Genomic DNA, 178473 nt, shown 5'->3' on the forward strand with positions numbered 1-178473 from the left:
ACTCTTATCACTCCTTCTTTAGAGTTTGGCTATATTAATCCTTTCCCAATGTCGAGAAGAAAATAAACATGATTTCCGTGAATATACCAAATGGGTCAAGGATCCAGGGGGCAAAACCTACTTTTTATATATGAAACCAAGTCGGTTCTCGCATCGGCCCTTATCAAATTGCCTGGCGTGGAATATGATGCCAGCGCACAGGGGCCAACCATCGGTTATCGCGTAAGCGGTCAAACGTTCAAATTCGCAACATTGCACGGTGGGTAGGTTTATCAATCACTTGTTTTACATATGGAACCCGGAAACCCTGATTCGATCATTGGAAAAGAAAAGCAGCGAGAGGTCCAGGAAGTATTGGATTTTGATATCCGTAATTACAGGAGCCACCTGTTGAAGCGTCATGAAGTGGATATTCCTTTTGAAATGCTGGATTGTCTGAGTGCGTTTGCCAGTATTCAGCCATTTATCAATTAGGCGATGGAAAACCAGAAGAAAGAAGGAAGGATAGTAGTTTAATCCTTCCTTCTTTTGTGTAACAAAAGGTATGAATCATTTATGATTTTATAGGAAACACAGCTCCGTTGAGAGTTTGTTAGATTGCCAGGTTATTGTACTACTTTTTCCTTAAACGCAGGCATGACTTCCTCTTCTACCAGCTTCATGGATTCTAGTACTTTTTTATGTGGCAGCCCACCAAAATTCATTAACATCATGATATGATCACAGCCAGCTTCCTCATATTTTCTTAACCGTTCGATCACATCTTCAGGACTACCTATTAACAGCTGTTCTCTAGCTTCTAAATCTTCATATTTTGCTGACTTGCCGTATAGGCGTGTATCTAAATATAAATTCAGATGTTCCGCTGCAACTTCTATTGCTTCTTCTCTTGTAGGTGCAACATAGGTGTGTAAGGCTAACGGAACGTTTATTTTTTCTGCGTCATGACCAGCTCCTATATAATGCTGCTTATAGTCATCGAGAATCTCCTTCAACGAGGAAAGGGAGTCGCTTGCAACATAGGGCACACCCATGATGTTGTAGCCCATTCTGCCAATATGCTTTGCCCCGTTGGCACTGAGGGCACCAATCCAGACAGGTACTTGCTTTTGTTTAGGAACAACTTCTAATTTCACATCATGAAATTGAAAGTATTCGCCGTCATGAGAAAAAGTCTCTCCGGTCCAGGCTTTTTCAATTACAGCCAAAGCATCGTTGAATTTGAAGGCTTTGTCTTTTCCGTTAATATTAAATCCCGAAAACTCGTGTGGCAAATAACCACTTCCAAGTCCTAAATTTAACCGGCCATTGCTTAACACATCTAATAGTGCGTAATCCTCGGCTACCTGGATGGGATTTTTGAAAGGGAGCGTGACAATGGAAACACCAAGACGAATGTTTTTCGTTCTTTCTGCAACTAATGTCAATAACATTTGTGGGGAGGTCAGAATGCCGTATTCACTGAAATGATGTTCTGCAAACCAAACAGAATCGTAGCCTAATTGATCGGCAGCCTCCGATTGTTCCACAACTTCGAATAGCAGATCCTCCGGTTCACGCCCCAGACGACTTTTGTAATTATCAAAAACCGTAAACAACCCAAACTTCATGATAAAACCTCCAATAGATTAATTTGATTTAAAAAAACCAGCAGTAATGGACCCCGTCTCGAACAGCATCATGCTGCAAAACAAGTTTCCAATACTGCTGGTTGTTGTACTCGTTTATATGTATGCGCTTACAAAATTCATTATATTCAAACTACTTTTGGAAGTCAAGAATTCATGATATTTAATTCGATATAGCACTACATACAATAAATATAGCTGTAAAATTCGATAAATACACAATACCGAATCCTGACCCAATATGCTAATGCTTTAGCATGTTGGGTCATGCGATGTCTAGGCACAGTTTTCTATTTGCGGATGGCTGCTTTTCCGTACGAAAAGTGATGGTTAAACACTTCTTCAGTCAAAGTGACAGGTTTTATATTCTTTATTTTATGGTATAATAACTACAGAAGTAATATATATTAAAAAAGACCGCAGATGCGCCAACATCTACGGTCGGTAATAGAATGGTTCCCTGCAAGGGGGATCGGTTCTTCAGACGGAATAATCCACCTGAGTCCTTAGCTCAAGGGTGGATTATTTTTTTTGGTTAAATGACAGTATGCCAATCACAAGTGTTGCGAATGCTACTGCAAACATCAACGCTTCGTATACTGTCATCGGCCTCACCCCCTTTCTTAGGGATGAATGCCGACCACCCTTGAGTCACCTATTCTATTACATAATGACATTATAACATGGTTAAACTTTCCTGAAGAGGTATGAATTATGTATCTATAATGCGTGACCCACTGCGCTAATACCTGGGGGTCCGGCGCCAATTAATTAAATCACGCACTTTCGGTCTATTCGCTTTCTATGGTTGTTAATTTTGCTTTCAGCAGCAGGACGACATCGTGTGTGAGAAATATACAAGCTGATAAGTAAACAGGGAGGGAGATCATGGAGGTTGAAAGTGAGTATCTGCGTATTGTGATTGAACGTTTCGAAAGCTTAAAGGTTCTTGGAGATAAAACCTTTCGTCAAATTTCCGAGGAAGATATCCATTGGAGTTATCATGAAGCTTCCAATAGTATTGCGATCGTCGTTAAACATATGAGCGGTAATATGGTGTCGAGGTGGACGGATTTCCTGATTTCTGATGGGGAAAAAACAAGCCGAAAACGCGATGAGGAATTTGAAGATGACATTTCTTCCAAAAACGAATTGCTTACACTTTGGGAGTCTGGATGGAATGCTTTATTTACGGCCTTAAGGTCCTTAACACCTGAGGGTTTATTAAAACAGATTACCATTAGAGGTGAAAGTCACCTGGTCATAGAGGCGATCGAGCGGCAGGTGGCCCATTACGCTTATCATGTAGGTCAAATTGTGTATATTGGTAAGCAAATAAAAGGCGAAGAGTGGAATAGCCTCAGCATTCCAAGAGGGAAGTCGGAGGAATATCTTAAACAAATGCTCGAGAAACACAAGGGGGAAGAGGAAGATTAAAGGAAACCATTACTGAATAGTAAAGGACTTTACTTAAACCTCCTTTTTATTAGTAGGGGAAAATTGTATAAAACACATGTCCTTTTTGATTACATCCGGCGTATCGATCAATATTTTTATGGAAAGAAGCCTGCTTCCCCCAATTGTACTAATACTTTGGCATGCTGGGGGTGAGGCACCGTTTGATATGTAAGATTTTTTTAAATAGATAAAGGCCTTATTGTCATTTATCTGGATGGTGTAGTCATTACATTGATAAAATCTTTTACAAATGCCTCGTAGTTGAACGATATGGCAATATGATCTGTATTTTCTGTAACCTGTTCGTTAGATCTAGCTCTAAAGTCAGCGAGACTTTCTCCTTTTGTGTTGTCAAACGCAATGGATACAGAAGCCTGCCGATTAATATACTGGACTTGTGCCGGATTGGCTAAAGCAAATACTGTAAAAACATCATGCAAAGGACTGCCTGCGAGACTTGGGTCTAATTTCTTGTAGGCAGCGGTATAATAATCAAAAATAGGTTTTATAAGTTTGGTGAATGCATTAAATGGCTGAGAGGTGATCTGTCGAATGGTTTCAGGTGTTATGATTGCGTAATTCGTAACGTTTAATGGAGTGATAAAGACATTTCGTAACTTGTTTAATACGAGGTTGGCAGCTATTGCATCCCCATGAAAGTTAGCTTCGGCATCAGCTGTTACGTTGCCTGGTACTAAAAAGGCGCCTCCCATAATATAAAAGGCACGCACCTTTTTAAAATACTCATCTCCTCCTAATAAAAAAGCGATCGCAAGCGATGTAGACCTTCCTACATCTACGATAACTAGATTATCTTCGTAATTATCGATGATTTTAAATATCTCATCGAAATTCACTACCTCGTGTTGAAGAGTTTCTGGAGGACGGATTGGGCCTAACCCCTCTTCTCCATGGATTTCTGGGTAGAATACAGCTATTTCACCACTGAGCGGACTTCTTGCTCCGGCGATGATAGGAATATCATTCCTTCCTGCCAACTGTAAGAGATATGCTACATTCTGGGTTGCCTGTTGTTGTGGCACGTTACCATAACTTGAAACGATACCAACCACATTTATTTCAGGATTTAAAAGTGCATACATAATTGCTAATGAATCATCAATTCCTGGGTCACAGAACAGTAAAACATTATACATGTACTTACCCCCTATCAATATAGACAAGTTATTCTATGAGTGAATTCGTTCATATATAACAATCTATATCCTAAGTGATGTACAAAAATCGGTGCCTGATCCCCATGCCGCTAATGCTTTAGCGTACTGGGAGTCAGGCACCAGATGACTATTTATCTTTTTTTAATATGGTTAAAATCTCGTTATATTGGTCAATGGTAATGTCTCCACTTGCAAGACGGCGATCCAGGATCCTTACAGCATGATCAACGGAATGATCGTCTCTTTTATAGCTTCGCTTCCAAATGATTAACGTAGTGACGAACATACCAATTAATAATAAGAAGAAAAAGAAACCAAAGGGAGGAAAATGTCCCCAATACATCGCAAATCACTCCTTTCGAATTTTTTAAGCACGAACAAGCTTAACTGCCGTCATTACCGTAACCAGTGACCTCCAAAATAGGATTAACGCAATGACGGGGTGCAAGACAGCTAAATATGGCAGGGAATCAGCGAAGGTTACGGTGATATATTGCAGCACGATCATGATGTATAAGCCTGCTGACTGCCACCTTAGCCACTTTGGCATGCTGCCAAAGAAAGACAGGATAAGCAGTAGCAGTGGAATGAACTCAAACACATGAATAAAAGTAGAGTGCGTTTCCCACATGCTATATTCTACGAATAAACCAGCACCTGCTAACAGGACTTGAATGATAATACATACAAAAAACAGCATAGCAAGTAAGGCAAACATCCCTTGGATCACTCGAGTTCTGGTTCGTACGATATTATCCATACACTGATCAACCTCCTGATTTTTTCTTCCCCCATGGTTTGTAGACGGATAAACCATAAATAAGGATAAGGGAGACCAATTGAATCGTAAGTCCAATCCAAAGGTCCACTTGTAAGGCTGCTGGATAAATGGCGTCCTGTGTGTTGTTGATTTGCTGTAATGCACGGTTTGTCCAGGCAGACATCCCCCAAATATTAACTGTGAAAAGAATAAGAGACAAGACTTCTTTGGCAATAATCCAGTAAAACTTGAATAACCCCCATGGTGTCATCATAGACAGCAGTATACCGGTGATGATGGTGGCGAATGTCGAGCCTCTTACGATGGTTGTAGAGATCAGGTGCATCACCTCGTAATTCCGTTGCATAACCTGTGCATCATCCGTTGCGGAAATGCCTCCACTTAACAAAATCAACGTTATGGTCGCCCCAAACATAATTGCCGCGAAAAGAAGGTGGATCGTTACCAAGCCTTTTTTCGTATTTCTCGATAATTTCACACTGGAAGTTTCACTCCTTTCTATATTTCTTAGGTTTAAATGTACCAGGAAGGTATAAATAGACGATGTCCTGTTTATAAACATTTTCTAAACAAATCGGTTAGAAAAAGACCACTTGCCTTTACTAGGAATATAAGTAGTGGTTCCTGGGTTAGGGAACTTTCTGGAATAATAGGGTACTATATTAAACGACAAAAAGAAGCATTTAGTTGTTAAAAGAAGGGTATTTGAGCAATCGAAAAGAAACCCTTCTTAGCCGTATATGTTAAGTTTAAAGAAACAATTAGAGAGGAGTGTGACAGTGGGAAAAGTTATTTTAGACATGTCCATGTCACTGGACGGCTTTATCGCTAGTCCCAAGGATAACCGTAAGCAGGGTCTTGGTGAGGGTGGCGAGATTTTGCACGAATGGTTATTTAATGGGGAAAGACCTAGTGAATTTAACGACTTTTTTAAGCTTTCTATAATTAATAGGGAAGTTTTTGATAAATCTTTTGGAACTATAGGGGCAATTGTAGCAGGCAGGCGAACGTACGATCTTACATGTGGCTGGGGAGGCAGCCATCCCATTCACGGAATTCCGGTATTTATACCCACTCATGATGCGCCTAAAGAGGTCCCTGAAGGAGAAACCACATTCACCTTCGTTAGCGACGGTATGGAGAGTGTTGTTGAACAAGCTAAAACAGCCGCGGATGACAAGGATGTCCAAGTGATGGGTGGAGCGAATACTGCTCAACAGTGTATGAAAGCCAACCTAGTCGACGAAATCCTGATTCACTTGGTACCCGTTCTACTTGGTAAAGGCATCCGACTGTTTGATTCTCTCGGTCCAGAAAAAATTCATCTGGAGAAGGTAGACGTGACAGAAGCCTCTGATGTAACCCACCTTAGATATCGAATTTTAAAGTAGTACTTATACATAGGAGTATTGTTATTCAGGAAAGGGGCGATTATTCAATTAGGATAGTCGTCTTTCCTTTTTATAGAATTGGGAAGAATGGTGGAAGACTTAGTTTCGAGATAACCTGTGATTATACAGAGGTAAGTGATCTGATAATGTAGCTTTTTGATATTTTACTATTGATCTAAATTCCGTTGTTTTATTTACATTCGTTTTTACTACGGTATATGTTACCCGCCGGATTTCGATATAACCATTCATAAGGAGCTGTTCAATACTATGAATCACGTCAGGAACAAAATCCAAAACAGTAAAACACTCTTAGGTCCTTTCCCAACATTTGAAGTACAAGAGACTCCTTATTCTCCCTGCGAATTATTCTTAAAATGGTTTCAAGTTGCATTGGAACATGATATTCATGAACCTCATGCAATGACTCTTTCTACAGTAGATAAAGAAGGCAAGCCTGATTCGAGAGTACTTATACTTAAAGATGTGGATGAAGAAGGCTGGTACTTTGCTACTAGTACTAATAGTGAAAAAGGTAAACAATTAAGGACTAACTCTAATGTTTCCTTGAACTTTTATTGGGCATTAATTGGTCGGCAAATTAGGATACGTGGTAATGCTATAAAGATGGATAAAGAAACAAACGTTAAGGACTTTTTGAACCGTGGAAAGGTAGCACGTGCTATTTCTTTAATAGGTAAACAAAGCTCAATTTTAGAAAAACAAAGTGACTTTGAGGAGGCTCTGTCAGATCAACTGTCTAATTTGGAAGATAATCCTGTTGAAGCTTCTGATTCTTGGACCCTTTACAAAGTTAGGGCTAATGAGGTTGAATTTTGGCAAGCAGATGAAAAGAGACAGCATGTTAGATTAAAGTATTTCTTGGAAAGTGACCATTGGATAAAAAAACTATTGTGGGCATAATCAATAATACTCTACATTTGATTTTTAGTTATATTATCCAATGAATTGTGTACTGAAAAGGGGCTTCTCCAAAGTAAGATGCGTTCGATTTTCATAATAATTTAAGGGATAACATGAAATACGTTTACCAAAACTAGTAAACTACAAAGGGGAAATTTTGGTGAGCAATATAATGCTTCGAAACGTAATGGAAGATGATCTTCCGGTTTTCTTCAAACCCCAACAGCATCGGGATGCAAATCATATGGCGGCATTTACAAGTAAGGACCCTGGGGATTGGAATAGCTTCTTAACCCACTGGAATAAAATTCTGGCGGATGAAGAAATCATCAAGCAAACAATCACTGTTCAAAATAATGTTGCTGGAAATATTTTATGTTTCGAGCAGTTCGGCGTACCAGGGGTTAGTTACTGGATAGGAAAAGAGTATTGGGGCAAAGGCATCGCTACTAATGCTTTAAGGGAATTTTTAAAACACGTTACCATTCGTCCACTTTATGCTCGTGCTGCCAAGGACAACATTAGGTCACTCAAGACACTGGAGAAATGCGGTTTTACAATCTCCGGGGAAGACATTGGGTTTTCTAACGCACGTGGTGAAGATGTAGTAGAATTTGTTCTTATACTTGACTAAAGATTATTTGCATGACATTTAATTACGTGAGTCTTGGTTATAAAAAAGCTTGTTAGAAATTAAATTTTTTTTGAAATACCAAAAGGGGAAGGAGATATTGTAATTGAAAATTAAACCTATCAATAAAAATCCTTAGACTTACATAATGCAGGTAAAATACCCTATTCTACAATCGGGGGCATAAAATCCTTAAGTATAAAGAGTAATATACTTTCATGGGGTGATCTGTTGTTTGATCGGTTTATGGGGAAACATGGACTTTATGCCCTAAGGGCCTTAACTGTTAAATCGATAGCCTGAGCCCCATACGGTCCTAATATATTGAGGATCTGTGCTGTCTTTTTCAATTTTCTTTCGGATCTTTTTAATATGAACGGTAACAGTCGAATTGTCTCCCATGGCATCCAACCCCCATATCTTTTCAAACAGGTGCTCTTTCGAAAAAACCTGGTTGGGATGGGTAGCCATAAATTGCAACAAGTCGAACTCTTTTGTTGTAAACGGTATTTCTTTTCCATCGACAAATACTTGTCTTGAGGAAGGATTGATTTCTAAACTCCCTATGTGAAGTACTCCAGGCGGCTTTTCGTGCTGGACTAATCGTTCATATCTGGCCAGGTGAGCTTTAACCCTGGCTACTAATTCCGTAGGGCTGAAGGGTTTGACAATAAAATCATCAGCCCCAAGCCCGAATCCTCGTACCTTATCCATGTCCTCATGTTTGGCTGTTACCATCAGAACCGGTATGTCGGTTTCCTGGCGTATCTCTTTGCATAACTCGAATCCGTTGATCGAAGGCAGCATGATATCCAATAATATTAGATCATAATGGTTGTTTCGGAGTGTCTCCCGTGTGTCTTTTCCATCCGGGATGATCGTGACTTCATAGTTCTCTATTTCCAGAAAGTCTCTTTCTAATTCTGCAATGGTCTGGTCATCTTCGATAATTAAAATCTTTCTACTCATACCAATCACCTGATTCGTTAGATTTCTGCAGGGTAAAGTGAATACGGAGCCCGCCATCCGGGACGTTTTCTGCCCAAATGCTGCCCCCATGGGCTTCGATAATTTGGGCTGCGATCGATAGACCAAGTCCACTTCCGCCTTTATGTCGTGATGATTCCCCTTGATAAAAACTTGAAAAAATGTCCTCTAATCTCTCCTCCTGCATGCCAGGCCCACTATCCGTTATCATGATTTCCATTTCTTTTTGGCGGTTCTTTGTGGAAACCTGTAATTCGTTTTGATCATTTTCCATGTGCTTTATGCTATTGGAGATGATATTTTCCAACACGCGAACCAGTTTATCCCGATCAACTCGTACAGGTGAATCGATATCGTCGGTAGTTAAGGTTACTTGAATATGATCTTCTTCCAGGCTGCCCTGGATGTCATCGAGATAATCCTGCATGAATTCATTTATGTTTACTTCTTCAAAATGAAAAGGTAACTTGTTCAAGTCCAGTTTGGAATAAAGGAATAATTCGTCAATTAATCGGTTCATGTAATTTGCCTTGGTGGAGATGATGTCAAGATAACGCCTTTGTTTATCAGGGGTGTTTGCTACTCCGACCTGGATTCCTTCTACGTAGCCCAAAATGGAAGTCATCGGTGTTTTTAAATCATGGGAAATGTTCGCGATTAACTTTTTTCGATTATTTTCGTACCGGTCTCGCATTTCAATCGATTCTTTCAGCTGCTCCCGCATCTCATCGAATGATTGCACGAGCTGCCCTAATTCATCCTTACTTACAGGCTTCATCGAAAAGTCCAACGAACCCTGCTTGATTTTAGCTGAAGCTTCAGACAGTTGCTTAATGGGCTGCAAAATACTTTTAGACGTAAAGTAAGAGAGCAGCACATTCGTGATGATCAACAGGAGAATTAAACTAATAAAAATAATTGGGAATAAGGCACGGGCCGAATTAACAAAGGAGCCTTTCCTATCCAACAGTATAATAGAACCTTCACTGCCATCATCAAAATAAAAGTCGTGCTGGTGAACAGCGTATTGCTTTCCATCCAGCCAGGCTACAGGATCATAGCCTTCATTCCCGAAGGTGGGTAATTCTTCTTTTTGAAGGGGAGTATCTGTGTGGTACAAAACTTCCTGCTTTTTAAGGACAATGAATTCTAAGGTGGGCTTGTTTATCTGATTCGATATGTTATCCATGTATTCCTGGTCGTATAGCTTGTCTTGTTCCAGGGAAGCTATTCTTATTAGATTGCTGAATACCTCGGGATCCTGTGTCCCCTGTGGTCCCCAGCTCCTGAAATGCTGATTTCCGCCCAGGACCATATTCAACAAGATGATGATGATAAATATAATGACAACTGGAAACAGAACCATCGCTGCATTTGAGAAAAAAAGACGTCTGCGAATCGACATTCGTAATCTCCTTCGTAAAATAGTTATTGTGACTATATAATGTTTATATTAAAAGAGTCTTAGGATTTTATAAAATAAAAAAAAGTGGCCCTGCCCATTTTAAAAATCCGGTGAACAGGGGAATAAGGGAAGTTATAAAGAGACTTTGACGTATTTAGTGTTTAAAAAGGAGTGGATCAGACTTTCAAGAAAGTTCCTCGGTAAACTTGGTAATTTTTATTTAAACACCAAATTAATGTACAAAAAACAATCGGTTAAATACCTCTTGGATAAGTTCAGTTGGATGTTCTGTCATCTGCTGTGACCTCCAGGCAATAAAGCCATCAGGGCGTATGAGTACTGCTCCTCCCATACCAATGCCATAGGTTTCGCTAAAACAATTGCTATTATCCTTTAATTCTTCTATTTGCCCAATTCTATAGCATCTTACATGCTTAGCCCACTTGGATTGCTGGATTGCTTTCTCCCAATTTTCACCACTTTCCCCAATAAGGACAACCCACTGATCCAATAATAAATCAATGGTTGAAACATTATGCCCGTTAACCTCCAGGTTCAGGTGAGGCGCTCGTGTTCCAGGTCGGGCTGAGGGAGTATTTGCATCCTCAAATACTTTCTGATCGGATTGCCCGGCTTCAGGAATGAGACAGCCGGTTTGATAACTATACCCAAATACTACATCATTGTCTGGAATGATTTTCTCTACAGGAGGAAGCTTGTTATTTGGGTCTTTAAACCAGGCTTGAAGGCGTGCGAGGGCTTGCTGCAACGTATGGTAGGCAATTGGTTTTCGTTCTTGTTCATACGTATATAGTAATTCTGCTCCTGCTGTTCCTCTGATAACAGCTTCAAGCTTCCAAGCAAGATTATAAGCATCGTGAATACCAGTATTGCCACCAAAGCCGCCAGTCGGAGGAATGACATGAGCAGCATCCCCTATAAAAAAGACCCTTCCACTTCCAAAACTGTGGGTAATAAATGCTGCCGCTTCCCAAAGTCTTATATCGACAATGTTTACTGTCACATTTCGTCCCATTCCTCTTGTAATTAATTCCTTGCATCGTTTCTCGGTATAGTCACCTGGTTCTTCTCCCTTTTGAGGAAAATACTGGACAGACATCGACCAGCGTTTTGCACCTTCTCTGGGCACTAAGGTACCATTAATATCCTCAAGCATGGAGGCAGTAAAATGGTATCCATTTATTGTAGGTAGTGCATCTGTATCAAAAATGACATTTAACCAATTCTGAAGGATCCCAGGTCCCTGACGGATTACTCCTAATCTTTCTCTTGTTTTTCCATTTATTCCATCAGCTGCTATGGCATAGGAAGCATGGATTTCCGATGATTGTCCGGTAGTACGATTTTTAGTTACTACTTTAACTTTATCTGTTCCTTGCTTTATATCCGTAGCCTCCGTATTAAATCTGATATCCGCTCCCAGTTTTTCTGCTTTCTCCTTTAATATCGGTTCTAGTCGGTCCTGTTCACAATCAGCAGGGCGTGTCGGACTAAACGAAGTCGTATCGTTTTGTTCGATTTTCATAATTTTAAAATTCTCATCTGCCAGGTTTTTAGCCATAACTACATTATTGGATGCTTGTCTGGGCCGTTGCTCCCTAATTTCGTCTTCAATTCCTACATTACGATACAATTCCATTGACCGTGCAGAAATCCCGCTGAACTTATATTGAATGGAAGTCGTTTCATGTCTTTCGATTACTATACAGTCTATATTGCGATGGGCTAAAAATAATGCTGCTGATAATCCACTTAATCCCCCGCCAATGATGAGTACCGAAGTTTCTGTTTTCATCATACATCCTCCTTTTACTATTTTTTTTGGCGTCCATTCCAACATAAACTAAAATGATAAACGCTCTCTAAAGTAAATCTTAATTATTTCTTAATTGATGGTCCGAAGGGGTCTCAAAAGCTGAAAAATCAGTTTAATCATTTTTTGATGGTGGCATACCAGCAATAAGTTTGGTAGCGAATCTAAAAAATAGAGTAACGTGAAGATGCCTGACCCCCACCGCGCTAAAACTCTAGCATGATGGGATTCAGGCACCGTTTTTTTGGTTTTTCTACCTATATTATTTTAATCAAACAGGTATTTTGCTGTTAATGATCGCCTTATCACTCGAAGTACCGAACTGTTGTTTTTTGTGATAGAAGAAATAGGAACCGAATAATAGCATGTAAAAGATCAAGAAAGAACTTACAGGATCTCCCACAGCCAGAGTCGAGTACATAGCTCCCGTGATATCAATTGCAAACCCGGCGTACGCCCATTCTGTAATTCGAGGAAAACCAGGAACCAATATCGCAATCACACCAAGTAATTTGGCAACTCCAATAAATGGGATTAGGTAGGCAGGGTAACCTAAGTGGTCGAATAGAGTGACTGCATCGGGATGAGAAAGAATATTAGTAATAGCACTAAAAAGCATCAATGCTGTCAGAAGACCTGTGGAAATCCAATAAGTAATTGAAATTTTTTTCATGTTTTCTTTCCTCCTTTCGTTTACTTCGTTATAAAGCCTATCATTTATAATTGTGTAAAGTTTCTTCTGAATTGCTGAATTTTCAAAAAAATAACCTTGATTTAGATAAGCTTGAATGAAGGTGCCTGCCCTCACCGCTAATACTTTAGCATGCTGGGGGGCAGATACCATGCTTTGGAATTGGCCGCTCGAAAAGTATGGAAGAAATGTGTAAATTGCATTTCCTTTTGATTACATCAGGGGTTTTGAGCAAATTTTTTGTTAGACTAGAACTGTAGCACAAGCTGCCTACCCAAACGCCCGCCCCCTGGCGTTTGGGAAATAACTTTCCAACATGAGCAGGGACGCAAACACAGTAGTGTTTGCGTCTTTTTTTGCGGCTTAAAAGTGTCTTTACATATATAAATACATGTGTAAAACTATACCTGAGAGGAGGATGTGGTATGAATAGGTGCTTACTTGTGATTGATTATACGAATGATTTTGTGGCGGATGATGGTGCGTTAACGTGTGGAAAGCCGGGTCAGGATATTGAACCGGACTTGCGATCGTTCGTGAAAAAGTGGGTAGAGGACAACGAACCTGTTGTTTTTGCGGTGGATCTTCATCACCAGGACGATCAGTATCATCCCGAACACAAACTTTTTCCTCCCCATAACGTTGAAGGGACCGATGGCAGGAAGCTGTATGGTTCGCTTCAGGAGTATTATGAAGAAAACCAAGCCTTGGATCATGTAAGATGGATGGATAAAACGCGCTATAGTGCGTTTGCCGGCACGGACCTGGACCTTTATTTAAAAGAAAGAGGGATCAATGAACTTCATCTTACTGGTGTCTGCACGGATATTTGTGTACTCCATACAGCTATGGATGCTTATAACTTAGGATATTCCATCGTGATTGATGAGCGTGCTGTTGCGAGTTTTAATGAAGCGGGGCATAAGTGGGCGCTTGGCCATTTTGAAAATGTCCTCGGTGCCAAAGTCACAAAAAACAACGAACGAGCTGAAAAAGCTTGACTTGGATAAGATGAATCACCCTTTAGAAAAGCGCTGACCGCCAGTGCGTTAATGTTTTAGCCCACTGGCGGTCCGGCACCTTTTATTTAGTTTTTTTCTTATTCGGCGGGTGGAAGCGTCCAACACCTAATTCTCTTCCCTCTTTATATATAGCCTTGACGAAGCTGATTACCATTAACAGCATGATAATCGAGAAAGGCAAAGCCGCAATAATCATCGTGTTCTGCAAGGCTTGCAGTCCACCTGTATAAAGAAGAGCAAGTGCAGTAGCCGATAGCAAGACTCCCCATGTCAGTTTAATCGTATTACCAGGATGTTCAGAACCTCCGGTTGTCATCATACCTAAAACGAATGTTCCTGAATCAGCTGAGGTAATGAAAAAGGTGCCAATCAGGGTCATTGCTACAATGGAAGCAATCATGCCTAATGGAATATTGGAAAAAACACCGAAAAGTGACTCTTCTGTCGCCAGGGAGGAAATGGTGTCAACCGCATTATGCTCCAGCGAGATTGCGGCACCTCCGAAGGTTGCAAACCATAAAAAGCCGATTACTGATGGGACGACCAAAACCGTAAATACAAATTCCCTGATACTACGGCCACGGGACACCCTCGCGATGAATACGCCGACGAACGGAGACCAGGCAATCCACCAGGCCCAATAAAAAATCGTCCAATTATTGATCCACTCCCGTGTTTCTTCATTCAATGGCGCAATGCGAAAACTCATAGAGGGAAGGTTTTGTAAATATGCTCCGATCGAGCTTGTAAATAAGTTCAAAATAAATAAAGTCGGACCTACGCTGAAAACAAGCAGGAACAAAAGACCTGCCAATCCCATGTTGACATTGCTGAGTATTCTGATCCCTTTTCCCAGACCGGTCCATGCCGATATCATAAATAATACCGTTACGACGGCGACAATGATGAACTGCACAAAAATGCCTGTTGGGATATTAAATAGATAGGACAAGCCTCCATTAATCTGTACAGCTCCAAAGCCAAGAGTGGTCGCAACGCCAATGACTGTGGCAATAACTGCGAGGATATCGATGATTTTCCCAATCACTCCATCTGCTTTATCCCCAATGATGGGTTTCAACGTGGCACTAATCAGTCCTGCATGTCCATGGCGGAAATTGAAGTAAGCTAACACAAGGGCCACTATCCCATAAATCGCCCAAGCATGAATCCCCCAGTGGAAGAAGGTGTACTGCATTGCATCTTTGATTGCTTGATCTGTCCCCGTTTCCCCGGTTGGCGAATTGATCGCATAGTGACTGATTGGTTCTGCAGTTCCCCAAAAGACAATCCCAATCCCCATACCCGCGCTGAATAACATGGCAATCCATGTCGGCCTGGAAAACTCGGGTTTCTCGTCTGCTTTTCCCAGTTTTATTCTTCCTAATGGCGTCACCAAAAAAGCCAGGCATATGAGTACGAAGAATGTTACAGCAATTAAGTAATACCATCCTAGTTTGTTAGAAATGAACGCCTGTACATTTCCTGTTGCCTTTTCTAATCCATCTGGCCATACCACACCAATGACCACGAGCACGAGCATAATGCCTACCGATATTTTAAAAACCGTTGTGAATTTTTCCTTCACGGTTGAGTCCCCTTCCATTTTAGAAGATAGTTATATTATCTTGAGAGAAACCCGTTCTTATTCTTTCTATTCGGTTTTTAGTTTCGGTCCAGTCCCCCGGGCATTAGCTCAATGGGGGGGGCAGGCAGCTTTTCATTTTTATATACGTGACAACATAGTTATAGTATTGTTTGATTACTGGCTTGTTGAAAAAAACGAATGATTGATATGAGGTGATTTAAATGAAGGTTGGCGTAATATATGGGAGTACAAGAGAAAACGGAAATACAGAGCTGTTATCAGAAGAAGTCGTAAAAAACTTACCAGATGTCATTAGAATGGATCTTAAAAGGTATCATTATCATGATATTATTGATCAAAGACATGACAAAAATGGATTTTCTCCCGTGGATGATGAGTACGATCAGCTCATTGACCAAATCATTGATTGTGAGGTTTTAATTTTTGCTACACCAATTTATTGGTATGGCATGAGCAGTGTGATGAAACGCTTTATCGATCGCTGGTCGCAAACGGTAAGAGATGAAAAATACCCGGATTTCAAAGAACAAATGAGTCAGAAACAAGCATATATTATTGCGGTCGGAGGAGATGAGCCTCGTGTGAAAGGTCTCCCGCTTGTCCAACAGTTCAAGTACATCTGCGAATTTATCGGTTTGAATTATAAAGGATATTTATTAGGGGAAGGGGGAAAACCTGGAGAAATTCTTAGCGATAAGACAGCTATAGAGGATGCACATAAGTTAGGAGAATGGATAAAAGGATGAACTTAAACTAGTGCTTTGTTAAACCTTCAGAAGCTAATTGGTTTCTAATGAACCGACTGGCTTCTTTTTATGATCAATATCCATATGATTGGTAAATGTAGAAAGTGCACTTCTTATAAAGTTAAGATTCCCTTAAATGATTATCTTACTTTGGAAATTATTTATACGGGTAGTTAGCTCTTTTTGGCCTACATTAAAAAAGATAATGATTTAATAAAAGGAGCTAACTAAATGTTTTCACATATTAAAGAATTACAATATAATGCAAAGCCTTCCCAGCCTGATGCTGTTTATGCGAAAAAGCTGCAGGAAATTTTAGGAGGGCAATTCGGCGAGATTTCTGTCATGATGCAATATCTTTTCCAGGGATGGAACTGTAGAGGAAACGGTAAATACAGGGACATGCTTCTTGATATTGGTACCGAAGAGATTGCCCATGTTGAGATGATTGCTACGATGATTGCTCAATTACTCGATGGTGCTCCCGCTCATGATCAGGAGCAGGCAGCCCAGGATCCTGTGGTGGAAGCAGTTCTTGGCGGAATGAATCCGCAGCATACGATTGTTAACGGATTAGGCGCGCAGCCCAATGACAGTTCTGGTTATCCATGGAATGCCCGTTACACAATTGCCAGTGGCAACTTGCTTGCTGACTTCCGTGCTAATTTGAATGCAGAAACCCAAGGCAGGCTGCAGGCCGTTCGTTTATATGAGATGACCACCGACCCTGGAGTCAGGGATATGCTTTCTTTCTTAATTGCCAGGGATAAAATGCATCAAAACCAATGGATGGCTGCCATTGAAGAGCTGGAACAGACACAGGGAGCGGTCGTTCCGAGCACGTTTAATCCGGAATATGAAAAGCAGGATGTTGCTTATTCGTTCATGAACTTCTCAGAAGGAGAGGAAAGTAGCACAGGACGCTGGGCTAACGGTCCTTCGATGGATGGAAAAGGCACATTTGAATATGTTCAAGCACCGCAGGCGAATGGCCAGAAGCCAGAGTTGACGCCGGCTCCGGCATTTATTCACGGTACGCCTCCTGGGCAAGCTGAACTCGCACAGGATATGCCCTTGCAAACTAATTAAAAAAGGTGGAAAGCTTGAATCAAATGTGGTTTAAGCTTTCAGTTTAGGGATTTACGGAACCGTTTTTCTATTACGCTTGTTTTAATGTGATGTTGCCTGACCACCCATTGCGCTAATGCTTTAGCGTGCTGGCGGTCAGGCTATTTCAGTTATTTATTGCTGTCAGTTTCTTCTGGATTCGTTTTTTCAATCGGGAGAAATTCAAAGATCTCTCCTGATTCAATGGATTGGGCCAGCTGCTCCAACCAATGACAATAACTCCTATATTCCTCTAATTGCTTTAAATCCTGTTCCGCTCGTTGTTTCAATTCTTCTCCGGTTTCTTCATCCTTCAAGATTTGCACCAGTTTCTCTTTAGCATAATCGATGGCGGTCAGGTTTAATTTGGCTTCTCTTTCCCACTTATCTCCAAAGAATTGGGAAAAATAATGAAAGAAATTTTTCTCCGCCAAAAACAGATCCTTCCGTGTTCCTTTTTTCCAGACTTTCTTCACAATATTGATGTCTTGTAATTTACGAACGGCGGTGCTCATACTCGGTTTGCTCATACCAAGTTCATCTTTCATATCATCAAGGGTCTGGGGATCATGCTTGAAATACAGGGTGGCGTAGAGTCTGCCGATGGATGGGGTGACGCCGTAAAGGTCCATGGTTTCGGCGATCGAGTTAATGACAGCACGTTCTGCCTGTTCCAGCAATTCTTCTGAGTTTTTCTGATTTTCTTCCAATACAATCCCTCTTTCCTATGTTTCGCACTATTCAATTAGTTAAATATAAATTTAACTACTTTAATATTTACTATAACGCAACTTTAAGGAATGTCAAAAGAGAAAAGGAGTGTTGGTTTACAACGAAAATCGAGTATGCTACTATTAATTGTGTTAAATACGTTAAAAATAAATTTAATAAAGTTAATATAAGGAGTGAAAGGCATGAAAAAAATGTTCATTAACGGAGCATGGACGGAAGCTCGTTCCGGAAAAACTAGGGAGATCATCAACCCATTCAATCAGGAAGTTATCGCTACAACAGCGGAAGGGGACGCAGAAGATACGAAACTAGCAATCTCTTCGGCTCGAGAAGCCTTCGATCATGGGGAATGGAGACATACACCAGCTGCTGAACGAGGGGGAAAAGTACTTCAAATCGCTAATTTAATAGAAAGAGATAAGGAAGAACTGGCTGAACTGGAATCTCTTGATACCGGAAAAACAATGGAAGAAAGCCGTGCAGATATGGACGATATTGCAGGAGTTTTTCGTTATTTTGCCGGTTTAGCTGATAAAGACGGTGGAGAAGTGATTGAATCACCAATTCCAAATAGCCAAAGTAAAGTTGTTCGTGAACCGATTGGAGTTTGTGGTCAAATCACACCGTGGAATTATCCGCTGTTACAGGCAGCCTGGAAAATTGCTCCCGCACTTGCGACTGGAAATACAATTGTGATGAAACCGAGTGAAATTACTCCGCTGACTACCATTAAAGTAACAGAATTGATGGAAGAAGCAGGTTTACCAAATGGTGTCGTCAACCTTGTTCTCGGTGAAGGAGCAACGGTTGGTAACGAACTGGCTGTGAGCCATGACGTCGATCTCATTTCTTTCACAGGCGGCATTGATACAGGTAAGAAGATTATGCAGGCAGCAAGCGGCAATGTGAAAAAGATTGCGCTTGAGCTTGGCGGAAAAAATCCTAACATCGTGTTTGCGGATGCTGATTTTGATACGGCCGTTGACCAGGCGTTGAATGCGGCTTTCATCCATGCCGGTCAAGTTTGTTCTGCAGGTGCCAGGTTACTTGTTGAAAATTCCATTCATGATCGTTTTGTCGAAGCACTTGCGGAAAGAGCGAAGCGAATTAAACTAGGCAACGGATTCGATGAGGAAACACAATCCGGGCCGTTAATTTCGGGAGAGCATCGAGCAAAAGTTGAACAATACGTGGAAATCGGAAAAGAAGAAGGAGCGACTGTGTTAGTTGGCGGCTCTCGTCCTGAAGATCCTGAACTTCAAAATGGCTTCTTCTACTTGCCTACGATCTTGACCGATTGTCGTTCTGAGATGAGGATCGTGCAGGAGGAGGTATTCGGTCCCGTTTTAACGGTCGAACGGTTTGAAAATGAAAAAGAAGCCGTACGCCTTGCGAACGATACGATTTATGGACTTGCCGGTGCAGTATGGACGACTGATGTTGATAAGGCCGAGCGAGTTGTATCTGAATTACGAATGGGCACCGTCTGGATCAACGACTTTCACCCATATTTTGCCCAGGCTCCATGGGGTGGATATAAGCAGTCTGGAATTGGACGGGAGTTAGGCAAACCTGGATTGGAAGAATACACGGAAACGAAACACGTTTATCGCAATCTCAAGCCAGAGCCACTAAATTGGTTTAAATAAAATTTTATAGAAACTAGAGACATTAATTTATAAAACTGTATGAGGGTTTTGAATGGATGTTTTTTCTATAACCATTCATTCAAAACTATGAGGAGGTCTTTAAGATGAGTGAAAGATATGATTATGTAATTATTGGCGGTGGGAGTGCAGGTTCCGTACTCGGCAACCGCCTTAGTGAAGATGGCAATCGCAGTGTGCTGATCCTGGAGGCAGGACGCAGTGACTATGCATGGGATCTGTTAATTCAAATGCCGGCGGCTTTACCATTCCCATCCGGGAAAAGCTTGTACGACTGGAAATACGAATCGGATCCTGAACCTTATATGGGAGGGAGGCGCATCAAGCATGCCCGGGGAAAGGTGCTCGGTGGTTCGAGTTCCATCAACGGCATGATTTATCAGCGCGGTAATCCCAAGGACTATGAACGCTGGGGCGCCGACTCCGGGATGGAAACGTGGGATTTTGCCCATTGTCTTCCTTATTTTAAACGACTGGAAAATGCATTAGCAGCAGATCCGGATGATGAATACCGTGGACACGATGGTCCGATTAAATTAGAGCGCGGCCCGGCGAAGAATCCTTTATTCCAGGCTTTCTTTAACGCAGCTGTAGAGGCTGGTTACTCCCGCACACCGGATGTCAACGGTTATCGTCAGGAAGGGTTTGGCCCGTTCGATAAGCACGTATACAAAGGTCGACGTATGTCCGCATCCCGTGCCTATTTGCATCCGGTTAAGCATCGTAAAAATCTTACTATTAAAACCCGTGCGTTCGTGAAAGATATCGATATCAACGGTGATCGCGCAGACGGTGTGACCTACCAGCGGAACGGCAAGATGCATCATGTGACTGCAGGGGAAGTGATCCTTGCCGGAGGTGCGATCAATACACCGCAGCTGCTTCAGTTGTCCGGTGTGGGTGACCCGGAACACCTTCGCTCCGTTGGCGTGGAGCCGAAAGTGAATCTGCCAGGCGTTGGTGAAAACCTTCAGGATCATTTGGAAACCTATATCCAATACTCTTGTCCACAACCGGTTTCTCAGCAGCCTAACTTGAAACTATCACGTATGCCTTGGATCGGTTTACAGTGGATTCTCGGACGGAAAGGCCCGGCAGCAACCAACCATTTTGAAGGGGGAGGCTTTGTACGTTCCAATGAGACCGTAGATTATCCTAACCTGATGTTCCACTTCCTGCCGGTAGCAGTCCGTTACGATGGGCAAAAAGCGGAAACAGAACATGGATTCCAGGTGCACGTCGGACCGATGTACTCCGATGCACGTGGTTCATTGAAGATTCGCTCGAACAATCCGAAAGAGCACCCGAGTATGGTTTATAACTACCTGTCCACCGAACAGGATAAACGGGAGTGGGTGGAAGCGATCCGGGTTTCCAGAGAGATTATGGCACAGCCCGCCATGAAACCATACAATTCAGGAGAGATTTCCCCTGGACCATCTGTCCAAACAGATGAAGAGATTTTAGATTGGGTGGCAAAAGATGCGGAGACGGCACTGCATCCATCCTGCACGGCCAAAATGGGACCAGAGTCAGACCCTATGGCAGTTGTCGATCCGAAAACGATGAAAGTCCACGGCCTTGACAATGTACGAGTGGTTGATGCCTCTGCCATGCCTTACGTCACTAACGGCAATATCCATGCACCGGTGTTGATGTTAGCGGAAAAGGCAGCAGACTTAATTCTTGAAAAAGATCCGCTCAAGCCGCTTCAAATCGATTATTACCGACATGGTGTGGACCCTGCAGACGCAGGCACAGTTACTGGTTAAGTATGATCTAGGATAAATAGAGCGTTGAATTGCAAAAGCAATTGGACGCTCTTTTTTTATAGTCTAGGAAATTATAATAAATGATGGTTGTGGACAACATTTAGCAGTGAGCCGCATCCGGCTCCGACGCATAGGACGTGGCGTTTTTCAGCGGCCAGCGCCTGTCCCCTTGAGGTCTTAAGTCAATCCTCACTATGATTAGTAAAAATAAGGCTTATCGTTTTATGGCGAAAGCCTTATTTTTACTTATACCTATTAAACTTAATTGGTCTGAAAGTATAAAAAAAGTCACGGCGAGGCTTGACTTAAGCTTATCGGGGGTGAGCAAGGCTCTTGCGCTTTTGTTCCGTTATGTTAAACGTGGTTATTCCCCTGTAAAAGAGAACTTCCATTTATGAAAGTTCTAAGCTTATATAGTGATCTAATTGAAACAAGCACCCCTGGTGAAGGAATTAATGCATTCCTCCAGGACCTCGATACCTATCTTTTTCAATAGCTCTTTCCACTGCTTTTTCTTCCTCGGTTTTTTCGCGATATGGCACATGAAATTTCTTTTTTTGTTTTCGTTTATCCAGAAAAATCATCAAAGCAATAAATAAAACTAAAAACAAACCCCATAAAATAGTTGAAAGCACCCAATTTCTCCTTTGAACAATGGAACGAACGGACATGGTCACTGCTAAAGCTGATAAAAGCAGAGGTGTTCTGAGAATTATGTTAGGAGTACCTAATATTGTTAAAAGTAAATCCTCCTATTATTCAAGTATGTTTAATAAAATAAATCGTTTCATTCTTCTTCCATTATTGTGCCCTTATATCGTTGATCGTGTCTCTATTTCGCTAAAGGAAAAAGCTCCCTCATTGACGTGAAATAATAGCATACAAAAAAGCTAGTCTCTCGAAAATGAGAGACTAGCTTTTACAATCTTTATTTTACCCATTTGTCCACTAATTCCTGGTTTTCTTCGACCCATTTCTTAGCACCATCAATTGGTTCATCGGCATTTTCGACATATTCGATCAGTTCACCGATTTGCTGGTCATTCATCTTCCAATTTTTCATCCATTCGCTGACTTTCGGATAATCTTCGGCAAACCCTTGTCTGGTCGCATGGTGGATTTTTTCCACGCCACCGTATGTTTTCTTTGGATCTTCGAGGAATTTCAGATCATATTTCGAGAAGACCCAGTGAGGACTCCAAAGCGGCGCCACGATTGGTTCTTTATTTTCGATGGCTTTTCCAATCTCAGCTATCATCGCCGGCTCAGAGCTTGGCAGTAGTTCATAATCCAGGTTGTAATCTTTCATTAATTGTTCTGTCACTTCCATCGTACCCGCGCCAGGATCAAAACCGACAATTTCACCCTCAAACTTTTCTTTATGCTTCTTCAGGTCTTCGACACTATTTACTTCTTCTACGTATGTCGGAACGACGAGGCCTACTTTGGCTTTGTCATACCAGGTAGCTTCGGAGAAATTAACCGTATCTTTATATTCCTTCAGATAATTAGCATCCTGGACTGGTAACCAGACTTCCAGACTGGCATCCAGGTCGCCACTTTCTAAAGCTTTCATCGTTGTACCCATGTCCACATTATTTAACTTCACCTTATAATCTTTTTCTTCTAAAATAACCTTCCACATATTTGTCACGGCAATATTTTCAGCCCAGTTAATTTGGCCAATCGTAATTTCTTCATCGCTTGCCTCTGCCTGCTCTTTATCTGATGCTTCATCAGAGCTGCCGCATGCAGTTAAGATAGCACCCACCAACAGTACTAAAATTAAACTAAGTGCTTTTTTCCAACTCTTCATTAAGAAAAACTCCCCTTTGATTAATTTATATTAAATCAAAATATTTCAAACGTTAAAATCGTTTGGAAATATTTTAACATCAACACGAAACAAAAGCTCATTTCTTATTTAGTTACGCACGCCTTCCTGGACGGGATAGTGTTAAGCGTTTAAAAACCCTCCGAAAAGCTGAACTACACCAGACACATAAGAAAATCAATAAGATAGTTTGTTAAATAATTTTTAAACGTTTTTTACATACTTTATGTTAACGTGTTCAGAAAAAATGTCAAGGGGGGGCCGTGATAATATTTCACACAAATGGCTGTTAATGTTGCTATCACAAACATCCTGGTTAAAATTAATGTTTTTCCTGAAAACTTCTTACTAACCATGCTGCTGAAAAAGAGGTATATATGCCGTGTAACAATACCCAGGAGAACCAGAAAATGGTTCCCCTGATCAAAGTGCTGCTTGTGGGTCAGAGGGGGGGGTGTACATTTTTTAGCTTTCTATTACGCTTCTCTTGATAAAGGAATAAAGAAGGCGAGTGAGGAGGAACTGGAGGTACTGGGCGCTTCTTGATGAACAGGTTTCCCCTCACATGGAACAGGCAGAGGGCTACCATGGTCTTAAGCACTTCTGGCACTATTTTGCTTTGGGGGAAAAAGAAATTGGCATGTAAGCGGAAATACGATAGGCTCTAATTAATAGCAGTTTGATAGAAAAGAGGTGAAGTACAATGGAGAAATCTGCATCAACGCTCACACCAGCGAACAAGTTCGAGCCGTGGCGGATGCTGCTGTGGCTTTTGATGGCGCAGATTATGGTCGCGTTCATCGGGCGCAGCCTTGGACCGCTTGGGGTGCTAATAGAAGAGGATCTTTCCTTAACAAAAGCACAAGTCGGACTGCTGCCGTCTGCCCTGTTCCTGGGGCAGGCGGTTGCCTCTATTCCCACTGGTTTTTAGCGGACCGCTTCGGCTCCCGGCCACTGTTGATGGTGATGTCAGTTACATTAGGTGTCAGTTTTTTATTGATGACACTGCAGCATAACTATGGATTGGTATTGCTGTTGATTATGATTGGCGGGATCGGCTATGGCGGGATGCACCCGACCACCAACCGCGGGATCGTCTACTGGCATGTGCAAAAACAAAGAGGGACGGCGATGGGCATCAAGCAGATGGGAATCACTTTCGGGTCGGCCTTAGCTGCCATATTACTGCTACCTCTGGCAGAGACACACGGCTGGAGAATGGTTGTTTTAATCGCTTGTATCGGGCTGATTATTACGGGAGTGATTGCTTACTTTCTCTATCGGGATCCGGTACTGGAGAAGAATAACAATCATTTGAAAGCCAAACCTGGCAGTACCTTCAAGTCGATTGCTGCAATGGCAAAAAACAAAGCATTGCTGTTAATCAGCCTGTGTGCCATGGGAATTAATGGCTCGCAGATGGCATTGAATACATATCTCGTTCTGTTTACCTATGAACAGCTCGGCATCAATCTTGTCTTAGCCGGCCTGCTGCTTGTCATTTCCGAAGTGGGCGGGTCGCTTGGCCGAATTGGCTGGGGTGTGATCAGTGACCGTGTCTTTGGCGGGGAGCGACTGAAGGTGATGGCGATTATTGTGACGATCACGTTGTTTGCAAGTGCCGTGGTGGCATTTTTGCCGTCTGGAACACCGTACGGCCTGCTTGTGCCGTTGTTTTTTGTATTCGGATTTGCCGTGTCCGGCTTCAATGGTATTTGGATGAACCTAGCTTCTGAGCTGGTACCGAAAGAGCAGGCTGGCTTATCAAGCGGGTTCAGCATTACGCTCGGGTCGATGGGGGTCATTTTTCTGCCGCCATTTTTTGGACTCGTCGTCGACCAGACACAGGGGTATACGTTCGGGTGGCTGTTGATCTCATTCCTGATGGTGATTGTCATGGTTTTATTAACCATGCTGAACAAGTTGAAAAAAGAGCAGCAATCCGCTCGATGAACAGGAAAGGAGTTTTTGGGCCATAAAATTCAATCCATCTGACTGGAAACAAAAAGGAGAGCTCCTATGCACATCAATCTGATTATTTTCATTTCCTCATTAAATGAACCGGATGTATCGAAAGCTATGATGAAAACTTATGAATCTAACATCCGTCCGGTCAAGGGCGATATCATCGATGATCCAGGGTTTCATCCGGAATTCCACAATGGTTATGAGGTGGCCAAGGTGACGCTCAACTATGCTGTTGATGCATGCTGGGTCTCCTTATCGCCACTCGCGATAGAAGTAGAAAACATAGAAGTTAGAAGATACATCGATCACCTCGAAGTTCATGATTGGCAGGAGCTGCCAAAGGAAAAAATCGTATAATCGCAAAAAGTGCCTGACCCTCCAACTACGTTAATGACTTTGCGTGGCGGGGGTCAGGCATGTTTTCTTTATTAAGTCCAGGGGTGCTTATTTTTTATATTGATTAATCGTTTGCTTCAGCTTACGGGCAACAGTATCTAACGGTCCATTCAGCTCCTGGCTGGTTAGCGTGAGTTTTGCCCGGCTTTCGTCGATTTCCAAGGCCTCAGCAAATAATCCTCCAAGTCCTCGGGCACGGCGATCTACTTCCAGCATGACATCCACATGGTTCTCCTGAAGGAAGAAGATTACTTCTAATTCATCTAAGTAAGAACGATATTCTCCCCCAGGCGTGAATTCAAATTCCTGCACATAGCCGAACCGTTTAGATGCCTCCATTTCCACTTTTCTAAGGTGGAAGCCTAAGTTATTTTCCAGCACATTCAACACTTTTTCAATGTACGGGTGCGGGGTATCGTAATTGGATCTCTATCTTCAGGGTCGAGAGCCATTGGAATGTCTACTCCTGTCTCAAACCAGATCGGAAGTTTCCCAAGGGATGCAGGTACATGGTAGGGAAGTTTGATAGAAAAAGGAAGTTCTTTTGTTTCCCCGGCCTGGATGATCACCTGATTGGCGATTGCATATTTCTGTAAATCCACTTTTTCTTTCACTTTACGGTCATCCACTTCACGGATGGCTTCTGTCATGAGGAAAATATAGATGGAGTCGATGGATTGTTCGACATCTCCACCTTGTATGACCACTTTACCATGCACATCTTCCCCTGGGACAAAGTGGTCTTTTTCTAATTGGGTATCAACTTTTGCAGCACCAATGCCTACACTTGCTAATAACTTTTTGAACATAAAATCTCCTCCTCTTTTTGATTATACGAATTGATTCATCAAAAGGGTTCATCTTTGTTAAAAAAGTGCCGCTCTCGAACGATAGCATTAGAATGGAGGGTAGCTGAAAGTGATAACAGGTCTGTTACAAATACAAAAAAACAACAAAAAGCTTGAATTAAATCAATTTTAGCTTTTCTCGCTTTATGTACCACAGGTGAATGCATCACCTGTTCTTCATTAGGAAAAGGAACGGAAAATCAATGGAATGGCTACGACTTTCGATACTCCTGATTAAAAAAACTTGGCGGGCAGCCAAGTTTTTTTAATGGGTGAAGCATCCGAATGAGAAAGGGGATAGTATTAATGAAGGGCACTCCACTTACTTACTCACTCAATAAATTTAAAAATTCTTTTGTTCTTTCATTAGAGGGATGGGAGAACATTTCAGACGGATGGCCGTGTTCAACGATGTGACCGCCTTCCATAAAAATGACTTCATCTGCTACATCTCTGGCAAATCCCATTTCGTGTGTGACGACGACCATGGTCATGCCTTCTTCTGCTAGTTCCTTCATGACTTGCAATACTTCCCCGATCAGTTCAGGATCCAGTGCCGAGGTTGGTTCATCAAATAACATGACCTCTGGTTCCATCGCAAGTGCTCTGGCGATTCCTACCCGTTGTTGCTGGCCGCCGGAGAGCTGGAACGGGTAGTAGTCCATTTTGTCGCCTAGCCCTACTTTTTCCAATAGTTGTCTGGCTTTTTCGCGAGCTTTCTGTTTCTTGATGTTCTGGACAATGACCGGTCCTTCCATTACATTTTCGATCGCTGTTTTATGCGGAAAGAGGTTATAGGTCTGGAATACCATTCCGGTCTGTTTCCGAAAGGATTGAATATTTTTTTTAGTAACTTTTGTGGAGAAATCAAGTGTTTGATTATTTATCTGCAGTTCCCCTTGATTAGGGGTCTCCAGTACATTTAGACACCTTAGCAAAGTTGTTTTACCTGAACCGGAAGGGCCAATCACGACAACAACTTTGCCAGTTTCGACTTTCAAATCGATGCCGTTTAATACGACTAGGTCACCAAACTGTTTATGAAGGTTGTTAATTGATAGCATAGTTGAGTCTCCTTACGTTTGCACATATCGATTCAAGTGTTTCTCAATGGCATCTTGTCCTAGTGACAATAGGAAACAGATTGTCCAATACAGTAGAGCGGCTTCCGTATATAGCAGTAACGGTTCATAAGTTGTTGCAACAATTTCCTGTGATTTCCGGAACATTTCTGTGACCATGATGGTGGAAGCGAGTGACGTATCCTTTACCAGACTGATGAAAGAATTGGACAATGGCGGGATTGAAACTCTTGTCGCCTGGGGGATGATAATCCGGCGAAGCGCCTGTCCATAATTCATACTGATGGAGTAGGATGCTTCCCATTGTCCTTTCGGAATCGATTGAATTGCAGCACGAATGATTTCAGAAGCATAGGCCCCTGTATTCAATGAAAAACCGACGATTGCTGCAGGAAAGGGATCTACTTCGATTCCTATGCTTACTAGTCCAAAGAAAATGATATACAGTTGCACGAGTAATGGGGTGCCGCGAATAATCGATACATAAATTCTGGCGATTATCTCCAGCAGCTTAATGCCGGATAAACGAAACAAAGCAGTGACGACAGCTAACACGAGGCCTATACTGAAAGCAATCAAGGTAAGAGGTATGGTGCGGGCCAAAGCCCCCTCCAACAGAGGAAAAAAGGAGCTTTGGAAAATATCCAGGTAGCGATCCATACCTAAAGAAGCTGACATAATCAGATTACTGAGTAGATACATCTTCGCCAAACCACTTATTGGAGATTTCAGCTAGCGTGCCATCTTCTTTCATTTCTTTCAATGCACCATTCACTGCTTCTACAAGATCTTGATTGCCTTTTCGGAACATCATGGCACTTTCAGCGGCATCTTCTTGCCTGTCGACGATTTCTACTGGAGCTTGATCCCCTTTCTGATTGATATAATCCAGTACAGAAAGTCGCTCATTGATCGTTGCTTCGACACGGCCGGAGGCAGTCAGCTGCATCGCTTCGTTGAAACCTTCTACGGATTGGATTTCTCCCCCGTATTCTTTTGCTATATCTGCATAGTTACTGGTCAATGATTGTGCTACAGGCTTGCCTTCAATGTCTTCGAATGTCTTGATGTCTTCATTTCCTTTTTTAGCTACGAGTACGGCGGTAGATACCGTGTACGGCTCAGAAAAATCATATTTTTCCTGGCGGTCAGGACGGATGCCGACCTGGTTGGCGATCATGTCAAAGCGCTTGGCGTTCAATCCAGCAAACATGGCGTCCCATTTGGTTTCATTGAATTTTACTTCCAAGTCCAGGCGCTTGCCGATTTCACGGGCGACTTCCACATCATAACCCGTCAATTCATCTTGATCGTTATGAAAGGTAAATGGAGGGTACGTTCCTTCTGTACCGACTGTCAGGACACCTTTTTCTTGGATTTGTTCATACAATGATTGGTCTGAGTTGTCAGAAGAAGCGGCTTCCTCCTGGTTATCATTTTTTTCATCGGATCCGCAAGCGACCAATACCGCGGCCAACAACGTAAGTATGAATAATAGCAAAAATTTCTTCATTATAAAATTTCCTCCTTCTTTCTAATGCATACTAAATTGATAGGTTTAATTATTAATATACCTATCATAAGGGTGTTTACAATAGTATGTCAATGAAATTACTGTAGGAGTAATAGAAATACCAATTATTTTCAGCTGCCTCAACCGATAATGGGTAAGTTGAAAGAGAAAAGTGTCTGGAATAAACGAAGGCTTTTGCCAGAAGCAGCCAAATTAATTCTATTTACATCTGGGGTAGTCTTATAGATTACCAGAGATTATCTTTTCGATAATAATCAGCTACAGCAGCATAAACGATCCGGGATTTCATCCGGAATTCCACGATGGCTACGAGGTGGCGAAGGTGACGCTTAACTATGCGGCGGATACATGCTGGGTGTCTTTGTCACCGCTCGCGATAGAAGTAGAAAATATAGAAGTTGGAAGATACATCGAGCACCTCGAAGCGCACGGCTGGCAGGAAGTGCCTAAGGAAAAAATCGTATAAACAGAAAAAGTGCCTGTCCCTTAGGAAGTTAACGTATTACTCCAAAGGGGGAGAGGCACTTTTGACTTTAATTTTGTTCGCTTGGCATTACAATATTATCGATGGTTGACCAATCAAAGTTTCCGTTCCGGATTTGTTCTCTTCGTTCTTTATTCATCTGGTCGTCCGGTCTTCCGCCATGTGGAAAGTCCTTCTCATGATTCTGATAAAGCGGACGTTCGTGGGACAGGATATAGGCGGAAACATCAGCTGCTTCCTGATCGGTCAAGGAATTTTCCTGGCCAATTGGCATATTCCGTTTCACAAATCCTGCCATCTTGGACAAATAGGTCATTCCCGCACCATCATTAAAGGAGTTCTCTCCCCATAGCTCTGGACCGGAATTAGGGCCGGTTCCAGAACCGTCGCTCGCATGACAGGACATACAGCTTTGTTCTTACACTTCTTCTCCACGAGCCAGGTCAGGTTTCGGTACTTCTTCCATTTTATTTTGCATCCGCCATGGGATATCAGCACCTTCTTCAATTCCTTCAGAAATATAATTCAAGTAGGAAACCATCGAACGCATTTCCTTCGAATCATAAGGGATTTTTTCTCCGTTCATACTGCGGATCATGCAGCCATTAATTCAATCTTCGATGGTGAACACAACGCCTTCCCGCTTGCGGTATTGTGGGAATTGGGTCGTCACCCCTACAAAAGAGGATGCATCTGATAATCCTCCTTCAGCATGGCAGCTGGTACAGGAGAGCTCGTTTCCTACATAATCAGCCATCACCGTATTGGTTTCCTTCATCAGTTTTTCCCCATAACGTATGTATTCCGCTTCAGGACTGTCTTCTAAATCGTCCAGACTAGGAGGATCATTCACGACCTCTTGCGTTGTTTCTCTTGGCGCTTCTTCTGATTGGTCATCTTTTTCTTCGTTGCTTTCCTGGTTGTTACTGCAGGCGCTGATTATCAAAATTAATAGGATTCCAGCTGCAGCCCACCATTTTTTTGTAACATGTTGTTTATCTCCCCTTAAATTCAATCTGAAGGAAGTATAACAGGGAAACGACAGTGGGAAGGCGGTTTATGTAGAAAGAACACGAAATGTTTATATTTGAGCATTCGTCAGCGTTATTTATTAGGGAGAGCGTGATAAGTAAACACATAGTAACTATAGTGATACTAAATATAATCGAGAACGATCAGCAGGCCGCCGAACAGGAAGGTAGTAATCAAGGTTGCCTTACCGATCCATAACATTCTGTGATTTCCGTCGGCACGTTGATGAAGCAGGGCAATGTAATCGTAGGTCATCCAGGTGGTAAGTGAAAAAATGATAATGCTGTAAGGAGGCAGGGATTCCCGAATTTGAAGTTCATAAAAAACATACATAGCGATTATTCCAAACGAAACGTTTCCAAGAATAGTATAAATAAGTAATTTTTTATCCATTTTTCCACTCCTTACACTGTTCCTATTAAATTCATAGTTAGAACGAAACCGCCAATTGCCCCAAGGACACCGGCAATTTTCAATAATTTAGCCTGATTTCTGAATCATAGTCTCTTCCTAAGACTAAACCCATCCATGAATTTTAATTTCGAGTTTTTAAGACCCTTGTTCACGGGAGATACGATTATCTGTAAAGAACAGCAATTGTGGCAGCCTTTGCCTGTACGAATCCGAAGGAGAAGGAAGTGCTGTCTATAAGAGAAGCGCCTGCACCCTTTTTATTTAATGTCATAGGGGACAGGCGCTTTTTGCAGTCATCGGTCCCGTGACTGCAGCAAAAAAAGGAACGCAATCAAAGAGGCCGGGATATGATCCCGTTTTTTCCACTCGACTAAGTATCCGGGCATCTGTTCAAAACGATCGACTGCTTCTGTAGGGATTGCTCCACGTTTGATTATCGCCCACGTTGTCCCGTTTTGATCTTTGATGGTGAAATGACCGATGACGGTATCGCCTTCTGCACGCCAACGCCACTGATCGGATTCGATGTATTGGGTGATCTGTTGGCCTTTCTTTTTTGTGTCTTTTGTGTAAGCTACATAGTTTCCTTTCTTATTCTGCACGTAGCCCCGCCAGGAGAACCCGCCTTTCTTTTCCACCTTATAGAAGAGGTTTCCCTGTTTATCTTTCAAAATAAAATCAGCGGAACGCACGGTATCCAATGACAAAGCAGCTGTTATCCCCATCAGAATCTTTTGTTTCAGTCCGACCTCTTCCTCTATCTCACCGTACAGTTCGCCATCCATCGCAAACAGCCCAGCATGATAGGATTTCATTGCTTTTTGGCCGAGATACATCCGGGCAGGGACCCTTTCAAGCATTTCCTCCGTATCATCTTCCGTAAAATCATCCTCCGTCTGCCTTGCTTTTTTCAAGTCGAGATAGCCGGTACGCAGCAGCCCGAGACCGCTTATGGTAAAAATCGCGCTATAAATGAGAGAAAGAATGAAACCACTTGGGTTTAACGTAAGAAAACCGATAATGAAAATGAGTGCGATAAAGGATAAAGCGGTGCCTGTGAACAATTGGCGCCGTGCATCCTGGTAAATGAGTTTTTTTACATGAGTCATCCGTTCAACCTCCTTACATAGGTTACGGGTATAAGAAGTAAAAGTTTCACTCTATTATAAAAGCAATTTAGTGCATTTTTATGCAAAATATTTCATTTTAAAAAATTATTTATTGAAAATACAGTCACTTTATGGATAATTAATCTTATAGCTTTCCCGGTATCTTTACAATAACAACTTATCATTATCTAAAAACTAAAAGAAAATGTAATCAAAGTCAGGAAAAGATTTAATCGTCATGGGAGTCAGGCCACTTTTAGAAGAAGTAGTTTTCTGCAACGGCTGACTGATCAAACTATTTTACTGTAGAAAGGGAGTATATATGAAGAGGGAGTGGCTGGTGGAGCGAAGGTTAAACAAGTACTTAACCCAAGAAGAAGTGGCCAAGCGAGCTTTAATAGATAGGACCTGCTACTCGCAGATTGAAACAGGCAAACGTAATCCAAGTATACATATAGCTATTAATATTGCTGGGGTACTAGACTTTGACCCTTTGGACTTTTCCGAGCAATCATTTGATCGAAGCCCCGAACAAACGCCTTTTCCAAGTAGCGTTCCTCCTGGAATGACAACAGAAACAGGAATACTTTATTTGTATGAGGGGCGGGAAGTAGATAGTAAACAAATAGACTCATTCATAAAAAACGGGGTAAGGAAGAAGCATGCCAGTGTCTTCGTCGGGAATCCCCAACAGCTTGCCTTTATTTATGAGAAGGCAAAGAAAATTTTCAGCGCTACACAGATGAACGATTATCTGCATTTCATTACAAGGAGCGAATTCAACAAACTAATAGCTGGGGAAGAGCGAGGTTTGAAAGGGGATGGTCTTCCGCAGAAGGGGACACTGCGTATATGGATGCTGGAAAACGATGGATCAGAGGGAGACAGCATTAAGGATAATTTTAAGAACACGGTGCATTTCAGAGGTTATGAAAATATATTTTTAATAATGGCATATGAAGCATCTAAAGTTTCGGCAGCGGATTATATCCATTTGATGAAAACCTATCGTTATTTGATGATCGATACTGAAATCATTCCTTCTCCCTTATTTCAATCGAACGAGACACCTCACCTATTGCCGTCCCTTTTCAGACAAAAAGAGAGGGATCATGGCTGAGATCTGCAAAAAGGAGTCGTATTTAATGAGTAAGGTAATTCCTTTAACCAAGCAAGTTATGGTCGCTTCAGGAGCTCATATTTTGTATTTTTATGAAAATGATTCTTTATACTTTCGAAATCTCTCGGCTTTTGTAAGTGAGGGAATAGAAAGAGGAGACCATTTGTTGATTATAGACGATGCCTCAACCATGGAAAGACTTAAAACCTTTGTTACGCATTCGTACTCCCCAGAAAAAAGAAGCCTGATTCATTTTTTCGATCACCGAGAATTTTATCAGTGTCATTCCGATTTTCATACGGAGACAATCGTTGATCATTTTAAAACGATCATCTATTCTATTCCGGGTACCAACAATAATATTCGTACTTGGGCCCGCGTGGTGTGGATGCAAAGAGAAAATATTGAAAAAGAAATAGAAAAATTTGAGGGTCTGGCAGATAGTAATGTGAAAAAACTAGGTATCCTGTCGGTGTGTGCTTATTCAGCGAAGGAAACTTCAGCGTCGTTGCAGAAAACGATGATGCGGAGTCATGAGTATTTGATGACGGATGAAGAATTCGTGTCTTCCAGTTTATTTAGGTGATTGCATATAAAGAGGAGACTTACTAACCAACAAACCATAGAAAAGTTTCATCAAGAAGCTCGAGGGTGTTTCTATTCAGCTATATAAAAGTTCCTGACCACTACGCCGTTAGCCCTTTAGCAGGGTGGGGGTCAGGAACTGTCCAGTAAGGGTACAGTGCAAAAAGAGGGATAAGCTTCTTTTTATTATGAAATGGATGTTGAAGATTAATCGTATATTATAGCTTTTCCTTGTTCACGTAACTTTTTTAAAGATGTAAGCATATGATTTATTTCTTCATCGGAATGTCTTTCCCATGACTTTAATTCAGCTATTATTTTTAAAGGAGATTTAGACCTATAAGAACGTGTGGGGTTTCCAGGAAACTTTTTGTCAGTTACATTCGGATCATTTTCAAAATCACCTAATGGTTCTACCATATAAATTCTTTCTTTTGATTTAGATTTTGCTAATTCAGCACCCCATTTAGCAGCATCTAATGTGGCAGTGAAATAAATATAGTTTGATTTTTTGTCTTGGTAATTTGATAAGTGTTGCGGTTCTAATAGCTCCCCAATTTTTAATTCTACCTTAGTACCATGAAAGAAAGGACCCTTATCTAAGACATCTTTATTGTCATTCATACTGATACACCTCTTATTTAGAATTGTGTATAACAGTATAGGACAGGAACAATAGAAAGAGTAGTCTATTAATAATTTATAATTAGGAGTATAATGGAAGTAGAGAGATGGAAGTCGAACGACAATTTCCTATTATTACTTATGAATAAAAGTGCCTGCCCCCGCTCTGTTAGCCCTTTAGCAGGGTGGGGTCAATCACTATTTTAAGATAGTGGTGTGATGATCCGAAGCCAATACAAGTTTTATAACCTGAAAACTATGGGATAATAAACACATAAAGAATATATAATAAAAAGACCGTAGATGCGCTAACATCTACGGCCGGTTGTTACAGAACGGTTCCCTGCAAGGGAGATCGGCGCTGCAGAAGGAAATAATCCACCTGAGTCCTTAGCTCGAGGGTGGATTATTTTTTTGGTTGAATGACAGTAAGCCAATGATTAGTGTTGCAAATGCTACTGCACACAACTACTGAATATGTGAAATCAAAAATCACGCATGCTCACTTTTTTCTGGTGGATCATAAGTGACATAGGTGCCACCGATAAAATCATGGATGGCTCGTTTATCTTCTCTTAACCCGACCATAAACGCACTGACAATGAGCCCGATTCCTAAAGTAAAGACATAAACAAATGCGCTTACCAATTCTCTCAGGAGCATATTCCAGATCCCTACATTTTCTCCATTCTTCTTCACGATACGCACTCCTGTCAGGCGTTTACCGATGGTGTATCCGTACCAGAAGAGAGGCAGCAGGATGCCATACAATAGTCCGATTCCATCTGTCGGATCATAGTCATCTCCCAAAAATTCCCCAGACAGGATTAGAGTAATGAGTCCTGTCACCACACTCATTAAGATACTATCGATGATTCTCGCTCCTAACCTGTTCCAAAATCCTGCTGGATTAGATATTTCCATCCGTTATCCCCTTACATATGTTGTCTCTTTTTACTATATCGTATCATATCTATTTTCTATGAAGCTTTTTATATGCATATAATTCGTTTGCCATCCGATATAAGAGAAGGGAACTTCTAATCAGAAATAAATAATCCATAAGACTGATAGGCTAGAAGAAGTCAAAATCTGTCTTGGTCTCTGTATAGGTATGCTAATGATAATAAGTGGGATGATCTTAAGAATTTTATAATAAAAGTAAGACAAAGGAGGGGATGGGATTGTTACCGTCTTTTGAAACAGAGCGGTTGGTTTTGCGGGAGCGAACGCTGAAAGATATGGATGACTGCATGGAAATGGATCGTGACATCGAGGTAGTAAGATACATACCGGAGATAGCGGAGCTTATTAATGGAAGATATTATGATCAGCACAGAGCTTTTGTCAGAAAGCGTATGGAAACGGTGTATCCTCCTGGGATGGGGTACTGGGTAATTGAATCAAAAGAAAATCCTGCAGAATTTATGGGTTGGGTGCTGTTGATTCCAATAGACAAACGTGGCCCGGAGATTGAAATTGGGTGGAGGCTGAAACGAGAATATTGGGGTAAGGGGTATGCTACGGAGGCTGCACGGGTGATTTTACAACATGCTTTTGATACGGCGGGCCTGGAAAAAATAGTGGCTGATATCCATTACTTGAATCATGGATCCATCAGGGTTGCTGAGAAACTTGGTCTCAAAGCGATCGGTACAGGTGACGATACAAATTATAGAAGATACTGCTTATACAAAAGTTAATTCAAATAAATACGGGGTTTTTCCGTTATTTTGAGGTTTATGATGAGGTGAGGAATAAGATGGGAGTTGTCGTGGTTGAAACGTAGAGAAAAGGCTGTTGTTATTGGCGGCGGTATTTCTGGAAAATTGGCTGCACGTGTCCTGGCTGATTCTTTCAAGGAGGTTATTATTTTAGAACGTGATTCAAAAGCCCATGGACCTTTTCCGAGAAAAGGGGTACCACAAGGCGAGCATATTCATGCACTGCTTTTTGCAGGTGCTAATGGCCTCGAAGAGCTGTTTCCTGGTATTACGGAGAGGTTTAACAGAAGCGGGGCTGTTAAAATCAATGCAACCCAGGATATTGCCTGGTTTCACCATGGCGTTTGGAAACTACGCTTTAACGGAGACTACACAACCATTCTTCAGACACGCCCGCATCTGGAATGGCATATCGAACAATATGTGAAAAGCATCCCAAACGTAAGCCTTCAGTACAGCCAGATGGTTCGTAACTTGCTATATAATGAAGAAGAAAATCGAATAACTGGAGTCGAAATAGGGGAGGGGAACACGATAACAACCATCCATGCGGATCTGGTGGTAGATGCCAGTGGCGTGAGCAGTCTTTCCTCAAGGTGGTTTACGAAACGAGAAGTATATATACCAGTGGAGAAGGTTAAAATTGACTTGCGTTATGTTACAAAGACCCTTGAACTCCCTGACAACCCAGACAAGGATTGGGCCATTAAACTTGTGTATCCTAACCCTCCTTTTGAAAAAATCGGAGGAGGTATTTCCAGGGTAGAGGGCAATCGTTATTTAGTCACTTTTATGGGATATCATAACGAAATTAATGAAAAAGAAGTAATGAAGAGTGATGATAGCTTTATAGAAATCGCCAGGAAATTGCCGAAACTGGATCTCTATCACGAACTGAAGTATGCCACTGCTTTATCCAGTACTTCTACTTTCCGTGTACCGAATATCACTTGGAGAAGAGTGGATAAGGTGAAGAACATGCCAAAGGGACTGTTGATGATTGGTGACACGGTATGCAGGATCGATCCTTTTTTTGGACAGGGGATGAGTATTGCAGTCCTGGAAGCACTGGCATTAAAAAAATTGCTTACCAACCAGAGTAAGCCCACTCAAAATATAATAGACAGGTTTCATCAAGATGCCGGGAAAATCATTTCTCCTATTTGGAATATGGTAATCACAGAAGATTTTCGCTATCCGGATACGATTGGGAAGAAACCAGCCGGTCTTTCTTTTCAGCAATGGTATGCGAAGAACATTTTTCTTTTATCATCGGAAAATAAAGATGTCTATCACGCTTTTATTCGCGTGATGCATCTTCTTGGCCCAACTTCTACATTAATGCATCCGGGAATTATAAAAAGAATGTTGAAGTGGACATTTTCAAATGATCGTAAGCCAATTTAAAGATTCTGGATCAGGATGTTAATTCGAAGACAGTATTTTGAGAGTAGTTTTAAAAAGCCTGATCTCCAGCCAGTTATGGATTACTGTAGCGGATTTTTTTAGCACGAAAAAAACGTTAGGGAGGAACGTTGGCGCGTTAGGTCAGAACATTGCTTCGTTAAGTCGGAACATAGCAGCGTTAAGGCAGAACTTCTTGGCGTTAGGGCAGAAGGTGACGGCATTAGGGAAGAAGATTATCGTTCTACGCTGGTTTACCGTGTACCATGGAGGTTCTATGGAAAAAATAGGTTGAGTATTTGATGGCGTTTTGAAATAATTGGAATTAAGCAAATGGGCAGATTAACGGCGTAAAAAACATATTCCTCCCATCGATTACGATAGTAATAGCTTTACATGTTAGTTACTTTATCTGTTGATACAGTTTAGAAGATTCTTAGGGAAGAAGTGGCCGGTTGAAGCAGAAAGATAGGGGGAGGAAGGTTGACGAAGAAAAAAGCAGGAATCTTATTAGGTGTCACATCTATTTTACCTGTAATTATTAGTGTCATTGTTTTCTATATTTTAAGAGGGCCTGATGTAGACCTGCACTTTATCATTACGGTCTACAGTGTACTTTCGGTGGCTGGTATTTTATTGGCGATACTCTCCTGGTTTATGGCTAAGCGTTGGTTATTGCTATTGATCGGCCTTGTCGGGAATGGGTTTGTTCTGGTCTTTGCTTATTTCCTGCAGCTGGCAATGGGAATTAGTGAGCCGTAAAGAGCCGACTTCCGATAAAGGGGAGCAGGAGGAAGGGGGAGGAGTATGGCTTTACCAGAAGATAAGAAGCTGGAAATTTTCAATGAGAGGCTTTTTCAATTATGGAAGAACGGTTATTTGAGTGAGCAAGCATATGAGGATGCCATAAAAGCGAACGAATCCTATATCCACGACATGGAGCTGGCCGCAAATCAGCCGGAAGAAGCTAAAGCTGAACCGGTGCAGAAGACAGAGCCTGAGCCGGCCAAGCCAGTGAAACAGAAAAAGGTGAAATCGGCTGAAGAAATACGGGAACGGAACATCACCTGGTCGCTAATACTTGGGGTTTCGCTTTTACTCATCACCGGTCTGATTGTTGCGACGAGCCAGTGGAATCAAATGGAGGCTGGCATGAAAGTGGCTTCGATCGCATTTATTTCCTTGTTTTTCTTCGGGTTAAGTTATTTCACCGGTCATTTTCTGAAAATCAGGAAGACTGCTTTTGCTTTTCTGACTCTGGGGAGTTTGCTGATTCCCATCGGGATTGTGGCCATCGGCTTTTTTGAACTGCTGGGCAGCTATTTGTCCTTGTTTGGAGAAGGCAGGTACCTGCTTGGCTTGATAGGAACGCTTCTTCCATTGCCGTTATACATCAGGCACGCCTTCGTGCATCAATCCCGGTTATATGTATGGATTTCCCTAGTGTTTGCTTCGCTGTCTGTTGGGTTTACGCTAGGGGCGCTACCGCTGTCGGTTGATGCGTCTTATTTACTATTGATGCTCTATAACGCCGCACTGCTGATTGGGTATGTGCGTTTCAAAGAAGCTGAGACATGGACCCTTTTTATAAAAGAGTTACCACTATACGCTCAGCTGAACCTTGTGCTATCGACGTTGCTCATGCTGTTTTTCTTTGAAAGTGAAGTTTTTTATAGTTTCAATCTATTACTGACAGCGAGCATCTATATGGCGATGGTATTCGTCTATAAAACGAAAGCGTACCAGTTCGTCTTTTCGGTCATGATTGTCTATGCCATCTATCAGCTGGTCGAGCATTCACCATTGCACTCGGTCGATGTGACGATTTATGCGCTTGCCGGTCTGCTTTACTTAGGTTTTGCCCACGCCTTCAAGGACAACGAACTTGTAGAAAAAGTGTTCCGTTATACGAGCGGGGTAGTTTCGCTGTGTGCTTTTATCTATATCAGCTATCAAGGCATTGCGCTAAAGGGAGAAGAAGGTTCAGTGATGCTGCTGGGGGCTTATTTGATTATCACCGCCAATTATCTTCTTTTGGCAAATGTGATGAACCATGTGGCATTCCGCTATTTGACGCCGATTTTCTATTTTATCAGCTTATGGAACCTTTGGGAGTTGATGCATGTCGCTCCGTTATTCCTCTTTATGTTCATCGGAGCTTCCGCTGTGTTTGTTTATGTGGGATGGTGGACAAAAATCAGCTGGCTGCAGCCAGTACAGGAAAGCACCTTGTACACGTCGCTGCTAGTTTTAGCGGGATCGATCGGGTATGCCATCTACGACATGCTATTCGGATATGCTTCCTTCATGTTCCTCCTGGGCAGTCTGCTTGCTTATTTGGTGAAAAAGAAAACCGAGCGTGCTGATATCCGGGAAACAGCCATATGGAGCCAGCCTTCCGCTTCGATGGTCGCGGCAGTCATGGTGTATGAACCGGTTGTCCGCTGGTTTCCATCCTATGAGACGGGGTTATCCTTTCCGTTTCATATCGCAGCGGCATCTGTCCTGCATTTGCTCGTATATTTTGGCTGGAACAAAGGTGAAGAAAAAGAATTGGCAGCTGCGACTTTTTATATTTCCCAGGGTACTTATGTCTTGTCCATGCTCATGTTATGGAATCATCCCCTGGTTGATGCTGCTTTTGTCAGGCCGCTGATTCTTTTGACCGGAGTTTTCATGATGTTTGGACTTGTGCAGTTTTCTAAACAGTCCTATTTATGGGGGGCAGTAGCCATAGTCACCCTTGCGTTTTACGTATCTCTATTAGAAACTTTTTCAATCGAGTCATTCGATGCTTTCCTTATCTATATAATGTATGCTCCCGTGCTGTTGATCGCGATTGGGGAGGCAGGACAGAAAGGGTGGGTGGAGAGCAAGTCGTATTTTTATGGGCTGGGACATATCATACAGCCATTGCTCATTGTTCTGTTTCTATTGGATCAAATCGGAAGAACGAGTGTCCATCCCTTGTTACTGCTCCTTCCGCTGGGGGTATATGTCTATAGCTCATTACAGGCGAAGCGGGAGTGGGAATTGAAACTGATGCTTTTCGCGGCGCTTACGACGAAGTTTCTGATCGTATTGACCGTGCCTCATTATTATGACTGGTGGTCAACCGTACCGTATGTCTACGCCTTTTTGATTGCAAGCATTCTGATGACTGGTATGTGGATGCTCGTGTCAGAAACCTGGAAAGAAAGAATCGAATGGTACTGGATTCCTTTTTCGATATTGGGATTATTCCTTTTTACCAGTCGCTCAGAGGCATGGGGCGGGTTAGAATGGCTGGTCGCAATTGGCTATGCTATTCTTATCCTCTTCTTCTTACACCGGAGAGGGTGGACACTTGTACGATTTGCACCATTATTATTGACGATTGTTTTGTGGGAAAATGTCACCATTGGCTGGAACCTGCCTGGCATTGTGGCCGTCATGGCCGGTTGTATCGGGATTCTACTAACTGCAGGCCGGTTTTTCCATGACTATTTGATTGGTCCGAATTATGAGGTGGATGCGTATTCGTGGACAGCACTCGTGTATATCGCTTATTTGAATGTCATGACGATGAGCGATGAAAATGTCTGGATACGTATCATTCCTGTCCTCCTTTTGGGCGTGTGGTTCCTCCTCCTCGCTAAAAAGTGGACGGAATACCTGCTCGAAAAAGGGTTTGTTACGGCTGGGATCCTAAGCCTTTATACCAGCTATATCCTTGTATTCGTTGATTATCATTGGTGGATCCCGGACCTGGTGGAAGCAGAACTTCACATGCTGCCTATCCTTGGGATCTTGTACTTCCTTAGAATACGGACTTGGAAATCGTTCGCGACGATGATGAATCGAATCCAGTTCGCTGTTGTTCTAGTCGTTGCTGCTTATTTGGTCGTCGATGCGATACAAAGTCACACCATTTGGGATGCCTGGATCATCGGAGGACTTTCGCTCACTTCCATGATCGCCGGCATGCAGTGGCGAATCAAATCCTACTTTTTTGTCGGCATGGGCGTGTTGATGTTCAATGTCATTTACCAGACAAAACCATACTGGGGCAATGCGCCGTGGTGGGTGTACTTACTGGTTGCCGGTCTGCTTCTTATCGGCATCGCCAGTTACAATGAATGGAAGAAACAGCAATCGGATTCGCAAGTGGAACGAAAACTGAAGCGTCTATGGGTTGCTTTGAAAAAGTGGAATTAAACTTATTTGGAGGTACGACATGACAGATTTAAACGATTTGTTTCGTGGGAGAGTCGGGTTGTCTGGAGCCGAAGCGATTACCATGGATTCTCTCAATGAATTGCTTGAGAAAAACAGCACGGACCTTTCCATTTGAAAATTCCCGTGTTTTGAATAATACAACCCGACCGCTTACAAAGGATAATCTCATAAAAAAGTTACTCATCGAAAAAGAAGGCGGGCTATGTTACGAGCTCAATCCGCTGCTTTACTTTTTTCTCCTGGAAAATGGCTTTGATGCCAGAATGGTTCGTGGAGAAGTGTTCGTAGAAGCGAAACAGGATTGGACGAATCTCGGAAGAACACACGTCGCGATTATCCTTCAACATAAAGGCCAATCCTGGCTGGTGGATACTGGGTTTGGCGGCAACTTACCGCTTCGCCCCGTACCGCTTACAGGTGAAACCGTGAACACCGGCAATGGAGAGTTCCGGGTGAAACAGTCGGACAGTAAGTATGGGAATTATCGCTTGGAAATGAAGCTTAGAAACAAACAGAGCGAATGGCATATCGGGTATGCCTTCGATACCAACCGTCAGGTGAACAAGGTGTCGGAATTAGACGAAGTGCAGGATATCATCAAGCATCACGACCAGTCCCCATTCAATAAAAATCCATTGGCCGTACAGCTTACCGACGATGGCAGCAAAACCTTGACTGATTCCTCTTATACGGAGTGGAATCGCGGAAAGAAATATAAGAGGGACATTGACAAAACAGCGTTCCAATTGCTTGCAAGAGAACAATTTGGGATTGAATTTTAATGGGTTGTTAGCAGAAGTTGAAACGATTTTCATAGCCTGGCTATGGCTGCGTATGAAAAAAGAAATATGAGCAAAAGCTAGAACCGCTTGGCAGGAATAAGCTGTCCAAGCGGTTTTGTATCTGCAAGGGGGGTTACTTGGTAGTTGCCATCGGGTTCATCGTGATTAGCTTGTAATAGTTCTATGAAACCTTTATCTAATCGTAGGTAAAGGTTTTAATTTTTCAAAAAAATTACTTGTTGACATTGATAATCATTTTCATTTAAAATAACCCTAAGATAATGATAATCATTATCAATTATTATAATTCATCGAACAAAAGGAGTCACGATACTATGAAAGATAGTTTATATGTGATGAAACCATTTAGATACGAAAAAGGCAACAAGAATTGTTCCTGTCATCAAACCGTCCGATTCACGAAAGGTGATCAAATAAACTTCATTAGTCCGCCGTTTTTTGTCGATCATCTTGGCTGGTACATAAGGATACAAAAGAATGATGGGGAACCTTTGTCGGTGTCGACTGATTTCATAGAAACACTGTTTACCAAGCAAGCGGTTTGCACGGAGCTGGACCTCATGCTAGCTATTAATTATCAGCAATTTAAAATCAACCAGGCGCTTGATGAGCGAAATGAAGAACGATTCCTGGTTCATTCCAAGGCAATAGAGGATTTGAAAAGTCAATGTAGGGTGAAAGTGGGTGAGGACTTATCGCAGATATTTTGATAGGCTTTGCCAGCATGTCTGGAAATACAGAAGAGATTGCCGACCTCATTTACAGCTATTTAGAAACAGACCATAATGTAGAGGTGAAGGAAATCGAAGACATCGACCCAGCCTCTTTGCTGGAGTATGATTGTGTACTTCTTGGTTCCTATACCTGGAATGACGGAGATCTTCCTTATGAAGTGGAAGACTTCTATGAGGAATTAGAAGATATTGAACTGTCGGGTATAGTTGCAGCAGTGTTTGGGTCCGGTGACTCGATCTATCCCCAGTTTTGTGAGGCTGTCCATTTGCTTGAGAATCAGTTGAAAGCTTCGGGAGCGTATATCATTGTAGAAGGTCTGAAGGTTGAGATGACGCCAGATACAGAGGAAGACTTAAGAAATTGTAAGGCTTTTTCGGAAGCGGTGCTTGGTTATTTAAGTGAAGTGAAAGTGTAGATCTATATCTGCCAGCATCTAAAGAGTCTTAGGAACACTGTTTCTTAACTGACGGAGCATAATGGTGAATCAGTAAAAGGAGAGGGAAGGTATGAACACAAATCCAAGAAGTAGAAAAAGTATGACCTGGGGTTTAGTAACGATGTTCTTAATAGCACCACTTTTCTCCTGGATATTAGGTGTATTAGGCGGAAGTATGGCTCCAAGTGAATATGCAGCCGAAGGATTAATGATGTTACTATTCCCGATCATTTTTATTATCGGAAGTGTTATTTTTATGAAAGGGTTCAATGAACCGAAACAAATGTAATACTTTGAGCTTATCTTTAAAAGACGCTGAACCTGTCAGAAAAGACTTTTTTACTGTGGTTTACCAAATTTGCTTAGTTACACTTTTTACATTAATTACTCTTAGAAGCACCTTTCATTCGGAAGGTGCTTTTTTGATAGAGCGATTGCGCAAGAAATCCCAATCCTTTTATTGAATAATCCAGGTCATACGTACATGAATGATATATTGCATATTTCATTCATGTGCGTTTTACTGTATACTTTTTCATACCAAATGTATATCTAGAAAGGCGGAATCCGATGCCTATACCTGCAAACCATTCGAAACCTATTCGCCAGTCAGCCAAGGAAAAGGCGTTTAATCAGATTCAGGAGTGGATTATTGATGGAACATTGCGACCTGGCGAAAAACTGAATGATACCGAACTGGCTCATGCATTAGGAAGCAGCAGGACACCTGTCCGCGAATCATTACAGCTTCTGGAGGTGCAAGGGTTTGTCAAAATGTATCCAGGTAAGAGTACAGAAGTCACCGAAATTGAACGTGAAGCTATTAATGATCTCCTCCCGCCATTGGCAGCCTTGCAATCTTTATCCGCCGAACTGGCTATTGACCATGTGACAGCGGATCAGCTGAAGGAGCTTGAAAACATCAATGAACGTTTTGCAACATTAATTTGTTCCAATCATGCCTATGATGCATTAAAAGTCGATGAACAATTTCACCAGGTGATTATTGATATTACGAAAAACACGTATATCAAAAGCATTGTAGAATCCTTGCAGGCGCATGTTCGGAGGCATTTTTTTCATAATTCTATTATCTTAGCTGAAAGGTCGATCGAAGAACACAAAGCCATTATTATCGCCATGAGACATGGTGACAAGGCTAAAGCAGCAGCCATTATGAAAGATAACTGGCTCCGTACACTAGAAGATTTTAAACAATAGACAAAAGAATAAAAGCGCAAGCGCCTTGCTCACCCCCGATATCCTCGAGGGGGTAAGCGCTGGAGCTAGAGTTGACCTACCACCTAAAGTTATCCATAAAAAGAAAATTTTATAATTTATAGACATAACGAAAAGCCGGCCCCTCAAGGAATGAGGAGGCCGGCTTTATAAATTCATGAAGCATGAACTGTAGCTTTTCTTTGAATACGGCTGATGATCCCGGTGACTGTAATGACGACAATAGCCGGCAGGAGCCATCCAAGCCCTTGATTGTAAAGGGGCAAGGTTTGTTCATAAAATCCTACAATAGGCTGCATCCAGCTGAAGTACTCGATTCCTATTGATTCACAGAGCGACTTGAGACCATCAAAGATGCTGATTAAAAACGTTACAGCGATAGTTGAACTATAGACGATTGTTGCATGATTAAATAATGGAGACAAAAATGTCAAAAGTATCAGGACAATCGCTAGTGGATATAAGAACATCAAGACCGGCACAGAGTAAGTAATGATGTTTGCCAATCCAAAGTTCGCAATCACAAAGGTGATCGTGGCAAAGAAGACAACAAGTGTCTTATAACTAATCTTCGGAAACAACGTATGAAAGTATTCCGCATTGGCTACCGTTAATCCGATCGCAGTTGTCAAGCATGCCAACGTAATGGCAATCGCAAGCAGTACAGAACCAAGTGTGCCGAAATAATGGGAGGCACCATTACTTAAAATCGGTCCGCCGGTTTCAAAGATTCCATAAGCCTGTGTGCTTGTCGCGCCTAAATATGCTATCCCGACATAAATCGCACCTAGCAGCAATATGGCAATACTGCCCGCCTTGACGGTTGCTTTAAGAATATCGGTATTGGATGTGACACCCATTGCCCGGATCGCGTTAATTACGATAATCCCAAAAACCAATGATGCCAGTGCGTCCATTGTGTTATATCCTTCGAGGAAACCAGTAATAAAGGCTCCATTTGTATAAGCTTCCTGGGGAGCTTCCATCGCTCCCATCGGATTGGTGATTACCGCAACAAGTAGAACGGCAATCAGGACAACTAGCCCAGGTGCCAAAAACTTTCCAACATTGTCAACAAGCTTGGCTGGTTTTAATGAAAACAATAGAACCACAGCGAAAAAGAGTAAGGTGAAAATAAATAACCCCATTTGTTGCGAAGACTCATTAATAAAAGGTGCTATCCCAACATCAAACGCAACTGTCCCTGTACGGGGAGATGCGAAAAATGGTCCGATTGTCAAATAAAGCAGTGACGTGAAAAACACGGCATAAACCGGGTGTACCCGGCTTGAAAGCTCCTGCAGGTTACGGCTTCCTGAAAAACTCATCGCGATAATTCCAAGCAGCGGGAGTCCCACTCCAGTAATTAAAAATCCAATGATGGACGGCCAGAGATTTGTTCCGGCATTTTGACCCAGCTGTGCCGGAAATATTAGATTTCCAGCTCCGAAAAATAGTGCAAATAACATGACGCCAATAGATGCGTAAGACGAAAAAGACAATTTTCCTTTCATGAGGGCTTCCTCCTATGCTCGTATAAAATTATATGCAATATGCAATATATCAATACGATTCATCATACTCCCTCCAAATGAAAAATACAATATATTTCAGAAAATTATCATATGTAAATAAATTCATATATACCCTTCCATTTTTGCATCTTAAAATGCAGTACAGGAACCTCATGTTTTTGTGATCACAAAGAATCTTTAAAACTGTCCAAAATTAAAGAACCAGGCGATCGTTATTCACCTGGTTCTTTAAAAGGTATCGTTTTTTTATTCAAAATCAGGTATCCTTACTGGTTATCCAATCTTGAGACCATTTTTCCAATTCTTTCATCAGAGGCTGTAATGCTAACCCTTTTTCGGTTAATGAATATTCAATTCGAATAGGGGTTTCAGGATATACTTCGCGTTTTACAATTCCCTCGTCCTCTAAATGTTTTAATCTATCCGATAAGAGCCTTCCACTGATTCCAATAGATGATTCAATGGTACAAAAACGTTGGGGACCTGAAAGCAGTTGGTATATAACCAGACCTGTCCAACGTTTACTTAAAATACTCATTGCTTTTTCAAATTTAGGACAGAGTTGAGATGTATTCATACTTTATCACTCCTCTTTTTCTATTTTACCACACAAATACAAATCGTAATAAGTTTACTTAATGTAACTTAGCTCATTGACATAAGTTAATTATTTATATATACTTACTTACGAAAAGTAACTAAAGTAAAAATATAAAATTTTGGCTTTAGTTAAAACTAGACAAAGGAGTGGTTTTGAATGAACAAACATGAGGCAGGAGCTTCTATCCTAAGGGTTATATTAGGGGTTATATTTTTTGTTCATGGCTTGGATAAATTCCAGGAAGGGATTGGAAATTCCGTCGGATTTTTTGACAGTATTGGAGTACCCGGATTTTTAGCTTACGTTGTAGGAACAATTGAGCTTGTTGGCGGGATTGCGCTGATTTTAGGAATTGGAACAAAAATTGTTGCCTCTCTATTTGCCATTATTATGCTGGGGGCTATCTTTACAGTTAAACTTTCTGCTGGTTTTCTGGGTGGATATGAGTTAGATCTAGCGTTACTAGCCATGTCTATTTATGTAGCACTTTCCGATAACACAGCTCTCTCACTGGAAAATGCCATGTTTTCAACGAAACAGGGCTCAATAGAAAATGTATCCTAATAAATGGAGAGGGGATTCATGCAATGGGGATTTTTGATAAATTATTTGGAAAACCAAAGGAGATGGAAGACATGTCAAACGTAAGATTAGCTGTTATTTTTTACACGATGAGTGGAACGAACTATCAAATGGCCAAGTGGGCGGAAGAAGGCGCAAGAGAAGCCGGTGCCGAAGTAAAAGTATTAAAAGCGGAGGAACTTTGCACCCCAATCCGTCATCGAGGCGAATGAAGCATGGAAAGCAACCGTCGAAAAAACAAAAGACGTGCCTGTAGCGACATCCGCTGACCTTGAGTGGGCCGACGCCATTATTTTCAGCATCCCGACACGCTTTGGTAACATGCCATCGCAAATGAAGCAATTCCTTGATACACAGGGCGGTCTTTGGGCAAGCGGTAAGACGATCAACAAAGTGGTCAGCGGCATGACTTCTGCCCAGAACCCGCACGGTGGCCAGGAAGCAACTTTGTTGTCTTTATATACATCGATGATGCACTGGGGCGCGATTATTGTTTCACCAGGTTACACCGATGAAGTATTGTTCGGTGCTGGAGGAAACCCATATGGTACAAGTGTAACCGTTGATCAGGATGGCAACATGGCCGAGGATGTGGAAGAAGCTGTCAAGCATCAGGCAAAACGTACAGTGACAGTTGCTTCCTGGGTGAAACAAGGGCAACAGTAATATAAGTGATAGATTGAATGTAATCTATAACAGCAATAGCTAGAAGGATGCCTAATATCGAACCGCGGATATTAGGCATTTTTTAAAAAGAAAATCGAAAAGATATACGAGGAGGAATTCCGTTGTCATTTCATCGTAAACCTATTACATTTGTCAAACATGTCAATATTAAAGTACAAAATTTAGAACGCTCCCTTGATTATTATCAAGAGGTGATAGGGGTTAAGATTTTAGAGCAAACCAATAAAAGAGCTAAGTTAACAGCCGATGGGAAAACCTGTATTCTGTCCTTAGAGCAGCCGGAAAATGCTACAGCAAAGCAAGGAAGGACTAGTGGTTTATATCATTTTGCCCTCCTTGTACCAAGGCGTTCAGATTTAGCAAATATCGTCCACCATTTTATTGCAAAGGGAATTAGAATTGGATCTTCGGACCACCTTGTCAGTGAAGCTCTCTATTTAAATGATCCAGATGGTAATGGGATTGAAATTTATGTGGACCGTGATCCTTCCGTGTGGAAATGGAAGAATGGCGAAGTTGCCATGACCGTTGATCCGTTAGATTTTGCAGACCTGCTTCAGGCAGGGAATTCAGAAGAACCATGGAAAGGCTTGCCTGCCGGTACTGTTATGGGGCATATCCATCTACATGTTTCTCACTTAAAAGAAGCAGAGGAATTTTACACGAAAGGACTGGGATTTGAGGTAGTAAACCGATTTGGCGGTCAGGCTCTTTTCATCTCATCAGGTAACTATCATCATCATATTGGTTTAAATACATGGGCTGGGGTTGGAGCTCCTGAACCTCCAAAAAATAGCGTCGGCTTGGAATCATTTACAATCATGTTACCCGATGAGGAATATAGGAACAATGTGATAGCAAGTCTGGAGAGAGTTGGTGCCTCTGTCACAGAGGAAAATGGAATAGTGACCACAAAGGATCCGTCTGGCAACTGTATTCACCTTGCTGTTTAAGGTGTTCATTTTATTTGCGGCTTATCAATAAATAAGCCACATGTCTTATAGGAAGATAAATGTCGTTCTAAAATATGGAGGCTGGGTGGCACATGTTAAACATGTTTTATATATCTGGTCTGCTTCTTCATGAGCTCTTGGGAGCTGTATCTTCAGCAATTTTATCCTTTAAGGCAATGTAATGGCTAAGGATTGTTGTTTGCTGAAGGAAGCAATATATATTAGTAGATGTGCCAACATCTACGGTTGAGTAATAGAACGGCTCCCTTCAAGGGGGCCGGCTATAGATGAGGATAATCCACCTGAGCCGTGCTAACTCAAGGGTGGATTATTTTTTTGGTTAAACGACAGTATGCCTATAATCAGAGTCGCTAATGCTGCTAAGTAATTGCCTTAAATGATTTTTCTAACCAATCTTCCAAGCATACGTGGAATAAATAGAACGATATCTATAATCGTATGAATTAATGAACGAATGATTCCCATGCTCACCCCTCCTTATCTTATAAGTACAGCTTCCACCAGAAGATCCTGTTCAAACGCTTACTTTTAAGGAAGTTCTTATTTTATAACTTTGATAGAGGAAGATAACAAGAATGTGACTAAAGCACCTTTCATTCAAGAAGATTAATTCAGTTTTAAATCATATAGGTCTAAAAAGAACATTTAATAATAGTATCTCCTTAAAAGCAGATAAATACGGAGGTGTAAAATGGTAACATCCTCTATGTCTTGCAAATGGCCATACACCACACAAATGAATTTTATGGCTGTTGTTGATGCCCTTATTCCATCTAGTGTGATTATGTTCAACTGTGGATGTACAGTTCAACATGGTGGATTGTCTTTGTCTATCTGGGAGTACCTTCTCATGTCTTTAGACAGCTTGCCTGTGCCATTAACAGAGGAAACCTCTCAACTTCTTGACTTATCAGCTTTCTATTTATATAAGAAACGTTATCCATTATCTTTTTTTATCTATCATACCCATACATCCAAGGCACTTTTCTCCACGTTATCAAGGAAAGACCGATTAAGGGCCATCGAACTTTTAGAAAACCTAAAGGTGCCGCTTGATATTTTACCTGTTCCTTATAAGAATAATCCCAGTCTGTTACAGATCATGATTGACTCTTTATATCAATTAACTTTTTTTGGGTATTATTCGGAATGGTATGGGTATGGGGAGACCCGGTTAAATTCACCTGCTTTTCGGTATCTTCGCACCTATCCAGTGAGCTGGACCTACACGGGTTATCCAGGCCCTTCCTTTGGATATAGGGATTTTAGAGGTTTTTTATTAAAAATGGAAGACTTAAAGCAGGAGTGATTTAATATGCAAAAACCGGATGTAATTGTCGTCGGGGCAGGGGGTGGCGGAGCCGTAATAGCAAAGGAACTAGGAGAACTGGGGTTACATGTTCTGATGCTGGAAGCAGGACCATGGTATGGAAATAAGCAATGGCCCCGTCCCAATATTGATAAAGGAGGATTTTGCAGTCGAAGCGTTGATGATTTAGATGTCAGCCTTTTTAAGGAGAGCTACAATAAGTTAGAAAATAATATGAATGATCAGATTGCGGGAAGATTGCGTTGGGGTCCCGCTAACCGGGAGAATCCTCCCTGGAATCGAACTTTTCAACAAAGAGGGTTTGTTTGGCAGAATTCTGGTGTGGGTGGGTCTACTCAGCACTATCTGGCAAACTCTCCCCGTGCCATTCCATCTGCTATTGAGGGACAATGGCCGCTGTCCTATCGTGAATTGATTCCATACTACGAAAAAGTAGAAGCAGAGTTACCAGTGGAATTCGCCCCTACTACTTCAAAGGAAGAATTATTTTATTATGGAGCAAAAAAAGCTGGCTGGAATCTTTTAGCTACTCTCAATGTAGAAACCCCGGGATTTCGAGCTCAGCCCAATGCAATTTTGCCTCCAAATGAAAATCTTCTTCATCCAGCCTACACAGAAGAGCAGTTATCATGGATGGAAGGGTGTACACTTGCGGGCCATTGTATCAATGGCTGTCCCCATGGCCCATCTGTTAGTAAAATTGCTAAGCGTTCCACAAATGTCAGCTATGTGCCTTTAGCTTTAAATACAGGAAACGTGGAGATCCGCCCCAATACTTTTTCCTATCAAGTGATTACAGAAAAACACCCTAAAGAAGGAATAAGGGCAACTGGAGTGAAAGTAAGAAACACATGGACTGGTGAGAGGGAAGAATTATTTGCCGACTGCATCATTGTAGCAGCTGGCGCAATTGAAACCCCCCGTCTGTGGCTCAATTCCTCCTTGCCTTTTAATCCATGGACGGGCAGGGGACTTGTGAATCATGACATGGATATGGTTACTGGAGTTTTTAATGAAAAAGAGCTGCTTTCTATATTAGGGAGTCCTGCAGTAAATCCCTTTGCCGGTCACACCTCTGGTGCCAGGTTAGACTATCCTGGGTTAGGTTCCATACAAATAATTGGGACTAGTCCTGGATTAATGGCGAGCTTTTCTTATGCATTAGGTCATTCAGAAAATAAGAAGTTCCATCATGATAGCAATAATAACCCGTTTAAAACAGGGCGGGTTATTGGAAAAGAGTTAATCGAGTTAATGGCAGATTATCAAAAATCATTAAGTATCTTGATTGTAACGGACGATGAAGTTGATAGGAAAAATAATGTCTCCGTAGTCCCTGCAAACCTGGATGAACATGGAGCCATACCATCAATACGTTATGCCCCAACAAGGAACACCCGCAGGACGAAGAGAGAATTGGTGAAAATAGCAGCAGACATCCTTCTTCAAGCTGGAGCTAGAAAGGTCATCCATTCCCATTGGCCAGACGGTTTGATGATTCACATCATGAGTACAATGAGAATGGGCTATGTCGTCGATGAAAATTGTGAGGCACTTGAGGTAAGCAGAATGTTTATAGCGGATAATAGTGTGCTGACTAATGGGCTGGGTGGAGCAAATCCCACCCTGACAACTCAGGCTTTAGCAACAAGGACGGCTGAGAAAATTTATGAAAAATACTTTTAAGGTTACAACAAATAGAGATATTTTCATAAACATCAAAAAACTTAAAGTGAAGCCCTCTTCTAATTAGGAAGAAGGCTTCACTTTAGTTTATGCGGTAATAAAAGAACAGGAACTGTCTGGATTGTGACAGTTCCTGTTCTTTATTATTTATTTTCAATTGTACTTATAAAGAACGGGAATTTTTTTGTGTCAATGCTATCTACTACTTCATTTTTCGAAGTATTAATAACGGCTACTTTATTTTCCCTGCTCACGGCAACATATGCTTTCTTTCCATTTAGGCTTACTGTGACACCATGTGGGCCGTTTCCAACCTTAATTTCCTTCACTTCTTTTCTTTGTTCAATGTCAATGACGGAAACGAAGTTCGTGCCAATGTTGGCTACATATGCGTATTTTCCATCAGGGGTAACATCGATGACATGATGGCCCGTGCCAGTAGCTATTCGGTCTGTCATTTCACCTTTTTCAAGATCAATAACCCCAATCCCATTGTACTCCGTTAATGTAACGAGTAAGGTATTGCCGCTAATATCCAGGTTATGAGGAGCACCATTTATACCTTCAATCGTCTTCATTACTTTTTGCGTGGAAATATTAATCACAGATACGGAGTTCGAACCAGTATTGGTAACGTAAAATTTATTGCTATCCGGGCTGGCAACGCCATTATGAGGGGATTGTCCAACTTCAATTGTCTTTGCAGCTTCTAATTTTTGCACATCAATAACGGTTACTGTACCATCGCCTTCATTAATGACATACGCCCATTTGCCATCAAAGCTAAAGTTGATTCCTTTTGGGGTCTTTCCGACTGGAATGGTTTTTATGTTTTGTTTCGTTTGCGTGTCAATAATCGATACATTCTCTGAGCCGCTATTGACCACGAAATCATACTTACCATTCGGGGAGACTTCGTTATAGGTTGGGGTTTTCTCAACCTGAATTGTTTTTAAGGTATTGTTACTTTCCGGGTGAATCACCTGCACGACATTGGCATCACGATCATTTACGTATAACATGTGTTGACTTGTCATATGTTCGTCTGGAGTTACCTCTTGACTTTTCACTTTTCCTTCAGAACCTGAGATTGTCGTCTGTGCTTCATTGTTACTACATGCGGAGAGAACTAATACAACGATAAAGAGGAGAAAGGAGGCATTTTTCATAAGATTTCTGTGAATAACTCGGCGTTTTGACATCTGCAACCACTCCTTTTGGAATTTACTGACAAAACTAATGACTCTCCTGTTGATGTGTCTGAAGGTGAAATTGGGTATTCACCTAATTTATGTTTATTTAAACACCAGAGCTTTAATAATTCAACCTTTTCTGAAAATGGAAGGTGTGTACTTTGCTTATCAGGTTACCAGAAAGGTACATGGAGTATCAGGTATAAAACAAAGCCCTTCTAATTTTAATAGATAGAAAGTGCCTGACCCCCAGTGCGTTAATGCATTACTATTTATACTTTCCTTCTTTATAGGGTGGCATTGACAAATTTAAAATGATATAACAAGGTGATGGTTGAAAACACTTAAGGTTTTATATCCTTCATTTTATGGTATAATAATTACAGAAGTAATATATATTAAAAAAGACCGCAGATGCTGTAACATCTACGGTCGAGTAATAGAACGGTTCCCTTCAAGGGGGATCGGCAAAATCGGGATAATCCACCTGAGCCTCTAACTCAAGGGTGGATTATTTTTTTTGGTTAAACGACAGTATGCCTCTGATCAATGTTGCGAATGCGACTGCAAACATCAATGCTTCGAATACTGTCATCAGCACCACCCCCTTTCTTTTGGGGATGTATGCCGACCACCCTTGAGTCACCTATTCTATTACATAACTTCATTATATCATGGATATCTATGCCTTTAGAGGTAATTTCCGGGGATTTCTAATTCCAAGAGATAATAAAAACGGCTTTGGCCCTGGGTAAGATAGGGTCAAAACCGTTTATTTTTGCATAAGTGGTGGTGTTAATTTCCGGTGGGTGCAGCATCAGCTTCTAAGACCGGCACTTTACGATACTGTGTTGCCTGTTCATAATCATATGCCATCCCAAGCAGTTCCGCTTCACTCCACATTTTTCCGAAAAATGCCAGAGAGAAAGGTTTTCCGCTTTGGTAATAACCGGCAGGTACCGTTACCAGTGGCTGACCGCTGATGTTGACTTCCGGTGATGCGGTCGGCTGGTGGATACCTTCGGTAAGCGGCGGGATTTCTGCTGCCATTTGCGGGTAAACGAAGGCATCAAGGTTATGTTTATCCATGACTCCACGGATGATTTCCTGAAAGTTTGCCCTGGCATCGAAAAAATAGCTTAGATCGGGTGCCTGATCCGGAGCTTTTAACTTCGCTTTTAGGTTGGCCTTATTAAAGTTCTGGAGCGGCTCGCCTGCTGCCCAGGGCGCTGTTTCCATTTGCTTGAATAACTCGGGAAGAGAAGGAATTGTTTCTTCCGGATCCATCCGATCGAGATAAGACTGGATATCGCTCACAAAGGCGTCGTAGCCGATGTTCCCGGTGGCTTCCACAAAACTGGCAAATCCGCTTCCGGCGAACGGATCGGTGACGACTTCCGCACCCTGGGCCTCGAGCTCCTTAACCGCACGGTCATACAATTGCTGCGTTTCTGCCGACAATGCTTCTCCTCGCCAGCCGGGTCCGTAGAGGCCAATGCGTTTTCCTTCCAAGGCCCCTTCCGTTAAGTTTCCGGTATAACCTTCCTCTGGCAGTTTGCCTGAGGCTGCTTCGGTTTTAGGGTCATCCGGATGGTTTCCTGCAATGACATCCAGCATAATCGCTGCGTCTTGCACCGTCCGGGAATGAGGGCCAAGTACGTCTCTGGTGCTGGCTGCAAAAGGGGCGGCCCCCGAGTTAGGTACAAGTCCGAACGTCGGTTTGACCCCGACCAATGCCTGAGAAGCGGCCGGGTTTTGGATCGATCCGCCGGTCTCAGCCGCAATACCGAGGACTGCCAGATTACCAGAGACAGCGGTTGCTGTTCCGGAACTGCTTCCACCCGGAGCAAAAGCAGGGTTAATGACGTTCAATGTTTTTCCAGCCCAGCTGGTATTGGCATTCGTTGCCGATATACTGAAGGCAGGCATGTTCGTTTTGCCGAGAATGATCGCACCTTCTGCTTTTAATTTTTCTACAATCGGTGCATCGACTTGCGGCATGATCTCCACTCCGCCCGCTTCCTTATGGAAACCTTCCCATCCGAATGTGGAAGGAAAGCCGGTGACATCCACCGTTTCCTTAAGAACAATCGGAACACCTGCCAGTTTTCCGGGTGAGTCTTCCTTTTTAATCCGGGCATCCATCTCACTTGCCTCTTGCATGGCATGGTCATTGATGAATGTAAAGGCGTTATATGTATCCTCATATTGTTCGATGCGTTCCAGGTGTGCCTGAACGACATCTGTCACTCTAAAAACTCCATTCTTGTAGCCTCTTGTCAGTTCGGCTACGGTGAGTTCCTTGCCATCTTCCAGCCGTTCACGCAAATCCATCCCCTGGTAGGGGAAGTTTTTATGTTCCAGGACTTTTGTATGTCCAGATGCATTCTCCGGTGGGGCAAGGGATGAATTGCCTCCAATAAGTATAGCTGCAAAAGCCAGGATGAATGTAATGACAACGGCATGCAGTTTTTTCATGGTATAACACTCCCTGTCTGGTTACCAAGGGTAGAATACCATAGATTCTTATTCTATTAAATGGTCTATTTGATAGAATGTAAAAGTTTGTATTATAACCTCGACTTGACATAGAAGCCCTCTAAACGAAATTGAAAAAGTCCTCCGTGAGATGAGATACCATCATTTCCATGTGTCCCCCAGCAATCACCCTGGATAATGAAGAAGTTTTCGGAGATAAGCGTATGACTTCTGCAGCCATTCGTCGTTCCATATAGATGTTAAATATTGGGTTATTTTTGTTGAGAAATCCCTATTTTGACAGTGAAAAGGGTGTAATTGATAACGTGTCTCAATTACTATTGACTATGATTATCATTCTCAATTAACATGTTTGTAAGGCTTAATTGAAAATCATTTTCATTTGAGCGTGTTACACAGCCCTAGTAAATTTCCATAGTTAGTAAAAGCAGAAAGGAATGATAGCATTTGGATTTCACTTATGAGCCTATAGCAACAGAGAAAAAGATGTCGGAAGCATCCAATAGAGAGTTTGATCACCTGTTCTTTCACGGTGATAATACGGAGGGCTTTCAACATAACGTTCAGCAGGTGACGGAAAAGCTTGTGGAAGTGATGAAACACCTCGATGAGCCCTATGCCGGAAAAACTCCTGAGACTTTGCAACGGGAGCTGAATAACTTATCTGTTTTCACATACGAGGGAGAAGCCGTTGAAGGATTATTGAATAAGATCGACGACTCCCTATTACGAAGCAATATCCATATTACACATCCAAAATCAATCGCCCACTTGCATTGCCCGCCGCTTGTATCTTCGATGGCAGCGGAAATGATCATCAATACGTTTAATCCATCGATGGATTCCTGGGATCAAAGCCCTGCAGCAACATACTTAGAACAGGAAGTCATCAAATGGCTTACCAAGGGCTTTGGTTTTGACGGTATATCCGATGGCGTTTTTACAAGCGGAGGGACGCAGTCCAATTACATGGGGCTATTGATTGCCCGGGACTCCTTTTGTAAACGCAAGTGGGGGGTGGATGTGCAGAAGCAAGGCTTACCAGATGATTTTAAGCGGCTGCGGATTCTGTGTTCGGAGGAGGCTCATTTTACCGTTCAAAAGTCAGCCTCCCAGCTGGGACTGGGTGAAGCTTCGGTTGTCTCTATTAATACGGATGAAAATCATAAGCTATGTCTCTATGATTTAAAGAAGAAGCTGAAATTAATGGAAGCGGAACAGTTACTGCCATTCGCACTTGTGGGTACATGTGGTACGACTGATTTTGGAAGTATCGATCCACTTGCTGAGCTGGCAGCTATTGCAAGCGAGCATGGGGTGTGGCTTCACGTTGATGCTGCTTTCGGTGGGGCATTGATCCTCAGTCATTCTTATAAAGACAAATTGAAAGGGATCAATCAAGCGGATTCCATTGCAGTAGATTTTCATAAGTTATTCTACCAGCCAATCAGCTGTGGGGCCTTCCTTTTAAAGGACAAACAGGAATTCGTTCATCTTCAGCACCATGCTGACTATTTGAACCCTGCCGAAGATGATGAAAAAGGAATCGTACATCTTGTAAACAAATCGATCCAGACGACAAGGCGGTTTGATGCACTGAAACTATTTTTCTCCTTAAGAATGGTAGGGACGAAGCAATACGGTGCCATGATCGACCAGACGATCGCGCTGGCAAAATCTGTTGCGAGCTATATGGACGGTTTAGAGAATATCAGAGTGATACATGCTGATCCGGAGTTGAATACGGTTGTCTTCCGGTATGAACCTACTGTTCCCTCAGTTGTGGATGTGAACCAGGTGAATCTATCGATCCAGAAACATCTCCTTTATGGGGGCAAGGGTGTTATCGCTAAGACGATGGTAGAGGAGGAAGTCTGTCTTAAATTTACACTCCTTAACCCCAGGACACAGCTTGCTGATGTAAAAGAAATCTTAACAGACATCGAGGAGATTGGAGAAGCGGAATTAAAAGAATGGAGGGTTTCTGTATGAAGAACGTACAGGTAGTTGCTGAAAATGCGACGATGCAAAGCTTCTTGAATTGTTATCTCAAAGAAACAGGTAATTTTCATATTGAATCTGCCAATGGAACAGTAAAAAAGATTACCTGTCCCTTATCCAATCAGGGAATTGACTTGACCATTGATGTGAAATACTGGTCTGAAACAGGAAGGCATCTATTTGAATTCCCCCTTTATTACCAAACAGGAAAAGAAACGAAGCCTATCGATTATGTCACATTAGCTGCACTGATTACTAAAGAGTTAGCCCTGATGCACAATCAGGTGGATGCAGAGGATGAACTGATCCTAAGGGTGATTCTCAGCTGTAAAAACTTAAAGAAATACCTGGAGCATCGTTTGCGGGATTCCAACCATTTAAGCAGCAATGAATTTAATTATATCGAAGCGGAACAATCGCTTATCTTTGGCCATTTGCTTCATCCTACTCCAAAAAGTAAGCAAGGGATTACAGAAGAAGAGGACAACCGGTTTTCACCCGAAATGAATGGGAAATTCCAACTTCACTATTTCCTGGCTACCGATACGCAAGTCGTACAGGACTCTTCGCTGTCGGTCTCTGCTCAAGATATCATCCAGGGCGAACTGCCCAAGGAAGAATTAGTCACTGATGAAGCGGGCGCTCTCATTCCTGCCCATCCGTTACAAGCGAGGGCCCTTTTGAAAAAAGCATCCGTACAGCAGATGCTCAAGGAAAATAAATTGAAATACCTTGGACCACTCGGATCCGAGTTTACAGCAACCTCTTCCTTTCGTACTGTTTACAGTCCTGAATCGAAATATATGTACAAGTTTTCCGTCCCGATAAAGATTACGAATTCGCTCAGGATGAATCAACAGAAAGAACTGGACAGGGGGGTGGAAGTGTCGCGGTTGTTACAGACCGCTCTTGGCGATGATCTGAAACGTAATTTTCCAGATTTCCATGTCATTTCAGACCCGGCATATATACGTGTGGATATACCTGGGGAAGAGGAGGTATCCCTCGATTGCATCATTCGTGAAAACCCGTTTTATGGGAATGATTCCGATGCCATTTTAGCCGCCGGGCTGGGACAAGACCACCCTTTTGGAGAGCAGTCTAGACTGTACAGCATCATTCACAGAATCGCAGAGAAAGAAAATAGATCCTTACAAGCGGCGAGTGAAGATTGGTTTAAACGCTATCTGTCCATCACACTCGATCCAGTGTTATGGCTCTATGAAACGTATGGCATCGCGCTCGAAGCGCACCAGCAGAATTCAATCGTGCAACTGAAGGACGGGTACCCTGATTCCTTCTATTATCGCGATAATCAGGGTTACTACTTCCGCGAGAAGAAGGCAGATGAATTGCGTCAACTGCTGCCAACGCTGAACGAGAAAAGCGATACCATTTGTACTGAAGCAATTGCGGAGGAAAGGCTTCGGTATTATTTCTTTTTCAATCATTTGTTCGGGGTGATCAATGGTTTCGGTGCCAATGGACTGATAGCTGAAGAAGATTTGTTACGGGTGCTGCGTGAGCGACTGGAGACACACCATAAACAAGCGGGTGATGCAAAGCCGTTGCTGCACAGTCTATTAACAAATGAAAAACTCCCATCCAAAGCTAATCTGCTGACCCGATTCCATGATATGGATGAGCTTATTGGTTCGTTAGAGACGCAATCCGTCTATACGATGGCAGCTAACCCATTAGTACAAAAGGCAGGTGTTACGAGTGAAACCTAAATGCATGACGATTGACCCGGACTTGGAGAGAGAAATTGTGTTTCGTGAGCTGGATTACGACAAGGATCTGACCAACGTTTTTTTATGGATGCATCAGGAGCATGTCATTCCTTATTGGCAGTTGAATCTTCCGTTTGTGCAATTTAGCAGCCATTTAAAACAAGCATTGGAAGATCGCCATCAAACCCTCTATATCGGCGAGATTGACGGTCACCCGATGAGTTATTGGGAGGCCTATTGGGTAAAAGGGGACGTTGTGGAAAGATGCTATGAGGCAGGATCCTTCGATCAGGGTGTCCATTTATTAATAGGTGATTCAGACTATCTTGGTAAAGGTTATGCACTCCCCTTATTAAGAGCGATGGTTGGTTTCCAATTCCAGCATGCAAAAACGAAAAAAGTGGTCGCAGAACCTGATATTCGGAATGAGAAGATGATTCATATCTTTAAACAATGCGGGTTTGAACCGGTAAAGCCTATCGAACTTCCTGATAAAACGGGCTTGTTGATGTTTTGCACACGGGAAAATTTCGAAAAGAGGTGGTCGTATGACGGATACTATCAACAAGTCTGAGGTTTACGATGTGATCGGAATCGGTGTCGGTCCTTTCAACCTCGGTTTTGCAGCCTTAGTCGAAGATGTTCCTGAAATAAATGCCTTGTTTTTTGAAAAGAAAACGCAATTCGACTGGCATCCCGGAATGTTGATTGAGGGCACCACGTTGCAGGTTCCTTTTTTAGCTGACCTCGTAAGCATGGCTGATGTGACAAATCGCTATAGTTTTCTGAATTACTTACAGACTCACAACAGACTCTACCGTTTTTACTTTCGCGAAGACTTCCATATTCCTAGGAAGGAATACAATCATTATTGCCAATGGGTGACCGGGCAATTGGATGCTTGTAAGTTCGGGATGAATGTAAAGCAGATCGATCTGCGAGACTTTGAGGGAGAAAGTTTGTATGAAGTGGTGGTTGAAAATGAACATCATCCAGAGGAAGAAAATCGCTATTTAGCAAGACATATTTTGATGGGGATCGGTACGGTTCCGGCTGTACCAGAGCAGTTTCAGGATGCTTTGGGAGAGAAAGTCTTCCATACGGCGGATTATTTATATAAGAAAGCGAATTGTGCGGACGCAGAAAGGATTGCGGTTATCGGTTCCGGGCAAAGTGCGGCTGAAGTATTCCTGGACTTGTTGGAAGATCAGGCGGCTCATGGGTATTCGCTGCATTGGTATACGAGGTCCAAAGGATTCTTTCCGATGGAATACTCTAAGCTTGGTCTGGAACATTTTTCACCGGATTACACCTCTTTCTTCTATCAGTTGCCGCAAGAGAAAAAAGATCAGCTGCTAGTGGATCAGGACTTATTATATAAAGGAATCAGTGCGGATACGATTGCAGATATTTATGAACGTTTATACCAGTACAGTATAGGAGAGGATGACCCTGACATCCACTTGCAAGCCATGTCAGCTATCGACCGCATCCAGCCTCTGGGTAATAAATGGGAGCTTCGTGGCTTCCAGCAGGTGAGTGAAGAGGCGTTTATGGTCGATGCCGATGCAGTTGTGTTAGGGACCGGTTACAAACCGAACCTGCCGGATTTTCTCACGCCGCTCCATGATTTTATTTCCTTGGATCAGCAGGGACGGTTTCATATCACCGAAGATTACCGGCTAGTTATTCATGGCACCGAGCGCAACCATATTTATATTCAAAATGGGGAGCTTCATACCCATGGAGTCGGGGCGCCGGATCTCGGACTCGGCGCTCATCGTAATGCTGTCATCATCAACGCCCTGGCAGGGAGAGAGGTTTATCCAGTGCGATCGATCAACATCTATCAATCATTCGGAGCGCAAAACCAACCGGTCACTAATTAATTCATCATTATCAAGGAAAGAAGGGATTTCATTGTATTCAAACTATCTGAAGCAATACTTCAATCAGGAAAACTGGGTAAAAGCGAATCAGCAATTGCTTGTTAAAATGCTGGAGGAATATGTGTACGAAGACATGATTGATCCAATCATGACAAACGAGCACGGAAAATGGAATGAATATGAGCTATCAATTACTGACCGTAAACATTATTCCTTTATTGCCAAAACAGACTATTTCGATGGGGTGAAAGTGAAGGCTGATTCGGTTTATATCGTAGAAAATGGAGTGCGCGCTGAAGGTAATGATGCCATCCAGTTCCTGCTCGATATACAGCCGATTATCGGGATGTCAGCTGAGACAGCAGGTCATTTGATCAAAGAGTTGAACAATACCCTTGTGGCAGATATGCATTTACTTGGACAGGACTCCAAAACATCGGATGAATTGATTCATGAAGATTATGCCTTATTGGAAGGGCATATGAGCGGGCATCCCTGGATTACTTATAATAAAGGCAGAATTGGATTCGGTTATGATGATTACGTGAAGTTTGCACCGGAGATGCAGAAAGAAACAAAGCTGTTCTGGATCGCCGTTGATAAAGATCGCGCTTCCTTCCAATCGACAGAGGATACCAACTATTACAAGCTATTACATGAAGAATTGTCATCGGAAGAGAAGCAACAATTCAAACAAGTCTTGCAAGAACAGGAAGTAGATCCGCTGGAATATTTCTTCCTTCCCATCCACGAGTGGCAATGGGAAAATGTGATTATCCAGCAGTACGCTCAGGATTTATCCAACAGGAAGATCATCCCATTGGGAGAAGGAAAGGATAATTATCTGCCGCAACAATCGATCCGGACCTTCGTAAACCGAAGCCATAAGGATAAACATCACGTGAAAGTTCCGATGAGTATATTGAATACGCTGGTTTATCGGGGGCTGCCGGCAGAAAGAACGCTGATTGCCCCGAAGATTACAGAATTCATCAAAGGTATCTATGAACACGATTCATTTTTGAAAGAAAAATGCCGTGTCATACTGCCTGGAGAGATTGCCAGTATCAATGTCGATCAAAGCCATTATCCAAAGCTTGAAAATTCCCCGTATCAATACATGGAAATGCTGGGTGTCATATGGAGGGAGAGTATTTACACCTATTTGGATGGTGAAGAAAAAGCAGTGACCCTGGCTGCATTATTACATGAAGATAAAAATGGCAAGCCTTTTATCATAAGCTTGATCGAGGCCTCTGGAATGGAGCCGGAAGAATGGCTGAAGGAGTTTTTCCAGGTTGTCATGGATCCGCTTTTACATTATTTATATCAATATGGAACGGTGTTTTCTCCTCATGGACAGAATACGATTTTAGTCATGAAGAATTTCAGGCCACACCGTCTTGCTGTCAAAGACTTCGTAGATGATGTGAATATTAGCGACCAGCCATTTGAAGAATTATCCGTACTGACACAAGAGCTCAAAGATGTGTTAAGAAGCGAGCAACCGGAAGGATTGCTGCAATTCATTTTCACCGGGTTATTCGTATGTCATCTCCGATATATGGCTGACCTCCTGGACAGGAATGAACGTGTAACAGAGGATAGATTTTGGGAGCACCTGGCCAATACCATCATAAGATATCAGGCTAGTCACCCTCACTTGAAAGAGCGCTTCGAAATCTTTGATTTTTTCAAACCGGAAGTTACTAAACTGACACTGAATCGTAACCGGATGGTGGATTATGGCTATGGTGATGGAGATGACCGGCCTCATGCTTCCGAATTTGGCAGCGTTGCCAATCCGCTTGCACGATTTGCCCGGGAAGTTCATTTATCCTGAGATGATAATTCGTATAGAAAGATTGTTTCGGCTTGTAGAAAAAACCATCTGGTTTTTCTGCAAGCCTTTTCTAAATCCTGAATGTCATTCTGGTTTGTGTAGGTGTTAGTCCTTAAAAAGGAATGTAAGGTATTATTGGTTTCTTACGGAAGAATTATAAAGCGTAACAAGGAAACACTATGACAATATAAAGGAGGTAATCTGTACATGAGTAAAATGAACTTTTCCATGCTTTTCAATTTGAAAAAACCGCAAAGACAGCTGATCAACAGTTTGTTTATCAAGCTGATTCTGATACCGATTGTACTGTTTATAGGCATGTTTAGTACCGAGCATATCGAATATGGTGCGCTTTGGCAGCCGGTAGTTTTGAGTATCGTGCTAATCGTTGTGGGAATTAGTATGGAAAAAATGGTGTTAAGTAAAGAAACATTGGGCGCTAGTGTCTTTATGGACTTTATCGTTTCTTTGTTGATTATTTTGGCTCTATCCAATTGGTTTCCAAACGCAATGGTAACGTTTATTGGGGCGTTCACTTTGGCGGTAGTGTTAGGAACGAGTGAATATTTTTTGCATCGCTTTTTACTTGCGTTACGTAATAAAAGTAATTCGGTATCGATAGAGCCATGAGTTTCCTCCTCTTTCCGGGGAAAGGTCCCAGCTGTTGTGGTAAAAGGAAATAGGCAAACGCCTATAAACTGGCGTTTGCCTTTCATCAGGTTATTTTGTGTTGGTAAATCCACCGTCAATCCGGATGACTTCCCCATTGATATATTCTGCTTTGGAAGTTAAGAGGAACGTAACAAGCTCAGCCACTTCTTCCGGTGTTCCCAAGCGCTTTTGGGGAATGCCTTGTTCCGCATTTTCCTTCATTTTTGGATTAGCATCAAAATAGGACTTGACCATTGGTGTTTCCGTAGGTCCTGGAGCAACGGCATTGACGCGTAAACCGTCTTTCGCATACTCAGCAACCAAACTCTTCGTTATCCCGACGATGCCATGTTTGGTGGCAGAATAAGTGACTACCGTATCCTGACCGATGACTCCGGCGCTGGAGGCTGTATTGACAATAGCGCCACCGCCATTTTTCACCATCACTTCAGCGACATAGCGGACACCATACAGGGCACCCATCAGGTTGATGCCGACAATTTTTTCAATTTCATCAATGTCCGTTTCAAGGTAGTAAGCTCCACTGCCCGAAATTCCTGCATTATTAAAGAAATAATCGATCGTACCGAATTTCTCGACGGTTTGGTCAACATAATTCTTCACTTCATCGGCTTTAGAGACATCCGCTTTAATAAAAATAGCTTCAACACCGGATTTTTTCACCATCTCGACCGTTTTATTGCCGCCTTCTTCATCTATATCAACAACAACGATGTTCACTCCTTCTTCTGCTAAACGGAGTGCTGTGGATTGGCCTAAACCGCTGCCTCCACCGGTAATAATCGCAACTTTACTCATGTGAAAAACCTCCTCTATACGTAGTTATTAGTCTTATATCTTAAAGTCACATTTTTCGTTTAAATTTTAATGACACACGAATAAAATTCCACACTTGATCTTTATTGAAACATTGGCCGAATCCTGTCTAAATCATTCATAAAGAGGCTTAACTCTTCCTGACTTAATTGGATCAGTAATTGATCATTCAAGGACAGCACCTGGCCATCTGAATCCTGTGTATGTTGGTTCAGATATTCATAAATCATTTGGAACTGATTTTTATTAAAGCTGGATGTAGTGGTATGCTGCTTCACTTGCTGCAAGATGAATGTGTCATTTAATTGATCAAAGTTGCCAGATAGGATTTCTCCTGTAAATTCCATCTTCCCACTCCTTTGGTATTCAGCAGTTGAAGTTAGTTTATCCTTAATCTTTTCGCTTATCAGGACAAAAAAATAAATGTTGCTCGATTGCATGCATGGTAACAATCGTTTTTGAGAAACATATTGATTAGGTTTATAGGGGAGAAATGCTATCATTTGTATATAAGCATAAATCTTATATCAGCTTTTTACAGTCTATGATGCCGCAACTTAGAAAAGCTGGTTCCATTAAAAGAGGAGGTATTCACATGACTACAATCAAACAAGGTGATGGAAAATTTTATGTCGGTGAAGATGAGCAACATCCACTGGCGGAAATTACTTTTCAGGAAAAAGATCATTTAGTTGTAGACCATACATATGTTTCGGAAGAGCTCCGGGGTCAGGGGATGGCCGCTAAATTAGTTGAAAAAGTGGTAGGATATGCCAGGGACGAACAGAAGAAGATCGATCCCAAATGCGACTACACGGAAAAGAAACTTAAAGAAACCCCTGAATATCACGATGTTTTGCTGGAAAATGACTGATCAGGAGAATAGAGGGGAGAAAATGGATCAATTCATGAAACGAGCGGTCGATTTGGCAGTGGCGAACGTAAAAGAAGGAGGCCAGCCTTTTGGCGCTGTGCTTGTCAGGAATGGTGACATTGTCGCTGAAGGAGTGAATGAGCTGCACAAGCAGTATGATGTGAGTGGACATGCGGAACTGCTTGCCATCCGGCGGGTACAGGAAGAATTGCAGACGAACGACCTGTCCGGCTATACAATGTATGCCAGTGGGGAGCCTTGTCCGATGTGTCTTACAGCGATGTATTTTGCAGGAATAGAAGATGTCTATTATTGTGCTTCTGTGGAAGAAGCGGTGGAAGCGGGATTAGGCAAGTCGAAGCAAGTCTATGACGATTTGCAAAAAACAAAAGAGGAACGTTCACTCCGGATGCGGTATTTGCCTTTGGACGAAGGGCAAACCGATCCAATGAAGCTTTGGAAGGAGTCGTCATCGGAACACTAAGGTACTGCCATCCCCTCAGAGTACAGATGAAAATCTGCCAGCTCTGAGGGCTATTTCATTTTAAGGATATTATTAAAAGAATTTTGCTAAAAAAGAGAGACAATCCGATGATATAAACTGGGCTCACTCATTGGATTTTCCATTTGTATTAACTAACAAACCAGTTAGTAAACGTGTTTTGAATTAATCTTGTACTTAAAATGTAGGGAAGCGAATATAATCTCATTGGTGAAGACTCAGGGGAGGGATTATATTGGCGAATCAATTTGTAACTCGGTCACTTGATGAAATCCGTTTCTGGTCCAGGATTATGAAAGAGCATGCTTTATTTTTAAGTCTTGGATTCAATTTTGATGACAAAAAATTAATCCAGGAGGCACAGCAGTTCATTGATTTGTTTGAGAAGATTGAACAGCAGTTAAGTAATTTTAATGCAAACTCAGACCCTCAGCAAATCGCAGCTTTTAATAATCAAGTCCATCAAGCAGCTCATGCGATATGGGCATATAAACGAAAGGTCCTCGGGCTGACACTGCGATGTGAAATCCGATCCAACAATTATCCTTTGTTGCTGGACCATACTAGTCGAGAGGCAGCATATTTCGGGGAGCGTCTAAAAGAATTGAATGAAGGTAAATTACAACCTACTCCAGCCAAAATCATTAAAGAGAATGTATTCTTTTTAAGATTAATGGCAGACCACTCTAAGTTTATCGGTCATCTCCTTGATCCCTCCGAAAGAAAATTGGTTGATCAAGCACGGGAATTCAGTCATGATTTTGATCAATTGGTTTTTCAAGCAGTTGACTTGGATTCCATGCGGCCTCAATCAGAAACGCAGCCATTATTAGATAAATTCCTTGATGAAAACCGCGTCTCGGTTGTTGCTCTGCGGGATTTTAAGAAAACAGCACGTGAATTGATCGAAGCGTGCAGAATCAAAAGTAATATTCATCCACTTCTAGCTGACCATGTATTCCGGGAAGCGGAAAGGTTCCTGCATATTATAGATATGTTCGAAGTTAGTCTAGGGTCAGATCATTAGCTATTATGGTACCTATGCGTTCTAAATACTATCACAATTCTTATTTCATTTAATGGAAATATATTTGTTTCATTTTAGGGACGATTCTCCATTACGAGATAGTCGTCCTTTTTGCTTTGAAATTGGACAGTTTAGTGGAATAAAGGTATAAAAAGAATGACATTCACTTTTTTTTCATACAATGTCTTTGGGGTGAAAAAATGCCAAGAGTAAAATACAAGGATTCAGATGTTGCCTTAATGGCAAGGATGATGAGAGCAGAAGCTGTAGGGGAAGGAAAACAAGGAATGTTGTATGTCGGCAACGTCATTGTTAATCGTGCGAAAGCGGCTTGTTTAGACTTTAAAGATGTAAGAACAATTTACGATGTCATTTTTCAAGTGCAGGGAGGAAATTATTCTTTTGAAGCTGTTCAAAAAGGCAACGTATTTTATAACAGGGCGAGATCTGTAGAAAAAAGATTAGCCAAAAAGAACTTAGATTATTGGAGGCAGCATCCAGCAAAGTATTCGCTTTGGTATTTTAATCCATACGGTCCATGCCCTCCAACATGGTACGGTCAACCTTTTGCAGGTCAGTATAAACAACATTGTTATTATGAACCAGTAGCTGATACATGTGACAGTGTATATATCGGAGGTTAATCATACGCTTTTTTATTGATAGACTGTATTGGTAAATTACGAATAAAGAGGGAACTTCCGCTGTCAGGAAGCTCCCTTTTTTATGAATAGCTTACTTCTGTAAAAAAGTTACAGCCCCCAGAGGTCCTAACCATCAGCCAGCATTGATGGACTTTTTAGTGTTACGTTTTTTCCTGGTGGAAGGCTCTTTACTCCATGCTAAAAACAGCGTCATCGTGATAATGCTGGCAGTTCCAACCCATTGGAAAACTCCAAAAGGCTCGTGCAGCCAGATGACTGTCGTCAGCACTGCAGACAAAGGCTCCAGGCTGCCCAGCAGGCTTGTCTCCTGTGGAGAGAGGCTTTTTAGACTTTCGATATAGAACCAGAAGGCTATCATCGTACCGAATATAATGACAAATATAAGGTAGCCATAAACTTCCGCCGAGAAAGTGGAAGTATCCACTTGCCAGGGAGGATGAATGAAGCTTAAGGCGAAACCGCCGATGACCATCGCCCAGCCAACAACAGTTAGAGAGTCGTATAGCTTTAGCAATGGGACAGCATACAGCGTGTAAAAGGCTAATGCTACTCCCGATAAAATCCCCCAGATGATTGCCGGACTAGGCACCGATAGCTGGGAGACGGAGCCGTTTGTCAATAAGAAAAAGCACCCGATTAACGTGAGCGAAACGGTCACCATATCACGCCCGGTCAATACAGTCTGCCGGCGTAGCAGCAAATAGATGATAATCATGGCCGGTGCCAGATATTGCAGCAGCGTCGCAACGGCGGCATTTCCATGATTGATGGAAGCCATGTATGTATATTGGACACCGAGCATGCCGAGCAGACCGAAGATGATCAATTGGAGGGCTGTTTTTTTATTCTTCCAGACGGCGAAGACCTGGGATCGATCTTTCTTAAAATACTGGACGGCTAATAGCAGCAAGCCGGCGATAAGCAGGCGGATTGTTACCAGCCAATTGACATCGATTTGATAATCCTGAAAGAGCTTTTGGGAGACTGTACCACCGACGCCCCAAAAAGTCGCCCCGGTGATCACAAGGAGAAAGCCGGTGCTTTTAGCAGATCTATCCATCATGGACTCACACCTCTAAAATAGAATGATAATGCTATCATAAAGGAAAAGCAGGTGGATGCCTACCTGGTATGGAGGAAAATTTGAGGCAATGGGCAGAGGAAGGGGAAGCTTGTACGATAGATCATAAAAGAAAGTCCAGTGAGCGAACTGGAGTAAATATGGGGGGAAACACTACCTGCTTTTTTGGGGGAGGATTTAAACGTGTGGTTGTCTAATCATTCATAACTGGCCCCTCCGTTCTCTTGGCCGCTTCCATCAGGGACAGCCATCCCCATATTCTGTACCGCCTCTTTTGCCTGGCTTAAATAAGCCTTCGCATATTCCTGCCATTGCATTGCGGTTTGGACGGCTCCTTTATATTCAGCGTTTATATTTTCCTCCATCACTTGTAATCCTTTGTCTACCGCTTCATCCCGTTGGGCGGCATTATTAATACAAGCGCTTAAAGTATTAATAATAGTCTGCTGCTGTTCCCCGTTTACAAGTCGCTGGGCGGATCCTGTAGCGGTTACCCGATGATAAGATGCAGGAATAAGCTGACGATGCATATCATTGAGTCCCGTTAAATTCTGGGTTTCCGGGATGTGATATAGTTCGGAAGTGTAGGAGCAAACCATTTGTTCTGCATATAAACTTTGCTGCAGCAAAGTCAGTACTTGCCCCCAGTTGTTCACGCGATAAAAGTAATACGGATACATAAAGCCATCTCCTTTTTATCAATGTTTAGCATACCCACCATCATAGTTATGAGACAGCAGTGAAGTTCATGCTTAATACAGAAATGCTTTTTCTAAAAAAAGAGAACCATATAGGTTAAGTTAGCTGAATAATCTGGACCTACGTACACGTTGGGATATGATGTATGGGAGGGATCGTTGACATGGAAAATGCGGGGGAGTTTTCACTAAGGAACTATTTGAATGCTATGTAGAAAAGGGATAGCTCATGGTGCTGGCGATCTGTCCCTTATAAAATTGCAGAAACACGAAGTAAGAGATTAAAAGACTATAAACGGATGCTAAAATTCCTGGAGCATATAGTCCGGTATTGCTATTTCTTCCATCATATCAATAAATATGGTTACCAAATTTCCGTCGAATTGAGACCAGGAGCCTTTACGTAATTCCTGAAAGGCATCGGAGTAGCTAAGTATCGCTTTTTTATAATTACGCCGGTCTATGGTCATTGTATCAAAAGCATCACATATTCCAATGATCCGGCCCTGAACTGTAATCTCGTCACCGACCAGGCGGCGGGGATATCCGGTCCCATCCCACCTTTCATGATGATCACGAATAAATTTAGCTGCTCTCGTTAAACCAAGATGCTTCCGTACTATGGTATTCCCGATATGCGAGTGACTTTGGATGATCGTAAACTCTAATTCGGTAAGCTTCCCGGGTTTTAATAAAATGTTTTTAGAGAGTCCCATTTTGCCGATATCATGTAATAGGGAAGCAACTCGCAGGTCTTCATCATAACAGTCCGCTCGCTTGGCTAGCGAACTGGCAAGGAACATTACCCGTAAGGAATGATATTTGAACATTTGAATGACTTCATTATCCTGGGCGATCTCATAAAAGAGAGTCTCCGGGTCACGCCCCATACCGGTGAAAGGTTGCTCATTTTCCTCGATAGTCTTTGTTTCCGTCAGGGTCTGGTCTTCTTGTGGACGGAGTGGGAATTTTTCTTCGATACTTCTGAATATTTCTTCAAATGTTCGTTTCTCATCCCTTTTTTCAGAGATATATGCAGCTATTTTTAAATCATTTTGATCGTAAACTTTTTCGCCATTTTCTATTAGCGCATGATGATTTAATTTCACTTCAAGCTCTTTAAACCATTGGGTTACTACTTCGGAATTTCTTTCTAAATAAGTAGAAATGTCTGGTAAACTATATGTTTTCATGTATATGTTTTACTCCTTTTTCGCTTTAACTAGGTGAAGAAATTATATGGAATTATAGCATAGAAGATTACATTTATACCAGTAATTAGTAAAACACAGCTGATTCGCTCGGCAAATAAAAACTTGTGCCCATAAGTAGTTAGGGCGGAACTTGGTTGTGTTAAGTCGGAAGATGCTTCCGTTAGGACAGAACATTCGGCCGTTAGGGCAGAAGTTTGTAGCGTTAGGTCAGAAGGTAGGCCAGTTAGGGCGGAAGTTTCACCGCAACTCCGAAAACCAGTTCACTTTCCGTTCATTTTCAATTCTTATACTTTAAGAAAGTTTAACTTTTGTAGTAATGCTTTTGCCATAAAAAAGTGCCTGCCCTGTCTGTAACAATCGGGGCAGGCACCTTTATTTCGCTTATTTAGTATATTTGTTGGCGTAACCGCTTGCGACGATTGCATCTGGTTTTATTTTCGCTTCCATCCCGAGCGATTCGATCCTCGCCATCATTTCCTCTACATAGATTCGTGTCCGGTTTCTTTCCCCTGCGCCAATATCGATGTGACCTTCGATAGAGAAGCTGGCACCTTTATAAATGTGAGGCAGGACGATATTGATCAGTTTGGTCTTTTTTTCTTCGGTGAAAAGACTGGCGACTTCCTCTGTCAAGGAAGTTTCGTAGGATATACGCTCACCGAGTACATGCATTTGTCTGTTTACGACTTCCTTCCTGAAACAGGCCCAAACGCCAGCGCCTTTGCGTTGAATGACGATTCCTGTGATAAAAACAGTGGCATGCGTGTGTACTTGAGAGTCCGTACCTAACATCAGCTTATAGTTACCCATCGGTTCCTTCTTCATAAAGCTATAGATGTAATGAAATACCTCATCGAAATTCATTTTATTCCGGGAGATATTTTGAAAATTCAACGGTCTGTCCATGTGGTTTCCCCCTGTTTAATCAGCGGTGTATTCCAGTACTTTTTTTAGAGGATGTTCTAAAAAGAACCCCTTTATGCAAAAAGGGATTTGCAGCGGAGGTTTCGATTGCCATGCAAGTGGAGTTGTGAGGATAGGTAAAATCAACTATGCAAAAAGCAGCGTCATACTATAACGTATGTTAAAAGAAGCATTTTATTGAATCGATGAGAAAAAAGCCTGCCCTACGAGTCAAATTGACAAGGAGGGCAGGCACTTCTTTTAACTGATTATTCACTCTTCAGCAGCCAATGCGTCTGCTTTCGTTTCATGAACGGTACCAAATGGATGCTCCGGTGGCGCATAGATGGTGTAAAGCTTAAGCGGTTCATCCCCTGTATTGGTCAGGTTGTGCCATTTACCAGCAGGTACCATGATGGCATAGTCATCCTCTACGTTTTCTTCAAAGTCTAACTGGTCCGCACTGTCTCCCATTTGAACCAGTCCCTCACCTTGCTCGATTCGTAAAAACTGGTCGACATCCGGATGGACTTCCAGACCGATGTCATCCCCTACCCCGATGGTCATCAAGGTCACCTGCAGGTTTTCGCCTGTCCATAAGGCGGTCCGGAATGTATCGTTTTGCAGCGTAGCCTCTTCGATATCCACTACAAATGGTTCGGTGCCATAATCTTTCAGCACCACCCTTGTTTCCTCGCTTAAGGTATGGAACTTCTCCGCATGTCTGGCATCATCATGACAAGCTCTCCAAAATATTTTAGAGAATGGGGAGTGCTGATAAGAGGCATAGCTTTGACGGTTTGTTTCATAACTTTGCGCTTCTGTCTGGCAGGCCTTTTGTAACCCTTCCTGATAGGAATCGAAAGTGATCTTTTCAATTTCACAGGCAGGCTGTCTGCCGGTCAGCATGACATATAGGTCGTTCAGTTGTCTCCAGTGGAGCTTTTCCTCTTCTGCAGCCCGAAGGATTACCTGTTGATGCTGCTGGTTTGGTGCATGGCTGGCTAATCGGCTGTAAAAATCACCGACTTCTGCTTTCTCTTTTATCGCGGCCCGTAACGTTTCAGGAACATACTGATTATTTCTCGTCATGAAGTTTTGGGGCATAGGGGCGTTTACGTAATAAGGATATTGGTATACAGGCGGGAATTGGTTCACTTTGCTTCATTCCTTTCCAAGAATTCATAACAATATCCTATGCAAGGAACGACAGGGAGGGGAATGAAACCTGGGGCAGTCTCTAAAACACTTGTTATAAATGACAGGGTAAAATAAGAATCGCGATTAACTGCTCAAGCTTGCCACTTTTTTGTTATGATGGGGTAAGCAGGAATTGTAATAAATGGTATTTTGTCAGCCATAATAAGCGTTTTTAATTTAAACAGGGGATAACCGATGGATAAAATAAGGTAAATACTCAGAACATGAAGTATCCTGCAGTCTGCCAATACATAATAGAAGCAATTACGTAAGGATGTTCATTCGAATGATATAATTGGATAAAAATTATAAATAATATAGGAAAGGGAGGGTGTACCATGACCAAACATAAGATCTATACAATGAGTGTCGCAAGTGTCTATCCCCATTATGTTACGAAGGCGGAGAAAAAAGGGCGTTCAAAAGCAGAAGTTGATGAAATCATCCGTTGGTTGACAGGATATAGCCAGGAAGAGTTAGGAGCTCAACTGGAAAAGCAGACAAACTTTGAGGACTTTTTTGCGGAAGCTCCCCAACTGAATCCTTCACGGAATATGATCAAAGGTGTGGTCTGCGGTGTCAGAGTGGGAGACATAGAAGAACCAACGATGCAGGAAATTCGCTACTTGGATAAGCTGGTCGATGAGTTAGCAAAGGGAAAAGCGATGGAGAAGATTTTGCGGAAATAACAATTAAAAATCAATTTTCTATTATTTCATTTGGGCATCCATTTAGAAGTGGGTGCCTTTATCCTTCGTAAATAATACATAGAGCTGAGGAATAAGAGTTTTTAAAGTGAGGTTATAGTCTTTTAAGTAGATCGTGGGGGATTAAGTTGTTTCAAAACGGATATTTAAAAGTTAGAAAGTTGGAAGAAAAAGATGATCACCTGTTAGCGAAATGGCTTTCAGACCCGTCGGTTCTTGAGTTTTATGAAGGAAGGGACAATCCTTTTGATTTAGCCAGAGTAAATAAAGTCTTTTATGCACCTCAAGATGTTGTAGATAAATGTATCGTTGAGTTTGATAGTAACGAAATAGGATATATTCAATTTTATCAATTAGATGAGGAAACGAAAAAAGAATATGGATATGAGAACGAACATGTGTATGGAACAGACCAATTCATTGGTGAAGTAGAATATTGGAATAAAGGGATAGGAACATTACTTGTTTCATCTATGGTTAATTTCCTAATGGAGCATAAAAAGGCAGCCAGAGTAGTGATGGATCCCCAAACAAGAAATACGAGGGCTATTAAATGCTATGAGAAGTGTGGGTTTAAAAAAGTTAAACTGCTCCCAAGTCGTGAACTTCATGAAGGTGAATATAAAGATTGCTGGTTGATGGAGTACCGTGAATGAAAATCTATAATCGGTCTGCTCTCAAAAACAAAATATTCGGTTATATCCCAGTATTTTTATGCCAGTAAACGATAGTAGTACGAAAGTTTGATATACAGTATACAAAGGATAAATCCGATAGGATAAGTTAATGCGGTCAACAAAATGTTCCATCCAGAATGGTAATCAACCTTACCAGCAACCAAACCAATATATTCCATACATGATGCTGCTAAAGTAAACAAAAAAACCAGATAGACCGGACGAATTCTACTCTTTATCAGCACATAAGCGAAAATGATTGCTAACATCGGATAGTAGCCGATGTTATAAGGGACGATTGATAAAGAAGGATTTAGATAGTCAGGGGTTACAGTCCAAAAAAATACCTGACCTAAATCATTTATTAAAAACGCGATCGTGGCACCCACCGGAAAAAGCAGGATAACCAAACGCGGTTCTTTTGTAAAGAAGTAAATACAGATAATCCAGGGGATCATTGTACCAACTATAATATTCAGGAACATAGGGATCACTTCTTTATATTTGATAATCAACTGCTTCTTCTGTACATTCACACAATCCTATTCTCCCATTAATAACCTTTTGTTTGAATGGTTCACCTTTGTGTACATCCAGAATTTTTTGGGCATAGGCCAGGAAATTGACCACTTCTTCTTTCGAGAGACAGCTGATATCGCAGGGGAAATTTTCCATGTCTGCAACAGCGTCTACCAGTTGTTTCAGCAAAACGCTTCCTTCCAATGTAATCTCTACTTTTTTGTACCTTGGTTTCTTCTTATCAATCCCTATCCGAATCATGCCTCGCTCCTTTAGAGGTTTCAACAGTCTTGTAACAGTAGAACTATGCCAGCATCCTAACTCCCCTATTTCTGAAGGCGAAAGAACATTTTGATTGATCGAGAGTAAAAATAAAATATGCTGCTGAGCAGGAGTGATATTATACCGCCTACCCAGTTCAGCCCACTGTTCTTCCATACAAAAGTACAATGCCCTGATCATTAGAAGTAAATTTTTTTTCAGCCAAAAGTCCACTCTTTCATCACCTTCACTTGTAAGTACAATTGTAGATACAACTGTATTATTCGTGATTTTCGATTCTTTATTCATGGCAAGAACTATTGCGATCCAGATTTAATTTTAAATTGTCAGCATGAAACTAGAAAATCCAGATGGGCTTTAGGTAAAAGGTTTGCTGCAGGTTATCTCAAAATCAATTCATCTTGTTAAGGGGGCGATAGCTGCACAGTGGCTATCGCTTTATGTGGTAACGTTGCATGAATGATGAATTAGAATTAAAATTTTTTGAAACCGAAACACATTTCAGTCTATATAAATCAAGGGGGAGAAAAAATGAAAAAAATAGCGCTATCTTTTACATTGATATTATCAATAATTTTCATTCTTTCCGGTTGCCTGGAGGCAGAGCAAGGAAAGGGAAGTCAGGTAAATGAACCTGAAACCAAAACACAGAATGCTGAAGTTCCACTAACAACAGAAAAACAGAATGAGGAAGAAGCGGATGCGGAATTTCACACAGAAATTCCTTCTATAAAGAAAATAAGTTCGAAGGCTCCAGATATAATTTTAGATAATAGTTATCAAGAAGTATGTTGGCGAGATTGTGATGATAATAGGACCTATAATTACCCGGATATTCACTCTGGTGAGGTAGAAGCTGGTGACAGAATTTTAATTGACTGGAGAACCATGAAACCAATTCCATCCGAAGTTAACTTAATTCGTGTAAACAGTTTAGGAGAGGAAATCAGTAAAGAAAATATTAACACAGATAGTTCTACATTAAACATACAAGTTAGCGAAGAAGAAATCGGAAAACAATATGCCGTTCAATTCTTATGGAAAGATGGAGAAAAACTTCAGGGCCATAGTGTGTTAAATTATAAGCTAAAATAAAATTTATCATACATAAAAAAGGCAGTATGGTGATTGCTTAAAAGACAAGATGCAAAATTGAAATTATGGGAGAGGATATTGTGAAGGGAAAGCTATCGTACGAGGCCTACATAGAATTATTTCTTATAACCATCATATTAGGTGGTATTGGAATTCTTTTATTTTTAGTGACAAATAATTTTGTGATATTTTTCGTATCATTAATTTCAGGAGTTTTAATAGATATGTTGAAATTCGCAGCTAAGATTTACTCTTTGCAGCTTAGTGAAGGGAATAGTAATAAAAAAGGGAGAAATTAAGGGGTATCCTATTGTAGGGCGACAAGGCAGGTTAACTTAATACAAAAGCACACATCAGTTTTTAATGTGTGCTTTCCTTGTGTTTATATTTAGAGTTAGAAATAAATAATAGAAACTGCGTAACGATTGCTAAGATAGGCAATTCTAATAATGGACCAATAACTAAAACTAAGGCTATTAAAGGCTGGTCTGGAAATGCGGTCACAGCAATTGCTAAAGCGATTGGAGAATTTCTGGCTAAAGTAGTTAAGCTCAAACTTACTCTGTCGGAGTTCGGGAACCTCATGAGCTGCCCAACCTTTTGACTGACAAATAAATTAACTATAAAAAATAATAGAATAGGTATAATTATTTTCCACATTAAATCTAAATTATCAAGCAATAATTGTCCTTGCGAAGCGAACATAGCAACGATTGCAAGGCTTAGGAAAATAATGGGGTATAAGCTAAGTTTAGATATGAAATTTTCTCTTGATTGTTGCTTGTTTCTAAAAAGCCATTTGGTGAGAAAGGACAATATCAATGGTATGAACAAAACAATTAGTATACTTTCTACTAGGAAACGTAGTTCTATGACGTCAGTGGTTCCGCAAAAAATCAAAAGATAGATAGGAAGTAATAACACTTGTAAGAGTAAGTTCAAAGGCAAGATAGCGGTTGATAGAGCAACATTTCCTTTGGCTATTCCTGTGAAAATTAAGTACCAATCCGTACATGGAGTTACCATTAACATAATAAACCCAATGTATAATGCTGTATGATCTCCTAGAAAAACCATTGCTAATAGCCAGGCTAAAATGGGTGTCCAGGCGAAGTTAATGATGACTGAAGTGGATGAAAATGTAATGTTTCTAAACGATTTTTTAATTTCTTCCATAGGAACTTGTAAGAAAGTAATATATAACATAGCTACTAATAAAGGGACTATAAAACTTTCCGCATTAGTCCTGATTAATTCCACTTGTCCAATACCTATACCGATTACAACTGCTGAAAATATAATCAGCGTATATAACTTTTCGAATAAGTTCATTGTGGGTCACAACCTGTAAAAGTAAATGGAAATGCATACTTAACGTTATCATAATTAAAGTGATTTTGCTTATTCCAGTAACGGGTAGCTTTTTTTACGAGCTATATATGGGTACAAATACATAAGGAAATCCAAAATTAAGCCAATGTGTAAGGTTCTCTACTCCATTTAAGCAGACAGGACGAGGCTGGGGAAGTTTCTCTTACTGAACATTTAACAAATATACCTTGGATTTACTTATACGTATATATATAAAAGACCACAAAAATAGTGGTCCTTTAATCTCTCATCGATCCCGCTTCACGGGATGTCATAGACCCTATCCCTTTGCTTACATCCTGTTGAATTTCTTGTTTTACTTTGTTGGGATCTGTTCCGGAATAGCCTGGCTCCATCATCGACTTCGAATTCTCTTTTCTTCCTTGTCCTCCATCAGTTCCTGTCGTGGTCTGGTTCTTTTCCATGACCAATCACCTCCATATAAGTAGGTTTAGCAATCATTCAAATAATAATCAGATGATCATTCCTAATTTGAAAAGAAGGGATTTACTCTCATTTTAGGTTATCGATAAAGACCAACATGGTGATCAGGTAAAACTGCTTAAACAGTTATGAACGATATAGTTGGATTTTAATCCGTTAAGGGGGCCTGAGGGGTTGCCCTCTTTATTTTTTTTTAGCAATCGAGAAGAAATTCATAGCCATCGTATGTGATAAGCTTTTAAAAAAAGAAGAGGAGAAAAGTTATGAAAAACAAGGAAAATCATCTGCAACTACCCAATATTGTGTCCCGAGACGAATGGCTTGTGGCCCGTAAGGAACTGCTGGCCAAAGAGAAGGAATTCACAAAGACACGGGACGCGCTGAATGCTGAACGTCGCGGACTTCCAATGGTAGAGATTGATAAAGACTATGTCTTTGAGGGTCCGCAGGGTAAAACACATCTGCTTGATCTATTTGAAGGGCGGCCTCAACTTATCGTGCATCACTTCATGTTCGACCCTGATTGGGATGCAGGTTGTCCTGCTTGTTCGCTGGCTGCGGATAATATCGGCCATCTTTCCCACTTGCATGCACGCAACACATCACTGGCTCTGATATCACGTGCTCCATTTTCTAAGCTCCAACAATACAAGGAACGCATGAGTTGGGACATTCCTTGGTACTCCTCCTATAATAGCGATTTTAACTATGACTTCCACGCTACGCTCGACGAATTGGTCGCTCCGATCGCATATAACTATTTGACCAAAGATGAGCTTGTACAGAAGGGCGTACCCGTTGATTCCGGACAATCAATGGAAGTGCCAGGCATTAGCACCTTTCTTCGCGATGGTGAAAGAATTTTTCACACGTATACGACATACGCCCGTGGAACGGATTTACTACTTGGTACCTTTAACTACCTCGATTTAACCCCACTCGGCAGGCAGGAGGATTGGGAACAGCCATCAGGACGCAGCGACGGCAACGGTAAGTCATGGCTTCGTCGTCATGACGAATACGATCCCTCTCTTGAATCGGATTCCTGTTGCCATTCAAGAAAGAACGATTTGTAATCTAAGAGCTATCTCAAAGAGGTTCGACAGTTAGAATTGATAGGAAGTAGCTGAGGTTAAATGTCAAAAAACTGACGGTCAGTTTTAAGCAATATAGGGAGGGGATCATTACATGAATCAAAATGACAAAACTTCTGCCCGGCCTCCAGTGGTTGACCGGGCCACCTGGCAGGCCAGACTGGATGAGTTGCGGATCCGAGAGAAGGAGCATACTCGCGAAGGGGACGCAATTGCGGCAGCCCGTCGTCGACTGCCGATGGTCGAGGTGGACTCGTCCATCCCGCTGATCGGTCCGGATGGCCCGGTCACGCTGCTCGAGACGTTCGAGGGCCGGCGCCAGCTGGTCGCCTACTTTCACATGTGGCATACCGGCAGACCTGCCGCGGAGCAATGCGAGGGCTGCACCTTCTCCACGACTCACATCAACGAGCTCTCCTATCTGCACTCGCGGGACGTCAGCTACGCGACTTTCTGTGAGGGGCCATATGAGGAGAGCTCGCGGTATCGTGACTTCATGGGCTGGACGGTTCCCTGGTACTCGGTGCCCCAAGACGCCGCGGACCAGTTGATCGTTGACCGGCACTTCGGCATCCTGGTCAGTTATCTCCGGGACGGCGACAAAGTCTACGAGACCTACTGGACCACAGGCCGTGGCAACGAACGGATGGCACCGTCGTACGGACTGCTGGACCTGACTGTCTACGGCCGTCAGGAGTTCTGGGAGGATTCACCCAAGGGCTGGCCGCAGCGTTGGGGCTCTAAAGGTGGTCAGTTTCAGCTGGACGGCCGCCCAACTTCCCAGTGGTCGCGCCTGGCAGCAGGGCGCTCTGACGATCTCGGCACATAGGGGGCATCTATTATGATTCCAACGGGAAGGCAACATTAGTTCCAGCTTAGTCTGAGAGGTATCAAAACCTACAAAAAAGTTAATTAAATAATCGATCAGTACAAAAGACCTTCAGTAACGAGTTATGCATTGGTTATATGTTGAAGGTCTTTTTATATGCAAAAAATATACTGCCATTTCATACATGAACTAAATCCCAAATACAGCTGAGTATTTTCTACCTCACATGCATAACGTCCCTTGGAAATTCCCTGCCTTTTATTCCGTTCTTCTCGTAATCCCTCCTGGTTTTCCCCGCTGATGTGATAAAAGAATTGTTAACAGCAAGATTTTTAATAAAAAAGGATATTCTTCACAAAATAAGCTGTGGGTGAATACTAAGGCGGAAGGGGATTGACATGAATGTTGCACAATTGCTTGTGAAATGCCTCGAGAATGAAGGAGTAGAGTATATTTTCGGGGTGCCTGGTGAAGAGAATATCGATTTGATGGATGCACTGGTTGATTCAGAAATTGAGTTCATTGTGACCCGTCATGAAACAAGCGCTGCTTTTATGGCAGGAACTTATGGAAGACTGACAGGGAAGCCGGGCGTTTGTTTAGCGACGTTAGGACCTGGGGCGACCAATTTGTTGACAGGGGTGGCTAATGCCAATATGGATCATTGTCCGTTGATCGCCATCACTGGACAGGCGGGATTGAATCGCCAGCATAAAATATCGCATCAGTATTATGATCTTGTTGATATTTTTGAACCTGTGACGAAATGGAATGCACAAATTAAAACAGGAGAAATTGTACCTGAAGTTATCAGGAAAGCCTATCAACTGGCGATTCAGGAAAAGCCTGGAGCGACTCATATCGATCTTCCCGAAGATGTTGCCGGCATGGAAGTGGATGAATCGCCATTGCCAGTGACCGGACATACTTTATCGATCGCAAAGGATGAAGTCATTGAAGAGGCTGCTTCCCTCATTTCCAAGGCTGATCACCCGCTTATCCTGGCCGGAAATGGAGTAACCCGGGGTCACGCAACGGAAGATTTACAGAATTTTGTTTCACAGATGAATATCCCTGTCGTTCATTCATTTATGGGAAAAGGGGCGATTTCCTGGAAAAATGAATTAAGTTTACTGACGGCAGGAATCAGCGGGAAAGATTATATCACATGCGGATTCCAGCAAGCGGATTTAATCATTACTATCGGTATGGATATGGCAGAAACACCTCCGGAAAATTGGAATCCAGAAGCAGCGACCCCTGTCCTGCACGTGGATACCGAAGAAGCGGAAATAGATTCCCATTACCCTGTCGCTTTGAATGTGGTCGGTGATATCGCTCAGAGCCTAAGAAAGCTTTTGAACGTCATACCTGATCGGGATAGCGATGACAACTGGTTTGAATCGATCAGGAAGTCGGCCCTTGAGGAACTGGAGAGTTTTAAGGAAGATGAAAGTTTCCCTGTTAAACCACAAAAAATAATCTATGACCTCCGTGAAGTCCTCAGAGATGAAGATATTGCTATATCGGATGTCGGGGCCCATAAAATGTGGATGGCCAGAATGTACCACACGGTTCTTCCAAACACTTGCCTCATCTCAAATGGTCTCGCTTCGATGGGAGTAGCTGTCCCTGGAGCGATTGCGGCAAAACTCGTGCATCCAGACCGGAATGTGGTTGCTGTTTGTGGCGATGGAAGCTTCCAGATGACAGGCGCAGAGTTAGAAACAGCGGTCAGGCTGAACCTTCCCATTATCATTTTGCTTTGGAGAGACGATGGCTATGGGCTGATCGAATGGCATCAGCTAAAAAAATTCGACCGTCCGTCCCATATCAGTTTTGGGAATCCGGACTTTGTCAAACTGGCTGAGTCTTATGGGTTTGAAGCGATGCGAATAGAAAAAACAGCTGAATTGAAACCTGGATTGGAAAAAGCAATCAGTCTTAACAAACCAGTACTGATCGATTGTCAGGTAGACTATAGCGAAAACATGAAATTGACGGAAATGTTGCGGAACATTCATTGTGAAGGGGGTGTGTGAATATGAGAATTAATTCCATTATCAATGGGGAGGAGCTCAAGGAAGCGAACCGGGAAATGATGACGGTCCGAAATCCATATAATCAGGAAGAGGTTGCGGAGGTCGTATTAGCAAATGTAGATGATTTGGATCAGGCGATTAATCAAGGTTTCGCTACCTTTCATGATCAAATGAAGAAAATGCCTGCCTACGAGCGATCGGATATTCTCCGAAAAACGGCAGATTTACTTGAGGAAAGAAAAGCATCGTTTGCCGAAACCATCACAAAAGAAGCAGGAAAGCCCTTCAAACATAGTCTCGGTGAAGTGGAGCGTTCTATCCAGGTGCTAAGGTTCGCCTCTGAACATGCGAAGCATATCAGCAGTGAAGTGATCCCGATGGATGCTGCCATTGGCGGTGAAAACCGGTTAGGGTTTACGAAGCGCGAGCCACTCGGTGTCGTGGCCGCGATTACTCCCTTTAACTTTCCGTTAAATTTATCGCTTCATAAAATAGCTCCAGCAATCGCGGCTGGAAATACCGTCATCTACAAACCGGCAGAGAAGACGCCAGTTTCCGCTTACAGGCTCGTTAAATTGTTCTTTGAGGCTGGACTGCCTCCAGGAGCACTTCACTTAATCATGGGGCGTGGTGAAGTAGTAGGTGACCCGCTTGTCAAACATGATAAGATCCATAAAGTGACGTTTACGGGGAGCCTTCCTGTTGGGAGAGGCATCCTTGAAAAAGCAGGTTTTAAAAAGGTGACCCTGGAATTAGGTTCCAATTCTCCGAATATCGTATTTGACGACATCGAAATTGGGCACGTGGCAGCTGATTTAGTCAGAGGTGCTTTTGTTTTCTCGGGTCAGGTATGTATCTCCGCTCAGCGTATCTATGTCCATCAATCGATATATGATGCTTTTTTAAAAGAATATATCAGGCAAACGAAATCCTTGGCTGTTGGGGATCCAATGGAAGAAACGACAGAGTTCGGACCAATGATCAATGAGGAAGAGGCAAAGAGAGCCAAAACGTGGATTGATGATGCTGTTCACAAAGGAGCAACGATTGAAACTGGCGGCGAACAAAAGGGGGCTTTTTTGTCCCCGACGATTATGACCAATGTAAACAATGATATGAAAGTGATCGCAGAAGAAGTGTTCGCACCCATCGTGTCCGTCATACCTTTTGATACAGAAGAAGAGGTTGTGAGGATGTCGAATGACTCGATTTATGGCCTGCAGGCGGGGGTTTTCACGAATGATCTCAACAGGGCCCTTCGTGTGGCGGACCAATTGGAAATGGGCGGGGTCTGGATCAATGAAATATCGACTTACCGGCAGGATAATCATCCATATGGCGGCGTAAAGAAAAGTGGAATTGGGAAAGAAGGCGTCAAATATGCGGTGGAAGATATGACGGAAGTGAAGTTCGTTGGTATCAATTTAAATGAAAAAAGTTGATTATTTTTATAGATGATTTCTGGACCTATACAGAAGTCATCTTTTTTCATGATTATCTGACAGGAATGCCTATCTTTTTAGCTGAAATAATAAACTTCCCCTGGACAAAATAGTTCAGGGGAAGTCCAGTGTTGTAGCGTCATCCTTCTGATAAATCGGAATCTTTGATCCACCCACGGGCATGCATGGCTTTCACCAGATGGTTAATACCGACCATATAGGCCGCATCTCTCATGAAGCATTGTTTTTCTTCACGCATTTTGAAGACGGTATCAAATCCGAACAACATTTTCTCCTCAAGCTTTTGGTTGATTTCTTCTTCTTTCCAATAGTAATTCATGGAGTTTTGAACCCATTCAAAGTAGGAGACAGTTACGCCACCCGCATTGCAAAGGATATCCGGGATAACGAATACTCCTTTCCCTTCGAGGATCTTGTCTCCTTCTGGTGTAGTCGGCCCGTTAGCTGCTTCTGCTACCACCTTTGCCTGAATAGACGGGGCGTTATCTTTCGTAATTTGGTTTTCCACCGCGGCTGGTATGAGAATATCGACAGGAAGGCTGAACATTTTTTCATTCGTTATCGGTTCAGCATCTGTATAATCAGACGCATAATTCTCTTTGTTTTTAACAAACTCAAGCAAGTCAGGGATATTTAAACCTTCCTCACGATAAATTCCACCTTTGGCATCTGTCACCGCAACGATTTTGACACCTAATTCATGCAAAAATTTAGCTGTCATGCTTCCGACATTTCCGAATCCCTGAATAGCTACAGTTGTTTTATCCAATTCCATATCCAGGACTTTGGCAGCTTCCCGGATGGTAAGGACGACCCCCCGGCCGGTTGCTTCTAATCTGCCTAGTGAGCCACCGATGATGATAGGCTTTCCTGTTAACATGCCCGGTATATTGTACCCACGGAGCTGATCGAACTCATCAATCATCCAACCCATCACCTCAGGGTTTGTATTGACATCCGGTGCTGGAATATCCTTTTGTGGACCGATGATCGGCGTTATTTTCCGGATGTACGTCCGGCTTAACGTTTCAAGTTCCCGTTCTGATAATTTTTCCGGATCCACAATGACTCCACCTTTTCCTCCCCCTAGAGGTAGATCGAGGATGGCAGACTTTAAAGACATCCAGATGGACAAAGCCTTTACTTCATCAATATTTACTAAAGGGTGGAAGCGGATCCCACCTTTGGTAGGGCCCAATATATCAATGTGTTGCGCACGATAACCTGTAAAGTTTTCTAAGGTTCCATTATCCATTCGTACCGGAATCGACACTTCAAGCATTCGCATTGGTTTTTTAAGCACATGATAAATATTTTCATTATACCCCAGTCTGTTCACCGATTCTTTAAGTAATGATTTCACGACGTTGTATGGATTTACGCCATGTGTTGTTATATCTGACTCCACTTTTTCACTTTCAATTTTTTTCATAGTTAGGCCCCCTTACAAAAGCTATCACCTATCTTATAAAATCCCTTTAAATTAAGAATTTTATACATTTGGGGAAGATGAATATGCTTATGCTTACTTTTTTCGAATGGAAGTTAGCATGTTCAGCGTGGAGCAAGGGCAAAAGATGGAAATAATTTCAAACATTTACCTATTGCTAACGATTCTCTAAATAAGACCTTTTTTACTTATGGAGGCTTCTAAATAGAGGAGCTGTGTTTGATAATAGCAATCTATAAGAAATCACAAGAAAGGCAAAATGGTAAAATTAATAAAACGTCAAAAAACAGGAGGAATAGTATGACAAAAACAAAACATAATCTCATTCCACATTTGTGGTATGACAAGGAGGCGAGTGAAGCAGCAGAGTTTTATACTTCCATATTTCCGCACTCAAAAATTTTAAGTAAAACCACACTCCAAGAAACACCATCAGGCGACTCCCATTTAGTTTCTTTTGAGTTGTGGGGACAGAAGTTCCTAGCAATAAGCGCAGGGCCTTATTTCAACTTCAATCCGATGATGTCTTTCATGGTAAATTTCGACCCATCACGAGATAAAGACGCGAGATCAAAAATTGATGAGGTCTGGAACAAATTGTCCGAAGGCGGCAAAGTATTAATGCCAATGGATAAGTATCCATTCAGTGAAAGGTATGGCTGGATTCAAGATAAGTATGGTTTGTCGTGGCAGTTAATCCTTACCAACCCAGAGGGGAAAGAACGGCCCGCGATCGTGCGGTCGCTAATGTTTGCCGGTGATAAATGCGGCAAAGCAGAAGAGGCGCTTAATTTTTATTTATCTGTATTTAAAAACGCAAAGCTGGGTAACATTGCCCGCTACCCTCAGGGCATGGAACCTGATAAAGAAGGAAGCCTCATGTTTTCTGATTTCATGCTTGAGGATCAGTGGTTTACTGCAATGGACAGTGCGAGAAATCATGAATTCAGTTTCAACGAGGCAATCTCATTTATGGTATATTGTGACACACAAGAAGAGATTGATTACTACTGGGAGAAGCTGTCTGCAGTTCCTGAATCGGAGCAATGTGGCTGGCTGAAAGATAAGTATGGAGTATCCTGGCAGATTGTGCCGAAAGCTATGGAAGAGATGATGAGCAGTAATAGCACACCGGAACAAATTTCACGTGTTAGTCAGGCAACGCTTAAAATGAAGAAACTTGATCTTGCAGAATTGCAGAAAGCATACAAAGGATAATAAAAAATACGGCCTGCTGCCTGGTGTCTTTATAAGCTTTTTCCCGAAACGCAGATAATATAAGCTCAGAGCCATCTTATAGGCTCTGAGCTCTTAGGGATGTTATTCTATGCTTTAATTTGGATTATCTGCCTAATAACTCTTACACATTTTAACTTTCTTCCTGGGCTTCTTTTTTCTCCTGAGCTGCTTCTTTCTTTTCTTCGGCTGCCTCTTTTTTCTCTTCCTCTGCTTCTTCTTTTTCTTCTTCTGATTCTTTTATCTGTTCGTAACGTTGCCGCTGGCGATATCCATAAGTGGAAGAGAGGACCACATCTTCATTTTCAAGCGCAGACCCGAGTGCACCGATGATGGTGGAAACGCTTGTCGCTGTCCATGCAATGTAGAAGTAATTGATGAAGCCCACACTGCCAGTTAACTGGGACTGCAACAATCCCATCGGTATCAGCGCTATCACTGCGACCGCAAATAACAGGAATAATAAGAAGTAATACATAGAGACCGTGACTAAAAGGGTGAGAACTGTGGCAATGTTGTACAGTTTTCGTAAATAACCGGCATGCTGATCATTCGGCTTCTCCCATAGCTTGTGGGCGAGGATGATCCACCCGACCATAGCCAGTATGGAAGCGATCGACAGCATAAACATCCGCCATATCCCGTAATTGTTACTGAGTTGCCATAGCGTCGGGAATACGAGCGCATATGATCCAGTTGTGAAAGCAATAATGATAACTTTCATAAAAGATGGGAACATGGCCCATGGGCGATTTGCCCGGACCATCCCTGATAAAACCCGTATGGCGCCGCTGAAACGAGATTTTACCGTGAACCGGACATCAATGTTCGATTCGCTTTCATCCGGTGTTTCCCTTTGAAGTGGAGATACACGGTTGAATAAACGCTTGCCTACCAGTCTGGTAGAACTTTTATTTTTCAACTCTTTATGTTGATCGCCATTTTTAGCCTGAATCCTTTGTTCTGCCCGCTCCCTGTCTTCATTGGAACTCCCATAATACATCTCATTTACCAATTGTAAAATCGATTCTCGTATCCGTTTGAACATTGGCGTTGATCCAAGTCCTGGTAAACTGATTAATGCAACGCTTTCCTTTTCGTATGCTTCTGCTACTATCGGCTTTTTGTCATTAAAAAATGGCAAATCAGTAAGACAGATTGCAAAATCCCAAGTATTATCTTGTTTCTTATCCAAAGTCGCACGTAATACCTTATTGGAATCTTCCGTCACGCCTGTGAGTGCGTCAATGGTGTAGGCGACATCCCATTCGTAGTTCTCATCAACGTAATAACTGAGCAAATCCGGTAATTGCTGCTGCAGCTTTTCTCTTAGTTCATCTGGATAACCCGGTGCTGTGATTAGTCCTAATGTTTTGATAGATTTGCCCATCTATTTCACCTCTATTTCATCTTATAAATCAATTACCTATACTTAATAACCGAAAATAAATTATTTAAACGGTAGGAAGCAGTAACTGCTGTAAGAAATTTACTGGATACGATCCGGATGGTCCATCAGTGGGGAGGGATTATACAAATCATTCACGAACATGTAATTAAATGAAAGGAGATGGGTTATGAAATTAATTGACTTGAGTGTACCCCTAAGTCCTAAAGTAAAGGAACCGCTTCCCCCGTCCATTGTATCCCACACCCATGAGGATGGTGCGGAACAGGGAGCGAAGATTCTTGGCATTGAAAAAGAAGCCTTTCGGGATGGTAAAGCATGGGCAACTGAAACAGTGACCGCAAACACGCATGCCGGCACACACGTAGATGCCCCATGGCATTACGGAGAACAATCAGAAGGGGAACCGGCGCGGACCATTGATGAAATGCCCCTTGATTGGTTTTATCATGATGCCGTTTTATTTGATTTCAGCAATCATCCGCCTGGATATGAAATTTCGTCAGATGATCTTAAACAACAACTGAAGGAAATCGATTATTCCTTAAAACCTTACGACATCGTGCTGGTCCGAAGTGATGCTGATAAGAAACTTTATGATGATCAATACGCTTTCCTGCATGTAGGTGTATCAGCAGAAGCGACTCGCTGGCTGCTTGAACAGGGCATTAAAGTCGTAGGGACCGACGGCTGGGATATTCCCCTAAACATTCAGGCTAAGCAGTACATGGCTGCACCGGACAAAGGGGTAATGTGGGATGCACACTATGTAGGAATCGAAAAAGAATACTGCCAAATTGAAAAGCTGGCGAATCTGGATCAAATTCCGATGAGGCATGGGTTCAAGGTGTCCTGTTTTCCGGTGAAAATTGAAAAAGCAAGCGGAGCATGGACGAGACCGGTCGCTTATATAGAAGAATAACTGAAAATAAGGGCAGTCTCTGTACGAGGTGGCTGCCCTTATAATCACTATCTTAAATCTATTTTGATCAGCTTCATTTCAATTGTGTCATTACCCGCGAAAATTCCAAAAGGTACCATCAGGGAATAATCCGCTAGGGTGAATGTATCCTGATTACCAAGGTTAAATCGTGACTGAAAATGCAATGCTTCCCGGTCCATTACTGTTCCTTTTTCAGCTAGAACGAGTGAATCATCTTCCAATGCTTCATACTGGGTTTGGCCATCGGCACCTGGAATGACATCTTCCGAGCGAATAAGCTTTATCTGATTTGCAAAATTGTTGAAGATATCATTACTAAACTTTGCTGCGTCCACATTTTTGATGTGATAATCGACTACTACATCGCCGTCTTTTTTCATAACTTCATTGACGACGATTTTGTAGCCAAACCGCTTACTTTCCACTTCAAAGGTGGATGGCTGAATCGCATGGATGGTCTCAAATTCATCACTTACCACCGTTGGATGAATCGTGAGAAACTGATCACTCTCATCAATTTTACTCGTAAAGAGAGAGCGTTCCTTAACTTTTACCTGATTAGCCGTTTCTTTTATATTGAGGATATTTCCGATATTTCTACGCATCAGGCGATTCCCCTGATCATCGAAAACATCGATGTTGATTTGATCTCTTTCTCCGTCTTTTGGTCGTGTCGTTTCATAATCCAGAATGGTGGTAGCGTTTCCTTTTGTTATGGTGTCCATAGTAAAGGTGTAGGAACCATCTTCCGTACGGCTTTCACCTTTCACCATAAGATTTTCAGCTGGCCGTTTTTCAATCGGTACATCAAACTTCCAGGTGCCTTTTTCCCCAAGGACGGATGTAAACGTAAGGGGAAGTGTGAAATCATTGTCGATGGTTTGGTTCAATTGGTAAAACTCTATCGCACCGACAAATCCATCTTCCGTTTTTTTGAGACTGCTCATCGACCCAGCCCATTGGCTTTTTTCCTCGCCATCAAATAAATAGTAACCATATCCAGTTTCAGAGCTGTTTGGTTGATTCATATTTTTTATGGATGAAAGCTGGTCGCCTTCTGCTTTGAAAGTAATTCCCAGTAATTGATTGTCATAGTAGGCACTCGTAATGGTTATATCAATTCCGTTATCAGTTGCTTTCTCTTCAAGCTCTGTAACCAGGTCACTTGCGAACAGTTCACTGCCAACTGTTGTAGTCATGTCCTCATAAATGAAGTGAAGGACAGGAACCTTTGCCAGTACTTCCGTGACGGGAGAGAAGACCAGTCCAGAGGCCAGGACTAGTGACGCAGCAGCCGACGAAATGGCAGCGGTCGATTTCCAGTGTTTCCTATTACGCTTCATACGCTTTCCTGATTTGATACCATTCGTAATTGCCTGCTCCAGGGCACGGTCAGGGACTTTTATCTCGCTCCACTGCTGATCAAATGGTTCTTTTCTCATTGATCCTAACTCCTCCTAATGATTTTTTTAGTTCATTTTTAGCGCGGTGAAGATAAGTTTTCACCGTTCCTTCCGGTTTCTCCATCGTTTCGGAAATACTTTTAATCGACTGATCATGAAAATAGAAAAGGATAATCACCGTTTTATAATCCGTGCTTAAGTTTGACAGAGCAGCAAGCAAGTCCAGCTTTTCATCAATGCTATGATTCTCATACTCCCGGAAGTTGGAAAAGTCGTCGGTCAGGACAACTTTCTTTCGCTTTTGAAGGAAATCATAGGCCGTATGAATTAATATTTTCATCAGCCAGGCTTTAAACAGTTCCGCTTTTTTTAGTTGGTTGATAGAAATAAATGCTTTGGTCACGGCGTCCTGAACGACGTCCAGGGCATCATGTTCATTACGGACATAGAGGAATGCTGTTTTGTATAATTTCTCGCTTTCTTCTTTAATCAGTGTTTCAAATGCTTCTTCATTGCCTTTCATAGCTTTTTTTACTATGTGCTCATGTAACAATTTGCCACCTCCTCACCCATATATGAGTGATCAACCTAATAAAAAGTTTCAATTTTTTATGTTTCCTGAACGCTCTCATCCTACCATAATATGTTAATGTTAATTTGAGGATGGAATTAAAATCAAAGCAAGGATGTTAACACTGAGATAATTGGTATAAGAAGTAAGTTATTTTAATTAAGGAAGAGGGGTATAAGGATGCCATTAGAACAGGAAGTCATTGGGATGTTGATTGCTGGATACTCGATAGTAATGGGAGGAGCTCTATTAATAACCTTGTTCCTTTGGGTCAAGAAAAAGGACAATTTTCTTGCGTATGGAAGCACGTTATTACATATGGTATTTTTTTCTCTGGCCTTCTATTTCGTTATAAAAGCAATGGCCTTTGATTATCACCACCCGATGGCTTCGGAAGAAATATCCCTTCAATTAGGTATAGCCGGAGTCATTTGGGCTGTAAGTATGCATTTTTTAGTTTTTGCAATCTATCATTTTTCCAAAACAAGAAAGTGAAATTATGGTAGAGTGGACAGAAAGGATGTTGGTTGTTCTCACTACCAATAATAGTTTATACCATAGTTGATACCTGCCAATCATCTACCTAGCATACATAGTTAAAGGACTGACCAGAATGACACTATTATCTTTTATCGCCATTTTATTGGTTGGAGTGGGGGCAGGGTTTATTAATGTAATTGCTGGTGGCGGCTCGCTCCTTACCATGCCGATGCTGATATTTTTCGGCTTGTCTTCAGCCGTAGCAAACGGAACCAATCGGATTGCGCTGATGGCTCAAAATATTGTCGCTATTGCATCTTTCCGAAAACATGGATACTTTGATTGGAAGTTCAGCACGATGCTGGCGATTCCTGCCTTGATCGGCTCGATTGTGGGAGCGAACTTCGCCATTTCTCTTTCCGATGAGATCTTTAATCGGATTCTTTCCATGGTCATGCTGCTTGTTCTTGCCATTATCATTTGGAAACCACATAAGAAGTTATCAAATGGTCCAACTGAAGACACACTTTCAAGAAAAATAGGTCTGATCGTCATTTTCTTTTTTGTGGGAGTGTATGGCGGCTTTATTCAAGCTGGTGTCGGTTTCATAATCATTGCTTCCTTAACAGTGGTATCTGGCTTGTCCCTTGTGAAAATCAATAGCATCAAGGTTTTTGTGGTAGCAATTTACACACTATCCGCATTAATCGTATTTATCATAAACGATCAGATCGATTGGGGATACGGCATTACGTTAGCCATCGGTACAAGCATCGGGGCTTTTCTAGGCAGTAAATTTGCAGTACAACGTGGGGAGAAATGGGTCCAGCGTATATTGATTGTTTCTGTGATCATTATGGCTGGCAAATTGTTCTATTCCTCGCTTTAACACCAACTGAAGATCCGTTTCCGAAAAGAATGGGCTATATAACATGGTGCAGTTGCTATCTATATAAATATTAAATGTGTAACGGGTCAGTTATCGAGGAGAAAAGTTAAAATTACTCATCAATTGGTGGACGAAATCGGATATGATTTCGTTCTTTTCTTTTTGAGTGTTATAGAAAGATAGAAATTAACAACAGATGTTCCGTTGCTAAAAGAAGGGCTATTGTCTCGAAATCAAGTCTTCCAGAAAAGGGCAGGATTGTGGAAGACTTGATTTCGAGATAAAGTGATTTTTTTGGAAAAAGTATTGCTGTAATTAAAGAATCTTAAAATGATTTAACTAACAAAGATTTCAATTAAATGGAAGGTTGTTCGTATGATTGTTAGGTTCTTCTTATTATCTGTATTAATTGTTTTTATAACTGGATGGGAAAAATCAGGATGATAAACTCTACTCGTTGTCACAAAAGATAGATGAAAAGAAACCTATAGATTCTATAGACATACGGGATGATAAAAACAATATCAATCAAAGATTGACTCTGCCTGGTCCAAATCCTGTTCGTCTTCGAAGTCGATAATTAAGCTTCGAACACCAATCGATGATTTCAATTCTGTACTCGTTCCTTCAGCAATTAAAACTCCTCGGTCACCAATAAGGTCAGCAAGTTGATCTGCTTCTTCTAAGTATTGTGTCGTAAGAAACACTGTCGTTACCATTTTTGACTAATGCCCGAAAGATACCACACTTCATTCCGAATTCTCGGATCAAGGCCGGTTGTTGGTTCATCCAAACGAGAAAAACCAAGTAACCTGCCAATGAATATTAAATTTTCTCGGCCAGATAACTCCAACAGAAGTAAACTGACCCGTCAAACTGATCGATTGCCTTACTTCATCCGCTTCTTTTGCTAAATTATACCGCTTGACCTTCTGTTGGTTTCAGCAGAGTTTCCAGCATACGGATGATGTCTTAAACGATGGCAATGCAAGATAGGTAAGTAGAAGACGAGTATTCTCCCAAACAAACGACAATTCATCACCTAATACGCTAAGGAACCGACTTTTTAGGTTGGCTTATTAAAGTGAAGCTACACGTTTGCAGAAGAACCTTGGAAACTTAGAATTACTCTAACAATTATCTAAATAAAACCTTAATACTCTGGGCAACATTAGAAAGAGGTGATTATATGGATAAAGAAGAATTAAAACTCACATCTGCTGAAATAGGAACATTGTGGGGAGAGTATGTAAATGGAACTGCCGTTGATATTGTTAATAAATATATGCTGTCCATTATAGAAGATGAGAAGATAAAAGAAATCTTCGAAGATGCAATAGAAATTTCCGGTAATCAAAAGCAACAAATAAAATGGTTTATTGAAAACGAAGAATTCCCAGTTCCAGTTGGATTTTCAGAATCAGACCTTAATAGAGGCACCAAAAGATTATTTTCTGACATATTCTGTTTGCACTATTTGCATATTATGACGTTGAACGGTTTAATAGGGCATACTATATCACTTAGTTCTTCTGTTAGAAAGGATTTAAGACATTTCTATGAATCAGCTAGTAATGATGCTATGAGTATGTATCAGCGAACTACTGATTTACTATTGGAGAAGGGACATTTTCAAAGGGATCCTTACTTTTACCCTGAAAAAAAACCCGAATTTGTTTCAGGTCAACAGTTTATTAATGGCTTTTTAGGAGATAAACGCCCTTTAGCTGCAACAGAAATTATTGCTCTATCCCTTAATATTAAGAAGAAAATAATGGAGAAGTCACTTTCTATAGGATTTAGCCAAGTGGCAAAATCAAAAGAGATTAGAAAATTTTTAGAGAGTACACAAAATGCATCCAATCAACAAATTCAATCATTAAGTAAAATATTAAAAGGAGATAATTTGCCGGTTCCAATGTCTTGGGAGTCAGAGGTTACTTCTTCACAGGATTCCCCATTCTCAGACAAGTTAATGTTGTACCACATGGGTTTCTTATTACAATCTGCCCAATCATACCATGGTGCAGGTCTAGCATCAGCAATGCGAGTAGACCTCGTAACAACTTTTGAAAAAATCATATTAAAAAATATAATGATAACCAAAGAATGGTTTAATTTAATGACCAAAAATAACTGGTTAGAACAGCCGCCACTTGCTCCGAATAGAAAGGACATAGCAAAAGATAAGTAAATAGAGCTACTGGTAGATAGGGCTTAGCAAATTAGGTGAAGTTATGGAAATAGGTTATTCTAAAAAAAGTAACAAATTAGAAGTTTTATTATGGAGTATTGCTTTGCCGGGCTTTGGACAATTGATAAATGAAAAATATATAAAAGGAATACTGCTAGTTAGCTTGGAGATTCTTATTAATGTTATGGGAAACTTTAATAAAGTCATTGTTTTGAGTTTTAATTTTAAGATTGAGGAAGCAATCGCTGAAACCAATTATATGTGGCTAATGTTTTATCCGTGTTTATATTTCTTTTCTATTTGGGATGCATATAAGGATGCTGGTGGGGGAAAGGATCAATCCTTTCCCTATTTGCCTCTTTTATTCTCGGCATATTTCGTTACAACAGGCCTAATGTTTTCACCTCGATTTACATTCTTTGGATACTTAATGGGTCCGATATGGCTGCCTATATTATTCTTGCCGATTGGTTTAGGTATAGGGGTAATCATAAGAAGGATATTGTTGAAAATATACTCAAAGGAAACAATCTAAACATGCATTCTCTCGATGGAAAAACCGCCTCCAATGTAAGGAGCTAGAAAAATTCATCTAAACATACTACTCAATGGGCGATAGCTGCACAGTGGCTATCGCTCATTGTGTTGACGGAGCAGTTTGATTAAATAAAGGAGTGAGGGTTTGTTTTAAAACCTCGTTATCGGAGTTACTATTTAACGGAAAAAGTATATACTAAGAAAAAATATTGGTATATTATGTTAGAATGAACCGTAAGCAAAAAGGAGGAATACTATGAAAACATCAACCAGCTTAGTTTGTTTAATTTTTAGGTGTTCTCCTAATGGTATGAAGTGGATTGGAAAAAATTTTAATTTCCACAAATTTTGATGTGCAAGTGGATATTTTAGCAATGAAAAACATCACACCTACCTACATATGGTACATACCAAATGTCACGTTCATCGGTGATCTCCTCTTAACAGCTATCGCGATATCCCTTACTTTCTCTACTTATAACCAAACAAAGTACAACCGAGAATCTGAATAGTAAAAAAGTCTGAATCCTAACTTCCAGCACTTTTAGGGGGTGGAAACTTTTAACGTTAGATTTTATTGACAAAACAGAGATGGAAGAAAACTACTATGTTCTTCGTTATACCATTGAAGATTAGAGTGAAATTTGTGAGTAACAAGGAGGTGAATTAAATGAATTATCTATCCCTTATTGTTACCATTTTTGTTTTGTTATTCGCTTTGAGAAAGATCTCTAGGATTAAGTATTCTAAAAGTCATTCTGCTATAAAAGAGGCTAAACAAAATGTGATTTCGCTGTTATGGGGAGTTTTAGTAATTGCAGCAATGATATTTATCCCTTATAAAGTTTGGATGTTAACTGGAAGTTCTCCTTATTGGGATGGATTTTACATTGTAGGAGGAACTGCTCTTTTAACCATAACTGTCTCTTTTATTTTTTATTATAAAAGTTCGGTAAAATTAAGCTAACGAGAGCAAAAGTAAAAGAACAGTAAGAGATATTTCGATTTTAAATCTTCATGTATAGGGGGCAATTGTTCAATATAGACGATCGCTTTATTAACTAACAGCAGGGGTATTGAATAGGAAATTATGTACTTAACAGTAACAACAAAGGAGGATTACAAGTTTATCTGAGAGTAATGGAGTTGATTTGTCTTGAATAAAATCAATTTTGCAATCAGTTTTATTTCACTTGCTTTTCTCTTATTTTTATTTAAAGTTTTTATGGCATCGCAATTAGGAGCTAATGTTAGTTTGCGAATAGGTAAAAATATTGTTTTTACTATGCAGACTTTTCAAATAGCTGCTGATGCCATTACTTTTGTGTTAATGAGTATAGGAATAATTTTAATAATAATAAACAAGCGCCAGAAATAATAGAATTTGTTGTTCCAGTAAAGGTAAATGGTGCGATGTTTGCACTGTGGCTATTGCTTATTGAGCTAACGGAACAGTTTAGTGTAAGAACACCTTTAATTATTTTATGATTTATTGTAAAATGTGAGATGTACAAAAATAATAATCTTCGTTTTATGAACTGGAAAATTGTAGCTAGGGTTCCGCTATTATAGGTCTGTGACCGAGGGCTACATCTTTTACAAAAGTAAAAGGCACCTATTGACATAAAAGGTCCGAGGGGAAAGGTTCAGCGTATTTGTTATGCGTTGAAATCTTTCCCCTCGGACCTTTTTTATTTTCTAAGGAGGTTTATTGTATGGAGAAAATTGATGAAATAAAAGCTGGTATTGCTGTAATAATTTTGAATGAGAAGAATCAAGTTTTATTACAGAAAAGAGCAGATGTAGAGTTATGGGGGATTCCTTCGGGACATGTAGAAATAGGGGAAACAGTTTCTGAAGCAGCTATTAGGGAAGTAAAAGAGGAAACAAACTTAGATATAAGAATTAAAAAGCTAATTGGTGTTTATTCTGACCCTAATTCACAAGTGTTTGTTTATCCAAATGGTAAAGTAGTACATTTTATAACAACTTGTATTTTAGCTGAAATTACAGGAGGAGAACTTAGATGTAATTCAGATGAATCACTTGAGATTAAATTTTTTGGACAAGAAACCCTACCTCATGATTTATTGAAAATGCACCCTCGATGGTTAAAAGATGCTCTTGCAAAAAAAGAAATGGCATTCATTCGTTAAAGTGGGTTATTCTTATTAAAGTAACGGGGGCGTTAATTAAATTTCTTCTTCAATATCTCGAAATCAAGTCTTTTGTTAAAGGGGGGCTACTGTTTAATATGGACGATCGATTTTTCACTAATGGGCAGTATGTTGAAGACTTGAATTCGAGGTAATATAGCTTTTAAAACTATGCAGCATGGGGACGTTACTCAATGAATGGCATATCTGAATTTAACCGTCAATTTGATGTTTTCAATTATTGGCAATATCACTATAAAATTATTATTAGGGTGCTCGAATAAAATGTCTAGAAACGATGTTTTACATTTTATTACTATATATATATTAACTCTTTGACACTGTCACCCCAAATATGTCGATATAATTATTGTGTGTGCGATTTGGTCAGGAGTCTCTGTTGGAGCAACTACAATGATGGGTATTCTATTCTTGAAAGAAAAGCAAATTTCAGAAAAACTATATCCATTGTATTAATTATTATTGGAGTCATGACTTTAGAGCTTTAAAGCTGAAAATTTACCTTAATATGAAGTTAACAAGGAAGAGTTTGTTTATAGGGTGAAATTTAAGTTTAGAAAAAGATAGAGAAAAGTAACCGATTCGGATTGTTTCCCAAAGGGAGTATCGCAGAAATAGCAATACTGTATGTAAGAGGATAAGATTATGGGGAGGGGGCAGACCATCCTCTTACTTCACGCCCTATGTTGCTATATCGATAAAAGAGGGTTGCTAACGGCCTCTTATCGATTTATGCATTCTTCCCTATTAAATTATTGATTTTCTTTCAAGCTGAGTTTTCGATGTGACATTTTATGATTTGAACCTCTTCGTTGGCAACATCATACATTTTCACAATTTCTTTTTTAACTTCTTCTTTTAACTGTTCTATATCATTTCCTATCCGATCCTCTACGTTTAATTCATCAATTCGTTTGAACAACTCGGGCCGATCGAGTTCGCTTTCTTTACAGTAACTGAGCCATTGCACTTGTACTAACATAGTTACCTCCTTTTAAGCTTATACTAACACAGTTTCTAATCTTTCCACTAAGGATTTTGGAGATATTTATCAACGTAAGAGAATCGTAACAGAAATACCTTTAACGTTAAAATTTATAAAGGGGGGTCCATCACCTTTAATTTACTAGTAGAATGAACACTTGTTAGTTAATAATTTTTAAAGGCCAAAATAATACACGTTTTTCTTTAGAAAAATGATATACCGGCTTACGCTTTTCCAATTCATCAATAGATAAAGGAGATAAATTATACATTTGGGCTTCAGCTTCTACGTCTTTCAGTTTCAATGGGTTATCAGGAATTCCTACTTCCATCAGTATCCCCATAAAGGGCGTCCAAGCATAATACCTTTCTAAAAGCTACTCATCCAAACTGTTTCGCTCAGGATAATAGCCTTCTAATAAGGGACGATAAGCAGCTTACAACAAGGCATTTGACATTCCCGTCGCCTGCTGAAAAAAGTGAATTCCTTTTTTCAAACTTCGTCCTCATAGTCGAATAATAGTAAGACAAAGTGTGGATTCTTGCTCCTGCTACAGCTAATATTTTATTCGCGTCCAAGCTAAATAAATTCCCGGTGCACCCTTCCTTCTCACAGACGTTCGAACATTTAATTCTAAGTGAGAATATAAATAGGGGGCATATTTTTCGGCCCCTATCCTTTACTTCTGCAGGGGATAATGGGAAGTCAGGCTTTTTCTCATAAGTGTCTAATTCTAGCCCCTTAGGTATATATCGTCGAATTGCTTCTATAGAAACTGGCAAGTGCATAAATAAGAGGTTCTCCCACTTTTGGGTCATTAACTACGTCCCATTGGGTACTGAAGTGGTCCGGTGGCCCGTTTGTTTTAATAAATGACCAAACATATAAATGGTACGGCATAAATTCACCTGCCGTACCATCAGCTGTTAGTTAATTATTTCCTTTGCCTTTGGATACTTCGCTTACAATATCTGCTGCTACGTCATCTGCACCTTCGACTCCTAAGTCACCTAAGCTAACGACACCACTTAAAGAATCGTTGTCTACTACAACTAGCCGTTTAATTTGATGCTCCTGCATCAAGCGTGCTGCTTCGTCCACTTTCATATCTAGATAGCCAGTAATTATTTTCTCCGTCATGATGTCAGAAGCTTGAATATTGTCGGGTGTCCCTTTGGCTAGCCCTTTAACAACGATGTCACGATCAGTTACCACTCCCACATATTTGTCATTTTCTAAGATGGGCACAAATCCTACATCTTCATCTCTCATCTGTTTTGCTAATATAGTCAAATCATCTGATGAGTTGTAAGTCGCAAGGTGCCTTACTGATAAATTATCTCGAGATCAAGTCTTCCGTTTAAGGGGGCTTTAATTGAATCAGGGGTTAGGAAAGAGCTTTGTTCTAATCGTTGTAAATATACATTTTCCGAACGCTACCTCAAAGAAGGTGCTGACCTTAACAATAGCACCTTCTTTATTTTTAGGTATAAATTTTCAAGCGCAAAGTAAGTATCCTTTGTGAATGGTGTTTTAGCTTACTAAAGATAAAGTAACGCACTGAGGAAATTCGGCACCGTTAAGAGATTGCACTTTGTAGATCTTAACCCAAAAACTTTTAAAAAACATTCTTAACGATGTTAAAGGTAAGGTATTTTTAAAGGGGCTTTCAAATATCCCTATTATCATTGATAATATCATTAATTTTTTCTTTGGTTTGTTCCATCATTTCATCTGCAATCATCACAATGTCTGTATCATATTTTTCATGTTTCGATACTTCAAACTGAAGCTTTTCAGCGTACGGTGCTGGTCTGTTCATCATAAAAGCTGAGGTCACTTCACAATATTTTTCACGGGCTTCTTCAACGCCTGCCTTACCGGTTACAATATCATTCATTAGGTTTAGTGCAAGGATATTAGCAGCTTCCATATCACATCGGGAAGAAACCTCTCCTCTTGTCCGTTCAACGATAACACTACCGTCAAATTCGGCAAGTTTACCAAACATCTCAACTGGGACAGAGTAGTTAATGTAGTTCTCGATAACATCGGTATGAGGTTGAGGGAAATCGTGTGGAATCTCATCACGATAAACAATGGTTCGTTTCCAAGGGCCATTGTTATACCAAATTAGTCTGCTTTCAGTAGCTTCGTTTGGAGGACCGTATTGTTCTATTGTAAGATTTGCTGCTTTTTTTGACATTGCATTCCAATCATTAATAATATCATTGACTTTATCTATGTTTTCAAAAGACTTTGTTGTTTTCTCAGCACCACCAACAGTTTGTACTTTAAAATCACTTGTCATTGCTGTGGAGGCTGTTTTCAATTTTTCTCCTTGTTCCATAATTTCACTCTTTTCCTTGGTAGATTTTTTATTATTTTTTGGAGAAGTCAAAAATCTATACAAGAATTAGCGTTAAGTTGGAATTGTTATGATTTAATATTTTAGGACGTTTTTGCACATGACCTAATTATCTTGAAATCAAGTCTTCCGTTTAAGGGGGTGACCAGTTGTTTAACCTGTTTGATTATATGAAAAAAGGTAATACAAAGCAAAAGGATGCTTATAAGGCTATTAATGAACTAGGTATTTTCAATTCCTTGAAAATATACAATCCCGTTCTTTGTGGAACTATTCCTATTGGTATTGATCTAGATAATTCTGACTTAGACATTATTATGAATGTGAGAGACCTGGATTTGTTTGAACAAAAGCTGAAAAATCTATATAGGAGCACCTCTAGCTTTAATCTAAAAAGGACGATTATAAGAGGACGTGAAGTAAGGCCAAATTCTTGTTTCGTAACTTTGAGCTAGAACTGTTTGGTCAAGATCAACCTATACATTGTCAAAACGCTTATCTACATATGATTATTGAATATGAATTATTAAAAAATAACTCTACGCTTAAAGATAAAGTTATTGGGCTAAAAAAGCAGGGTTATAAGACTGAACCAGCGTTTTGTGAACTGTTGGATATTTCAGGAGACCCTTATGAAGGACTGATTCAATATGGAATAAAGGAAGGAATTATAATCTGGATTGCTGATATTTTATAGGTGAGTACTCGTTTAATCTTTAATTATCTTGATTTCAAGTCTTCATGAATTGGGGGCAATAGCTGCATAGTGGCTAATGCTTATTGTGCTAACGGATCAGATTAGTTCAACAAGTATGCGACCTATAAAATGGATATTATTGTGAAAGGGTGGAATAGTGGTGTTAGAAATATTTCCTTTGTATATAAATTCATTCGAACAAGAAAGACTGAGTAGAATATATCTCCCTAAAAATTACGGCAGAGAAAACCAGAGTTATCCAGTATTGTATATGCACGATGGGCAAAATATCTTCCAGGATAATGACACAATTGGTGGCACGTCTTTAAGATTTGAAAATTATTTAGATGAAAACGAATTGGAAGTTATCGTTGTCGGAATAGACCAAAATAGCGAAGATAGAATAAATGAATATTGTCCTTGGAAAAATGGGGAATATAGCAAGAAAATATTAGGCCAGGAAAGTTTAGCTGGAGGAAAAGGGACGCAGTATGTAGACTTTATTGTAAATGAACTAAAGCCATTCATAGACAAAAATTATCGCACATCAAAAGACCGTACTGCAATGTCAGGAATTTCTTTAGGAGGACTTATTTCCACTTACGCTATGTGTCGTTATCCTCAAGTATTCAGAAATATAATAGTTATATCTTCAGCTTTTTACCGAAACCAGGAGGAAATTGAAAAGTTACTACGTGATTCTGATTCGTCACAGATTGAAAGTATCTACTTAGACTGCGGGATTAAGGAAGCTGGAGATGAAGAAGCAATAAGTAAGGAATTTTTAGCTTCAAATAATGTCATTTATGAAATCCTAAATGGAAAAATAAAAAATGCAAAGTTTGAAGTCATTAAAGGTGCGGAACATAACTATTTAGTATTTAGAGAAAGAGTCCCTGGAATATTTAAATTTTTACGTCAAAAAAAATAGAAGTGGTCTTAAAAACAATTATAATACATTGCCTTTTTCAAGTAACGGGGGCGTTAGTTAAAGATCTTGAAAGATATCTCGAAATCAAGTCTTCTGTTAAAGGGGGCTTTTCATAATGAAGAAAAACTTTGTAGGGAACAAGCACGAACTAATAATTACACCGTTTAATCCTAAGTATGCTGAATAAACGATGTTAATGTGGAGGGTAAGTAAGGCAAAAAGGATGTTCACACGAAATTAATTACAAAAATTTATTTCGAAGTTATATTTACTGGGCAGCACATTTTGGAAAAGAATATATTTAAGAAATGATCGTGCCTTAGAATGAGTAAAAAAAATATACTCCTTGTTATTCCTGCAAAAAGTTACCTGCGAACCATTTCCTATATTGCTAATCACTTTATAATGCATAAGACCTCAGTGTTCCCATTTTATATTTTGTTAGACTTCTCTTACCGAAGTGCGAAGTGGTGTTCTTTAATCAAACAATAATGGGTATATTTGTTATATACCACTTTTATTTCGTTCTTAAACCTCAAATAATAACTGGTACCGGTCTACCTCTTACCACAGTGACTATCGCTTATTGTGCTAACGGAGCAGTTTACTCTAACAAGGAGGGGGTTAAATGAGGATATTTAATTTGTTGAAATCTAATCTCCTATCACTTTTTTTTCATTTCATTGTTATAGGCATTGCTGGGATTTTAAACCTAGAGGTCTGGAGCAGAGTTGAGAATAAAAATTTATCGCTAGCTGTCTTAATATTTTCGCTGGTTCTTTATTTTATTTTAGGTTTGTTTTTGGAATATAGAGGATCTGTTAAAAAAAACATCCTAACTGTTGTTTTAATCCCAGTATTTAGTTTGCTACTATATCTAGGCACTTTACTACCTGCCTCTAGTTTTGAAGGTTCAATGCTAAATTCTTTTAACTTCTTATATTTTGTAACTATTCAACCATTCTTAAATGTAACAGGTATTCCTGCTAATTTTGATTATCCATTGCTTTTCGCAATTGTTCCTGCTTTGATGTTATGGTTTGGGTTGCAAGTAAAAACTATCTTTAAGGAAAGGGGGGTTAATTAATAATTATTCCTATGGCAGCGAAAACTGCCTTTACTTGGGAACTCACCTTTTCTCTTCAAAATATGTATGCTACCCTTAGAGTAATAAATTTACATTTGGGAGCGGTTAGATGAAATTCTTTAGAATATTTACTGTGATTTTTATTGGTTATTTATCCTACATGGCCTATGAAAAAGGAATTGAGTTAAGAGGGATGGGGAGAAATGCTGATGGGGACGGAATAGGAATTAGTTTCTTAGGAATTCAAACGGCTGAAAGAGTTCCAGAAGCTAATATTCCACAACACGCTCAAGGATTCTTTGTTTTCAGTATAATTTTGGGAATTTCTGGTTTGCTTCTTTTATTTCTACCCTTGATTAAAAAAATAGTACCATCGCCTTTCAAAAATTGGATCCGTAAACAGTTAGAAACTGAATGATTTTTAGAGAGTCAACATATCATGTTGGCTTTTTTTATTAGTAGTCCAAGAGTTTATTCGTCTTCATTAGAGAAGGTTAGTCTCATAAACTAAGGGCTTTTGAAATAAATATCTTGAAGTCAAGTCTTCCTGTATAGGGGGCGATTGTTCAATAAGAAAAGTCGTCTTTTTTACTTGGAATTATGCAGGATAGTTGAAAACTCAGTTTTGAGATAATAAATTTTTTAATTAAATTAAGACATAGAAGTAATCAAATACGTCTTATGAGCATTCCGTTTTTCTCGTTGTAGATGAAACTTTTCTGCTTTGAGTTCGTACCCTAGAAGGGGAGCATTTATTGAGTAATTATAGATTGAGGAGGTAGAAATTGAAATTAAGATTTTTAATGTTAGTTATTGCTTTGCTCTTAACTTTGTTTGCTTGCCAAGGGCAAGAAACAATTAATTTTCAAGGGAAAAGTGATAATTGGGAGGTTGTCTATCAAGTAGACATTCAATCCGAAGATAGTGAGTCAAAAAGCTTGGAAATTAGGTATATCGGGGAAGGAAAATCTCCCAAGGAAATGGATTATACATTAGACAGCGTTTCTGGAGGTGGGGATGGAAATGACATCCCTTTAAATGATGGAGTATATAAGTCATCACCAAATAGTTGTTCAGGGTGTGCCGTAACAGGGGAAGATGATAAAATCAAGGTAACTATTGATTGGCAGGGTAAATCAGAAAAAATAACCTTGAGTAACCAAAGATAAGTCAAAACCCAGAGTCAGCATCTAATGCTGGCTTTATTATGTCTATTGGTGTGATCTAGACGTGAATTGTTAAGCATCCGGAAGCTTATACGTAACACATCTCGATTTCGAGTTTTCAACTAAAGGGGCAAAAGTGGAAGATGAACTTTTAATAATTGAGTTAGTTTTGTAAAGGGGAAATAAGCATTCTTAGGGGTGATGACAAGTTGTTCAACCTGTTTGAGGATATGAAAAAAGGTAATAAAAAGCAAAAGGATGCTTATAAAGCTATTAGGTAATATAAATGGAAAACAAATTGTCCCTAAAGAGATGATACATATGGCAACATCTATTCAAAGTCCAGCAAATTTAGATAGAGATTTACCTCAAAATGGTTTCTTATGGTTTGTAAAAGATCTACCTTCTAAGAAAACTGAAATAGGTGATAATGTGCCTGGCGGTTCTTTTCAAATCCTCGGTTATACTGGTGTAACCTTATTAGTAATTCCAGAAGAAAATTTGGTTGCAGTTCGTATGTTTAATAGCTTTGGCTCTCCTGAAGGCTTCGATTACTTATCTGATGTTAGGTCTTTTGGAAATACCGTTGTTGACTGTCTTGAAAAAGTAATTAAATAAAAAATATGCAAACTATATTGTTCAATTAACGGCTGCTAAAGTAAAAAACAGAAGATATCTTGATTCCGAGTCTTCCTGTATAGGGGGCAATAGATGCATAGTGAGTAATGATGATTACAACCACAAGAATGTACCATCTCTGCCGTTTTTTAGCAGTATTTTTTTATTGTTATTACGGGATTTTAACCACTTTTGCGAGTGTTTTAACTAAAACCGCAAATCTTTTCACAACACTGAAATATTTATTGTAGGATTGTGATTTGGATTGCGAATCGATGTGTGAATTAACATCAAAAAAACTACAGCGATTTTACAATCGTTGTAGCTTAATAATCAAAAAACTATTTTCTCGTATAACGCATTATCATGATTTACCTTATCTATAATTAACTTTAACTGAAAATTTTTATTTGATTTTCTGTGATCCCTTTAATTAATCTCAGTTCACTAATCAAAAATTCATGTGCGTTATCAAACATTTTTTTTTCGCTTGTGTTAAGCGCTTTCTCTTTCTTCATACGCTTTAAATCACGTACGACTTCAGCACCTTCTTGTATTTTACCTGTTTTTATTTTGTCCGTGTTCACTTTAAACCTTTGTTTCCAAGGCAGTAATCTATCTGATTCTCCATGCTGAAAAATGTGTATAATGTGTTTTAATGCAATTATGTCAGTAACTGGGCGTATACTTGAACTCAATATTCTACCCGTAGGAATCATGACTTGCATATTACTGATTAACATTTTTATCACATAATACTGTTGTTTTTCTCCCGAGATTTCCTTTTCTTCTATGGCTTTAATTATACCTACTCCGTGCATTGGATAAACAATGTTATCGCCAATTTGAAACAAAAAATCCACCTCCATATATGGTAACCTAGTTAAGCATAACACATATGTTGTTTTTCATCAAATTTTTAATAATATCATAATTTAATCTTAGAAGTCAACTAATTTTTCTTTAAAAATTAGAAAAAGCAAAAAAAATTGGAATCGTGCCGGATCACCAATAAAAGGGAGGTTGATTTAAACGACTAAATCGGTCCCGTCACTTTTTCACAAAGTCACCTGAAAACAAAAAAATTTATTGCACAGTATCAGTTTACTTCGTAATACAAGTGTAATGTACTCACTTAACTATACAAAAGTAATTAGTGGTAAAACGTCAGTCATTTAATGGTGAGATTTTTGTCACTTGGTGGTAAAAAGTATGGGAATGGTGGTAAATTCATTGTCAGTAATCGGATAGTTCAAACTTAGAATAAAAATCTGTTTCTCATCAAAGGATTCAATAGTACGCTTACGTCTTGGGAGTTTTTTGCATTTATGATGATTCGGTGCTGAAGTTGTTCTTTAGGATTCTCATTGGGTTTATTAGGTTTACTAAAAAATAATCTTCGCTGTTCGAAATTAAATTCTAAATCTTACCTAATCAAAGCCCAATGATACAAAAAAGAGACTTCCGAATTCGGAAGTCTCTTTTTTAACTAGTAACTATTATTTCTGAACGTTAGCAGCTTGGAGTCCACGGTTACCTTCAACAATTTCAAAGGAAACTGTCTCGTTTTCTTCTAACGTTTTGAAACCTTCGCCTTGAATAGCAGAGAAATGAACAAATACATCGTCTTGCCCTTCTACTTCAATAAATCCAAAACCTTTACTTTCGTTAAACCATTTAACATTACCTTGTAACATAAAATGTTACCTCCTGCGTGGAACTGATCCACAATGTATTACTATTATTGCTCTGCATATTAATTCCAGACGAAAGTGACTTACTAGTTACTTTTGCTTTCATTTTTAAACGAACAAGAATAATTAATTTTAATTATACCAATAAAGGCTATGCCCGTCAATGGCTCTGCTATAGTTTTGGCTATGAGTACTACTTTCATGTTAAAGCAATAGATAAGTGATGAACTGAACGAAGCTGCAATAATTCAGTGATATGTCTTGAATTCAAGTCTTCAAGTATTGGGGCAATAGCTGAATAGTGGCTACTAATGCTTATTATGCTAACGGAGCAGGAATGTTCAACAAGATACTTATTTAAAATAGATTTAATAAGGGATTATTCGAGTGATATATGTAATTAGACATGGACAAACCAACTTGAATAGGAATGATATCTTTGAATTGACTCTTCAAGATAGGGGGCTATAGAAAGTGCCTGTCCTCCGGTGCGTTAATGAATTACTAAGGTGGGGGTCAGGCACTTTTTAAATGTATCAACCAAACTCACACGTATTTCGCCCACCAAACCAAATAACGGAAAAAACCCCCTCCACATAAATGGAGAGGATTCAGCATTACGCGTGGGCAAGCTGCCTGAATGCTTCCTGGACCGGTATATATTCATATCCAAGATCACGAGCAACGGCTTCGTATGTCAATTTTCCGTTTACCGTATTGACACCTTGCTCAATCGCTGGGTTTTTTATTGCTTCTGTTACACCTTTGGTTGCGATTTGAATGGCATATGGTATTGTCACGTTTGTCAAAGCAATGGTTGCCGTACGTGGCACGGCACCTGGAATGTTTGCCACTGCATAATGAAGCACGCCGTGTTTTTCGTATATCGGGTGGTCATGTGTTGTGATATGATCAACTGTCTCAAAGTTACCGCCCTGGTCGATTGCGACATCCACGATGACAGATCCTTCTTTCATCGATTTAACCATGTCTTCGGTGACAAGCTTCGGTGCTTTTGCTCCTGGGATTAACACGGCTCCGATCACGAGGTCTGCTTCTTTGACAGCTTCTGCGATATTAAGTGGGTTAGACATAAGCGTTTGAATGGCAGATCCGAATTGGTCATCGAGCTCACGGAGACGATCTGGATTCAAGTCAAGAATCGTTACGTGGGCACCAAGTCCGATTGCGATCTTAGCTGCGTTCGTCCCGACAATTCCGCCACCGATGATGACAACTTTTCCACGGGATACACCAGGTACACCGCTTAAAAGAATTCCTTTTCCACCGTAGGATTTTTCTAGGTACTGAGCCCCTACTTGTGTAGCCATGCGGCCAGCGACTTCACTCATCGGTGTAAGCAGTGGAAGCTTATTGTTCGCTGTTACCGTTTCGTAGGCAATTGCTGTCACTTCGTTCTCTAGAAGTGCTTCTGTTAGTTCTGGTTCCGCTGCCAGGTGAAGGTAGGTGAACAGGATTAGTCCTTTTCGGAAGTAGCCATACTCAGCTGGAAGCGGCTCCTTCACTTTCATGACCATCTCCGCTTGAGCCCATACATCGGAAGCGCTTTCAATGATGGTGGCACCGGCTTTTTTATATTCCTCGTTGGTAAAATTACTGCCCTCTCCTGCGTTCGATTCAATAAGGATCGTGTGGCCAGCTTTAGTCAGGTTCACAACGCCTGATGGAGTGATCGCCACTCGGTTTTCGTTGTTTTTAATCTCTTTTGGGATTCCGATAATCATGGAAAAGGTCCACCTTTCGTTTGTTGTTTGTAACGAAAGTATAGCCTGCTTACTTTTATTTTTGTTTAGTGAAATATGAAAAAATAAGCGGGGGGTTTTGTGTAAAATCACAAACCCCCCCGCTCGTTTTCTTCTATTAGTAAATCTAAGTAGAGCATGGTTTTCTGGTTGGAGTCCTTAAAATCAACGTTTCCGATTTCTTTCATCCGTTTTAACCGGTAATTTAACGTATTAGTATGAATGTGCATATACGCAGCTGCTTTGTGCACATTGCTGTTTTCTTGCAAAAACACCCTTAGTGTTTCGAGAAGCATGGACTTATTTTTGGCATCATAGGTGCGGATTTTTTCAATTGTTTCGTTCCGATAATTTTCTCGTTTTTGAAGGGCGGACAGCTCGTTGATGAATTGGTAAACGCCAAGGTCCTGGTAACTGTCGACATCTGCAAGAGCCTTAGGGTACTCTTCTTTCAGCTCAAGTACTTTTAAAGCCTGTTTGTAGCTTGCGCTAATAGCTTCGGGGCTGTCGTAGATGAGGCCAAAAGCAGCCCGCATATCTTCAAAGCCGAGGCGCTCTTTCATTTTTTGAGTGAAATCGCGTATGAAGGCATGGCTTACTTCTGCCGCATCGACCTTATTTTCTGTGCGTACTAATAAAATCAGCTGATTATCATCAAAAAGGCGTGTCACGACACGCGTTTGATGAAGGGTTTCCGTTAGATAGTAGGCGTGACGCTCAACGGATTGGCTCATCTTTTCGGTAAAATCTAATACCACCACACACAACTGGCCTTGAAGTGAGAGATGAAATCGCTTTGCGTGACGATTAATTTCCGTTTTGTGCCGTAACGTACCCATTAAAAGCTGCCAGAAAAACTCTTTTTGATGCTCTTCGGTTTTTCTTTTTTTCGCTTGCTGGCGAAGCAAATGGTGGCTGACAAGCTGAGAAGCGTCTTTCATTTGCTCTAAGTGGTGATCGGCTATTTGAATATCGTTCGTTTGGGCCCAAATGAAGCCGAGGATTTCTTTATTTTTGCGAACGGAAATGGCTACACGGTTCCCAAGCCCAATCTCATTAATTTTATCGATAACAATCGGTTCACTGCTTCCAAATAAATGAGACATAATGCCCTGCTTCCATAATCCATTTACAACGTGTTCAGGAACTTTCCTGCGCATAATCGTGGCGGTACGCGCATCATCTACATTGGTTTCGTGCTTACTGTAAGATACGATGCGATGGTTGGCGTCCTCAATTGTTACCGGACAACCTAAGTTCTCGGCGATGCGATCCGCCATTCCTTCCGGGGAGTCGAATAAGTCTTTGAAAGAGTTATTAGGATTAAGGGAATGACTCATAGCTGTCGCTCCTTCAGGTTCTAGTTAAGTTTATTTTATCATTGTTTTTAGCTAAGCGGCATCCCCTTTTTGCTTGATAAGAATCCATAATTACCTTCAGTAAAATAGAAAGTGCCTGCCCCCGGTGATTTAATGCATTACTAAGGTGGTGGTCAGGCACTTTTCTAGGGGGCTTATCCAATAAAAGGGGATCAAATGTGAGTGAGAAAAAGCTAAGAATATATGTGGGTGATGTATTTGCAATACCACTACCTACGACAAATTAGCATTTGGAATAGTATTAAAAGAAAATGGTTTAGGTGTATATAGTCGTATTGGAAATTCATTTGAAGAATTTATTGTAGAGGGGGATTATCAATTTATTGTAGGGGTCTATGAGGATGTTCTTAAATCAGGAAAGCGGAAGAAGGTCATGAACAAACCTTTATCCTAAGAAAAAGAGAGCTTGAATTCAAGCTCTCTTTTCTATTCCGTTTCTAAAAGACACGGATGAGCAGTAATTATAAACTGGGTGGTAAAAACACTGACTGGCTCAGTACCTTACTTCCGACGCTTACCTGTCATCAGATAAGCGTTTTTTAATAAAATCCTAAAAAATCATCACTTTTTTTCTTACTCTTTTTTCATAATTGTGTCTTGCCATCTTTGATAAAGATACACAATTAGCGCCAAAAAGATCATTAAAAAGAATATCCCCCAAATTGCCCATGTTTTCCAATCTATATATGCCTAAATATATTAAAATATTCAGACCGATAAAAGCATAAATAGCATCGACGATTGCATTAGCAATAATATAAAACTTAAATCCTTTATCAAAGGTATAGCGTAAAATCCATATAGTTCCAATGAGAAAAGCACCATACACCAAAGGAATACTTGTAATGTGTCCCCATTGCGCAATTGCTTTTTGAACAGTCCACCAATTATAAACATAACTCATTTCAAAAATTATGGTTACTAAAAGAGAAGCTAATATAGAAGCCGGCATAAAACGTTTTAGATCATGTTTCTTAATTAAAAATAATGATAACTAATAAGTATCATCCATAAGAGAACATACACCATTATTATTATCTCCCTATAGTAAATAGTATTGGTCTTATTTTGAACCTTCCAACCACAAATATACCAGTCGTTACTTTAACCAAATATTCACCCATCCAAAATCCAACACAAAAAAACACCTTATCCAACAAGGAAGCCTATTTGGAAATAAAGGAAAACATACCACATAATTCAGCCTCCAACATTATATGATTTTGTGTTCTGGAGCTATGCTTTATGATTTTTATAAAAAGAATCCGTAACTGCTTTTACGAGTTACACTCTGGTTAGTGGAAGTATATTAAGAGACATTCACCCATTTCACTAGTGGCTGAAGTATTTACGTTTAGTGTCATCTTTCTATCTCCATTGCTTTATCTATGACATGTCGTGGATTACTGAAGGTCCCTATACTTTTGCTTACATCCTGTTTTACTTTTTTGTATTTGTTACTAAATAGCCTGGCTTCATCGTAGAATTCGTTCCCACTTGCTGTTCAACATTAATACCAGGTGTTGTCTGGTTCTTTTCCATTTCCAGTCACCTCCGTATCGGTTGGTTTAGCAATAATTTCAATAATAATCAGGTGGTCATCCCTAATTAGAAAAGAAGGGATTTACTACCATTTTGTTTAAATACGAATATTAGGAAGATGTAAAAATGCTTACAAGTGATGAATCCTAGCTTAGATAAGGGATAAAAGAAGGTGAGGATGGAAGTCTTCAACAATCAATACTTGAACAGTTGCTTTATGCTATAATGGGACAAAAAGAGGAAGGGATAATATGGGATGTCCTGCTGATTTACGGGAGAGAATTCTGGAACAATTAAAATCAATTTTTAATGAGCAACTCACCAAGGAAAATGCGCGTGTTTACTTATTTGGTTCTTGGGCCCGCCAGGAAGAAAAACATAGTTCGGATATTGACATTGCTATCGAATCCCACTCCCCGATTTCTCCTTCTAAATGGAATAAACTGATTGAGCAAATCGAGGAGTCTACTATTCCTTATAAGGTGGACGTCGTAGATTTACATCATGCTAAAGAAGCGTTAGTCCAACAAGTGAAAGAGGAGGGGATTCTATGGAAAGATTACGCCAACGATTAGAAGCAGCAGAGAAAGCGTTGGTTGCCTTTGAAAAGCTAGCCACCCTTAAAAAGCCGAATGATGTGGAACGAGATGCGGCAATTCAACGGTTTGAATTCTCTTTCGAGGCTAGTTGGAAAGCGGCTAAGCAATATTTATTTGAAATAGAAGGAGTGGATGTCGGCTCTCCGAAGGGCGTCATTCGCAGTTGTAGGGAGGTCAACTTGTTAAAGGATGAAGAGGCCATTCTGGCTTTAGAGATGGTAAACGATCGTAATTTGACTGTCCATACTTATAATGAAGAAGTGGCCATTAAAATCTACTCGAACTTGCACCGGTATTATGACCTTCTACAGAAATGGGTTAAACGGATGAAGTGTAAAGCGGTGGAATAACCACTTATAAGCCAAAGCCTCACATGTAAGTAATTACGTATGGGGCATTTTTACATAGATCTGATTTATCCCCATGGAAATAACCTAAATCAATTTTTCATTTGTAGTTCTCAGTATGAGTTTTTTGATATTTTAGATAAATTCTATTCAGGTAAGACAGATTTATCACAGTACTGAGTTCTCCCCTAAAGGGCGCTTTTCAAAGTAAGATGCGTCCGATTTTAATAGAAAGTGTCTGACCCCCGGTGTGTTAATGATTACTAAGGTGGGTCGGCACTTTATTCGATGGGCGATACCGTATAGGATTTTTTTATATTGGTTGATTTAGAAAGATAAAAAATAACGGCAGTACAGTTTAATGTATCCTTCATGAAAGAAATACCAAGGATTAGTAGCAAGAATCCTCATACATAAAAGAAAAACTTCACACGGATCTCCCTCTTTATTTTTTGTTGCAAATAACCAAATTAAGTCAGGCTAAGTATATGATGTTAATTGTTCCAATTGCAACAAAAACCTGGTGAAGAGTTTAATATGAAGGAAATACTACGTGAAATTGGAATGATAGCGAGGGCGTTAGATTCCATAAGCAATTAAAATTTAAAGAATTTGACCTCACGCGAGGGCAGTATTTGTACCTTGTAAGAATCTGTGAAAACCCGGGAATTATTCAGGGAAAGGTAGCGGAAATGATTAAAGTAGACCGAACTACAGCAGCCCGGTCTATAAAGAAACTTAAAATGAATGGCTTTATAGAGAAAAAAGAAGATGAATATAACAAAAAGATAAAAAAACTCTACCCAACAGAGAAAGGGAAAAAGGTTTTTCCTTTTATTAAAAGAGAAAATGATCATTCCAATTCTGTTGCCTTAGAGGGTTTGTCCGAAGTAGAAATAGAAACCATTTTCGATCTTCTTCTGTACTTTGGAAGATTCACGAAAACTTCAAGAAATTGGCTATGAAACATTTAAGGAGACATTCGAGGATCAGAATTCGCCAGAGAATATGAAGGCCTATTTGGAAGAGGCATTTAATATAAAGCAAGTAGAAAATGAGTTATCCAATCCTTTATCGACTTTCTTTTTTGTGTCTTTTAATGAGGAGATCGCTGGATATGTAAAGGTTAATACTGGGGATGCTCAGTCTGAAGAAATGGATGATGACTCTCTTGAGATCGAGCGGATTTATATTATAAATAAATTTCAAAAGCATGGACTTGGTAAATATCTATTCAATAAAGTTATGGATATTGCTATGGACCAAAATAAAAGTAAGATCTGGCTGGGTGTATGGGAAAAAAATAAAAATGCTATTTCTTTCTACAAAAGATTAGGGTTTGTTCAAACCGGAACGCACTCTTTTTTTATGGGGAATGAAGAACAAATTGACTTAATAATGGTTAGAAGACTTCAATAATGAGTAAAGAGGTGAATGTGGATGTATATCCCAATGCAGTATAAAGTCACAGATTTCGATGAAATCAGAAATTTTATTCAGAGGAACTCTTTTGGAACGATTGTGACGACACAACATGGAAAACCAAAAGCGACTCACTTACCTTTGGAGTTACATAAACAAGGGGATGACTACTATCTCACTGGACACTTGGCTTATGCGAATCAACAGTGGAAAACTTTCGGGGATGATCCTGTTCTTGTTATGTATCAAGGCCCGCATGCTTACATTTCATCCTCGTGGTACAAGGCTGAAGATGTACCCACATGGAATTATCAAGCTGTCCATGTATATGGAACGGCTAGTCTTATGAGTGAACAAGAATTGCAGGAAGACCTGAAATCTCTATTGCAAAAGTATGAACAACACCGTGAACATGCAGCGTTATGGGAGAACTTCTCTCCAAAAACCAAGAACCAAATCAAAGGCATCGTTGGATTTAAAGTGAAAGTTCTAGAAGTTGAGGCAGCATATAAATTAAGTCAAAATCGAAATAAAGAGGACTATGACAACATTATTGATAAACTATTTAAGGAGGAAGATTTGAACGCTCAACAATTAGCTGAAGTGATGAAAGCTAGAAAAACCAACTGATCACATCTATATTTCCCTTAATTTAGATGTTTATATGAATTCTAGTCTTAAAGATATGGGGCGATTGCTATATATGATCATCCATTTTAAAAATATGGTCTAGGTAAATATCTGATAAATAGAGCCATAAAAATTCTGATGGGGCATAACAAAATAGAAGTCTGGCTAGCCGTAGAAAAAACTGAAAATGCGATTGCTTTTTTATAAGAAAGTGGGATTTGTCCAAACTGGAACCCACTCTTTTTATATGGATGATGAAGCACTAACAGACTATATCATGCTTAAAAACACGCAAGCGTTTCTTAGGAAAGGGGGGGTCATATGCGAAAAATCGGTCATTCGTTTCTGATCTATTTTATTGGGATTTCCGTATTAACATTAGGAATTACTCTCACCATTCAATCCCAATTAGGCACTTCACCATTTGATGCATTACTCGTTGGTTTATATCGTACATTTGGATTAACCATTGGTAGTTGGGAAATTGTTGTTGGTTCGGCTATGGTTTTGCTTAATGCAGCAGCTTTAAAAGCAAAACCAGAAATTTTAGCAATATTAACTTCAATTATTACAGGGATTGGGATTGATACATGGCTTTTTTTATTAGGAGAATGGTTAATACCTAATCATTTATTTGAACAGGTTTTATTAGTCTTACTAGGCATTCTTTTAGGCGGAATAGGTATTGCGATTTATTTAGAATCAGACTTTGCACCAAATCCTATGGACCGATCCATGGTTATTTTAACGGATAAAACAAGTTGGTCTTTTAGCAGGTCACGGGCGATCATTAGTATGGTATTAGTAATTATTGCTTTCTTATTCAATGGTGCTATTGGTATTGGAACGCTGCTAAATGCATTAATTACAGGGGTAATCATCCAGTGGGTTCGCCCATATGTGTTGGTCATTCTTCATAAACGCCCTATACAAGTAGCAAATAACAGTCATTGATCAAATCATACAAATTTATACATTTCCTCCAGGCATAAAAAAACGGAATTGTCCTTCTTTATCATAAAGGGGTTAAAAGGTTATATATTGATTACAAGGAAATATGGTAATGTGTTCCTTATTGAACTAAAGGCGGCGTTAGTTTAAGTTCGAATCCAGGGTATTATCTCGACATAAGTCTTCCGTTTAAGGAGGCTTAATTAAATACTCATTAGGGGTGTGTTTGGGGTTGACTTTATCCCTGCGATCATCTTTCTCCTTCAAAATATGTATGCTATGCTAAAAGTAACAATATTTTGACATTTAGAGGTGTTTCAATGAATTTCTTTAGAATATTGGCTGTTGTTTTTATTGCTTATTTATCCTATATGGCATATGAAAAAGGAATTGAGTTAAAAGCAATGGGAACAAATGCTGATGGGGATGGCATAGGTATTAGCTTCTTAGGTATCCAAACCGCAGAAAGAGTCCCTGAAGGAAACATTCCCCAACACGCACATGGATTCTTTGTTTTTAGTGTGATTTTGGGGACTTCAGGTTTGCTTCTCTTGTTTCTGCCATTGATTAAAAAACTAGTGCCATCATCTTTAAAATATTGGATGCGGAAACAGTTAGAAACTGATTAATACCGAGAGGAGTCAACATTTCATGTTGGCTTTTATTTTTTCGATTATCCAGGCTCTTTGCGGCTTGGGAATCACTTTAGAGAAAGTAAGAGCTCTTTTAAGTAATTATCTTGGTCTAAGTATGCCAATTAAAGGGAGCAATAATCATTTCAGATCGCTGTCTTTTCAATACTAAAAATTTGAATTTATGGGATCTAGCCGCATTATCATCCGGGCAATAATTTAATAAACGACAATGATTGAGAAGAGAGTCAAGTGTTTTATAGCTAGCTTGGGAGGTTCCTTTCAAATTAAGCTTAAGGGGGTTTTTAATGTTTAAAACATGGGGATCTTCGCGCTTATAATCATACTTTTTGCTGGATGTGCCACCAATGAAACTGTTTCTGTTGAGGGTAAAATATTTGAAGTGAATCATGAGGAAGATACAATTATCGTCTTTGTTGAAGATTCGGAAAAACAAGAAATGGTTCAAGATAAAGAACAGAAGTCAATCGAAGCTTTTATAGTAAAACCAGATGAAAGTATGGAAGTAAAAGGTGAAGTACATTCGTTTAATGATTTAAAGCAGGGTCAAAAAGTGGCCGTAGAAATTAGGGAGAAATATGAAGAAAAACTCGTTACAAAGAATGTTCTGTTTAAGAACCACAGTAAATTACCTTCCTATAAATCCCAGTCGGTAACAGTCACACCTTATTCCAAACAGGATATTGTTCAGGAACTAACAATAGAAGAAGGGTATGGGCTTTATACTTATAATCCGGAACCTAATGAAGAGGGACGGTACAATACCTACCCTAATTCTGTTGCAGCAGACTTTCCTTTTCAAAGAGTACATGTCACCCTTTCTGTCAGCGATGTTAAAAACACAGAGGAATTGTTAGGGTTATATGAAGGTTCTCCTACCTATATAATTACTGATGAAAAAGGAATTGTATTCAAAACTAACAAGATAACAGAGCTTAATCAATTTATTGAAAACTTAGAGAAACCAAAGTGAACTTCTTAAATGGGCTAAATGAAACTTGCCCATTAATGCCCCTACATATTGAGTAATATAATATCTTGCTTCCAGTCTACCTCGTAAGGGGGCATTTCAACAGGAACTGAAAATCCTTACCTAAGGGATTAGATATAAAACTATAAATGAAGCAGTTAAATGTGAACAAGTACAAAATTAATGTAGGGATTAAGGGGGAAATGACATGCAATGGGAGACTTTGCCTAATTGGATTTGGGCAGTATATTACTTATTTTTCATTATAACCCTAGTTACTGCCATATTTAGTATTGTAAAAAGGGATAAGAAAAGCTGGTCCGTTGCAGCCTTTGTATTTACTATTACAGTTCCGATAGTTAGTCTGATAAGTAGTATTGGAAGGACAGAAGGAATGAATGAATTTGAATATTTAGTTAGCCAATTACAACAAGGTGCTGTTTGGTCTATTTTCGTATGGATAGGCTATTTCTTTTTATTAGGATGGTGGAGTTTATTCCTGTTTAAAATTAGACTAATAAAATAGCCCGCACTAAAGTAACGAGGATATAGTCATAGAAATATTTCGAAATCAAGTCTTTCACAATATGGGGCAATTATTTAACTGGATTCATCGTCCTTTACTTATTCAAAAATTTGAAATTGAAGGTTATATTACTTAAGTTTAGTTATAAAGGGAATACAGGATTATACGCTTTCACTCTATATGAATTTAGTTTTTATTTTCAGTAATAATTGTGAAGGCTACACCGAACTTGTCCTTTACATAACCTTGAGCAGGGGTAAAGGAAGTTTCCTCCAATGGACCGATTACTTTTCCTTCCTGTTTTAAGGCTTCAAAAATTTGTTTTGTTTTCTCCACTTCGTTCGTTGTTACATAAATAGCTGCCTGATTTCCTATTTGTCGGGGGAACCCTGGCGAATCGAAAAGTATCATTTCCGTTTCACCAACTTGTAGCCTTGCATGGGCCACAAAGTCCAAGATTTTTTCAGGAAAAGACATTCCAGGAAATGCCGGAATCTCTCCATACTTTTGAATCGATAGAACTTTAGCATCCAATATGTTTTTGTAGTAATGAATCGCTTCCTTTGCATTTCCGTCAAACATTAAATGAGGCAATGCTCGTATGGACATGTAGAGTCAACTCCTTTATTTACTATTTATTTCCATGGTAGCATATGAACAAAGTGTTGTTTTCTTTTCGATTGCTATATTGAACGCCACTCAAAATAAAAACTATGTACTTATTAAAAACTTAAAATAATACCAGATAGTTTGTTAAGTATCCTTATATCGAGTCTTCAAGTATCGGGTAGCAATTGTTTAAAGTTGACGATCGCTTTTTCACTAATGAATTAGAAAAGTTGAGATGTGAAACATTATACAAGGGTCTCTCGTAGCAATACTAAAAGGGGGGCTTGGCTTGAGTAAAGACAGGAAAACACCTGAACTAAGGAGAGAGGGTCTACGACAAAAAGAATTAAACAATCCTTCTAGCAGTATCCACGGGAGCAATACTTCTGATTTAGCAGGTAGCATAAATTGGAAGGGCACAGGAATACTAATTCTTCTAATAATAGTTGGGTTTATAATCTATGCTGTATTTTTTCGGTAACTGGGGCGTTTTATCTACTTTAGGTCATCTCGAAATCAAATCTACCGTTAGGGGCGATTACTCAATAGAGCACGCGTCCTTTATTATATAAGCACAAGGAATATCAGGGCATTTAATTATTTAACTGAATGGGCAGGTTTGTTGAAGAATCTAACGTTATATTTAGGGAGGAATTCAAGTATGAAAACAAGACTCTTGCATGTACGGGCAAATGTAGAAGACTTAAAAAGGTCAGTTCAATGGTATGAAGAAGTGCTAGGCTTTACTGTTAAAGCAACATGGCCACCAGAAAATCCTAATTATGTCCATTTTGAACATGAAGGGGGAGCGATGTTTGCTTTAATGGAGCATGAAAATTATCCAACCCCAGGTCGTTTTAATTTTTATGTCGATAATGTAGATAGTCTATGGGATAAATTAAAGAACAAAGCCGAAGTGTTAGAGGAATTGTTTTCTACCCCATATGGAAGTAGAAAGTTTACGATTCTTGATATAGATGGCAATGAGTTGGGATTTGTACAAGATAATATTACGGACTAAAGTCTACTAACTGCGGAGCTTTCCGGATAAGGAAAGCCTCTTTTTTGTGGGCAAAAGAGTATTGTTTTAGTAAGAAAGTTTTGGAATAATTGGAATTAACTATCTGCTTGGACAGTGTTCGAAAGGAGGTACAGGGTGAGAAATAATGGGGATGTTCCATCTGGAACGCTGCAAGTTTTACCGGTCATTAAAAAGTTTGAGGAAGAAGCCAAACTCCTTATATTAGATGGATTATTAGAACGTTTCGGTTTTATTGACCATTCCCTTAATCCTGATCTAGATGAGATTATGATCCATTTTAATAAAGAGGGAAATATATTTTTAATTGCCTTAGTAAACAAAGAGCTAGTGGCGACTGGAGCTCTTACTAAAGAAAGTGAGCGGGTGGGAAGGATTGAGCGAATGTCGGTAAAAAGACAATATAGGCGACAGGGCGTGGGGAAAAGAATGTTACAGGCTATCGAGTCGTATGCAAGGTCACTTGATTATACGAAACTTGTTTTAGAAACGAATAATAATTGGGAAAGTGCTCTACATTTTTATTCTTTCAACGGTTATCGTTCCTATTTAAATGATGGTCAACGCACGCATTTCGAAAAATCCATTTCAGAAAGAGGGGTATGATGAATGAAAGTTACTGACTATTCAGAAGTAGCAAAAGTCTATGATAGGAACCAATTTAGATTCGAGGAAGTAGCAGCCGATTCAGACCTGAAAAATTTTATAACGCACAACCCTAAATCAAAATACAATTTCCTGGACCTGGCTTGTGGAACAGGTATCTACCTCCACCATCAAATAGAATCTTTTAAGGATTTTAACATTCACTGGTACGGACTTGATGCTTCCCAGGATATGTTAAATAAAGCAAAAGAGAAGGTAGATCACGTATCATTTAAGCATGCACGTGCAGAGAGCATGCCTTATGAAGATGGAACATTTGATATCATAACTAATAATTATGCTTTCCACCATTTTACGCAAAAAGAAAAGGCTTTAGATGAAATCAATCGCGTGTTGAAACGGGACGGAATTTATAAACTACATAACATAGATATTTACGGAATGAAAAAATGGTGGGTCTATCATTACTTTCCGTCTGCATTATTAGAGGATTACAAGCGTTTTTGGGAACATGAAGTTATATTTAGAGAGCTATCTCAGAGAGGTTTTGAGGTTCGAATTGATTGTAAGTATCACATGGAGGATGTCAAAGTAGCAGATTATATAGGGCACGTGGAAAACAGAGATATATCCGTGCTTACCCTTATTGACGACGCAGAATATGAACATGGTTTATATAGGATGAATCAGGATTTAGGAAGGGATCCTGATACAATGGTTACCAATGATTTTTCAGAATTGATTTGTATGGCTCAAAAAAAATAAACTATTATTTCACTCATTCATTTGATTACCCTTCCAGGATTACAAACAGGTATTAGGTGGCCGGTTGCTGGTGAAAGGTGAAAAATGGCATGTTTTGATATGAATGAACTCGATGGTCATCCGCCTTCTAACGGTTTTTAAAGATGGTCCTTGCGTTCTTTAACATTGGCAGAGCTAGAGCCTTGGAAAGTAATAATATTTATTGGCAATTACTGCTTTCAACAGCCTTGAATTAACTAAAAGCTTTATATAATTTGCACAATAAGGTTTCCCCATGCAGGTGGGGATTTTGAAAGAAATAGGGTAAAGGCTACTATATAAGTTTCTAACAAAGGAGGCAGGGTTATGAAAGTCTATACGATTGGGCACTCCGACCATGACAAGCAACAATTCCTGGAGATGCTTAAGACTGCTGATATCGAATATGTGGCGGATATCCGTGCCTTCCCTGCCAGCCGTAAGTACCCGCAGTTTAATAAGGAAAGAATGGATGATTGGCTTAGGGAAGAGGGGCTTGCGTACCGTCATTTCCCGTTACTCGGTGGCAGACGGAGCCGGTCAGGCGAGATTGGGGAGGATCTGAATACCGGGTGGAACAACCGCTCGTTCCACAATTATGCGGATTATACATTAACGAAAGAATTTCAAAATGGGCTGGGGGATTTAAAAGCGAAAGCGGAAGGAAAGAACCTGGTCTATATGTGCTCCGAGCGGCATCCGGCAAGGTGCCACCGCCTGTTGATCAGTAACTGGCTGCAGGCGAATGGGTGGGAAGTTTTTCATATGATCAACGACTCTAAAGGAAAAACGGAGTTGGTCGGTCATGAACTTGGCCGGTGGGGTGCGATACCTATTGTGGAAGAGGATGGAACGGTAGTGTATCCGATGCTTGAGGATTAATATTTTCCTTATAAGCTTATGAAATCAATAGATCAAAAAACGTCCATCATCAATTTATATCCTGATACCTGTCAACCTCCTGATATGCTTTATACTTATACTCATTACAATCTATTTTCTCTTCCACGTTATTGTGCTTCATATTTTTCATATCTATATAAACACGGATCACTAAAAATAATAGTAATGGACTAACCATATATAACCAAATCATTCCCATATCTCCTTATTTTATAGGATTGAAAGTTGTTTACTATATATACGAATGAATATGGAGTTCGTTTCATTTATTGTAAAATTTAACCAACAAGCATAACACTTCCCCGATAGCTTGCAGTTTACTTCCATACACTTAGGGGACAAAGGAATAATGTAAATAACTGGACATACACCTCTTATATAGAGAGTTGGTTATTATGAAGAAAAATGTTATTGGTATTGTTTTAATAATAATCATTTTAGGTTCTACGTTAGTGTTAGCAAACAACTCAGATGAATCGGCTAATGCTAAATCTGATGAACAAATAGAAAGTGAATTATTAAAAAAGTAAGAAATATATAAAATTGGATGTCTTCATTTGATTGTGATATAGAAAAGGGTGGGAATAATGCTATATAGAAAAGGCTTTGCCTGGTTGATACCGACGGTATTATGTACGGTAATCTATTCACTTACTATTCCATCCATGGGATTTCTCACGCTTCTTAATTTTCTTCTTTTTAATTAATTTATCACAAAATATAAAGGACTCGGCTTAAAGTAACATTCTTAAGTCGAGTCCTTCATTGTTTAACTTTTTGTTTGGGAAGTAGGTTCTTCCTTAGAAGGTGTTTCGTCTGTATCTTCCATCAAGACTCTGGTGCTATTTTTGAATTCCTGCAGCGCTGTTCCAAAAGAACGCCCGATTTCCGGCAATTTAGAAGGCCCCAAGATGATCAAAGCAAGCACTAATACCAGAATCAATCCAGGTACTCCTATATTTTGAAGCATGGTTGTTATCTCCTACCGTTAGACGTTGACCGTGCTGTTATCTTCCGTTACGTTGATCGAAGCTTCGCCGTTTGGTATTTCACATTGCCATAATAACTCTTTTGAAGCGGAAGGCTTTTCGATATTATCAACGGAATAGGCGGTCCATTTCGCTTTACTTTTTGATAGTTCTAATACGGCATAACCATGCGTCGTACTGTCAAAAAGCTGGATCCACGGGTTTTCCACTTTTACAATGTTTTGCAGTTCCTTGAATAATATTTCTGCAGTTACTGTACTGGCGGTTCCCAGTTTTCCTCTAAGCAATTGGATCATTTTTTCTGTTCCTTCGGATGCTATTGGACTTGAGGGGGCTGGGACGTCGTTTAAGCTGTTGCGGAGCGTTTCCCGGAGGTTGCTGGAAGTCACTGATCCGACCATCAATTCCACTCCATATGTTTCACCGGAATCACTGTACTCCGATTGCAAGTAGGAAGCTTCGAAAGTATGGAAATCACCTGTCAAAGCAATAAAGTTTTCGATGCCTTCCTTGATGACGGTCTGGGCAATTGCATCGCGTTCATACGTGAATCCATCCCAGGCATCAAGGTTCATAAATTTATTCAAAAATTTCAGCTGTGTATTCTGTACTTCGTTCCCCCATAGCTTCCACGTACTCCTGGACTGCTTCAATTCGGATAAAAACCAATCTTTCTGGGTACTCCCAAGCATCGTACGGTCAGAGGAGTTCATGTTCGGGCAGCCATCGGTGACATAGCGGTCCAATTCTCCTTCGCCGCATGGGTGTGAGCTTCGGTACAGCCGCTCATCGGTCATATAAATGGATGCCAGTTTACCAAGGATAATGGAACGGTAGATTTTGATCGATTCTTCGAATGACTTGGAGCCATCATAGGGAACACGTGCTGGCATAAACTCAAACCAGACCTGGTTGGCAAACAACCGGCGCTGCGGGTTAGACTCCAGGCTGTCATCAGGGGCGACTGCCGGGTGGTAGGTATCATTGGCGAATTCATGATCATCCCATGTAGCTACCATGCCATGCTTTTCATGAAGCTTCTGCAAATCCTTGTCCGTACGGTACGTTTTATATAACATCCGGTAATCTTCCAGGGTGAAGGCTTTTGCTTTTCCACTTGGAAGGCTGATCTGTCTGTCTTCCAAACCACCCTGATAGACAGCGTCTCCTACTGATTCATAAATATAATCACCAACATGCAGGAAAAAATCCATTTCTTCAGCTGCCATGTGACCTAATGCATTAAAGTAGCCATTTGTGTAGTCCTGACAGGAAACATAGCCAATCTTAGCGGAAGCAATATCACTGTCTGCATCAGGCAAGGTTCTGCATCTTCCGGTTTTACTGACAAGGCCGCTTTTCGTTAAAAAACGGTAGTAATAAGTCTGGGCTGGCTGCAATGTACCATCCAGGTCGACGCGTACGACATTGTCATGGTCTTTCCAAATCGGTGTGAAACCAGTGATTTCTGTTGAGGAGAAGTCTTCTTTTTTACTTACTTCAAACATGACGAACTTACCCTGCTCGATCGCATCGACAAGGGAAGCATCATTTTTTGAGCGTTGCTCTTCCATCCAGTAGACAACGTCACTGTCTATTTCCTGATTGGTGAAACCTGTTTCAAGGGAAGGTTCTACCCTGGTCCAAAGCATCATCCCAGTTGGTGTCGGGTCACCGGAGGCAATGGTTTGAGGAAAACCATTACCGGGTGTCTGTGATGGAATATAAGGCGTCACCTTTGATGCCGCTTCTGCTTTAGTCACCATTGACGTCAAGCGCCCGATTCCGGAGGTTTCGAGAGCGAGTACAGCTGACCCTGCTAAAAAATACTTGAGAAAAGTTCTCCGGGACTTGTTATAAGTATCGGTTTGGTTTTGAAACTCATTTTCGTGATTGGATTTCACGTATAATCCTCCTTTCATGATGTACATCACCATAGTACTTCACGATATTAAAGAAGGATTAAAGAAAGTGTTACAGGTCGTTATAAAAGTGTAAATTTTTAAATGATGGCATTCTTAGAGAAAGGAAATATCAATGAGAACCTTATGGTTGGTACTTGAACAATCTAGATAATTTTTACAAAAGAATAAACTTCCCTAAATATGTCGTTTACCTTCTTTGGGTATAGTGAAAGTGAAATCATTGATAAAAGGGGTGGTATTATGAAAAAGCTATTGCTTGTGTTGCTCACTGTCCTGTTTTTCATCTACTTTCCTGATTTCAGAAGCGAACCTTATGTAGAGGAGAAAAGTGTTCCAGAACCAGCACCAGTCGACGTCAAAGTGATGAGCTATGAATTTTCTCATGTAGAAAAGAAGGGGGTCATCGACGTTGAGAGAATGGCAGAGGAGATAGAAGGAGCAGGAGCGGATGTCATCCGATTAAGAAAAATGGAATCCTCTTCTTCAAATGAGTTCCAAAACCAGACCAAAATGCTCGCGGAGCGGCTGGGTATGTCCTATATCAGTTCAGAACAGCTTGTTTCCCAAACATCACAGGGGATTAGTGGCAGCGGTCAAAACGATACAGCAATTTTAAGCAAACACCCAATTACTGATGCAGTCAATCACACCACTCCACAAATAGGTAACCGTACCAATAATGATGACTTGACCGAAGCAATTATTAATGTCAACGGCATACAGGTTCACCTTTTTAACACACAAAAAACAATGAATGCGGAGAATCAGTCACAACAAATTAATGAAGTCAAGCAAATAGCCGCCGATTCAGAAGGACCGAGCATTTTCATGGGGGACTTGGAGCAGGCAGAATATGGATCCAAGATAAAGATGTTAGCGAATGATCATGCAGTTGTCAGAGAAATGGAAACCTACACGTATTCCTTATCCGGTTCAGAGGATAGAATGGACTACTTTTTTTCTGACAGGAACCAAGGGGAAACAGTCTCATCGGGCAATCTCTTGCTTACCTCAGACTTTGGTTTGAAAAGTTTGGCATATTAAATAGATTATCCAGAGACTCTTCGAAAACGAAGAGTTTTTTTTTAGTGGACAAATTGCCTGAAGGAGATGCATTTTCCAGTAAAAATAAAAGTTGCGGTACCTGTCCCCTACTTCGCTAAAGCATTACTATGGTGGGGGACAGGCACTTTTTTGTACGTTATCCGATGAACAAAGCCATGCTTTGCCAAGATAGGCATGGAAAATGGGTCGCGGCTGATGTATATTCAAGTAAAGCCAATAAATTTTTGAGAGGTGTTCGACGTGACAAATAGTAATCCAAAGGTCGATGAACTTTTAAGTAACTCGAAGAAGTGGAAGGAAGCGTTCGAGCAGCTGAGAAGGATCGCTCTTGATTGTGGGCTGACCGAAGAAGTGAAGTGGAGGAATCCTTGTTACACCTTTCAGAATAAAAACGTCGTGTTGATTCATGGATTTAAAGAGTATTGTGCTCTGCTGTTTTTCAAAGGTGTCTTATTAAAGGACAAGCATGGTATTCTAATTCAACAAACAGAAAATGTACAGGCGGGCCGCCAGATTCGCTTCACAAACGTCGAGGAAATTGTGGAAATGGAATCTATTTTAAAAGATTATATTTTGGAAGCTGTCGAAGTGGAGAAGGCCGGTTTGGAAGTGAAAGTGGAAATGAATATGGAAATTCCGGCAGAACTTCAACATAAGTTCGATGAAAACCCTGGTCTGAAAACTGCTTTTGAAGCTTTGACACCGGGACGTCAGCGAGCCTACATCCTTTATTTTTCGAAAGCAAAAAAATTTGAAACCCGAACATCAAGGGTCGAAAAATATAGGCAGCACATTCTGGAAGGAAAGGGATTAAATGATAAGTAGGAGGTAACCAAATGGAAGTGTTTGCACCATTTTTAGAGTCTATTGATAACCCCCAGCACCGTGCCAGGACGGAAGAAATTTTGGGCTGGGTATCAGACAAGTTCCCGGACTTAGAGCCGGCTATTAAGTGGAATCAGCCAATGTTTACTGACCATGGGACATTTATTATTGCCTTCAGTATTGCCAAAAAGCATTTGGCTGTGGCACCTGAAAATAAAGGGATTGTTCATTTTTCGGATGACATTAAGGAAGCTGGCTATGATCACACCAAGCAGCTTATGCGTATCCCTTGGGATAGTCCGGTTGATTATTCCTTACTCGGGCGAATGATATCGTTTAATATCGAAGATAAAGCGGACGATACTGCTTTTTGGCGAAAATAAATGGAATCTTTCCCGAAGCAAAAAAACGGGAAGCGTACGGCAGGTGACTGGCGCTATGCCCAGTATGATCCGTTCTTGACCTTCCATTTAGCCGGAGGCGAAGGCGGCATGCGTCACATGCTCAGGCAGTTTGGCCCGGCGTTTAAAAAACCGTGGACGAAGCTGAAGCCCCGGAACTTACCGATGAGCTGTAGGATAGAGTTGTATCCGGATGTGAAGAGCAGTCGAATGGCATGTCCATGAGTGAACTGGATGCGCACCGAAACGAATTTTTGGTCAGGTTATATGATCTCGTCCAGGAATACTGGCCAAAAAAAAACAGAAAAAACAAGCGTGTAAGGAGGGAAGTGCCATGGGTTTTCGTTTTCAACAAACCGTACCTTTCGAGTGGGTGGATTACAACGGCCATATGAATGATGCAGAATACAACCGGGCGTTCAGCCAGGCAACCGATGCCTTCATTGACCATATCGGGCTCCATGGAAAGGCCCGTAGTGAATTCGCCTATACGATTTTCACCCTGGAAACGCACACATGCTATTTGCAGGAAATGAAAGAGGGAGAAGCGTTTGAAATCACATCCAACGTTCTTGATTACGACAGTAAGCGGATCCATCTGTTTTTATCGATGTATAACGCGGATGGTGAACTGGTAGCAACGTTAGAAGAAATGCTGATGGGCATTGATGTGAACGAAAGACGAGGCACGCCATTTCCTGAACAGATCGAAGAAGCAATTGCTGGTATGTATGAACAAAAGCATGATTTAGAGAAACCAAAACAGGCCGGCAGAACCATTGGTATTAGAAGAAAATAAGCAAGATGGAAAAGAGCAGGCTCCTTTAAGGGACCTGTTTTTTATTGGAAATGAGGACTTAAATTGGAAAATGTATGGTAGAATTTTCATGGAGAGTGTATAAGCAAAAAAGGAGAGGTTTCGTGCGAAAAATTTTTTTGTGGATAGCCTTGCTAATAATGATTTTTGCGGTCGGTTGTGTCAAAGCGGAGACTGGTGTGGTGACGATACAAAAGAATATGGATTCCGACCATGTAAAATCATTCGATAAACTACATTTAGGTGAGCTGAATGAATACCAATATATATTACCCAAAAACGAACAATTAAGGGGAGATATCGTGGTGGAACTCTATGAAGACGGTGTAAAACAGAATAATACTACTTCCTTGTCACTTGGTTGGGACAAAAATGAACAGCGATCGGGTAACTTTGGAATGGGTATCCTTGAAAACCCTGAAGGTGAGCCTGGCTTGATCCTTTATAGCCCGTCTTCCACATTAAGGTCCAGTAATTTAAAGGCTACCAAATGGACGGACTTAAGTATCAGAGGCTGGCAAGATGGTCCTGGCGAAAAAGAGTTGACTTTGGAGCCTGGAGAATCCTATGTTTTAGGGGCTTATAAAGGTACGACATCGAATGAAACTAGAAATTATGTTTTGAGTGACGAAACAGAGTTGGAAGAAATGTTGAACAGTCACGAAATCGTTTTGTTGTTGAAGATCAGTCTATCAGAACAACAGCAAAGCTAGAAATCTTTCATCCATGTGTGTCTATGGCTTCAGAATAAAAGTACTTGATCACTTTTCTTGTTGTTGATTAAATAGCATAAAGAAATAAGAGCAACTCCTACAAATGCAGCTGCTCTTATTTTATTGTTAAAGTTCCTCGCCATTGGTGGCAATCACACGTTTATACCATTCAAAAGAATCCTTCTTCGTACGTTTCATGGTGCCGTTTCCTTCATTATCACGATCTACATGGATCATGCCGTAGCGTTTTTTCATTTCACCGGTCGTGAACGAAACGATATCAATGATTCCCCATGGTGTGTAGCCAAGGAGATCGACGCCATCATAAATGACGGCTTTTTCGAGCTCTTCGATGTGTGCTTTCAGGTAATTGATGCGATCCTGGTCATGGATGGAACCGTCTGCTTCCACTTTGTCGACAGCCCCGAATCCGTTTTCTACGATGAAAAGTGGGATTTGGTAGCGATCGTACAAGCGGTTCAACGCATAACGTAATCCAACCGGGTCGATGGTCCAGCCCCAGTCGCTCGCTTTCAGGTAAGGATTTTCTACGCCATTTGGCAATGCACCGTTAAGAATATCGCCGGTATTGTCGCGCTCCACGTCACTTTTTACAGTTGTGGACATGTAGTAACTGAAGCCAAGGTAATCGACGGTACCATCTTGCAGGATTTCCTCATCGCCGTCTTCAATCTTGATGTTGTAGCCTTCCCGTTCGAATTCTTTTAACGCATAGTTTGGATAGTAACCGCGAACCTGAATATCCGGGAAGAAATAACGCTGCCGCATCAGTTCTTCGGCCAGCATGACATCTACAGGGTTCGAGGAATAAGGATAGATCGGCACATGGGAAACCATCGCACCAATCTCGAAATTTGGATTGATCTCTTTCCCTTTCGCTACAGCGAGGGCGCTTGCGAGCAGCTCATGGTGACCCGCCTGGTACATCACTTCTTTTGCGTTTTCGCCTTCTTTTACGGTAACGCCTGAATTGGTCCATAAGAATAAAGGATTGTCGACATCCATTTTGTTGTTGATTTCGTTGAACGTCATCCAGTACTTCACTTTATTTTTGTAACGCTTAAAGCAGGTTTCTGCGAACTTTTCGAAGAAGCTGACGACCTTTCTGTTGCGGAAACCGCCATATTCTCTCGCTAAATGAAGCGGCATTTCGAAGTGGGACAGGGTGATGACCGGTTCGATGCCATGTTTAATCAGTTCATCGAAAACATCATCATAGAATTGCAGGCCTTCTTCATTTGGTTCGTCTTCATCACCGTTCGGGAAAATCCGGCTCCAGCCAATCGAGGTGCGCAGGCATTTCAGTCCCATTTCCGCGAATAGCGCAATATCTTCTTTATAGTGATGATAAAAGTCAATGGCTTCGTGGTTCGGATAAAACTCATCATCTTCAATCGTTTGGGTAATTTTTCTTGGTACCCCGTGGGCTCCCGCCGTCATAACATCAACGACGCTCGGCCCTTTACCGCCTTTATTCCATCCGCCTTCGAACTGATGGGCGGCTAACGCTCCGCCCCATAGGAAATCTTTCGGCATATTGTTCATCGTAATCGTCCTCCTTTTTTATTTAACCACTGTAAGTACTTTTTCGTTTGATGTGAAAGCAGCAGCTTCTTCAATAATGACTTCTTCGTAATCCCCGGCATTCGTAATGATGACGGGTGTAATGGTAGATAAACCTTCATTTTCTATTAATTTAGCATCAAAATGGACCAGGCGATCACCTTTGTTAAATTCATCGCCCTCTTTTACGTGCAGCGTGAATGGTTTTCCTTCTAATTTAACGGTATCTAATCCGATATGAATCAGAAGCTCCACTCCAGTTTTGGAACGTAGGCCTATGGCGTGTTTGGTAGGAGCTACCATGACAACAGTTCCCTCAAAAGGTGCATAGACATTGGTATCGGATGGCTGGATAGCGATCCCCTTACCCATCGCACCAGAGCTGAATACTTCATCGGGCACCTCAGAAAGCGGAATGACTTGACCGGTAAGAGGTGCTGTTAATATTTCTTCGTTATTTTCAGACTGATTGTGTTCCGGGGCGCTTGTCATCTCTTCTTGTTCCTGTACAAGCCCTTCATCTCCTGCTTCTTTCGCAGAGTCTTCCCCATATCCAAAAATTTGAATCAGTACCACCGGTGAAATGATAGCAATTAGAACGCCTAACAGGATGCCCCAAATGGAAAGCGGATAGGCATCATCGATTCCGTTTACTAAGGTTAATGGTCCTGGCAAGCCGGCATAGGCAAAATAATAAGGGTTAAAAAAGCTGGCAGCGATTGCACCCACGGCTCCGGAAATACAGCCAAATATAAACGGCTTCTTAAATCGGAGTGTGATCCCGTATATAGATGGTTCTGTAATTCCGAATATACCGGTAATCCCTGCAGAAGTGCCGACCTTCCGTATTTCCCGGCTTTTTGTTTTGAGAATCACACCAAGCACCGCTCCAACTTGTGCAATTACGGCGATTGTCTGATAGGCCTGGAACGAATCACGGCCATATAAATCGTAGTTGGCTAATACCATCGGTGTGATCCCCCAATGGACACCGAAAATGACTAATACCTGCCAAAAGGCTCCAATAATTGCACCAGCTACAGCAGGGGCATTTTCTGCTAAAAGGTTATAGCCATCGGCAATAGCGGTTGCTCCTAATGTGGTCACAGGACCGATCAATAGAATAGTTAAAGGAACCATAATCAGGATAGAAAAGAACGGAACAAATAAAGGACGGACAACTTCGGGCATTTTTTTATTTAAAAACCTTTCAAGATAGGAAAGGATCCAGACTAAAAATAATGGTGGCAGTACGGAAGAAGTATAGACCGTTTCCGTCAAAGGGAGTCCCAGAAAAGTAAAGGTGTTTCCTTCCGCAATTTGAGCTGCCATATCTGACCATGTCGGGCTGACAAGCGCAGCACTACAGGCCACTGCAATGTAGATATTCGTTCTAAAATGCTTCGCTGCAGTCATTGCAATGAAAATAGGCAAAAATACAAATGGTGCCCACGATATAAAACCCAATACTTGATAAGTGCCTGTATCTACGAAACGGTCCGAGAATAAATTGATTAAAATTAATGTACCTTGCAAAATACCAGCGGCCGCTAATATGTAAATGAAAGGCGCAAAAACAGCGGACATTGTGGCAATGACACGGTTTAATATCGTTCCTTTATTTTCCGCTGTTTCATCGGTTTCCTCTACGTTCGCCATTCTGGAAAATTCTTCATATACCTCACCTACATGCTGACCTATGACAACCTGGAATTGCCCATTATTTTCTACTACTGTAATAACTCCAGGCATAGTTGAAACCTTTGCTTTGGCTTCTGGCTTGGAGCGTTTTAATACTAACCGCAATCTTGTCGCACAGCGGGAAACTCCAATAACATTTTCTTCACCGCCTACAGCTTCTAAAATATCTTTTGCCAATTTAGGATAATCTCTTACTTTTTCTGCCAATATAAACCCTCCCTTATTTGCTATACGCTTACATTATAATTGTGCCGATACAATTTATCAATGACCAAATAAATAAATAAAAATGATACAATTTAATTGAATGAGCTTTTAGGAGGGGGTATGCTATAATGGTCTAAGAAAATTAAAGATAAGAGGTATGTTTATGTTGAAATATCAGCAAATTGCCGAAGAAATTGAAAAATATATTGAAGAAAATGAACTGCAGCAAGGGGAAAAGCTTCCGGTCCTGGATACATTAATGAGCCAGTTTGACGCCAGCAAGAGTACCGTCACCAAGTCATTGGATTTATTAGAGAAAAAAGGCGTCGTCTTCCAGGTCAGAGGAAGTGGTATTTTCGTGAGAAGGCATAAAAGGAAAGGATATATCAGTTTACTTTCCAACCAAGGATTCAAAAAAGATTTAGAAGAATCTCACTTAACTTCTGATGTCATTGAGCTGAAAGTGAGAAAGCCGACAGCCGAAGCTGCCCGCAACTTGAATCTTGAACTTGCTGATGACGTTTATTATGTGAAAAGGGTCCGCTATATCAATGGCCAGACGCTGTGTTTGGAAGAATCATTCTTTAACAAATCAATCGTCACCTACCTGAATAAAGAAATCGTTTCCGAATCCATTTTTAACTATATTCGCGAAGGGTTAGGGTTGAAGATCGGCTTTTCGGATATGTACCTTCATGTAGGCATGCTCACAGCGATGGAAGCGGACTACCTCGGGATGGAAGAAGGTGCGCCAAAACTGGATGTGGAGACGGTGTTTCATTTAACCAATGGGCAGCCGTTTGATTTTTCAATTGTTACTTATAATTACGAGCAATCTCAGTTTTTCCTCCAAGCAAATAGCCAGTTACTATAGTTGGGATGGGAACTTCCGTCAGCGGAAGTCTTTTTTCGTTGAATTTTACGTTAGGGAAGAAGTTATTGGAGTTAGGGCAGAACATTCCTTTGTTAGGGCAGAAGGTCTCGGAGTTAGGTCGGAGCATTGTTGCGTTAGGGCGGAAGGTTCGGTCGTTAGGGCAGAAGTTTCCATTTGGAAAAGTTTTTAAAAGCTGCATATATTGGCATGGTTTATCGGCGGGACTGTATGGGGAGCGATCATCTGGTATGCAGGGGATGCGTCGCAAACCGAAGCATTATGGCGCACCTTGCAGCTGTGGTCCATCGTGTTAGTGATCGACTTTATCATCAGTTTCAGCTACACGCTGTTCCCCAAAAAGCAAATCTCAACATCCTTATATTAAAAAGGGAAAAGAAATCCTTTCCCTTTTTAAGAACATTTAGATTAGGATGATTTCCTTCCGCCAGTAACTTCCCGATCATGTCTGACTGTCAGTGTAATCATGATGATACTGAAAATGGACGAGATTACTGAACTTCCAATAAGAAGCCAGATAATGGTATTCAGTTTATCGTTCATAGTGAACAACTCCCTTGTTGTATTGATATTATTTTGAGCATAATTATAAATTTTATTTACAGGAAAACTCTAAATAACTTGATGGTTGATGATAGCCAATGGCCATTAAATTAAATGAAAGAAGAGTTTTGAGCACTCGGGAAGAAACTTTTAGCATGCCTATGTGATAAATTGACTTTGTGACGGATTATGGAGATGGAGGAAATTCTCATGGGTCATGCGTTAAATAACAGGAGAATAGATACTGCTTCGAGAAAAATCATGGCATCACCGCAGACCATCTATCAGTCATTCTTGAACCCGGAGTCACTTATTACATGGCTTCCACCGAAAGGAATGTCAGGTCATATCGACAGGTTTGAACCCCGAGAAGGCGGAGCTTATAAAGTGACACTAACCTATGAAACAGAACACTCAAACCCTGGTAAGACAACGGAAAAAACGGATGTAGCCCAAGGGGAATTTTTAGAACTGGTTCCTGACAAGCGAATTGTGCAATCAGTAAAATTCAATTCCGAGGATCCGTCGTTTTCGGGGGAGATGATCCAAACATGGTTCTTGGAAGCCATTATAGGAGGCATAAAGGTTACCATCGTTTGTGAGAACGTACCTGAAGGAATAGGCAAAGAGGATCACGACATGGGTTTAAGATCCACGCTGGAGAATCTCGCTATCTTTACGGAATGACCACTGTTTGTTAGATCTTTTCAATTTTAGCACCCGGAGCAGCGTGTTGAGCAACATGATCCCTTGATTGTTCGAAGGCCTGTACAGTCTGAGGTTAATCTGGAATAAATTAGTATATTGTTATTTCACAAAGGGAGCAAATGCCTGAAATGAGCATTTGCCCCCTTTTGGTTGGAGTAGTATTCTTGAACTGGAATACTTTGCAAAGAGATTAGGAGATTTTACATGAAAACAAGAGGGATTATTTTGGTTTTTGATAGGTGCTGCAGGCTTTGGATTCACTCCTGTATTCGTTAAAACAGGCTTTGCCTATAATTATTCTTTAGGACAAATCACGCTCACCCAAATGTTCGTAAGTTTCGTTTTATTATGGGGAATGAGCTTTATGAAAGGATTATATATACAGGACTTATCAAAGCCTGACATGATAAAAATTTTTGCTACAGGTACGAGTGTAGGACTAACAAGTATTTTCTACTATGGAGCGATGCAGTATTTATCTGCTTCTTTAGCTATTATTCTATTATTTCAATTTGTCTGGATTGGTATGCTCTATGAATGGGTGTTTAACAAGGTTAAGCCAACAAAAATCAACCTCATCGCCACGGTCATTACGTTAACAGGCGTATTTTTGGCCTCTAACATCATGGATGGAAGTGTCTTGGATATACCAGTTTGGGGTCTGATTCTAGGGCTGCTATCAGGCTTTTCTTACGCGGGGTTTGTGTTTTTCAGTGGTCAAGTGGCTGTTCAATCCCATCCGGTACTCCGAAGTTCATTGATGGTAACAGGATCCATGATTCTTGTAAGCCTTGTATTTTTCCGGGATATCCCCACTGTCGATGTCTTTGACGGTCGGTTATGGGCAATCGGGGCTGGGGTTGCACTGGTTGGTGCAGTCATTCCACCGTTGTTCTTTGCGGGAGGTGCTCCGCTTCTGTCGGGTAGACTTGCTAACGTGCTAAGCTCCATTGAATTACCTGTCGCTATTATTTCAGCGATGATTATTCTTAATGAATCGGTTAACGCTTTGCAGTATCTGGGTGTTCTAATGATTATTTTGGCGATTTTCGTTAATGAATCAGGGGAGCAGTTAATGAAGGTTAGAAATAAATTATAGTTTTACTAAACATGGTCTCCCACAGATGGATGTAGTCCTAACCAAAACAGAAAACCTTCGCAATCCCATTTAGCGGAAATAGAGCATGATTATTATAAAGTAACCAATCATTAAAATAGTAATAAATATCAAAGCTTCGATAATCTCTCCGGTAGTATACTTATGAAAATATAAAAGAAAGTAGAGTGGCCAGGAAACGTATGACACTCCGCCCAGCATGTAAAAGAATTTTTTGTCCTCCATGTAATCCTCCTTGAGTCATCAGTACTTATTTGTACGATTGAACTCCAGGATAGTTTCATGGATGTGACTATGCCAGAGCCATTTTTGAGCTACTATGTTTTAGTTAAATAACCAGATTATCGTTTAATAAAAAGCATCATCCCTCGTGGGGTGATGCTTTCCTTGTTCACATGCTCTTGGTTAACTCCGCTGGTTTATACTTCTACTGCCTTAACGTTCCTCGTGAATCCTTTCGTCATTTCAGGAGTTTATAAAGCTCCATATGATTTCCTTTTATCTGCTTCCTTGATCACGGTTGGAGAGATCTTTTTCGTAAAATAACTATGAAGAATCATCCCGAAAATGATAATGAACAGACCAAGCAGTGCGAGACCTCCTGGAATAGGAGCCGCTAGCAGCCATGCTTCCCCAATCAGGACAAATAGTACCTGTGTGGACTGTGTCGCTTCTACGGCAGCTAATTTTCCTTGATGTTGTCTTGCACTGTCTGTTGCAATAAAAAATAAGGTGGTTGCGATCACCCCGGAAAATATTGCCACAATGAACGTTTGCAGCAGCTGGCCCGAAGATGGCGGGCCTGCGGTAATGAAGCCCAAAGCACTGATGATCAGCCAGAAGGGAAGACTTGCTAACGTCATACCCAGCACACGTTGAAAGGTATCCAATCTCCCGCTGCAGACATCCATCATTTTCCGGTTCCCCAACGGATAAGCGAATGCTGCGAGAACTACCGGTAGTACACCAATCATTATTTCAGCAGGTGATAACTGGTTCGCTTTTTGAAACTGAATCAGTCCAACTCCAAACAGGATGAAAAGCGAGATGAAAAGTGCTCTAGCCTGGAGTTTGTTCCGTACTTTAACGGGACCTTGTTCGGTTTCAATAGTTTGAAAAAAAAGCGGTCCTAATAATGTCCCTGCTACAATCGTCAGCTGCCAGGTTCCGGCGACTAACCAGCCAGGACCATAAGCCGCAGCATAGGTGAGCGGGGCATAAAATAAAACAAATCCGACAAAGCTCCAACCCAGCCAGTGAAAAGGCTGCTTGCGCATTTCAACAAACAGTTGCCTGCCATTTTGCCTTAGGAGTACAATGATAACTAAAAACGGCACCATAAAAATAAAACGTAAGGAGGAGCTCCACAGCCAGCTACCCCCGGATAGCTCCATTGACCGGTTTAAAATGAAGGTCACCGCAAAGAAGACAGAGGCAAGTATTCCAATAAGTATTTCTTTCATATCATCCCCGCTTTTTCTTTTAATGAGTGATATACTATACTATATTTTATATAAACTATATTATACATATGTTTGCTGTGACTGACCAGTGACTTTATTTTATGGAGGAATTATATGAACGACGAAAAGAAAGAAGTGGAGAAGTTAGCAAAGCAGGTGGGTATAACGTTAAGAAGGATCAGAAACGAAAAAGGAATCAGCCTGAACCAACTCGGAGACTTAACAGGAGTCAGTCCGCTGACCCTTGGAAAGGTTGAAAGAGGAGAAGCCAACCCCTCGCTCACCGTGATCTGGAAAATAGCCAATGGGCTGATGATTCCTATTTCGGTACTGCTTAATGAACATGGCGAAGTAAAGATATCTCGTAACCACGAGGGGAACAGGGTATGGAGTGCGAATGAAGCCTGTCGGTTAGAACCGATGTTTGATGCGTCGACCTATGGGTCAATGGAAGTGCACCGTGCTTTTTTGCAGCCTGGGCAGGAATATGCGCCAGGAGCACATCAGCCTGGTGTGATCGAATATGTAACGGTGATGGAGGGAGAGTTGAAGGTGAAGGTGGACGACGAATCTTACCATCTTTATGCATATGATTCGATTAAATTCAACGGCGACCGGGAGCATGCCTATATCAATCCAACCGAAGATACTTCGGTTTTACACTTTGTAATGACTTATGCCAAATGACGATAAAAAAGTGTTTTGATTCCGGAGTTAAAGTAGTTATGTACTTTCCAATCAAATGGCTTAATTGATCGTACGCTGCCGTAAAAGGTAAAAATAAAATGAGCACTTACCTATTGATGATAAGCGCCATTTTACTTCACCCCGTAAACTTTAAATATAACTTTCATAAGCCTGTTCATACTTTATGGTAGCTATATAGAAAGTGGTGGCGGCCTTAATAGCGTTTATCGAGCGGGATAATTTGTCCTCTGATTTCTCCACCAGGGTTTTGTTCTGTATGAGCGTTTACGTACGTGAGTTCTTTACGCATAAGTTTCAGTAAATCACTGACATTGTCTACTCCCACATCATTGTCCTCAATGTCTTTATCTTTAATAATTCCAGTGATGACCCCTCGTCGGGTGCTTATCCCATTTTGTTGTTCCAACGTCATTAAATCAGCTCCGAAAAGGAAAACGAGCACAGGGCCATTTACATCACGTGCACCAAAGTGGATATGCGCTTGAACGAAATTCTCTATATCTTCAACTTCCAGCTGAAATTTGATTTTAGTACAGTCTTTATGCGCAAGGAATTTAGCAACTCCAAATGCTCGAGTATCCACTGGAGGCACTTCATTTTTACCTTTTAGTTTTGCGATAAACTTATTTTCCATCCTATTCACCTCCTGTATAAACTACTTTATTTTATGTATGAAAAATGAACTTGTATAGGTTAGAAGATTACTGTATGAAAAAAGGCACCCTTTGAACGGTATAAGTTTGGGCAAAGGGAGGGAGTGAAATCATGTCCAGGTCAGCAAGTGAACAAGATTTAGTAAGAGTAGTAGAAATGCCTGGTGAATAAAATAGAGAGAAAAAGTGGCTTACCCAAAATAGGGTAAGCGTTTTTCGTTACTTAGCAATCTGAAAGAAATTTCTCGAAACCGTTCGTGATACACTTTAAAAATATGATCAGAGCGTAAAGGGGGCGTGTGTTTGGTCGCGATGATGGAGGGAGAAGGGTTATTTTCGAAAGGTAAAACGCTTGTCATTCATCGTAAAGTAATGGATTATGGATAAGTATGTCATTTATATATAGGTTATGGAGGATATTATGGAAACACAGCTTAATAGAAAAATCATTCTTATTACGTTTATGATCGGTGCGTTTTTTGCTGTTTTAAATGAGACTTTGCTCAATATCGCCTTGACGGAACTGATGGTTGTATTTGATCTTGAGGCGGCAACAGTGCAGTGGATGGCGACAGGCTTCATGCTTGTAATGGGAGTGCTGATGCCGATATCTGCGCTGTTGATACAGTGGTTTACCACCAGACAGATGTTCATCGGAGTCATGTCGGTCTTTTTAGCAGGCACGATCATAGCTGCATCTGCCATTAATTTTCCGATGTTGTTGACAGGGAGGATGGTCCAGGCGGTTGGAACAGGCCTGCTGATTCCGGTCATCATGAATGCGCTCTTGCTGCTTTATCCCCCGGAGGTGCGCGGGAGAATCATGGGAACATTCGGACTTGTCATCATGTTCGCCCCCGCCATCGGACCGACGTTATCTGGCGTGATCGTGGACTTTTTAGGATGGCGATGGTTGTTCATCACGGTCATTCCCTTTGCCGTATTCTCCATTCTTTTTGGCGTGAAATATTTACAAAATGTCGGAGAAGTAACGCGCCCCAAGGCGGATATCCTTTCCATTGTTCTGTCATCGATCGGAATTGGAGGAATCGTCTATGGCTTCAGTAGTGCCGGAGAAAGCGGGGAAGGGTTTTCATCGGTTTCTATTCTAGCAATCCTGGGAATCAGTTTCGTAAGTTTAATCCTCTTTGTTGTTCGCCAGTTGAAAATTGACGAACCTTTGCTGGATGTTCGTGTTTTTACGTATAAAAGTTATGCAAGAGGTATCATTATTTTTGTAATTGTCATTATGGCCATGTTTGCTTCGGAAATTGTCATGCCGATGTACTTGCAAGGACCGCTCGGTTATTCAGCGAAAGTAGCTGGATTACTGCTCTTGCCAGGAGCTTTGCTGAATGGGTTGATGTCTCCCGTCATGGGGACGCTATTTGATAAATTCGGTCCAAGAAAGCTGATTATACCAGGAACGGTGGTATTAACAGGCGTCATGATTTTCTTCAGTAACCTAGGTCCGGCTATTCCGATCTGGATCTTCATTTTTTCGTATATGGTTTTGATGCTTTCGGTTTCAGCGATATTAATGCCGGCGCAAACCAATGCCTTGAATGAACTTCCGAAGCATTTGTACCCTCATGGCACGGCTATTGCCAATACGTTACAGCCGATCGGGGGCGCACTGGGCGTATCGATATTCGTTAGTATCATGAGCCAGGGACAGAATAATTATCTGGATGAACAATCCGGTTCGGTTACGCAAAAGGTAATGGATGAAGCAATGATTATCGGGGTGCACCATGCCTATTGGTTTGCACTTGCCTTAAGTATCGGAGCGTTTATCATTGCATTATTTATTAGAAAGGCAGTAGCTCCTGATTTTGAGCCGGAAGGAAATGAACAATAGAATTCTCGTTTGTAATAAAAATGAAGCCTGCCATGGGGCTTCATTTTTATATATGCAGTATCGGCCAGCTGCACATGAAAGGTTTACTTAAGGAAGGGGATTTATATCAACAAAAAGGTGCCTGCTCCTTCCACTTCGAGAGACAGGCACCTGAAAATTCTATCACTTTATCCTGAAGATTTAAGCGATGCAGTCGCCGGGTTGATTCGTTTTTCTACAAACCTCTTGATACGATTCATCGCTTCATCCAGCTGCTTGATCGAGGTAGCATAGGAACAGCGGACATAGCCTTCGCCATTTGCTCCGAAGACTTCTCCTGGTACGACGGCAACATGCTCTTCCTGAAGCAGCTGCTCGGCAAATTCAGCTGAGCTTAATCCAGTTGCTTTTATGGATGGGAAGGCGTAAAATGCCCCGCCTGGATTTGGACAGTCGAGCCCAATCTCATTCAAACTGCTGACGATCAGGTTCCTTCGTTGCTTATAGCTTTCCAGCATGTGCTGTACACTTTCTCTACCATTTTTCATCGCCTCTAAGGCAGCGTGCTGGGCCATCGTTGGGGCACACATCATCGTATACTGATGAATTTTTACCATGGCGGAAATGATTTCAGAAGGACCGGTGGCATAGCCGAGTCGCCAGCCTGTCATGGCAAATGCTTTGGAGAACCCGCTGATTAAAATCGTCCGTTCCTTCATGCCACTAATGGTTGGGAAACTGGTGTACGGCTCGTCATAAGTGAGCTCGGCGTAGATTTCATCCGACAGAACGAGCAGATCGTGCTTTGCAATTACTTTCCCAAGTTGTTCCAACTCTTTTTTCTCCAAAAAGGTACCCGTCGGATTATTTGGATTGCACAACATAATCGCTTTCGTGTTTGGGGTAATGGCTGCCTCGATCTGTTCCGGTTGCACTTTAAAGTCATCTTCCGCTTTTGTTTGAATCGTGACTGGAGTTCCACCGGCCAGTGTGATGGCCGGTACATAAGCAACAAAGCTCGGTTCCACGACGATCACTTCATCCCCAGGATTGACAATCGCCCGCAATGCGAGATCAATCGCCTGACTTGCTCCAACGGAAACAATTACCTGGTCACTTGCATCATAGGATAAGCCAAAACTTCTATTTAGGTAGGCACTGATTTCCTCCCGCAGCTCGATCATTCCGGCATTTTCGGTGTAAGAGGTATAGCCCTGTTCGAGCGCATGAAAGCTTTGCTCGATAAAGCTCCATGGGGTTACGAAATCAGGCTCACCGACCCCAAGGGAAATGACGTCATCCATCTGGGCTGCCAAATCAAAAAAACGTCGGATTCCGGATGGCTTCAGATCTGCTACTTGTTTGGATAGATATTGATTCATGGCGATACCACAATTCTTTTATCGTCATCATCTTCATCTTCCAGGATGATGCCGTCATGCTTATACTTTTTCAACACGAAATGGGTCGTCGTTGAAAGGACAGAATCGAGTGTCGATAATTTTTCAGAAATGAAATGGCCGATTTCCATCATCGTACTTCCTCTTACGGAAACGGACAGATCGTAAGCGCCAGACATCAGATACACGGCTTTCACTTCTGGAAAACGATAAATGCGTTCCGCTACTTTATCAAAACCAACCCCACGGGCAGGCGTGACTTTTACATCTACCATCGCAGTCACTTCTTCTTCATTCTCCACCTTCGCCCAGTCAATGAGTGTTGAATAACCGAGGATGGCTTTCTTTTTTTCCAAACTCGCGATCAATTCCTCGATTTCTTCTTTACTTTTACCCATCAGTTTCGCGATTTTTTCAACTTTCAGGTTGGCATTCTTTTCAATCAGTCTCAGTAATTCTACTTCTGTTTCTATCATTTGGAACCCTCACTTTTCAAAGTTACATATGCATCATTCTATCATAACTAAAACATAATCCTCACATAGGGAGGAGAGTTTTTGTACGAAGAAAGGGGGCAGGCCCCTTTCAGTCGTTCGTTGTCTAGTAAATCAATGATTGTCTCGTATAAATTTTTGGTTTTGTCTATTAAATTACTGGAAATATCTGGTTAATTCACGAAAATGTCTAGTATATTCCATGCTTGTCTAGTAAATGAACGTTTTGTCTCGTAAAAGGTAGGGTTTTCATTCTTGTTACTGCTTTATGAAAAACGCTTATTGATAATTGACGATGGCCGGACCAGGGTCTAGTTTTACTACGTCCATTGGCTTAAGTACCGGTTCATCTTTATTATAAAAGATTTTGAAGCCGCCGTACTGGGACGTGTCATCACGGACGAATTTCCGGTACAGGGTCTGCTTGTCCCTGGAAGCTCCCCATCCATCGAAATTCAGCGCTACTTCGACGTTATCGGTCGGCTGGACGGCGTCTTTATTTGTCAGTACGCCATCGGTGAACTGGTGGACGAGGACGAATTTATCCGGCAGGTCATTTTTCCCGACGATCTCGGACAAGTACTCAACTGCTTCCTGGACTTCTTTTCCGTCGACTTGACCAAGGTCTTCACCGGGAACTTCTCCTTCTTCGACACGGAATTCCGTATCGATGGCGAGATGGACATAAGGGAGCTTCAGCCATTTTTCAATCAATTTAACCTGATTCATGACGGAGTCTGTGCCGAGCTGGATATCGAGGAGGAGCAGGGCATTGTTTTTCTCAGCAAGCTTCGCATATTTCTCAATATCCTCTTCGGGTGTCATGCGATAGAATTTACCATTTGGGCCGGGATCGCGTTGAGCCACTGTCGTAATCAGCTCAATGGTCGGAATGGCTGGCCGCTCCGGATCGGCATCGGAATAGGCCTGTGTCTGTTTTTTTAATTTTTCCATCATGGCTTCTGGCTCCATTTCACCGAGGATCCCCATGTTTTCTGAGTTCGGGTGGCCGTAAAAAGCGACGAGCCGGTTGTTTTTCAGTGGACCATCAGTTTGATCGTCGGCACCTTTGACAAGCATCTGGCCGACAGGAACCGACCGTTTGGAATTATCGACTCCTTCCGTCTGGGACTCCGGCATGTTTTTAAGCTCTTTCTCAGACAGCTTTTGTTTAAGAGGCTTGGCATCCTCGGAAGGCTGCAATGCTTTGTAAGGCTGGGAGGATTTTTTTTCATCCTCATCCTTTTTCTTGGAGGTGTCTTTGGTTTCATTTTGTTGTGTTTCTTCTGTGTTGTTTTTCTCGTCTTCTGCCTCCCGCGTGTTAGAATCGGAACAGGCCGCAAGGAGCAGGATGACTGTCATGCTTGAGACTAAGAATGACCGTTTTTTCAATGGGTACACATCCTTATCGTTTTAATGATTAATAGAAAAAGCAGCCTGTATTTTATCATAGGATATCAGCTGCAAGCAGGATTTAACGCATTTGAAATCTAATTATTATAGAGATGTTAATGAAATATACCCTGCCACTGGCAAATCATGCATACATTTTTTAATAAATAGAAAAGGAGATCATTATGACAACTAATACTCAGTTAACTTTTGAAAAGTCAGCCATCGAGGCAATGATGGCAACAGACCCGGAAATGGAAAAACTGGTCACACTGATTGGGGACATTTACTTGACAAAAAGGGAAGACCATTTTAAAAGTCTTGTCCGATCCTGTATCGGCCAGCAGCTTTCCGTAAAAGCGGCAAAGACGATCTATGAGAGGTTTGAGGAACTGACAGGGGAAATTACACCAGAAGCAGTTTTGAAATTTTCTGAAGAGGAACTCAGAAGCGTTGGTCTTTCAAAGCAAAAAATAGCCTATTTAAGGGATCTCAGCGAAAAAGTGTTAGCAAAAGAAGTTGATCTTAATCAACTGGAAAGAATGGATAATGATGAAATAAGGAAAGTGCTGACAAGCGTAAAAGGGATTGGGCCCTGGACGGCTGAAGTTTTCCTGATTTTTTCATTGGGGCGGACAGACGTTTTGCCAGTAGGGGATCTTGGTCTTCAGCGAGCCTGCCAGTGGCTGTATCAGGCGGAGCAGGATAACAATGGGAAACATCTCATCAAGAGCCATGCAGGGAAGTGGCATCCGCATTACACCGCGGCGTCGCTTTATCTTTGGGAAGCGATCAATAGAGGTTTGGTAGCGCAGTACACAAGTATCGATGAAGCCTGGGAGCAGTTGAAGAAATAAAAAAAGCCATGAGCCTGATCATTTCAGGCTCATGGCTTTTCGTTTGTTTAATCCTCTACAACAAATTCAAAGTTGCCTTCGAATTTAACATCTTTACCAAGCAGAACGCCGCCTGTTTCTATAGCTGCGTTATAAGTCATGCCATAAGCTTCGCGGTTGACTTTGCCTGCTACATCGAAGCCGGCGATCGTGCTGCCATCCATCGGGCTTTTGGATACGCCGTTATATTCTACGGTGAATGTTTCTTCACGTGTGACATCTTTTATTGTGAAGTCGCCAGTCACTTTGTATTCATCATCGGAAACTTTCTTGATCGATTTGCTTTCAAACACCATGTTTGGGTATTTTTCAGATTCAAAAAAGTCACCGGAGCGAAGATGGCCATCGCGGTCTTCGTTGCCTGTATCGATGGAAGTGACCGGGATAGTAACCGTCACTTTAGCATTACCCAGATTTTCGAGATCTCCATTGAAGTTTACATCGAATTCCTTGAATTCACCTTTTGCTTTCGAAACCATCATATGTTTGATTTGAAAGTTCAAGCTGCTGTGCACGTTGTCTAAGTTTAAGGTTGTCATAAAAAACTCCTCCTGAAAATGATTGATTTTTTATCTTGAATTAAAGATAACTTAAAAATATCTCAAAGTCAAGATTAATAATGAAAAAACACTCTAATTCAAGATATATGCATCGTATTTATCCTCCTTCATAAAGAAAAAATAATGCTGTTGATTTTTCGTAATGGTTGAAAGGGCCGTAGCAACACGGAGATTTAACAGCAACCAAAGGAAAAAGGCGCCTTCTCCCGGCAACTCAAAGTTGAGATTGACCGGGAGCTAGACGCCTTTTTCTGTGTCTGGCTGGTCGATTGACAAAATAGATGCCAGCTAAAATGAGGCTTCCGCCTGCCAATGTTGATATATGTAGCTGCTCGTTCAATAATAGCCATCCAAAGATGACACCGAATAATGGAGCAAGGAACAAAAACGCACTGACTTTTCCAGGATCCTCTTTGTTCAAAAGATAGAACCAGATGGCGAATTGGACAATCGAAGCCATGATGGCCAGCCATATTAGGATAAAGATGGATAGTGGTGTAATGACGAAGTGTGTCTGTTCAAATAAAGCACTTCCCATTAGCAGGATAATGCCTCCAAAAAGCATTTGATAGGCAGTCAGCACCCATGTATCGAACGTGCTTCCCCATTTTTTCATCAATAAAGTCGCGATGGCCCAGGAGACTGCACTGAACATCCCTAACAGTGTACCTGGCTGCTGGATATCGAGACTTGCTCCCAGGGTGATGAAGACTCCCAGAAAGCCGATGAGGACACCGCCCCATTGCATCCAACGGTATTTCATACCCATGAAAATTGTACCGAACAGCACCACAAGCAAAGGGTTGGTAAATGTCAAAATCGACGATTCGCCTGCGGTGATTGTCCGCAAACTGAGGAAGATAGCCCCCATGACACCCGCTGTTTGAAACAAACCTACCAATAGCATTTGGAACCATTCCCTGATATGGGTGGGGTGTTTTCGTCTAAGCACCAATACCATCAGAGCCATCAGCAAGCCTGCGATCGTAAATCGTAAACCCACCAGCAGTAGTGGGGAAACAAAATGGAGCCCGATTTTTCCGACAGCAAAAGAGGAGCCCATCAAGCTGGTCGTGATCACTAGCAAAACAGTAAAGCCTATTCTGTTCAAAATACTCACCTTCATTCTGTTCACCATAATTGTTTTAATTTTCTAATTATAGCATATTCCTTTGAGTTGAGAACTTCCTATTACTATTAGAAGGTTGGTTTTAACAGGAAAGTAAAAAAGTCCTTCCCATGCCAAGCAGCAAGGGAAGGATTTTAAATTGGAGACCAGCAAGAGTGAAAGTATACCCAGAAAAAGTTTAAAGAAACAGGATACGGGAGCTCCATTTCAAGCGTTGTGTTTACTATTAATGGAAAGTATTCCATCCTATCCGTAAAGTTCCAGGCTGACTACTCCGATTATAATCAGCAAAATGGATATGATTTTCCGTGGATTTGCTGATTCGCGGAAGATTAAAATACCCATCAATGTGGTTGCTGCCACACTGACCCCTGACCAGATCGCATACACGATACTTATTTCGAGATATTGTACTGATAGCGTCAGGTAATAAATGCATAAGGTGAAAAAAACGAACACACCGATGCTTGGCAGTTTTCTTGTGAAACCCTGGGATAGTTTGACACTCATATTTCCAAGGGTGGAAAAGACCAAGCTTATGATCAAGTATAGAGAAGCCAAGGGATCACCTCTTTTCTGGGGATGTTTCTCTTTGTTCCGGTAAATTCAATCCCACTACGCCTGCAAGAATTAAAGTAGTGCCAAGGACCTTGACCATAGAAAGCGGCTCATGGAACAAGGATACGGCGATGATGGTTACGACGACCACGCCGCCGCCCGACCAAATGGCGTTGATGATCCCGATTTCGCTGGAGCGGGTGATCACCACGTAAAGTGAAAGAGCAATCCCATAGCAAGCCACTACAATCAATGTTGGCCCTGCCTTCGTGAACCCCTCGGAGATCTTCATGAAAGAAGTGCCGATTACTTCAAAGAAGATCGAAAAAGTTAACAGAAGATAGTTATTCATGCTGGATACCTCCATTTATCGTATGGTTTCCTTTGTTTTGAAAATTCGTTTTTTAACGATACCATCTTATCCAATTATTGAAACGTAAAATACAGGTTAATTTAGATATTTTGAGATAGGAGTACTATCGGAATGCTGATTACAGAAAACGATTCTATATGGAGATTTGGGAGGCAGCATGAAAAATGAATGAAATATGAATTTACTTCGGTCAGAGGAGAGAAAGGGATAGCTCGTCCATCCAGGTAGTACGCATACCTGTTCTTTGAAGCAAGGTATTTACCAGATGGTGCACCATTGATCATTTTTGGAGGGGAGAAAGATTAGGGTCTGGGGCATTGTAGTGGCAACTGGTTGCTTGGGGCAATTACTTCAGCACCATGTGCCCTGGAGAAAGACCTATTTATCAACTGGTAAACAAATAACAAAAAGATAAGAGCAGGATCACACGGTGATTCTGCTCTCTTTCTGACACAGGCCACCAGGATTAATTAGAGTGATAGGGTTAATACATTAATGTTCGTTTAGTACATCGGAAACTCTCTTGGCATCATGTGATGGGATTGGTGTGATCCTTGCATTGCCATGTAATGTTGCTCCAGTTTCATCGCAGCCTGGAAATGCTTCTGATAAAAGTGCATATGTTTTTGCGGGTCGACATACTCATACCTTTTTGCCATTAATCCATAAAAACTAGCTTCACTTAACAGGTCTTTCATTTTTTGATCCATATGCATGAAAAAAATACCTCCTGAAATTAATGTAGGTTACATACACACGGTATTCAATTAAATACATTTGGGTTGGGCGTTTATCTACTAAGGGAAAAGCTTAGAAAACTGGACCGGCTAAAGGAGGTAATCGCCAGCCAGCTTTTAAATGCACTTATCGCTTGGCTGAAGCGGATCTTCGCCCTTTTTTTGAATGACTGGGGGTGGATGGATTCCATATATTGTTAGTGTTAATGAAATCGCCAGTATTGAGTGAACCAGCACCTGAATTGGAATTGGAAGTGTTCTTAGGGGCTAAGTAAAAGGAATCTCCGACATTCACGACCCCGCCACTTACACTATTAATTTTTATTGGTCCGAGGTGTGATGGCATGGTGGTACTCCTTTCTTCTTAGAATGAACGATCAAAAATCGTGATTGTTCAATATCAATGTATACTTCTATCACTATTGTATTGGTCAAGTGTAAGGAAGGAGTGTGTATTCACCTTCTTTTTACTGGAATTGATGACAGTACCTAAAGGAAAAATGGTAACGTGCACGAAAGTCCATGAAGCTTCGTATAATAGGTCGGGTTGTATTTTAAGATGATCGATAACCGTATAGCGTTTCACTGTGTTTGCAGCAGGTTTTATAAGGCTCTTTATATCTTGTTTATTTTTAAAAAATGAAAGCGGAAGGGGAGAGGGCGTTGGGAGTAATGGAAACACAGCTCTGGTTAGATGATTTCGTGAAAGCATGTGAAAAGAAAAGCCTTTTGTTTAAACCCCCTCATGATGAGCAGCGTGAAGCGCTTTGCCGTCCGATCCAAAAAACATTATCCAAAATCCCCCCGGCAGAATTACAGGCCATACTATTGAAGCATGGCTTGTTCGAACCGTTCGAGTGGAAACATATCCATCGCTCGGTTCGTGAGATGGAGAAAAGAGATATATGGAAGATTGTTGAAGAGGAATACCATCGTTTGAAGAGAAAGTGGCATGGACCCGAGGCACCCATTTATATCTATCCGATAGCCCGGGCACAGCAACCTGCTGGAAGACGTCCCATCGAAAAAAGCGGGGTAAGTTTTAAGGAATGCTTATTTTTATTTTTGGCACCTGATACGCCGTTGTTAGAAATAAAAGCTTTATTGGCACATGAGTATAATCATATGTGCCGATTTTCCCGGAGTAATCTGGATGAAACAAGGCTACCGCTCAAGGAAGTGCTGGTCATGGAAGGTCTGGCGGAAAATGCGGTGCAAGAATTGTATGGGGAAAAGCTGCTGGCGCCATGGACCCGTAACTATCGGAATAATAGAGTGAGAGAAATATGGAAAAGGCATTTTCAAACCGCTCTGCATGTGCAAGGACAGGAAAAGCATCAGAAATTTTTGTATGGGAAAGGCAATGGTTCACTCCCAAGATGGATTGGCTACCAAATCGGCTTTCAAATTATTACTTCTTATCAGGAACGCCATGGACGTCTTACCACGAGAGAATTGTTGACGAAAACGGCTGATGAACTGATTGCGGGCTCCAGTTTTCCAACTGATTAGCCTGCGTATAGTTACTAGGGTTCCCACTTCGTAAATTCCACACTTTTTACACATTTGAAGGGAGTGTGCCTGCTTCATTTACCAGATCCCCTCTGTGACAAGGGTTCATCAGGATAACGCAGTCAGTTGGATATCGTATTCCGGAAAAATACAGGGTTTACAGACGGCTGGTATTTGATACAATGGCGGAAACTATCCATTGAAAAGGAGAATGACATTGCGTAAAAAGTGGTTATCAGGTTTACTGTTTGCAGCATTTTTAACTCTGGGTGCATGCAGCAGTGAGGGAGAAACAGCAAAAGATAATGAGAAAAAAGATACACAACAGGAACAGCAGTCCAGTGAACAAAGTAAAGGTAATAAAGAGGGCAGTAAAAATGGTGAACAGCCGAAAATGCCTGAACCAGATCTGGAAGGCACACCGGATGTTGTAGCAGAAGTCAATGGAGAAAAAATCAAGAAAAAAGAATTTGAAACAGCATATAAACAACAGTTCCAACAGGCGGCCTTGCAATCACAGATGTCCGGGCAGGAGGTTGATCAGGACAAGCTGAAAAAACAGATGGTCGACAGCCTGGTAGGTCAGGAGCTTCTCATTCAGGAAGCAAACAATCGTGATTACGAAGCGACGCAGGAAAAGAAGGATAAAATTCTCCAAGACTTGGCCAAGCAGAATAAAGCTGGGTCAAAAGATGAGTTCCTTGCTCAATTAGAAAAACAAGGCATGAGTGAAAAAGAAGTCATGTCTCAACTGGAGAAGCAAATTAAGGTAGAGCAGCTGATTGCCGCTGAAGCTGGAGACATCGAACCTACAGAAGAAGAAATGAAAAAAATGTATGAGCAGATGAAAGCGCAGCAAGAAAAAGCGGGGGGAGAAAGTAAAATCCCTTCCTTCGAGGAAGCGAAACCATCCCTTGAACAGCAATTGAAGCAGCAGAAAGAAGCAGAAGAAGCTCAAAAGCTTATTAAGAATCTGCGGGAAGATGCAGACGTTAAAGTCCACATATAATAAATAGAAAGCCAGGTCCGGAATAGGACCTGGTTTTTTAATTCATGGAAAAACTATGCCCGATTAAAAATGGCAAGTGTTTGAGGAGCGATCATCCATGTTAAAATGACAGGTAAATGTTTTGGAATCCGGGAGGTGCTGGAATAATGCTGGGGGATCCGTTTGTTCAGTCCGTCCTGTTAATGGCGGGCGGTGTTTCGCTCCTGTTTATTATCTTTATTATGATTCTTTTAAAAAGAAATAAACGAAAATAAGCGGGTTACACACCGCGTAATAGATGGAGTGACCGTTTGGAAAGAGCCTGTCTCAGTGTAAGGAATGATGGCTCTTTTTTTGTATATATATCGCCGTTTGGCCAGGAGACGAGAATATTAAACCCTGTTGCCGAGAGGAGGTAACCGGCAACAGGGTCATTTACCTGCTAATCCAACCATCGGTTTAGTACCAAGCTGCTCCTACAATGATAAGCAGGATAAACAAGACAACGATCAACACGAAAGTGTCTCCATAACGGGAACCACCGTAACCAAGACCTCCGTAGCATCCGTAACCCATATTTCACCCTCCTAACTGTCAGATTTAATCAATTGGAAAGTGAAGGGCAAAGCCACTTCCCTTTCCCTAATTAGTCTATGTAGGTGTACCATGATTGGAAAGGACATTCATACAAAAAAATTTAGTTAAGTTTTAAATATGGATATACGCCGTTACCCACCGGACTGCCTGCCATAGAATAGGTATGAATCTTACTGCAGGTAAAGGAGGTAAAAGGCTTGTTCGATAATTTCGAAAAAAAAACCGGTGTGAAAATGGACGAAGTCATGAAGCTTGCTCAGTCTTTACAGGGTACTAACTTCAAAGATGAAAAAACAATTCGAAACGTGATCAACAAAGTCTCTAAGCTGGCAAATAAGCCAGTCTCGAAAAGTAAAGAAGACATGATTGTAAACGCAATCCTAAATGATAAAGTACCGAAAGACTTGTCCTCGATTGAGAAAATGATCAAGAAAAAAAGGTGATTCTTGTGAGGCTGCCAGGTGTCATGCACGCTGGAAGGTACAGGGATTAGATATGGGAGTAACCTGGATCAGTCTGATCCAGGTATTTTTTGTATTTAGGTCCTGTTGGCTCATGCGTTGAGCCAATCATAGTACAACGTGGACGGATCCTCCATCACTTCATTTCGATAGACCTGGGTAAAGGTCTGGACGATTCCGCCATAAAAATAACCGAGGAAGGTCTTCTTGATCATTCCTTTCTTCTGCGCGAAGATAGATTGCTTGAATGTACGATTGATGACTTCTATGTAATGGTCAACTGGATAGTTCAATTGGAATTTACGGAAAGCATGTGTGACACTTTTCCAGGCTGAACAGATGGCGTCTATAGGTAAAAAAGCTTGTGTAAGCGATGTGAAGGCTTTCGGTATGTAAGAAGGAAGGTAATCCGTATCGAAATCGCGTTTTTGTGCAGTTTGAGGCGTAGCTTTTTCTTCGACCGATTCCGGCTTAATGTTGATCTTTTCTGAAGGTTTCTGGTCTTCTTTTTCCAGCCATGGAGCGGACGTTTCATCTTTGGGAAGGATGACGAGGATGTTGACGCCGCGCTTCCCATTGGGACGGGTAGCAGGTACGCGTTTTAAAAGCCCTTTTTCAACAAACGTATTGATCGCGCGGATGACAGTACTGCGGCTGCGCCCGGTTTTCTTCTCGATCGTTTCGTTTTTCGCAAAAGACACGCCGGGATATTTAACAGAATGACGCCAGATGAATTTCAAAACATCGAGAGCTCCAGCAGAAAGTTCCGCTTTGTGGTGAAATAAAAAGGCACGTACACGCAAATCCATGTTTTGTTTATTGGTGAAGGATTGTAGTTTGCTGATCTCTTGTATTTTCATCGTGACATCATCCAATCAGAGCTTTTATCTTTATAATCGTATGGATGATAAGATAGGTGCTATTGAGGAGGAGAAAATTTCGTTACCTGTACGATTTTTACAAATCTTTTTGTTAATAATCTTTGTTTTGCCTATGTTTCGGAGGGTTCTATTACGTCCTAACGCTTGTGGGATGAAGCTTTGAGAAGGTTTAGTGCCATGTCATTTAGCGTGTCAGCAAGGGTGGCAAAAAAGATTGACCGATAAAATAACAAAAGCTCAAGGCGTGCTGATGCCTTGAGCTTTTGATTATCACCGTTTTTTTCGTGAACGTCTCATGATGGCACTGATGATAAAGACAAAAATGATTGCGCCGATCAAAGCAGGTACAATCGCAATTCCCGCTAAGGATGGTCCCCATGAACCTAATAATTCACCGCCGATCCAGGCACCTACAATACCTGCGATGATATTTCCGATGATGCCTAATGGCATGTCACGGCCGATGATTGCTCCGGCAAGCCAGCCGATCAGTCCGCCAACGATTAAATATAAAATAAAACCCATAATGGTTAACCTCCTTTTTAAGAATCTATTATGGATATATCCCACATGAACAAATTTAAAACATCAAGTGCAAAGATCTCTTATATAGGCATAATGGAAACGATTTGTTGAATACGTACAAAAAAGGTAGAATTCCCGGCTTGTAATGCGATGTGGTCTGTCTGAACATCCGTCAATTCACCTCGGATTGTATCTTTGGTAGTCTCGACAATCAGGTTTTTGCCAAGGACAGACTGGAGACGGTTAACAACAAAAGGATCGACCAGGGTTGTATATGAAGAATTGAATCCCTGGTTCCTGCTTTGATGGTAATACATGAAATTCCCCCTATTTGGTAATCGGTACACTTTATGCAGTGGGCCAGGGAGTGGTGAGGAGGACATAAAAAACCCCTTAACCTGGAAACTGTTCCATGTTAAGGGGTTATTGACTACTGGATAATCGGCTCGAACCTTTCCCGGTAACCGGGATGGAGTAAATAATATAAAGGATAACCTTTGGTATAAAAATACTGGATGAGCGGACCTGCAAAGGCGGTGCCGACCAGCGTGCCGATACCTACAGGACCACCGATCAAGAAAGCAGTCGTCGACGTTGTGAGAGCAATTGCTGTCTGACTCACCAACAGACTGATTCTGAACTTCTTGGCGATGACTAGGAATAATTGATCGACCGGCGCCCGTGGCAGCTGAGGTAAAATATATATAGCTACACCTAAGGCAATGAATCCTACACTGATGATTACGGTAATGAGCTGGATAAGAAATGGTGCGGCTGCCAGGCTCATATTTTTGAAAACGACTTCGAGCCAGAAGTCCAGAACCAGACTTTCCAACACAAGCGGCAGTAAAGCTCGGAATTCCGGTTTTTGCTTTGCCAGCCATCCATTCAGGAAAATGAACGCAAGCTGGAAGGTGCCGTACCAAATCCCTACTGTGAAACCGAATTTATCTTCCAACCCGACAAACAATGCCGTCCAAAATCCTGCACCTAAAGCAGCTTTAATCAAAAGGGCTACACCGAAAAAATTGACAACTATACCAAGGATATATACCGACATGCGAAAAAGCATTTATGCACCCTCGTCTTTCTCATAATTATTGGTGGATATTTTATTATCAGGCAATTTTATTAGCCGAGTATTTTTGCGTCAATAGGTGTGGGGAAATTTTTTAATGGTAAAATTTTAACGAACGGGAGAAGTCCTTAAATACATAATAGGACAGGGGTCCTGTGAATAGCATGGTATATAGAGACTACCTGAGAGGGTGAAAAGAACATGCAATTTCATGTGGTAGTATCCGGCGAGACGTTATGGGCTATAGCCCGGCGTTATCGTTCCAATATGAATCAGATTATATTAGCCAACCAGATAAAAAACCCGGATGTACTTGTGGCGGGTCAGGCGCTGGCCATTCCGGAACCGGGAAGGGAATATGTGGTGCAGGCGGGAGATACGCTGTGGGCGATTGCGCAGCGTTATGGAATTTCTGTGCAGGATTTAGCACAGGTAAATCAAATCAGCAATCCTGCTTTGATTTTTGTCGGAGATATGCTGGTGCTTCCTTATTTTCCTTATACCGTTCAGTCGGGGGATACCTTATGGGCAATTTCCCGCAGGTTTGGTGCTTCGATGCAACGGATCATTCAAATCAATACCATTACCAATCCGTCGATGCTGTCTGTCGGGCAAATTTTGTACATCCCAAGGGAGCCCAGGCCTGTAACAGAAATTAATGCTTACATTACCAACATGAGTGAGGAAGGAAGACGTGAGGTTCTTGCCCTTGGACGGAATTTCACGTATCTGTCGCCGTTCACCTACTCAATCAGAGAGGATGGAACGATTACGGATTTGAACGATGCGGGAGTATTGGAAGCGGCGGATACTGCTAATATTGCTCCCCTGCTTGTATTGACCAATTTCAGGGGTCGGTCGTTTGACTCGGATATCGCGGCAACCCTTTTACGAAGTCCGGAATTACAGGAAACCTTGCTTACGAATATCCTAAGTACGATGGAAGCGAAAGGCTATACCGGCCTTAATGTCGACTTCGAATATGTCTATCCAGAGGACCGGGAAAACTATAATAATTTTCTGAGGCGGGCCGTGGCCAGGCTGCGACCGGAAGGGTACACGGTTTCAACGGCACTTGCCCCAAAAGAAAGCGCGGATCAGCAGGGACTTTTATATGAAGCACATGATTATGCTGCCCATGGGGAAATCCTCGATTTTGTTGTCATCATGACCTATGAATGGGGATGGGCCGGAGGCGAGCCTTGGGCGATTGCTCCGATCAACAAAGTACGGGATGTCCTGGACTATGCCGTGACAGAAATTCCAAGGGAAAAAATTCTGATGGGTATCCCATTATACGGTAGGGACTGGAAGATTCCATGGGTGCAAGGGACATTCGCCAGGACGGTGAGCCCTAAGGAAGCAGTCCAATTGGCGCAGCGATACGGAGTAGATATCCAGTATGATGAAACTTATCAATCTCCTTTTTTCCGTTATGTCGATGGAACCGGCCAGGAGCATGAAGTCTGGTTCGAAGATGCGCGCAGCGTGCAGGCGAAATACGACACGATAAAAGCATATGGCTTACGAGGCGGCAGCTACTGGGTGCTGGGAAGTACATTCCCGCAAAACTGGCCGGTGTTAAGGGATAATTTCATGATCCGGAAGTATTCGTGACTGTCAGCGGTTGGTAAGTTCAGGTTTTGGTGATACAGGTAATGGATATTGCAGAGATCAATGCCCCTGCCAATCATAGGCGTACCAGACTCCGGTACGTCTTTTTCTACATACTTTTATAGAAAAGACTAAATACTTCTGTGAGAGCAGCTAATGAAGAGATAAAAATGGTAAAATAAATGGAAAATAATAGATTGTTATTATTTTAGTTGATTGTCTGTAAAGAAAGGGTGTTGGGATGATGAGAAGATGGAGCAATTGTTGGAACAGTTACCGGAGCTTGAGACGAAGCGGTTGATTTTAAGAAAAATAAGCCTGAATGATATCGAGGATATATTTGCGTACGGCTCCAATGCTAATGTATCGCAATATGTCAGTTGGGAGACGCATCAATCGCTGGAGGACGCCCGGCAATTCGTAGAGTTTGTCCAGGAAGGATATCGACTGGGCAAAAAAAGCGTTATGGGGAATGGAGTTGAAGTCTACTGGAAAGCTTGTGGGTACGACTGACGTTGTAACCCTAAATACCAAGCATAAGCGGGCGAAAATTGGATATGTACTAGCCGAGGAATATTGGGGGCAAGGCTTCACTACCGAAGCTGCTGAGAAAATCATCGCTTTTGAATTTAACGAATTGAACTTAGAGCGGATCCAGGCACGGTGTTTTGTAGATAATATTGGCTCACAGCGGGTAATGGAAAAGGTCGGCATGACAAGGGAAGGAACCATAAGAAAAGGAATGCTGGTAAAAGGAAAGTTTCAGGATTTGAAGCTTTATTCCATTTTATCGGAAGAATTTCATCCATGATTAGGGGGGAGTAATGATCGAAAAACAAAACAAACAGCTTTATTTTAGTTTGGTATTAGGTACAACAGGAATGGTTTTGATCGGATTAGGGATCATGCGTTACTTTACATTGACAGACGACGCCATCGGGTTTGGATTATCGTTGCTGGGGTTTATTATAGCTAATAACTATTTGCTTTACATAGAAAAGAAAGCCGGTATCAACAGCCAAACAGTGCGGATTCAGTCTATCACGGGAACTGTGATTTTAGCAGGTACTTCCTATCTTTTTTTATCTAGTATTTAGGTAATATGATTTTGTAGTCTGAGGGAGGAATCGCTATGATACAGGTGGTAAAGGCGAACGTTCATCATGTCCAAGGGATAGCTGATGTTTGTTCAGTAGCTACGCGAGCCACTTATAAAGATATTTACACGCCGGAATATATCGAGCGGGTTATCAAAAAATTCTATAACCCGGCCAGAATTTTAACGGAAGTCACTTATTCAGGGAAAGACTGGGGCGGCTATTTCGCAGCGGTTGAAAACAATGAAGTGATTGGTGCTTGTGGAGGCGGTATGATCAGCGATATTGCGGGCGAAGTTTATGTTTTATATCTTGATCCTCGAAGACGTAATGAGGGAATTGGTACGAAGCTGCTGGAGGCAGTCAGCCATCAGCAAAAATATGAGTTCCATGCGAAAGAACAGTGGGTTTCTGTTCAAGAAGGTAACACCAAAGGGATTCCTTTCTATGAAGCCAGAGGGTTTGTATACCAGCATAAACAGGCGGGGTATGGTAATGGAGAAGCAGAAAACGATAGCTCATTACGATACCATCGATATCTATAAGTTTAACAAGGTAACACAGCACCCTTTCTGCAACGCGCCCATACGATAAAGAGTGAGCGATAAGGAGGGCGAGCGATGTATAGGAATCTTTTTCAGGGTGCATACCCTTTTGATGAGCGACAAACCACAGCGGAGTATGGGGCAAAAGGAGCGCTGAATGCAACTTCCCTGAATCTTCCGCAAATGTTGACCTATGCCATTCAGGACGAATATTTGGCACAAGCGAGATATCGGGATGTTTTGAATAATTTTGGGTATGTGCGTCAGTTTGCGAATATTCAGCAGGCGGAATTGAGGCATATCCAGGCGTTGCTCCCGTTATTTCAGCGCTATCAGGTTCCTGTGCCGGCTGACATTTCCGAGACATTTGTGTCGACTCCAGCGTCGGTGAAGCAGGCATTTGCAGGCGCTGTCCAGGCTGAAATCGATAATATTTCGATGTATAACAAATTCCTTTCCTACATGCTGCCAAAGGATGTAAGGATGGTATTCACCAATTTACGTAACGCTTCTATGAATCATCTGGCTGCATTTGAGAGGGGACTGGCGCGAGACCTTCATGAATGAATCCGGTCAAAAAAAGAAAGGCAGCATGTTAACCAGGAAAAAGGGGGAGGTCACTGGTAGGGTGCTGCCTTTATTCACTTTTATCCTAACAGATATAGACGCTTTAAACCAATAAAGTAATTAAAATGTAATACGAATTTTACAATAACACCTATTTTTAACCATACCTCCCCATGTGATTTAACTTGATATGTAAACTATTAGTTAGTAACGTAGTTACATATTTTACACATTATTTGGTGGATAACGGAAGATAATGTCACTTGGTGTATATGTTTTCTCATAAAAAGTGGAGATTTATTTAGATAATAAGCCTGTATTGTTTCAGGTACCGGTTGTGATAACCTTTATAGATGATGGGTGAACGTCCTCCTTGCATGGGGGACGTTTTTACTTTCAAATGTATTGTTTTTTCGTATGTTGTCTAATGAAGGAGTGGCATAGTTGGATATATTAATCACCATTTTTTTCTTAATCAGTGTTACATTCCCGGTTTTGCATATCTATCATTGCCTGCCGTTTTTTCGTGAGTCTGGTGAAAGAACCGACGCAAATCGTGAGCTGAAACGATGGAAGAGTGAACATGGCTATGATATGGAAAAAGGTATAAGTATATTAGTTCCGTGTTTTAACGAAGAGGACATTATAGAAACGTCAGTTGAGAGCATGAAGTCTTTGTCGTATTCCCGGTTTGAAGTTTTTTATATCAATGACGGTTCATCAGACAATACGATGGATCAGTTGGATGAATTATTGGATTTGACCCCCAGCAGCATCGCATCACAGGGAGAGCTTACTTATGAAGAAGTCAAAAAAGTATACCAATCTTCCCATTATCCTAATATCTATGTGATCGATAAGGAGAATGGCGGGAAAGCGGACTCTCTGAACGCCGGTATTGAATATGCAACGAAGGATTTAGTTGTCACATTGGATGCCGACACTATTTTAACCAGAACGGCATTAAATTCTGTCAACGAGGCTTTTGAGGATAGAAATGTAGTTGCGGCAGGAGGTATGGTACATGTACTGCAGACAAAAACAGATCATCCATTGAGCCGCTTATCTTTAAAAAATACGAATATGCTGATACGTGTGCAAGTACTTGATTTCCTGAAAGCATTCTATATATCCAAATTATCACTGGTACGGTTCAAAGCTTTGGCAGTCATATCAGGTGCATTCGGGATTTTCAATAAGCAAGTGCTGATTGATGTAGGAGGCTATCGTAATTCGATCGGAGAAGATATTGATATCACTTTACGTATCCAGCGGTATATAGCCAAGCATAAAGACATGAAAATCAGTTTCATAGCTGATGCAGTAGGCTACACGGAGCTACCTGAAACATGGAGGGACTTGACCAAGCAGCGGCTGCGTTGGCAGAAAGCCTATATCGACTGCATCATTCACTTTTGGGCGTTTTTCTTAAAAACGTTACTTACGAAGCCTGTATCCTTTTTTTATGTATTTGAAACATTTCTTATTGGGACGCTGGCGGCTTACGTCATGACAGGTATCATGACTTACAATATAATCAACAACCCGGGGAATTCGTTCATCGATTATATGTTTTTCTATTTGTTCTTCCTGATTTTATTTGGAATCGTGTATGACCTTGTGGCACTTCGGATGAATAAACATTATGGGTTTTCATTCAGCAAAATGGATAGTCTTCGTTTGTTTGTAACAATCCTGTTTGATATTTTCATCTATCGATTTGTAGCCGTTTATTATGTCATGTATGGCAGTATTTCCTATTTCTTCAACAAAAAATGGAACAAAGTCTCCCGGACTGGCAGAAGTTATAGCCAGCAAACGGCAACAGGAAGATTAGCTAAGTCCAGGGAAAATGTATCTTAAAGTAGGTGAAAGTATGAAAAGTAAGAAAATATTGTTGTTTACATTGACAGCCTTGACAGTTTTAGTACTTGGAGTAGTCAGTTATCTTTTCAACTTTGTAACATCAACATCCGCAAGTATCAAGGAAGATATCGATAGGAATCCAAAGGTTGCAAACCGTATGGAGAATATCGACCTTGGAGAAGGAGATCCGATATCGATTCTAATCATGGGGCTGGATACCCGGGCTGGTGAAGGTGGCGGCCGTGCTGATGCCATGGTCCTTGTCACCATTAATCCAGCTGACAAATCAACCCATATGGTCAGTATCCCGCGTGATACCTATATGAAAATAAGTGGAGCAGAAGACAAAATCAACAGTACTTACGAGGCAGGCGGAACAGCGATGACTGTTTCGTCGGTTGAAAAACTGCTGGATGTCCCGGTAGATTACTTTGTCAAGGTGAATTTTAAAGGGTTTGAAGGTATTGTAGATGCCCTGGGCGGGATTAAGCTGAATAATGTTTTGGAATTCGATACCTATGATTCTGAATTCACTGATGAGAAGATGTATTTTCCAAAAGGTTGGAATCATTTGACCGGCAAAGAAGCTTTAATCTATGCCCGGATGAGGAAGCAGGACCCACGAGGGGACTTTGGACGGCAGGAGCGCCAGCGTCAGGTAATTGAAAAGGTCATCGAAAAAGGATCGCGCACTTCATCCATTTTAAAATTTGGTGAAATTGCTACGGTAATCCAGAATAATGTAAAAACAAACATGTCCCTGAAGGATATGGGGCAAATCCAATTGAATTATAGAGATGCCAGAAATAATATCAAGCAGCATAAAATAGAAGGCTCAGAGGAAACAATTAAGGGCACTTACTATTTTATGCCTGATGAGGATAAACTTAAGGAACTCTCTAACGATCTGAAAGTACATCTGGACCTAATCGAATCTGAACCTGATGAAAGTAATGAGCAGGCTGATGATAATCCGGAGCAAAATAAGGAAGATAGTGGAAAAGACAAAGAAGAGTCTTCAGAAAAAAAGTCTGATGAGCAGGAAAATCCAAATAAGAAGGATAAAGAGAACGATCCGCCTCAGCCGGAAGAAGATAAGGCTACTGAGCCAGAAGAGGATACAAGCACGAAAGAGACGGATGAAAATAACGAGGACGGGACAACCGTTCAGGAAGATGAACCGGATACACAACAGGATCAGGAAGATGAACCTGAATCACAAACGGATCAGGAAGATACAAAGGACGAACCCAGACAGGACAGCGGCAAGCCGAATGTTTCTGAAGTAATCACGAAAAATTGGTCAGTGGTACCTACCCAGCAAGAAAATCATACGATTATAACCTTTGAAAAAGGAACGCTGGATTGGGAAGAAATGACGACTGCTGTTGCAAAAGGCACCGGTTTAGCCAATAGCGATATGATACTCTGGTGGGCAGAAGGTCAAGGCACCGATCGTGCCATCGCTACTGTCACGAATAAAGCACAAACAGAGAATTATCGTGTCTACGTTTCATGGGTGGATGGTGCAGGTTACAAACCTGTCAAGGTGGAAGTGCTGTATGAAAATGATCAGAAGAACCGGTGATTTGAATAGCTTACTGGTTCTATAGCTGACATAAAAGATACAATGGAAGAGAGGCGATATGCCTCTCTTTTTATTATCATTCTACCCAATATATATAAAATCTAAGTAATATTAACCAATTTCAAATAAGCTACCTCACCCGTTAAGTTTTCTTCGAATGCTATAAAAAAGTCTATGGGGGGAAAGTCTTATGGATGTCAATGATTTTTTGAATTACTATGTTTTGGGTGTCATCATTATTGGGTTAGTATTAGTTGTCTTTGGTCTGATGTTTTTTCTATACAGAAATAAAAAAGCCAACGAAAAAATGTTGAGAGAACTTGAAGTGGAAGCCGTGTCCACGCTTGATAAAGTCGAAAATGAGTATAAACACAGGGAAAAGGAACAAAGGGAGAAAGTAAAGAAAGACTATGAAAAGAAAGTTGACGACTTTAAAGCCTACGTTCATGATATGGAAAAAATCTCTAGAACGACTAGTGAGGTAAAGACTTATCACATACTTAGCAACTTAAAAGAAAAGCTGGTGACCGATGGCAAACTAAAGCCTTCAGAAATGATAATTCTTCCTAAAGTATTCTTACCTTCTAAATCAGAGGGGGACATATCCGCTGTTAAGGTCGGCCATATCGTTTTGCTTAAAACAGGAATCTATTTGATTGATACCAAGGAGTTTTATGGAAACGTCCTTTACGGCATTACAAAGGAGAAGGCGAAAGATTTTTCATTCTTACTTAATGATCTGTTTCCTCCGGAACAAAAAGAAACAGAAAAGACCATTGTTTTTGACAATAAGCAAGTAAATCAGACTGGTCTGAAGGTAATTGCGGTTGAAAATCCGGCCAAAAGAGTAATGGACGGAGTCGATTATCTCCATCCAATCGCTGAAAAGCATACCGTCCCTGGCACCATCACCCCAATCCTTTTTGTGGACCATCATGGGAACCAGTTCATCAATCACTCAAATGATAGCACGCCTTATGTGTTCGATGAGCTCGAAACGCTTACCAAATTCCTGGTGAAGCACCTGGAGGAATGTGATCCTATTTATACGGAAGAGGATTTAGAAAAGCTCAGACATAGTATCGAAAACGCTGGGGTGGATAAGCGTATAACAGAACAGCCTGTATAAGTAACGGCCTTTCGCTTCCGTAAGCGAAAGGCTACTTTTATGCTTTTACTGATGTGCATGCAGTTTTTTGTATGGATAATTCTTGCAGGAGGATTGCGCTGTCGATATTTTCTGGTTATAGTCAATACTTCTTAATAAATGAGCATAGAAAAGCCACCCTCTTGATGGGGTGGCTTTTTGTATGCATTGTTTGCTTTCAATAAATTCAGGATTCAAATCAGGAAAAAGGGGAGGTCAAACTGAAGTGAATCTGCCTTTATTTATGTTCACCCTAACAGACAACATTTCTTTTATCCATAGAAGTAACAAGTATGTCATGTGATTTTAACCTGTGCTCCATGTTTTTCAAACTTCTGCTTTAAAATTTCATGAAAAATGCACAAACGCTGTCCTAACTCGGTTAAGTTCCCTAACGTGCCAACCTTCCTCCCTAACGTCACCATGTTCTGACTTAACGTAAAATCCAGACTGACACCGAGTGAAGGATAATGCCTTTCGTAAAAGCCACTCCTGCCGGGATGGCTTTTCAAGTGGGATGATAAGCGTATCTGTATAATAAATGTGATTTCTGCTGATGCTATTTGTAGCAGTATCCAGATAGACTTAAAAGTAGGTGCGATCATGACAGCTGGACTTATATCCATTATCATTCCTTCTTATAATGAATCCGATAATATCGATCTTATTTATAAAGCGGTGGACAAAGAGTTTGAGGGGCTTCTTTACAATTATGAAATTCTTTTTGTGAATGACGGCAGTACAGATGATACGCTGGTGCGGATCAAAAAACTGGCGGGGTCACTCGGTAATGTGAAGTATCTATCATTTACGCGCAATTTTGGAAAAGAAGTGGCGCTCCTCGCCGGCCTTCAGCATGCAGATGGAGAAGCGGTGATTATCATGGATGCGGATCTTCAGCATCCTTGTTCCTTGATCAAACCGTTTATCGAAGGGTATGAAGAGGGTTATCACCAGGTGATCGGCCGTCGGAACCGGAAAGGGGACGGCTGGCTGAGGTCCTGTTTATCTTCTCTTTATTATAGCCTGATCAATAAGTTCGTTGATGTTGACTTGCAGGATGGTGTCGGTGATTTCCGCCTGTTGAGCCGGAAAGCGGTAGACGGTTTGCTTAGGCTCAATGAGGGCAGCCGCTTTTCAAAGGGTTTGTTTTCCTGGATCGGCTTGAGCCAGAAGATCATCCATTATGACAATGTCTGCCGGGAGAACGGCCATTCGAAATGGAAGTTTTCTAAATTGCTGAACTATGGGATCGACGGTGCGGTTTCTTTCAATAACCGGCCGCTCCGGATTTGTTTTTATACCGGTATTTTTATTTTGCTGCTGTCAGTGGTTTATATCATGGTTCATTTAATCATGATTATGAATAATGGCATCGTGGAACGTGGATATTTTACGACGATTTCGGCAGTGCTGCTGCTTGGCGGCATCCAGTTGTTAAGCCTTGGTGTCATCGGTGAATATATCGGACGGATTTATTACGAGACGAAGCAGCGCCCGCATTACCTCGTAGAAGAGTCCAATATTAAAAATGGAAAAAGCAGTGAAGCGGACCAGACAGGAGTGTATAAGATTTATCGGAGTGGGGATCATTAATTTTTTCGTGTGCCTGTTCTAATAGGCACGGCTGGATAATCAGTTGCACCTATTTTCACTACTTTTCTTACCATGCTGATTTGGTAAAAATTTAAAAAAGTAAACGGGGATTTCATATGAATAGGAAGCTCTTACTTTTGTTGGTCGCCTGCCTGATCCTTGCTGTGCTTGCCCACGCATTTTTTTTGCATGCGTGGACCGAAGGGCGGTTTATGGTCGGTCAGAATGATGGGCTGCAGCAGATGGTGACCTTTAAAAAACTGCTTTACGAACAGTATACCAACGGTAACTTCTTTTACACGTATCGTTTTGGGTTAGGTGGCGGCACCTACAGTCAGCTGGCGTTTTACTTTTCTACTTCGATTGTTTTCCTGTTGAGTGCTGCAGTTACGTTTTTATTAGATTCACTGGGTTTGATTGGGACGGTGGATGTCGTTTATTGGGCGAAAGCTGCTGTGTTCATCAGTGTCACCCGGTTGACGGTTATTCTTTTTGTAACCACCTTGGTGTTCCGATATATCAGCAGTCGCTGGCTGCCAGCCTTTCTTGGAGCTGCTGTCTATGGCTTATCAGTCATCTATTTTCGGCACGCGACGTATTGGGAGTTCTTTGCTGATGCGATGCTGTGGGTGCCCCTATTAGTATACGGTGTGGAAAGAATCATCCGGGAAGCACGCCCGGGATGGTTTATTTTTGCTGTCGCTGTAACGATGTTCGATAACTTTTATTTCGCTTATATCAACCTGATATTCATCGGTATCTATATGCTTGCACGTTTATGGATCCGTCTGGAAGCGAATGAGATCGGTGTGGGACAGAAGGTGAAATTATTTGTCATCGGCGGCTTAGTTGGGGCCGGAATCAGTGCGGTTTCCTTTATTCCGGCGGTCTACAGCTTTTTCCATAACCATCGGCCGGATTATCCTTTTCCCGTCGAAGCTGTTGATTTTTCGGACAATATTTTGTTCACTAGCAGGTACGTCATAGTGCCGGCACTATTTTTATTGTTCGCTTTCACCTTTTTCTTCTATCGGAAAGCTATGTTCCGTCTGTTCAGCATGTTGAGTATCTTTTTTATTTTACTGCACTTCAGTCCCGTGGTAGCCAGTGCGTTTAATGGCTTTTCTGCGCCGCAATACCGCTGGGAATACGTCTTGTCTTTTACACTTGGGGCTGCGGTGTGTGCTGGAATGTCTTATATTCATGAGTTAAGTAAGAAAAAATTTCTGATGGCTAGTGCCATGGTAATTGCAGTCTACCTCATCTTTTTCTTTAGGGATGAGGAAATGGAGTTCTTATCCCTGCCTGGCATTGGTGTGTTTTTTTTAGTAATCCTGACGTTGATTCCGACAGCTGGTTTCGTGTGGTCTTCCAAAAAATCCTGGTATTATTTTTTGGGTGCAGCTTCTCTAATCAATTTACTTGTTTTTTCCAATGCGGTTCAATATGTCATTTCGGAAATGGCCGGAGTTTACAAGGTTTCGGAGCAATATTTACATAGCGACAAATACAACGGAAAAGAACAACGTGAATTGCTGCAGGAAGTTCAGGACCAGGATGCTGCCCCCTATTATCGGATCGACTGGAAAGTGGGTTACCTGAATAATACGCCGATTGTCCAGGATTTCAATGGGTTTAGTATCTATTCCAGCATCCTGAATGAAAACCTGCTCTATTTTTACTTGTACGATTTAAAGGTTGACATGGGTCGGGAAAGTGTCAGCCGCTATTCTACGCTAAGCAACCGTGCCAACTTGTACAGTATCCTGCAGGGGAAATATGTTGTGAAAAAGAAAGACGATACGGGAAATGTGCCGTATGGTTTCCAGGAAACAGCAAGGTCAAAAAATTACATCGTCTATAAAAATACTAACCTGCTGCCATTCATACGAACAACTGATACTATCTTTACGGAGCGCGATTTGGAAGATGCCAATGTATTGGAAAAAGAGCATGCCATGCTGGAAGGGGTCATTACAGCTCGTGCGGAAACAACAGGGGCTGAGATTAAGGAAGTGCCTGATATCATAAAGAAGACGAGGCTGACAGAGGTTGGAGCTGTCTATGAGGACGGGAAGTTGACGGTCACAGAAAAAGAGGGGGGAATTGACCTTACAAGGAATGAGCCTGTAAGGCAGAACGGGGATTTTTACCTCCGCTTTCATCTCGAAAGTTTAGCCAAGCGGAAAGGTTTTGCCGTCAAAGTAAACGATTACCGTACGACGCGCAAACACAATCAATCAGTCTACAAAACGTATGTGGACGACCTTGTCATCCGGGTGCCGAAAGCGAACAAGTTAAAAATCCGCTTGCCTAAGGGAAATTATGTGTTAACGGACTTAGCCTTATACGAAGAAGATTATCAGATATTAGAGCGAGCAAAGAAAGAAGCTCAGGAAGAAACACACTTTGATTGGTCCGGTAACAAACTGACGATTCGCTATGACAACAAGCAGGGTGACCGCTTTATGATGCTGCCGATTCCTTATGAGCGAGGATGGGAGGTGCGGGTCAATGGTGAAGCGCAGGGCGTGGAAAAAGTAAACTATGCTTTTGTAGGCTTTCCTATTCAGGAGGGGGTCAATGACATTCAACTGGTGTACTATCCGCCTTTCTTCCAGGTGTCTCTGCTGGTGACCGTTGTATGTATGTTATTGGCAATTATGTTGTCTAAACGCCGCACTATCAAAAAAATCACCAAACACGAACGTTGAATGGATAAAGTCGTTAAATGTTCATGTTTTAGCTTGATTGTGTTTAAGTGATCTGTTATATTAGCACAGTAACATTTTCATATATCACTCGTATATGCTCGGTAATATGGTCGGAGTGTTTCTACCAGGTTCCCATTGAAAGAACTGGACTACGAGTTGAAGTATTGTCATTTGTTCGGTTTTTTTTAGGCAGGGCAATTTCTGCCTTTTTCTTGCTGGATGGTACATACTTTGGCTTCGTAGGTCTGGAAGGTGGAAATCACACTGCTTCCCAGGCCTTTTTCTTATGCTTCGACCAGCGGGTATATACTAAACCAAGGAGGAGCTCGCATGAAGGCAACATTTCAAAAACCAACAGGGCAAGCAAGATTCTTCGCTCTACTAGCACTTATTACTGTATTTTTTTTATCGGTTCTTGGAGGCTGCAATTCTTCACCCCAGACTGAAGCTGCACCAGAAAAGAAGCAAAGACCTATTCTCATTGAAGGTCCGATGCCGATTGAAGCGGAAAAGTTTGCTGACAGGCTCAAAAATGTAAAAGAAGAAAAAGCAGGGACGTTTGAATTTTATTTAGGAACAGTCGATAATTATCCAGTGATCGTGGCCAAGACAGGGAAAGGGATGGAAAATACTGCAGCAGCTACCGCAGTTGCCATTGAAAGATACAATCCTATTGCAATCATCAACCAGGGAACATCTGGCGGACATGATCCTGACTTGCATGTGTTTGATATCGTGTTAGGGGAAAGAACGGTAAACATCGGTTCTTTGAAAACTCCACATTATCAAGAGGGAGAAGGAATTCATCCCAAAGAGTGGATTCCAATGGACTTGATGGCTTCTGAAGGAAGTGCCGGAGAAGATCCAGACGCGGAAAACATCCGTTATTTTAAAGGAGACAAAGGTTTGCTCGCCGCCGCCAAAGCCGTGAAGAAAGAGCACGAGAAGGGAAAAGTTGTTGAGGGGACAATCGGTTCTGCAGATGTATGGAATAATGAAGTGGACCGAATCAACTGGTTCCACGAAAATTATGGGACTTCTGTAGAAGAGATGGAAGGAGCAGCAGGAGCACAAATTGCCAAAGCGTATGATGTGCCTTACCTTGGTATCCGGATTTTATCCAATAATAAAACCAATGGAGGGGAGTACAATCCAGATACCGCAGCAGCTAATCAGGAATATGTCTATGAAGTAGTGAAGAAGTATATTTCTAAGCTGAAAAGTGAGTAGTTTCGAATAGGTGCCTGATCCCTTGTGTGCTAAGCATACCTGGATCAGGCACCTCGTTTTGGCATAGCATTTACTGTGCTGGCAACCTTTGAATAGAAATAATTACTATCCGTCATCCAACGTGTTAGGATAGACTCATCAGATAAGGAGAGGTGATGAGTTTTGAAGAAAATTAAATTAGGTACCAGCGAATTAGAAGTTGGCGAAATTTCACTAGGCTGCATGCGCATGAGTGAACTCAGTAATAAAGACGCTGCCTATGTCATTGAAAACGCGTTGGATGCAGGGGTTGATTTATTCGATCATGCGGATATATACGGGAAAGGGAAGTCTGAGGAAGTTTTTGCAAATGCCATCCAGATGAACGATGACATTCGTGAAAAAATGAAGCTGCAGACGAAATGCGGGATTCGTGATGGATTCTTTGATTTTTCAAAAGAACATATCCTGGAATCAGTGGACGCCAGTCTTCGCAGGTTGAAAACCGACTATGTCGATAGCATGCTGCTTCACCGTCCGGATGCATTAATGGAACCTGAAGAAGTGGCAGAGGCTTTTTCTACATTGAAAGAAAGTGGGAAAGTCCGTTATTTTGGCGTGAGCAACCAGAATCCTATGCAAATGGAGCTGTTGAACAAGTATCTGGATGATGACTTGATTGTAAACCAAATGCAAATGAGCCTGGTACATACGCCGATGCTGGATGCCGGCTTCAACGTCAACATGAAGCATGACCCGGCGATTGCCCGGGATGGCAGTGTGATTGAGTATTGCCGACTCAACGACATCACCATCCAGGCATGGTCCCCGTTCCAGCACGGTATGATCGAAGGACCGTTTATCGGAAACTACGCCTTCCCGGAAGTCAATGCAAAACTGCAGGAGCTTGCCGAAGAAAAAGGCGTCACAGACTCTGCGATAGCGATTGCCTGGATTTTACGCCATCCGGCAAACATTCAGCCGGTCGTGGGCACGATGAATCCCGAGCGTTTACGCGATATCGCCAAAGCTTCTGATATCGAACTGACGCGCCAAGAGTGGTACGAGCTCTATCGCGCAGCAGGTAATGACCTGCCATAACATAAGAAGAAGTACCTGCCCGATTCGGGATCAGGCACTTCTTTTTTTGCTTTTCACAGGCTGAACGCCAAAAGATCGGGCTGTAACGCCTGTTGATTTCTGCGGCAAGTCAGATAGCAGCTCAATTAGCGTATTTTTAGCTCGAAATAATCCATGCATGAAAATGCCTGGACGCTATCAGGGCCAGGCACTATAAATGTTATTAAACTTTCAAGACTTCATTTGCATTTGCAAGTTTCTGAGCGAACTCTTCCGGCTTTTCCACCGATTGTACATGGAGATATTTGATGCTAGGCTCCGCGAACAACCAATGGTTATGGAGCGCCGTAATTGTCAGGTCATTTTTACCTAAGGCTTTCGTGTATTCTGGTATTTCCTCTGGTAGCAGCACGATTTCTGCATGATTAAGCGCTGTGCCATCGTCTTCGAGTGACTCAAAGTGAATTTCCATGCTCAGCTCACTTTTAAATGGGCGGCCTTGCACCGTAACATCAAGGTCACGCTCTTTTTCCGCTTCAACCATTTCATCTTCAATTTCTACTTCCACATCTAGTATCTCACCGAACTTTTTCGCGATTTCTTCGATATTAGCCATGGTGGACCACTCCTTTCCGGTATTTATCCATAGTACCGATTTCATTTATACGGGTTTATAAAGTTCTATTGCCGCCTTTTCTACGAATAAAACTATTCTATTTTCAGAGATGCAGCACTTAATGTTATGGAATATTGTGGTAAAATATTGATAAAGAAGTTTTAAACTGAGTAAAAGTTTCGGAACGTAAAGGGGGAAAGGGAGCGGGTTGAACTCCTTTAAACTTACATGGATTGATTATGTTGGAATTATACAAAATCGGTATTAAACAAGCTAAAGTAAAGAGAGGTCAGGGGGCTGGATTGGTTGAGTAAAAGCTTGAGAATAAAAATTGGTTTGATCAGTAACTTGATCATTTGTTTATGGGGCATTTACCGGATGTTTTCTGAAAATGCGCTGGCATTTATTCCAGTAATCCTTGTGGCAGGTGTATTCATTGGTTTTATTGCTTCTATTTATGAACTGAAAAAAAGCAATACAGGTAAGTATCAAGGTTAAATAAGTTTTGAAAACGTATATGTAGCTTATGGCTAAGTTACCATTGTCTCTCCGTTTGGTGGGGGTTGGGGATCGATAAAAAAACGCCTGACTTCTATGACTGGCTTGTAGCTGGTATATGTCTGGTTGGTGTTCCCGTTAGGTTATTTGCGTCACGTAAATGAAAAAGAGGTATAAAATAGGAGTATGTCCCCTGAAGCTGTTGTTAACGTATGGGCAGACACCCGCACCATTTTTGAGAAATATCAGGTGCCTATAAAGGCTGAAGCTATGCAGATACGGTGGATAGCGAATAGATAGAGGAACTTCTTATTGAATGGAATCGATCAATCGGAAGTTCAGCCGTAACTTGTACTGCAGGCGACTGACAATGGTCTTCTAAGAAGGAGTAGGCTGCTCCTTAAAATAATTTGAACTAATGCTTGACGGGGAATAAAAATCAGCGTATAGTAGGGATTAATTATTCTTGTTCGTTTAAAGAATGCAAGAAAAAGTTTTACGACTTTCCCTTGAATTTCTAGAGCAATAATAGTAATACATTGTGGATCAAGATCCACGCAGGAGGTAACAATTATGTTACAAGGTAATGTTAAATGGTTCAACGCAGAAAAAGGTTTCGGATTTATTGAAGTAGAAGGTCAAGACGATGTATTCGTTCATTTCTCTGCTATTCAAGGTGAAGGTTTCAAAACTCTAGAAGAAAACGAAACAGTTTCTTTCGAAATCGTCGAAGGCAACCGTGGACCACAAGCAGCTAACGTTCAAAAATAAGCGTTAATAGCTTTAAAAGAGGCTTCCAACCCGGAAGTCTCTTTTTTTTGTACATAATAAGAATAGTTATAAAAAAACATTAGCTTTGAAGCTGGATATAAGACCATTTAGGTAATGCAAGTAAACATCTCGTGTACTATTGGTTGACTCTCCTGTTAAGGGAGGGATTATCCTTTTTTGTAGCGAGAGAACAGGAGGTCAGAAGCATGTATCGAATCGGTTTATTTTCTCAAATGTCCAAAACAACAGTTAAAACATTAAGGTATTATGATGAAGTGGGAATCTTACGCCCGGCTTATATTGATAAAAGAACAGGATACCGATACTATACTTCTGATCAGTTAGGCGCTCTCCATGAGATTATAGCCCTCAGACAAATTGGCTTTTCTATCGAGGAAATTTCACAGCTGATGAAGGGGGAACAAGTCATGGGAGTCCTTGAAAAGAGAAGAGCAGAAATAGAAAAGGAGTTTTATGAAGCGGCCGATAAACTCTCTCGCATCAATCACTATATAGATGAACAGAAGGGGAGTATTGCTATGAATTATAAAGCGGTTATCAAAGAACTGCCGGAATGTATGGTCTATTATAAAAAGATGGTGGTACCTGACTATGATGCTTATTTTGAAATGATCCCAGCGATTGGGAGAGAAGTGTTGGAGGCAAACCCATCCCTTGAACTTGCAGAGCCGGCGTATTCGTTTATTGTTTACCTGGATGGCGAGTACAAAGAGAAAAATTTTAAAGTTGAATTTTGTGAAGCAGTGGATCAGGCAGGCAATGAAACAGAAGCGATTAAATTTAAAAAAATTACACGAACCACAGCTGTATCTGTTCTGCACCTAGGAGCTTACGATAAGCTGGGAGAAGCTTATGCGTATGCAATCAAGTGGATAGAAAACAATGGTTACGCAGTCACCGATCATCCGCGGGAAAGTTATATTGATGGTATCTGGAACAAAGAGAATGAGGAAGAGTGGCTGACAGAACTTCAAATTCCAGTGTCGAGAAAATAAATAACGTAATCAGACTTAGGCTGATTGGTTCAACGTTGGCAAAGCCCGTCGCCAAATAAGTTAAATAGAAAAAGACCAAATCCTCAGGGTTTTGGTCTTTTTCTGTTCCTTAATGGGAAAGGTTTTCGGCATTCCTCTGCAGAATTGCCGATCCCGTTTTATTTCCGTCTTTCCACAAGTAACCAATGACGGCACCGACGATAGCCGGGAGTATCCAGCCAAGCCCGATATCGTACAGGGGCAGGTAGGAAAAGTAGAAATTGCTGACCGATTCAATTACCGAATTAGCAGCGTTTGGGAACATTCCCACCAAAGCATTATAGCCATCAATGGTGCTAACGAAAAACGTCAAGATCATAGCGCCAGCATAAACACTGCGCTTATGTTTAAACAAGCTTGAGCTGAGACCTAATAGTATCAGGACGATGGCCAGTGGATATAAGAACATCAGCACAGGTATGGCGTATTGAATAATCTTTGTCAGCCCAAAGTTGGCAACCATAAACGACATCAACGATAGAATCAGAACGAATGATTTGTAGCTGATTTTTGGATAGATAGTATGGAAAAATTCGCTGCAGGCAATGATTAGTCCGATGCTCGTTTTTAAACATGCGAGTACAATAATAATCGCGAGTAAGATCGAACCGAACGCACCGAAATAATGCTGGGAAACAGCGGCAAAGGTGAGGCCGCCATTTTCAAGCGTACCAACACTTGAGACGCTGGAGGCACCCATGTACGTAATCAGTCCATAAATCAGCATCATCAGTCCCATCGCAAATAAGCCTGATTTCCATGTCGTCTGTGCAATCTCCTTCGTATCGGTAATCCCCATGTTTTTAATGGCATGGATGACGACAATACCGAACGCGAGCGCACCGAGGGCATCCATCGTGTTATATCCCTCTTTAAACCCTGTCATAAATGGCAGTGTGTCATAGTCGCCTGTCGGTTCACCGAAACTGCCCATCGGTCTAACGAGGGCTGTAATAATTAAAATAGATAAGAACAGTAAAAAAGACGGTGTTAAATATTTTCCGACGACATCCATGATTTTTGCAGCGTTAAGTGAGAAATAATAGACAATGGCAAAGAACAGGAAGCTGAACACGGCAAGCCATAGACTGCTTTGGCCGGGCTGAATAAAGGGTTCAAAGCCGACCACAAAAGGGACAGTCGCTGTTCTGGGAATGGCGAAGAACGGTCCGATGGTTAAATAAAGAACAAGAGCGAATGTTATTCCAAATAAAGGGTGGACCCGGCTCGCTAAATCATGTAACCCCTGGCTGCCTGACAGACCAATTGCCAGGATCCCCATAAATGGAAGACCGATAGCTGTTACAAGAAATCCAATTAACGCAGGCCAAAAGGAAGTCCCGGCGAGCTGTCCCAGTTGTATAGGAAAGATTAAATTCCCTGCTCCGAAAAAAAGCCCGAAGAGCATCGTCCCGATAGCGGCATAGGTAGAGAACGATGTTTTCTGTTTCATGTGCATGATCCTTTCTTGGTGTATTGGGTTCTCTGTTTGCATAAAGATAATCCTATCAAGAATCCCTTACAGGGACAATAGCTTTTGCGAAGTTTGTCGAAAATATTTAATTTAACTTGCACCCCTTTTTCATCTTTTATATGATCTCTTCCATAATTTCTTCCGTTATACTAGTTGCTCTTTTTTTGTGAGCATTATGTGTCTATGCGAACAACAATAGAGATTATTCGACAAAATAGGATTATAATAGAGGTGAATAAAACTACTATTCTGAAAATAAGAGAGAGGGGGACGGGACCGGACCGGTTAGGTTGATTGGCAGGATGGATAAAAAATAGAATAAGAGGTGGAAGTGATGAGCAAGCTGCTGAAATCCATTGTGGGTACAGTCCTGTTTCTTGCCGCGTTTCTGACCTTTATTACTCATGGGAAAGCTGTTGCTTCAACATTCGTAACCAAGGCCAATACTTCTGGTAAACTAGTTGCTTTGACGTTTGATGACGGTTCGGATGGAACAAACATCGACCGGATTTTGCGGGTGCTTTCCGATGAGGAGATTCCAACTACCTTCTTTCTGACTGGTTCAGGAACCAACAACCATCCTGCTGCTATTAAACGAATAGTCGCAGGGGGCCATGAAGTTGCCAACCATTCCTATTCCCATCCTGATTTTACAAAATTGACCGCTGCTCAAATAAAAAGTGAATTAGACCGGACGGAGGCCATTGTCAAGAGTACCACAGGCAAGTCGACAATACCGCTTTTCCGTGCTCCGTTCGGTTCTGCAAATGCTGCTGTACTGACGGCAGCAGGTAACGCAGGTTATACCTATACGATTCACTGGAACATCGATACACTCGATTGGAAAGGTCTATCCAAAACGGAAGTTTACCGCAGGGTAGTGGACAACATCGTCCCGGGTTCCATCGTGTTGATGCATACAGGAGCCGGTGCATCCGGAACACCGGACGCCCTTCCTGACATGATCCGTAGCTTGAAAGCCAAGGGGTATCGATTTGTCACCGTTTCAGAAATTCTGAATCTACCTGCGGTTAAAGGTGAAACGGTCCACGTTGTGCGCGCTGGTGATACGCTTTATAGCATAGCCAGGCGTTATGGTGTCACGGTGGACTAGCTGGTCATCATTAACAAGTTTAGCAACCCGAATTTTATTCGAATCGGCCAGTTCATCAAGTTTCGACCAAGAATGTTTCAGGAGAAGTATATACAGTCAAAGCGGGAGATACGCTTTATGGCATTGCTAAAAGATACAATGTGAGCATCGGTGATATTGTTACTGCCAACAACATAGCGGATGCGAATGTTATCCGAGTCGGCCAGCAGCTGACCATCCCGGTCAAAACGATCACTTATACCGTGAAAAAAGGTGATACTCTCTACAGCATCGCCAGAATTCATAATACAACGGTATCTAAAATCGTTTCAGCCAATAACATCTCAAATCCGAATTTCATTTATCCAGGCCAGCAATTGACAATCCCACGATAAACTTAAAAAGCGCAGCCCGTTTTCAGGCGGGCTGCTTTTTTGAAGAGGGGAGTATCGTTTGATAGCGTAACGCAAAAGGATAGTGCAGAACGCCAAATAGTAGGAGATCCGGGCATTTGTAAGTATATGAAAAAACGGAAGTCTCCGCGGGGGAGCTTCCGTTTTGTCTCGATTCGCTTAGCAGCAAGGGGCACAGCATAATGGTGCAGATTGTTTTTTCCAAAATCTAAAGGAAGGGATTGTTAATTTCTTCTTAGGGAGTGATGCTGACTTCCAGGCATGGCGATTGATATGGTCTAACTTCCGTTTTTTCTCTTCCACTCTTTGGTCGATCGAGTATAAATTGAACATATCTTTTCCTCCTATTGGCAGCAGGACTGCTCTTCTTTATTTTCTACAACATCTTGCTTCGTATAGAAAAACTCCCACTCATTGCCGTCAGGGTCAGTGATCCAAAACTTATCTTGCAGGGCGTAGCAGCAGGTAGTGTTTGTTTCCTCACGAGTGAAGAAGCGTAACTGTTCTAATCTTGCTTTTTGGGAATCGATGTCTTCCTGCTTCTCGACCTGTATGCCGAAGTGGCCGACTTGATTGCCGGATACCTCAGGTTTTACGTTAAGGGTAAAGTTCAATTGTAATTTTTCTGGCATGAATTTAGCATAATCACTTTTAACTTTTACAGGTTCCTCTCCAAACACCTTCGTGTAAAATTCGATTGATTTTTCTAAGTCTACCACATTTAAACCTACGTGTACGTTCATTTGATCTCCTCCATATATCAATTTTTTTTGATTAATCATTTAAAAAAATTACTCTCTCCGGAATAAACAGCATAATTCGTCGGATAGCAGGTGGTTTAATTCGGGCTGATTCAAGGTGTAGAAGCTCCAGGTTCCTCTGGTTTGCTTATTGATAAGCTTCGCGTCCATCAGAATTTTCAAGTGGTAGGATAATTTTGATTGAGGTAAGTTCAATTTTTCAGATAGATCACAGACACAAGCCTCGCCACGCTCTGTTATTTCGTGCAGGATATGCAGGCGTTTCTGATCCGCGATGGCCTTGAACTTTTTTTCATATTGTTGAAATGTATTTTCTAAGGATAAATCGGTGAGCGGGATTTCTTTATACATATCAGCTCCTCCTTCACATCAACTTTTTTTGATTTAATAAGAGTATATGCGAAGACTTGGTAAATGACAACTAATAAATCAACTTTTTTTGATGAATAACAGAAAATAGTAAAAAAGAATTATGCAGGAGTGCAGGTATTCGTTACGAATAAGGAATTGTAAATCCTATCTTTTTATTTTGGTGAAGGGAAAGTAATATAATGGAAGAACACAATATAGGAGGTGCTGGCAATGGCAAATGAGAGAGAAATCGAGCGTGTATGGACGGTTGATTTCCAGGATGGGAGCGGACCGCATAAAAAAGTGGGTCAGGTACTTCCGCCTGGCAACTGGGAGCAGTTCGATCCGTTTTTATTGATGGCAGAAGACTGGTTCCAGCAAGGGACGTTCCCGGATCATCCGCACAGGGGAATGGAGACAATCACCTATGTTATTGAAGGAAAGCTGAAGCATGAGGACAACCATGGCGGGTCTGGCGTGTTGGAGCCGGGGGACGCTCAGTTGATGACGGCGGGCAGCGGAATTGTTCATTCCGAAGACCCACTTCCAGGAGAGACGGTACATAGTTTGCAATTATGGCTTAATCTTCCAGGCAGTAAAAAGTCGTCAAAACCACGTTACCAGGACTTGAAGGCAGAAGCGATCCCAGTTCGTAAGGAAGAAGGAGCAGAGGTCAGGGTCTACTCGGGGACATCCGGAAACGTGAAGGCTGACACAGAAAATCACGTGCCACTCACTTATGTGGAAATGAAACTGGAAGCAGGAGCGATAGTGACACAGAACTTGCCAGGCAGCTTCAATGGCTTCCTTTATATTATGGAAGGAAGCGGAACGTTTGGTAAAGACGAGACAGAAGGTGAGAAAAATCAGGTACTCTGGCTCGGACGAACTTCCAAAAAAGCAGATAGCGAAATAACAATCAAGGCGGACGAGCAGCTTCGCGCCATCCTTGTTGCGGGTGAGCCGATCGGGGAGCCGGTGGTAGCAAGAGGGCCGTTCGTCATGAATACGGAAGAGGAAATTTTCCAGGCATACCGGGATTACCAGGAGGGCAAATTCGGACCTTCCGAATGATCAACTTTATACGGAAAAGACCTCTCATCCAGTCATCAGACGGATGGGAGGCTTTTTGTTTTTACCATGGAATAATTCTTACAAGTGAGACGCAAGTTAATGAAGTGTAGCAACAAGGAGTTCAGGGTATTCTTGAAGATAACTAAACATACATCATTAAGGGGGCCGGAGACCATGCATTTCCATGAAGTTTTCATCGAAATATTAATGCTGCTTGCGATATCGATATTCGTCATCGGGATTGCCAAAATCATCAAACAACCTTACTCGATAGCGCTCGTATTAGTAGGGTTACTCCTAGGACTGACCGAAACCCCGTTTTTTGAAGCGGCTGAAAATTTCATTACCCAGTCGAATGTTTTTCATGCAATCATTGTCTCATTGTTTTTGCCGATATTACTGGCGGATGCCACACTCAAAATACCAATCAAGCATTTTTTTGAATACAAAGCGGTGTCTTTTTCCATCGCTTTTCTCGGTACCTTCACTACCTTTATCCTTATCGGGGCTTCTGTCTATTATTTATTAGATCTTCCCCTCGTTCTGGCGTTCACATTTGCGGCATTAATGAGTGCGACCGACCCGATCAGCGTGATTTCCATTTTCAAAACGCTGGGGGTGAGGGAAGAACTGTCGACGGTGATGGAGACGGAATCGTTATTCAACGATGGGATTGCGGTTGTCCTTTTTAATATTTCCACTGTTTATCTAATATCCTACATAGAGATGGGGATAGCGGGCCTTGGAAGTGGCGTGTTATTGTTTTTGAAGTTTGTGATCGGAGGTTCCGTTGTCGGTGCCATTTTAGGGTTTGTAACCTCACAGGTTATCCGGCTTTATGACGATTACCCTTTAGAAATTGCGATATCGTTATTGATGTATTTCGGAAGTTATTTCATTGCCGAACATTTTCACTTTTCAGGCGTTATTGCTGTGGTAATCAGCGGGTTGATTTATGGCAGTTACGGAGCCAGGGTGGGAATGACGGAATCGACAAAAACAAATATCGACTCTTTCATGGATACGATAACGGAAATTGCCAACAGTCTGATTTTCCTGATGGTTGGACTGGAAATCCAGAACATCGATTTTACAGGTAAGTGGATGCTAATTATTTGGGCGATTGCGATTGTCTTGATTGCGCGAACGCTGTCCCTCTATATGAGTACATCTTTGTCCAGTAAAATACCAGCCAAATGGAAAGTCATTATGAACTGGGGTGGATTGAAAGGGAGCTTGTCTATCGCTCTGGCGTTAAGTTTACCTTCATCCTTTGATGGCAGGGACACCTTGTTAATCCTTACGTTCAGTGTCGTGGTCTTTTCATTGGTTGTGCAGGGACTCACCATCAAGCCATTGATCAGCAAATTGGGATTAATGGAAAATAAATAATCCTTCCATATAAAAGAGCCAGATCTCTAGCAGAAGCGGGAGAACTGGCTCTTTTAAAAGGGTCTGTCTAACATTGTTGATGACTTTCTTAAGAGGCCTATTCAACAAAAGGGCCGAAAAGTCGAAGACTTGATTTCGAGATAATATGGGTCCGTCACTGAATCGTAAGAAGGGAGGCTGGGAAACGGTTCGCTTTCCTGTGGGGGAACTGGCAAGCCTCCTCAGACTTCGTCTTCCGGGGTCTTGCCTAGATCCTTCTCCCACGGGAGTCTTACCGTTTCCCCGCCACCCTATCCATTTTTTTGATGAACGAACCCTACCTTGTAAGAAGGTATCTTCCACATTAACCGCATGCCAAAACCCAATGATACAGGAAACAAGCCCTCTTCGTAGCTGTGAATGATTCTGCCTACTAATGTTTCCGTTTCTCTAATAATTGCAAGGAGATCCGGGAAATTGCGAGACTCCAATGGGAAGATAGTACATGGTGAGATCCCGCAGGGCTTTAGTGCAGTGCACCCCTATTGTTGGACACTCATCTGACAATAGGAGGTGCTCTTATGAGCCAGTATACCCCCGAAGAAAAACTACACATTATTAAACGGTATTTAAATGAATCCATCAGCTATCGAGAACTGGAGAACCAGGTGAAAGTGGATAACTCCGTCCTTCGTTACTGGGTCGCTTTATACCGATATCATGGTAATAAGGCATTTTCGTTTCCCTATACAAACTATTCTCCAGCCCTTAAACTGAAGGTAATTCAGTTAATTAAAGAGAACGC

Annotated in this window: 193 protein-coding genes, 8 pseudogenes and 1 riboswitch; of the genes and pseudogenes, 118 read left to right on the plus strand and 83 right to left on the minus strand. The window is 41.2% G+C overall.

Annotated elements, in window-relative coordinates:
• The first annotated feature begins 291 nt into the window (after positions 1 to 291).
• Positions 292 to 474, plus strand: a complete 183-nt coding sequence (locus BLV00_RS01325) for a hypothetical protein (RefSeq protein WP_093041435.1) — start codon at positions 292 to 294, stop codon at positions 472 to 474.
• A 131-nt stretch (positions 475 to 605) separates the two neighbouring features.
• Here BLV00_RS01325 and BLV00_RS01330 read toward each other — a convergent pair whose 3' ends face one another.
• The gene (locus tag BLV00_RS01330) at positions 606 to 1610 is read right to left on the minus strand and encodes an LLM class flavin-dependent oxidoreductase (RefSeq protein ID WP_093041439.1); all 1005 of its coding nucleotides are present in this window, start codon (positions 1608 to 1610) and stop codon (positions 606 to 608) included.
• A 906-nt stretch (positions 1611 to 2516) separates the two neighbouring features.
• Here BLV00_RS01330 and BLV00_RS01335 point away from each other — a divergent pair.
• Positions 2517 to 3065: a DUF1572 family protein gene (locus BLV00_RS01335; protein WP_093041442.1), complete on the plus strand. Its 549-nt coding sequence runs from the start codon at positions 2517 to 2519 to the stop codon at positions 3063 to 3065.
• 227 nt (positions 3066 to 3292) lie between these two features.
• Here the strand turns inward: BLV00_RS01335 and BLV00_RS01340 are convergent, their stop codons facing one another.
• From BLV00_RS01340 to BLV00_RS01355, 4 genes are all read right to left on the minus strand, one after another.
• Positions 3293 to 4243, minus strand: coding sequence for a nucleoside hydrolase (locus tag BLV00_RS01340; RefSeq protein WP_093041445.1), 951 nt, complete (start codon positions 4241 to 4243; stop codon positions 3293 to 3295).
• Positions 4244 to 4391: 148 nt separating this feature from the next.
• Positions 4392 to 4607, minus strand: coding sequence for a hypothetical protein (locus tag BLV00_RS01345; protein WP_093041446.1), 216 nt, complete (start codon positions 4605 to 4607; stop codon positions 4392 to 4394).
• Positions 4608 to 4631: 24 nt separating this feature from the next.
• Complete coding sequence (locus BLV00_RS01350) at positions 4632 to 5024, minus strand: DUF6220 domain-containing protein (protein ID WP_093041449.1); 393 nt, start codon at positions 5022 to 5024, stop codon at positions 4632 to 4634.
• A 7-nt stretch (positions 5025 to 5031) separates the two neighbouring features.
• Positions 5032 to 5523: a DUF2269 family protein gene (locus tag BLV00_RS01355; protein WP_093041454.1), complete on the minus strand. Its 492-nt coding sequence runs from the start codon at positions 5521 to 5523 to the stop codon at positions 5032 to 5034.
• A 301-nt stretch (positions 5524 to 5824) separates the two neighbouring features.
• Here BLV00_RS01355 and BLV00_RS01360 point away from each other — a divergent pair, with 301 nt between their 5' ends.
• The 3 genes from BLV00_RS01360 (at position 5825) to BLV00_RS01370 (ending at position 7994) form a co-directional block, all read left to right on the plus strand.
• Positions 5825 to 6436 carry a dihydrofolate reductase family protein gene (locus BLV00_RS01360; RefSeq protein ID WP_093041457.1) on the plus strand — a complete coding sequence of 204 codons (612 nt, stop codon included), beginning with the start codon at positions 5825 to 5827 and terminating at the stop codon, positions 6434 to 6436.
• A gap of 270 nt (positions 6437 to 6706) precedes the next feature.
• On the plus strand, positions 6707 to 7360 hold the full coding sequence (locus BLV00_RS01365) for a pyridoxine/pyridoxamine 5'-phosphate oxidase (protein WP_093041460.1): 654 nt from the start codon (positions 6707 to 6709) through the stop codon (positions 7358 to 7360).
• Between the two features lie 172 nt (positions 7361 to 7532).
• Complete coding sequence (locus tag BLV00_RS01370) at positions 7533 to 7994, plus strand: GNAT family N-acetyltransferase (protein WP_176791290.1); 462 nt, start codon at positions 7533 to 7535, stop codon at positions 7992 to 7994.
• Between the two features lie 276 nt (positions 7995 to 8270).
• Here BLV00_RS01370 and BLV00_RS01375 read toward each other — a convergent pair whose 3' ends face one another.
• From BLV00_RS01375 to BLV00_RS01390, 4 genes are all read right to left on the minus strand, one after another.
• On the minus strand, positions 8271 to 8960 hold the full coding sequence (locus BLV00_RS01375; protein WP_093041465.1) for a response regulator transcription factor: 690 nt from the start codon (positions 8958 to 8960) through the stop codon (positions 8271 to 8273).
• Positions 8953 to 10383: a HAMP domain-containing sensor histidine kinase gene (locus BLV00_RS01380; RefSeq protein ID WP_093041468.1), complete on the minus strand. Its 1431-nt coding sequence runs from the start codon at positions 10381 to 10383 to the stop codon at positions 8953 to 8955. Before BLV00_RS01380 ends, BLV00_RS01375 begins: the two co-directional genes overlap by 8 nt.
• A 232-nt stretch (positions 10384 to 10615) precedes the next feature.
• Positions 10616 to 12199: an FAD-dependent oxidoreductase gene (locus BLV00_RS01385; protein WP_176791278.1), complete on the minus strand. Its 1584-nt coding sequence runs from the start codon at positions 12197 to 12199 to the stop codon at positions 10616 to 10618.
• A 289-nt stretch (positions 12200 to 12488) separates the two neighbouring features.
• Positions 12489 to 12890, minus strand: coding sequence for a DoxX family protein (locus BLV00_RS01390; RefSeq protein ID WP_093041474.1), 402 nt, complete (start codon positions 12888 to 12890; stop codon positions 12489 to 12491).
• 443 nt (positions 12891 to 13333) lie between these two features.
• On the opposite strand from BLV00_RS01390, the gene BLV00_RS01395 reads away from it, so the two are divergent.
• A complete protein-coding gene (locus BLV00_RS01395) occupies positions 13334 to 13909 on the plus strand; it encodes a cysteine hydrolase family protein (RefSeq protein ID WP_093041477.1) in 576 nt (191 codons plus the stop codon).
• A gap of 82 nt (positions 13910 to 13991) precedes the next feature.
• Here BLV00_RS01395 and BLV00_RS01400 read toward each other — a convergent pair whose 3' ends face one another.
• Entirely contained in the window at positions 13992 to 15518 is a 1527-nt protein-coding gene (locus tag BLV00_RS01400; protein WP_281242960.1) for a glycine betaine uptake BCCT transporter, read from the minus strand.
• A 221-nt stretch (positions 15519 to 15739) separates the two neighbouring features.
• Here BLV00_RS01400 and BLV00_RS01405 point away from each other — a divergent pair, with 221 nt between their 5' ends.
• Together BLV00_RS01405 and BLV00_RS01410 are read left to right on the plus strand one after the other, a co-directional pair.
• Positions 15740 to 16285: a flavodoxin family protein gene (locus BLV00_RS01405; protein WP_093041482.1), complete on the plus strand. Its 546-nt coding sequence runs from the start codon at positions 15740 to 15742 to the stop codon at positions 16283 to 16285.
• A gap of 231 nt (positions 16286 to 16516) precedes the next feature.
• Positions 16517 to 17374 carry a manganese catalase gene (locus BLV00_RS01410; protein WP_093041485.1) on the plus strand — a complete coding sequence of 286 codons (858 nt, stop codon included), beginning with the start codon at positions 16517 to 16519 and terminating at the stop codon, positions 17372 to 17374.
• 149 nt (positions 17375 to 17523) lie between these two features.
• On the opposite strand, the gene cudC is transcribed toward BLV00_RS01410, so the two are convergent.
• Positions 17524 to 18102 (minus strand): choline uptake/conversion transcriptional regulator CudC, encoded by a 579-nt coding sequence (gene cudC, locus BLV00_RS01415; protein WP_093041488.1) that lies wholly within the window; start codon positions 18100 to 18102, stop codon positions 17524 to 17526.
• 204 nt (positions 18103 to 18306) lie between these two features.
• On the opposite strand from cudC, the gene betB reads away from it, so the two are divergent.
• The 3 genes from betB to BLV00_RS22140 all read left to right on the plus strand — a co-directional run bounded on the left by betB (position 18307) and on the right by BLV00_RS22140 (position 21961).
• Positions 18307 to 19773 (plus strand): betaine-aldehyde dehydrogenase, encoded by a 1467-nt coding sequence (gene betB, locus BLV00_RS01420; RefSeq protein WP_093041491.1) that lies wholly within the window; start codon positions 18307 to 18309, stop codon positions 19771 to 19773.
• A gap of 104 nt (positions 19774 to 19877) precedes the next feature.
• A complete protein-coding gene (betA, locus tag BLV00_RS01425; RefSeq protein WP_093041494.1) occupies positions 19878 to 21563 on the plus strand; it encodes a choline dehydrogenase in 1686 nt (561 codons plus the stop codon).
• A 194-nt stretch (positions 21564 to 21757) separates the two neighbouring features.
• The gene (locus BLV00_RS22140) at positions 21758 to 21961 is read left to right on the plus strand and encodes a hypothetical protein (protein WP_218131874.1); all 204 of its coding nucleotides are present in this window, start codon (positions 21758 to 21760) and stop codon (positions 21959 to 21961) included.
• Positions 21962 to 22015: 54 nt separating this feature from the next.
• Here BLV00_RS22140 and BLV00_RS01430 read toward each other — a convergent pair whose 3' ends face one another.
• Together BLV00_RS01430 and BLV00_RS01435 are read right to left on the minus strand one after the other, a co-directional pair.
• Positions 22016 to 22198 (minus strand): hypothetical protein, encoded by a 183-nt coding sequence (locus BLV00_RS01430; RefSeq protein ID WP_093041497.1) that lies wholly within the window; start codon positions 22196 to 22198, stop codon positions 22016 to 22018.
• A 293-nt stretch (positions 22199 to 22491) separates the two neighbouring features.
• Positions 22492 to 23379 carry a glycine betaine ABC transporter substrate-binding protein gene (locus BLV00_RS01435; protein ID WP_093041499.1) on the minus strand — a complete coding sequence of 296 codons (888 nt, stop codon included), beginning with the start codon at positions 23377 to 23379 and terminating at the stop codon, positions 22492 to 22494.
• Positions 23380 to 24162: 783 nt separating this feature from the next.
• Between BLV00_RS01435 and BLV00_RS01440 the strand changes: the two genes are divergently transcribed.
• Together BLV00_RS01440 and BLV00_RS01445 are read left to right on the plus strand one after the other, a co-directional pair.
• Complete coding sequence (locus BLV00_RS01440) at positions 24163 to 25350, plus strand: MFS transporter (RefSeq protein WP_245728744.1); 1188 nt, start codon at positions 24163 to 24165, stop codon at positions 25348 to 25350.
• Positions 25351 to 25416: 66 nt separating this feature from the next.
• Positions 25417 to 25722 carry a hypothetical protein gene (locus BLV00_RS01445; RefSeq protein WP_093041502.1) on the plus strand — a complete coding sequence of 102 codons (306 nt, stop codon included), beginning with the start codon at positions 25417 to 25419 and terminating at the stop codon, positions 25720 to 25722.
• 87 nt (positions 25723 to 25809) lie between these two features.
• On the opposite strand, the pseudogene BLV00_RS22715 reads toward BLV00_RS01445, so the two are convergent.
• From BLV00_RS22715 to BLV00_RS01465, 4 genes and pseudogenes are all read right to left on the minus strand, one after another.
• A pseudogene (locus BLV00_RS22715) lies at positions 25810 to 26570 on the minus strand (sporulation protein).
• 365 nt (positions 26571 to 26935) lie between these two features.
• Complete coding sequence (locus BLV00_RS01455) at positions 26936 to 27673, minus strand: amino acid ABC transporter ATP-binding protein (protein WP_093041505.1); 738 nt, start codon at positions 27671 to 27673, stop codon at positions 26936 to 26938.
• Between the two features lie 12 nt (positions 27674 to 27685).
• A complete protein-coding gene (locus BLV00_RS01460) occupies positions 27686 to 28393 on the minus strand; it encodes an amino acid ABC transporter permease (protein WP_093041508.1) in 708 nt (235 codons plus the stop codon).
• Positions 28377 to 29204: an amino acid ABC transporter substrate-binding protein gene (locus BLV00_RS01465; RefSeq protein WP_093041511.1), complete on the minus strand. Its 828-nt coding sequence runs from the start codon at positions 29202 to 29204 to the stop codon at positions 28377 to 28379. The genes BLV00_RS01460 and BLV00_RS01465 overlap by 17 nt, the downstream gene beginning before the upstream one ends.
• 343 nt (positions 29205 to 29547) lie before the next feature.
• Here BLV00_RS01465 and BLV00_RS21790 point away from each other — a divergent pair, with 343 nt between their 5' ends.
• Complete coding sequence (locus BLV00_RS21790; RefSeq protein WP_176791279.1) at positions 29548 to 29691, plus strand: hypothetical protein; 144 nt, start codon at positions 29548 to 29550, stop codon at positions 29689 to 29691.
• Positions 29692 to 29758: 67 nt separating this feature from the next.
• Here the strand turns inward: BLV00_RS21790 and BLV00_RS22235 are convergent, their stop codons facing one another.
• The 5 genes from BLV00_RS22235 to BLV00_RS01480 all read right to left on the minus strand — a co-directional run bounded on the left by BLV00_RS22235 (position 29759) and on the right by BLV00_RS01480 (position 32264).
• Positions 29759 to 30115, minus strand: coding sequence for a c-type cytochrome (locus BLV00_RS22235; protein ID WP_245728716.1), 357 nt, complete (start codon positions 30113 to 30115; stop codon positions 29759 to 29761).
• 12 nt (positions 30116 to 30127) lie between these two features.
• Positions 30128 to 30295 (minus strand): c-type cytochrome, encoded by a 168-nt coding sequence (locus BLV00_RS22240; protein WP_245728718.1) that lies wholly within the window; start codon positions 30293 to 30295, stop codon positions 30128 to 30130.
• A 24-nt stretch (positions 30296 to 30319) separates the two neighbouring features.
• On the minus strand, positions 30320 to 30655 hold the full coding sequence (locus BLV00_RS22245; protein ID WP_245728719.1) for a hypothetical protein: 336 nt from the start codon (positions 30653 to 30655) through the stop codon (positions 30320 to 30322).
• A gap of 209 nt (positions 30656 to 30864) precedes the next feature.
• A complete protein-coding gene (locus BLV00_RS01475) occupies positions 30865 to 31134 on the minus strand; it encodes a hypothetical protein (protein ID WP_093041514.1) in 270 nt (89 codons plus the stop codon).
• 314 nt (positions 31135 to 31448) lie between these two features.
• On the minus strand, positions 31449 to 32264 hold the full coding sequence (locus tag BLV00_RS01480) for a hypothetical protein (protein ID WP_093041517.1): 816 nt from the start codon (positions 32262 to 32264) through the stop codon (positions 31449 to 31451).
• Between the two features lie 340 nt (positions 32265 to 32604).
• On the opposite strand from BLV00_RS01480, the gene BLV00_RS01485 reads away from it, so the two are divergent.
• Together BLV00_RS01485 and BLV00_RS01490 are read left to right on the plus strand one after the other, a co-directional pair.
• Positions 32605 to 33384, plus strand: coding sequence for a helix-turn-helix domain-containing protein (locus BLV00_RS01485; RefSeq protein ID WP_245728720.1), 780 nt, complete (start codon positions 32605 to 32607; stop codon positions 33382 to 33384).
• Between the two features lie 25 nt (positions 33385 to 33409).
• Positions 33410 to 33970, plus strand: a complete 561-nt coding sequence (locus BLV00_RS01490) for an MEDS domain-containing protein (protein ID WP_176791280.1) — start codon at positions 33410 to 33412, stop codon at positions 33968 to 33970.
• A gap of 206 nt (positions 33971 to 34176) precedes the next feature.
• Here BLV00_RS01490 and arr read toward each other — a convergent pair whose 3' ends face one another.
• Both arr and BLV00_RS01500 read right to left on the minus strand, forming a co-directional pair.
• Positions 34177 to 34593: an NAD(+)--rifampin ADP-ribosyltransferase gene (arr, locus tag BLV00_RS01495; RefSeq protein WP_093041525.1), complete on the minus strand. Its 417-nt coding sequence runs from the start codon at positions 34591 to 34593 to the stop codon at positions 34177 to 34179.
• A 492-nt stretch (positions 34594 to 35085) separates the two neighbouring features.
• Positions 35086 to 35517, minus strand: a complete 432-nt coding sequence (locus BLV00_RS01500; protein WP_093041528.1) for an RDD family protein — start codon at positions 35515 to 35517, stop codon at positions 35086 to 35088.
• A gap of 260 nt (positions 35518 to 35777) precedes the next feature.
• On the opposite strand from BLV00_RS01500, the gene BLV00_RS01505 reads away from it, so the two are divergent.
• The 10 genes from BLV00_RS01505 to BLV00_RS01550 all read left to right on the plus strand — a co-directional run bounded on the left by BLV00_RS01505 (position 35778) and on the right by BLV00_RS01550 (position 45134).
• Positions 35778 to 36296, plus strand: coding sequence for a GNAT family N-acetyltransferase (locus tag BLV00_RS01505; protein WP_093041530.1), 519 nt, complete (start codon positions 35778 to 35780; stop codon positions 36294 to 36296).
• 75 nt (positions 36297 to 36371) lie between these two features.
• Positions 36372 to 37724 (plus strand): NAD(P)/FAD-dependent oxidoreductase, encoded by a 1353-nt coding sequence (locus BLV00_RS01510; RefSeq protein ID WP_093041533.1) that lies wholly within the window; start codon positions 36372 to 36374, stop codon positions 37722 to 37724.
• A gap of 37 nt (positions 37725 to 37761) precedes the next feature.
• Positions 37762 to 38016 carry a hypothetical protein gene (locus BLV00_RS01515; RefSeq protein ID WP_093041536.1) on the plus strand — a complete coding sequence of 85 codons (255 nt, stop codon included), beginning with the start codon at positions 37762 to 37764 and terminating at the stop codon, positions 38014 to 38016.
• 188 nt (positions 38017 to 38204) lie between these two features.
• Entirely contained in the window at positions 38205 to 38483 is a 279-nt protein-coding gene (locus BLV00_RS01520; RefSeq protein WP_093041539.1) for a hypothetical protein, read from the plus strand.
• Between the two features lie 45 nt (positions 38484 to 38528).
• On the plus strand, positions 38529 to 41918 hold the full coding sequence (locus BLV00_RS01525; protein ID WP_093041541.1) for a hypothetical protein: 3390 nt from the start codon (positions 38529 to 38531) through the stop codon (positions 41916 to 41918).
• Positions 41919 to 42067: 149 nt separating this feature from the next.
• Positions 42068 to 42721, plus strand: coding sequence for an arylamine N-acetyltransferase family protein (locus BLV00_RS01530; RefSeq protein WP_245728721.1), 654 nt, complete (start codon positions 42068 to 42070; stop codon positions 42719 to 42721).
• A 335-nt stretch (positions 42722 to 43056) separates the two neighbouring features.
• Positions 43057 to 43452, plus strand: coding sequence for a hypothetical protein (locus BLV00_RS01535; protein ID WP_093041544.1), 396 nt, complete (start codon positions 43057 to 43059; stop codon positions 43450 to 43452).
• Positions 43437 to 43892 carry a flavodoxin gene (locus BLV00_RS01540; RefSeq protein WP_093041547.1) on the plus strand — a complete coding sequence of 152 codons (456 nt, stop codon included), beginning with the start codon at positions 43437 to 43439 and terminating at the stop codon, positions 43890 to 43892. Before BLV00_RS01535 ends, BLV00_RS01540 begins: the two co-directional genes overlap by 16 nt.
• A gap of 91 nt (positions 43893 to 43983) precedes the next feature.
• Complete coding sequence (locus BLV00_RS01545) at positions 43984 to 44202, plus strand: hypothetical protein (RefSeq protein ID WP_093041550.1); 219 nt, start codon at positions 43984 to 43986, stop codon at positions 44200 to 44202.
• 281 nt (positions 44203 to 44483) lie between these two features.
• Entirely contained in the window at positions 44484 to 45134 is a 651-nt protein-coding gene (locus BLV00_RS01550) for a GntR family transcriptional regulator (protein WP_093041553.1), read from the plus strand.
• Positions 45135 to 45307: 173 nt separating this feature from the next.
• Here the strand turns inward: BLV00_RS01550 and brnQ (BLV00_RS01555) are convergent, their stop codons facing one another.
• Both brnQ (BLV00_RS01555) and BLV00_RS01560 read right to left on the minus strand, forming a co-directional pair.
• Complete coding sequence (gene brnQ, locus BLV00_RS01555) at positions 45308 to 46666, minus strand: branched-chain amino acid transport system II carrier protein (RefSeq protein WP_093041555.1); 1359 nt, start codon at positions 46664 to 46666, stop codon at positions 45308 to 45310.
• Positions 46667 to 46943: 277 nt separating this feature from the next.
• Entirely contained in the window at positions 46944 to 47264 is a 321-nt protein-coding gene (locus BLV00_RS01560) for a winged helix-turn-helix transcriptional regulator (protein ID WP_093041558.1), read from the minus strand.
• Positions 47265 to 47444: 180 nt separating this feature from the next.
• Here BLV00_RS01560 and BLV00_RS01565 point away from each other — a divergent pair, with 180 nt between their 5' ends.
• From BLV00_RS01565 to BLV00_RS01585, 5 genes and pseudogenes are all read left to right on the plus strand, one after another.
• Positions 47445 to 47852 carry a DoxX family protein gene (locus tag BLV00_RS01565; RefSeq protein WP_093041561.1) on the plus strand — a complete coding sequence of 136 codons (408 nt, stop codon included), beginning with the start codon at positions 47445 to 47447 and terminating at the stop codon, positions 47850 to 47852.
• A gap of 71 nt (positions 47853 to 47923) precedes the next feature.
• Positions 47924 to 48536 (plus strand): annotated as a pseudogene (wrbA, locus tag BLV00_RS01570) (NAD(P)H:quinone oxidoreductase).
• Positions 48537 to 48658: 122 nt separating this feature from the next.
• Positions 48659 to 49510, plus strand: a complete 852-nt coding sequence (locus tag BLV00_RS01575) for a VOC family protein (RefSeq protein ID WP_093041564.1) — start codon at positions 48659 to 48661, stop codon at positions 49508 to 49510.
• An 871-nt stretch (positions 49511 to 50381) separates the two neighbouring features.
• A complete protein-coding gene (locus BLV00_RS01580) occupies positions 50382 to 50840 on the plus strand; it encodes a hypothetical protein (protein ID WP_093041567.1) in 459 nt (152 codons plus the stop codon).
• A 6-nt stretch (positions 50841 to 50846) separates the two neighbouring features.
• Entirely contained in the window at positions 50847 to 52547 is a 1701-nt protein-coding gene (locus BLV00_RS01585) for a GMC family oxidoreductase N-terminal domain-containing protein (protein WP_093041570.1), read from the plus strand.
• A 143-nt stretch (positions 52548 to 52690) separates the two neighbouring features.
• Here the strand turns inward: BLV00_RS01585 and BLV00_RS01590 are convergent, their stop codons facing one another.
• Both BLV00_RS01590 and BLV00_RS01595 read right to left on the minus strand, forming a co-directional pair.
• Complete coding sequence (locus tag BLV00_RS01590) at positions 52691 to 53749, minus strand: YVTN family beta-propeller repeat protein (protein WP_093041573.1); 1059 nt, start codon at positions 53747 to 53749, stop codon at positions 52691 to 52693.
• Between the two features lie 786 nt (positions 53750 to 54535).
• Positions 54536 to 56218, minus strand: a complete 1683-nt coding sequence (locus BLV00_RS01595) for an amidase (RefSeq protein ID WP_245728722.1) — start codon at positions 56216 to 56218, stop codon at positions 54536 to 54538.
• 468 nt (positions 56219 to 56686) lie between these two features.
• Here BLV00_RS01595 and BLV00_RS01600 point away from each other — a divergent pair, with 468 nt between their 5' ends.
• From BLV00_RS01600 to BLV00_RS01625, 6 genes are all read left to right on the plus strand, one after another.
• The gene (locus BLV00_RS01600) at positions 56687 to 58231 is read left to right on the plus strand and encodes a pyridoxal phosphate-dependent decarboxylase family protein (RefSeq protein ID WP_245728723.1); all 1545 of its coding nucleotides are present in this window, start codon (positions 56687 to 56689) and stop codon (positions 58229 to 58231) included.
• Entirely contained in the window at positions 58228 to 59973 is a 1746-nt protein-coding gene (locus BLV00_RS01605; protein ID WP_093041576.1) for an IucA/IucC family protein, read from the plus strand. The genes BLV00_RS01600 and BLV00_RS01605 overlap by 4 nt, the downstream gene beginning before the upstream one ends.
• 22 nt (positions 59974 to 59995) lie before the next feature.
• Entirely contained in the window at positions 59996 to 60547 is a 552-nt protein-coding gene (locus tag BLV00_RS01610; protein ID WP_093041954.1) for a GNAT family N-acetyltransferase, read from the plus strand.
• Complete coding sequence (locus tag BLV00_RS01615) at positions 60522 to 61862, plus strand: lysine N(6)-hydroxylase/L-ornithine N(5)-oxygenase family protein (protein WP_093041579.1); 1341 nt, start codon at positions 60522 to 60524, stop codon at positions 61860 to 61862. Before BLV00_RS01610 ends, BLV00_RS01615 begins: the two co-directional genes overlap by 26 nt.
• A 31-nt stretch (positions 61863 to 61893) precedes the next feature.
• The gene (locus BLV00_RS01620; protein WP_245728724.1) at positions 61894 to 63705 is read left to right on the plus strand and encodes an IucA/IucC family protein; all 1812 of its coding nucleotides are present in this window, start codon (positions 61894 to 61896) and stop codon (positions 63703 to 63705) included.
• 207 nt (positions 63706 to 63912) lie between these two features.
• Positions 63913 to 64335, plus strand: a complete 423-nt coding sequence (locus tag BLV00_RS01625; RefSeq protein WP_093041582.1) for a DUF2512 family protein — start codon at positions 63913 to 63915, stop codon at positions 64333 to 64335.
• 90 nt (positions 64336 to 64425) lie between these two features.
• Here the strand turns inward: BLV00_RS01625 and BLV00_RS01630 are convergent, their stop codons facing one another.
• Positions 64426 to 65175, minus strand: a complete 750-nt coding sequence (locus tag BLV00_RS01630) for an SDR family NAD(P)-dependent oxidoreductase (protein ID WP_093041585.1) — start codon at positions 65173 to 65175, stop codon at positions 64426 to 64428.
• Positions 65176 to 65276: 101 nt separating this feature from the next.
• Positions 65277 to 65540 (minus strand): hypothetical protein, encoded by a 264-nt coding sequence (locus BLV00_RS01635; protein ID WP_093041589.1) that lies wholly within the window; start codon positions 65538 to 65540, stop codon positions 65277 to 65279.
• 248 nt (positions 65541 to 65788) lie between these two features.
• Between BLV00_RS01635 and BLV00_RS01640 the strand changes: the two genes are divergently transcribed.
• From BLV00_RS01640 to BLV00_RS01655, 4 genes are all read left to right on the plus strand, one after another.
• On the plus strand, positions 65789 to 66067 hold the full coding sequence (locus BLV00_RS01640) for a GNAT family N-acetyltransferase (protein ID WP_093041592.1): 279 nt from the start codon (positions 65789 to 65791) through the stop codon (positions 66065 to 66067).
• Between the two features lie 22 nt (positions 66068 to 66089).
• Positions 66090 to 66551 carry a nucleoside deaminase gene (locus BLV00_RS01645; RefSeq protein WP_093041595.1) on the plus strand — a complete coding sequence of 154 codons (462 nt, stop codon included), beginning with the start codon at positions 66090 to 66092 and terminating at the stop codon, positions 66549 to 66551.
• A 253-nt stretch (positions 66552 to 66804) separates the two neighbouring features.
• The gene (locus BLV00_RS01650; protein ID WP_093041598.1) at positions 66805 to 67596 is read left to right on the plus strand and encodes a DUF2935 domain-containing protein; all 792 of its coding nucleotides are present in this window, start codon (positions 66805 to 66807) and stop codon (positions 67594 to 67596) included.
• 200 nt (positions 67597 to 67796) lie between these two features.
• Positions 67797 to 68240 carry a cell wall hydrolase gene (locus BLV00_RS01655; RefSeq protein WP_093041601.1) on the plus strand — a complete coding sequence of 148 codons (444 nt, stop codon included), beginning with the start codon at positions 67797 to 67799 and terminating at the stop codon, positions 68238 to 68240.
• Positions 68241 to 68373: 133 nt separating this feature from the next.
• Here the strand turns inward: BLV00_RS01655 and BLV00_RS01660 are convergent, their stop codons facing one another.
• From BLV00_RS01660 to BLV00_RS01680, 5 genes are all read right to left on the minus strand, one after another.
• Complete coding sequence (locus tag BLV00_RS01660; protein ID WP_093041960.1) at positions 68374 to 69321, minus strand: DMT family transporter; 948 nt, start codon at positions 69319 to 69321, stop codon at positions 68374 to 68376.
• A 218-nt stretch (positions 69322 to 69539) separates the two neighbouring features.
• Complete coding sequence (locus tag BLV00_RS01665) at positions 69540 to 70022, minus strand: hypothetical protein (protein WP_093041604.1); 483 nt, start codon at positions 70020 to 70022, stop codon at positions 69540 to 69542.
• A gap of 320 nt (positions 70023 to 70342) precedes the next feature.
• A complete protein-coding gene (locus BLV00_RS01670) occupies positions 70343 to 71233 on the minus strand; it encodes an HD-GYP domain-containing protein (RefSeq protein WP_245728725.1) in 891 nt (296 codons plus the stop codon).
• A 402-nt stretch (positions 71234 to 71635) separates the two neighbouring features.
• Positions 71636 to 72160: a ribonuclease H-like YkuK family protein gene (locus BLV00_RS01675; RefSeq protein ID WP_093041607.1), complete on the minus strand. Its 525-nt coding sequence runs from the start codon at positions 72158 to 72160 to the stop codon at positions 71636 to 71638.
• A 270-nt stretch (positions 72161 to 72430) separates the two neighbouring features.
• Positions 72431 to 73249, minus strand: a complete 819-nt coding sequence (locus tag BLV00_RS01680; RefSeq protein WP_093041966.1) for a cupin domain-containing protein — start codon at positions 73247 to 73249, stop codon at positions 72431 to 72433.
• 446 nt (positions 73250 to 73695) lie between these two features.
• On the opposite strand from BLV00_RS01680, the gene BLV00_RS01685 reads away from it, so the two are divergent.
• Positions 73696 to 74046, plus strand: a complete 351-nt coding sequence (locus tag BLV00_RS01685) for a DUF2200 domain-containing protein (RefSeq protein ID WP_093041610.1) — start codon at positions 73696 to 73698, stop codon at positions 74044 to 74046.
• Between the two features lie 146 nt (positions 74047 to 74192).
• Positions 74193 to 74720: a GNAT family N-acetyltransferase gene (locus tag BLV00_RS01690; protein WP_425441627.1), complete on the plus strand. Its 528-nt coding sequence runs from the start codon at positions 74193 to 74195 to the stop codon at positions 74718 to 74720.
• A gap of 56 nt (positions 74721 to 74776) precedes the next feature.
• Here the strand turns inward: BLV00_RS01690 and BLV00_RS01695 are convergent, their stop codons facing one another.
• On the minus strand, positions 74777 to 75277 hold the full coding sequence (locus tag BLV00_RS01695; RefSeq protein ID WP_093041616.1) for a hypothetical protein: 501 nt from the start codon (positions 75275 to 75277) through the stop codon (positions 74777 to 74779).
• Complete coding sequence (locus BLV00_RS01700) at positions 75240 to 75830, minus strand: MarR family winged helix-turn-helix transcriptional regulator (protein ID WP_143030662.1); 591 nt, start codon at positions 75828 to 75830, stop codon at positions 75240 to 75242. Before BLV00_RS01700 ends, BLV00_RS01695 begins: the two co-directional genes overlap by 38 nt.
• 243 nt (positions 75831 to 76073) lie before the next feature.
• Here BLV00_RS01700 and BLV00_RS01705 point away from each other — a divergent pair, with 243 nt between their 5' ends.
• Positions 76074 to 76637 (plus strand): hypothetical protein, encoded by a 564-nt coding sequence (locus tag BLV00_RS01705; protein WP_093041622.1) that lies wholly within the window; start codon positions 76074 to 76076, stop codon positions 76635 to 76637.
• 360 nt (positions 76638 to 76997) lie between these two features.
• On the opposite strand, the gene BLV00_RS01715 is transcribed toward BLV00_RS01705, so the two are convergent.
• Both BLV00_RS01715 and BLV00_RS01720 read right to left on the minus strand, forming a co-directional pair.
• Complete coding sequence (locus tag BLV00_RS01715) at positions 76998 to 77969, minus strand: arsenic resistance protein (RefSeq protein WP_093041628.1); 972 nt, start codon at positions 77967 to 77969, stop codon at positions 76998 to 77000.
• A 278-nt stretch (positions 77970 to 78247) separates the two neighbouring features.
• The gene (locus BLV00_RS01720; RefSeq protein WP_093041631.1) at positions 78248 to 78433 is read right to left on the minus strand and encodes a hypothetical protein; all 186 of its coding nucleotides are present in this window, start codon (positions 78431 to 78433) and stop codon (positions 78248 to 78250) included.
• Between the two features lie 282 nt (positions 78434 to 78715).
• Between BLV00_RS01720 and BLV00_RS01725 the strand changes: the two genes are divergently transcribed.
• From BLV00_RS01725 to BLV00_RS01740, 4 genes are all read left to right on the plus strand, one after another.
• On the plus strand, positions 78716 to 79528 hold the full coding sequence (locus tag BLV00_RS01725) for a DUF899 domain-containing protein (RefSeq protein ID WP_093041634.1): 813 nt from the start codon (positions 78716 to 78718) through the stop codon (positions 79526 to 79528).
• A 112-nt stretch (positions 79529 to 79640) separates the two neighbouring features.
• A complete protein-coding gene (locus BLV00_RS01730; protein ID WP_093041636.1) occupies positions 79641 to 80375 on the plus strand; it encodes a DUF899 family protein in 735 nt (244 codons plus the stop codon).
• Positions 80376 to 80773: 398 nt separating this feature from the next.
• Positions 80774 to 82417 carry an acetolactate synthase large subunit gene (locus tag BLV00_RS01735; protein WP_093041639.1) on the plus strand — a complete coding sequence of 548 codons (1644 nt, stop codon included), beginning with the start codon at positions 80774 to 80776 and terminating at the stop codon, positions 82415 to 82417.
• 2 nt (positions 82418 to 82419) lie between these two features.
• Positions 82420 to 83859, plus strand: a complete 1440-nt coding sequence (locus tag BLV00_RS01740) for an aldehyde dehydrogenase family protein (protein WP_093041641.1) — start codon at positions 82420 to 82422, stop codon at positions 83857 to 83859.
• Positions 83860 to 83998: 139 nt separating this feature from the next.
• Here the strand turns inward: BLV00_RS01740 and BLV00_RS01745 are convergent, their stop codons facing one another.
• Positions 83999 to 85312, minus strand: a complete 1314-nt coding sequence (locus BLV00_RS01745; RefSeq protein WP_093041643.1) for a Glu/Leu/Phe/Val family dehydrogenase — start codon at positions 85310 to 85312, stop codon at positions 83999 to 84001.
• A gap of 318 nt (positions 85313 to 85630) precedes the next feature.
• Between BLV00_RS01745 and BLV00_RS01750 the strand changes: the two genes are divergently transcribed.
• The gene (locus BLV00_RS01750) at positions 85631 to 86548 is read left to right on the plus strand and encodes a VOC family protein (protein ID WP_093041646.1); all 918 of its coding nucleotides are present in this window, start codon (positions 85631 to 85633) and stop codon (positions 86546 to 86548) included.
• Between the two features lie 151 nt (positions 86549 to 86699).
• On the opposite strand, the gene BLV00_RS01755 is transcribed toward BLV00_RS01750, so the two are convergent.
• Entirely contained in the window at positions 86700 to 87956 is a 1257-nt protein-coding gene (locus tag BLV00_RS01755; protein WP_093041649.1) for a hypothetical protein, read from the minus strand.
• Between the two features lie 187 nt (positions 87957 to 88143).
• Between BLV00_RS01755 and BLV00_RS01760 the strand changes: the two genes are divergently transcribed.
• Positions 88144 to 88896, plus strand: coding sequence for a cyclase family protein (locus tag BLV00_RS01760; protein WP_093041652.1), 753 nt, complete (start codon positions 88144 to 88146; stop codon positions 88894 to 88896).
• A 47-nt stretch (positions 88897 to 88943) separates the two neighbouring features.
• On the opposite strand, the gene BLV00_RS01765 is transcribed toward BLV00_RS01760, so the two are convergent.
• Both BLV00_RS01765 and BLV00_RS01770 read right to left on the minus strand, forming a co-directional pair.
• Positions 88944 to 90359 carry a DUF4179 domain-containing protein gene (locus BLV00_RS01765; protein WP_093041655.1) on the minus strand — a complete coding sequence of 472 codons (1416 nt, stop codon included), beginning with the start codon at positions 90357 to 90359 and terminating at the stop codon, positions 88944 to 88946.
• Positions 90340 to 90873 carry a sigma-70 family RNA polymerase sigma factor gene (locus tag BLV00_RS01770; RefSeq protein ID WP_093041658.1) on the minus strand — a complete coding sequence of 178 codons (534 nt, stop codon included), beginning with the start codon at positions 90871 to 90873 and terminating at the stop codon, positions 90340 to 90342. Before BLV00_RS01770 ends, BLV00_RS01765 begins: the two co-directional genes overlap by 20 nt.
• Before the next feature lie 198 nt (positions 90874 to 91071).
• Here BLV00_RS01770 and BLV00_RS01775 point away from each other — a divergent pair, with 198 nt between their 5' ends.
• The gene (locus BLV00_RS01775) at positions 91072 to 91386 is read left to right on the plus strand and encodes a hypothetical protein (RefSeq protein WP_245728726.1); all 315 of its coding nucleotides are present in this window, start codon (positions 91072 to 91074) and stop codon (positions 91384 to 91386) included.
• A 118-nt stretch (positions 91387 to 91504) separates the two neighbouring features.
• Complete coding sequence (locus BLV00_RS01780; protein ID WP_093041661.1) at positions 91505 to 92260, plus strand: sulfite exporter TauE/SafE family protein; 756 nt, start codon at positions 91505 to 91507, stop codon at positions 92258 to 92260.
• A gap of 524 nt (positions 92261 to 92784) precedes the next feature.
• Here BLV00_RS01780 and BLV00_RS22615 read toward each other — a convergent pair.
• Entirely contained in the window at positions 92785 to 92979 is a 195-nt protein-coding gene (locus BLV00_RS22615) for a hypothetical protein (RefSeq protein WP_342721960.1), read from the minus strand.
• A 470-nt stretch (positions 92980 to 93449) separates the two neighbouring features.
• Here BLV00_RS22615 and BLV00_RS01790 point away from each other — a divergent pair, with 470 nt between their 5' ends.
• From BLV00_RS01790 to BLV00_RS01810, 5 genes are all read left to right on the plus strand, one after another.
• Positions 93450 to 94454 carry a DUF3231 family protein gene (locus tag BLV00_RS01790; RefSeq protein ID WP_093041664.1) on the plus strand — a complete coding sequence of 335 codons (1005 nt, stop codon included), beginning with the start codon at positions 93450 to 93452 and terminating at the stop codon, positions 94452 to 94454.
• A 43-nt stretch (positions 94455 to 94497) separates the two neighbouring features.
• Positions 94498 to 94989 carry a hypothetical protein gene (locus tag BLV00_RS01795; RefSeq protein ID WP_093041667.1) on the plus strand — a complete coding sequence of 164 codons (492 nt, stop codon included), beginning with the start codon at positions 94498 to 94500 and terminating at the stop codon, positions 94987 to 94989.
• Between the two features lie 672 nt (positions 94990 to 95661).
• Positions 95662 to 95958 (plus strand): hypothetical protein, encoded by a 297-nt coding sequence (locus BLV00_RS01800; RefSeq protein ID WP_093041670.1) that lies wholly within the window; start codon positions 95662 to 95664, stop codon positions 95956 to 95958.
• 189 nt (positions 95959 to 96147) lie between these two features.
• Positions 96148 to 96369 (plus strand): hypothetical protein, encoded by a 222-nt coding sequence (locus BLV00_RS01805; RefSeq protein ID WP_093041673.1) that lies wholly within the window; start codon positions 96148 to 96150, stop codon positions 96367 to 96369.
• A 337-nt stretch (positions 96370 to 96706) separates the two neighbouring features.
• Positions 96707 to 97147 (plus strand): NUDIX domain-containing protein, encoded by a 441-nt coding sequence (locus tag BLV00_RS01810; protein ID WP_093041677.1) that lies wholly within the window; start codon positions 96707 to 96709, stop codon positions 97145 to 97147.
• 787 nt (positions 97148 to 97934) lie between these two features.
• Here the strand turns inward: BLV00_RS01810 and BLV00_RS01815 are convergent.
• The 6 genes and pseudogenes from BLV00_RS01815 to BLV00_RS01830 all read right to left on the minus strand — a co-directional run bounded on the left by BLV00_RS01815 (position 97935) and on the right by BLV00_RS01830 (position 100503).
• Entirely contained in the window at positions 97935 to 98150 is a 216-nt protein-coding gene (locus tag BLV00_RS01815) for a hypothetical protein (protein WP_093041680.1), read from the minus strand.
• A 163-nt stretch (positions 98151 to 98313) separates the two neighbouring features.
• Positions 98314 to 98484, minus strand: coding sequence for a hypothetical protein (locus BLV00_RS21795; RefSeq protein WP_176791282.1), 171 nt, complete (start codon positions 98482 to 98484; stop codon positions 98314 to 98316).
• A 67-nt stretch (positions 98485 to 98551) separates the two neighbouring features.
• Positions 98552 to 98971, minus strand: a complete 420-nt coding sequence (locus BLV00_RS22720) for a DUF2071 domain-containing protein (RefSeq protein WP_093041683.1) — start codon at positions 98969 to 98971, stop codon at positions 98552 to 98554.
• Between the two features lie 112 nt (positions 98972 to 99083).
• On the minus strand, positions 99084 to 99293 hold the full coding sequence (locus BLV00_RS01825; RefSeq protein WP_281242966.1) for a CBS domain-containing protein: 210 nt from the start codon (positions 99291 to 99293) through the stop codon (positions 99084 to 99086).
• 63 nt (positions 99294 to 99356) lie between these two features.
• A pseudogene (locus BLV00_RS22455) lies at positions 99357 to 99467 on the minus strand (CBS domain-containing protein); the annotation flags it as partial.
• A gap of 355 nt (positions 99468 to 99822) precedes the next feature.
• Positions 99823 to 100503 (minus strand): hypothetical protein, encoded by a 681-nt coding sequence (locus BLV00_RS01830; RefSeq protein WP_218131875.1) that lies wholly within the window; start codon positions 100501 to 100503, stop codon positions 99823 to 99825.
• A gap of 167 nt (positions 100504 to 100670) precedes the next feature.
• Here BLV00_RS01830 and BLV00_RS01835 point away from each other — a divergent pair.
• From BLV00_RS01835 to BLV00_RS01860, 6 genes and pseudogenes are all read left to right on the plus strand, one after another.
• A pseudogene (locus BLV00_RS01835) lies at positions 100671 to 101218 on the plus strand (DUF4269 domain-containing protein).
• 160 nt (positions 101219 to 101378) lie between these two features.
• Positions 101379 to 102149: an alpha/beta hydrolase gene (locus tag BLV00_RS01840; RefSeq protein ID WP_093041689.1), complete on the plus strand. Its 771-nt coding sequence runs from the start codon at positions 101379 to 101381 to the stop codon at positions 102147 to 102149.
• A gap of 628 nt (positions 102150 to 102777) precedes the next feature.
• Positions 102778 to 103236, plus strand: coding sequence for a hypothetical protein (locus tag BLV00_RS01845; protein ID WP_093041692.1), 459 nt, complete (start codon positions 102778 to 102780; stop codon positions 103234 to 103236).
• 109 nt (positions 103237 to 103345) lie between these two features.
• The gene (locus BLV00_RS01850; protein WP_093041695.1) at positions 103346 to 103654 is read left to right on the plus strand and encodes a hypothetical protein; all 309 of its coding nucleotides are present in this window, start codon (positions 103346 to 103348) and stop codon (positions 103652 to 103654) included.
• A gap of 367 nt (positions 103655 to 104021) precedes the next feature.
• Positions 104022 to 104405 (plus strand): hypothetical protein, encoded by a 384-nt coding sequence (locus BLV00_RS01855; RefSeq protein WP_093041698.1) that lies wholly within the window; start codon positions 104022 to 104024, stop codon positions 104403 to 104405.
• Between the two features lie 255 nt (positions 104406 to 104660).
• Positions 104661 to 105020, plus strand: a complete 360-nt coding sequence (locus BLV00_RS01860) for a serine hydrolase (protein ID WP_281242961.1) — start codon at positions 104661 to 104663, stop codon at positions 105018 to 105020.
• A 392-nt stretch (positions 105021 to 105412) separates the two neighbouring features.
• On the opposite strand, the gene BLV00_RS01865 is transcribed toward BLV00_RS01860, so the two are convergent.
• The 5 genes from BLV00_RS01865 to BLV00_RS01885 all read right to left on the minus strand — a co-directional run bounded on the left by BLV00_RS01865 (position 105413) and on the right by BLV00_RS01885 (position 110808).
• Positions 105413 to 105889, minus strand: coding sequence for a CarD family transcriptional regulator (locus BLV00_RS01865; protein ID WP_093041701.1), 477 nt, complete (start codon positions 105887 to 105889; stop codon positions 105413 to 105415).
• A gap of 630 nt (positions 105890 to 106519) precedes the next feature.
• A complete protein-coding gene (locus tag BLV00_RS01870; RefSeq protein WP_093041702.1) occupies positions 106520 to 106717 on the minus strand; it encodes a cold-shock protein in 198 nt (65 codons plus the stop codon).
• A gap of 614 nt (positions 106718 to 107331) precedes the next feature.
• On the minus strand, positions 107332 to 108459 hold the full coding sequence (ald, locus tag BLV00_RS01875; protein WP_093041703.1) for an alanine dehydrogenase: 1128 nt from the start codon (positions 108457 to 108459) through the stop codon (positions 107332 to 107334).
• A gap of 107 nt (positions 108460 to 108566) precedes the next feature.
• Complete coding sequence (locus BLV00_RS01880) at positions 108567 to 109817, minus strand: PucR family transcriptional regulator (protein ID WP_093041706.1); 1251 nt, start codon at positions 109815 to 109817, stop codon at positions 108567 to 108569.
• 589 nt (positions 109818 to 110406) lie between these two features.
• Entirely contained in the window at positions 110407 to 110808 is a 402-nt protein-coding gene (locus tag BLV00_RS01885) for a hypothetical protein (protein WP_093041709.1), read from the minus strand.
• Between the two features lie 841 nt (positions 110809 to 111649).
• Here BLV00_RS01885 and BLV00_RS01890 point away from each other — a divergent pair.
• The 10 genes and pseudogenes from BLV00_RS01890 (at position 111650) to BLV00_RS01930 (ending at position 117496) form a co-directional block, all read left to right on the plus strand.
• Entirely contained in the window at positions 111650 to 111973 is a 324-nt protein-coding gene (locus BLV00_RS01890; protein ID WP_093041712.1) for a nucleotidyltransferase family protein, read from the plus strand.
• Complete coding sequence (locus BLV00_RS01895) at positions 111949 to 112347, plus strand: HI0074 family nucleotidyltransferase substrate-binding subunit (protein WP_093041714.1); 399 nt, start codon at positions 111949 to 111951, stop codon at positions 112345 to 112347. Before BLV00_RS01890 ends, BLV00_RS01895 begins: the two co-directional genes overlap by 25 nt.
• Before the next feature lie 534 nt (positions 112348 to 112881).
• Positions 112882 to 113264 (plus strand): annotated as a pseudogene (locus BLV00_RS01900) (MarR family winged helix-turn-helix transcriptional regulator); the annotation flags it as partial.
• A gap of 7 nt (positions 113265 to 113271) precedes the next feature.
• Positions 113272 to 113763, plus strand: coding sequence for a spermidine/spermine N(1)-acetyltransferase (gene paiA / locus BLV00_RS01905; RefSeq protein ID WP_281242962.1), 492 nt, complete (start codon positions 113272 to 113274; stop codon positions 113761 to 113763).
• 21 nt (positions 113764 to 113784) lie between these two features.
• Positions 113785 to 114396, plus strand: coding sequence for an FMN-binding negative transcriptional regulator (locus BLV00_RS01910; protein ID WP_093041719.1), 612 nt, complete (start codon positions 113785 to 113787; stop codon positions 114394 to 114396).
• Positions 114397 to 114486: 90 nt separating this feature from the next.
• A pseudogene (locus tag BLV00_RS22255) lies at positions 114487 to 114745 on the plus strand (GNAT family N-acetyltransferase); the annotation flags it as partial.
• Positions 114718 to 115350, plus strand: a complete 633-nt coding sequence (locus BLV00_RS01915) for a YczE/YyaS/YitT family protein (protein ID WP_093041722.1) — start codon at positions 114718 to 114720, stop codon at positions 115348 to 115350. The pseudogene BLV00_RS22255 and the gene BLV00_RS01915, both read left to right, overlap by 28 nt.
• Before the next feature lie 317 nt (positions 115351 to 115667).
• Entirely contained in the window at positions 115668 to 115976 is a 309-nt protein-coding gene (locus tag BLV00_RS01920; RefSeq protein ID WP_093041724.1) for a hypothetical protein, read from the plus strand.
• Between the two features lie 322 nt (positions 115977 to 116298).
• Positions 116299 to 116973, plus strand: coding sequence for a hypothetical protein (locus BLV00_RS01925; protein ID WP_093041727.1), 675 nt, complete (start codon positions 116299 to 116301; stop codon positions 116971 to 116973).
• Positions 116974 to 117178: 205 nt separating this feature from the next.
• The gene (locus tag BLV00_RS01930; RefSeq protein ID WP_093041730.1) at positions 117179 to 117496 is read left to right on the plus strand and encodes a hypothetical protein; all 318 of its coding nucleotides are present in this window, start codon (positions 117179 to 117181) and stop codon (positions 117494 to 117496) included.
• A gap of 186 nt (positions 117497 to 117682) precedes the next feature.
• Here BLV00_RS01930 and BLV00_RS01935 read toward each other — a convergent pair whose 3' ends face one another.
• The gene (locus tag BLV00_RS01935) at positions 117683 to 118105 is read right to left on the minus strand and encodes a VOC family protein (protein ID WP_093041733.1); all 423 of its coding nucleotides are present in this window, start codon (positions 118103 to 118105) and stop codon (positions 117683 to 117685) included.
• 289 nt (positions 118106 to 118394) lie between these two features.
• Between BLV00_RS01935 and BLV00_RS22260 the strand changes: the two genes are divergently transcribed.
• The 6 genes from BLV00_RS22260 (at position 118395) to BLV00_RS22460 (ending at position 121966) form a co-directional block, all read left to right on the plus strand.
• Positions 118395 to 118586 (plus strand): DUF6366 family protein, encoded by a 192-nt coding sequence (locus tag BLV00_RS22260; protein ID WP_093041735.1) that lies wholly within the window; start codon positions 118395 to 118397, stop codon positions 118584 to 118586.
• Positions 118587 to 118766: 180 nt separating this feature from the next.
• Complete coding sequence (locus BLV00_RS01945) at positions 118767 to 119126, plus strand: VOC family protein (RefSeq protein WP_093041738.1); 360 nt, start codon at positions 118767 to 118769, stop codon at positions 119124 to 119126.
• A gap of 135 nt (positions 119127 to 119261) precedes the next feature.
• Positions 119262 to 119750, plus strand: coding sequence for a GNAT family N-acetyltransferase (locus tag BLV00_RS01950; RefSeq protein WP_245728729.1), 489 nt, complete (start codon positions 119262 to 119264; stop codon positions 119748 to 119750).
• A gap of 3 nt (positions 119751 to 119753) precedes the next feature.
• A complete protein-coding gene (locus BLV00_RS01955) occupies positions 119754 to 120515 on the plus strand; it encodes a class I SAM-dependent methyltransferase (RefSeq protein ID WP_093041741.1) in 762 nt (253 codons plus the stop codon).
• A gap of 345 nt (positions 120516 to 120860) precedes the next feature.
• Complete coding sequence (locus BLV00_RS01960; RefSeq protein WP_093041744.1) at positions 120861 to 121415, plus strand: DUF488 domain-containing protein; 555 nt, start codon at positions 120861 to 120863, stop codon at positions 121413 to 121415.
• 416 nt (positions 121416 to 121831) lie between these two features.
• The gene (locus BLV00_RS22460; protein WP_281242963.1) at positions 121832 to 121966 is read left to right on the plus strand and encodes a hypothetical protein; all 135 of its coding nucleotides are present in this window, start codon (positions 121832 to 121834) and stop codon (positions 121964 to 121966) included.
• A gap of 239 nt (positions 121967 to 122205) precedes the next feature.
• Here BLV00_RS22460 and BLV00_RS01965 read toward each other — a convergent pair whose 3' ends face one another.
• On the minus strand, positions 122206 to 122406 hold the full coding sequence (locus BLV00_RS01965) for a twin-arginine translocase TatA/TatE family subunit (RefSeq protein WP_093041747.1): 201 nt from the start codon (positions 122404 to 122406) through the stop codon (positions 122206 to 122208).
• 18 nt (positions 122407 to 122424) lie between these two features.
• Entirely contained in the window at positions 122425 to 124329 is a 1905-nt protein-coding gene (locus tag BLV00_RS01970; protein ID WP_176791283.1) for an alkaline phosphatase D family protein, read from the minus strand.
• A 261-nt stretch (positions 124330 to 124590) separates the two neighbouring features.
• Here BLV00_RS01970 and BLV00_RS01975 point away from each other — a divergent pair, with 261 nt between their 5' ends.
• The 6 genes and pseudogenes from BLV00_RS01975 (at position 124591) to BLV00_RS02000 (ending at position 128171) form a co-directional block, all read left to right on the plus strand.
• Positions 124591 to 125394 (plus strand): endonuclease/exonuclease/phosphatase family protein, encoded by an 804-nt coding sequence (locus BLV00_RS01975; protein ID WP_093041752.1) that lies wholly within the window; start codon positions 124591 to 124593, stop codon positions 125392 to 125394.
• 261 nt (positions 125395 to 125655) lie between these two features.
• Complete coding sequence (locus BLV00_RS01980) at positions 125656 to 126240, plus strand: YdeI/OmpD-associated family protein (RefSeq protein ID WP_093041754.1); 585 nt, start codon at positions 125656 to 125658, stop codon at positions 126238 to 126240.
• A gap of 11 nt (positions 126241 to 126251) precedes the next feature.
• Positions 126252 to 126623, plus strand: coding sequence for an iron chaperone (locus BLV00_RS01985; protein ID WP_093041759.1), 372 nt, complete (start codon positions 126252 to 126254; stop codon positions 126621 to 126623).
• 39 nt (positions 126624 to 126662) lie between these two features.
• Positions 126663 to 127036 (plus strand): annotated as a pseudogene (locus BLV00_RS22265) (hypothetical protein); the annotation flags it as partial.
• The gene (locus BLV00_RS01995; RefSeq protein WP_093041761.1) at positions 126976 to 127440 is read left to right on the plus strand and encodes a thioesterase family protein; all 465 of its coding nucleotides are present in this window, start codon (positions 126976 to 126978) and stop codon (positions 127438 to 127440) included. The pseudogene BLV00_RS22265 and the gene BLV00_RS01995, both read left to right, overlap by 61 nt.
• Before the next feature lie 122 nt (positions 127441 to 127562).
• Entirely contained in the window at positions 127563 to 128171 is a 609-nt protein-coding gene (locus BLV00_RS02000) for a hypothetical protein (protein ID WP_093041764.1), read from the plus strand.
• Between the two features lie 126 nt (positions 128172 to 128297).
• Here BLV00_RS02000 and bglA read toward each other — a convergent pair whose 3' ends face one another.
• Both bglA and BLV00_RS02010 read right to left on the minus strand, forming a co-directional pair.
• Complete coding sequence (bglA, locus tag BLV00_RS02005) at positions 128298 to 129737, minus strand: 6-phospho-beta-glucosidase BglA (RefSeq protein ID WP_093041767.1); 1440 nt, start codon at positions 129735 to 129737, stop codon at positions 128298 to 128300.
• 18 nt (positions 129738 to 129755) lie between these two features.
• Positions 129756 to 131663: a beta-glucoside-specific PTS transporter subunit IIABC gene (locus BLV00_RS02010; protein WP_093041770.1), complete on the minus strand. Its 1908-nt coding sequence runs from the start codon at positions 131661 to 131663 to the stop codon at positions 129756 to 129758.
• A 163-nt stretch (positions 131664 to 131826) separates the two neighbouring features.
• Here BLV00_RS02010 and BLV00_RS02015 point away from each other — a divergent pair, with 163 nt between their 5' ends.
• Positions 131827 to 132537, plus strand: a complete 711-nt coding sequence (locus BLV00_RS02015; protein WP_093041773.1) for a GntR family transcriptional regulator — start codon at positions 131827 to 131829, stop codon at positions 132535 to 132537.
• A 202-nt stretch (positions 132538 to 132739) separates the two neighbouring features.
• A complete protein-coding gene (locus tag BLV00_RS21630; RefSeq protein ID WP_143030663.1) occupies positions 132740 to 132922 on the plus strand; it encodes a hypothetical protein in 183 nt (60 codons plus the stop codon).
• 41 nt (positions 132923 to 132963) lie between these two features.
• On the opposite strand, the gene BLV00_RS22465 is transcribed toward BLV00_RS21630, so the two are convergent.
• Complete coding sequence (locus BLV00_RS22465) at positions 132964 to 133098, minus strand: hypothetical protein (protein WP_281242964.1); 135 nt, start codon at positions 133096 to 133098, stop codon at positions 132964 to 132966.
• 210 nt (positions 133099 to 133308) lie between these two features.
• Here BLV00_RS22465 and BLV00_RS02020 point away from each other — a divergent pair, with 210 nt between their 5' ends.
• Together BLV00_RS02020 and BLV00_RS02025 are read left to right on the plus strand one after the other, a co-directional pair.
• Positions 133309 to 133785, plus strand: a complete 477-nt coding sequence (locus tag BLV00_RS02020) for an SRPBCC domain-containing protein (RefSeq protein ID WP_093041776.1) — start codon at positions 133309 to 133311, stop codon at positions 133783 to 133785.
• A 253-nt stretch (positions 133786 to 134038) separates the two neighbouring features.
• Positions 134039 to 134905: an EamA family transporter gene (locus BLV00_RS02025; RefSeq protein ID WP_093041779.1), complete on the plus strand. Its 867-nt coding sequence runs from the start codon at positions 134039 to 134041 to the stop codon at positions 134903 to 134905.
• 491 nt (positions 134906 to 135396) lie between these two features.
• On the opposite strand, the gene BLV00_RS02030 is transcribed toward BLV00_RS02025, so the two are convergent.
• On the minus strand, positions 135397 to 136386 hold the full coding sequence (locus BLV00_RS02030) for a DMT family transporter (protein WP_093041782.1): 990 nt from the start codon (positions 136384 to 136386) through the stop codon (positions 135397 to 135399).
• A gap of 114 nt (positions 136387 to 136500) precedes the next feature.
• Between BLV00_RS02030 and BLV00_RS02035 the strand changes: the two genes are divergently transcribed.
• Positions 136501 to 137073 (plus strand): helix-turn-helix domain-containing protein, encoded by a 573-nt coding sequence (locus BLV00_RS02035; protein WP_093041785.1) that lies wholly within the window; start codon positions 136501 to 136503, stop codon positions 137071 to 137073.
• Positions 137074 to 137287: 214 nt separating this feature from the next.
• Here the strand turns inward: BLV00_RS02035 and BLV00_RS02040 are convergent, their stop codons facing one another.
• On the minus strand, positions 137288 to 137728 hold the full coding sequence (locus BLV00_RS02040; RefSeq protein WP_176791284.1) for a CHRD domain-containing protein: 441 nt from the start codon (positions 137726 to 137728) through the stop codon (positions 137288 to 137290).
• A gap of 440 nt (positions 137729 to 138168) precedes the next feature.
• Here BLV00_RS02040 and BLV00_RS02045 point away from each other — a divergent pair, with 440 nt between their 5' ends.
• A complete protein-coding gene (locus BLV00_RS02045; protein WP_093041791.1) occupies positions 138169 to 139608 on the plus strand; it encodes an MDR family MFS transporter in 1440 nt (479 codons plus the stop codon).
• A 167-nt stretch (positions 139609 to 139775) separates the two neighbouring features.
• Here BLV00_RS02045 and BLV00_RS02050 read toward each other — a convergent pair whose 3' ends face one another.
• The 3 genes from BLV00_RS02050 to BLV00_RS02060 form a co-directional block, all read right to left on the minus strand.
• Positions 139776 to 140969 (minus strand): aminotransferase, encoded by a 1194-nt coding sequence (locus BLV00_RS02050; protein WP_093041794.1) that lies wholly within the window; start codon positions 140967 to 140969, stop codon positions 139776 to 139778.
• Positions 140966 to 141463, minus strand: a complete 498-nt coding sequence (locus tag BLV00_RS02055; RefSeq protein WP_093041797.1) for an Lrp/AsnC family transcriptional regulator — start codon at positions 141461 to 141463, stop codon at positions 140966 to 140968. The genes BLV00_RS02050 and BLV00_RS02055 overlap by 4 nt, the downstream gene beginning before the upstream one ends.
• A gap of 297 nt (positions 141464 to 141760) precedes the next feature.
• Positions 141761 to 142882, minus strand: a complete 1122-nt coding sequence (locus tag BLV00_RS02060; protein ID WP_425441629.1) for a hypothetical protein — start codon at positions 142880 to 142882, stop codon at positions 141761 to 141763.
• Between the two features lie 176 nt (positions 142883 to 143058).
• On the opposite strand from BLV00_RS02060, the gene BLV00_RS02065 reads away from it, so the two are divergent.
• A complete protein-coding gene (locus BLV00_RS02065) occupies positions 143059 to 143730 on the plus strand; it encodes a DNA-3-methyladenine glycosylase family protein (RefSeq protein WP_093041802.1) in 672 nt (223 codons plus the stop codon).
• A 47-nt stretch (positions 143731 to 143777) separates the two neighbouring features.
• On the opposite strand, the gene BLV00_RS02070 is transcribed toward BLV00_RS02065, so the two are convergent.
• From BLV00_RS02070 to BLV00_RS02095, 6 genes are all read right to left on the minus strand, one after another.
• Positions 143778 to 144308: a YceI family protein gene (locus BLV00_RS02070; protein WP_093041805.1), complete on the minus strand. Its 531-nt coding sequence runs from the start codon at positions 144306 to 144308 to the stop codon at positions 143778 to 143780.
• Positions 144309 to 144543: 235 nt separating this feature from the next.
• Positions 144544 to 145467 carry a DMT family transporter gene (locus BLV00_RS02075; RefSeq protein WP_245728731.1) on the minus strand — a complete coding sequence of 308 codons (924 nt, stop codon included), beginning with the start codon at positions 145465 to 145467 and terminating at the stop codon, positions 144544 to 144546.
• 237 nt (positions 145468 to 145704) lie between these two features.
• A complete protein-coding gene (locus BLV00_RS02080) occupies positions 145705 to 146019 on the minus strand; it encodes a DMT family transporter (RefSeq protein WP_093041808.1) in 315 nt (104 codons plus the stop codon).
• 4 nt (positions 146020 to 146023) lie between these two features.
• Entirely contained in the window at positions 146024 to 146368 is a 345-nt protein-coding gene (locus BLV00_RS02085) for a DMT family transporter (RefSeq protein ID WP_093041811.1), read from the minus strand.
• Positions 146369 to 146892: 524 nt separating this feature from the next.
• Positions 146893 to 147105 (minus strand): hypothetical protein, encoded by a 213-nt coding sequence (locus tag BLV00_RS02090; RefSeq protein ID WP_093041814.1) that lies wholly within the window; start codon positions 147103 to 147105, stop codon positions 146893 to 146895.
• Positions 147106 to 147253: 148 nt separating this feature from the next.
• On the minus strand, positions 147254 to 147472 hold the full coding sequence (locus tag BLV00_RS02095) for a spore germination protein (protein ID WP_093041817.1): 219 nt from the start codon (positions 147470 to 147472) through the stop codon (positions 147254 to 147256).
• Between the two features lie 326 nt (positions 147473 to 147798).
• On the opposite strand from BLV00_RS02095, the gene BLV00_RS02100 reads away from it, so the two are divergent.
• Together BLV00_RS02100 and BLV00_RS02105 are read left to right on the plus strand one after the other, a co-directional pair.
• Positions 147799 to 148638 carry a DUF2268 domain-containing putative Zn-dependent protease gene (locus BLV00_RS02100; protein ID WP_245728751.1) on the plus strand — a complete coding sequence of 280 codons (840 nt, stop codon included), beginning with the start codon at positions 147799 to 147801 and terminating at the stop codon, positions 148636 to 148638.
• 211 nt (positions 148639 to 148849) lie between these two features.
• Positions 148850 to 149647, plus strand: a complete 798-nt coding sequence (locus tag BLV00_RS02105; RefSeq protein ID WP_093041823.1) for a SurA N-terminal domain-containing protein — start codon at positions 148850 to 148852, stop codon at positions 149645 to 149647.
• A gap of 438 nt (positions 149648 to 150085) precedes the next feature.
• Here BLV00_RS02105 and BLV00_RS02110 read toward each other — a convergent pair whose 3' ends face one another.
• A complete protein-coding gene (locus tag BLV00_RS02110) occupies positions 150086 to 150202 on the minus strand; it encodes a YjcZ family sporulation protein (RefSeq protein WP_084315614.1) in 117 nt (38 codons plus the stop codon).
• A 218-nt stretch (positions 150203 to 150420) separates the two neighbouring features.
• On the opposite strand from BLV00_RS02110, the gene BLV00_RS02115 reads away from it, so the two are divergent.
• Positions 150421 to 150666, plus strand: coding sequence for a stage VI sporulation protein F (locus BLV00_RS02115; RefSeq protein ID WP_093041826.1), 246 nt, complete (start codon positions 150421 to 150423; stop codon positions 150664 to 150666).
• A gap of 110 nt (positions 150667 to 150776) precedes the next feature.
• Here the strand turns inward: BLV00_RS02115 and BLV00_RS02120 are convergent, their stop codons facing one another.
• From BLV00_RS02120 to BLV00_RS02135, 4 genes are all read right to left on the minus strand, one after another.
• A complete protein-coding gene (locus tag BLV00_RS02120) occupies positions 150777 to 151544 on the minus strand; it encodes a helix-turn-helix domain-containing protein (protein ID WP_093041829.1) in 768 nt (255 codons plus the stop codon).
• A 291-nt stretch (positions 151545 to 151835) separates the two neighbouring features.
• A complete protein-coding gene (locus BLV00_RS02125; protein ID WP_093041833.1) occupies positions 151836 to 152090 on the minus strand; it encodes a GlsB/YeaQ/YmgE family stress response membrane protein in 255 nt (84 codons plus the stop codon).
• An 80-nt stretch (positions 152091 to 152170) separates the two neighbouring features.
• On the minus strand, positions 152171 to 152407 hold the full coding sequence (locus BLV00_RS02130; protein WP_093041836.1) for a YuzF family protein: 237 nt from the start codon (positions 152405 to 152407) through the stop codon (positions 152171 to 152173).
• A 113-nt stretch (positions 152408 to 152520) separates the two neighbouring features.
• Positions 152521 to 153162, minus strand: coding sequence for a YczE/YyaS/YitT family protein (locus BLV00_RS02135; RefSeq protein WP_093041840.1), 642 nt, complete (start codon positions 153160 to 153162; stop codon positions 152521 to 152523).
• Positions 153163 to 153369: 207 nt separating this feature from the next.
• On the opposite strand from BLV00_RS02135, the gene BLV00_RS02140 reads away from it, so the two are divergent.
• The 10 genes and pseudogenes from BLV00_RS02140 to BLV00_RS02175 all read left to right on the plus strand — a co-directional run bounded on the left by BLV00_RS02140 (position 153370) and on the right by BLV00_RS02175 (position 161574).
• Positions 153370 to 154785, plus strand: a complete 1416-nt coding sequence (locus BLV00_RS02140; protein WP_093041843.1) for a glycoside hydrolase family 18 protein — start codon at positions 153370 to 153372, stop codon at positions 154783 to 154785.
• A 249-nt stretch (positions 154786 to 155034) separates the two neighbouring features.
• Positions 155035 to 155295, plus strand: a complete 261-nt coding sequence (locus BLV00_RS22620; protein ID WP_342721961.1) for a GNAT family N-acetyltransferase — start codon at positions 155035 to 155037, stop codon at positions 155293 to 155295.
• Positions 155261 to 155593: a GNAT family N-acetyltransferase gene (locus BLV00_RS22625; protein WP_342721962.1), complete on the plus strand. Its 333-nt coding sequence runs from the start codon at positions 155261 to 155263 to the stop codon at positions 155591 to 155593. Before BLV00_RS22620 ends, BLV00_RS22625 begins: the two co-directional genes overlap by 35 nt.
• 13 nt (positions 155594 to 155606) lie before the next feature.
• Positions 155607 to 155879, plus strand: a complete 273-nt coding sequence (locus tag BLV00_RS02150; protein ID WP_093041845.1) for a hypothetical protein — start codon at positions 155607 to 155609, stop codon at positions 155877 to 155879.
• 35 nt (positions 155880 to 155914) lie between these two features.
• Positions 155915 to 156424 carry a GNAT family N-acetyltransferase gene (locus BLV00_RS02155; RefSeq protein WP_093041848.1) on the plus strand — a complete coding sequence of 170 codons (510 nt, stop codon included), beginning with the start codon at positions 155915 to 155917 and terminating at the stop codon, positions 156422 to 156424.
• 75 nt (positions 156425 to 156499) lie between these two features.
• Complete coding sequence (locus tag BLV00_RS02160; RefSeq protein ID WP_093041851.1) at positions 156500 to 156991, plus strand: ferritin-like domain-containing protein; 492 nt, start codon at positions 156500 to 156502, stop codon at positions 156989 to 156991.
• Between the two features lie 444 nt (positions 156992 to 157435).
• Positions 157436 to 158854, plus strand: coding sequence for a glycosyltransferase family 2 protein (locus tag BLV00_RS02165; RefSeq protein ID WP_093041854.1), 1419 nt, complete (start codon positions 157436 to 157438; stop codon positions 158852 to 158854).
• A pseudogene (locus BLV00_RS22270) lies at positions 158844 to 159782 on the plus strand (LCP family glycopolymer transferase); the annotation flags it as partial. The gene BLV00_RS02165 and the pseudogene BLV00_RS22270, both read left to right, overlap by 11 nt.
• Before the next feature lie 363 nt (positions 159783 to 160145).
• A complete protein-coding gene (locus BLV00_RS22275) occupies positions 160146 to 160445 on the plus strand; it encodes a YrrS family protein (protein WP_281242967.1) in 300 nt (99 codons plus the stop codon).
• 190 nt (positions 160446 to 160635) lie between these two features.
• Entirely contained in the window at positions 160636 to 161574 is a 939-nt protein-coding gene (locus BLV00_RS02175; RefSeq protein ID WP_093041857.1) for a hypothetical protein, read from the plus strand.
• A gap of 314 nt (positions 161575 to 161888) precedes the next feature.
• On the opposite strand, the gene BLV00_RS21810 is transcribed toward BLV00_RS02175, so the two are convergent.
• Positions 161889 to 162218: a hypothetical protein gene (locus BLV00_RS21810; protein WP_093041860.1), complete on the minus strand. Its 330-nt coding sequence runs from the start codon at positions 162216 to 162218 to the stop codon at positions 161889 to 161891.
• On the opposite strand from BLV00_RS21810, the gene BLV00_RS02185 reads away from it, so the two are divergent.
• From BLV00_RS02185 to BLV00_RS02200, 4 genes are all read left to right on the plus strand, one after another.
• Positions 162196 to 163188: a glycosyltransferase family 2 protein gene (locus BLV00_RS02185; protein ID WP_093041863.1), complete on the plus strand. Its 993-nt coding sequence runs from the start codon at positions 162196 to 162198 to the stop codon at positions 163186 to 163188. The two genes, BLV00_RS21810 and BLV00_RS02185, sit on opposite strands and share 23 nt — an antisense overlap.
• Before the next feature lie 116 nt (positions 163189 to 163304).
• Positions 163305 to 165902: a YfhO family protein gene (locus BLV00_RS02190; RefSeq protein ID WP_093041866.1), complete on the plus strand. Its 2598-nt coding sequence runs from the start codon at positions 163305 to 163307 to the stop codon at positions 165900 to 165902.
• Positions 165903 to 165970: 68 nt separating this feature from the next.
• Positions 165971 to 166074, plus strand: a riboswitch (purine riboswitch).
• 158 nt (positions 166075 to 166232) lie between these two features.
• Positions 166233 to 167132 carry a 5'-methylthioadenosine/S-adenosylhomocysteine nucleosidase gene (locus BLV00_RS02195; RefSeq protein WP_093041869.1) on the plus strand — a complete coding sequence of 300 codons (900 nt, stop codon included), beginning with the start codon at positions 166233 to 166235 and terminating at the stop codon, positions 167130 to 167132.
• Positions 167133 to 167294: 162 nt separating this feature from the next.
• Positions 167295 to 168212, plus strand: a complete 918-nt coding sequence (locus BLV00_RS02200; RefSeq protein WP_093041872.1) for an aldo/keto reductase — start codon at positions 167295 to 167297, stop codon at positions 168210 to 168212.
• Between the two features lie 202 nt (positions 168213 to 168414).
• Here the strand turns inward: BLV00_RS02200 and BLV00_RS02205 are convergent, their stop codons facing one another.
• Entirely contained in the window at positions 168415 to 168807 is a 393-nt protein-coding gene (locus tag BLV00_RS02205; RefSeq protein ID WP_176791287.1) for a DUF1259 domain-containing protein, read from the minus strand.
• A gap of 306 nt (positions 168808 to 169113) precedes the next feature.
• Between BLV00_RS02205 and BLV00_RS02210 the strand changes: the two genes are divergently transcribed.
• From BLV00_RS02210 to BLV00_RS02225, 4 genes are all read left to right on the plus strand, one after another.
• Complete coding sequence (locus tag BLV00_RS02210; protein WP_093041878.1) at positions 169114 to 169305, plus strand: hypothetical protein; 192 nt, start codon at positions 169114 to 169116, stop codon at positions 169303 to 169305.
• A gap of 65 nt (positions 169306 to 169370) precedes the next feature.
• Positions 169371 to 169469: a YnfA family protein gene (locus BLV00_RS22630; protein ID WP_342721963.1), complete on the plus strand. Its 99-nt coding sequence runs from the start codon at positions 169371 to 169373 to the stop codon at positions 169467 to 169469.
• A 409-nt stretch (positions 169470 to 169878) separates the two neighbouring features.
• Positions 169879 to 170076 (plus strand): cold-shock protein, encoded by a 198-nt coding sequence (locus tag BLV00_RS02220; RefSeq protein WP_028782438.1) that lies wholly within the window; start codon positions 169879 to 169881, stop codon positions 170074 to 170076.
• A 206-nt stretch (positions 170077 to 170282) separates the two neighbouring features.
• Positions 170283 to 171092, plus strand: coding sequence for a MerR family transcriptional regulator (locus BLV00_RS02225; protein WP_093041881.1), 810 nt, complete (start codon positions 170283 to 170285; stop codon positions 171090 to 171092).
• A gap of 109 nt (positions 171093 to 171201) precedes the next feature.
• Here the strand turns inward: BLV00_RS02225 and brnQ (BLV00_RS02230) are convergent, their stop codons facing one another.
• Positions 171202 to 172584, minus strand: coding sequence for a branched-chain amino acid transport system II carrier protein (brnQ, locus tag BLV00_RS02230; protein WP_093041981.1), 1383 nt, complete (start codon positions 172582 to 172584; stop codon positions 171202 to 171204).
• Positions 172585 to 172939: 355 nt separating this feature from the next.
• Here brnQ (BLV00_RS02230) and BLV00_RS02235 point away from each other — a divergent pair, with 355 nt between their 5' ends.
• The gene (locus BLV00_RS02235; protein WP_342721964.1) at positions 172940 to 173719 is read left to right on the plus strand and encodes a polysaccharide deacetylase family protein; all 780 of its coding nucleotides are present in this window, start codon (positions 172940 to 172942) and stop codon (positions 173717 to 173719) included.
• A gap of 140 nt (positions 173720 to 173859) precedes the next feature.
• Positions 173860 to 174093: a LysM peptidoglycan-binding domain-containing protein gene (locus tag BLV00_RS22635; protein ID WP_342721965.1), complete on the plus strand. Its 234-nt coding sequence runs from the start codon at positions 173860 to 173862 to the stop codon at positions 174091 to 174093.
• A 177-nt stretch (positions 174094 to 174270) separates the two neighbouring features.
• On the opposite strand, the gene BLV00_RS21815 is transcribed toward BLV00_RS22635, so the two are convergent.
• Genes BLV00_RS21815 through BLV00_RS02245 form a run of 3 tightly spaced genes read right to left on the minus strand, consistent with a single transcriptional unit; the run spans position 174271 to position 175223 of the window.
• Positions 174271 to 174444, minus strand: coding sequence for a hypothetical protein (locus BLV00_RS21815; protein WP_176791288.1), 174 nt, complete (start codon positions 174442 to 174444; stop codon positions 174271 to 174273).
• Between the two features lie 11 nt (positions 174445 to 174455).
• Complete coding sequence (locus BLV00_RS02240) at positions 174456 to 174854, minus strand: ArsI/CadI family heavy metal resistance metalloenzyme (RefSeq protein WP_093041884.1); 399 nt, start codon at positions 174852 to 174854, stop codon at positions 174456 to 174458.
• Between the two features lie 48 nt (positions 174855 to 174902).
• Positions 174903 to 175223, minus strand: a complete 321-nt coding sequence (locus BLV00_RS02245; protein WP_093041887.1) for an ArsR/SmtB family transcription factor — start codon at positions 175221 to 175223, stop codon at positions 174903 to 174905.
• A 231-nt stretch (positions 175224 to 175454) separates the two neighbouring features.
• On the opposite strand from BLV00_RS02245, the gene BLV00_RS02250 reads away from it, so the two are divergent.
• The 3 genes from BLV00_RS02250 to BLV00_RS02260 all read left to right on the plus strand — a co-directional run.
• A complete protein-coding gene (locus BLV00_RS02250) occupies positions 175455 to 176297 on the plus strand; it encodes a pirin family protein (protein WP_093041890.1) in 843 nt (280 codons plus the stop codon).
• Positions 176298 to 176471: 174 nt separating this feature from the next.
• Positions 176472 to 177689, plus strand: a complete 1218-nt coding sequence (locus BLV00_RS02255) for a cation:proton antiporter (RefSeq protein WP_093041893.1) — start codon at positions 176472 to 176474, stop codon at positions 177687 to 177689.
• Between the two features lie 560 nt (positions 177690 to 178249).
• On the plus strand, positions 178250 to 178473 hold a 224-nt coding region (locus BLV00_RS02260; RefSeq protein ID WP_143030664.1), incomplete at its 3' end, for a transposase.

This window comes from Thalassobacillus cyri (assembly GCF_900107755.1).
Taxonomy (GTDB): domain Bacteria; phylum Bacillota; class Bacilli; order Bacillales; family Halobacillaceae; genus Thalassobacillus; species Thalassobacillus cyri.

Coding starts and splice junctions, on each gene's coding strand:
- BLV00_RS01325 (WP_093041435.1), top strand. CDS start 292: ATGGAACCCGGAAACCCTGATTCGATCATTGGAAAAGAAAAGCAGCGA.
- BLV00_RS01330 (WP_093041439.1), bottom strand. CDS start 1,610: ATGAAGTTTGGGTTGTTTACGGTTTTTGATAATTACAAAAGTCGTCTG.
- BLV00_RS01335 (WP_093041442.1), top strand. CDS start 2,517: ATGGAGGTTGAAAGTGAGTATCTGCGTATTGTGATTGAACGTTTCGAA.
- BLV00_RS01340 (WP_093041445.1), bottom strand. CDS start 4,243: ATGTATAATGTTTTACTGTTCTGTGACCCAGGAATTGATGATTCATTA.
- BLV00_RS01345 (WP_093041446.1), bottom strand. CDS start 4,607: ATGTATTGGGGACATTTTCCTCCCTTTGGTTTCTTTTTCTTCTTATTA.
- BLV00_RS01350 (WP_093041449.1), bottom strand. CDS start 5,024: ATGGATAATATCGTACGAACCAGAACTCGAGTGATCCAAGGGATGTTT.
- BLV00_RS01365 (WP_093041460.1), top strand. CDS start 6,707: ATGAATCACGTCAGGAACAAAATCCAAAACAGTAAAACACTCTTAGGT.
- BLV00_RS01370 (WP_176791290.1), top strand. CDS start 7,533: ATGCTTCGAAACGTAATGGAAGATGATCTTCCGGTTTTCTTCAAACCC.
- BLV00_RS01375 (WP_093041465.1), bottom strand. CDS start 8,960: ATGAGTAGAAAGATTTTAATTATCGAAGATGACCAGACCATTGCAGAA.
- BLV00_RS01380 (WP_093041468.1), bottom strand. CDS start 10,383: ATGTCGATTCGCAGACGTCTTTTTTTCTCAAATGCAGCGATGGTTCTG.
- BLV00_RS01385 (WP_176791278.1), bottom strand. CDS start 12,199: ATGAAAACAGAAACTTCGGTACTCATCATTGGCGGGGGATTAAGTGGA.
- BLV00_RS01390 (WP_093041474.1), bottom strand. CDS start 12,890: ATGAAAAAAATTTCAATTACTTATTGGATTTCCACAGGTCTTCTGACA.
- BLV00_RS01395 (WP_093041477.1), top strand. CDS start 13,334: ATGAATAGGTGCTTACTTGTGATTGATTATACGAATGATTTTGTGGCG.
- BLV00_RS01405 (WP_093041482.1), top strand. CDS start 15,740: ATGAAGGTTGGCGTAATATATGGGAGTACAAGAGAAAACGGAAATACA.
- BLV00_RS01410 (WP_093041485.1), top strand. CDS start 16,517: ATGTTTTCACATATTAAAGAATTACAATATAATGCAAAGCCTTCCCAG.
- betB (WP_093041491.1), top strand. CDS start 18,307: ATGAAAAAAATGTTCATTAACGGAGCATGGACGGAAGCTCGTTCCGGA.
- betA (WP_093041494.1), top strand. CDS start 19,878: ATGAGTGAAAGATATGATTATGTAATTATTGGCGGTGGGAGTGCAGGT.
- BLV00_RS22140 (WP_218131874.1), top strand. CDS start 21,758: ATGATTAGTAAAAATAAGGCTTATCGTTTTATGGCGAAAGCCTTATTT.
- BLV00_RS01435 (WP_093041499.1), bottom strand. CDS start 23,379: ATGAAGAGTTGGAAAAAAGCACTTAGTTTAATTTTAGTACTGTTGGTG.
- BLV00_RS01445 (WP_093041502.1), top strand. CDS start 25,417: ATGCACATCAATCTGATTATTTTCATTTCCTCATTAAATGAACCGGAT.
- BLV00_RS01455 (WP_093041505.1), bottom strand. CDS start 27,673: ATGCTATCAATTAACAACCTTCATAAACAGTTTGGTGACCTAGTCGTA.
- BLV00_RS01460 (WP_093041508.1), bottom strand. CDS start 28,393: ATGTATCTACTCAGTAATCTGATTATGTCAGCTTCTTTAGGTATGGAT.
- BLV00_RS01465 (WP_093041511.1), bottom strand. CDS start 29,204: ATGAAGAAATTTTTGCTATTATTCATACTTACGTTGTTGGCCGCGGTA.
- BLV00_RS22235 (WP_245728716.1), bottom strand. CDS start 30,115: ATGTCCTGTCATGCGAGCGACGGTTCTGGAACCGGCCCTAATTCCGGT.
- BLV00_RS22240 (WP_245728718.1), bottom strand. CDS start 30,295: ATGAACGGAGAAAAAATCCCTTATGATTCGAAGGAAATGCGTTCGATG.
- BLV00_RS01475 (WP_093041514.1), bottom strand. CDS start 31,134: ATGGATAAAAAATTACTTATTTATACTATTCTTGGAAACGTTTCGTTT.
- BLV00_RS01480 (WP_093041517.1), bottom strand. CDS start 32,264: ATGACTCATGTAAAAAAACTCATTTACCAGGATGCACGGCGCCAATTG.
- BLV00_RS01490 (WP_176791280.1), top strand. CDS start 33,410: ATGAGTAAGGTAATTCCTTTAACCAAGCAAGTTATGGTCGCTTCAGGA.
- arr (WP_093041525.1), bottom strand. CDS start 34,593: ATGAATGACAATAAAGATGTCTTAGATAAGGGTCCTTTCTTTCATGGT.
- BLV00_RS01500 (WP_093041528.1), bottom strand. CDS start 35,517: ATGGAAATATCTAATCCAGCAGGATTTTGGAACAGGTTAGGAGCGAGA.
- BLV00_RS01525 (WP_093041541.1), top strand. CDS start 38,529: ATGGCTTTACCAGAAGATAAGAAGCTGGAAATTTTCAATGAGAGGCTT.
- BLV00_RS01535 (WP_093041544.1), top strand. CDS start 43,057: ATGAAAGATAGTTTATATGTGATGAAACCATTTAGATACGAAAAAGGC.
- BLV00_RS01545 (WP_093041550.1), top strand. CDS start 43,984: ATGAACACAAATCCAAGAAGTAGAAAAAGTATGACCTGGGGTTTAGTA.
- BLV00_RS01550 (WP_093041553.1), top strand. CDS start 44,484: ATGCCTATACCTGCAAACCATTCGAAACCTATTCGCCAGTCAGCCAAG.
- brnQ (WP_093041555.1), bottom strand. CDS start 46,666: ATGAAAGGAAAATTGTCTTTTTCGTCTTACGCATCTATTGGCGTCATG.
- BLV00_RS01560 (WP_093041558.1), bottom strand. CDS start 47,264: ATGAATACATCTCAACTCTGTCCTAAATTTGAAAAAGCAATGAGTATT.
- BLV00_RS01565 (WP_093041561.1), top strand. CDS start 47,445: ATGAACAAACATGAGGCAGGAGCTTCTATCCTAAGGGTTATATTAGGG.
- BLV00_RS01580 (WP_093041567.1), top strand. CDS start 50,382: ATGTCTTTAGACAGCTTGCCTGTGCCATTAACAGAGGAAACCTCTCAA.
- BLV00_RS01585 (WP_093041570.1), top strand. CDS start 50,847: ATGCAAAAACCGGATGTAATTGTCGTCGGGGCAGGGGGTGGCGGAGCC.
- BLV00_RS01590 (WP_093041573.1), bottom strand. CDS start 53,749: ATGTCAAAACGCCGAGTTATTCACAGAAATCTTATGAAAAATGCCTCC.
- BLV00_RS01595 (WP_245728722.1), bottom strand. CDS start 56,218: ATGAAAAAACTGCATGCCGTTGTCATTACATTCATCCTGGCTTTTGCA.
- BLV00_RS01605 (WP_093041576.1), top strand. CDS start 58,228: ATGAAGAACGTACAGGTAGTTGCTGAAAATGCGACGATGCAAAGCTTC.
- BLV00_RS01615 (WP_093041579.1), top strand. CDS start 60,522: ATGACGGATACTATCAACAAGTCTGAGGTTTACGATGTGATCGGAATC.
- BLV00_RS01625 (WP_093041582.1), top strand. CDS start 63,913: ATGAGTAAAATGAACTTTTCCATGCTTTTCAATTTGAAAAAACCGCAA.
- BLV00_RS01630 (WP_093041585.1), bottom strand. CDS start 65,175: ATGAGTAAAGTTGCGATTATTACCGGTGGAGGCAGCGGTTTAGGCCAA.
- BLV00_RS01635 (WP_093041589.1), bottom strand. CDS start 65,540: ATGGAATTTACAGGAGAAATCCTATCTGGCAACTTTGATCAATTAAAT.
- BLV00_RS01640 (WP_093041592.1), top strand. CDS start 65,789: ATGACTACAATCAAACAAGGTGATGGAAAATTTTATGTCGGTGAAGAT.
- BLV00_RS01645 (WP_093041595.1), top strand. CDS start 66,090: ATGGATCAATTCATGAAACGAGCGGTCGATTTGGCAGTGGCGAACGTA.
- BLV00_RS01655 (WP_093041601.1), top strand. CDS start 67,797: ATGCCAAGAGTAAAATACAAGGATTCAGATGTTGCCTTAATGGCAAGG.
- BLV00_RS01660 (WP_093041960.1), bottom strand. CDS start 69,321: ATGGATAGATCTGCTAAAAGCACCGGCTTTCTCCTTGTGATCACCGGG.
- BLV00_RS01665 (WP_093041604.1), bottom strand. CDS start 70,022: ATGTATCCGTATTACTTTTATCGCGTGAACAACTGGGGGCAAGTACTG.
- BLV00_RS01670 (WP_245728725.1), bottom strand. CDS start 71,233: ATGAAAACATATAGTTTACCAGACATTTCTACTTATTTAGAAAGAAAT.
- BLV00_RS01675 (WP_093041607.1), bottom strand. CDS start 72,160: ATGGACAGACCGTTGAATTTTCAAAATATCTCCCGGAATAAAATGAAT.
- BLV00_RS01680 (WP_093041966.1), bottom strand. CDS start 73,249: ATGACGAGAAATAATCAGTATGTTCCTGAAACGTTACGGGCCGCGATA.
- BLV00_RS01685 (WP_093041610.1), top strand. CDS start 73,696: ATGACCAAACATAAGATCTATACAATGAGTGTCGCAAGTGTCTATCCC.
- BLV00_RS01700 (WP_143030662.1), bottom strand. CDS start 75,830: ATGAATAAAGAATCGAAAATCACGAATAATACAGTTGTATCTACAATT.
- BLV00_RS01705 (WP_093041622.1), top strand. CDS start 76,074: ATGAAAAAAATAGCGCTATCTTTTACATTGATATTATCAATAATTTTC.
- BLV00_RS01715 (WP_093041628.1), bottom strand. CDS start 77,969: ATGAACTTATTCGAAAAGTTATATACGCTGATTATATTTTCAGCAGTT.
- BLV00_RS01720 (WP_093041631.1), bottom strand. CDS start 78,433: ATGGAAAAGAACCAGACCACGACAGGAACTGATGGAGGACAAGGAAGA.
- BLV00_RS01725 (WP_093041634.1), top strand. CDS start 78,716: ATGAAAAACAAGGAAAATCATCTGCAACTACCCAATATTGTGTCCCGA.
- BLV00_RS01730 (WP_093041636.1), top strand. CDS start 79,641: ATGAATCAAAATGACAAAACTTCTGCCCGGCCTCCAGTGGTTGACCGG.
- BLV00_RS01735 (WP_093041639.1), top strand. CDS start 80,774: ATGAATGTTGCACAATTGCTTGTGAAATGCCTCGAGAATGAAGGAGTA.
- BLV00_RS01740 (WP_093041641.1), top strand. CDS start 82,420: ATGAGAATTAATTCCATTATCAATGGGGAGGAGCTCAAGGAAGCGAAC.
- BLV00_RS01745 (WP_093041643.1), bottom strand. CDS start 85,312: ATGAAAAAAATTGAAAGTGAAAAAGTGGAGTCAGATATAACAACACAT.
- BLV00_RS01750 (WP_093041646.1), top strand. CDS start 85,631: ATGACAAAAACAAAACATAATCTCATTCCACATTTGTGGTATGACAAG.
- BLV00_RS01755 (WP_093041649.1), bottom strand. CDS start 87,956: ATGGGCAAATCTATCAAAACATTAGGACTAATCACAGCACCGGGTTAT.
- BLV00_RS01760 (WP_093041652.1), top strand. CDS start 88,144: ATGAAATTAATTGACTTGAGTGTACCCCTAAGTCCTAAAGTAAAGGAA.
- BLV00_RS01765 (WP_093041655.1), bottom strand. CDS start 90,359: ATGAGAAAAGAACCATTTGATCAGCAGTGGAGCGAGATAAAAGTCCCT.
- BLV00_RS01775 (WP_245728726.1), top strand. CDS start 91,072: ATGCCATTAGAACAGGAAGTCATTGGGATGTTGATTGCTGGATACTCG.
- BLV00_RS01780 (WP_093041661.1), top strand. CDS start 91,505: ATGACACTATTATCTTTTATCGCCATTTTATTGGTTGGAGTGGGGGCA.
- BLV00_RS22615 (WP_342721960.1), bottom strand. CDS start 92,979: ATGGTAACGACAGTGTTTCTTACGACACAATACTTAGAAGAAGCAGAT.
- BLV00_RS01790 (WP_093041664.1), top strand. CDS start 93,450: ATGGATAAAGAAGAATTAAAACTCACATCTGCTGAAATAGGAACATTG.
- BLV00_RS01795 (WP_093041667.1), top strand. CDS start 94,498: ATGGAAATAGGTTATTCTAAAAAAAGTAACAAATTAGAAGTTTTATTA.
- BLV00_RS01800 (WP_093041670.1), top strand. CDS start 95,662: ATGAATTATCTATCCCTTATTGTTACCATTTTTGTTTTGTTATTCGCT.
- BLV00_RS01810 (WP_093041677.1), top strand. CDS start 96,707: ATGGAGAAAATTGATGAAATAAAAGCTGGTATTGCTGTAATAATTTTG.
- BLV00_RS01815 (WP_093041680.1), bottom strand. CDS start 98,150: ATGTTAGTACAAGTGCAATGGCTCAGTTACTGTAAAGAAAGCGAACTC.
- BLV00_RS21795 (WP_176791282.1), bottom strand. CDS start 98,484: ATGGAAGTAGGAATTCCTGATAACCCATTGAAACTGAAAGACGTAGAA.
- BLV00_RS22720 (WP_093041683.1), bottom strand. CDS start 98,971: ATGACCCAAAAGTGGGAGAACCTCTTATTTATGCACTTGCCAGTTTCT.
- BLV00_RS01825 (WP_281242966.1), bottom strand. CDS start 99,293: ATGACGGAGAAAATAATTACTGGCTATCTAGATATGAAAGTGGACGAA.
- BLV00_RS01830 (WP_218131875.1), bottom strand. CDS start 100,503: ATGGAACAAGGAGAAAAATTGAAAACAGCCTCCACAGCAATGACAAGT.
- BLV00_RS01845 (WP_093041692.1), top strand. CDS start 102,778: ATGAGGATATTTAATTTGTTGAAATCTAATCTCCTATCACTTTTTTTT.
- BLV00_RS01850 (WP_093041695.1), top strand. CDS start 103,346: ATGAAATTCTTTAGAATATTTACTGTGATTTTTATTGGTTATTTATCC.
- BLV00_RS01860 (WP_281242961.1), top strand. CDS start 104,661: ATGCTTATAAAGCTATTAGGTAATATAAATGGAAAACAAATTGTCCCT.
- BLV00_RS01865 (WP_093041701.1), bottom strand. CDS start 105,889: ATGGAGGTGGATTTTTTGTTTCAAATTGGCGATAACATTGTTTATCCA.
- BLV00_RS01870 (WP_093041702.1), bottom strand. CDS start 106,717: ATGTTACAAGGTAATGTTAAATGGTTTAACGAAAGTAAAGGTTTTGGA.
- ald (WP_093041703.1), bottom strand. CDS start 108,459: ATGATTATCGGAATCCCAAAAGAGATTAAAAACAACGAAAACCGAGTG.
- BLV00_RS01880 (WP_093041706.1), bottom strand. CDS start 109,817: ATGAGTCATTCCCTTAATCCTAATAACTCTTTCAAAGACTTATTCGAC.
- BLV00_RS01885 (WP_093041709.1), bottom strand. CDS start 110,808: ATGCCGGCTTCTATATTAGCTTCTCTTTTAGTAACCATAATTTTTGAA.
- BLV00_RS01890 (WP_093041712.1), top strand. CDS start 111,650: ATGGGATGTCCTGCTGATTTACGGGAGAGAATTCTGGAACAATTAAAA.
- BLV00_RS01895 (WP_093041714.1), top strand. CDS start 111,949: ATGGAAAGATTACGCCAACGATTAGAAGCAGCAGAGAAAGCGTTGGTT.
- BLV00_RS01910 (WP_093041719.1), top strand. CDS start 113,785: ATGTATATCCCAATGCAGTATAAAGTCACAGATTTCGATGAAATCAGA.
- BLV00_RS01915 (WP_093041722.1), top strand. CDS start 114,718: ATGCGAAAAATCGGTCATTCGTTTCTGATCTATTTTATTGGGATTTCC.
- BLV00_RS01920 (WP_093041724.1), top strand. CDS start 115,668: ATGAATTTCTTTAGAATATTGGCTGTTGTTTTTATTGCTTATTTATCC.
- BLV00_RS01925 (WP_093041727.1), top strand. CDS start 116,299: ATGGGGATCTTCGCGCTTATAATCATACTTTTTGCTGGATGTGCCACC.
- BLV00_RS01930 (WP_093041730.1), top strand. CDS start 117,179: ATGCAATGGGAGACTTTGCCTAATTGGATTTGGGCAGTATATTACTTA.
- BLV00_RS01935 (WP_093041733.1), bottom strand. CDS start 118,105: ATGTCCATACGAGCATTGCCTCATTTAATGTTTGACGGAAATGCAAAG.
- BLV00_RS01945 (WP_093041738.1), top strand. CDS start 118,767: ATGAAAACAAGACTCTTGCATGTACGGGCAAATGTAGAAGACTTAAAA.
- BLV00_RS01955 (WP_093041741.1), top strand. CDS start 119,754: ATGAAAGTTACTGACTATTCAGAAGTAGCAAAAGTCTATGATAGGAAC.
- BLV00_RS01960 (WP_093041744.1), top strand. CDS start 120,861: ATGAAAGTCTATACGATTGGGCACTCCGACCATGACAAGCAACAATTC.
- BLV00_RS22460 (WP_281242963.1), top strand. CDS start 121,832: ATGAAGAAAAATGTTATTGGTATTGTTTTAATAATAATCATTTTAGGT.
- BLV00_RS01965 (WP_093041747.1), bottom strand. CDS start 122,406: ATGCTTCAAAATATAGGAGTACCTGGATTGATTCTGGTATTAGTGCTT.
- BLV00_RS01975 (WP_093041752.1), top strand. CDS start 124,591: ATGAAAAAGCTATTGCTTGTGTTGCTCACTGTCCTGTTTTTCATCTAC.
- BLV00_RS01985 (WP_093041759.1), top strand. CDS start 126,252: ATGGAAGTGTTTGCACCATTTTTAGAGTCTATTGATAACCCCCAGCAC.
- BLV00_RS01995 (WP_093041761.1), top strand. CDS start 126,976: ATGGGTTTTCGTTTTCAACAAACCGTACCTTTCGAGTGGGTGGATTAC.
- bglA (WP_093041767.1), bottom strand. CDS start 129,737: ATGAACAATATGCCGAAAGATTTCCTATGGGGCGGAGCGTTAGCCGCC.
- BLV00_RS02015 (WP_093041773.1), top strand. CDS start 131,827: ATGTTGAAATATCAGCAAATTGCCGAAGAAATTGAAAAATATATTGAA.
- BLV00_RS22465 (WP_281242964.1), bottom strand. CDS start 133,098: ATGAACGATAAACTGAATACCATTATCTGGCTTCTTATTGGAAGTTCA.
- BLV00_RS02020 (WP_093041776.1), top strand. CDS start 133,309: ATGGGTCATGCGTTAAATAACAGGAGAATAGATACTGCTTCGAGAAAA.
- BLV00_RS02030 (WP_093041782.1), bottom strand. CDS start 136,386: ATGAAAGAAATACTTATTGGAATACTTGCCTCTGTCTTCTTTGCGGTG.
- BLV00_RS02035 (WP_093041785.1), top strand. CDS start 136,501: ATGAACGACGAAAAGAAAGAAGTGGAGAAGTTAGCAAAGCAGGTGGGT.
- BLV00_RS02040 (WP_176791284.1), bottom strand. CDS start 137,728: ATGGAAAATAAGTTTATCGCAAAACTAAAAGGTAAAAATGAAGTGCCT.
- BLV00_RS02045 (WP_093041791.1), top strand. CDS start 138,169: ATGGAAACACAGCTTAATAGAAAAATCATTCTTATTACGTTTATGATC.
- BLV00_RS02050 (WP_093041794.1), bottom strand. CDS start 140,969: ATGAATCAATATCTATCCAAACAAGTAGCAGATCTGAAGCCATCCGGA.
- BLV00_RS02055 (WP_093041797.1), bottom strand. CDS start 141,463: ATGATAGAAACAGAAGTAGAATTACTGAGACTGATTGAAAAGAATGCC.
- BLV00_RS02065 (WP_093041802.1), top strand. CDS start 143,059: ATGACAACTAATACTCAGTTAACTTTTGAAAAGTCAGCCATCGAGGCA.
- BLV00_RS02070 (WP_093041805.1), bottom strand. CDS start 144,308: ATGACAACCTTAAACTTAGACAACGTGCACAGCAGCTTGAACTTTCAA.
- BLV00_RS02075 (WP_245728731.1), bottom strand. CDS start 145,467: ATGGTGAACAGAATGAAGGTGAGTATTTTGAACAGAATAGGCTTTACT.
- BLV00_RS02085 (WP_093041811.1), bottom strand. CDS start 146,368: ATGAATAACTATCTTCTGTTAACTTTTTCGATCTTCTTTGAAGTAATC.
- BLV00_RS02090 (WP_093041814.1), bottom strand. CDS start 147,105: ATGCATATGGATCAAAAAATGAAAGACCTGTTAAGTGAAGCTAGTTTT.
- BLV00_RS02095 (WP_093041817.1), bottom strand. CDS start 147,472: ATGCCATCACACCTCGGACCAATAAAAATTAATAGTGTAAGTGGCGGG.
- BLV00_RS02100 (WP_245728751.1), top strand. CDS start 147,799: ATGGAAACACAGCTCTGGTTAGATGATTTCGTGAAAGCATGTGAAAAG.
- BLV00_RS02105 (WP_093041823.1), top strand. CDS start 148,850: ATGACATTGCGTAAAAAGTGGTTATCAGGTTTACTGTTTGCAGCATTT.
- BLV00_RS02110 (WP_084315614.1), bottom strand. CDS start 150,202: ATGGGTTACGGATGCTACGGAGGTCTTGGTTACGGTGGTTCCCGTTAT.
- BLV00_RS02120 (WP_093041829.1), bottom strand. CDS start 151,544: ATGAAAATACAAGAGATCAGCAAACTACAATCCTTCACCAATAAACAA.
- BLV00_RS02125 (WP_093041833.1), bottom strand. CDS start 152,090: ATGGGTTTTATTTTATATTTAATCGTTGGCGGACTGATCGGCTGGCTT.
- BLV00_RS02130 (WP_093041836.1), bottom strand. CDS start 152,407: ATGTATTACCATCAAAGCAGGAACCAGGGATTCAATTCTTCATATACA.
- BLV00_RS02135 (WP_093041840.1), bottom strand. CDS start 153,162: ATGCTTTTTCGCATGTCGGTATATATCCTTGGTATAGTTGTCAATTTT.
- BLV00_RS02140 (WP_093041843.1), top strand. CDS start 153,370: ATGCAATTTCATGTGGTAGTATCCGGCGAGACGTTATGGGCTATAGCC.
- BLV00_RS22620 (WP_342721961.1), top strand. CDS start 155,035: ATGGAGCAATTGTTGGAACAGTTACCGGAGCTTGAGACGAAGCGGTTG.
- BLV00_RS02150 (WP_093041845.1), top strand. CDS start 155,607: ATGATCGAAAAACAAAACAAACAGCTTTATTTTAGTTTGGTATTAGGT.
- BLV00_RS02155 (WP_093041848.1), top strand. CDS start 155,915: ATGATACAGGTGGTAAAGGCGAACGTTCATCATGTCCAAGGGATAGCT.
- BLV00_RS02160 (WP_093041851.1), top strand. CDS start 156,500: ATGTATAGGAATCTTTTTCAGGGTGCATACCCTTTTGATGAGCGACAA.
- BLV00_RS02175 (WP_093041857.1), top strand. CDS start 160,636: ATGGATGTCAATGATTTTTTGAATTACTATGTTTTGGGTGTCATCATT.
- BLV00_RS02185 (WP_093041863.1), top strand. CDS start 162,196: ATGACAGCTGGACTTATATCCATTATCATTCCTTCTTATAATGAATCC.
- BLV00_RS21810 (WP_093041860.1), bottom strand. CDS start 162,218: ATGGATATAAGTCCAGCTGTCATGATCGCACCTACTTTTAAGTCTATC.
- BLV00_RS02190 (WP_093041866.1), top strand. CDS start 163,305: ATGAATAGGAAGCTCTTACTTTTGTTGGTCGCCTGCCTGATCCTTGCT.
- BLV00_RS02195 (WP_093041869.1), top strand. CDS start 166,233: ATGAAGGCAACATTTCAAAAACCAACAGGGCAAGCAAGATTCTTCGCT.
- BLV00_RS02205 (WP_176791287.1), bottom strand. CDS start 168,807: ATGGCTAATATCGAAGAAATCGCGAAAAAGTTCGGTGAGATACTAGAT.
- BLV00_RS02220 (WP_028782438.1), top strand. CDS start 169,879: ATGTTACAAGGTAATGTTAAATGGTTCAACGCAGAAAAAGGTTTCGGA.
- BLV00_RS02225 (WP_093041881.1), top strand. CDS start 170,283: ATGTATCGAATCGGTTTATTTTCTCAAATGTCCAAAACAACAGTTAAA.
- brnQ (WP_093041981.1), bottom strand. CDS start 172,584: ATGAAACAGAAAACATCGTTCTCTACCTATGCCGCTATCGGGACGATG.
- BLV00_RS02235 (WP_342721964.1), top strand. CDS start 172,940: ATGAGCAAGCTGCTGAAATCCATTGTGGGTACAGTCCTGTTTCTTGCC.
- BLV00_RS21815 (WP_176791288.1), bottom strand. CDS start 174,444: ATGTTCAATTTATACTCGATCGACCAAAGAGTGGAAGAGAAAAAACGG.
- BLV00_RS02240 (WP_093041884.1), bottom strand. CDS start 174,854: ATGAACGTACACGTAGGTTTAAATGTGGTAGACTTAGAAAAATCAATC.
- BLV00_RS02245 (WP_093041887.1), bottom strand. CDS start 175,223: ATGTATAAAGAAATCCCGCTCACCGATTTATCCTTAGAAAATACATTT.
- BLV00_RS02250 (WP_093041890.1), top strand. CDS start 175,455: ATGGCAAATGAGAGAGAAATCGAGCGTGTATGGACGGTTGATTTCCAG.
- BLV00_RS02255 (WP_093041893.1), top strand. CDS start 176,472: ATGCATTTCCATGAAGTTTTCATCGAAATATTAATGCTGCTTGCGATA.